The sequence below is a fragment of the Massilia sp. LMS1-1-1.1 genome (assembly GCF_040815535.1).
In the GTDB taxonomy this organism is placed as follows: Bacteria; Pseudomonadota; Gammaproteobacteria; order Burkholderiales; family Burkholderiaceae_D; genus Janthinobacterium; species Janthinobacterium aestuarii.
The window spans coordinates 451,107-614,269 of record NZ_JBFPNG010000045.1 but is presented as its reverse complement, the minus strand read 5'-3'; the positions used below and the strand labels follow the sequence as shown (position 1 = coordinate 614,269).

The 163,163-nt window shown below is 61.8% G+C and carries 128 protein-coding genes, 1 tRNA gene and 1 pseudogene (1 of these 130 only partly in view); 82 read left to right on the top strand and 48 right to left on the bottom strand.

Features of this window, described 5'->3' with window-relative positions:
- The coding region (locus MRBLMS1_RS24660; RefSeq protein WP_485882639.1) for a hypothetical protein at positions 1-215 on the top strand (215 nt) is incomplete at its 5' end.
- A gap of 50 nt (positions 216-265) precedes the next feature.
- Here MRBLMS1_RS24660 and uraH read toward each other — a convergent pair.
- Positions 266-619, bottom strand: a complete 354-nt coding sequence (gene uraH / locus MRBLMS1_RS24655) for a hydroxyisourate hydrolase (RefSeq protein ID WP_034754489.1) — start codon at positions 617-619, stop codon at positions 266-268.
- 121 nt (positions 620-740) lie between these two features.
- On the opposite strand from uraH, the gene puuE reads away from it, so the two are divergent.
- The 10 genes from puuE to MRBLMS1_RS24605 all read left to right on the top strand — a co-directional run bounded on the left by puuE (position 741) and on the right by MRBLMS1_RS24605 (position 17,900).
- Positions 741-1,694 (top strand): allantoinase PuuE, encoded by a 954-nt coding sequence (gene puuE / locus MRBLMS1_RS24650; protein ID WP_485882636.1) that lies wholly within the window; start codon positions 741-743, stop codon positions 1,692-1,694.
- Between the two features lie 99 nt (positions 1,695-1,793).
- Positions 1,794-3,260 (top strand): xanthine dehydrogenase small subunit, encoded by a 1,467-nt coding sequence (gene xdhA, locus MRBLMS1_RS24645; protein ID WP_485882634.1) that lies wholly within the window; start codon positions 1,794-1,796, stop codon positions 3,258-3,260.
- A 10-nt stretch (positions 3,261-3,270) separates the two neighbouring features.
- Positions 3,271-5,616, top strand: a complete 2,346-nt coding sequence (gene xdhB / locus MRBLMS1_RS24640; RefSeq protein WP_485882632.1) for a xanthine dehydrogenase molybdopterin binding subunit — start codon at positions 3,271-3,273, stop codon at positions 5,614-5,616.
- A 9-nt stretch (positions 5,617-5,625) separates the two neighbouring features.
- The gene (xdhC, locus tag MRBLMS1_RS24635) at positions 5,626-6,693 is read left to right on the top strand and encodes a xanthine dehydrogenase accessory protein XdhC (protein WP_485882630.1); all 1,068 of its coding nucleotides are present in this window, start codon (positions 5,626-5,628) and stop codon (positions 6,691-6,693) included.
- Positions 6,694-6,702: 9 nt separating this feature from the next.
- On the top strand, positions 6,703-8,019 hold the full coding sequence (guaD, locus tag MRBLMS1_RS24630) for a guanine deaminase (RefSeq protein WP_485882628.1): 1,317 nt from the start codon (positions 6,703-6,705) through the stop codon (positions 8,017-8,019).
- 43 nt (positions 8,020-8,062) lie between these two features.
- Positions 8,063-9,559 (top strand): adenosine deaminase family protein, encoded by a 1,497-nt coding sequence (locus MRBLMS1_RS24625; RefSeq protein ID WP_485882626.1) that lies wholly within the window; start codon positions 8,063-8,065, stop codon positions 9,557-9,559.
- Between the two features lie 792 nt (positions 9,560-10,351).
- On the top strand, positions 10,352-13,762 hold the full coding sequence (locus tag MRBLMS1_RS24620; protein ID WP_436483513.1) for a TonB-dependent receptor: 3,411 nt from the start codon (positions 10,352-10,354) through the stop codon (positions 13,760-13,762).
- A gap of 112 nt (positions 13,763-13,874) precedes the next feature.
- Positions 13,875-15,572 (top strand): bifunctional metallophosphatase/5'-nucleotidase, encoded by a 1,698-nt coding sequence (locus MRBLMS1_RS24615; protein WP_485882624.1) that lies wholly within the window; start codon positions 13,875-13,877, stop codon positions 15,570-15,572.
- A gap of 19 nt (positions 15,573-15,591) precedes the next feature.
- Positions 15,592-16,821: a phospholipase D-like domain-containing protein gene (locus tag MRBLMS1_RS24610; protein ID WP_485882622.1), complete on the top strand. Its 1,230-nt coding sequence runs from the start codon at positions 15,592-15,594 to the stop codon at positions 16,819-16,821.
- Positions 16,822-16,829: 8 nt separating this feature from the next.
- Positions 16,830-17,900, top strand: a complete 1,071-nt coding sequence (locus tag MRBLMS1_RS24605) for a S1/P1 nuclease (protein ID WP_485882620.1) — start codon at positions 16,830-16,832, stop codon at positions 17,898-17,900.
- Positions 17,901-17,936: 36 nt separating this feature from the next.
- Here the strand turns inward: MRBLMS1_RS24605 and MRBLMS1_RS24600 are convergent, their stop codons facing one another.
- Positions 17,937-18,701 carry a DeoR/GlpR family DNA-binding transcription regulator gene (locus tag MRBLMS1_RS24600; protein ID WP_485882618.1) on the bottom strand — a complete coding sequence of 255 codons (765 nt, stop codon included), beginning with the start codon at positions 18,699-18,701 and terminating at the stop codon, positions 17,937-17,939.
- Positions 18,702-18,776: 75 nt separating this feature from the next.
- On the opposite strand from MRBLMS1_RS24600, the pseudogene MRBLMS1_RS24595 reads away from it, so the two are divergent.
- Positions 18,777-19,361: pseudogene (locus tag MRBLMS1_RS24595) on the top strand (NUDIX domain-containing protein); the annotation flags it as partial.
- 420 nt (positions 19,362-19,781) lie between these two features.
- Here the strand turns inward: MRBLMS1_RS24595 and MRBLMS1_RS24590 are convergent.
- From MRBLMS1_RS24590 to MRBLMS1_RS24560, 7 genes are all read right to left on the bottom strand, one after another.
- Complete coding sequence (locus MRBLMS1_RS24590; protein ID WP_034754516.1) at positions 19,782-20,753, bottom strand: ABC transporter permease; 972 nt, start codon at positions 20,751-20,753, stop codon at positions 19,782-19,784.
- A gap of 4 nt (positions 20,754-20,757) precedes the next feature.
- The gene (locus MRBLMS1_RS24585) at positions 20,758-21,837 is read right to left on the bottom strand and encodes an ABC transporter permease (RefSeq protein WP_485882615.1); all 1,080 of its coding nucleotides are present in this window, start codon (positions 21,835-21,837) and stop codon (positions 20,758-20,760) included.
- Entirely contained in the window at positions 21,834-23,363 is a 1,530-nt protein-coding gene (locus MRBLMS1_RS24580; RefSeq protein WP_319992311.1) for an ABC transporter ATP-binding protein, read from the bottom strand. The genes MRBLMS1_RS24585 and MRBLMS1_RS24580 overlap by 4 nt, the downstream gene beginning before the upstream one ends.
- A gap of 81 nt (positions 23,364-23,444) precedes the next feature.
- Positions 23,445-24,440 carry a BMP family lipoprotein gene (locus MRBLMS1_RS24575; RefSeq protein ID WP_034754523.1) on the bottom strand — a complete coding sequence of 332 codons (996 nt, stop codon included), beginning with the start codon at positions 24,438-24,440 and terminating at the stop codon, positions 23,445-23,447.
- Between the two features lie 503 nt (positions 24,441-24,943).
- Positions 24,944-25,846 carry a LysR family transcriptional regulator gene (locus tag MRBLMS1_RS24570; RefSeq protein WP_034754538.1) on the bottom strand — a complete coding sequence of 301 codons (903 nt, stop codon included), beginning with the start codon at positions 25,844-25,846 and terminating at the stop codon, positions 24,944-24,946.
- 85 nt (positions 25,847-25,931) lie between these two features.
- The gene (locus MRBLMS1_RS24565) at positions 25,932-26,861 is read right to left on the bottom strand and encodes a pseudouridine-5'-phosphate glycosidase (RefSeq protein WP_485882612.1); all 930 of its coding nucleotides are present in this window, start codon (positions 26,859-26,861) and stop codon (positions 25,932-25,934) included.
- 1 nt (position 26,862) lies between these two features.
- Positions 26,863-28,020 (bottom strand): carbohydrate kinase family protein, encoded by a 1,158-nt coding sequence (locus tag MRBLMS1_RS24560; RefSeq protein ID WP_485882610.1) that lies wholly within the window; start codon positions 28,018-28,020, stop codon positions 26,863-26,865.
- Between the two features lie 366 nt (positions 28,021-28,386).
- Between MRBLMS1_RS24560 and xapA the strand changes: the two genes are divergently transcribed.
- The 7 genes from xapA (at position 28,387) to MRBLMS1_RS24525 (ending at position 37,119) form a co-directional block, all read left to right on the top strand.
- Positions 28,387-29,226, top strand: coding sequence for a xanthosine phosphorylase (gene xapA, locus MRBLMS1_RS24555; protein ID WP_128140502.1), 840 nt, complete (start codon positions 28,387-28,389; stop codon positions 29,224-29,226).
- A 120-nt stretch (positions 29,227-29,346) separates the two neighbouring features.
- Positions 29,347-30,540, top strand: coding sequence for a phosphopentomutase (locus MRBLMS1_RS24550; RefSeq protein ID WP_139090108.1), 1,194 nt, complete (start codon positions 29,347-29,349; stop codon positions 30,538-30,540).
- A complete protein-coding gene (gene deoC, locus MRBLMS1_RS24545) occupies positions 30,537-31,496 on the top strand; it encodes a deoxyribose-phosphate aldolase (RefSeq protein WP_034754550.1) in 960 nt (319 codons plus the stop codon). The genes MRBLMS1_RS24550 and deoC overlap by 4 nt, the downstream gene beginning before the upstream one ends.
- A gap of 12 nt (positions 31,497-31,508) precedes the next feature.
- Positions 31,509-33,890: an aldehyde dehydrogenase family protein gene (locus tag MRBLMS1_RS24540; protein WP_485882606.1), complete on the top strand. Its 2,382-nt coding sequence runs from the start codon at positions 31,509-31,511 to the stop codon at positions 33,888-33,890.
- 170 nt (positions 33,891-34,060) lie between these two features.
- On the top strand, positions 34,061-35,383 hold the full coding sequence (gene deoA, locus MRBLMS1_RS24535; RefSeq protein ID WP_485882604.1) for a thymidine phosphorylase: 1,323 nt from the start codon (positions 34,061-34,063) through the stop codon (positions 35,381-35,383).
- A 106-nt stretch (positions 35,384-35,489) separates the two neighbouring features.
- On the top strand, positions 35,490-35,897 hold the full coding sequence (locus MRBLMS1_RS24530; protein ID WP_034754695.1) for a cytidine deaminase: 408 nt from the start codon (positions 35,490-35,492) through the stop codon (positions 35,895-35,897).
- 4 nt (positions 35,898-35,901) lie between these two features.
- The gene (locus MRBLMS1_RS24525) at positions 35,902-37,119 is read left to right on the top strand and encodes a nucleoside deaminase (protein WP_485882654.1); all 1,218 of its coding nucleotides are present in this window, start codon (positions 35,902-35,904) and stop codon (positions 37,117-37,119) included.
- Here the strand turns inward: MRBLMS1_RS24525 and MRBLMS1_RS24520 are convergent.
- From MRBLMS1_RS24520 to MRBLMS1_RS24505, 4 genes are all read right to left on the bottom strand, one after another.
- Positions 37,116-38,279 (bottom strand): dipeptidase, encoded by a 1,164-nt coding sequence (locus MRBLMS1_RS24520; protein WP_485882602.1) that lies wholly within the window; start codon positions 38,277-38,279, stop codon positions 37,116-37,118. The genes MRBLMS1_RS24525 and MRBLMS1_RS24520 overlap by 4 nt on opposite strands.
- An 11-nt stretch (positions 38,280-38,290) precedes the next feature.
- The gene (locus tag MRBLMS1_RS24515) at positions 38,291-38,713 is read right to left on the bottom strand and encodes a VOC family protein (RefSeq protein WP_485882600.1); all 423 of its coding nucleotides are present in this window, start codon (positions 38,711-38,713) and stop codon (positions 38,291-38,293) included.
- A gap of 160 nt (positions 38,714-38,873) precedes the next feature.
- The gene (locus tag MRBLMS1_RS24510) at positions 38,874-39,143 is read right to left on the bottom strand and encodes a hypothetical protein (protein WP_070303416.1); all 270 of its coding nucleotides are present in this window, start codon (positions 39,141-39,143) and stop codon (positions 38,874-38,876) included.
- Between the two features lie 142 nt (positions 39,144-39,285).
- Complete coding sequence (locus tag MRBLMS1_RS24505; protein ID WP_485882597.1) at positions 39,286-39,768, bottom strand: hypothetical protein; 483 nt, start codon at positions 39,766-39,768, stop codon at positions 39,286-39,288.
- A gap of 310 nt (positions 39,769-40,078) precedes the next feature.
- Here MRBLMS1_RS24505 and MRBLMS1_RS24500 point away from each other — a divergent pair, with 310 nt between their 5' ends.
- The gene (locus tag MRBLMS1_RS24500) at positions 40,079-41,014 is read left to right on the top strand and encodes a choice-of-anchor A family protein (RefSeq protein ID WP_485882595.1); all 936 of its coding nucleotides are present in this window, start codon (positions 40,079-40,081) and stop codon (positions 41,012-41,014) included.
- A gap of 27 nt (positions 41,015-41,041) precedes the next feature.
- Here MRBLMS1_RS24500 and MRBLMS1_RS24495 read toward each other — a convergent pair whose 3' ends face one another.
- Together MRBLMS1_RS24495 and MRBLMS1_RS24490 are read right to left on the bottom strand one after the other, a co-directional pair.
- Positions 41,042-41,725, bottom strand: a complete 684-nt coding sequence (locus tag MRBLMS1_RS24495; RefSeq protein ID WP_139090114.1) for a TetR/AcrR family transcriptional regulator — start codon at positions 41,723-41,725, stop codon at positions 41,042-41,044.
- Between the two features lie 10 nt (positions 41,726-41,735).
- A complete protein-coding gene (locus tag MRBLMS1_RS24490; protein WP_485882592.1) occupies positions 41,736-43,193 on the bottom strand; it encodes an aminotransferase-like domain-containing protein in 1,458 nt (485 codons plus the stop codon).
- Between the two features lie 358 nt (positions 43,194-43,551).
- On the opposite strand from MRBLMS1_RS24490, the gene aptA reads away from it, so the two are divergent.
- The 7 genes from aptA to MRBLMS1_RS24455 all read left to right on the top strand — a co-directional run bounded on the left by aptA (position 43,552) and on the right by MRBLMS1_RS24455 (position 53,451).
- Positions 43,552-44,868: an omega-aminotransferase AptA gene (gene aptA, locus MRBLMS1_RS24485; RefSeq protein ID WP_485882590.1), complete on the top strand. Its 1,317-nt coding sequence runs from the start codon at positions 43,552-43,554 to the stop codon at positions 44,866-44,868.
- A 124-nt stretch (positions 44,869-44,992) separates the two neighbouring features.
- Positions 44,993-46,495 carry a CoA-acylating methylmalonate-semialdehyde dehydrogenase gene (locus MRBLMS1_RS24480; protein WP_485882588.1) on the top strand — a complete coding sequence of 501 codons (1,503 nt, stop codon included), beginning with the start codon at positions 44,993-44,995 and terminating at the stop codon, positions 46,493-46,495.
- Between the two features lie 46 nt (positions 46,496-46,541).
- Positions 46,542-47,909, top strand: coding sequence for an NAD(P)-dependent oxidoreductase (locus MRBLMS1_RS24475; RefSeq protein WP_485882586.1), 1,368 nt, complete (start codon positions 46,542-46,544; stop codon positions 47,907-47,909).
- Positions 47,909-49,189: an NAD-dependent dihydropyrimidine dehydrogenase subunit PreA gene (preA, locus tag MRBLMS1_RS24470; RefSeq protein ID WP_485882584.1), complete on the top strand. Its 1,281-nt coding sequence runs from the start codon at positions 47,909-47,911 to the stop codon at positions 49,187-49,189. Before MRBLMS1_RS24475 ends, preA begins: the two co-directional genes overlap by 1 nt.
- Before the next feature lie 122 nt (positions 49,190-49,311).
- Positions 49,312-50,796: an NCS1 family nucleobase:cation symporter-1 gene (locus MRBLMS1_RS24465; protein ID WP_485882582.1), complete on the top strand. Its 1,485-nt coding sequence runs from the start codon at positions 49,312-49,314 to the stop codon at positions 50,794-50,796.
- A gap of 17 nt (positions 50,797-50,813) precedes the next feature.
- Positions 50,814-52,205 (top strand): dihydropyrimidinase, encoded by a 1,392-nt coding sequence (gene hydA, locus MRBLMS1_RS24460; protein WP_485882580.1) that lies wholly within the window; start codon positions 50,814-50,816, stop codon positions 52,203-52,205.
- A gap of 10 nt (positions 52,206-52,215) precedes the next feature.
- Complete coding sequence (locus MRBLMS1_RS24455; protein ID WP_485882578.1) at positions 52,216-53,451, top strand: Zn-dependent hydrolase; 1,236 nt, start codon at positions 52,216-52,218, stop codon at positions 53,449-53,451.
- 2 nt (positions 53,452-53,453) lie between these two features.
- On the opposite strand, the gene MRBLMS1_RS24450 is transcribed toward MRBLMS1_RS24455, so the two are convergent.
- Positions 53,454-55,208 (bottom strand): allantoate amidohydrolase, encoded by a 1,755-nt coding sequence (locus tag MRBLMS1_RS24450; RefSeq protein WP_485882576.1) that lies wholly within the window; start codon positions 55,206-55,208, stop codon positions 53,454-53,456.
- 72 nt (positions 55,209-55,280) lie between these two features.
- On the bottom strand, positions 55,281-56,219 hold the full coding sequence (locus tag MRBLMS1_RS24445) for a LysR family transcriptional regulator (protein ID WP_034754583.1): 939 nt from the start codon (positions 56,217-56,219) through the stop codon (positions 55,281-55,283).
- 131 nt (positions 56,220-56,350) lie between these two features.
- Here MRBLMS1_RS24445 and MRBLMS1_RS24440 point away from each other — a divergent pair, with 131 nt between their 5' ends.
- From MRBLMS1_RS24440 to MRBLMS1_RS24380, 13 genes are all read left to right on the top strand, one after another.
- The gene (locus MRBLMS1_RS24440) at positions 56,351-57,583 is read left to right on the top strand and encodes a urate hydroxylase PuuD (protein WP_485882573.1); all 1,233 of its coding nucleotides are present in this window, start codon (positions 56,351-56,353) and stop codon (positions 57,581-57,583) included.
- On the top strand, positions 57,580-58,815 hold the full coding sequence (locus MRBLMS1_RS24435; RefSeq protein ID WP_485882571.1) for a M20/M25/M40 family metallo-hydrolase: 1,236 nt from the start codon (positions 57,580-57,582) through the stop codon (positions 58,813-58,815). Before MRBLMS1_RS24440 ends, MRBLMS1_RS24435 begins: the two co-directional genes overlap by 4 nt.
- Before the next feature lie 56 nt (positions 58,816-58,871).
- Positions 58,872-59,789 (top strand): LysR family transcriptional regulator, encoded by a 918-nt coding sequence (locus MRBLMS1_RS24430; RefSeq protein WP_485882569.1) that lies wholly within the window; start codon positions 58,872-58,874, stop codon positions 59,787-59,789.
- Positions 59,790-60,014: 225 nt separating this feature from the next.
- Positions 60,015-60,686, top strand: coding sequence for a hypothetical protein (locus tag MRBLMS1_RS24425; protein ID WP_485882567.1), 672 nt, complete (start codon positions 60,015-60,017; stop codon positions 60,684-60,686).
- Between the two features lie 108 nt (positions 60,687-60,794).
- Positions 60,795-62,123, top strand: a complete 1,329-nt coding sequence (locus MRBLMS1_RS24420; RefSeq protein WP_485882564.1) for an MFS transporter — start codon at positions 60,795-60,797, stop codon at positions 62,121-62,123.
- Between the two features lie 4 nt (positions 62,124-62,127).
- Entirely contained in the window at positions 62,128-62,805 is a 678-nt protein-coding gene (locus MRBLMS1_RS24415) for a DUF2848 domain-containing protein (protein ID WP_485882562.1), read from the top strand.
- A 4-nt stretch (positions 62,806-62,809) separates the two neighbouring features.
- Positions 62,810-64,159 (top strand): amidase, encoded by a 1,350-nt coding sequence (locus MRBLMS1_RS24410; protein ID WP_485882560.1) that lies wholly within the window; start codon positions 62,810-62,812, stop codon positions 64,157-64,159.
- A gap of 128 nt (positions 64,160-64,287) precedes the next feature.
- Positions 64,288-65,580, top strand: coding sequence for a paraquat-inducible protein A (locus MRBLMS1_RS24405; protein ID WP_411268315.1), 1,293 nt, complete (start codon positions 64,288-64,290; stop codon positions 65,578-65,580).
- Positions 65,573-67,204 carry a PqiB family protein gene (locus MRBLMS1_RS24400; protein ID WP_139090131.1) on the top strand — a complete coding sequence of 544 codons (1,632 nt, stop codon included), beginning with the start codon at positions 65,573-65,575 and terminating at the stop codon, positions 67,202-67,204. Before MRBLMS1_RS24405 ends, MRBLMS1_RS24400 begins: the two co-directional genes overlap by 8 nt.
- A complete protein-coding gene (locus MRBLMS1_RS24395) occupies positions 67,201-67,797 on the top strand; it encodes a PqiC family protein (RefSeq protein ID WP_070303397.1) in 597 nt (198 codons plus the stop codon). The genes MRBLMS1_RS24400 and MRBLMS1_RS24395 overlap by 4 nt, the downstream gene beginning before the upstream one ends.
- A gap of 47 nt (positions 67,798-67,844) precedes the next feature.
- Entirely contained in the window at positions 67,845-68,252 is a 408-nt protein-coding gene (locus tag MRBLMS1_RS24390; protein WP_485882556.1) for a DUF2946 domain-containing protein, read from the top strand.
- A 77-nt stretch (positions 68,253-68,329) separates the two neighbouring features.
- Positions 68,330-70,453 carry a TonB-dependent receptor family protein gene (locus MRBLMS1_RS24385; RefSeq protein WP_485882554.1) on the top strand — a complete coding sequence of 708 codons (2,124 nt, stop codon included), beginning with the start codon at positions 68,330-68,332 and terminating at the stop codon, positions 70,451-70,453.
- An 8-nt stretch (positions 70,454-70,461) separates the two neighbouring features.
- Entirely contained in the window at positions 70,462-71,796 is a 1,335-nt protein-coding gene (locus tag MRBLMS1_RS24380; protein WP_485882552.1) for a PepSY-associated TM helix domain-containing protein, read from the top strand.
- On the opposite strand, the gene MRBLMS1_RS24375 is transcribed toward MRBLMS1_RS24380, so the two are convergent.
- Genes MRBLMS1_RS24375 through MRBLMS1_RS24365 form a run of 3 tightly spaced genes read right to left on the bottom strand, consistent with a single transcriptional unit; the run spans position 71,768 to position 73,755 of the window.
- Positions 71,768-73,165, bottom strand: a complete 1,398-nt coding sequence (locus tag MRBLMS1_RS24375) for a hypothetical protein (RefSeq protein WP_485882550.1) — start codon at positions 73,163-73,165, stop codon at positions 71,768-71,770. The genes MRBLMS1_RS24380 and MRBLMS1_RS24375 overlap by 29 nt on opposite strands.
- Positions 73,162-73,590 (bottom strand): hypothetical protein, encoded by a 429-nt coding sequence (locus tag MRBLMS1_RS24370; RefSeq protein ID WP_485882548.1) that lies wholly within the window; start codon positions 73,588-73,590, stop codon positions 73,162-73,164. The genes MRBLMS1_RS24375 and MRBLMS1_RS24370 overlap by 4 nt, the downstream gene beginning before the upstream one ends.
- Before the next feature lie 9 nt (positions 73,591-73,599).
- The gene (locus MRBLMS1_RS24365) at positions 73,600-73,755 is read right to left on the bottom strand and encodes a hypothetical protein (protein WP_189396576.1); all 156 of its coding nucleotides are present in this window, start codon (positions 73,753-73,755) and stop codon (positions 73,600-73,602) included.
- On the opposite strand from MRBLMS1_RS24365, the gene MRBLMS1_RS24360 reads away from it, so the two are divergent.
- Positions 73,754-74,890, top strand: coding sequence for a YncE family protein (locus MRBLMS1_RS24360; protein ID WP_485882546.1), 1,137 nt, complete (start codon positions 73,754-73,756; stop codon positions 74,888-74,890). The two genes, MRBLMS1_RS24365 and MRBLMS1_RS24360, sit on opposite strands and share 2 nt — an antisense overlap.
- Positions 74,891-74,964: 74 nt before the next feature.
- Positions 74,965-75,348, top strand: a complete 384-nt coding sequence (locus tag MRBLMS1_RS24355; protein ID WP_485882544.1) for a hypothetical protein — start codon at positions 74,965-74,967, stop codon at positions 75,346-75,348.
- 6 nt (positions 75,349-75,354) lie between these two features.
- Here MRBLMS1_RS24355 and MRBLMS1_RS24350 read toward each other — a convergent pair whose 3' ends face one another.
- Positions 75,355-76,269 (bottom strand): LysR family transcriptional regulator, encoded by a 915-nt coding sequence (locus MRBLMS1_RS24350; RefSeq protein WP_485882542.1) that lies wholly within the window; start codon positions 76,267-76,269, stop codon positions 75,355-75,357.
- A gap of 102 nt (positions 76,270-76,371) precedes the next feature.
- On the opposite strand from MRBLMS1_RS24350, the gene MRBLMS1_RS24345 reads away from it, so the two are divergent.
- The 4 genes from MRBLMS1_RS24345 (at position 76,372) to MRBLMS1_RS24330 (ending at position 80,124) form a co-directional block, all read left to right on the top strand.
- Complete coding sequence (locus MRBLMS1_RS24345; RefSeq protein WP_331777578.1) at positions 76,372-77,481, top strand: muconate/chloromuconate family cycloisomerase; 1,110 nt, start codon at positions 76,372-76,374, stop codon at positions 77,479-77,481.
- 8 nt (positions 77,482-77,489) lie between these two features.
- On the top strand, positions 77,490-77,780 hold the full coding sequence (catC, locus tag MRBLMS1_RS24340) for a muconolactone Delta-isomerase (RefSeq protein WP_485882539.1): 291 nt from the start codon (positions 77,490-77,492) through the stop codon (positions 77,778-77,780).
- 11 nt (positions 77,781-77,791) lie between these two features.
- Positions 77,792-78,595 (top strand): 3-oxoadipate enol-lactonase, encoded by an 804-nt coding sequence (gene pcaD, locus MRBLMS1_RS24335; RefSeq protein ID WP_485882537.1) that lies wholly within the window; start codon positions 77,792-77,794, stop codon positions 78,593-78,595.
- A gap of 131 nt (positions 78,596-78,726) precedes the next feature.
- Positions 78,727-80,124 carry a sodium:solute symporter family protein gene (locus MRBLMS1_RS24330; RefSeq protein WP_485882535.1) on the top strand — a complete coding sequence of 466 codons (1,398 nt, stop codon included), beginning with the start codon at positions 78,727-78,729 and terminating at the stop codon, positions 80,122-80,124.
- A gap of 2 nt (positions 80,125-80,126) precedes the next feature.
- Here the strand turns inward: MRBLMS1_RS24330 and MRBLMS1_RS24325 are convergent, their stop codons facing one another.
- The 4 genes from MRBLMS1_RS24325 to MRBLMS1_RS24310 form a co-directional block, all read right to left on the bottom strand.
- A complete protein-coding gene (locus tag MRBLMS1_RS24325) occupies positions 80,127-81,050 on the bottom strand; it encodes a Na/Pi cotransporter family protein (protein ID WP_176390445.1) in 924 nt (307 codons plus the stop codon).
- 34 nt (positions 81,051-81,084) lie between these two features.
- Complete coding sequence (locus MRBLMS1_RS24320) at positions 81,085-82,479, bottom strand: GntP family permease (RefSeq protein ID WP_485882532.1); 1,395 nt, start codon at positions 82,477-82,479, stop codon at positions 81,085-81,087.
- A 127-nt stretch (positions 82,480-82,606) separates the two neighbouring features.
- A tRNA-Pro gene (locus tag MRBLMS1_RS24315) sits at positions 82,607-82,683 on the bottom strand.
- A gap of 72 nt (positions 82,684-82,755) precedes the next feature.
- Positions 82,756-84,849, bottom strand: coding sequence for an AsmA family protein (locus tag MRBLMS1_RS24310; RefSeq protein ID WP_485882530.1), 2,094 nt, complete (start codon positions 84,847-84,849; stop codon positions 82,756-82,758).
- A 120-nt stretch (positions 84,850-84,969) separates the two neighbouring features.
- On the opposite strand from MRBLMS1_RS24310, the gene MRBLMS1_RS24305 reads away from it, so the two are divergent.
- Positions 84,970-85,341 carry an ArsR/SmtB family transcription factor gene (locus tag MRBLMS1_RS24305; RefSeq protein ID WP_485882528.1) on the top strand — a complete coding sequence of 124 codons (372 nt, stop codon included), beginning with the start codon at positions 84,970-84,972 and terminating at the stop codon, positions 85,339-85,341.
- Positions 85,338-85,760, top strand: a complete 423-nt coding sequence (gene arsC / locus MRBLMS1_RS24300; RefSeq protein ID WP_485882526.1) for an arsenate reductase (glutaredoxin) — start codon at positions 85,338-85,340, stop codon at positions 85,758-85,760. Before MRBLMS1_RS24305 ends, arsC begins: the two co-directional genes overlap by 4 nt.
- 49 nt (positions 85,761-85,809) lie before the next feature.
- Here arsC and ispB read toward each other — a convergent pair whose 3' ends face one another.
- Positions 85,810-86,799, bottom strand: coding sequence for an octaprenyl diphosphate synthase (gene ispB / locus MRBLMS1_RS24295; RefSeq protein WP_034754644.1), 990 nt, complete (start codon positions 86,797-86,799; stop codon positions 85,810-85,812).
- Between the two features lie 304 nt (positions 86,800-87,103).
- Here ispB and rplU point away from each other — a divergent pair, with 304 nt between their 5' ends.
- The 5 genes from rplU to proB all read left to right on the top strand — a co-directional run bounded on the left by rplU (position 87,104) and on the right by proB (position 90,520).
- Positions 87,104-87,415: a 50S ribosomal protein L21 gene (rplU, locus tag MRBLMS1_RS24290; RefSeq protein WP_034754730.1), complete on the top strand. Its 312-nt coding sequence runs from the start codon at positions 87,104-87,106 to the stop codon at positions 87,413-87,415.
- Positions 87,416-87,455: 40 nt separating this feature from the next.
- Positions 87,456-87,728 (top strand): 50S ribosomal protein L27, encoded by a 273-nt coding sequence (gene rpmA / locus MRBLMS1_RS24285; RefSeq protein WP_070219281.1) that lies wholly within the window; start codon positions 87,456-87,458, stop codon positions 87,726-87,728.
- Positions 87,729-87,841: 113 nt separating this feature from the next.
- The gene (obgE, locus tag MRBLMS1_RS24280; RefSeq protein WP_034754647.1) at positions 87,842-88,951 is read left to right on the top strand and encodes a GTPase ObgE; all 1,110 of its coding nucleotides are present in this window, start codon (positions 87,842-87,844) and stop codon (positions 88,949-88,951) included.
- Positions 88,952-88,963: 12 nt separating this feature from the next.
- Complete coding sequence (locus MRBLMS1_RS24275; protein ID WP_128140466.1) at positions 88,964-89,374, top strand: hypothetical protein; 411 nt, start codon at positions 88,964-88,966, stop codon at positions 89,372-89,374.
- Between the two features lie 27 nt (positions 89,375-89,401).
- Positions 89,402-90,520, top strand: coding sequence for a glutamate 5-kinase (gene proB, locus MRBLMS1_RS24270; RefSeq protein WP_485882521.1), 1,119 nt, complete (start codon positions 89,402-89,404; stop codon positions 90,518-90,520).
- A gap of 119 nt (positions 90,521-90,639) precedes the next feature.
- Here proB and nth read toward each other — a convergent pair whose 3' ends face one another.
- The 3 genes from nth to MRBLMS1_RS24255 form a co-directional block, all read right to left on the bottom strand.
- Complete coding sequence (gene nth / locus MRBLMS1_RS24265; protein WP_139090144.1) at positions 90,640-91,287, bottom strand: endonuclease III; 648 nt, start codon at positions 91,285-91,287, stop codon at positions 90,640-90,642.
- Entirely contained in the window at positions 91,284-92,015 is a 732-nt protein-coding gene (gene rsxB, locus MRBLMS1_RS24260; protein WP_485882518.1) for an electron transport complex subunit RsxB, read from the bottom strand. The genes nth and rsxB overlap by 4 nt, the downstream gene beginning before the upstream one ends.
- A gap of 82 nt (positions 92,016-92,097) precedes the next feature.
- A complete protein-coding gene (locus MRBLMS1_RS24255; protein ID WP_485882516.1) occupies positions 92,098-92,334 on the bottom strand; it encodes a hypothetical protein in 237 nt (78 codons plus the stop codon).
- On the opposite strand from MRBLMS1_RS24255, the gene MRBLMS1_RS24250 reads away from it, so the two are divergent.
- Positions 92,333-93,118, top strand: coding sequence for a substrate-binding periplasmic protein (locus MRBLMS1_RS24250; protein WP_223278815.1), 786 nt, complete (start codon positions 92,333-92,335; stop codon positions 93,116-93,118). The two genes, MRBLMS1_RS24255 and MRBLMS1_RS24250, sit on opposite strands and share 2 nt — an antisense overlap.
- A gap of 96 nt (positions 93,119-93,214) precedes the next feature.
- Here the strand turns inward: MRBLMS1_RS24250 and MRBLMS1_RS24245 are convergent, their stop codons facing one another.
- From MRBLMS1_RS24245 to MRBLMS1_RS24230, 4 genes are all read right to left on the bottom strand, one after another.
- Positions 93,215-94,435 (bottom strand): polyhydroxyalkanoate depolymerase, encoded by a 1,221-nt coding sequence (locus MRBLMS1_RS24245; protein WP_070303359.1) that lies wholly within the window; start codon positions 94,433-94,435, stop codon positions 93,215-93,217.
- Between the two features lie 275 nt (positions 94,436-94,710).
- Positions 94,711-95,034, bottom strand: a complete 324-nt coding sequence (gene fdxA / locus MRBLMS1_RS24240) for a ferredoxin FdxA (RefSeq protein WP_010395176.1) — start codon at positions 95,032-95,034, stop codon at positions 94,711-94,713.
- Positions 95,035-95,367: 333 nt separating this feature from the next.
- Entirely contained in the window at positions 95,368-95,655 is a 288-nt protein-coding gene (locus MRBLMS1_RS24235) for a protealysin inhibitor emfourin (RefSeq protein WP_128140464.1), read from the bottom strand.
- A 95-nt stretch (positions 95,656-95,750) separates the two neighbouring features.
- Complete coding sequence (locus tag MRBLMS1_RS24230) at positions 95,751-97,148, bottom strand: hypothetical protein (RefSeq protein WP_485882512.1); 1,398 nt, start codon at positions 97,146-97,148, stop codon at positions 95,751-95,753.
- 200 nt (positions 97,149-97,348) lie between these two features.
- On the opposite strand from MRBLMS1_RS24230, the gene MRBLMS1_RS24225 reads away from it, so the two are divergent.
- The 4 genes from MRBLMS1_RS24225 to proX all read left to right on the top strand — a co-directional run bounded on the left by MRBLMS1_RS24225 (position 97,349) and on the right by proX (position 101,618).
- A complete protein-coding gene (locus tag MRBLMS1_RS24225; protein ID WP_034760280.1) occupies positions 97,349-97,633 on the top strand; it encodes a polyhydroxyalkanoic acid system family protein in 285 nt (94 codons plus the stop codon).
- Positions 97,634-98,217: 584 nt separating this feature from the next.
- Positions 98,218-99,450, top strand: coding sequence for a glycine betaine/L-proline ABC transporter ATP-binding protein ProV (gene proV / locus MRBLMS1_RS24220; protein WP_035828675.1), 1,233 nt, complete (start codon positions 98,218-98,220; stop codon positions 99,448-99,450).
- The gene (gene proW, locus MRBLMS1_RS24215) at positions 99,447-100,550 is read left to right on the top strand and encodes a glycine betaine/L-proline ABC transporter permease ProW (RefSeq protein ID WP_219330048.1); all 1,104 of its coding nucleotides are present in this window, start codon (positions 99,447-99,449) and stop codon (positions 100,548-100,550) included. Before proV ends, proW begins: the two co-directional genes overlap by 4 nt.
- Before the next feature lie 9 nt (positions 100,551-100,559).
- A complete protein-coding gene (gene proX, locus MRBLMS1_RS24210; RefSeq protein ID WP_034760274.1) occupies positions 100,560-101,618 on the top strand; it encodes a glycine betaine/L-proline ABC transporter substrate-binding protein ProX in 1,059 nt (352 codons plus the stop codon).
- Between the two features lie 91 nt (positions 101,619-101,709).
- On the opposite strand, the gene MRBLMS1_RS24205 is transcribed toward proX, so the two are convergent.
- The 3 genes from MRBLMS1_RS24205 to MRBLMS1_RS24195 all read right to left on the bottom strand — a co-directional run bounded on the left by MRBLMS1_RS24205 (position 101,710) and on the right by MRBLMS1_RS24195 (position 103,037).
- The gene (locus MRBLMS1_RS24205) at positions 101,710-102,180 is read right to left on the bottom strand and encodes a GNAT family N-acetyltransferase (protein WP_485882508.1); all 471 of its coding nucleotides are present in this window, start codon (positions 102,178-102,180) and stop codon (positions 101,710-101,712) included.
- Positions 102,181-102,226: 46 nt separating this feature from the next.
- The gene (locus tag MRBLMS1_RS24200; RefSeq protein WP_034760268.1) at positions 102,227-102,481 is read right to left on the bottom strand and encodes an acyl-CoA-binding protein; all 255 of its coding nucleotides are present in this window, start codon (positions 102,479-102,481) and stop codon (positions 102,227-102,229) included.
- A gap of 199 nt (positions 102,482-102,680) precedes the next feature.
- The gene (locus MRBLMS1_RS24195) at positions 102,681-103,037 is read right to left on the bottom strand and encodes an FKBP-type peptidyl-prolyl cis-trans isomerase (RefSeq protein WP_034760263.1); all 357 of its coding nucleotides are present in this window, start codon (positions 103,035-103,037) and stop codon (positions 102,681-102,683) included.
- Positions 103,038-103,234: 197 nt separating this feature from the next.
- Between MRBLMS1_RS24195 and MRBLMS1_RS24190 the strand changes: the two genes are divergently transcribed.
- The 6 genes from MRBLMS1_RS24190 to MRBLMS1_RS24165 all read left to right on the top strand — a co-directional run bounded on the left by MRBLMS1_RS24190 (position 103,235) and on the right by MRBLMS1_RS24165 (position 111,234).
- Positions 103,235-104,206 carry a YVTN family beta-propeller repeat protein gene (locus tag MRBLMS1_RS24190; protein ID WP_485882505.1) on the top strand — a complete coding sequence of 324 codons (972 nt, stop codon included), beginning with the start codon at positions 103,235-103,237 and terminating at the stop codon, positions 104,204-104,206.
- An 11-nt stretch (positions 104,207-104,217) separates the two neighbouring features.
- A complete protein-coding gene (locus MRBLMS1_RS24185) occupies positions 104,218-105,060 on the top strand; it encodes a polysaccharide deacetylase family protein (RefSeq protein WP_485882504.1) in 843 nt (280 codons plus the stop codon).
- On the top strand, positions 105,057-106,097 hold the full coding sequence (locus MRBLMS1_RS24180) for a sterol desaturase family protein (protein ID WP_485882502.1): 1,041 nt from the start codon (positions 105,057-105,059) through the stop codon (positions 106,095-106,097). The genes MRBLMS1_RS24185 and MRBLMS1_RS24180 overlap by 4 nt, the downstream gene beginning before the upstream one ends.
- On the top strand, positions 106,097-106,924 hold the full coding sequence (locus tag MRBLMS1_RS24175) for an EI24 domain-containing protein (RefSeq protein WP_485882500.1): 828 nt from the start codon (positions 106,097-106,099) through the stop codon (positions 106,922-106,924). The genes MRBLMS1_RS24180 and MRBLMS1_RS24175 overlap by 1 nt, the downstream gene beginning before the upstream one ends.
- Before the next feature lie 31 nt (positions 106,925-106,955).
- Complete coding sequence (locus MRBLMS1_RS24170; RefSeq protein WP_485882498.1) at positions 106,956-107,741, top strand: competence/damage-inducible protein A; 786 nt, start codon at positions 106,956-106,958, stop codon at positions 107,739-107,741.
- Between the two features lie 364 nt (positions 107,742-108,105).
- Positions 108,106-111,234 carry a transglycosylase domain-containing protein gene (locus MRBLMS1_RS24165; protein WP_485882496.1) on the top strand — a complete coding sequence of 1,043 codons (3,129 nt, stop codon included), beginning with the start codon at positions 108,106-108,108 and terminating at the stop codon, positions 111,232-111,234.
- 51 nt (positions 111,235-111,285) lie between these two features.
- On the opposite strand, the gene MRBLMS1_RS24160 is transcribed toward MRBLMS1_RS24165, so the two are convergent.
- Complete coding sequence (locus MRBLMS1_RS24160) at positions 111,286-111,891, bottom strand: glutathione S-transferase family protein (RefSeq protein WP_485882494.1); 606 nt, start codon at positions 111,889-111,891, stop codon at positions 111,286-111,288.
- Positions 111,892-112,022: 131 nt separating this feature from the next.
- On the opposite strand from MRBLMS1_RS24160, the gene MRBLMS1_RS24155 reads away from it, so the two are divergent.
- Entirely contained in the window at positions 112,023-113,375 is a 1,353-nt protein-coding gene (locus MRBLMS1_RS24155; protein ID WP_485882492.1) for a TAXI family TRAP transporter solute-binding subunit, read from the top strand.
- Between the two features lie 138 nt (positions 113,376-113,513).
- Here MRBLMS1_RS24155 and MRBLMS1_RS24150 read toward each other — a convergent pair whose 3' ends face one another.
- The 3 genes from MRBLMS1_RS24150 to MRBLMS1_RS24140 form a co-directional block, all read right to left on the bottom strand.
- Positions 113,514-113,798, bottom strand: a complete 285-nt coding sequence (locus MRBLMS1_RS24150; RefSeq protein WP_070303349.1) for an XRE family transcriptional regulator — start codon at positions 113,796-113,798, stop codon at positions 113,514-113,516.
- Positions 113,795-114,154, bottom strand: coding sequence for a type II toxin-antitoxin system RelE/ParE family toxin (locus MRBLMS1_RS24145; protein WP_485882489.1), 360 nt, complete (start codon positions 114,152-114,154; stop codon positions 113,795-113,797). The genes MRBLMS1_RS24150 and MRBLMS1_RS24145 overlap by 4 nt, the downstream gene beginning before the upstream one ends.
- Before the next feature lie 143 nt (positions 114,155-114,297).
- Positions 114,298-114,759 carry a rhodanese-like domain-containing protein gene (locus tag MRBLMS1_RS24140; protein ID WP_485882487.1) on the bottom strand — a complete coding sequence of 154 codons (462 nt, stop codon included), beginning with the start codon at positions 114,757-114,759 and terminating at the stop codon, positions 114,298-114,300.
- Positions 114,760-115,144: 385 nt separating this feature from the next.
- Between MRBLMS1_RS24140 and glnA the strand changes: the two genes are divergently transcribed.
- The 7 genes from glnA (at position 115,145) to MRBLMS1_RS24105 (ending at position 125,584) form a co-directional block, all read left to right on the top strand.
- Positions 115,145-116,560 (top strand): type I glutamate--ammonia ligase, encoded by a 1,416-nt coding sequence (gene glnA / locus MRBLMS1_RS24135; protein ID WP_029496182.1) that lies wholly within the window; start codon positions 115,145-115,147, stop codon positions 116,558-116,560.
- Positions 116,561-116,733: 173 nt separating this feature from the next.
- A complete protein-coding gene (locus MRBLMS1_RS24130; protein WP_128140903.1) occupies positions 116,734-117,216 on the top strand; it encodes a DUF4124 domain-containing protein in 483 nt (160 codons plus the stop codon).
- A gap of 5 nt (positions 117,217-117,221) precedes the next feature.
- The gene (gene glnL, locus MRBLMS1_RS24125) at positions 117,222-118,310 is read left to right on the top strand and encodes a nitrogen regulation protein NR(II) (protein WP_128140456.1); all 1,089 of its coding nucleotides are present in this window, start codon (positions 117,222-117,224) and stop codon (positions 118,308-118,310) included.
- Positions 118,311-118,358: 48 nt separating this feature from the next.
- Positions 118,359-119,846 (top strand): nitrogen regulation protein NR(I), encoded by a 1,488-nt coding sequence (gene ntrC, locus MRBLMS1_RS24120; RefSeq protein ID WP_128140455.1) that lies wholly within the window; start codon positions 118,359-118,361, stop codon positions 119,844-119,846.
- Positions 119,847-119,992: 146 nt separating this feature from the next.
- Positions 119,993-120,958, top strand: coding sequence for a magnesium/cobalt transporter CorA (corA, locus tag MRBLMS1_RS24115; protein WP_128140454.1), 966 nt, complete (start codon positions 119,993-119,995; stop codon positions 120,956-120,958).
- A gap of 134 nt (positions 120,959-121,092) precedes the next feature.
- Positions 121,093-122,466: an ATP-binding protein gene (locus MRBLMS1_RS24110; protein WP_485882483.1), complete on the top strand. Its 1,374-nt coding sequence runs from the start codon at positions 121,093-121,095 to the stop codon at positions 122,464-122,466.
- A 301-nt stretch (positions 122,467-122,767) separates the two neighbouring features.
- The gene (locus tag MRBLMS1_RS24105) at positions 122,768-125,584 is read left to right on the top strand and encodes a TonB-dependent receptor plug domain-containing protein (protein WP_485882481.1); all 2,817 of its coding nucleotides are present in this window, start codon (positions 122,768-122,770) and stop codon (positions 125,582-125,584) included.
- A gap of 79 nt (positions 125,585-125,663) precedes the next feature.
- Here MRBLMS1_RS24105 and MRBLMS1_RS24100 read toward each other — a convergent pair whose 3' ends face one another.
- The gene (locus MRBLMS1_RS24100; RefSeq protein WP_485882479.1) at positions 125,664-127,295 is read right to left on the bottom strand and encodes an NAD(P)/FAD-dependent oxidoreductase; all 1,632 of its coding nucleotides are present in this window, start codon (positions 127,293-127,295) and stop codon (positions 125,664-125,666) included.
- Between the two features lie 417 nt (positions 127,296-127,712).
- On the opposite strand from MRBLMS1_RS24100, the gene MRBLMS1_RS24095 reads away from it, so the two are divergent.
- Complete coding sequence (locus tag MRBLMS1_RS24095) at positions 127,713-128,501, top strand: tetratricopeptide repeat protein (RefSeq protein ID WP_485882477.1); 789 nt, start codon at positions 127,713-127,715, stop codon at positions 128,499-128,501.
- Between the two features lie 590 nt (positions 128,502-129,091).
- Positions 129,092-132,157, top strand: a complete 3,066-nt coding sequence (locus MRBLMS1_RS24090; RefSeq protein WP_485882475.1) for a TonB-dependent receptor — start codon at positions 129,092-129,094, stop codon at positions 132,155-132,157.
- Between the two features lie 103 nt (positions 132,158-132,260).
- On the opposite strand, the gene MRBLMS1_RS24085 is transcribed toward MRBLMS1_RS24090, so the two are convergent.
- Positions 132,261-132,986, bottom strand: coding sequence for a 16S rRNA (uracil(1498)-N(3))-methyltransferase (locus MRBLMS1_RS24085; RefSeq protein WP_485882473.1), 726 nt, complete (start codon positions 132,984-132,986; stop codon positions 132,261-132,263).
- A gap of 196 nt (positions 132,987-133,182) precedes the next feature.
- Here MRBLMS1_RS24085 and tkt point away from each other — a divergent pair, with 196 nt between their 5' ends.
- Complete coding sequence (gene tkt, locus MRBLMS1_RS24080; protein ID WP_456148633.1) at positions 133,183-135,180, top strand: transketolase; 1,998 nt, start codon at positions 133,183-133,185, stop codon at positions 135,178-135,180.
- Positions 135,181-135,256: 76 nt separating this feature from the next.
- A complete protein-coding gene (gene gap / locus MRBLMS1_RS24075; protein ID WP_046685413.1) occupies positions 135,257-136,267 on the top strand; it encodes a type I glyceraldehyde-3-phosphate dehydrogenase in 1,011 nt (336 codons plus the stop codon).
- A 181-nt stretch (positions 136,268-136,448) separates the two neighbouring features.
- On the opposite strand, the gene MRBLMS1_RS24070 is transcribed toward gap, so the two are convergent.
- Positions 136,449-137,213 (bottom strand): YoaK family protein, encoded by a 765-nt coding sequence (locus MRBLMS1_RS24070; protein WP_139090166.1) that lies wholly within the window; start codon positions 137,211-137,213, stop codon positions 136,449-136,451.
- A 13-nt stretch (positions 137,214-137,226) separates the two neighbouring features.
- Entirely contained in the window at positions 137,227-139,980 is a 2,754-nt protein-coding gene (gene glnE, locus MRBLMS1_RS24065) for a bifunctional [glutamate--ammonia ligase]-adenylyl-L-tyrosine phosphorylase/[glutamate--ammonia-ligase] adenylyltransferase (protein ID WP_485882469.1), read from the bottom strand.
- A 257-nt stretch (positions 139,981-140,237) separates the two neighbouring features.
- Between glnE and MRBLMS1_RS24060 the strand changes: the two genes are divergently transcribed.
- The 3 genes from MRBLMS1_RS24060 to tldD are packed head-to-tail and all read left to right on the top strand — an operon-like array spanning position 140,238 to position 146,717.
- Positions 140,238-144,404 carry a YhdP family protein gene (locus tag MRBLMS1_RS24060; protein ID WP_485882467.1) on the top strand — a complete coding sequence of 1,389 codons (4,167 nt, stop codon included), beginning with the start codon at positions 140,238-140,240 and terminating at the stop codon, positions 144,402-144,404.
- Positions 144,405-144,434: 30 nt separating this feature from the next.
- Complete coding sequence (locus MRBLMS1_RS24055; protein ID WP_128140445.1) at positions 144,435-145,235, top strand: carbon-nitrogen hydrolase family protein; 801 nt, start codon at positions 144,435-144,437, stop codon at positions 145,233-145,235.
- A 21-nt stretch (positions 145,236-145,256) separates the two neighbouring features.
- Positions 145,257-146,717, top strand: coding sequence for a metalloprotease TldD (gene tldD, locus MRBLMS1_RS24050; protein WP_485882464.1), 1,461 nt, complete (start codon positions 145,257-145,259; stop codon positions 146,715-146,717).
- Positions 146,718-146,856: 139 nt separating this feature from the next.
- Here tldD and MRBLMS1_RS24045 read toward each other — a convergent pair whose 3' ends face one another.
- On the bottom strand, positions 146,857-149,703 hold the full coding sequence (locus MRBLMS1_RS24045; protein WP_485882462.1) for a TonB-dependent receptor: 2,847 nt from the start codon (positions 149,701-149,703) through the stop codon (positions 146,857-146,859).
- A gap of 498 nt (positions 149,704-150,201) precedes the next feature.
- Here MRBLMS1_RS24045 and aroG point away from each other — a divergent pair, with 498 nt between their 5' ends.
- Entirely contained in the window at positions 150,202-151,266 is a 1,065-nt protein-coding gene (aroG, locus tag MRBLMS1_RS24040) for a 3-deoxy-7-phosphoheptulonate synthase AroG (protein ID WP_485882651.1), read from the top strand.
- A 78-nt stretch (positions 151,267-151,344) separates the two neighbouring features.
- Here aroG and MRBLMS1_RS24035 read toward each other — a convergent pair whose 3' ends face one another.
- The 3 genes from MRBLMS1_RS24035 to MRBLMS1_RS24025 form a co-directional block, all read right to left on the bottom strand.
- On the bottom strand, positions 151,345-154,191 hold the full coding sequence (locus MRBLMS1_RS24035) for a TonB-dependent receptor (protein ID WP_485882460.1): 2,847 nt from the start codon (positions 154,189-154,191) through the stop codon (positions 151,345-151,347).
- 355 nt (positions 154,192-154,546) lie between these two features.
- Positions 154,547-157,219, bottom strand: a complete 2,673-nt coding sequence (locus MRBLMS1_RS24030; RefSeq protein WP_485882458.1) for a TonB-dependent receptor — start codon at positions 157,217-157,219, stop codon at positions 154,547-154,549.
- A gap of 178 nt (positions 157,220-157,397) precedes the next feature.
- Positions 157,398-160,190, bottom strand: coding sequence for a TonB-dependent receptor (locus MRBLMS1_RS24025; protein WP_485882456.1), 2,793 nt, complete (start codon positions 160,188-160,190; stop codon positions 157,398-157,400).
- A 611-nt stretch (positions 160,191-160,801) separates the two neighbouring features.
- Here MRBLMS1_RS24025 and MRBLMS1_RS24020 point away from each other — a divergent pair.
- Both MRBLMS1_RS24020 and MRBLMS1_RS24015 read left to right on the top strand, forming a co-directional pair.
- Complete coding sequence (locus tag MRBLMS1_RS24020; RefSeq protein WP_485882454.1) at positions 160,802-162,646, top strand: ABC transporter substrate-binding protein; 1,845 nt, start codon at positions 160,802-160,804, stop codon at positions 162,644-162,646.
- 28 nt (positions 162,647-162,674) lie between these two features.
- Positions 162,675-163,163, top strand: partial view of an ABC transporter permease gene (locus MRBLMS1_RS24015; RefSeq protein WP_034782513.1) — the 5' portion only. Its footprint extends 450 nt past the window's final position; only the first 489 of its 939 coding nucleotides appear in the window; it begins with the start codon at positions 162,675-162,677; its stop codon lies beyond the right edge, outside the window.

Sequence of the window (163,163 nt, the reverse complement as noted above, 5' to 3'; positions counted from 1 at the left end):
CGAACAGGACCGTGAAACAACTTTGCGCCGATGATAGTGCTGCAACCAGTGTGAAAGTAGGTTATCGTCAGGCTTGTTATTCGAAAAAACCCCTTCCGGTGATCCGGTTGGGGTTTTTTTACGTCTGTTGGTTTGATACGCCGCGGGTGGTGTCGGATTACGGCCTGCGGCCTAATCCGACCTACGTCCATAGAACGCCGGGTAGGTCGGATTAGCGCGTAGCGCGTAATCCGACACCACCGACAACATTGCCGGCCTCGCGGGATCAGCTACCGCGGTAAGTGGAGTACGACCACGGCGACACCACCAGCGGCACATGGTAGTTTTCATCTGTATGCGCGATGCCGAAGGACAGGGTGACCAGGTCGATAAAGCGGGGCGATGGCAGTTCCACGCCCTGGGCTGCGAAATAGTCGCCTGCGTTGAACACCAGTTCATATTGCCCCGCTTTCATGCTGTCGCCTTCCAGCAATGGGGTGCTGCAGCGGCCGTCGCTGTTCGTCATATCCATCTTCAATAACACTTTGCCTTCCGGCGCGACTGAAAACAGGGCGACCTTGACGCCGGCCCCAGGCCTGCCGTGGGCGATATCGAGTACATGCGTGCTGAGTTTTCCCATTTGCTATCCTGTATATAGGGTGAGTGAATGTGCTTATCGTGCAAATCATATACCGGTGACTGCGCCGGGCTATATGATTGGGCATATAGCCAACATTGTCCTCCTATAGGCGTGCCTCCGCATGAACAATTACGAACATTATCCACGCGACTTGATCGGCTATGGCCCCACGCCACCGCATCCGCAATGGCCGGGCAAGGCCCGCATCGCCCTGCAATTCGTCCTTAATTACGAGGAAGGGGCGGAAAACAGCGTGCTGCATGGCGATGCCGCTTCGGAAACGTTTTTATCGGAGATGATCGGTGCGGCCGCCTTTCCCGCGCGCCACCTGAGCATGGAGTCGATTTATGAATATGGTTCGCGCGCCGGGCTGTGGCGCTTGCTGCGCATGTTCGAGGAGCGGCGCCTGCCGCTGACGGTGTTTGGCGTATCGATGGCCTTGAAACGCAATCCGGAAGCGGTGGCAGCCTTCCAGCAACTGGGGCATGAAATCGCCTGCCATGGCTTGCGCTGGATTTCCTATCAAAACATGGATGAAGCAACGGAGCGCGAACACATGCGCGAGGCCGTGCAGATTATCCGCGAATTGACGGGGGCCGCTCCGCAAGGCTGGTACACGGGGCGTGATTCTCCGAATACGCGCAAACTGGTGGTCGAACATGGCGGTTTCCGCTATGACGCCGACTATTATGGCGACGACCTGCCATTCTGGGAAAAGGTGGCGTACACGGATGCCGCCGGCATGCCGGCCGTGCAGCCGCAACTGATCGTGCCCTATACCCTGGACACGAACGACATGCGCTTTGCCGCCATGCAGGGCTTTAATTCGGGCACGCAATTTTTTGACTATCTGAAAGATGCCTTCGATGTGCTGTACGCGGAAGGCGACCTGAACGGCTTGAATCAACCGAAGATGCTGTCCGTGGGCTTGCATTGCCGCCTGGTTGGGCGGCCTGGACGGGCCGCGGCGCTGGCGCGTTTTCTCGACTATGTGCAGGGCCATGAGCAGGTGTGGATCACGCGCCGCATCGATATTGCCGAACACTGGCATGCGACGCATCCGTTCCAGGAGTGAGTTCTATTGAGATGGGATGATAAGTAAAATCAGTCTTTGCGTATAGTTGTCCCATATGCCGGTGTTAATCTCCTATACTGGGACTATACCGAGGCCAGCATGTCAGAACCGATCCGCTTTTACTACCGTGGTGCCGTACAGGAAGTACGCGACGCCGCCCCTACGCAGACTGTGTTGCAGCACCTGCGCGAGGATTTGCATTGCACGGGCACCAAGGAAGGCTGCGCCGAAGGCGATTGCGGCGCCTGCACGGTGGTCATCGGCAGCCTGGTGGACGGCCAGGTCCAGATGAAAGCCGTCAATGCCTGCATTCAGCTCACGCCCACCCTCGATGGCAAGGCCCTGTTTTCCGTGGAAGACTTGCAGCAGTCCGACGGTGGCCTGCACCCGGTGCAGCAGGCGATGGTCGAATGCCACGGTTCCCAATGCGGTTTTTGCACGCCCGGATTTGTCATGTCCTTGTGGGGCATGTATCTGGAGAAAAACGGCGAGACGCCCACGCGCTGTGAAATCGACGACACCCTGTCGGGCAATCTATGCCGCTGCACGGGCTACCGGCCCATCATCGATGCAGCCAGACGCATGGGTGAATTGCCACATGTGGCATTCGACCGCGATGCGTTGCGCGTGCAATTGCAGGCGCTGCAGCGCGGCAGCCTGACTACGTATGAACACGGCGGCCAGCACTTCCACGCGCCGCGCACCCTTGAGGAACTGGTGGCGCTGCGCGCGGCAAAGCCGCAAGCCTGCCTGCTGGCCGGCTCCACCGATATTGGCCTGTGGGTGACCAAGCAATTGCGCGACCTGGGCGACATCATTTATCTCGGCAACGTCGCGGCGCTGAAAACCATCGCCGAGGATGACGGCAAGCTGCACATCGGCGCTGGCGCCAGCCTCAACGATGCCTATGCGGTGCTGTGCGAACATTATCCCGATGAGCTGTCCGAACTGTGGCAGCGGTTTGCTTCCTTGCCGATCCGCAACGCCGGTACCTTGGGCGGCAATGTGGCCAATGGTTCGCCGATCGGTGACTCGATGCCGTGGCTGATTGCGTTGGGCAGCGAAATCGTGTTGCATGGACCTGCCGGCCAGCGCAGCATGCCGCTGGAAGATTTTTATCTTGGCTATCAAAAGAAGGATTTGCAGCCAGGCGAATTCGTCGAAGCCGTGCGCGTACCCTTGCCATGTGCCGACGTGCATTTCCGCACGTATAAACTGGCGAAACGCTTCGACCAGGATATCTCGGCCGTGTGCGCTGCGTTTGCCTTTGAGCTCGATGGCGAGCGCATTGTTGACGCGCGTATTGCCTTTGGCGGCATGGCGGCCACGCCGCAGCGCGCCGCGCAAACGGAGGCATTCTTGCGTGGACAGGCTTGGACGGAAGAGAACTTGCTCATCGCCATGCGCCTGCTGGCCGACGATTACGCGCCGCTGTCGGACATGCGCGCGTCGAACACTTACCGCATGACGACGGCGCAAAACCTGTTGCGCCGCTTCTGGCTGGAAACACGCCCCGGTGCGTCTTTGCTGCGCACTGCCGTCAACGCCTACGCTTGCCGCGCCTGAAAGGACCAGCATGAACCATCCTGCCACGCCCGAATTGCAAGCCGCCGCCTGGGCCGCCGTGGGCAAGCCCAGCCCACATGAATCGGCGCAATTGCATGTGCTGGGGCAAGCCACGTACACGGACGATATCGCCGAGCTGCAAGGCACCTTGCACGCGGCGCTGGGTCTGTCGCAAAAGCCCCACGCGCGCATCACGGCCATGGATTTGTCGGCAGTGCGCGCCGCTGGCGGTGTTGTCGCCGTCTACACGGCACACGACATTCCCGGCACCAATGACTGCGGTCCCATCATCCATGACGATCCCATCCTGGCTGCGGAGCTGGTGCAATACGTGGGCCAGCCCATCTTCATCGTGGTGGCCGATACGCATGACCATGCGCGCCGCGCGGCCCGCCTGGCGCAAGTGTCGTATGAGGAATTGCCCGCGATCATGACGCCGCAAGCGGCCAAGGCCGCGCAATCGTATGTGCTGCCACCGATGCAGCTGACGCGCGGCAACTACCAGGCCGCGTTCGAGGGCGCGCCGCACGTGGTCAAGGGCCAGCTGTATGTGGGCGGCCAGGAACAGTTTTATCTGGAAGGACAGATTTCCTACGCCATCCCGAAGGAAGCGCAAGGCATGCTGGTGCTGTGTTCGACCCAGCATCCGAGCGAGATGCAGCACGTGGTGGCGCATGCGCTGGGCGTGCATTCGCACAACATCACCGTCGAATGCCGGCGCATGGGCGGCGGTTTTGGTGGCAAGGAATCGCAGTCGGCCCTGTGGGCGGCGGCCGCATCGATTGCTGCGGCGAAATTGAAGCGTCCCGTCAAATTGCGCGCCGACCGCGACGACGACATGCTGGTGACGGGCAAGCGCCACTGTTTTTATTATGAATACGAAGTGGGTTACGACGATGAGGGCCGTATCCTTGCCGCCAAGGTCGACATGACCACGCGCGCCGGATATTCGGCCGACTTGTCCGGCCCCGTCGCCACGCGCGCCGTATGCCACTTCGACAACACCTATTACCTGTCCGACGTGGACATCCGCGCCGCTTGCGGCAAGACGAATACGCAATCGAACACGGCTTTCCGGGGCTTTGGCGGACCGCAGGGCGCCATTGCCATCGAGTACGTCATCGATGAAATCGCCCGCCATCTGCAACGCGATGCGCTCGATATCCGCCTGCTCAATTTTTATGGCCGCAACGATGTAGAAGGACGCAACGTCACGCCGTACGGGCAGAAAATCGTCGACAATGTCATTCATGAACTCGTCGCGGAACTGGAAGCGAGCAGCGATTACCGCGCGCGCCGCCTGGCTATTGATGCGTTCAACGAGGCCAGTCCGATCCTGAAGAAGGGGCTGGCATTCACGCCCCTGAAATTCGGTATCGCCTTCAACGTCACGCATCTGAACCAGGCCGGTGCGCTCGTGCACGTATATGTCGATGGCTCCGTGCTGGTCAACCATGGTGGCACGGAAATGGGGCAGGGCATCAATACCAAGGTCATGCAAGTAGTGGCGCACGAACTGGGCCTCGATCTGGACAAGGTACGGGCCACGGCCACGGATACCAGCAAGGTGGCGAACACGTCGGCCACTGCGGCCTCCACCGGTGCCGACCTGAACGGCAAGGCGGCGCAGGATGCGGCGCGCCAGATCCGTGAACGCCTGGCCGATTACGCGGTCAAACTGTACGGTGGCGAGACGGACGCTGTTCGTTTCTTCGATAACCATATTCACGTGAATGGTCACGTCGTTGCGTTTGCCGAGCTGGTGCAGAAGGCTTACCTGGCCCGCGTGCAACTGTGGTCGGACGGTTTTTATGCCACGCCCGGTCTGTCATGGGATGCGAAGACGATGACGGGTCATCCGTTTTCGTATTACGCGTATGGCGCGGCCGTGGCCGAAGTGGTGGTCGATACCCTGACCGGCGAATGGAAGCTGCTGCGCGCGGACGCCTTGTACGATGCGGGGCAGTCGCTCAACCCCGCGATTGATCTGGGTCAGGTGGAGGGCGCGTTTATCCAAGGTATGGGCTGGCTGACGACGGAGCAGCTGTGGTGGAATGCGGCGGGCAAGCTGATGACGCACGCGCCGTCGACGTACAAGATCCCCGGCATTTCCGATTGCCCCGAAGATTTTCGCGTTCAGCTATTCCTGAACCGCAACGTGGAAGACAGCATTCACCGTTCCAAAGCCGTGGGTGAGCCACCATTGTTGCTGCCGTTTTCCGTGTTCTTTGCCATCCGCGACGCCATTTCCAGCGTCGGCCATCACGCCGTGCAACCACCGCTGAATGCGCCCGCCACCAGCGAGGAAATCCTCAAGGCGGTGATGGCCGTGCAAGCGGCGCATGCCGGCGCATAGGGGCAGACGATGAGCGACTGGCTGACAGCAATCGAGAATGACGCGCAGGCATCCGTGCTGGTGACGGTTGCCCTGGTGGAAGGTTCCGGTCCGCGCGAGACGGGCGCGAAGATGCGCGTGACGCTCGATGGACAAATTGGCACCATAGGCGGCGGCCATCTGGAATTGCGCGCCGTGGAAATCGCCAAGACCATGCTGGCCACGGGGGACACCCATGCGCGGCTCGAGCGTTTCGCGCTGGGCCCCAGTCTCGGGCAATGCTGCGGTGGCGTCGTCCACCTGGCTTTCGAGTATGTCGATGCCAGCCTGAACGCGTTGCTGGTCGCCTTGCGCGAGCGCCGCCAGCAAGACAGCTGGCGTTTGACGGCGCTCGACGGTGAACCTGCCTCGGCCCTGTTTGACGCCGCCGGTCGCTTGATTGCAGGCACTGGCGCACAGGCGCCCGATACGTTCGCGCGCGAACGCGGTACCCATGTTGCGCAGGGCAGCGAAGGGCGGCGCTGGCTGGTCGATCCCTGTCTGGCGCCGCGCGCCCACCTGACCTTGTTTGGCGCCGGCCACGTGGGCGCCGCCATCGTGCGCGCGCTGGCCCACTTGCCCTGCAATATTACCTGGGTCGATGAGCGCGAAGACATGTTTCCTGCGGCCTTGCCAGACAATGTCCGCATCGCCGCCACCGATACGCCCGAGGAATTTGTCGCCATGGCGCCGCCGGGCGGCAGTTTTCTCGTCATGACGCATAGCCATGCGCTCGATCAACGCTTGACGCAAGCCATCATGGAGCGCGAGGATGCGGGCTGGTTCGGGCTGATCGGTTCGCACACGAAACGCAAGCAATTCGAGCACCGCCTGCGGGCGCGCGGCGTGCCGGACGAGCGCATCGCCGCCATGGTGTGTCCGATCGGCATGCCTGGCATCCGCAACAAGGCGCCGGCCGTGATCGCCGCTTCCGTTGCCTGTCAATTACTGATGGTGTGGGAAGCGGCGGCCGCGGCCGCCCTGGTCGCACCGCTGCGGCTGGCCTCTGCCAGCGCGCCACCGCGCCGCCGAACACGCGCCGCCATTCACCCGTTATAGAAAGAAGTCATGCCGATTGTTCCTGCCACATTGCAAGCTTATCGTGCCAGCTTGCTGCACTTCCACGCCGATCCCGCCTTTAGCGAGGAAGCGCACGCCTGGCATGCGGACGGCTTGCTGCTCGTGGCCGATGGCAAGGTCGTGGCAGCCGGCGATCACGCGCAGTTGCAGCCGACTTTGCCGCCGGGCACGCAGATCGTCGATTACCGCGGCAAGCTGATCGTGCCCGGTTTCATCGACACCCATCTGCACTTCCCTCAGACGGAAATGATCGCTTCGCCCGCACCGGGTTTGCTGCCGTGGCTGGAAACGTACACCTTCCCCACGGAGCGCGCGTTTGAAGATCCCGAGCATGCGCGCGACGTGGCCGAGTTTTTCCTCGACGAACTGCTGCGCTGCGGCACCACGACGGCCATGGTGTATGGCAGCGTGCATCCACAATCGGTCGATGCTTTCTTTGGTGCCAGCGAGGCGCGCGGCTTGCGCATGGTGGCGGGCAAGGTCATGATGGATCGCAACTGTCCCGAGTTCCTGCGCGATACGGCCGAGTCGGGCGCGCGCGAAAGCGAAGAGTTGATCCGGCGCTGGCACAAGCACGGCCGTTCGCTGTACGCGCTCACGCCCCGTTTCGTGCCGACGTCGACCAATGAACAGATGCATCTGGCGGGCGAGCTGGCTCGCGCCTACCCGGATACGTATTTGCAGACGCACGTGTCGGAAAACGAAGATGAATGCCGCTGGGTGCGCGCACTGCACCCGCAGGCGCGCAGCTACCTCGACGTGTATGACCAGTACGGCATGCTGCGCCCGCGCGCCATGTTCGGCCATTGCATCTGGCTCGACGAGCGCGACCGCGCGCGCATGGCGGAAACGTCCTCGGCCGCCGCCATTTGTCCTACGTCCAACCTGTTCCTCGGCAGCGGCCTGTTCGATTTCGAGCGGGCCGATGCGGCGAAAGTGCTGCTGTCGCTGGCCACCGATGTGGGCGGCGGCACCTCGTTCTCGATGTTGCAAACAATGAACGAAGCCTATAAAGTAGCACGCTTGAAAGGCAGCTATCTGCCCGCCTTGCGCATGTTTTACCTGGCGACCCTGGGCGCGGCGCGCGCCATGCAACTGGAAGGCACCCTGGGCAATTTCACGGCTGGCACGGAAGCGGACTTCATCGTGCTCGACAAGCAATCGACGCCGCTGCTCGAGCGCCGCACGGCTGGCTGTCAAAGCCTGGAGGAATTGCTGTTTGCCTTTGCGCTGCTGGGCGACGACCGCGCCGTGGCCGCCACCTATTCAGGCGGGCAATGCGTGCATGTGCGGGGGCAAGGCTGACCTACCCGTTGTTCAACACGAATTATCCTGAGCGAGAACGCGAATGCACAAGAAACTCACTGGCCTGGCGCTTGGCGCCGCGCTGGCATTGACCGGAACGGCGCAGGCCGCCAAGGCCACCCCGTCTTCCAACGAGGCGGCCACCGCGCGCCATTTTGCCGCTCTGGTTGCCGGTGCGCAGCCGAAGACAGCCGAGTTGAGCCTGTTCTTTTCCATGATGCCCAAGGGCGGTGATTTGCATCACCATTACTCGGGCGCCATCTACGCCGAGCAATTCCTCGACTGGGTCGACAAGGAAAACTATTGCGTCAACAAGACGACCTACCGCATCGAAAGCAACAAGGATGTCGTGGCGGCCGAGCGCGCCAAGCCGGCCGCGCAGCGTGGCTGCCTGTCGTCCACGGAAGTATTTGCCGACGCGGGCTTGTATGCGGAATTGCTGCAGCGCTGGTCGACCAAGGATTTCTATAACCACGGCGCCATCCAGACGCCGCCGGACCGCACCTTTTTTGACACCTTCGGCTACTTCGGCCCCGTCGCGTCGAGCAACACGGCCGACGGCCTGAAAACCCTGAAGCAGCGCGCCATCGCGGAAAACCTCAGCTACATCGAGACGATTTTCGAGCTGTCGCCATTCGTGCAAAACGCGCAGTTCGACCAGCAGGTGCTGGCGCCGGGCTTGCCGCCGGCAGCGTTGCAAGCCGTGCTGGCCAACTGGACGCAGAATCTGGAGCAGGATACTGGCTTCCAGAAAAGCATTACCGCCTACAACGACAACGTCAACGCCAGCAGCGCCGGCATCGATGACGCGAATTTCACCATGCGTTACCAGGCGTATGTGCTGCGTTTCCTGTCGCCATCGCAAGTGTTCTCGTCCATGGTGGCCGCGTTCAAGGCAGCGAGCTTGAATCCGCTGCTGGTGGGCGTGAACATCGTGGGCCAGGAAAGCGTGAACGTATCCATGCGCGATTACAGCCTGCACATGGAAATGTTCAAGTTCCTCAAGGCCAAATATCCGAACGTCAAAATCGCCCTGCACGCAGGCGAACTGGCGCTGGGCATGGTGCCGCCGGAAGGCATGTCCTTCCATATCGCCGAAGCCGTCGATGTGGCGGGTGCCGACCGTATCGGCCACGGCATGGATATCGCGTACGAAAACAATGCGCTGGCGACTATGCAAAAGATGCGCGAGCGGGGTATCCCCGTGGAAGTAAACCTGACCAGCAACGATTACATCCTTGGTATCAAGGGCCAGGCCCATCCGATTACGCTGTACCGAAAATATGGCGTGCCCTTCGTCATTTCCACCGATGACGCGGGCGTTTCGCGCAATACCTTGTCGAATGAATACGTGCTGTTTGCCAGCCAGTACAAGACCGATTATGCGGAAATCAAAAAGCTGTCGTACAACAGCCTGCGCTATTCCTTCCTGGCGGAAGCGGACAAGCAGCGTTTGCTGAAAGCGCTCGATGCCCGTTTCACCCGTTTTGAAGCGCAAATTGCCGCGGCCGACAAGGCAGGCAAGGGCGGAAAACCGTAAGTTGCGCGACGTTCATAACTGATACTCTTAAATGGCCGGATCTTCCGGCCATTTTTTATTCCTCATCTTAAATGTCATGCTGTTATTTTGTTAATTTTGTGGCGGCCATGCGACACAATTAACGGCAGATACACGACTTTCTCCGATTTCGTGGATGAATCAATTTCAAGTACATATTGCTCATTTATAATCACGCGCCATAAGCCCGGACGCTGTCAGCACGATATCAATCCAGCTAGTTACCCCATGCTATTTATATTTTAAATATATAAATATGTAAAAAAAATCGTATTTGTCATCCATTTTTTGATGATGCATAGTGAGATGAAGATGATATTAAAAAGTCACAATTCATCTGGGCGATATCGTATGAAGATGGGTATTTGCAGTAAATAAAGGTGAGATGCAGAGTGAAACAAATAGTCGCGCAGCTAAATGACGACATTCTTCTGTATTTTACCGCCGTGTCACAGTCTTGAAATATTTAACAATTACACTCGCGGCTTGCCATGTTAGCCGGGTAAGCATGTGGGATGAATGACACAGGTGCTAGCGCCCTGGGTCATACGGATCGGCCGCAGTTTTCTTCCGCCGTAATTGTCTGGATAGGAATAGTTGTGATGTGTGGAGCGGCGTTTTGTGATGGTCTTGTCAGGACCGCAGCCAGTCCCGCCGGCGTAACAGTTGCAGCATCGTAAAGAGGAGATCTTGTATTTGTGTTGCTGTGCGGTGCAGCCGGACGGTGGGCAATCCAGGATTTTCAAAAAATAATAGTCTTTTCTGGGGTTAAAGATGATCAATCACAAGCGACTTCGGCTAACGCAAATCGCGTTAAGCCTGTCTATTGCACTGGCAGCGGCACCATCGTTCGCACAGAACACTACGTCTTCCATTGGCGGCCGTATCTCGGCCACTGACGGCAAGCCGGCAGCTGGCGCGCAAGTCAATATCGTTCACGTTGAGTCCGGTTCGGCCAGCAACGTGACCACCGATGCAGAAGGCCGTTATGTCGCACGCGGTCTGCGTGCCGGCGGTCCTTACACCATCACCATTACCAAGAATGGCGTGGTTGAAAAACGCGAAGGCGTGTATATCGCCCTGGCCGAAACGGCCAACGTCGACGCCACGCTGGGCGCCGACATGCAAGTGGTGAAAGTCAGCACCAATGCTGTTCGCAATCAGGTTTTCAACCGCAATAACATGGGTGCCGGCACCAATATCGGCCCGACCGAACTGGCTACCCAGGCATCGATCTCGCGCAGCTTGCAAGATTACGCCCGCGCCGACCCACGCCTGTCGCAAACCGACAAAGAGCGCGGTGAAATCTCCGTTGCCGGTCAAAACTCGCGCTACAACTCGATGACGATTGACGGCGTGGCCGTGAACGACACGTTCGGCCTGGAAGCGTCTGGTACCGCGACCGGCAAGCAGCCAATTTCGATCGAAGCGATCCAGTCGGTGCAGGTTAACGTCGCCAACTATGACGTCACCCAAAAAGGCTACACGGGCGCGAACGTCAACGCGGTGACCAAATCGGGCACCAACAAGGTCAAGGGCAGTGTCTACTACGCTTTCCGTAACGACACCATGTCCGGCGACCGTTACAACAGCACCGACGACACTTACTACGCACCGCCAAAATCGAAAGACACCACCAAGGGCATTACCCTGGGCGGCCCGCTGATCGAAGACAAGCTGTTCCTGTTTGCCAACTACGAAAAAACCACCAGCTCGCGCGGCGCACCAGCATTCGGTCCTGTCGGCAGCGCACAGACCAACGTTGCCATTACCCAAGGCGCCATCGATAGCGCGATTGCTATTGCCAAGGATAAATATGGTATCGATGCCGGTACTTCGGCAGTTCCTGCAGGTTCCGAATTCACGGCGACGGAAAAGTTACTCAAGCTGGACTGGAATCTGACCGACACCCAGCGCATGATGCTGCGCTACACCAAGACCGAACAGTCCGAGCCGATTTACACCGGTTTTTCCGGCACTGGCCTGTCGCTGAGCTCGTACTGGTATGACCAGAACAAGAGCCTGGAAACCCTGGTTGCTCAATGGACCGCCGAGTGGACCCCGACCTTCTCGACCGAAGTCAAAGTGTCGTCGCGCGACTACGACAGCGTACCGCGCAACAACGCTTATCTGCCGGCAATCGGCCTGCAGTTCAGCGGCGCACTGCCAGCTGGCGCACCTTCGAACCTGGCTACCGGCAACCGCTTCCTGAACTTTGGTACTGAACTGAGCCGTCAGCGTAACATTCTTGGCACCAAAACCAAGGATTTCTACGCAGCCGGTACCTGGTCGCTGGGCGACCATGAAGTCAAGTTCGGCTCCGACTACAGCAAGAACGACATCTATAATGCGTTCCTGCAAAACGTCAACGGTAACTACACCTTCGGCTGTATTAACAGCAGTGCCACGTTTGCCTATTCGTTCGGCGCCATCAACTGCGGTTCTGCCACGGCAGCGCAATTGCAGGCAGCCGTGCTGGAAAACTTCAGCCGTGGCCGTCCTAGCTCGTACACCTATCAGGTGCCACAAGCAGGCCGTACGCTGGACGATGCCGTGGCGACGTTCTCGCTGAAAAACATCGGCCTGTTCCTGCAAGATACCTGGGAAGTCAACAAGCAGCTGACGTTGACTGCCGGCCTGCGCATCGACGGCACCCGCATCGGCGAAAAGCCGATCTACAATGCGCGTGCAGCACAGGCAACTGTCGCTCGTACCACGCCTAACGGTCGTCAGACCGGCGGTTTCGGTATCGATAACTCGCATACCATCGACGGCGAAAACCTGTATCAGCCACGTTTTGGCTTCAACTACAAGCTGGAATCGGCGCGTCCGACGCAAATTCGCGGCGGCTTCGGTTTGTTCCAGGGCGCGGCGATGAGCGTCTGGCTGGGTAATCCTTACCAGAACACCGGTATGGCAACCCAGAACATTACCTGCGCCTCGTCGGCCGGCACTTGCCCGACCACCGATGGATTCTTCAATCCAGATCCAACCAAGCAGCCAACGAGCGTGCCAGCGGTTATCCCGGCAATGAAGGTCGATGCCCTGAGCCCGAACCTGGCGCAACCATCGGTATGGAAAGCCAACCTGGCCATTGAACATGAGCTGCCATGGATGGGCTTGATTGTCAGCGCGGAATACCTGCGTTTCCAGACCAAGAGCGCGATTTACTACGAAGAGCTGAACATGGGCGCGCCAACGGCAACCGGTAGCGATGGCCGTCCAATGTACTATGGTCCTAACGCCTACAATACGGCTTGCTGGAATGCAAATGGCGCCCTGATCGGCGGCGCCAATTGCAGCGCCTTGACCAAGGCTGGCAGCAACGCCTCCTTCGGCCAGGTGCTGATGGCTAAAAATACCGACAAGGGCGAGTCGAACGTGCTGACCCTGTCGGTGCGCAGCCCGACCCGTGATGGCCTGTCGTGGGGCTCGTCGTACACCTACACCGATGGCACTGAAGTATCGCCGCTGACGTCGTCGACCTCGAGCTCGAACTGGGGCGGCCGTGCCGTCTTCAATCCGAACGAGAATGTCGCGTCGAACTCGAACTATCTGGTCAAGGATCGCTTTACCGCCAACGTCAACTGGCAAAAACGTTTCTTCGGCGAATACAAGACCACCTTCGGTCTGTTCTATGAAGGCCGTAGCGGCAAACCATACAGCTGGACCGTCAACAATGACTTGAACGGTGACGGACTGGCCGGTAACGACCTGATGTACATCCCTAGCGCGCCAGGTTCGGGCGAAGTGGTGTTCGCCGGTGCGACGCCAGCAGCGCGCGCCACCAACGAGGCAGCGTTCTGGAAAGTGGTCAACGCCAATGGCGACCTGCGCAAAGCCAAAGGTGGCGTGATTGGCCGTAACGAGAGCTTTTCTCCATGGACCAACAGCTTCGATGTGCGCATGAGCCAGGAAGTACCGGGCTTCTTCAAGGGTAACAAAGGCATCATTACCTTCGATATCCTGAACGTCGGTAACCTGCTGAATCGCAAATGGGGCCGTATCAATGAAGTGGGCTTCCAGGGTGCCGGTGGCCAAGTGCGCAGCTTCGTTGACTATGCCGGTATGGAAAATGGCAAGTATGTGTACAACACTCGTCCTGTGGTGGAAGGCCTGGAAACGCGTCAAGTCAAAGGCGAATCGCAATGGGCACTGCAAGCAACGGTCAAGTACGAATTCTAATCTCGTCCTTGCCCCGTAGCTTGGCAAATTAAAAAACGGCTGGTGGCGACACCAGCCGTTTTTTTATACACAAGATGGTTTACTCTTTCCCTTTTTCAATAAATATCATTCCATGGCTCACTTCCTACGCACTCCGGTCGCTGCTGCGGCCCTGATCCTCATCCTGTCTGGCTGCAGCAACCTGGCGCCTGCGCCGAGCGGCCCGATTGAAGTGAACTTGGTCGCTTTGAACGATTTTCACGGCAACCTCGACCGCAGCAAATTTACCTACACGAGCGCCGCCGATGCAGAACGCAAGACGGTGCAGGCCGGCGGCATCGATACCTTGTCCGGCGCCCTGACGGCGTGGCGGCGAGAAGATGCGCAGCTGATTTTTGTCGGCAATGGCGACTTGGTCGGCGCCAGCCCCGCCATGTCGGCGCTGTGGGCCGATGAACCGAGCATCGTCGCCATGAACATGCTGGGCATGAAGGCCAGTTCCGTTGGCAACCATGAATTTGACCAGGGCAAGGCGGAATTGCTGCGCCAGCAGCGCGGCGGCTGCGAGTCGTCGCGCGCCGACAAGGCGTGCAAGTTCACGCCCGACTTCAAGGGCGCCAGCTACACCTATATGGCGGCCAATGTGATCGACACGCAAACGGGCAAGTCCCTGCTGCCCGCCTACCGGATCGAAGAGGCGCATGGCGTCAAGGTGGGCCTGATCGCCGCCGTGCTGAAAGATACGCCGTCCGTCGTGACGGCCGCCGGCATTGCCGGCCTGCAGTTCGGCGACGAAGCGGATGCCATCAACGCCACCTTGCCGCAACTGCGTGCACAGGGTGTGGGCGTGTTCGTCGTGCTGCTGCACCAGGGCGGCGAGACGAAGGAAGCCGTCGACCAGCCCGATTGCAGCCATTTGAAGGGCGAAGTGGTCGACGTGGTGAAACGCCTCGACCCGGCGATCCAGCTGGTCATCAGCGGCCATTCGCACCAGGGCTATCTGTGCCGTGTCGACGGCCGCCTGGTCACGCAGGCACAGATGGGAGGACACATGTTGACGCGCATCAAACTCAAAGTCGATCCCGTCAAGAATGCGCTGATCGATGCGAGTGCGCAAAACGTCGTCATGTTGCCCGGTATGTATGAGCCGGACCCGGCCGTGGCAGCCTACCTGGAATCGGTCAAGCAGCGCAGCGCGGCCGAGTTGTCGCGCCCTGTGGCCGCCATCGCCGTGCCGAACGTGGGCCGCAGCACCAAGGGCAGCGGTGCTTCCCCGCTGGGCGACCTGGTGGCCGACAGCACCCTGTTCGGCGCGCGCGCTGCCGGAGCGCAAATCGGCCTGATGAACAACGGTGGCATCCGCAAGGACCTGGAAGCGGGCGCCGACCTGATGACGAACGTGGGTCAGAATCAGGCTGTGGTTCCGTTCGGCAATACCCTGATCGTCGTCAGCCTGTCCGGCGCGCAAATCCGCACTTTGCTCGAGCAGCAATGGCCGGGTGCCGAAGCGGAAGAGGGCAACCTGCTGCAAGTGTCCGAAGGTTTTGGCTACCGTTGGGACAGCACGCAGCCGCAAGGCCAGCGCGTGCTGCCGGGCAGCATCATGCTCAATGGCCTTCCTCTTGAAGACAGTCAACAATACCGTGTCGCCGCCAACAGTTTCCTCGCTGGCGGCGGCGACCGCTTCACCGTGCTGGCAGCAGGCACGCGCCGGCTCGATACGGGCGTGCGCGACATCGACGCCTTCAGCAATTACCTGACCGTGCGCGCGCGCGCCGGCAAGCCCGCTGGCAGTGCCACGGCGGCCGGCCGCATCGTGCGCGTCAAATAATCTTTACCAGGAAAAAACCATGCGTCGCTTATTTGTTTCTGCCGTTCTGTCCAGCCTGTTCGCGGGCAGTGCCCACGCGGACTTCACCATTCCCGGCTTTGAGCTCGTGCACACGTCGCCCGTGGAAACGAGCTTGACGAACCCCGACCTGCGCGAGCCCGTCGCCGTGTGGACCGAATTGTTCGATTCGGCAAAAAAAGAGATCGTCATCGCCCAGTTCTACGCCGTCAGCAAACCGGGCACGGCCTTTGAAAAGGTGCTGGCCAGCCTGACGGCCGCCGGTCAGCGTGGCGTAAAAATCCGCTTCCTGCTGGACCAGAAGGGCGTGGGCCTGTCGGAAGCGGCCACCATCGCGCAGATCAAGGCGATTCCCAACCTGGACTTGCGCCTGATCGATTTCAACAAGGTGACGGGCAACGGCATCGTGCACGCGAAATACCTGGCCGTCGATGGCCAGGTGGCGTACATCGGCAGCCAGAATTTCGACTGGCGCTCGTTCGAACACATCCATGAAACGGGCTTGAAAATCACGGAAGCCGCCATGGTTGGCCAGGTGCAGGCGATTTTCGAACAGGATTGGCAAGCCCAGGCATTGACGTCGCAAGGCAGCCGCGCCACGGTGCTCAACAGCAAGGTAGTGCCCGCCAACTACGCGCAAAACGCTTTCCTGCTGGCCAGCCCGAATGCCTACAACCCGGCCGGCGTGGGCGACTCGGAAACGGGCTTGCCCGCCTTGCTGGCGCAAGCGCAAAACGAAGTGCGCATCCAGTTGCTCGACTACGCGCCCCTATCCTACGGCCCGAACCGCACGCGGCCGTACTACGCCGTGATCGACAACGCCGTGCGCGCGGCAGCGCAGCGCGGCGTGAAGATCAAGCTGATGGTGTCAAGCTGGAATACGGAAGCACCGGCCATCGCCTACCTGAAAAGTCTGGCCCTGGTGCCGAACGTGGACATCCGCATCGTGACGATTCCTGCGGCCTCGACCGGTTTCATCCCGTTCGCACGCGTGATCCACAGCAAGACCATGACCATCGACGGCAAGCTAGCCTGGGTCGGCACGAGCAACTGGGCGGGCGGCTATTTCGACTTGTCGCGCAACCTGGAAGTGGTGCTGCGCAACGACGCCATGGCGCAGCGTATTGCCGCGTTGCATGAGCAGACGTGGAGCTCGGCGTATGCGCAGCCGATCGATATCAACAAGCAGTATCCGAAGCCGGCCAAGGCCGCGCCGCAAGGCAAGGAGTAATGGTGAACATGCAAAAACTGCTGAGTGTGCTGGCGCTGGGCGCCGCTTTTGCTTCCGGCAATGTTCTGGCCTGGGGCAACGACGGCCACCGCGCCGTGGGTGCCATCGCCGATCAATTGCTCAAGGGTAGCGCTGCCCAGGCGCAAGTGGCCAAATTGCTGTTGCCTGGCGAAAGCCTGGAAAAGATCGCCAACTGGCCCGATTGCGTGAAGGGCACGTATTGTGGTCCGCAATCGCCGGAAATGCTGACCTATGTGGCGGCCAATCCCAAGCATGGCGAATACCATTACACGAACGTGCCGTTCCAGAACGCGCACTATCACGACCATGGCGTGGGCACGGCCGACGACGATATCGTGCAAACCTTGAAGCAGGCGATCCTGGTGTTGCAAGGCAAGGCTGATGCGGCCAGCAATCCGCACGGCTTCAGCCAGCGCGAAGCATTGATCCTGATCACGCACCTGGTCGGCGATATCCACCAGCCTTTGCATGTGGGTAATGCTTTTGTTGGCAAAGATGGCCAGTTTTTCGCGCCCGCCACGCAGGCGCAGATCGATGACGTCACCATTTTCAATGCGCGCGGCGGCAACGACTTGCTGCTCGACGATGCGAAGATGACGGCGCTGTCCGATGCCGTGATTCCCGCGCCGTTGCCGGCCGACGATGGCGCGGCCATGCCGGCAAGCAGCTATCCGAAGTCGCCCACCAAACCGCTGCATTCGTATTGGGATACCACCGTGGTCGATTACGCCATGCGCCGCCTGAGCACGCGCACGCCGCAGCAGTTTGCGCGCACCGTGATTGCCAGCGCGCCACAAGTGAGCAGCAACACCGGCGATCCCGCCACCTGGCCGTATCAATGGGCCGACGCCTCGCTGGCGGCGTCAAAGATTGCTTTCACGGATGTGGTGGCCGGTCCGGCCACGCAGCAGACGAGCCGCAAGGGTGAGGTCTACAACGTTTGGAGCTTGACGGTGCCGGACAATTATCCCGTGCCCAGCTCGGCACTGGCCAAGCGGCAACTGACCGAGGCGGGTTATCACCTGGCGGCCGTGCTGCAGGCGATCTGGTCGCAGTAAAGACGTCATTCGAAAGCGGCCTGCGGGCCGCTTTTTTTACGCCAGGATTACGTTGATGCCCATCTCGCGGTAGGGCGCGACCAGGGCGTCATCCACGTTGCGGTGCACGATGATATCGTTGACCTGGCTCAAGGGAGCGATTTGAAACGGCGAAGCCGTATTGAACTTTTCCGGCGAGGCCAGCACGACGGTGTGGGCAGACGCGTCGCTCAAGGCACGCTTCACGCACGCTTCTTCATAATCCCCCGTGGTGATGCCCGCTTGCGGATGCAGGCTGGACACGCCCATGAAATACAGGTCGGCGCGGATGCGGCCGATGGCTTCAACGGTAGCTGCGCCGACGCCGACGATCGAGTGCTTGTACAGGCGTCCGCCCAGCATCAGCACTTCGATGCCAGGATGATTCACCAGTTCGACGGCAACCGAGGGACTGTGCGTGACGATGGTGGCGCGCAAGTCGCGCGGCAGCTGGCGCGCCAGTTGCACGGCGGTCGTGCCGCCATCGAGAAATACCACTTGTCCCGTTTGTATCATGGCGCCCGCCGCGCGGCCGATGGCGGGCTTGGCTTCCGGTGAAATCTGTTCGCGGGCCGCAAACGGCGCCAGCGCGGGCGAACTTGGCAGCAAGGGCAGGGCGCCGCCGTGCACGCGCTCCAATAACCCTTCTTTCGCCAGTTCGCGCAGGTCGCGCCGTATTGTGTCTTCCGACAAGCCCAGGCTGTCGCTGACGGCCTTGGCGACGATCTGTCCTTCGCGCTGGAGCAAGTCCAGCAGGTATTGCTTGCGTTGATGTGTGAGCATGATTTTTCTTGTATTTTCTTGATATTGCACGAGTTTGCATGATAAAGTCGATCCGTGCAAGCACAAGGAGACACTATGCGCGAAGAAAACAGCAAGCAGGAACGGGTCCGCATCCAAGGCGTGCAAACCCTGTCGCACGACTGGTATCTGTTGCAAAAGACCACGTTCGACTATCTGCGCCGCGATGGCCAGTGGCAGACGCAGACGCGGGAAACCTATGACCGCGGCGATGGCGCCACCATCCTGCTCTACAACAAGATCAAGCGCACGGTGATCCTGATCCGCCAGTTCCGTTTTCCCACCTACCGCGAAGGCCACGATGGTTTCCTGATCGAATCAGCGGCCGGCTTGCTGGAAGAGGCCAGCGCGGAGCAGCGCATCCGCGCCGAGGTGGAAGAGGAAACTGGTTACCGGGTGGGGCAGGTGGACAAGGTCTTTGAAGCCTTCATGAGTCCCGGTTCGGTGACGGAGCGTTTGCATTTCTTTGTCGCCGAATACGACCCGGCCAGCCGCATCGGCGACGGGGGCGGCCTGGCGCACGAAGGCGAAGATATTGAAGTTCTGGAGTTGCCGCTGGCGCAGGCGCTGCGGATGGTGGCGGACGGGCACATCTGCGACGGCAAGACCATCATGCTGCTGCAGCATGCGCAGCTGCAACTGATGCCGGTCAAGCAAGGCATGCAGATCCTCGTTGCAGGCCCGTATCGCTCCGGCACGGGCGACGATCCCGCCCGGATGGCGGCGAATGTGGCGGCCATGGAAGCCGCCTGTCTGCCGCTGTACGCCAAGGGCCACATGCCCGTGCTCGGTGAATGGCTGGCCTTGCCCATGCTGGCGCTGGCTGGTTCCACCCGGGTAGGCGACGCCGTGTACGAGGAACTATTTCACGCGCATGCGACGCGCTTGCTCAGCCATTGCGATGCCGTGCTGCGCCTCGGCGGGGCGTCCCAGGGCGCCGACCAGATGGTGGCGGTGGCGCGCAGCCTTGGACTGGCCGTGTTTTTCTCGCTGGACGAGATTACCCAGGCATAAAAAAAGCGAAGCCCGCGGGCTTCGCTTTTGGTTGACGCAGGCTGAAACTTAGCGCGATTTGACGAACGGGATACCAATTGCTTTTGGTGCGATGGATTTCGCCATCAAGCCCGCCAGCACGATCACGGTGACGACGTACGGCACCATCTGGATCAAGGAGCCCGGGATGCGGCCAACGACCGGCAAGTCCACGCCTTCGATCTGGATCTGGATGGCTGCGAAGAAGCCGAACATCAGGCAGCCGAGGAAGGTGTAGACGGGACGCCAGTTGCCGAACACCATGGCCGTGAGGGCCAGATAGCCGGCGCCGGCCGACATGTCGCGCAGGAAGAAGCCGCTTTGCACGATGGCAAGATACGCACCCGAGAATGAGCACAGGATGCCGGCCACCAGCATGGCCAGGTAGCGCGTCGCTTCCACGCTCACGCCGGCCGAGTCGGCCGCATGCGGGTTTTCGCCGCAGGCGCGCAAGCGCAGGCCGAAGCGTGTGTGGTACAGCAGCCAGTGCACGAGCGGGATCAGCAGGAAGGCCACGTAGACGAGGATGGAGTGGCCGCCGATCAAGTGGGCATACACCCAGCCGATGAACGGGATGTGCTCCACGTATTGCGTGCCCGGCAAGACGACGTCGAACAGACGTGCCGAACCGAGGTCGGGCGTGCGGCCGCCTTGCTGGAAGAAGAATTGCGCCAGCACGAACGTCAGTCCGCTCATGGCGATGTTGATCGCCATGCCGGCCACCAGCTGGTTACCCTTTTGCGTGATGCTGACGTAGGCCTGCAGCAGGGCCAGGGCGACGCAGACGAGCATGCCGGCAGCCATGCCGTAGTACGGGTTTTGCGTCGTGTAGGCCACGGCGGCGGAAGCGAAGGCGCTGGCCAGGATCTTGCCTTCCAGGCCGATGTCGATCATGCCGCTGCGTTCGGCGAACAGGCCTGCCATGGCGGCAAAAATCAGGACGGGCGCATTGCGCACGGTCGATACCAGGATGCTGGCGAATTGAAAGTCGTCGAGTGTCATGGTGTTAGCCTTTGGTGCGCTTGAGCAGGGCGGAAATGGCCGGTGCGTAGAAGTTTTCCATGGCGCCGCAGAACAGGATGATCAAGCCCTGGATGAAAATGAAGGTTTCGGTCGGGATATTCGGTTTTTCCAGCGACAAGTCGAAGCCACCCTGGATCAGCGCGCCGAACAGCACGGCCGACAGGAAGATACCGACCGGATGCTGGCGGCCCATCAGAGCGATGGCGATGCCGATGAAGCCGGCGCCGCCAACGAAGTTCAGCGACAGGTAGTGCGTCGAACCCATGATGGAATTGACGGAACCGAGGCCCGCCAGCGCGCCCGAGATCAGCATGACGACGATGATCATCTTGCTGATCGACACGCCCGCATAGTGGGCCGCATGCTTGTTCAAGCCCGTGGCGCGCAGCTTGAAGCCCCACGACGAGCGCCACACCATCACGCCGTAAATCACCAGTGCGGCGATCGCCAAAAGAAAACTGATGTTCAGCGGCGTGTCGCCCAAGGATGGGAACCAGGTGGAGAGGCGCGGCATTTCGCCGCTTTCCGCGAACACGCGGCTGGCCGTGTTCTGCTCGCCCGGCGGAATCAGATACTTCACGATAATGAAGTTCATCAGGCTGGCGGCGATGAAGTTGAACATGATGGTGGTCACCACGATGTGGCTGCCGCGCTTGGCTTGCAGGTAGCCGGGCAGGAAACCCCACAGCGCCCCGAACAGGGCCGCGCCGATCATGGCCGCCGGTATCAATAGCCAGGCGGGCAGGGTCTGGTCGAAGGCCAGCATGGCCACCGTCAAGCCCAGGCCGCCGATATACATCTGGCCTTCGGAACCGATATTGAACAGCCCGGCCTGCATCGCCACGGACACGGACAGGCCCGTAAAAATGAAGGTGCTGGCGTAGAACAGCGTGTAGCTCAAGCCTTCCGGATTGAGGATGGCGCTGTGGACGAGGATGGACAGCGATTCGGCCGGGTCTTCGCCCAGCATATAAATGACCAGGGCTGCGACCAGCAAGGCCGACAGCAGGTTTAACATGGGCATGACAAAGGCTGTCGCCCAGCGTGGCAAGTCGTTATTCATGATTTATGCATTCCCCCCATCAACAGACCGATGCGGGTGGTATCGAATTCTTCAATTTTCAGTTCGCCGGTGATGCGTCCGCCGCACATGACGAGGATGCGGTCGGCCAGCGCCCGCACTTCTTCCAGTTCGACGGACACCAGCAGGATCGCCACGCCCGCGTCGCGCAGGGCCAGCAATTGCGTATGGATGCTTTCGATGGTGCCGATGTCGACGCCGCGCGTGGGCTGGCCCACCAGCATCAGTTTCGGTTTGGCCAGCACTTCGCGCGCGATCACCACCTTTTGCTGGTTACCGCCCGACAGCAAGCCGATGCGCAGGTCCGGATTGGCCGGACGCACGTCGAACGTCTTCAGCAGTTCCGCGCAGCGGGCGCCGATGGCCTTGAAGTTGAACAGGCCCCAGCGGTTTTTCAGGTGGTCCTGGTAACCGAGGATGGTGTTTTGCATGACGGAGAAATTCTTTACCACGCCGTCGCGCAAGCGGTCTTCCGGAATGTGGGCGATGCCCAGGTCGCGGAAGGCCAGCGGCAAACCGTCGGCATCGTGGCGCTTGGCAAACGGCAAGTCCTTGTCGAGAAAACGCAGCTTGCCCGACGTCGGCAAGCGCATGCCGGACAGAATTTCCAGCAGTTCGCTCTGGCCATTGCCCGACACGCCCGCGATGGCGACGATCTCGCCGGCGCGCAAGTTGAAGCCGATGTCGGCCAGCAATTTGACTTGCTGATCGTCGGCCAATTGCAAGCCGTCCACTTCCAGCACCGTGGCGCCCGGATTGTACGGTGCACGGGGCAAGTGGCTCTGGATGGGGCGGCCGACCATCATGTTGGCCAGTTCCTCTTTCGAGGTGCCGGCGGTCGCCACGGCGCCCACCACCGTGCCGCCGCGCATGACGGTGACGTTGTCGGTGATTTCCAGGATCTCCTGCAGCTTGTGCGTGATCAGGATGATGGTCTTGCCCTGCTCCTTAAACAGGCGCAGGATTTCAAACAGCGAGGCCGTTTCCTGGGCCGTCAGCACGGCCGTCGGCTCGTCGAGGATCAGGATATTGGCGCTGCGGTAAATCTGCTTGAGGATTTCCACGCGCTGCTGCGCGCCGACGGAGAGGTCTTCGATCTTCGCCAGCGGGTCGACGTCGAGGCGATAGCGCGCGCAAATCTCGCGCAATTTCGCTTCCGCTTCCGTGCGGTGGCTGGCCAGGCGAAAACCGCCTTCCGTGCCCAGCATGATATTGTCGAGGACGGTGAAGTTCTCGACCAGCATGAAGTGCTGGTGCACCATGCCGATGCCGAGGTTGATCGCTTCCTGGCTGTTGCGGATAGGCTGTACTTTCCCGTCTAGCAGGATTTCCCCGCCGTCGGCACGGTAATACCCGTACAGGATGCTCATCAAGGTCGATTTGCCGGCGCCATTTTCCCCTACCAGGCCATGGATACTGCCCTTGGCGATGGAGAAGCTGACGTCGGCGTTCGCCTTCACATGTCCAAAATGCTTGGAAATGCTGCGAAATTCTACTGCTGGATGCATAGGTTCATAACTGGATAGTTTCATGGAAACGCGCCGCGCGGAGACTGGCCCCGGCGGCGCGCTAAAAGATACGGAGAAAAATTAAACCGGGCAGCTGCTGCCGACGCGGTAATCGATCACTTTGATCTTGCCATCGATAATGTCCTTACGCGCACCCAACACGCGCTTTTCGATTTCCGGCGTAATCAGCTTGCGGTTGTTTGCGTCGAGCGCCCAATCCACGCCGCCTTCTTTCAAGCCTTTATAGCTGACGCCGCCCTTCCAGGTGCCGTTCTTGACTTGCATGAAGCTGTCGTAGACCGTATTGTCGACGCGCTTGACCATCGAGGTCAGGATGCTGCCTGGATACAGATGATTCTGGTTCGAATCAACGCCGATGGCCAGCTTGCCTTTTTCCTTGGCCATTTGCAGGGTACCCATGCCGCTGCCGCCAGCGACGGCGAAGACGACATCGACGCCGCGCTCGAATTGCGAGCGGGCCAGTTCGCCACCCTTGGCCGGGTCATTCCAGGCGCCGGACGTGGTGCCGACCATGTTTTGCGTGATTTCCATCTTCGGATTGACGGCCTTCGCGCCTTGCGCGTAGCCGCAGGCGAAGTTGCGGATCAATGGAATATCGATGCCGCCGATGAAGCCGACTTTCTTGCTCTTGCTGGCCATGGCTGCCGCCACGCCCACCAGGTAGGAGCCTTCTTCTTCCTTGAAGACGACGGAATTGACGTTGCTGCCGGCGGCCTGGCCGTCGATCAGCACGAATTTCACGTTCGGGAATTCCTTGGCGACCTTTTGCACGGCTTGCGTTTGCGCAAAGCCGATGGCGGCAATCATGTCGAGTTTCTTGCGGGCCAGGCCACGCATGACTTGCTCGGCTTGCGTATCGCTCGATGCCTGCACTTCGATGAAGGAAATGCCCGTGTCTTTTTTGAAGCGCGATGCGCCTTCGAAAGCGGATTGGTTGAACGACTTGTCGAACTTGCCGCCCGCGTCATACACGACACCCAGTTTTGGGGTAGCCGCGGACGCTTGAGCAGTCAGAAATACGGCTGCGATCGTCAAACTAAATTGTGTAAGTTTCATGAATTGGCTCCTGGAAGATCGATATTGTATATTTTTTATAGGTGAAACATATAATTTGGGGCCGATTTAGCCTGTTTTTGATGCACGAGGTGATAATTCCTTATCAACATTGCACTGTATTGCACAAGATCATTGCTGACCTCGTCTGCTTTCATGTCGTCAGTGTGATGCTCATGCAACAGTCGCGCCCCGTCTCTTTTATAGGTACAACATCGAATGGGGCTGCCGGAGCGGGCTGGGATGCGCCGTCAGATGACGGGCAGGGCAAGCACGGAACCGGCGCCACGATGGGCGTCCGAATCACTATGCATCATGCCAGATATGTATGACAAATACGTTTTTGTTTATGTATTTATATGCAGGGCATATAAATAGGTTTTAAGAACGCATAACAAAACCGTAGCGAGCGGCAGTGAGTTGTGGTCGAGAAGCGGAGCTGTGCGAATGCACAGTGAGCATCGGAGGCCGCAAATCGCGACGCGCAGTAGGTTTTGTTCGCGTTCTCAGGCAGCCGGGGGATTGAGGATATTCAGGAAGGCCCGCACGACGGGAGCGTCGTCGAGTGTCGTGTAGCTGATGTACAGATTCGCCGACGGGGGATTCGTCTTGATCGGTAGAAACACGACGCCGGGCCAGCCGATGCGGCTTGTCGTTTCCGGCACCAGGGTCACACCCAGGCCCGCGCCCACCATGGCCAGCAGGGTTTGCGGTTCGCTCGCTTCCTGGAAAATCACGGGTTCGAAACCGGCGTTGATGCAGCATTGCACCAGGTAGCGGGGAAACGCGGATTTGTCGAGGTTCAGGGTCAGCATCGGCTCTTCGGCGATGTCGATCAGTTCGATGGACGTGTTTTTCGCCAGCGGATGGTGTTCATTGACGGCCACGCAGACGTTTTCGCGGAAGCACAGTTCCTGGCGTAGATTGTCGTGACGCAAGTCGTCGTCGTTGAGCTTGGGTTCGCGCCAGAAGCCCACGTCGATCTGCTTGGCGCGCAAGGCTTCGTATTGCACCGTGGGACCGAATTCATGGATGGTCCAGGTGACGCGGGGGAATTTGGTCTGGAATTCTTCCAGCAGGCTGGGGATAGGGCCCCACATGGCCGAGCCGACGATGCCCACGCGCAAGCGGCCTACTTCGCCGCGGTCGATCTGGCGGATGGTGTCGATGGTCATGCGCATCTTGGCCAGCAGGTCGGCCGCCTCGTTCATCAGCGCCTTGCCCGCCACGGTCAGCTCGAAGGTGCGCGTGGTGCGCGCAAACAGGCGCACGCCCAGTTCGCTTTCCAGTTTCATGATCTGCTGGCTCAGGGGCGGCTGCGAGATATGCAGGCGCTCGGCGGCGCGGCTGAAGCTTTTCTCCTCGGCGACGGCAAGAAAATACTTTAACTGTTTCAGATCGATGGACATGCTTTCCTTGGCGTTGCGTGTTGCTAGGCGATGGAACGGCGCGCGGACCCGTGAAGGTGCGCGCGCTTTCTTTACAGCAGTCCTATTATCGTGCCACGACTGCCTGCATGGCAATGGCCAGCGCCGTGCCAACTTGCGCATTGTGCTTGACGAGGGCGATATTCGTCGCCAGGCTGCGGCCCTCCGTCAGCTGCTTGATGCGCGACAGCAGGAAGGGCGTGACCTGCTTGCCTTTTACGCCGCCTGCATCCGCTTCCTGCAGCGCTTGCGCGGTGATGGCATCGATCTCTTCCTTGGGCATCGCTTGCGCGGCCGGCACGGGGTTGCTGACGACCACGCCGCCTGTCAAGCCCAGCTGCCACTTGGTGCCGATGAAAGCGGCTTGTTCGGCAGCCGTATCGAGGCGGAAATCGGCCTTGAAGCCGCTTTCGCGCGTGAAGAAGGCGGGAAAACCTTCCTGGCCCACGCTGATGACGGGCACGCCGTGCGTTTCCAGGTATTCCAGGGTCAGGCCGATGTCGAGGATGGATTTGACGCCCGCGCAGACGACGGCGACTGAGGTTTGCGCCAGTTCCTGCAAGTCGGCGGAAATGTCGAAGCTCGTTTCCGCGCCGCGGTGCACGCCGCCGATGCCGCCCGTGACGAACACGGAAATACCGGCCAGTTCCGCACAGATCATGGTGGCGGCCACCGTGGTGGCGCCCAGCTTGCCTTGCGACAGCACGAACGGCAAGTCGCGGCGGCTGACTTTCATGGCGTCGGGCGAGGTGGCCAGCAATTCCAGCTGTTCGGGCGACAGGCCCACGCAGATCTTGCCGCCGATGATGGCGATGGTGGCCGGCACGGCGCCGCCGTCACGGATGATCTGTTCCACTTCGCGCGCCATTTCCACGTTTTGCGGATACGGCATGCCGTGCGAAATGATGGTCGATTCCAGCGCCACGATGGCCTTGCCGGCGGCGCGCGCGTCGAGCACTTCTTGCGAGAACAAGAGGAAATTCTGTAATTGGGTCATGTCAGTCCTGTTGAAAGAGGGTAGGGGGAGGCGGCGCCAGGTCGGCGTCGTCAATGTTGTCGAGTGCGCCGGCGGAAATCTGGGGAGAGACGGTGGCGGCCGATTCCAGGGTCATGGCGGCCAGCTTCAGGCCGCGCCGGCATGCCAGTTTCAAATCGCTGCTGTCGTGGTAGAGCGACCAGCAGACGGCGGCGGAAAACGCGTCGCCGGCGCCCGTCACATCGACGGCGTCCACTTCGCGCGCGGCCAGGTGGACGATAGGCGCGTCCAGGCTGTCGCCATCCGTGAAATACACGCCTTCGCTGCCGCAGGTGACGATCACCTGGCGCGCGCCCTGGCGCTGCACTTCGCGGCAGGCGGCGCGCAGCTCGGCTGCCGTGGGCAAGGCCCGCGCCACGCGCGTTTCCAGTTCTCCACGGTTGAGTATCAGCAAATGCAAGCCCGACAGGTCTTGCGGCAGGTGCGCCATCTTCGGCTGCGAGACGGCGACGATGACGAGCGGCGTCGCATGGGCCGCGTCCTGGCGGGCATCGGCCAGCAGTGCCTGCACGCTGTCGTGGCCCAGGTTCAGGTCGCAGACGGTGAGGGCGGCGGCGGCGCGCTGCGGCTGGCGGCTGTGCAAAAAGGCGGGCGTCAGCTGTTCATACAGTTGCATGTTGGCCATCGCCAGCAGCATTTCGCCATGTTCGTCGAGCACGGCCGTGTAGGTGCCGCTGCTGGTATTGCTCAGATGCAAGCTGCCGCGCATGTCGATGCCCGCGTCTTCCGCGTGCGTCTGCAGGGCGTGGCCGGCCGCATCGTCGCCCAGCGCCGTCAGCAGGGCGACGGGGATCGACAAGCGGGCCAGGTTTTCCGCGATGTTGCGGCCCACGCCGCCAAACACTTCTTCCGAGCGCACGGGATTCGAGGTGCCCATCTGCAGGGTCGCCAGGGTGCGCATCTTGCGGTCGAGGTTGGCTGCACCGATGCACAGCACGGGACGGCTGTCGGGCAGTACATAGGCGCGTCCCAGCAGGCGGCGCTCGCGTATCAATCCGGCGATGTGGCCGGCGACGGCCGAGCGCGACAAGCCCAGCTCGCTCGCCAGGTCTTGCTGCGAGATGAAGGGGTTGTTACGGATCAGCGTGTACAGCTGGTCTTTTTTATTGGTATCGATCACAGGGTTTTCGCTGAGGTTTAAACATTTGTCTTGAACTGTAAACATTTGTCCGAACAGTGTCAAGCTCGTGTCAAGTGCGCATGGAAAACCTTCGTATGGAGCTTGTATGCATGCATTTTCCGGTGATGGCGAGCTGGGGCTAGCCTCGACTATAATGTCGGCCATTTATATTTGAATTGTATAAATGGGCAAGAAAAATGGTATTTGCCATACATATTCCGTTTGATGCATAGTGGCGGCAAATAGAACCAATACGCATTTCGATATACCTGTAACACCATACATACCCGATACCTGGGCGCGATATTTTGCATATACCGCCGCGCAGGCAGCAACCCATCACCATTAGTCAATCAGAGGATAACCATGTCGAACAACACCCCTTTCCACGCCGCCGAAATCATCCGTGCCCGCGCTCCTGAAAATTTCAAGCCGCGCGTGGCGATGATCCTCGGCTCCGGCCTGGGTGTGTTGGCCGAGCAGATGACGGACGCCGTCAGCATCAGCTTTGACGAATTGCCGGGTTTCCCGATCAGCACCGTGCACGGCCATGCCGGCGAACTGGTGATCGGCACCCTGTCGGGCGTCGCCGTCGTTTGCATGAAGGGCCGTGGCCACTTCTACGAAGGCTATGGCATGGGCGTGATGACGAGCGCCATCCGCACCCTGAAACTGCTGGGCTGCGAAATGCTGTTCGTCACCAACGCCGCCGGTTCCCTGCGCCCTGAAGTGGACGCCGGCAGCCTGGTGGCCATCAGCGACCATATCAACCTGTTGCCAGGCACGCCGATGGTCGGCCCGAACGACGACCGCTTCGGCCCGCGCTTCTTCAGCATGGCCAACGCCTACGATGCGGACCTGCGCAATCTGGTCAAGGACACGGCCGCTTCGAACGGCATCACCCTGCACGAAGGCGTGTTTGTTGCCTACCCAGGCCCGAACTTCGAGACGGCCGCCGAAATCCGCATGATGGCCCGCCTGGGCGCCGACACGGTCGGCATGTCGGTGGTACCGGAAGTGGTGTCGGCCCGTCATTGCGACCTGAAAGTGGTGGGTGTGTCCGTTATCACCAACCTGGCCGAAGGCATGTCGCCATTCGCCCTGTCGCACGAACAGACCCTGAAGTACGCGGCCATCGGCGCGAAAGACCTGGTCAAGCTGATCCTGGCTTTCCTGGCCACCGTGGCCACCAAACCGCAAGCCTAAGCACTTTTCTTGACGCAGTAGCGGCGCGCCACTTAGCGGCGCTGCCGCGCGGCAGGCCGGGAAAATCCGGCCTACACTGTTCGCATCATCTTCGCATCACTCCATAAAGCGAGCCTTATCATGTCACGCGCATTTATCCTCCTGCTTGATTCTTTCGGCCTTGGCGCGACGCCAGACGCCGCCAAGTATGGCGACGCAGGTGCCAATACCTTTGGCCACATTGCCAGCACTGTCGCCAAAAGCGGCAAGACCTTGAAACTCCCGAACATGGAACGCCTGGGCCTGGGCGCCGCGGCGCACCTGGCCAGCGGCGAATGGGCCACGGGCTTCGACCAGCGCGACGGTTTCACCGGCGCCTACGGCGCGGCGCGCGAGCGCTCCACCGGCAAGGACACGCAGAGCGGCCACTGGGAAATCGCCGGCGTGCCCGTCGAATTCGACTGGGGATATTTCCCCCGCACGACGCCGTCGTTCCCGGCCGACCTGACCGACAAGCTCAAGGCCATGTCCGGCGTGCCGGGCTTCCTCGGCGACTGCCATGCCTCGGGCACGGACATCATCAACAAGCATGGCGACGAGCACGTCGCCACCGGCAAGCTGATTATCTATACCTCGGGCGACTCGGTGATGCAGATCGCCGCGCACGAAGAATCGTTCGGCCTCGAGCGCCTGTACGAAGTGTGCGAAATGGCCTTCAAGCTGGTCGAGCCGTACAACATCGGCCGCGTCATCGCCCGTCCGTTCACGGGCAGCAATGGCAACTACACGCGCACGTCCAACCGCCACGACTACGCCGTCGCGCCACCCGCGCCGACCCTGCTCGACCACGTCAAGAATGCGGGTGGCGAAGTCGTCGGCCTGGGCAAGATCAGCGACATTTTCGCTACCCAGGGCATCTCCAGAGTCGTCAAGGGCGTCGACAACATGGCGCTGTTCGAAGCGCTGTTGAAGACGGCCGATGAAGTGCAGGACAAGTCGCTCACCTTCGTGAACTTCGTCGATTTCGACCAGGCGTTCGGCCACCGCCGCAACGTCGAGGGCTATGCCGACGCGTTGCGCGAAATGGATGCGCGCCTGCCGGAATTCATGGCCAAGCTCAAGGAAGGCGACCTGGTCGTGATCACCGCCGACCATGGCTGCGACCCGACCTGGCACGGCTCCGACCACACCCGCGAACACATACCGATGATCTTCTTCGGCCCCGGCGTCGCCCCGCGCGCACTGGGCATTTCCGAGACCTTCTCCGATATTGGCCAAACCCTCGCCAAACACCTTGGCGTACCACCACTTGCTAATGGAACCAGCTTGTTATGACACTCATGCATCCCGAATTCAAGCGTAACGAGGCCGTTGGCCTCGACCTGGGCTGGATCAACCAGATCCGCGTCAACCGCGCCGCGACAGACCGCCGCGCGGCCAGCCTGGCAAACCGCCGTACCGTGAAAAAGGAATACCAGGCCGCCTGGCTGGTGAAAGCCATCCAGATGATCGACCTGACTACCCTGGGTGGCGACGATACGCCGGGCCGAGTGGAACGCCTGTGCATGAAGGCCATGCGCCCGCTGCGCGCCGACCTGATGGAGGCACTGGGCCTGACCGACTTGAGCACCGGCGCCGTGTGCGTGTACCACGAGATGATCCAGCCGGCCGTCAAGGTCATCCAGGGCCGTTTGCCCATCGCCGCCGTGTCGACGGGTTTCCCGGCCGGCCTGACGAGCATGGAAACGAAGCTGCGCGAGATCGAACTGTCGGTCGCCGCAGGCGCTTCCGAGATCGATATCGTCATCACGCGCCAGCACGTGCTGAACGGTAACTGGCAAGTGCTGTACGACGAAATGCTTGCTTACCGCAAGGCGTGCGGCGAAGCGCACGTGAAGGCGATTCTTGCCACGGGCGACTTGCTGACCATGGAAAACGTGGCCAAGGCCTCGTGGGTCTGCATGATGGCCGGCGCCGATTTCATCAAGACCTCCACCGGTAAAGAGGGCGTGAACGCCACCATTCCCGTGGCCCTGACGATGGTGCGCACGATCCGCGAATACCATGAGCAGACGGGCTTCCAGGTGGGCTTCAAGCCGGCTGGCGGCGTCAGCTCGGCCAAGAGCGCGCTGCAATACCTGACCCTGATGAAGGAAGAACTGGGCAACGAATGGCTGCAGCCGCACCTGTTCCGCATCGGCGCTTCCAGCCTGCTGACCGACATCGAGCGCCAGCTCGAGCACTACGTCACCGGCAGCTACTCGGCCAATCATCGTCACGCACAACCTTAAAGAACAATCGTCATGCCAACAATTAACGAGATTCTCAATACTATGGACTACGGCCCTGCTCCCGAAAGTCAAAAAGAAGCGCAGGCGTGGCTCGATGGCCACCAGCGCACATTTGGTTTGTTCATCGACAATGCCTGGAGCGCGCCGGCGGAACTGTTCGCTTCGACCAATCCCGCCGACGGCACGCAGCTGGCCGAACTGACGCAAGCGACCGACGCCGACGTGGAACGCGCTGTGGAAGCGGCGCGCCGCGCGCTGCCCGTATGGCAGGGTATGGGCGGCCACGGCCGCGCGAAAGTCATGTACGCGCTGGCCCGTCTGCTGCAAAAACACTCGCGCCTGTTCGCCGTGCTGGAAACCCTGGACAACGGCAAGACCATCCGCGAAACGCGCGATATCGACCTGCCGCTGGCCGCGCGCCATTTCTACCATCACGCCGGCTGGGCGCAGCTGCAGTCGGAAGAATTCGCCGACTACCGCGCCGTGGGCGTGGTGGGCCAGATCGTGCCGTGGAATTTCCCCCTGCTGATGCTGTCGTGGAAAATCGCCCCGGCCCTGGCGGCCGGTAACACGGTTGTCTTCAAGCCGGCGGAATTCACGTCGCTGACCGCCATGCTGTTCGCCGAACTGTGCGTGCAGGCGGGCGTGCCGGCCGGCGTCGTCAATATCGTCACCGGCGACGGCCGCGTGGGCTCGGCCATCGTCAACCATCCTGGCGTCGACAAGATCGCATTTACGGGTTCGACCGAAGTGGGCCGTTTGATCCGTGAAGCGACGGCCGGCAGCGGCAAGAAGCTGTCGCTCGAATTGGGCGGCAAGTCGCCATTCATCGTCTTCGATGACGCGGACCTGGACGGCGCCGTGGAAGGCCTGGTCGATTCGATCTGGTTCAACCAGGGACAAGTGTGCTGCGCCGGTTCGCGCCTGCTGGTGCAGGAATCGGTCCAGGAACGCTTCCTGAACAAGGTACGCGCGCGCATGGAAAACCTGCGCCTCGGCTCGCCCCTGGACAAATCGATGGACGTGGGCGCGCTGGTCGATCCGGTGCAGCGCCAGCGCATCGCCGCGCTGGTCGATTCGGCCCGCGCCGAAGGCTGCGACGTGTGGCAACCTGCTTGCGAATTGCCGCTTGATGGCTCGTGGTTCCCGCCGACCCTGATCACGGGCGCGTCGACCTCGGCCGCCGTGGCACAGGCTGAAATCTTCGGCCCCGTGCTGGTGGCGATGAGCTTCCGCACGCCGCCCGAAGCGGTGCAACTGGCGAACAACACGGTGTACGGCCTGGCCGCCAGCGTGTGGACGGAGTCGATCAGCCTGGCCCTCGACATCGCGCCCGCCATCAAGGCTGGCGTGGTGTGGATCAACAGCGCGAACCAGTTCGACGCGGCGTGCGGCTTCGGCGGCTACCGCGAATCGGGCTTCGGCCGTGAAGGCGGCCGCGAAGGCATGCTGGAATACATGACGGCCCTGGCCGAAGATGCGCGTCCGGCCCTGCCGGTGGTGGAAGCGAAAGCCAAGGCCAATGTAAAGCCGGCGCCAGCCGATCCGTTTGCCATCGACCGCACGGCCAAGATGTACATCGGCGGCAAGCAGGCGCGCCCCGACAGCGCCTACAGCGCGCCCGTATTCGGCGCAAACGGCGCCCTGCTGGCCGAAGTGGGCGTGGGCAGCCGCAAGGATATCCGCAACGCCGTCGAAGCGGCCCATAAAGCGTCCGGCTGGACCAGTGCCACGGCGCACAACCGCGCGCAAGTGCTGTACTACATCGCCGAAAACCTGGCAGCGCGCGCCGACGAATTCGCCGCCCGCATCGCCGCCATGACGGGCAGTAAAAATCCCGAGAAGGAAGTGCAGGCCTCGATCGAACGCCTGTTCTACTACGCCGCCTGGGCCGACAAGTACGACGGCCTGGCGCACCAGCCGCCAACCAAGGGCATCACCGTGGCGCTGAATGAAGCGGTTGGCGTGATCGGCATCGTCTGCCCGAACGAAGCGCCCTTGCTCGGCTTCATTTCGCTCGTGGCGCCAGCCATTGCGCTGGGCAACCGCGTGGTGGTGGTGCCGTCGGAAGCGCATCCGCTCTCCGCGCTGGACCTGTACCAGGTCTTCGACACGTCCGACTTGCCGGGCGGCGTCGTCAACATCATCAGCGGCAACGCCGATGAACTGGCGCGCACCCTGGCCACGCACGCCGACATCGACGCCGTCTGGCGCCATGACGGTTCCGCCGAAGGCTGTGCGGAAGTCGAGCGCCTGTCGGCCGGCACCCTGAAGCGCACCTGGGTCGGCGGCGCCAAGGGCCGCGACTGGTATAGCGCCGCCCAAAGCGGCGGCCGTGCCGTGCTGGCGCATGCGTCGCAAGTGAAAAACGTGTGGATTCCTTACGGCGTCTAAGTTTGTAAAGCAGGATAGTGGGGCCGGTTCTTCCGCGCAGCGATGCGCCGGGGCGCCGGCCCCAAGTTGCTTTCGCCAGCAAGGCGTGTAGGTCGGATTAGCCCGCAGGGCGTAATCCGACAAGGCCGCTGGATCGACATCAGCATTTGAATAGGACATCGGGAGCTATCATGTTTCTAACTCAGGAAATCATTCGCAAGAAGCGCGACAAGGGCGTATTGAGCGCCGAGGAAATCCAGTTTTTCGTGCGCGGCATTACTGACGGCAGCGTCAGTGAAGGCCAAATCGCGGCGCTGGGCATGGCCGTCTATTTCAACGACATGAACATGGACGAGCGCGTGGCGTTCACCCTGGCCATGCGCGATTCCGGCCAGGTGCTGGACTGGCGTTCGCTGAACCTGCCTGGTCCCATCGTCGACAAGCATTCGACGGGCGGCGTGGGCGACGTCGTCTCCCTGCTGCTGGGTCCCATGGTCGCCGCATGCGGCGGCTACGTGCCGATGATCTCGGGCCGCGGCCTGGGCCACACGGGCGGCACGCTCGACAAGTTCGACGCCATTCCAGGCTATTGCACGGTGCCGGACAATGAACTGTTCCGCAAGGTGGTGCAGGAGATCGGCGTGGCCATCATTGGCCAGACGGCGCAGCTGGCGCCGGCCGACAAGCGTTTCTACAGCATCCGCGACGTCACCGCCACGGTGGAATCGGTGGCCATGATCACCGGCTCCATCCTGTCGAAGAAACTGTCGGCCGGCCTGGACGCGCTGGTAATGGACGTGAAAGTGGGCACGGGTGCCTTCATGCCGACCTACGACAAATCGGTGGAACTGGCCGAGAGCATCGTCGCCGTCGGCAATGGCGCGGGCATGCAGACGTCGGCCATTCTGACGGACATGAACGAGTCGCTGGCGCCATACGCCGGCAATGCGCTGGAAGTGCGCGGCGCCATGGATTACCTGACGGGCCGTTCGCGTCCCGCGCGCCTGCATGAAGTCACGCTGGCGCTGTGCGCCGAGATGCTGGTGCTGGGCGGCCTGGCCGCCACCGAAGAGGAGGCGCGCGTGAAATTGATGGCGGCTCTTGATTCGGGCGAGGCGGCCGAGCGCTTTGCGCGCATGGTGTCGGCCCTGGGCGGCCCGGCCGATCTGGTCGAACATCCGGACAAGCACCTGGAACAGGCGCCGTTCATCGTGCCGGCGCCAGCGCTGTCGGCCGGCTTTGCCAACGTGCGCGATTGCCGCGCCATCGGCCTGGCCGTCGTGGCCCTCGGTGGTGGCCGCCGCCGTCCAACGGACAGCATCGACTTTGCCGTCGGCCTGACGGACCTCGTGGGCCTGGGCGAGCCAGTGTCCGTGGGCCAGCCGCTGGCCATGGTGCACGCGCGCACGGCAGCGGCGGCGCAGCAAGCCGTCAGGGAAATCCAGGAAGCGTATGACATCAGCGCAGTGGCGTTGACGGCCAATCCCGTGATTTATCGTACCATTCGTCCGTAGTTGAAAACTGGGGTCAGACCCCCGTTTGCGATGGCGCTGAGCTATGCGTTGGCGGTGTTGAGGGTCTGACCCCGGCCTGAATGATTTCAAAGGTATGACAGAAAAAATGAACAACCAAGAACTGATCGCCGAAGCCAATGCCGGCCGTGAACTGGCCTATGCGCCATACTCGCGTTTCAAGGTGGGCGCGGCGCTGCTGTGCAAGGATGGCCGCGTCTTCCGTGGCTGTAACGTGGAAAACGCCGCCTATGGCCTGTGCAACTGCGCCGAGCGCACGGCATTCTTCAGCGCCATCGCGCATGGCTGCAAGCCGGGCGATTTCGCCAAACTGGCCGTCACGGGCGACACGGCTGAACCGATCTCGCCATGCGGCGCCTGCCGCCAGGTGATCTTCGAGATGGGCGGTGCCGACTTGCCGGTGATCCTGACGAACCTGAAAAACGATGTCATGGAAGTGACGGCTGGCTGGCTGCTGCCGCACGGCTTCGGCAATTCCGACCTGGACATGAAGTAACAGGATCCGCTTGAACAAGACGATAGACATCCAGGCTGCCGTGGCGATTGCCGCGGCCGAAGCCATGGCAGCAAAGACGCAGGGCACGTTCGGCGTGGGTGGCGTGCTGCTCGATGGCGCCGGCAACGTGCTGCAATCGATGCACAACAACGTCGTGCGCCAGGGCCTGGTGTTCGACCCCACCGCGCATGGCGAGCGCCAGCTGGTGGACTGGTACTTCGCCGAGCGGGCCAAGGGCGTGCCCTTGCCGCCGCCGGGCGAGCTGACCATCGTCACCTCGCTCGACCCGTGCTGCATGTGCACGGGGGCGATTCTGGCGGCCGGTTTCAACGTAGTGGTGGCCGCGCCCGACGTCAAGGCGGGCATCAATTACGATGGCAGCGCCACGTTCACGGCCTTGCCGGCGCCATTGCGGGCGCAGGCGGGACGCAGCTTTTGCTATCCGGCCGTGCGCGGCGCCACCGAATACGCACGCGCGCCGTCCGGCGCCGCGCCCAAATCTTTTTTCATCGGCAAGAGCATCCACGAGGCGACGCAGGCACTGTGCTCGCTCGTGTTCGAGTCGACATCGGCGCAGGTGATGCAGCTGCTGAACGCGGGCGACGACGTGCATCTGCGCGATCCGGCCACCTTGCCGTCCGAGCATGCCGTGGTGCGCGCCTTGCGCCGCCGCTATCCGGACGCCCTGACTTACCGCTGCGAGCCGCATGCGCCCGATGCGGGTCTGGCGCCATTTCTGCAGGCGGCCATGGAGCAGGATGCGCGCGATGGCGGCCAGGGAGACGCGGCCGCCTTGCTCGACTCCTTCGGCAACCTGCTGCTGTGCATGCCGGGAAAATTGTCGCAATCGGACATCCGCACGCCGTTCATGGAGTGCACGCGCCAGTACGCGCAGCTGCGCTTCGAGTTGATGGCGAGCGCCGATCCTGCGCTGCAGGAAGAAATCAAAAGCTACCTGGGCCATCCCAAGCACGGCACCTTTGTGCTGGCCATCGGCCCGAACGACGGCGCCGCCAGTTTCATGACCCTGGGCGCCTACGGCTCCACCATGGAAGGGGCGCTGCCGGAGAATAATCCCGCGCAATTCCAGTACGTGCGCCCGGCCATGGAGGAAGACGCGCTGCTGGCGCTGTGCGAGTCGATGCCGCCCCTGTACCGCAAGCTGATACGCATCCGGCCGCGCCAGGTGGCGCACCAGGCGTTGATCAGCGCACTGGCCTAGGCGTCATCGTCGGGCAGGTTTTTCAGCAAGAAGTCGCGCACGTTTTCACCGGCTACTCTGCGGATCTGCGCTTCCGACAGGCCAGCGTCGAGCAGCGCCTGCGTCAAGCGTGGCAAGCCGGCCGCATCGATGGCCGTGGTGACGGCGCCGTCGAAGTCCGAGCCATAGGCCACATGGTCGGCGCCGATCAGTTTTACCGTGTACTTGATGGCGCGTGCGATGGACGCCACGTCCTTGCCGCAGACGGCCGTATTCCAGAAGCCGATACCCACCAGGCCACCCTGGGCGGCGATGCGTTTCAACTGTGCGTCGCTGAGGTTGCGGCCGTTGGCGCAAGTGCCGCGCACGCCCGTGTGCGACACCATCACGGGGCGTTTCGCCATCGTCAACACGTCGTCGATGGTGGCCGGCGAGGCGTGCGCCAGGTCGACGATCATCTTGCGCTGCTCCATGGCGCGCAGCCATTGCTTGCCCAGCGGCGTCAGGCCGCCTTTCTTCAAACCGTGCTGGGAGCCGGACAGTTCCGTGTCGAAGAAATGCGTGGGCGCGGCCATGCGGTAGCCGGCCCGGTACAGGGTGTCGAGGTTGTCCAGTTTTCCTTCCAGCGCATGCGCGCCTTCCAGTGTCAGCCAGCCGGCCAGCAGGGCGGGGTCTTTTTCGCGCGCGGCGATGAAGCTGTGCAGCTGGGCGCGGCTGCCGATGACTCGCACCTTGCCATCGCTCCTGGACGCTTGCTGGCGCAGCTCGCCGGCCTGGTAGGTGGCGCGCGCCAGCAGGCTGTTCCAGGTGGCGGGCGGCAAGCCTTGCGCCACCACCAGCGCCGTGATGTTGTCCGTGTCGCTGCCATTGCGTTCGATATTCATCTTGCGCGGCGTCTTGGTGACGACGGAAAACGCTTGCAGCGCCACGTTGGCCCGCTGCAGGCGGGGGAAGTCGACATGCCCGCGCTGGCTGTCGCGGTTCAGATTGCGTTGCCACAGCAGGCTGTCGGCGTGCAGGTCGGCGATCCACAGGCTCTCGTGCAGGGCCGTAGTGGCTGACGATGGTGCCTTGCCGGACGGGGGATGGACGCGGTTGAAATGTTCGTCGACGAGGACGGGAGCGGACAGGAAGCCGCCGATCAGCGCAAGGCTGGCAGCGGTGAGGGTACTGATAATCATTGTTCTCCGTTTTACCATGGATCGTAGGTGCCCAGGCTCCAGATGTGGCCTTCCGGGTCGCGGCAGGTAAAGCCCCGTCCGCCGTAATCTTCATCTTTGATGTCGAGCATGATCTCGGCGCCCGCTTCGCGCGCGCTGCGGTAGACGGCATCGGCGTCGCTGACGACCAGGTAGCAGCTTTGCGTGTTGGCGCCGCCGACGTCGCCGGGCAGTTTCATCAGGCGGCCATAGTCGCTGTCGATGGCCGGCGCCACCATGACCATGCCATTGCCAAAGCTCAGTTGGGCATGGGCGACACCACCGTTGCCGTCAGGCACGATCAGTTGTTTTTCAAAGCCAAGCGCCTTGCACAGCCATTCGATGGCGGCAGGTGCGTCCCGGTAGCGCAGGCAGGGAATGGTCGTCGCTGCTGTCGCTTTTGCTGTCGTGGTCATCAGAAAACTCCTATGGCTGTGGGGGAGTAGCTTCGATCATGGATCCTGCGTGGCGTTCCGTATCAAACCCATCCATCGGGATGGGCTTGACGCCCGTCAGTGCTGCGCCCATCCATAGTGCCATAGAACAATCATTCCACTCTTGCCACGACACAAATTTTTATTGCGGCGACTGCTGCGAGCCCGGTACTTTTTCGTCTGCGCCGGCATCGTCGCTGTTGCTTGCCCATTTCAGCAGCATGACGAGGGCAAACAGCATGATGGCCAGCGGCAAGATGGTGATCAGGAACGCCAGGCCCAGGCAGCATACCAGCAGCATGGGCCAGGGCATGGCGCGCAAGGCTGCCATGCCCTGGCGCGTGTAAGCGCACAGCTCGTTCCAGAAAGCGCTGAAGGAAGTGCTGCCCGGTGCCGAATTGATGTCTTTCATGCCGTTCTCCTGTCGTGTGGGTGCCGCTGCCGTATGCATGCTGGCAATGAAGCCACTATAGGAAAAACCTTGCTGCCGCGCATCGCGTATGCGACGAATGGCAGGAATGGCGGACCGAACGGCGACAGGCAGGGACAAGCCGCTATTCGAATACCTTGAGTTTCAGCTGGAAACTGAGGGCGCCATACAGGCGGTCCTTGTAGGACGGCACGATGGCGATATTCACGCCCACACGCTGGTATTCATAGCTGATGGTGGGGACGAGGGCGGGGAACCAGCCGCCATCGCGCATCTTCGGATAACCGCTGAAACCGCCAACGACGGCGCCCACGCGCAGCGGGCCCACCTTGATCGGCTGGTAGTACACGCCCAGGTAGTTCGAGTAGGCGCGGTCGCTATTGTAGAAGCGGCCAGCCGTGACCGACGCGACCGTGGAAAAGCGGTATTCGGCGCCCAGGCCCGGATTGCTGTCATTCAGGTTCTTGTCGCGCTGAAAGTGATACGAATAAAACCCCGCGTTGAGCCAGGTTTCGCTGAGCGGCTGGTTGTCGATCATGTTAAACACATCGGCGTGCGCGCCGCAGGCATATGCCAGCATCAGTGCGCCTAGGGACAATCGTTTCATGCGTGCTTCATCCTTATGATTTCGTACTCTGTGGGCCGGCCTGGTCTGGCGCTGCCGCGATCGTATCACCAAGTTGGCTGCGCTTCTAAGCAATATTGAAAGTGCAGAACAGGCGGCTGTTTACCCGTCTGTTCAAAGCGTCATCGGGACGGCGTGGGCGTTCTCCGGGCAGCGATAGGAGAATGATTCTCATTGTGCAACTATGTTTGCATTATTGTTACAAAAGTTGTTGGTTTGCGACATATCAAAGTCAATGGATATGATATTCTGGCGTCAAGTTAATTTTCTTTTTGGAAATAAAATGTCAATCATGCCTAAATCATCATTCGTACTCGTTCTGTCGACCGTGTTTGCCGCCAGCGCCGCGCAAGCCGGTGTTCTCGATTTGGGCATCGGTGGCGCCAATTTATATTCCCTGAGCAACTTCAGCGCTTCCGGCAGCGATGTCGAAGGCGGCGTGCTGGTGGCCGGCAATCTGACGGCATCAAATTATTCGGTCAATGACAAGAACAAGGACGCTTACGTCACGCACGGTAATACCGGCTATGCGCTGGTCGTTGGCGGCAACCTGAACTACAGCTCCGGTTCGATCAAGAACGGCAATTACTTTGTCGGCGGCAGCACGACGACGAGCAGCGTGGGCCTGAACACGGCGACCAAGACGACGGCGTCGCCCGTATCGTTTGCCTCCACCTCGGCCCAGCTGAAAAACACCTCGGCCTCGCTGGCGAACGTGGCGTCCACGGGCAGCAGTTCAGTGGCCTACGGCGGCATGACCCTGAAGGGCGGCACGGGCAATGTGCAAGTGTTCGACCTGACTTCCGCGGCGCTGGGCTCGGTGAACAATTTCAAGTTCAGCAATCTGCACACGAACGACACCCTGGTCCTCAATATCAGCGGCACGAACGTGAACCTGTCCGGCGGCTACGGCGATTTCAGCAAATACAATGTGCTGTACAACTTCTATGAAGCGCAGACGATCACCCTGAACGGCGTGGGCCTGTACGGCAGCGTCCTGGCGCCGCTGGCGACCATGGCCGGTGGTAACGGCCAGATCAACGGCGACGTGGTCGTGGGTAACTGGGCTTCGAACATCCAGGTCAACGCCAGCCATTCTTTCAACGCCACCAACGTGGCCGGTTATGTCTCGGCCGTGCCGGAACCGGAAACCTATGCGATGCTGCTGGCAGGCCTGGGCCTGGTCGGCTTCATGGCGCGCCGCCGCAAGAGCAAGACGGCAGCGTAACGTTCGCGCCGTTCGGGAAACCGCCTTTCAAGGCGGTTTTTTTTCGTCTGCCGGCGGCATGGACACGGCCGCCAGCACCATGTGCGCGATCAGGATTTCCGCATCCTCGTAATCCTTGCGCGTGAGCTGCCTGCGTTCCAGCACCAGGGCCATCTGCGCCGAAAAATCCGCATACGATTGTGTCATGGCCCAGATGGCGAACATCAGGTGTGTGGCATTGACGGGCGCGATCCTGCCGGCCGCGATCCACGCTTCGAAGACGGCGATATCCTTGCGCAGCAGGGGCACGACTCTTTCTCGTATCTGCGCGCCGTACAGGGGCGCGCCATTGATCACTTCCAGCGCATACACGCGCGAAGCCCACGGCTGCTCACGCGAAAAGCGCAGCTTGGCGCCGATGTAGGCGCGCAGTACGTCGCGCGGTTCGTCGTGTGCATTGGCCAGCATATCCATGCGCGCCAGCCAGTCGTCGAGCACGTCGTCGAGCACGCGCTGGTACAGCAGCTGCTTGGACGGGAAGTAATACATGAGGTTTTGCTTCGACAGGCCGGCCCGCTCGGCGATCGTGGCGATCGACGCGCCTTCATAGCCGCTTTCCGCGAACGCGCGCACGGCTTGCTCGAGGATATCCGCTTCCAGGCGGTCGCGGTTTTGCAGGCGCCGGCCGCCGGCATTTTTCACGAGAAGGGCAGGGGATTTGTCGCTGGCCATGGCGGTTTCTTTAGCGTGGGCGGATCGATTGCAGGAATGCCTGCAGCACGGGGGTATCGGTGTAGGCCACGTTGAAGCGGAACCACACCGTCTCGGGCGCGCGCAGCATGAAAAATTCGTTCGGCGACAGCAGGATGCCCGCCTTCAAGGCCATGTCGGCGATGATCTTGCCATTCCATTCCGGCGTCTGCACGTCGGGCCAGCCGGCGCTGACGAACATGCCGCCGCGCGGACGCGCCACGGGCGTCATGCCCGCCTGTGCCAGGCAGTCGATGCTGCGCTCGCGGGCCGCATCGAGCTGCGCCACGAGCCGCTCCACCATGCGCTTGTAGGGCCGCGCGGACACGGCGTGGTAGACGGCGCGCTCGTTGATTTCCGACGTCGTCAACCCCGCCAGCATCTTCACGCGCACCAGTTCCGCCACCAGCGACGGCGAGGCGCAAATCGATCCCACGCGCAGCACGGGCGACAGGGTCTTGGAAAAACTGCCCACGCGGATCACGCGGCGCAAGCCATCCATGGCCGCCAGCGACGCTTCGCCGCGCACCGCCAGTTCGCGGTAGATATCGTCTTCCACCAGCCAGAAATCGAATTGCTCGGCCAGTGCCAGCAGACGGTGCGTCTGCGCCTGGCTCAGCGAAGTGCCGAGCGGATTTTGCAGCACCGTGTTGACGAACATGAGCTTGGGCTGGGTGCGCGCGGCCTCGCTGGCCAGCGCATCGAGGTCGAGGCCCGCCTCGCCGCGTGCAATGCCGACGGGGATGCAGCCGTGGTGGCGGATCAGCGACTGCAGATTGCTGTAGCCGGGGTCTTCCACCAGCACCGTGTCGCCCGGCTTGGTCAGGCTGCGCAGGATCAGATCGAAGGCATGCGTGGCGCCATGCGTCAGCAAGACCTGGTCGGGCTCCACCTGGAACAGCTCTTCCGACAGGCTGCTTGCGAGGTGCTGGCGCAGCGAAGGAAAGCCCAGCGGGTGGCCATAGCCGCGCAGCCGGCTGGCTGGAATGCGCATGGCCTGGCGCACGGCATCGAGCACGGTCGCCTCGCCATACATTTCGGGCGGCAGCCAGCCCGCGCCCACGGGCAGGGCATCGGACACGCCCGAATACAGATCGGGCGTGAGGGCGTCGATGGCGGTCGGACTCGCGTGTACGGTGCTCTGTGGCGTAGCGGCGATATCGTGGCGCGCGACGAAATAGCCGGAGCCGCGGCGCGACGACAGCAAGCCGAGGTTGACCAGGCGGTCGTACGATTCGACGACGGTAAACGTCGACACGCCATTGCAGCGGGCGAACTGGCGCACGGACGGCATGCGCGTGCCGATGCGCAGGGCGCGGCTGCCCACCATGACGCTGATGGCGATGACGATCTGCTCGACCAGGCCGCCCTTTTTCTGGCGGTCGATGTCGAGCACGGGCCAGCCGCTTGCTTGCTCGGGGGTATCGTCTGTGCTGTCGCTGTGCTTCACGGTGGCTCCTTTCTGCTCAAGTAACCCCCAATAAATTCTTGTGATTTCTGACTTCCATAACCGGCACTCTGCAGCGTTGCCTGCTGCTAGCAGTGCTTACACTGCGTCGCAACAGGCGCCTTGCATAGCATCCGGTTCTGTTTGTCATAAATTCACAATAATTTCCCGGAGATTACTTAACACAAAAACTGTAGTGGTTTTTCGACCTGTACGGTTGGGATACTTTGCCGTTTGTGTATCTGTGCCATTGGGGATGGCCTGTCTATTATTACATCAGCTTTTTGCCAACTGGTAAATTATTTTACGCATCGTCAAAAACGATCCTGGCCCCGCGCCAGCCCATCCCAAGGAGAAGGTCATGAACGAAACAAGGCCGGAATCGATGTCGGCATTCTGGATGCCATTTACGAATAACCGTGATTTCAAGGCCAACCCGCGCCTGCTCGTGTCGGCTGAAGGCATGTACTACAAGGACGTCGATGGCAACGCCATCCTCGATGGCACGGCTGGCCTGTGGTGCGTGCCGTGCGGCCATGCGCAGCCAAAAATCGTTGGCGCCATCCGCGAGATGGTGGGCCAGCTGGACTTCGCCCCCACCTTCCAGATGGGCCATCCGGCCGCCTTCGAGCTGGCGGAAAAACTGATGGACTACACGGGGCATAAATTCGGCCACGTCTTCTACACCAACTCCGGTTCCGAGGCCGTCGACACGGCGTTGAAGATCGCGCTGGCCTACCACAGGGCGCGCGGCGAGGGTGCACGCACCCGATTGATCGGCCGCGAACGCGGTTATCACGGCGTGGGTTTCGGCGGCATTTCCGTGGGCGGCATCGGCGGCAACCGCAAGACCTTCGGCCCCCTGCTGCCGGGCGTGGACCACCTGCCGCACACGCATAACCTGGACAAGAATGCCTACACGGTGGGTGAGCCCGAATACGGCACTCACCTGGCTGATGAACTGGAACGCATCGTCGCCCTGCACGACGCGTCGACGATCGCCGCCGTCATCGTCGAACCGGTGGCCGGTTCCACGGGCGTTCTGATCCCGCCGAAAGGCTATCTGAAACGCTTGCGCGAACTGTGCACCAAGCACGGCATCCTGCTCATCTTCGATGAAGTCATCACGGGCTTCGGCCGCATGACGACGCCGTTCGCGGCCGATTATTTCGACGTCGAGCCGGACCTGATGACGACGGCCAAGGGCCTGACCAACGGCATGGTGCCGATGGGCGCCGTGTTCAGCAAAAAACACATCCACGACGCCTTCATGGACGCGCCAGCCGGCATCGAACTGTTCCACGGTTACACGTATTCGGGTCATCCGCTGGCCTGCGCCGCCTCGCTGGCGACCCTGCAAGTGTTCGAGGAACAGGACATCCTCGGTCACGCCAAAGCGATGCAGGCGTATTGGAGCGACGCCGTACATTCCCTGAAAGGCCTGCCGCACGTGATCGACTTGCGCAGCATCGGCCTGATCGCCGGCATCGAACTTGATCCCATTGCCGGCAAACCCGGCACGCGCGCCTTCAACGCCTTCAAGCAGGCCTTCGCCGACGGCGTGCTGATACGCACGACGGGCGACATCATCGCCCTGTCGCCGCCGCTGGTGCTGGAAAAACAGCATGTCGACGAGTTGTTTGGCAAGCTGGCCAAGGTACTCAAAAATCTCGATTGAACGGCAAACCCAAAACAACATCCGGGGTCAGACCCGCCGGGGTTATGCGTCCCAATGGGGCGCATAACAATCTCGAAGAGACTGACCCGGCGCTTGATTCGGGTTTAACAAAAGAAAGTGCATCATGACTGATCTCGACACGATTACCCACTACATCAACGGCGCCAAAGTCGACACCCAAAGTGGCCGCTATGGCGACGTCTACAACCCGGCCCTGGGCGAACCCGTGGCCAGGGTAGCGCTGGGCGCCGTGGAAGACGTCGACGCGGCCGTGCAGGCGGCGGCCGCCGCATTTCCTTCCTGGTCGGCCACGCCGCCCTTGACGCGTGCCCGCGTGCTGTTCCGCTACCTGCAGCTGTGCCAACAGCACACGGACGAATTTGCCGCCATGCTCACGCGCGAGCATGGCAAGACCTTTGCCGATGCGCAGGGCGAAGTGGCGCGCGGCATCGAGATGGTGGAGTTTGCCGTCGGCATTCCGCAGCTGCTGAAAGGCGAATTCACGGACCAGATTTCGCGCGGCATCGACGCCTGGTCCATGCGCCAGGCACTCGGCGTGGTGGCCGGCATCACGCCATTCAATTTCCCCGTGATGGTGCCGATGTGGATGTTCCCCGTCGCCATCGCCTGCGGCAATACCTTCGTCTTGAAACCATCCGAGCGCGATCCGTCGGCGTCCCTGCTGCATGCGAAACTGCTGAAAGAGGCGGGCTTGCCCGACGGCGTCTTCAACGTAGTGCAGGGAGACAAGGTGACGGTCGATGCCTTGCTCGATCACCCTGTCGTACAGGCGATCAGCTTTGTCGGCTCCACGCCGATTGCCGAATACATCTATGCGCGCGGCAGCGCCAGCGGCAAGCGCGTACAAGCCTTGGGCGGCGCAAAAAACCATATGGTGGTGATGCCCGACGCGGACATGGACATGACGGTCGATGCGCTGATCGGCGCGGCCTACGGTTCGGCGGGCGAGCGTTGCATGGCCATCTCCGTCGTGGTGACCGTGGGCGACGCGGGCGACAAATTGATCGACGCACTGGCAACGCGCACGGCCGCACTGAAAGTGCGCGACGGCATGGAAGATGGTGCGGAAATGGGCCCCGTCGTGTCCTTGGCCGCCAAGCAGCGCATCGAAAAACTGATCGCCTCGGGCGTGGAGCAGGGTGCGACCCTGGTCGTCGATGGCCGCAACCACGTGGTGTCGGGACGCGAGAGCGGCTTCTTTGTCGGCGGCACCTTGTTCGACCACGTCACGCGCGACATGAGCATCTACAAGGAAGAAATTTTCGGCCCCGTGCTGTGCGTGCTCCGGTGTCCTGACGTCGTGCACGCGGTGGAGCTGATCAACGCCAACGAGTATGGCAACGGCGTGGCCATCTACACGCGCGACGGCGGCGTGGCGCGCGAATTCGTGCGCCAGATCCAGGTCGGCATGGTGGGCGTCAACATCCCCTTGCCCGTGCCGATGGCCTTCAACAGCTTTGGCGGCTGGAAGCGCAGCATGTTCGGCGACCACCACGCCTATGGCCCCGAAGGCGTGCGTTTCTACACGCGCCACAAGGCCGTGATGCAGCGCTGGCCGAACACGGCAAGCGCTGGTGTGGAATTTGCTTTTCCCCAGATGAAGTAAGGGTTTCAAATCACAAGCCGGCCGCACATAACAAGAGGAATACGCGATGATCGAGTCTTTGAACTATTTGCCCCATCCCGCCCTGCCCAACGAGGAACTGGCGGGCCATTTCACGGACCTGGCGCCGCCGCTCACGGCACGCCAGGCCGCCATCGAAAGCGCCCGCTGCCTGTATTGCTACGATGCGCCGTGCAGCCGCATCTGTCCGTCGGAAATCGACGTGGCCAGCTTCATCCGCAACATCCATGACAAGAACATCAACGGCGCCGCCGCCGGCATCCTGAAACAGAATATCCTGGGCGGCAGCTGCGCCAGAGTCTGCCCGACAGAAATCCTGTGCGAAGACGTCTGCGTGCGCAACCACGACGCGGAAGGCCAGCCTGTCAAGATCGGCCTCTTGCAGCGCTACGCCGTCGACCACATGCATTTTGCACAGCACCCGTTCAAGCGGGCGGCCGCCACGGGCAAGACCGTCGCCATCGTCGGCGCGGGCCCTGCGGGCCTGTCGTGCGCGCACCGCCTGGCCATGCTGGGCCACGACGTGGTGATCTTTGAAAAGGAAGGCAAGGCCGGTGGCCTCAATGAATACGGCATCGCCAAGTACAAGCTGACGGACGACTTTGCGCAAAAGGAAATCGACTTCCTGCTCGATATCGGCGGCATCGAAATCCGATGTCGCCAGGCGCTGGGCGAGAACGTGCAGCTGCGCGATTTGCACGCGCAGTACGACGCCGTCTTCCTGGGCCTGGGCCTGGGCGCCAGCCGCAAGCTGGGGCTGACGGGCGAGGATGCGCCGGGCTTGCTGGCCGCCGTCGATTACATCGCCGCGCTGCGCCAGGCGGACGATCTGGCCGCGCTGCCCGTGCCGAAGCGGGCGATCGTGATTGGCGCCGGCAATACGGCCATCGACATGGCCGTGCAGATCCAGCGCCTGGGCGCCGAGGAAGTCACCCTTGTCTACCGGCGCGGCTTCGATGCCATGACGGCCACCCACCATGAACAGGAGATCGCCAAGGCCAACCAGGTGCGCATGCTGACGTGGGCCCAGCCGCAGCAAGTGCTGCTCGACGCTGCCGGCAAGGTGGCGGGCATGCGCTTCGAGAAAACGCAGATGCAGGGCACGCGCCTGGCGGGCACGGGCGAAACGTTCGACGTGGCGGCCGACGCCATCTTCAAGGCCATCGGCCAGAGCCTCGACACGGAAGTGCTGCATGACCCGATGGCCTCGCTGCTGCAGCGCGAAGGCGACAAGATTGCCGTCGATGCGGGTTTTCGCACGGTGCTGCCGGGGATTTACGCGGGTGGTGACTGCGTGGCGCCGGGGCAGGACTTGACGGTGCAAGCCGTCCAGCATGGCAAGCTGGCCGCACTGGCCATCCATTCCGATCTGTTCAATAAAGTGGAGGCTGCATAATGGCTGATCTCAGCATCGAATTTTGCGGCATCAAGGCGCCGAATCCCTTCTGGCTGGCGTCCGCACCGCCGACCGACAAGGCCTACAACGTGGTGCGCGCCTTCGAGGCGGGGTGGGGCGGCGTCGTGTGGAAAACGCTCGGTGAAGATCCTGCCGCCGTCAACGTCTCGTCGCGTTATTCCGCGCTGTACGGCAAGAACCGCGAAGTGGTGGGCTTCAACAATATTGAGTTGATCACCGACCGCTCGCTGGAGATCAACCTGCGCGAAATCACGCAGGTGAAAAAGGACTGGCCCGACCGCGCCATGATCGTCTCGCTGATGCTGCCCTGCGAAGAACACTACTGGGCCGACATCCTGCCCAAGGTCGAGGCGACGGGCGCGGATGGCATCGAACTCAATTTCGGCTGCCCGCACGGCATGCCGGAACGGGGCATGGGCGCGGCCGTGGGCCAGGTGCCCGAGTACGTGCAGATGGTGACCAGCTGGTGCAAGAAGCACAGCCGCTTGCCCGTCATCGTCAAGCTCACGCCCAACATCACGGACGTGCGCATGCCGGCGCGCGCCGCCAAGGCGGGTGGCGCGGATGCCGTCTCGCTGATCAACACCATCAATTCGATTACCTCGCTGGACCTGGACCGCATGGTGGCCTTGCCCATCGTGGGCGGCGCCAGCACGCACGGCGGCTATTGCGGCTCTGCCGTCAAGCCGATTGCCCTGAATATGGTGGCGGAAATCGCCCGCGATCCGCAGACGCGCGGCTTGCCCATTTCCGGCATCGGCGGCATCGGCAACTGGCGCGACGCGGCCGAATTCATCGCCCTGGGCGCCGGCTGCGTGCAGGTGTGCACGGCCGCCATGCTGCATGGTTTTCGCATCGTCGAAGAGATGAAGGATGGCTTGTCGCGCTGGATGGATGAAAAGGGCTATGCACGCATCAGCGACTTTTCCGGCAAGGCCGTGGCCAACACGACGGACTGGAAATACCTGGACATGAATTACCAGGTCATCGCGCAGATCAACCAGGACGACTGCATCAAATGCGGCAAGTGCTACGTGGCTTGCGAAGACACGTCGCACCAGTCGATTGCGCAGCTGATCGACGCGGCCGGCACGCGCACGTATGAGGTGATCAAGGACGAATGCGTGGGCTGCAACCTGTGCGAAATCACTTGTCCGGTGCAGGGCTGCATCACGATGGTGCCGCAAACAACAGGCAAGCCTTACATGAACTGGACGCAGGATCCACGTAACCCTCGGGCATTGGCGGAGTCGGCATAGGGCACGGTTATTGCGTGCGTTTTATTTGTAAACAGTGGCCGGCCTTTGCGGTAAGCTAGATCGACATAAAGGTCGCGCCGTTTCTATAAAACCGATCCCCTCCCAACCGATGGAGCATACCTGTGAACCACGACTATTCAGGCAACACGCAACTCTGGAATGAAGACCTGGCGCCCACCACGGCGGCGCAGCGCACCTGGCGCTGGTATCACTTCGCCGCGCTGTGGGTCGGCATGGTGATGTGCATTCCCGCCTACACCCTGTCGGCCAGCCTGATCGACAGCGGCATGTCCGGTTACCAGGCCGTGCTCACGGTATTTCTCGCCAACGCCATCGTGCTCCTGCCCATGCTGCTGATCGGCCATGCGGGCACCAAGTACGGCATACCGTATGCCGTGCTGGCGCGCGCCTCGTTCGGCACCATGGGCGCGCGCTTGCCCGCCCTGATGCGCGCCATCGTCGCCTGCGGCTGGTATGGCATCCAGACCTGGTTCGGCGGGCAGATGATCTATACCCTGATGGGCGTGCTGGTGGGCCATGAACTGGGCGGCGAGAAGATCGCGGGCCTGGGCATCAACGGCAGCCAGTTGCTGTGCTTTTTGGCTTTCTGGGCCATCCAGTTCTATTACATCCTGCATGGCATGGAATCGATCCGCAAGCTCGAAACCTACACGGCGCCGCTGAAAATCCTCATCTGCTTCGTGCTGCTGTACTGGGTGCACAGCAAGGCGGGCGGCGTGGCCAGCCTGCTGGACCAGCCCTCGCGGTTCATCCCCGGCGGCAAAAAGGCGGGCCAGTTCTGGAGCGTCTTCTGGCCATCCTTGACGGCGATGGTGGGTTTCTGGGCCACACTGGCCCTGAACATCCCCGACTTCACGCGCTTTGCCAAGACGCAGCGCGACCAGGTGATCGGCCAGTCGATCGGCTTGCCCGTGCCCATGGGACTCCTGGCCATGCTGGCGGTGATCGTCACGGCAGGTTCCGTCGTCATGTACGGCAAGGCCATCTGGGATCCTGTCGACCTGGCCAGCCGCATGACGGGCGCCGCCGTGCTGATCGCCCTGATCATCCTGTTGATCGACACGGTCAGCGTCAACCTGGCGGCCAACCTGGTGGGCCCGGCGTACGACTTTTCCTCGCTGGCGCCGAAGCAGGTTTCGTACAAGATGGGCGGCTACATCACGGCTTTCATCGCCATCGTCATGATGCCGTGGAAGGTGCTCGAGTCGACGCAGGGCTATATCTTCACGTGGCTGATCGGCTACTCGGCCCTGCTGGGGCCCATCGCCGGCATCCTCATCGTCGACTATTATTTTGTGCGCAAGACGCAGCTGGACGTCAAACAACTGTACCGCGACGACGGCGTCTACTCGTATGGCAATGGCTGGAACATGGCGGCGCTGATCGCCTTTGTCATTGCCGTGCTGCCGAACATCCCGGGCTTTTTGAACGCAGCCTTTCCCACGGCGTTTCCCGACGTGGCCGAAGGCTTTAAAACCATCTACACCTACGCCTGGTTCGTGGGCGTGGCCATCGCCGCCGTCGTGTACGGCGTCATGATGAAGGGCAAGGCCGTGGCGCACGTGCAGCAGGCGCCGCAGTCGTAATCACTGAAGGAGACAAGATGACTACACTGATACGTGGCGGTACCGTCGTCAACGCCGACCGCGCCTTTCGCGCCGATGTGCTGATCGAGGGCGACACCATTGCCGCCGTCGGCGAGAACCTGGCGGTGCCGGCTGGCGCCACCGTGATCGACGCGGGCGGCCTGTACGTGATGCCGGGCGGGATAGACACCCACACGCACATGAATTTGCCCTTCATGGGCACCGTGACGTCCGACGATTTTTTCACGGGCACGGCGGCGGGGCTGGCGGGCGGCACCACCACCATCATGGACTTCGTCATTCCCGCGCCGAAGCAATCGCTGATCGAGGCCTATCACCAGTGGCGCGAGTGGTCGGCCAAGGCGGCCGGCGACTATACCTTCCATGTGGCGATCACCTGGTGGAGCGAGCAGGTACATGCGGAGATGGGCACCCTCGTGCGCGAGCATGGCGTGAACAGCTTCAAGCACTTCATGGCCTATAAAAACGCCATCATGGCCGACGATGAAACCCTGGTGAAAAGCTTTACCCGTTCGCTGGAGTTGGGCGCCCTTCCTACCGTGCATGCGGAAAACGGCGAGCTGGTTTTTCAGTTGCAGCAAGCCTTGCTCAAGAAGGGGATCACCGGACCGCAGGCGCATCCGCTGTCGCGCCCACCGGCCGTGGAAGCGGAGGCGGCCAACCGCGCCATCGCGATTGCCAATGTCCTCAATACTCCCGTGTACATCGTGCACGTCTCGTGCGCCGAGTCGCTCGACGCCATCACACGGGCGCGTGCCAACGGCCAGCGCGTGTATGGCGAAGCGCTGGCGGGCCACCTGGTGATCGACGACAGCGTCTACCAGAGCGATGATTTCGACTATGTGGCCGGCCACGTCATGAGCCCGCCATTCCGCGGCAAGCACCATCAATCGGCCCTGTGGCATGGTCTGCAAAGCGGCAACCTGCACACGACGGCCACCGACCACTGCACCTTCTGTGCCGAGCAGAAGGCGGCCGGCAAGGACGACTTTACGCGCATCCCGAACGGCTGCGGCGGCGTCGAGGAACGCATGGCTGTCGTGTGGGACGCCGGCGTCAATTCCGGCATGCTGACGCCTTCCGAATTCGTCAAGGTCAGTTCCACCAATGCGGCGCAGATCTTTAATATGTATCCGCGCAAGGGCGTCATCGCCGTCGGCAGCGACGCCGACATCGTGCTGTGGGACCCGCAGGGCACGCGCACCATTTCCGCCGCCACGCAGTTCGCCAAAGGAGGCTTCAACGTCTTCGAAGGGCGCACCGTGCGCGGCATCCCCAGCACCACGATTGCCGCCGGCAAGGTGGTGTTCCACCAGGGCGAACTGATGGCCGTCGAAGGGGCGGGGCGCTATATCGAACGGCCCGCCTTTTCCGCCACCACCGCATAAGGAGTTGACGATGGATGCATTGCGTATCAATGGCGAACGATTGTGGGCGGCCCTGATGGAGCTGGCGCAGATCGGCGCGACAGCGAAGGGCGGCGTCAAGCGCCTGGCCCTGACGGACCTGGACAAGCAGGGGCGCGACCTCGTGGTGGGCTGGGGCCGTGAAGCGGGCATGAGCATCACGATCGACCAGATCGGTAACGTGTTCATGCGCCGTGACGGCACCGACAATACGCTGCCACCCGTGATGACGGGCAGCCATATCGACACGCAACCCACGGGCGGCAAGTTCGATGGCAACTACGGCGTGCTGGCGGGACTGGAAGTGGTGCGCACCCTGAATGATCTGAAGATCAAGACGCAGGCGCCCATCGAAGTGGCCTTCTGGACCAACGAGGAAGGCTCGCGCTTCGTGCCCGTGATGATGGGTTCCGGCGTATTTTGCGGCGCCTTTTCGCTGGAGACGGCGTATGCGGCCAAGGATACGGAAGGCAAAACCGTGGGCGAGGAACTGGCGCGCATCGGATACAAGGGCGAGCAGGTGCCGGGCGACCATCCGATCGGCGCCTACTTTGAAACGCATATCGAGCAGGGCCCCGTGCTGGAAGACGCGGACAAGGTGATTGGCGTGGTGCCTGCCGTGATGGGCCTGTCGTGGTACGACTGTGTGGTGACGGGTATGGAAGCGCATGCGGGCCCCACGCCCATGGGACTGCGCAAGGATGCGCTGCAGGTGGCCACCACCATCATGCAGGAAGTGGTGGCGATTGCCAACCGCTACCCGCCGTACGGGCGCGGCACGGTGGGCATGGTGCAGGTGTTCCCGAACAGCCGCAACGTGATCCCCGGCGAAGTCAAATTCAGCATCGACCTGCGCAACGTGAACGACGAACTGCTCAACACCATGCATGGCGAGATCACGGCCTTCATCGACGCCACGCGCGACAGGACGGGCCTGGGCATTTCACTGGAAAGGGTGTCCTACTACCCGCCATGCCCATTTCACCCCGACTGCGTGGGCGCCGTGCGCAACGCCACGGAAAAACTCGGCTACTCCGTGATGGACGTGGTGTCCGGCGCCGGCCACGACGCCATCTACGCGGCCCGGCTGGCGCCGGCAGGCATGATCTTCGTGCCGTGCAAGGACGGCATCAGCCACAATGAAATCGAGGACGCCAAGCCCGAGCACCTGGAAGCGGGCTGCAACGTGCTGCTGCACGCGATGCTGGAGCGGGCCGTGGCGGTATAACCTTATGGCTTCGGCTGGAAGCCGCGCAAAAACGCCAGCAGCGCGCGCGCCGCGATGTCGGCGTCGTCCGCCGTCATGGTTTCCAGCGGGTTGTGGCTGATGCCGCCATTGCCGCAGCGGGTAAACAGCATGGCCACGTCGGTGATGGCGGCCATGGCCATGGCGTCGTGGCCGGCGCCCGACAGCAGCGCGTACGGTTCGATGCCGACCGATTCCACGGCTTGCGCCAGCTGCGCCATCAGCCACGGTGCGCACGGCGCCGCACGCGCCGACAGCAGCAGTTCCAGCTGGTAGTCGATCTGGCGCCGCGCGCAGATGGCGGCGATGCCATCGAGAATATCGTCGACGGCGCTCTGGCGCACGGCATCAACGGCTGCGCGGATATCGAGCGACAGGGTGCAGGCGCCGGCGATCACGTTGACGGAGCCGTTGGGCACGTGCAGCTGGCCCACGGTGCCCACCAGCGCTTCGCCCTGGCTGCAGCGTTGTTCCACCAGCAGGATGATTTCGGCGGCCGCGCTGGCCGCGTCCTTGCGCATGGTCATGGGCGTGGTGCCAGCGTGGCTGGCTACGCCTCCAAGATTGACCAGGTAGCGCGAACTGCCGGCAATCGCCGTCACGATCCCCAGCGGCAGGTCGCGCTCGAGCAGCACGGGACCCTGCTCGATATGCACTTCCACATAGCCGAGCACGCTGGCGGGATCGCGCGCGATGGCGCCGATGGCGCCCGCCTCGTGGCCGGCGGCGGCCAGCGCGTCGCGCATGCTCACGCCGTCCGCATCGACTTGCTCCAGCAGCGACACGTCGAACTGGCCCGTGATGGCCGTGCTGCCCAAAAACGTGCTCTTGAAGCGCACGCCTTCTTCTTCGGCGAAGCCGACGACCTCGAAATGGAACGGCAGTTTTTCGCCCCGTTCATGCAGGTGGCGCACGACGGCGATCGGCAGCACGATGCCCAGCCGGCCGTCGTACTTGCCGCCGTTGCGCACCGTGTCGTAATGCGATCCCGTCATCAGGGTCTTTGCGCCGGGGATATCGGACAGATAGCGGCCGACCACATTGCCGACGGCGTCGATATGCACCTGCATGCCGGCGTCCCGCATCCAGCCGGCCAGCTGCGCGGCCGTTTTCTGGTGCGCCGGCGTCAGGTAGGCGCAGGTCAGGTTGTAATCGCTGTCGCTCCAGCCGGCCAGGGTTTCCGCCTGCTGCATGATGGCCGGGCCGAAGTCCAGGCGCACGTCGAACAGCTCGTTCAGGCGCAGCTCGGCGATGCGCTTGATCTGCCGCAGCGATTCGGCCAGTTCGTCGGCGCGGCGGTTTTTCAGGCGGCGCGCAAACGTGGCGATGATGTCCTGGCGCGTCAAGCCTTCGCCCGTCGGGCCCTTGACGGCCAGGATGAAGGGAAATCCGAACTTGGCGTTGTAGTCGCTGTTGAGGCGCTGCAGGGTGGAAAATTCGTCGGCGCTGCACAGGTTCAGGCCGGACTTGGCCTGTTCGCGCGTCGATTCCGCCGTCAGCTGCCCGGCGATGGCGGCCTTGCCGGCCAGCTCAGGGTGGGCGCGTATCAGCCCCAGTTGCTCTTCTGGCGAGGCTTGCTCCAGCACGCGCTGCAGTTCCGTCTTGAGTGCCGTCAGGCTGGCAAACGGCCGGGCGGCGGCCGCGCGCTGGGCGATCCAGGGCGAATGTTCGTAGATGCCGTGCAGGTGCGCGATAAAATCGGCCTGGCTGCCGGCGTTCAGGTCTGAGAGGGTGGTCATGGTTTTCCGATCATGCAAGCGGTGATGATAGCGCCCCGTTCTGCGTCCATTATATGCGCGCGTTGATAGCGGCTATCGCTGCACCAGCGCCTTGGCGGCCGCGCTGACCTGGTCGCGCAGCCATTTGTGCTCGGGCGCCTGGTGCACGCGCTGGTGCCACAGCTGGTAAAAGCGCATGGGCGGAAATTTCAGTGGCACGGTATAGGTTTTCAGCGGCAGGGTCTTTTCATAGAAGCGCATGAATTGCCGGCCCGTGGTCAGTACCAGGTCCGTCTGCGTCAGCATGTAAGGGATCAGGCCGAAATACGCCGATTCCACCACCACGTTGCGCTGCAGGTTTTGCCGTTCGAGGAAGGAATCGATCACGCCGTGGTAGCCGGGCATCATCTGCGACGGCGCCACATGGGGCAGGCTCAGATAATCGTCTAGGGTCATCGCGTCGCTGGCCGTGCGCCGCGCATAGGCGTTTTCCGCATGCATGGCGCAGATGATGGGGTCTTCGAACAGCTTCGAGATGTGCAGGTGCGCGGGCGGCTCGTCCCAGTTGGCGATGACCAGGTCCAGGCCACCATCGGACAGCTGGCGGATATGGTCGATGCCCGGCCCCAGGCTATGCAGCACGACGCGGCTTTTCGGCGAGCCGCGGCGCAGCAGGGCCACCACGTTGGGCAGGAACTGGCTGTCCAGGTAGTCGGGCGCGGCGATGTGGAAGGTGCGCGCCTCTTCCTGCGCCACGAACGGCGTCTTCTTGACGAACAGGCTCTCCGTCTGGTCGAGGATGCGCTTGGCCGGATTGAGCAGGCTTTCGCCATGCTGGGTCGGCACCATGCCGCGCGCGCCGCGCACGAGCAGCGGGTCGCCCGTCAATTCGCGCAGTTTGCGCAGGGAGGCGGAAATCGAGGGCTGCGGCTGATTGAGCTTCAATGCCACGCGCGAGACATTCTTTTCCACCAGCAGCAGGTAGAGGATGCGGATCAGGTGCAGGTCGAGGTGTTGCGGCAGGCTGGACATGTGGCGGCGGCTCTGTTGTATATCGATTTGAATATGTCAAATATACGATATTTTTCATGTGATGGGCGGTAAATCCGTTTATCTTGTGTAGATTGGCACGAATATTGGTTCGGTCTGACTAGAGGAAATTTATGGAAGTATTTGCCTACCTGATCCCGTACGGCCTTGAGTGGCTGAACCTGATCGTCCGCTGGCTGCACGTCATCACGGGCATCGCCTGGATCGGTGCTTCCTTCTATTTCGTCTGGCTCGACAACTCGATCCGCCCGCCCGCGCCCGGCTCCGAGCTGGCGAAGAAGGGCGTGTCGGGAGAATTGTGGGCCGTGCATGGCGGCGGCTTCTACAACCCGCAAAAATACCTGGTGGCGCCCGCCGAACTGCCGAAGGAGCTGCACTGGTTCAAGTGGGAAGCGTATTCCACGTGGCTGTCCGGTTTCGCGCTGCTGACCATCGCCTATTATTTCAATGCCCAGGCCATGATGATCGACAAGGCCGTGGCGGACATCTCCAGCGGCCAGGCCGTCGGCATCGGCATCGCCACCCTCGTCATCGGCTGGACCGTGTACGATTTGCTGTGCCGCTCGAAGCTGGCGCAATATGAACTGTGGTTCGGCGTGACCGTGTTCGCGCTGATCGTCGGCGCCGCCTACGTGCTCACGCATTTGCTCAGCGGGCGCGCCGCCTACATCCACGTGGGCGCCATGATCGGCACCATCATGGTGGCCAATGTGCTGATGCTGATCATCCCCGGCCAGCGCAAGATGGTCGAAGCCATGGCGGCCGGCAAACTGCCCGATCCCAAGCACGGCTTGAAGGCCAAGCAGCGCAGCGTGCATAACAATTACTTTACCTTGCCCGTGCTGTTCATCATGATCAGCAACCACTACGCGATGACTTACCGGAACGACCACGCGTGGCTGGTGCTGGCGCTGATCATGGCGGCCGGCGTCTTCATCCGCCACTTCTTCAACCTGCGCCACAAGGGACGTGTCGAGTGGCGTTATCCGGCTCTCGGCGTTGCCCTGTTGCTGGCAGTGGCCGTCGCCATCGCACCCAATGCACCCGTGGCCGTGGCGGCCGCGCCGGCGGTGGACCCTGTCGCGCAGTTCAAGAGCGCGCATGCCATCATCGCCCAGCGCTGCGCCACCTGCCATTCGGCCCAGCCCACGCAGCCCGGCTTCGCCACGGCGCCGGCCGGCATGATGCTCGATAATGAAACGGAAATACGCCAGCACGCGGCGCAAATCTACAAGCAAGCCATCGAGCTGAAAGCCATGCCGATCGGGAACCTGACGAATATGACGGAGGCCGAGCGCAGCGAGCTTGGCGCCTGGCTGCAACAGACCATGCAAGGAGCAAAATGACTACGCACGCAGAAAAAATCACGGCCTGGATCGACGAACACTTCGATGAGGAAGTCGCATTTTTACAGAAGGTGGTGCAGCAGCCGACGGATACGCCTCCCGGCAATAACGCGCCCCATGCGGACCTGGTGGCGCAGCTGCTGCAGGCGTATGGCTGGAACGCGGAAAAGCACGCCGTGCCGGCGGACCAGGTCGAGGCATATGGCATGCAGAGCATCACCAACCTGATCGTGCGCCGCCCCTATGCGGCGGGCGGCCCGACCGTGGCCTTGAATGCACATGGCGACGTGGTGCCGCCCGGCGACAACTGGACGTATCCGCCGTATGGCGGGCAGATTGACGGCGGCTATATCTATGGCCGCGCGACGGCCGTGTCGAAAGGCGATTTCGCCACCTATGTGTTTGCCGCGCGCGCGCTCGAAGCCTTGGGCATTCCGCTCAAAGGCCAGCTGGAACTGCACTTCACGTACGACGAGGAATTCGGCGGCTTGCTGGGGCCGGGCTGGCTGCTCGAGCAGCAGCTGACGAAGCCCGATTTCGTCATCGCCGCCGGTTTCAGCTACGGCATCGTCACGGCGCACAATGCCTGCCTGCAGCTGGAAATCACCGTGCACGGCAAGTCGGGCCACGGCTCGATGCCTGAGACGGGGCACGACGCGCTGCAGGCGGCCAACAAGATCCTCAACGCCATCTACGGCCAGCTGCCGGAGCTGAAAAAGATCAAGTCCAAAGTTGCCGGCATCGACTCGCCCACCATGCTCGTGGGCCGTATCGATGGCGGCACGAACACCAATGTGGTGCCGGGCAAGGTGGTCATGAAGATGGATCGCCGCATGATTCCCGAAGAAGACCCGGTGGCGGTGGAAGCGCAGGTGCGCGCGCTGATCGAGGACGCCGTGCGCGGCGAGCCTGGCATCCGCATCGAGATCCGCCGCCTGCTGCTGTCGCACGCGCTGCGGCCCTTGCCCGGTTCCGAACAGCTGGTCGGCAGCCTGCAGAAAAACGCGCAAGCGATTCTGGGCGAGACGATTCCCGCTGTCGGCACGCCCCTGTATGCGGATGCCCGCCTGTATGGCGAGCGGGGCATCCCGGCCGTGCTGTATGGCGCCGGCCCGCGCACGGTGCCAGAGTCGAACGCGAAGAAGGCCGACGAGCGTCTGGCGCTCGACGATTTGCGCAAGGCCAGCAAGATCGTGGCCCTGACTTTGCTCGACTTCCTGGGCGAGAAATAGAACGGGCGCTTTGGCTTACAATGGGGCGGACACTCAACCTGTGAAGAAGAGCTCCATTGAATACCCGTTTTCTCGAAGCGTTTGTCTGGGCTGCGCGGTTGGGCAGCTTTCGCACGGCGGCCGACAAGCTGCACATTACGCAGGCGGCCATCTCGAACCGCATCGCCTCGCTGGAGCAGGACTTCGGCACGCGTCTGTTCGACCGCGACGCGCGTGAAATCCGCCTGACCTTTGCCGGGCGCAACCTGCTCGTCTACGCCGAGCGCATGCTGGAACTGTGCCGCGACATGTATGCGGCCAATTCCTCGCCTGCGCTGATCACGGGCGAAGTGCGCATCGGCGTCATCGAAACCATCGTGCATACGTGGCTGATCCCGTTCCTGCAGCGCGTGCAGGAGCGCTATCCGGGTATCGAGATTCAGCTGACGTCGGAATCGACGCGCCGCCTGCACGAACAGCTGCAGCAGGGCGAGCTCGATATCGCGCTGCAGACGGACATGCTGACGGGCGACCATATCCGCAGCACGGGCAGCGGCGCCATCGCCATGGGCTGGGCCGGCAGGGCCGCCGACTGGCCCGATACGGGCGTGCCGTTCACGGTGGCGCAACTGGCGCAGCATCCGATCATCACCATGAACCGCGGCTCGCAGCCGCATTCGGCCTTGAAGGCGCTGTGCCAGGACGAGGGTGTGCAGCTGGGAAGAGTCCACTGCGTCAGCTCGATTTCCGCCATCGTGCGCCTGGTCAAAGCGGGCTTCGGCATCGCCGTGCTGCCGCTGGCGCCCCTGCGCGAGGAAATCGAGCAGGGCCACATCGCCCTGATTCCCTGCACCAGCAGCCTGGCGCCGCAGCGCATCGTCATCAGCTACAGCGAAGACATCACCACGGAAGCGATCCAGCTGGTGGCCATGCTGGCGTGCGAGGAGGCGGCACGGTTTAGCCTTGGTCTGGGCGAGGAGTACGGTGCGGGCTGACGTCGGCTTACGCTGACGCTAAGCCGACCTACGATGCTGTGGATAGAGAGACGCTGTGACGTAGGTCGGATTAGCGCCCAAGCGCGTAATCCGACAACATTGTTGGCCTCATCCCCACCCACAAGAAAAACTTATCAGTCGCGTTCAGAATAACCCGTTTGCCAAGTGATGGCGTGCCACCTATTCTGGGTTGGCATACCACCCATAACGCAGAACGGAACCATCATGACGACGTCCCCCACCTTGCCAGGCATCCTGTTTGTCTGGACCAGCGCCGACCCGGAACACGAACGCGATTTCAACCGCTGGTACGACCGCGAACACGTGGAAGAGCGCGTGCGCATTCCCGGCTTCGTCAGCGGCACGCGCTACCAGAGCGTGCGCGGCCCGCGCAAATACCTGGGCCTGTACCGCACCGTGTCGCTGGGCGCCTTCCAGACGCCCGACTACTTCAAGGCCTTCGGCCACCAGACGCCATGGTCGCTGACGAACTTGCAGCGCATGGTCGACCCGATGCGCCGTGTATGTGCCATCGAGGCGGAAACGGGCATGGGCACGGGCGCCTGGCTGGCCGTGCTGCGTCTGGGCGCGGCCGCCATCGGCCAGGACGCGCAAGCAGTGGACGCCATGGCCACGCTGGGAACGAAGCTGCTGCAGATCGACGGCGTCATTGCCACGCGTCTGCTGACACCGGACGCGAATCTGTCCGGCCCTCTGCCGGCGGAACGGACGGAGGGCCGCGTGCTCGACCCGATTTTCCTGATCGATGCGTCGTCCGAAAGCGCCGCCATGGCGGCCGCCAATGCCGCCAGCGCGGCGCTGGGACTCGATGCGGAACAGGCTGCCATCCTGCAACTGTCCTGGCAATTGCGCGAGGCGGACCTGCGCGCTGCCTGACACGGCCGCGCGCATCTTGCCGGCACCGATAACACGAGACACGGGCCACGGCGCAGGGCAAAGCATCCTGCGCCGGGCCTGCAATAAAACTGACGAGAGAGGTAGGCTATGACCACATATACGAACGCTGCGCATCCGGCAGCCCAGGCACCGGGCGAGAAGGCCACGACGGCCAAGACGGGCCGCCTGGCCACGGCCAGCATGGTCGGCACGACCCTGGAATGGTATGACTTCACCGTCTACAACACCATGGCCGCGCTGATCTTCAATCACCTGTTCTTTCCTTCGTTCGATCCGCTGACGGGCACCATCCTGGCCTTTTCCACATATGCGGTCGGCTATATTTCGCGCCCCATCGGCGGCGTGATCTTCGGCCATCTGGGCGACAAGCTGGGACGGCGCTGGGTGCTGGTCGTGACCCTGATGCTGATGGGCGTGACGACGGGCTTGATGGGCCTCTTGCCGACGTATGCGACGGCCGGCATCTGGAGCCCCATCCTGCTGGTGGCATTGCGTTTCGTGCAAGGCATTGCGCTCGGTGGCGAATGGGCGGGCGCCGTGCTGATCTCCGTCGAACACGGGGCGCCGGACAAGCGTGGCCGCAACGCCTCGTGGACGCAGGTGGGACCATCGTTCGGCACCTTGCTGGCGACCGGCTGCATCGGCCTGATCACGTACCTGCTGCCGCATGAAGCGTTCATGGACTGGGGCTGGCGCATGCCGTTCATCGCCAGCCTGCTGCTGGTGGCGTTCGGCATGTGGATACGCAGCGGCATCGAGGAAACCCCGTTGTTCAAGGAACTCGACCAACAGGACGCGAAGGCGGAAGCGCCGATTGGCGACGTGCTGCGCGTGTACTGGCGCCGTTTGCTGATCGCCGGCGGCGTGCGCATCGGCTCGGACGTGCTGTATGCGCTGGTGGTGGTGTTCACCCTGACGTATGTGACGACGGTGCTGCACCTGTCCTCGACCCTGGCACTGACCGCCATCATGATCGGCACGGCCTGCAATGCGTTGTCGGTGCCCGTCTTTGGCACGCTGTCGGACAAGGTCGGCCGCCGTCCCGTGTATGCGCTGGGCGCCGTGCTTGGCCTAGTGTGGGCGTTTGCCTTCTTTACCTTATTAGACACGGCCAGCCCGGCCGTCATCGTCACGGCCGTCGTTGTGGGCCTGGTCATCCACGCCATCATGTACGGCCCGCAAGCGGCATTCGTCATCGAGCAGTTCCCCACCAAGGTGCGCTATGCGGGTTCCTCGCTGGCCTACACCCTGGCCGGCGTCATCGGCGGCGGTTTCGCGCCGCTTGTCATCGCCAGCCTGTACCGCTCATATAACACCACCATGGCCGTCTCGCTGTACGTGGCGGCGGCCTTGCTGATCACCGGCGCCGCCGTCTTTGCGGCGCGCGAAACGGGCCGCGGCCCTCTGGAGGAATAACATCATGACGACATTGCGTTTTCAACTGGCTGGCTACGGCCCCGTCACCTTCGACATCGATCACCTGATCATCGCCGGCTGGACGGGCCGCGACATGGCGATGGTGGAACACCATATCGCCGAACTGGAAGCCATCGGCGTGGCGCGCCCGAAAAGCGTGCCGACGTTTTACAGGGTTTCGGCGGCATTGCTCTCGAGCGACGCCGCGATCGAAGTGCCGGGCGGCGATTCCTCGGGCGAAGCGGAATTCGTGCTGTTTTCCACGGAATACGGCCTGCTGGTGGGCATCGGTTCCGATCATACGGACCGCAAGGTGGAAGGCTATGGCGTGACGGTGTCGAAGCAGATGTGCGGCAAGCCCGTGGGCGACACCTTGTGGCGCTATGCCGACGTGGCCGGCCACTGGGACCAGCTGCAGATGCGCTCCTGGCGCGAACGGGCCGGCGTACCGGCCCTGTACCAGGATGGTCCCGTGACGCGCATGCTGTCGCCGGAAGATCTGATTCAGCGCTACACGGGGCAGGCCAGCCTGCCCGTGGGCAGCGCCATGTTCTGCGGCACGCAACCGATCATCGGCGAGATGGGCCATGGCGACGCTTTCGCGCTGGAGCTGTATGATCCAGCCTTGCAGCGCCGCCTGCAGCACCGCTATGCCGTGCAAACCCTGCCCGTGGAAGGATAAAACAATGACCAAGACCATCCGAGAACTGGCCGCCGACCTGGCCGCCGGCCGCATCACCAGCGTGGCGCTGACACAGCAGATGCTGGCGCGCGCCGAAGCGCACCGGGCGCAGGGCGGCCATGCCTATGTCAGCCTCGATGGCGAACAGGCGCTGATGGAGGCGCGGGCCAGCGATGCGGCGCGCGCCGCCGGCATCGTTGCCTCGCCGCTGGCCGGCGTGCCCATCTCGATCAAGGACCTGTTCGACGTCAAGGGGCAAACCAGCAGCGCCGCCTCGCTGGCGCTGGCCGATGCACCGCCTGCCGTGGCCGATGCGGGCGCCGTGGCGCGCCTGCGCGCGGCCGGCGCCGTTCTGCTTGGGCGCACCAACATGAGTGAATTCGCGTTTTCCGGCCTGGGCTTGAATCCCCATTACGGCACGCCGCGCAATCCGCACGATGGCGAGCGCGTGGCGGGCGGTTCCACCTCGGGCGGTGCCGTGACGGTGGCGCTGGACATGGCGGCCGGTGCGCTGGGCACGGATACGGGCGGCTCGATCCGCATCCCGTCCGCCTTTTGCGGCCTGACGGGCTTCAAGCCGACGGCCGCTTCCGTGCCGCTGGCCGGCACGGTACCCTTGTCGCGTTCCCTCGATTCGGTCGGCCCCATCGCCCATAGCGTCGACTGCTGCGCCATTCTGTACGCGGCGCTGTCGGGCCATGACATCGGCGCGCAGGCGCCAGCATTGAAAGGCTTGCGCTTCGGTTTTACCCTTGATTACGTCGGTACGCACGTGGAGCCGCAGGTGCAGCAGGCTTTCGATACGGCGCTGGACCAGCTGCGGCAAGCGGGCGCCCTGGTGGAGCAATTCGATTTCCCCGAATTGCTGGAGCTGCCGGGTATCAATGGCGGTGGCGGCTTGGTGGCGGCGGAAGCCTGGCGCTGGCACAGGGAGCTGCTGGAAGAGAAGGGCGCGCAGTACGACCAGCGCGTGGCGGCGCGCATCCGCCGCGGCCAGCACCAGGGTGCAGCAGACTACATCGATTTGCTCGATGCGCGTGCGCGCCTGCTCGCCATCGCGAAGCAGCGCCTGGCGCCATTCGACGCCTGGCTGATGCCCAGCGTAGCCATCGTCGCGCCGCAGGTCGCGCCATTGGAATCGGATGACGCCACCTTCTTTGCCACGAATGGCCTCGTGCTGCGCAACGCCAGCGTGATCAACTTCCTCGACGGCTGCGCGCTGTCCTTGCCGTGCCATACGGAAGGCGAACTGCCTGTGGGGCTGAGCATTTGCGGCCTGGCCGGCGCGGACGGTCAAGTGCTGCAAATCGGCCGCGCCGTGGAGGCGCTGTTGCGCGGGAGTGAAAAAGAATAGTGCCGTAGTGCAGGAAAATGCCAACTCTGTCATGATGGCTGGCATTAACATGGGAAAGTCGCGCTTCGGGCGCCGGCAAACTTCATACTGTGCACCGATACGACCTGATTAGCTGTCATGACTGCGGCGTGTTGTACCGCAAACGTCCGCTGCGTCCCCGCGAAAAGGCGCGCTGCATCCGTTGCCGCTCGGTGCTGTACCGGGGCGCCCATGCGCGCGGCGCATCGGCCGAATTGACCAAGGTGGTGGCGCTGACCCTGGGCGCCGCCTTCGTCTTCCTGATCGCCCAGTTTTTCCCCATCGTCGAACTCGACGTCAATGGCCTGACGTCCAGCGCCACCTTGCTCGGTTCCATCCGCGTGCTGTGGTACGAGCAGATGCACATCGTGGCGACGATGGTCTTCCTGTTTACCATCCTCTTTCCCGCCATCGAGCTCGGTTCCCTGCTGTATGTGGCCCTGGGCTTGCGCGGCGGCGTCAAGGTGCCCGGCTTTAACCGCGTGCTGCGCGCCGTGCAGACGGCGCGCGAATGGGGCATGACGGAGGTGCTGATGATCGGCATCCTGATCACCGTCGTCAAGATGACCAGCCTGGCCACGGTGCTGCCGCAACCGGGGCTGTTCGCGTTTGGCGCGCTGACCCTGATGCTGGCCATCGTCGTCTCGTTCGACCCCAAGGCCCTGTGGAACCTGGGCGACGACCTGACCCGCCAGGCGCTGCCCGGCATCCGCTACAAGGCTTTCGCTCCGGGCGAGAAGGTGCTGCCTTGCCATGCCTGCGGCCTGGTGGCGCCGCCCTTGGGCAAGGGCAGGCACCTGGCGTGCGTGCGCTGCGGCACGGCCCTGCACGTGCGCAAACCGGACAGCATCAACCGCACCTGGGCCTTGCTGATCGCCGCCATGATCCTCTACATTCCCGCCAACCTGCTGCCCGTGATGGTGACGCAATCGCTGTTCGGCGCGCAGGACGACACCATCATGAGCGGCGTCGTGCTGTTCTGGACCAGCGGCTCGAAGGGCCTGGCCATCATCATTTTCATCGCCAGTGTGGTCGTGCCGATGCTGAAACTGGGCGTGCTGGCGCTGCTGGCGTTCACGGCGCAGCGGCGTTCGCGCTGGCGGCCGCGCCAGCGCACCATTTTGTACCGCATGGTCGAATTCATCGGCCGCTGGTCCATGCTCGACATCTTTGTCGTCACCCTGACGGTGGCGCTGGTGCGCTTCAAGTCGCTGGCCGTGATCACGGCCGGACCCGGCGCGCTGGCCTTTGGCGCCGTGGTGGTGCTGACCATGCTGGCGGCGATGCAGTTCGACCCGCGCCTGATCTGGGACCCCGTCGACGACAAGGCGGCCGAGGATGAAAAACGCAGCAGCGCAGAAAATACCGGAAACAATACAGTGATTGGAGAACAGCATGGCTGACAAAGAAACGGGCGACCTTGCCGAAACCGGCGCGCGGCCTTTGCCCGAACCCGATGTGGACCCGGCCAGCCGCTGGCTGCCGTCGCTGGTGTGGCTCATTCCGCTGCTGGCCGCGCTGATCGGTGCCGGCCTGGCCGCCAAGTCCATCCTCGACCAGGGACCCACGGTAACGGTCAGCTTCAAGAGCGCCGAAGGCCTGGAGCCGGGCAAGACCAAGGTCAAATACAAGGATGTCGATATCGGCCAGGTGCGCGCCATCACCCTGGGCGACGACTTGAGCAAGGTGCTGGTGACGATCGACATGAGCAAGGAAGCGCGCCGCTTCGCCACCGCCGATTCGCGCTTCTGGGTGGTGCGCCCGCAGATCGGCGCCAGCGGCGTGACGGGCCTGGGCACCTTGCTGTCGGGCGCCTACATCGGCGTCGACACGGGCAAGTCGGAAGCCAAAAAGGAGAATTTCGTTGGCATGGAGAGCCCGCCCGCCGTGGCCGGTGACCAGAAGGGCAAGCTGTACACGCTGCATGCGGACAGCCTCGGCTCCGTCGACGTGGGCTCGCCCCTGTTCTTCCACCGCCTGCGCGTGGGCAAGGTGGTCAGCTTCGCGCTGGACAAGGATGGCAACGGCATCACCATGTCGGTTTTCGTGAACGCGCCGTACGACCAGTTTGTCGGCAAGGATGCGCGCTGGTGGCATGCCAGCGGCGTTGACGTGCGCCTCGATTCGAACGGCTTCAAACTGAATACGCAATCGCTGGCCGCCATGCTGGTGGGCGGCATCGCCTTCGAGGCGGAAAACGGCCGCAAGCCCGTCGAACCGGCGCCGGCCGGCACCAACTATCGCCTGGCGGCCGACGAGGCCAGCGCCATGCGCGAGCCCGATGGCGAGGCGATCACCACCGTGTTCTATTTCGACCAGTCCCTGCGCGGCTTGCAGCCCGGCGCCACGGTGGACTTCCGCGGCATCGTGCTGGGCGAAGTGCGTTCGGTGGGCATCGAGTTCGATCCCGTGAAGAAGAACTTCCGCATGCCCGTCACCGTCAACCTGTACCCGGCCCGCCTGGGCATGCGCTTCAAGGCCGCCGTCGACGATGAGGAAGGCTCGGCCGGCCACCAGCTGCTCGAACGCATGGTCAGCCGTGGCTTGCGCGCCCAGCTACGCACGGGCAACCTGCTGACCAGCCAGCTGTACATCGCGCTCGACTTCTTCCCGAAAGCGCCGAAGGTGGCGCTCGATCCGAACAGGTACCCGCTGGAAGTGCCGACCGTACCGAATACCCTCGATGAATTGCAGACGCAGATCGCCAGCATCGCCCGCAAGCTCGATCAGGTGCCGTACGCGGAGATCGGCAATAACCTGAACGCCACCATCAAGCAGGCCAATACCCTGTTCAAGCAGCTCGATGGCCAGGTGGTGCCGGAAATGCGCGACACCCTGACGGCGGCGAAACAGACCTTCGGCTCGGCCGAACAGGTGCTGCAAAAGGATTCGCCGCTGCAGTCGGACGTGCGCCAGGCCTTGCAGCAGCTGACGCAAACCCTGCAGTCGCTGAACGCGCTGTCGGATTACCTGGAACGTCACCCCGAGTCCCTGATCCGCGGTAAAAAAGGAGATGAAAAAAAATGATGAAACCGATTTTTTCCGCACTGCTGGCGGCCAGCCTGCTGGGCGCCTGCTCCACGCCCCAGCCCGAACATTTCTATACGCTGAGCGGCGGCGCCGACGCGCAGCCGGCCAAGCCCGTCAAATACTATGTCGAGGTGCTGGCCGTCAGCGTGCCGCAACAGGTGAGCCGCAACCAGTTTGTCGTGACGGCGCCGTCGGGCCGCATCGAATTGCTGGAGCAGCAGCGCTGGGCGGGGCCGCTGGCCGGCGAGATCGGCCAGGCCCTGTCCACGGCCGTGACGAACGACCTGGGCGCCATCGATGTGTTCCGCACGCCATACCCGGACAAGCTGCCCGTGTACCGGATCAGCACCAATGTGCAGCGTTTCGAGTCCGTGATGGGGCAGTACGCGCTGATCGATGCCGTGTGGAGCGTGCGCCAGCTGGCCAGCAACAAGGTGGTCACGTGCCGCACGATCGCCAATGAAAAAGTGGGCGCCGGCTACGATGAACTGGTGCTCGGCCACCGCCGCGCCGTGAACCGCATCGCTGCCGATACGGCAAGCGTGGTGCGTGCTTTTGACAGCGGCAACGCCGCCTGCCCGGCCGCCTGAGACGCTTTCCGCTACCCAGTCCCGGCGGCCGCTGGTAAAATGCGGCCATGGGAATGACCTTGTTCACGCGCCGCTTTGCCGCCTGGATCGCCTGTTTCGCGATCCTGCTGGCGGCGCTCGCGCCATCGATTTCCCAGGCTGTCGCCAACGCCAAGCAGGAATCCGGCTCCGGCTGGGCGGAAATTTGCTCGGTGGCCGGCATCCGTTTTGTCCAGCTTGGCCAGGCCGGTGGCGGCGCCGCCGATGAAAAATCCGGCGGCAAGGCCATGCAGATGGAGCATTGCGCCTTCTGTTCCACGCATGCGGGTTCCGTCGGCCTGCCGCCGACCAGCCCCGTGTTGCCGCTGCTTGTGGCCAGCGGCACGGCCATTTTCCCGTCCCTGTACTACCAGTCACCCGCACCGCTGTTCATCTGGTCCACAGCGCAGTCGCGCGCGCCGCCCGTTCTCGCCTGAGTTTTTGCATTTTCAATGCTGGCGCTGTCCACCTTGCGGTGTGACGCGCCGCATCCGCACACTTAGACGAGAATCACATGAACAAGAAACTGTTGGTGCTGGCCGCTGCCATCACCGTGGCTTACCCGTGCGCGCAGGCGCAGCAACCTGACCAAACCGACCACGCCATCGACACCGTCGTCGTTTCCGGCTCGCGCGCGCAATCGTGGCTGTCCGAGACGCCGCAAGCGATCGGCGTCGTCAATGCCAAAACCCTGGAACGCGACAAGCCCAAGACCATGGGCGATATCCTCAACCGCATCGCCGGCGTGTACTGGAATGACCTGGGCAACGAGCAGCACAGCATGAGCATCCGCCAGCCCATCGGCACGAATGCCGTCTACCAGTACCTGGAAGACGGCATTCCCATCCGTCCGCTGGGCGTCTTCAACCACAATTCTCTCAACGAGATGAACATGGCGGGCGCCGGCGGCGTGGAAGTGGTGAAGGGCGCTGCCTCCTCGCTGTATGGCAGCAATGCCGTCGGCGGCGCCGTCAATTTCCTCACGGCCGGCGCCAGCGCGACACCGACGGCAAGCGTGGGCCTGCGACGCGATAACGTGGGCGGTTACACGCGCTACGACACGGCCGCCAGCGATACCTGGGGCCCGCTGGGACTGCGCTTTTCCCATTACAGTTCGCGCCGCTCGCGCGACAACTGGCAAGAGTACAGCTATGGCGACAAGGATTCGTTCTCGCTGCGCGCCGACTATGCGCTCAGCCCCACGTCGCAGCTGCGCGCCACCATCGTCCACACGGATCTCGATGCGGCCATGACGGGCAGCCTGTTCGAGAACGACTACCGCCGCAATCCCGGCAAGAGTCTGAACACGTTCACCTACCGCAAGGACAGGAGCACGCGCATGAATCTGGCGTGGGAAGGGCAGACGACGTCCAATGGCACGAGCACCGTCACCGTGTTTACGCGCAAGAACGACCATGGACAGCTTCCCGCGTATTCCATCGGCAGCTGCGCGGGCATGCTGTGCAAGGGCGTCATCAACAACAACCACGTCGATTCACTGGGGCTGGACGTGAAGCACCAGCAGGAATTCGCCTGGCTGCGTTCGCGCCTGATCGCCGGCGTGTATGTCGACAAGAGCGACAATCCCTTTGTCAGCGATAACCTGTCCATCGTGCGCGATGCGGCCACGGGCCGCTACCTGCGCTATACCCTGGCCAATGCCAGCAATCCGCAGGGCGTGCGCGACTACCGGACGGACATCCTCAACACGGCCGTCTTCGCGCAATGGGAGTTCTCTCCGCTGCCTGGCACGCGCGTGGTGCTGGGCGGCCGCTCGGACGCCATCCGCTACGATTACCACAACCAGCTGGCGCCCGGCGGCAGCGTCCATTACGGCGCGCCCGACGAATCGCGCAGCTTTTCGCATGTGAGCCCGAAGCTGGGCGCCACCTACGCCATCGGCCATGCGGGCAGCGCATATGCAAACGTCAGCCAGGGCTTTACGCCGCCCGAAGTGAGCCAGCTGTATGGCAAGACGGGCATCGCCGACCTGCAGCCGTCCGTCTACAACAACTATGAGCTGGGCTTGCGCTGGGCTTTCCTGCAAGGACGGCTGAAACTCGATACGGCCCTGTACCGGCTTGACGGGCGCGACACCATCGTCAGCTATACCGTGTCGCCGGGCAACAGCGAAAACCGCAATGCGGGGCGCACGCGCGGCGAAGGGCTAGAACTGGGCCTGAACTACGACAGCGGCCCGTTCGACGCGCGCTTCGCCACGGCCATCGCGCGCCACCGCTACCTGCGCTACCAGGTGTCCTCCGTTCTTGATTACAGCGGCCGCACCATGCCGCAGGCGCCGCGCGACATCACGTCGTTCGAGGTCGGCTACAAGCCCGTGGCTGGCGCGCGTATCGCGCTCGAAGCCGTGCACCAGGGCCGCTACTGGATGAACAACGCCAACACGGTGGAGTACAAGGGCCATGCACTGCTGAATGCGCGCGCCAGCTATCAGCTCGCGCGCGGACTGGAAGCGTGGGCGCAGGTGCGCAACCTCGCCGACAAGCGCTACGCCGATTCGGCCAGCAGCAGTTACGCGGGCACGGGCAGCTACGTAGCCAATACGCAGAACCAGTACACGCCCGGTGCGCCGCGCAGCGTGATGCTGGGCCTGTCCTATACCTATAACGGACTGTGAGGACGGCCATGGACGATTTCACCTTTCTCATCGCGCGCCGCAAAAGCCTGTACTGGCGCATCCACTTCTGGGCCGCGCTGATCGCCTCGCCCTTCGCGCTGGTGGCCACCCTGACGGGCATCCTGTACGTGTTCACGCCGCAGATCGAGGCAAGGCTGTACCAGCAACTCGATCATGTGGCGCCGCAAGCGTCCATGCTGCCGCTGGACGCGGCCGTGGCGGCAGCGGAGCGGGCCGCGCCGCGTGGCTGGACGGTGCAGCACGTGGTGCCGCCGTTTCAGCAGGACGATGCGGTGCAGGTGGCGTTCGCACCGCCCGGTGGCGCGCACGATGAACATGCGGGCCATGGCGGGCATGTCGCGCCGGCCAAGCCGAAGTTCGGCCTGCCCGCGCAAGCCATCATCGTCTACGTGAACCCTTACGATGCGCGCGTGCTGGGCAGCCTGGCCAGCAGCGAGCGCTTCGGCAACTGGGCCAAGAAACTGCATTCGCGCCTGCTGCAAAACGATGGCTGGCGCTGGATGATCGAGCTGGCCGCCAGCTGGCTGATGGTGATGCTGGTGACGGGCGTGGTGCTGTGGTGGCCGCGCGGCGCGCAATCGGGCTTGCCGAAGCGGGGCGCGCAGGGCCGCAATGGCTGGCGCCAGTGGCATGCGTTTCTCGGCGTGGCGCTCGGTATCGTCAGCGTCGTGATCCTGACGACGGGGCTGACGTGGAGCCAGCAGGCGGGCGCGCGCATCCGCGCGCTGCGCGACGTCAGCGGCCAGGCGCCGCCGCCCGTGCCGCGCGGCCTGCATTCGCGCGAGGAGGGCGCGCCGCTCGACTGGCAGGATGCGTGGCAGGTGGCGCGCAGCCATGCGCCCGCCATCGCCGTGCAGCTGACGGCGCCGGCCAGCCAGGACGATGTGTGGCGCGCCACCATGGCCGACCGCAGCCAGCCCACCTTGCGCTTCGACCTGCAATTCGACGCCTACAGCGGCAAGCCTTTGTACTATGCGGGGTGGGAAGCGCAGACGGCGTTCGGCAAGGCCACGGCCATCGGCATTCCGTTCCACCGCGGCGAATTCGGCTGGTGGAACCAGGCCTTGCTGCTGCTCTTTGGCGCCAGCGTGCTGTTCTCGCTGATATCGGGCTGGGTGATGTTTTTCAAGCGGCGCTTGCCAGGCTCGCTGGGCTTGCCCAAGCTGCTGCCGGGAGCCTGGAGCTCGCCTTCCTCGCTGGCCTGGCTGGCGGCGGCCGCCATGTGCGCGCTGATGCCGCTGCTGCTCGTTTCCGGCGGCATGTTGCTGCTGCTGGAGCTGGTCCTGGCACGGGCTAGCCGCCGACGATGGGCTGCGCGATGATCCAGAGGCTGAGCAAGGTGTAGGCGACCATCAGGGCCAGCATCGGATACTGGCTGCGCAGGGCCGCGCGGCGGCTGGCGTACAGGCGCAGCGCGCAGACGTGGGCCAGCCAGACGGCCGCCACATGGCCGGCGACGATGGCGAACAGTGACACGTACCACACCACCTTGGCGTCGACGATGCCAAGGCGGATGAAGTACAGCTGCGTGCCGAACAGGTCCCAGCCGAGGCCCAGCGGGTCCGACGCCAGCGGTATCAGATACTGGCCCGCCATCGCCAGAAAGGAGAGGTAGTGGGCGAAATGGTAGGCGATGGCGATCGGCACCAGGGTCAGCACGAAGTGGCCGGCCACGCGCAGCAGTGGCAGGGCCGGCTGGCCGTCGCTGGCGCCGCAGCGGGCGATCAGCGCACAAAACAGCAGGAACACCAGCAGGAACAGGGCCGGCATCAGCAGCAGGGCGGCCGTGGTGATCCATGCCAGCGCGCCCGGCGCCACGGCGAGGACGGCGTCGACGATGTCGTACCACGTTTGCGTTTCCATCATGCCGTCGAAACTGACGGAGGCCAGCATCAGGATCACCAGCACCAGGCAGGCGGGACGCACGGGTTCCACCGTCAGCAAGCCCGCCGCGTACGGACGCACGTAGCAGGCGCCATCGCGGAATGTCACGGGTGCGAAGCGCGCCAGCAGGCCGAAGACGACGCTGAACACTTCCGCGTTGCGCAGCCAGGCGGCGCGGCCGAACAGCGCCATGCCCGCCCACGTGCAGGCTGAATACAGCAGCATGGTCCAGGCCAGGCTGGCTGGCTGCTCGCTGCCTTCCCAGTTCAGCTCCATCCAGATAAAACAGAAGAACAGGATGGCGGCCAGCCAGCTGTCGAGCCAGCGCGGCCAGGCCAGCGGTGCGCGCCAGCGGGGAAACAGTTGCTGCGCCGCGCGCGCCACGCTGTCGAGCGGATTGACCAGCGCCCACAGGTCGCCAAGCAGCGCCGACACGTAAGCCATGCCCACCCACCAGATGGCCCACACCATGGCGGGCGCGATATTTTTCACGGGATTCTGCACGCCCACCAGACCCGCCACGATGACCAGCAGGTACAGGGCCAGTACCAGCAGGCGCAGTGCGAGGGTGATGGCGCCCGCGCCGGGGATGTGCCGCAGGAGCAGGCGCGCATAGTCTTCCCTGCAAGGCGCCGCGTCCTCGCGGCGCCACAGGGCCAGGAAGGCAAACGACAGCGCCACGGTCAGCCCTGCACCGGTCAAGTACAGCCATAGCGGCAAGGGCAGATCGTAGCGCTGGCCGAAACCGTGCGCATGGGCGAGGCGTGGCGCGGCCAGCAAACCGGCAGCGGCGGCGCACCGCATCATCGCGGCAGCACTTCCAGGTACACCAGGGGCGTCTCGCGGTGATGCTTGTGCTGCTTGCCCTCGCCCTCCGTTTGCGTGCCATAGCCGTGCGCGGAAACGGGGAAGCGTCCCTGCACCGCAGCGTCGATGCGCATGGCTTTTGTCTCGCCCGGCTTGACCGTCAGCAACTGGTCGTAGCCATGCAAGTGGATATTGACTATTTCGTCGGTAGTCCAATCGAGCGTGATTGTATCGTGTTGTTTGACCCGTACCGTCGGCGGCTTGGCGGCGATTTTTCGCTGCGCGATGGCCAGTGCCATACGCTGTTGCGGCAACGGTCCACCAGCCGCCGGGCCGCTCTGGGACTGGCTTTGCGCCGATATGCACAACAGGAAAAGGGCCAGGCCCAGGCCGGCGAGGGGAAGGCGAAATGGAGTTTTTTTCATGCTTAAATTTTAGGAAAGATTTCCATCATTGGCCATCTGAAAAAAAACGCCAGTTTGAAAAAGTGCGGCCGTAGAATGATCGGCGCGGATCCGACCACACTTGGAAAAGGCAGGGGAGATGATGGCAAATAAAAAAGCGATGTTGGCATTGGCGGCGACATGCATGGCGGCGTTGCCTGCGTCGGCCGAAATCCTCGCCATGGTCAATTATGAGAGCAAGGCGCCCGAGTCATTGAAGTCGCTGAAAAGCCCCGTCGCGCCGCCGTCGCGCAAGGAGGGCATCGCCATCATCGACGTCGATCCCGAGTCGAAAAACTTTGGCAAGATCGTGCGCGACATTGCCCTGCCGCCGGACCTGGTGGCGCACCATATTTTCTACAACCACGACATGAGCAAGGCCTACATCACGGCGCTGGGCAAGGCGCAGCTGCGCGTGATGAACATGCGCCACAAGGACTTGCCGATCAAGGTGGTCGAGGTGCCGACTTGCCAGGTGGGCGAGGACATCGTCTTTTCGGATGACCACAAGCGCTGGTATCTGAGCTGCATGGGATCGCAGGCGATGCTGGAAGGCGATGCCGTGCACGACAAGCCGGGGCGCACCGTCAAACTGCCCGCGCCTTATCCGCATGGCCTGGCCGTCCACGACGGCATCGACCGCACCCTGTTGACGAGCACCATCCGCCCCACGGACCTGGGCGATGCGGGGGAAGTGATCAGCGTGCTGGAAACGAGCACGGGCAAGGTGCTGGGCACGCACAAGCTGTCGAAAAAGCCGTCGCCATCGGGCGAAGCGCCGGTGGAAGTACTGTTCGTCCCTGGCAGCAATCCGCCCGTCGCCTACATCGCCAATATGTACGGCGGCACCGTGTGGACGGCCACGTGGAATCCGACAACGAAGGATTTCGACACGGCGCAGGTGCATGACTTTGCCGAGCAAAAGGCGGGCGTGCCGCTGGAACTGTATTTCAACAAGGGCGCCACGCGCCTGTACCTGACGACGGCCAAGCCGGGCCACCTGCATATCTTCGACCTGACGGGAGGCATCGGCAAGCCCCGGCTATTGAAATCGATACCCGCCGCCGAAGGCGCGCACCACGTGGCGTTTACCAGGGATGGCCGCTATGCCTTCGTGCAGAACGCGCTGCTCAATCTGCCGGGCATGAGCGATGGCAGCATCACCGTCATCGACATGAAAAAAGAGGCGGTGGCGGGCAGTGTCGACACCCTGAAAAACAAGGGGCTCAATCCGAACAGCATCGTGCTGCTGCCGAAGTGGAATGACTTCATGGGGCATTGAAAGACGCATTCCGCTAGAATGGAAAGGCGCGGCCAGGCTCGTTGCCACAGGCCGCACCTTTGCAATGGCTGAACATGATATTCATCGATTTCCCCGCCTTGTCCGCGCTGGCCATCGCTTCTGCCACGATTACCAAAAAATGCAGCTGTTGCGCCGTCCCGCTCGACGCCTGGCAGCGCCTGCCTACCTCGCTGGAGCTGGACCGCTTTGAAGAAGTCGGCACCCTGCGCGAAGACCCGTACGAGGAACCGACGTTTGCCGAGTACCACCCGCACGGCACGTGCTACGACAGCGTCGATGCGCCCATCGCGCCGCGCTACTATCCGGCCAACCTGAGCCAGGTGGCCCGCTGCCTGAACTGCGGCCGCCACTACCTGCGCTACAACGAGGCGGGCGGCTATTTCACGGAACTGCGCATCCGCGCGCTGCGCCCGGAATTGCTGGCCGACGCCGCGTAGTCATCGCTACAGGCTTTCCTTGACGTGCGCGATGCCGTGTTCATCGTAGATCGAGTACACGGCGGCGAGAATGTTTTCCAGTTCCGGCGAGCGGTCCCTATGCCGCATGCTGAATAAGATGGGCGAGAACGCATGCTTGTCGTCCAGCTTGCGGTACACGACGTTCCGGTGATGCATGGCTTGCACGCTTTCCGGCACGATGGAAATGCCCTGGCCGGCCGCCACCAGTCCCATGGAAATCTGCAGCTCGCGCACTTCCGTGACGGGGCCCGGTGTGACATTGCCTTCGCTGAACATGGCCAGCACCTGGTCGGCAAAGCTGGGGCGGGGCGCTTTCGGATACACGAGCAGGGTTTCGTGGGTCAGGTCTGTCAGGCGCAATCCGCCTTCGCCCTTGGCCAGGCGGTGGCCGGGCGGCAGGGCCACCACCAGCCGCTCCTCGCGCAGCAGAATGCGGCGGATGCTGGGGTCTTCGCTTTTCAAACGCCCGAAACCCACGTCGATGCGGCCTTCCTTCAGGGCCTTGAGCTGCTGCACCGTCGTCATTTCATGCAGGGTCACGTCGACCTCGGGATGGCGCTCGCAAAAGCGGTGCACGATGTCGGGCAATTCTCCATACAGGGTCGAGGCGACAAAGCCTATCGACAGCGTGCGTTCCAGCTTGCCCACGCGCTGCGTCATCGCCTGCAGGTCGCGCACCTGGTCGAGCAGGGGCCGTGCATGGGCGAGGAAAAACTCGCCCGCTTCCGTCAGCCGCAGCGGCCGCGACCCTTTTTCGATCAGCGCGACGCCCAAGGTTTCTTCCAGCTGCTGCATCTGCCGGCTCAACGGCGGCTGCGCGATATGCAGGCGCACGGCGGCCCGCGTGAAGTTCCTTTCCTCTGCGACCGCAACGAAGTAACGCAAGTGCCGTAATTCCATCTTCATACCTCTCAGGTATAGGTTTGATACCAACTCGGTGTTGGACGTGGGGATATTTGGGGAATATCGTGTCACCACTCCACAGAATTATACGGAATAAATATGATTCAAAATATCGAGACCTACCTGGTCGATGTGCCTACCATCCGCCCGCACCGCATGTCGGTCGCCACCATGAATACGCAAACCCTGGTGCTGGTGCGGCTGCGCTGCGCCGACGGCATCACGGGCTGGGGCGAAGCGACCACCATCGGCGGCCTGGGCTACGGCGGCGAAAGCCCGGAAAGCATCAAGACGAATATCGATACCTATATCGCGCCGCTGCTGGTCGGCATGGAAGCGAGCGAGGTGGCCAAGGCCATGGCCAGGGTGCGCAAGGTCATCCAGGGCAACCGCTTCGCCAAGTGCGCGATCGAGACGGCCCTGCTGGACGCTCAGGCGCGCCGCCTGAACGTGCCGTTGTCAGAATTGCTGGGCGGCCGCGTGCGCGATGCGCTGCCCGTGGCCTGGGTGCTGGCCAGCGGCGACACGGCGCGCGATATCGCCGAAGGCGAAAACATGCTGGAACTGCGCCGCCACCGCATCTTCAAGCTGAAGATCGGCTTGCGCGACGTGATGGATGACGTGGCCCACGTGCTGGAGATCAAGCGGGCGCTGGGTGAACGGGCCAGCGTGCGTGTCGACGTCAACCAGGCCTGGAGCGAGACGGACGCCGTGCGCGGCATCGCCGCACTGGAAGCGGGCGGCGTCGACCTGATCGAGCAGCCCGTCAAGGCCGGTAACCGCGCCGCGCTGGCGCGCCTGAAGCAGCGCTTCGACGTGGCCATCATGGCCGACGAAGCCCTGCACGGTCCTGCCGATGCGCTGGCGCTGGCGCAGGCCGACGCGGCCGACGTGTATGCCGTGAAGATCACCCAGTCGGGCGGCTTGCTGCCCGCGCTGGAAGTGGCCACCGTGGCGCGCCTGGCGGGCGTGGGCCTGTACGGCGGCACCATGCTTGAAGGCGGCGTCGGCACGGCCGCCACGGCCCACGTCTGCTCCACGTTCGCGGAACTGGCCTGGGGCACGGAACTGTTCGGGCCTTTGCTGCTGACGCAGGAAGTCTTGCGCGAGCCGCTCGTGTACCGCGACTTCATGCTGCAGGTGCCGACCGGCCCGGGCCTGGGCGTCGAGATCGATATGGACAAGCTGCGTTCCATGCAGCGTCAATAGGAGAAACCATGTTATTCCATGTACGCATGAACGTGAATCTGCCCTTGAACATGCCCGCCGAGCAGGCGGCGCAACTGAAACAGACGGAAAAGGAACTGGCCCAGCGCCTGCAGCACGAGGGCAAGTGGCGCCACCTGTGGCGTATCGCCGGCCAGTACGCGAACGTCAGCGTCTTCGACGTGGACAGCGTGGACGAGCTGCATAATTTGCTGACCTCCCTGCCGCTGTTTCCCTATATGCAGATCGACGTGATGCCGCTGTGCCGCCATCCCTCGTCGGTGCGCGACGACGAATCCTGAGGAGACATGCCATGACGCATACAGGCAATGACACTGTCGGGCAGACGTTCGAGGTGGACGGTATTCGCCTGCATTACCGCACGGATGGCGAGCGCGGCAAGCCCTGCCTGGTCCTGTCGAATTCCCTCGGCACGGACCTGTCCATGTGGGAGGCGCAGGCGGCCGCGCTGGCCGGCGACTATTTTGTCGTGCGCTACGATACGCGCGGCCATGGCCGGTCGGCCAGCGGCGATGCGCCGTTCGGCATCGAGCGGCTGGGGCTGGACGTGGTGGCGCTGCTCGACCACCTCGATATCGAACGCGCCGCCTTCTGCGGTATTTCCATGGGCGGCTTGACGGGCCAATGGCTGGGCATACACCAGCCGCGGCGTTTGACGAAGCTCGTGCTGGCGAATACGGCGGCGCGCATCGGCGGCGCCGCGCCATGGCAGCTGCGGGCGGAGCAAGTGCGCCGCGACGGCATGGCCGCGGTGGCCGAGAGCGCCGCCACGCGCTGGTTCACGCCGCAGTTTATCGAACGCGAAGCGGAGACGGTGGCGCGCCTGACCGGCATTTTGCGCGGCCAGGATGCGGGCGGTTACGCGGCCTGCTGCGACGTGCTGGCCCAGACGGACTTGCACGATGACGTCGGCACGATCGCCGTGCCGACCTTGATCATCGCGGGCGAGCACGATCCCGTGACCACCATCGACGACGGGCGCTGGCTGCAGCAGCAGATCGCGGGCGCCCGTCTGGCAAGCCTGCCCGCCTCGCACATCTCGAACATCGAGGCGGCGGACATGTTTACGGCGCAGTTGCGGACATTTTTATTGTGAGGCTTGCTGTACCGTATCGGTATGGCGGGAATGCGGCTTTCTCCTGAGCACCGCCGCCGGCTGGTCCGGCATGCGGCAGGGGAAGCTTTCTTGAAAAATAATAATATGAAAAGCAGACTTGGAGTAGACGGATGGAAAACAGATTGATCATTATCGCTGCGGTCACGGTGGGCTATTTCGCCCTCATGTCGTACATTACCTATAGCGTGCGCAAGCATGCCAACAGCGCCGAGGGCATGACGGCGGGCGGGCGCAACTACCCCGCCTTCCTGATCGGCGCCTTGCTGCTGTCGGAATTCATCGGCAGTTCCGTCAGCATCGGCACGGCCCAGAAGGGCTATGAACTGGGCATTTCCGCCGCCTGGAATCTGGTGGCGCTGTCGCTGGGCTTTTTCCTGCTGGCCATCGTGCTGGTGAAAAAATACAAGGAAAGCGGGCAGTCGACGATTTCCGGCATCCTCGCGCAAACCTACGGCGAGCCCGTGCGCTATGCGGCGTCCATCCTCACCATCGTCGCGCTGAGCATCGTTGCCGTTGCCCTGTATGCGAGCGGCGGCGCCGTGCTGGCGGCCGTGCTGCACATCAACAAGACGGTGGCCATCTTGCTGGTGGGCGCCATCACCGTGATCTATGTCAGCCTGGGCGGCATGCGTTCGGTCGTGTACACCAACTTTGCCCACTCCATCGTCAAATACCTGGGCGTGATCCTGGCGCTCGCGTATGCGCTGGAAGCAACGGGCGGCATCGGCGCGCTGCAGGCGCAATTGCCTGCCAAGATGTTCAACTGGGTCGAGATCGGCTGGGGCCAGATCATCGCCTGGATGATCGGCGGCATCGGTTCCATCTTCGCCACGCAATACGTGATCCAGGCGCTGGTCAGCACGGACAACCCGGCCGTGGCCAAGCGCGCCTGCTATTACGTGTCGTCGCTGATGATCCCGTTCGGCCTGATGGCGGCCCTGATCGGCATGTGCAGCGCCGTGCTGTATCCGGGCATGAAGTCGATCGACGCGTTTCCCACCATGATCGCCCACATGCCGGCTTTTTCCGCCAGCATCATGATCGTCGGCCTGGCCGGCGCCCTGTTCGGCGGCATTTCCGCCACCACCCTGGCATCGGCCACCCTGGCCATGAAGGATTTTTATGATCCCTGGTACAACAAGGCGAAGAACGACGCGAAATCGCTGATGTTCCTGCGCATCGCCATCGTCGTGGCGGGATTGCTGCCGCTGGTGCTGGCGCTGTATGCGGAAAAGCTGCTGATGATCGCCTTCCTGGGCAAGGCCCTGCGCGCCACCCTGGCCGTGCTGGTGCTGATGGCCTTCTATGCGCCGAAATTCGGCACGCCGCGCGGCGCCTTTGTCGGCGTGATCGTTTCCGTGATCGCCACGATTGGCTGGTTCCTGGCGGGCAATCCGTATGGCGTGGACAGTTCCTACTTGGCGCTGGCCGGTCCGTTGCTGACCATGGGCATCAGCCATCTGTTCAAGCCGGCGCAAGCGACAGGCGCCGCGCCGGCCGTGAAATAGCCTCAGGCGGGAGCCGCCTTCAGCCAGCGCATCAGGCGCGGCTGGAGGTAGGGCAGGAACACGAGGAAACACAGGCCCACGCACAGGTTGAAAATCAGGTGGGCGGCCGCCACGGCCGTGCCTGCCAGCGGCAGCAAGGCGTCCGACAGGGCGGGGATGAAGGGGAAGAAGGCCAGCGCGCCGGCCAGGTTGAACAGGAAGTTGGCCTTGGCCGTGGCTTGCGCGTTGGCGCTCATCTGCAGGCTCGACAGCAGCGCCGTCGAGGTGGAGCCGACATTCGCGCCCACGACGATGGCGATGGCCGCCTCGGCCGGGATCAACTGGTGCTGTGTCAGCACGATGGCCAGGCCGGTGGAGACGCTGCTCGATTGCACCAGCGCCGTAAATAGCGCGCCCATCAGCAAGGCGATCCACGGTTCGCGCGCCTGCGCCAGGGTATCGACGAACCACGGCTGCGCCTGCAGCGGCTTGAGTTCGCTCGAAATCAGGTCCAGCGCGAAAAAGATCAAGCCAAAGTAAAACGCCGCCTTGCCCAGCGCCTGTATCTTGCTGGGCAGGCTGGAGACGAGGGCGCCGCCGATGATGAACAGGGGGCCGATGCCCGTCAGCTTCATCGACACCAGCCAGGCCGTGGCCGTCGTGCCGACATTCGCCCCCAGGAGGATTGCCAGGCTGCCCGCAAAGCTGATCACCTGCGCATCGACGAGGGCGACGGCCAGCGCCGTCGTGGCGCTGCTCGACTGCACCAGCGCCGTGGCGATGGCGCCGACGAGAAAGCCATACCAGCGGTTGGTGGTGACCCTGGCCAGCCAGGCTTGCATGCCCGCGCCGCCCATCGCTTGCAGTTCACGGCTGAAAGCTTGCAAGCTGTACAAGAACAGCACCACGGCCGAGACGGCCGCGATCAATACCTGGAAATGATTCATGGAGCGGTGCGAGTGAGCGTCGGGGAAGACGCGATCATACCAGCCCTGTCAGGTAGTAAATACCGATTACTAAAAACACGGCTACCGTCTTGATGACGGTGATGCCGAAAATGTCGCGGTAGGACTGGCGGTGCGTGAGGCCCGTGACGGCCAGCAGGGTGATCACGGCGCCATTGTGCGGCAAGGTATCCATGCCGCCGCTAGCCATGGCCACCACGCGGTGCATGACTTCGAGCGGAATATGCGCCTGCTGCGCTGCCTGGATAAAACTGTCCGACATGGCGGCCAGCGCGATGCTCATGCCGCCCGAGGCCGAGCCCGTGATGCCGGCCAGGGTCGTCACGGACACGGCCGCGTTGACGAGTGGATCGGGCACGCTGCGCAAGGTGTTACTGACGGCAAGGAAACCGGGCAGCGCGGCGATGACGCCGCCAAAGCCGTATTCGGACGCCGTATTCATGGCCGCCAGCAAGGCGCCGCCCACGGCCGCCTTCGTACCTTCGGCAAACGCGGCGCGAATGCGCCCGAAGGCCGTCACGCAGACGAGCAAAATTCCCAGTAACAAGGCGCCTTCCACTGCCCAGATACCCGTCACGGCGCCGATCGACGTCGACACGGGCGCATGCAAGCCCGGCAGGGCCTCGGCGGTGAGCACGTAACTGGCGCCGTACCATTGGGGAATCAGTTTGGTCAGCGCAAAGTTGGCCACGCCGACGAGCACCAAAGGCGCCACCGACAGCAGCGGATGGGGCAAGTCGCCCACGCCGGCCGTGGCCTTGTCGGCCTCGGCCCCATAGCCTTCCCCCGTCGCCATGACGGAGCGCCGGCGCCATTCGAGGAAAGCCAGTCCCATGATCACCGTCAGCACGGCGCCGATGGTGCCCAGCCACGGCGCGGCCCAGCCGGTCGTGTTGAAGAAGGTGGTCGGGATGATGTTCTGGATCTGCGGCGTGCCCGGTAACGTATCCATGGTGAAGGAAAACGCGCCCAGGGCAATGGCACCCGGCATCAGCCGCTTGGGGATATTGCTCTGGCGGTACAGCTCGGCCGCAAACGGATACACGGCAAACACCACGACGAACAGCGACACGCCGCCATACGTCAAGGCCGCGCACACGGCAACGATCACGGCATTCGCGCGCGCACTGCCGATATAGCGAATGGCGGCCACGACGATGGACTGGGAAAAACCGGACAGCTCGATCAGTTTGCCGAACACGGCGCCGAGCAAAAAGACGGGGAAGTACAGCTTGATAAAGCCCACCATCTTTTCCATGAAGATGCCGCTGAACACGGCAGGCACGGCCGACGGATCGGTCAGCAGCACGGCACCGAGCGCGGCGACGGGCGCAAACAGGATCACGCTGTAGCCGCGGTAGGCTGCCAGCATCAGGAAGGCCAGTGCGGCCAGAACTATCAGGAAAGACATCGGTCAGGCCCTTGCGCGAGAAGTGGTTAAGATATTAATAGTGAAATTAATAACATACTTCTCGGCAACCCGCCAACGCGCAGGTCAAGGTGCAAGCAGTTCAAGCTGGCGCAGTGAGGGAAGAGGCTGGTCGGGGTGAGAGGATTCGAACCTCCGGCCTCTGCGTCCCGAACGCAGCGCTCTACCAGGCTGAGCCACACCCCGCTTTTCTTTATTACAGCAGATGGCGGAACGGCTTTCAAGCGGCTGCATCAAGCTTGTTTGTTGCAAGCCTGCTTATTTCTTTTCCTGCTGCGCCTTCTTGATTTCCGCTTCGCTCACTTTTTTCGCTGGCGCATTCGTCGCGGGCGAAGTCGGGGCCTTGCGGGTGGCGTTGGCTTGGGCCATGACGGCGGCGCAGTCCGTATCGGGGGCTTTGTCGACGTTGACCAGCGGCAGCAAGGCAGCCAGCGGCGTGACGGCGGTGGCCAGGGCCACGGCGGCGCCGGCTTTCAGGGCCAGCGGGCCTTTTTGCGGGCCCACGTCCGGGTTCTTGAACGTGCCTTTTGCATACAGCGGCGTGCGCAGGGTGATGATGCGAGCGCCTTTGGTACGGGGGCGCACGTCGAGGTCCAGGGTTTCGGTGGCCAGGTTGACGTTGCCCGTGACATTCACGACGGCCGTGTCCGTATCGAGCACGAAGCGGCGCACGTCGGCCTGGCCATTCGTGACGGCGAAGTCGCTGGCCAGGCAGTTCAGGTGGACTTGCTTGTCGCCAAAGATTTTCACGAAGACGGCGTTGGCCAGGTTCAGGCCCGCCAGTTCCAGCATGAACTGGCTGACGGAGCCTTCGCTGACGGTGGCTGCCAGTTCGCCATTCGCGCTGGCCAGCATGGCCGAGACGGAATTGCCGTGGCCCGTCAGTGCCGCGTCGCCATACACTTCGCCGAAGCTCGCTTGCATCGATTGCAGCTTGGGAAACAGCTCGCGTATCTTGAGGTGGCGCGCCGCCACCTTGGCTTGCGCGGCGATGGTCTTTTGACGGCCGTCGAGCGTGATGTTCGAGGTGATATTGCCGCCGGCCATGCCGAAATTGAGCGGCGTCAAACTCAGCACCTTGTCTTGCATGCGGATGTTGGCGACGATATCGTTGAGCGGGATATCGTGCGTGCGCACCAGTTTTTTGCCCGTGAATTTCACGTCGGCGTCGAGCGCATCCCATTTTGCCGTATTGAACTGTTCCACTGGCAAGGCTTTATTCCCGGGCTGCACGGGCGCCTTGCCGCGCGCTTGTTTGCGCGCATTGCTGTCGGCGCCGATGGTGGGACCCAGGTCTTCCAGGCGCAGCTGCTGCGACGCCACTTCGCCGCGCAGCAGGGGCCGCGGCTGGCGCGGCAGATATTGCAGGGTGCCGGCCAGGTCGCTCTCGCCCACCGTTCCCTTGAAGTTTTGATAGGTCCAGTTCCAGCTGGCGCCGTCCTTCTTGCCCAGCAGGCGACCCTTGGTCGCGTAGTCCGGCGTTTCCGGCAGCAGCACGCCCGTCAGCGGGTACAGGTCGGCCATGCTGGCGCCGGCCAGGCTCAGCTGCAAATCGATGCCGGACAGCGAGCGCGGGTCCGTCAGCGTGCCATCGATGCTGGCCTTGTTCTTGCCCAGCACGGCATGCGCCTGCACGGGATACACGGTGTGGTTGTCGGTCAATGACAGCACGGCGCCCGCTTTGCCGCCGCCCGTCACGGGCGCCTTGCGGTAGCTGCCGCCCAGGGTGAAGGCGATGCCGTATTTCTGCACGGGCGCATTGCCTGGTGCATCGCCGGGCGTGGCGTCGGGCGCCGTCGAGCTGACCTTGGCGTGCACGTCGAGGGCGATGCCTTCGTCCAGATAACGGATGACGCCGTCGCCGAAGGCCATGCGCTGGATTTCCACGTCCCATGCCGAAGGGCCGTTGTCTTTAAGGGTCCAGCTGTTGCTGCCGTCGGCGCGGCGCTGCAGGGCAATGTTGGGAGAGGTTAGCGCCAAGTCCGTCAGCACCACGCGATGCTGCAACAGGGGCAAGGGATGGATGGCCACGTCGATACGTTTCGCGCTGGCCAGTTGCGGGCCGGCCGTCGCCCAGTCCGGGTTGCTCATGCGCACGTCCTGCGCGCTGATGACGGGGCGCGGCACATAGCGGCGCCAGCCCGGCTCCGTCTTCAGCCCCTGCTGCCATTTCACCTGCAAGTCGCCGCCGATGACGAAGCTGCGGCCCGTGCTTTCCGACACCTTTTCGTTGATGTAGGGGCGGGCGCGGTTCCAGTCGAAGGTCAGCACAAAGATGACCACAATGGTGATGAGGGCGAGCAGGGCGGCCAGGCTCCAGCCGAGGATTTTGAGCGGGGTTGAGCGTGTCATGGTAAGCCAATCGCAATGATTTTTTCATCAAGGTAGACTGATAGGCCATGACAGTCGGTGCGCTGGGTTACGTAAGGCATCTCGCTTGAAATGATTCAATAATTCGACTATTATTGAAATATGGAAAATGAAAAAACAACTGTGGCGCAAGCCGAGCCACTGACAAGCACGGCCGCCATCGCAGCCCTGGCTGCGCTGGCGCAGGAATCGCGGCTGGCCGTGTTCCGCCTGCTGGTGCAAGCGGGACCGGAAGGCATGGCCGCGACGAAAATCGCCGAAGCGCTGGCGATAGCGCCATCGTCGCTGTCGTTTCACCTGAAAGAACTGGCGCACGCCAATCTGGTGACGGCGAGCAAGGCGGGCCGCTCCATCATCTACGCCGCCAACTATGCGGGCATGAACGGCTTGCTGGCCTTTTTGACCGAGAACTGCTGTGCTGGCGCGCCTTGCTGCGTCAGCGAACCACATTTATTGAAGGACATCACGACATGACGATCACGATTTATCACAACACGGCGTGCGGCACGTCGCGCAATACCCTGGCCCTGATCCGCAACACGGGCGTCGAGCCCATCATCATCGATTACGTCAAGCATCCGCCGACGCGCGAGGAACTGGTCGACCTGATCGCGCGCGCGGGCCTGTCCGTGCGCGCCGTCATGCGCGACAAGGGCGCCCTGTACGACGAGCTGGGCCTGGCCAATCTCGAGTTGAGCGATGCGGCCTTGCTGGATGTCATGCAGGCCCATCCTATTTTGATCAACCGTCCCATCGTCGTCACGGAACTGGGCGTGCGCCTGTGCCGGCCGTCGGAAAAAGTGCTGGAGATCCTGCCGCTGCCGCAGCAAGGCGCATTTGCCAAGGAAGATGGCCAGGCCGTGGTCGGCGCCGATGGCAAGCCGGTGAAATAAAAAAACGGCGCCAGTGGCGCCGTTTTGTATTGCACATAATAAAACGCGATCAGTGATTGCGGTCCACGGCAAACGAGCACAGTTGCAGCATCGATTGCTTGTAGACGCTGTCCGGCCAGCCGGCGATGGCATCGGCTGCGCGCTGGCCGGCGATTTCCGCCTGTTTGCGCGTGTAGTCGAGGGCGCCACTGCTGGTGATGGCCGTCAGGACGGTGTCGAAATGCTGTTCGTCGCCTTGCTCGATGCAGCTGCGCACCAGTTCACGCTGTTCCGGCGTACCGTTTTCCATCAGCCAGATCAGCGGCATGGTCGGTTTGCCTTCGCGCAGGTCGTCGCCCACGTTCTTGCCGATTTCGGCGGCGTCGCCTGCATAGTCGAGCACGTCGTCGATCAGCTGGAAAGCCGTGCCCAGCGAACGGCCGTATTCGGCGGCCGCTTCGATATCGTCTTCGCTGGCGCCGGCGATCAGGGCGCCCAGTTGCGCCGACGCTTCGAACAGCTTGGCTGTCTTCGAGCGGATGACGTTCAAATAGCTTTCTTGCGTCACGTCCGGATCGTGCATGTTCAGCAACTGCAGCACTTCGCCTTCGGCGATCACGTTGGTGGCGTCCGAGAGGATTTGCATGACGCGCATATTATTGAGCGACACCATCAGCTGGAACGAGCGCGAGTGCAGGAAGTCGCCCACCAGCACCGACGCGGCATTGCCGAACAGGGCATTGGCCGTCTGGCGTCCGCGGCGCATCGACGATTCATCGACGACGTCATCGTGCAGCAGGGTGGCCGTGTGGATGAATTCGACTACGGCGGCCAGTTCATGGTGCGCCGTGCCGCGATAGGCGTGGGCATTGGCCACCAGCAAAATCAGCACGGGACGGATGCGTTTGCCGCCTGCGCTGATGATGTATTCAGCGATCTGGTTGATCAGAATCACATCGGAGTGCAACTTTTGGCGGATCACCGTATTGACTGCATCCATATCGGCGGCAATCGTTTGCACGATGGTGTTTTGGTTAACGTGTTTGTTAGCGTCAGACAAGGCGAACCTGCATTAGATTGTGGGTGCCGCGATTATACGACAAGGCTTGCGCGTGCGTGACGTTTGCCTATGGCTGTAGGGCAATTGATTGATCTGGTTGGCACTGGCGCGCGTTTTGTTGTCCGCCTGGCGCAAGCCTGACATGATGGCCAGGTTGTCGACATACCACGAACATTCGCCTTTGTGAATAGTTTTTGACGCAATTTCTCAGTCCGTGTATAATCGCTGGTTCCCCCTGTTGTGTACGGCTTGCTTTGCACGGCAATGGGACAAATTCTTTCAACATTTGATGAGGTTTCAAATCATGTACGCGGTCATAAAAACCGGTGGCAAACAATACAAAGTTGTCGCTGGCGAAAAACTTAAAGTAGAACAGATACCGGCAGACATTGGTTCCGAAATCACCATCGATCAAGTTCTCGCAGTAGGCGCGGGCGACAGCATCAAGTTTGGTGCTCCATTGGTCGAAGGTGCAACGGTACTGGTTACGGTTGTGGCGCATGGTCGCCATGATAAGGTCAAAATTTTCAAGATGCGTCGTCGTAAGCACTACCAAAAGCATCAAGGCCATCGCCAGAATTTTACCGAAATCCAAATCGTTTCGATCAACGGCTAATCGCCGCTGTTTGAATTAATCAGCTATCAAGGAGTCTTAAATGGCACATAAAAAAGGCGGCGGCACAACGCGAAACGGCCGTGATTCAGAATCAAAGCGTCTGGGCGTTAAAGTCTACGGCGGCCAAGCTATCAATGCTGGCGGCATCATCATTCGTCAACGCGGCACCCCAGTGCGCGCCGGCGAAGGCGTAGGCATGGGCAAGGACCACACGTTGTTCGCGCTGATCGCGGGCAAAGTGAAGTTCGTTGTCAAAGGTGCTGGCTCGAAGCAATTCGTGACCGTTGTACCAAACGAAGCAGTACCAGCGTAATTCATCGCGGAGCGCCAGTTCGCTCCGCAATGATCGCATGATGTAAGGCGCAAGCCTTCAATCGAAAGGCTCTGCCCAAGGTAGAGCCTTTTTAGTTTTATGGCGGCAAAATTATGAAGTTTATCGACGAAGCAAAAATCGAAGTCATCGCGGGCGATGGCGGCAACGGCTGTGCCTCTTTCTGCCGTGAAAAATTCCGGCCTTTCGGCGGTCCCGATGGCGGCGATGGCGGCAAGGGCGGCACCATTTGGGCAGTCGCCGACCGCAATATCAACACGCTCGTCGATTTCCGCTTCTCCAAAATGCACAAGGCTCGCAATGGCGAGCCTGGCCGTGGCGCAGATTGCTATGGCAAGGGCGCCGATGACATCCACCTGCGCATGCCGGTCGGCACCTTGATCATCGACAACGCGAGCGGCGAAATTCTGGCCGATCTGACCGAACACGGCCAGACCGAAATGCTGGCCAAGGGCGGCGAAGGCGGCTGGGGCAATATCCACTTCAAGTCCTCGACCAACCGCGCACCGCGCCAAAAAGGCGAGGGCAAGGAAGGCGAACGCCGCGAACTGCGCCTGGAATTGAAAGTGCTGGCTGACGTTGGCCTGCTGGGCATGCCGAACGCCGGCAAGTCGACCTTCATTTCGGCCGTCTCGAATGCGCGTCCGAAAATTGCCGATTACCCATTTACCACCCTGCACCCGAACTTGGGCGTGGTGCGCGTGTCGCACGAGAAGAGCTTTGTGATCGCCGATATTCCCGGCTTGATCGAAGGCGCTTCCGAAGGCGCGGGCCTGGGCCATCAATTCCTGCGCCACTTGCAGCGCACGGGTCTGCTGTTGCACATCGTCGACCTGGCGCCGTTTGAAACCAACGTCGATCCTGTCAAGGAAGCCAAGGCGCTGGTCAAGGAATTGAAGAAGTACGACGAGTCGCTGGTCGACAAGCCGCGCTGGCTGGTGTTGAACAAGCTCGACATGGTGCCGGAAGAAGAGCGCAAGAAGATCGTCAAGGACTTCCTCAAGCGTTTCGCCTGGAAGGGTCCCGTCTTCGAGATCTCCGCGCTGAACCATCAGGGTTGCCCGGAACTGGTGAATGCAATTTACCAGCATCTGGAAGAGAAGAAACACAGCGAAAGCCGTGCCGAAGAAACGCAGATGACCGAAGAAGCACGCGGTATCTCGTCGATCGACCCGGATGATCCGCGTTTCAAGATCCTCGACTAAGGCTTTACCCTGATGTCGGTACAGATGGCCGCTGCCGCGCCCGCACGCAAGCAAGCGTGGCAGCGCCGTGTATTGCATCTGATCGCGTATGCTTACGGGCTGAGCGCGGTCGCCTGCCTGCTGTTCGCCGATGCAATGGCGGCCGGCATGGGCATTTTCCTCAATGGCGTCAATGGCTACAGCCAGTTCTACGCTACGCATGTCGGTGTCTGGGGCGCTACCGCGCTCCTGGCGCTGTTCGCGGCACGGCAGGGCGAACCGCCTGTCCTCGGCGATATCACAGCAATGTTGCTCCTGGCGCAGCCCGCCGGCCGTCTGTTCGCGGCCATCAGCTTCGGCTTGCCCCAGGGTTTTGTGTTGTTCATGTGCGCAATGGAGCTGACGGCGGGGCTGGCCTTGCTGCTGCTGCGTCCTGCGCGCTGACGTCTATTAAGTGAAGAGCGCCGCCCCATGGATTCCGTGATTCAAAAAGCTACCCGCATCATCATCAAAGTCGGCTCCTCGCTGGTCACCAACGATGGCCGCGGACTCGACCATGCCGCCATTGCGCGCTGGGCCGCGCAGATTTCCGGCTTGCGCGCCCTGGGCAAGGAAGTCGTGCTCGTCAGCTCCGGCGCCATCGCCGAAGGCATGCTGCGTCTTGGTTTCGAGCAGCGCCCCACCGATATCCACGAATTGCAGGCGTGCGCCGCCGTCGGCCAGATGGGCCTGGCGCAAATCTATGAAAGCAGCTTCCGCGCCCACAGCCTGGGCACGGCGCAAGTGCTGCTGACGCACGCCGACCTGGCCGACCGCGAACGCTACCTCAATGCCCGCTCCACCTTGACGACCTTGCTGCGCCTGGGCGTGGTGCCGATCATCAATGAAAACGATACTGTCGTCACCGATGAAATCAAGTTCGGCGACAACGATACCCTGGGCGCCCTGGTGGCCAACCTGATCGAAGCCGATGCGCTGGTCATCCTGACCGACCAGCACGGTTTGTTCTCGGCCGACCCGCGCAAGGACCCGAATGCTTATCTGATCACGCAGGGCATCGCCGGTGATCCGGCCCTGGAAGCGATGGCCGGCGGCGCCGGCAGCAGCCTGGGGCGTGGCGGCATGCTGACGAAAATCCTCGCCGCCAAGCGCGCGGCCAAGTCCGGTGCCCACACGATCATCGCCTGGGGCCGCGACAGCGACGTGCTCAGCCGTTTGGCACAGGGCGAAGCGATCGGCACGCAGTTGCTGGCGCAAACGGGGCAATTGACGGCGCGCAAGCAGTGGATGGCCGATCATCTGCATACGGCCGGCGCCGTCGTGCTCGATGCGGGCGCCGTGCAAAAGCTGCGCCAGGAAGGCAAGTCGCTGTTGCCGATCGGCGTGACGGGCGTGAATGGCGAATTCGGCCGCGGCGCCGTCATCACCTGCGTCGACGCGGACGGCGTGCCCGTGGCGCGCGGCCTGTCGAACTACACGAGCGGCGAAGCGCGCCGCATCATGCGCAAGCCGTCCACCGAGATCGAGCCCATCCTCGGCTACATGGAAGGCCATGAGCTGATTCACCGCGATAATATGGTGTTGCTGTAGGTCGGATTAGCGCAGCGTAATCCGACAACATTGTTGCCGCGTCCTGTCGGATTACGCGCTGCGCGCTAATCCGACCTACGACGTAATCACAGCGGCCCATTCGGGCCGTTTTTTTTTGACTACACCACGGCCGGCATCGGCGACTTGTCCTTGTAGTCGCACAGGTCGGCGATCATGCAGTTCCAGCATTGCGGCTTGCGCGCCGTGCATGTGTAGCGGCCGTGCAGTATCAGCCAGTGGTGGGCGTCGTGCAGGAATTCTTTCGGTACGAACTTCAATAACTTTTGCTCGACGATATCGACATTCTTGCCCGGCGCGATGCCGGTGCGGTTCGAGACGCGGAAGATGTGCGTGTCGACGGCCATCGTCGGTTCGCCAAACGCCGTGTTCATGACCACATTGGCCGTCTTGCGGCCCACGCCGGGCAAGGCTTCCAGCGAGGCGCGGTCGCGCGGCACTTCGCCGCCGTGCTGCTCGAGCAGGATCTGGCAGGTGGCGATGACGTTCTTGGCCTTGGTGCGGAACAGGCCGATGGTGCGGATGTAGCTGGCCAGCTCGTCGACGCCCAGGGCCAGTATCTGGGCCGGCGTATTGGCGACCGGATACAGCAAGCGGGTCGCCTTGTTGACGGACACGTCGGTCGCCTGCGCCGACAGCAGCACGGCGATCAGCAGTTCGAACGGCGTCGTGTATTCGAGTTCCGTTTTTGGGGAAGGATTGGCGGCGCGAAAGCGCGTAAAAATTTCCAGGCGTTTGGCGGCGTTCATGCGTCTTTTTTCGGCGTATTGGGGGCTGGCGGGGCGGTATCCGTGCTGGCGGCAGCGGCCTTGGCGCGCGCGCGCTCCATGGCGGCGGCGATGATGGCCCGCTTGCGCTCTTTTTCTGCCTGTTCGTCTGGCGTGACGGGCACTTCCTGTGCCACTTCCTGCATCTTGGCGACAGCCTTGGCGGCCAGGCGCGCGTCGTTGGCCTCGGTTTCGCGGCGCAGGCGCTGCGTGCGGAAATCGTGGCGCGCGCGCGCGTCATCGGCCTCTGCCTGGCTCCAGGCATCCCAGCCAGTGGCATCGCCGCTGACCGGGTACATGACGATGCAGTCGACGGGGCAGGGCGCCACGCACAGGTCGCAGCCCGTACACAGATCCGTGACCACCGTATGCATCTGCTTGGCGGCGCCGATGATGGCGTCCACGGGACAGGCCTGGATGCACAGGGTACAGCCGATACACAGCGATTCGTCGATATAGGCGACAGATCGCGGACGTTCGAGGCCGTTGACGGGATTGAGCGGAATAACTTTTTTGCCCAGCAAGCCGGCCAGGCGCGCGATGCCTTGCACGCCGCCCGGCGGGCACTGGTTGATGTCGGCGTTGCCGGCGGCTATCGCTTCCGCATACGGGCGGCAGCCGTTGTAGCCGCATTTGGTGCATTGCGTTTGCGGCAGCAAGTCTTCGATCTGGTCGGCAAGTGAGGGAGAGGCGGGATGCGGCACGGTCATCTTCGATACGGTAAAACGCCATTATCGGCCATCTGGCGCGCGCACAAGTAAAAACCTGTTTCGTGACAGGGGATAAGGCGTGTCATGACGGGCTGTTGCAGACGCGCCGCAATCGTATTTTATTTCCCGTGGGAATGTCAAAGTGCAAATAAACAACTTTGCAATTTCTTTCTTTTGTGGGAGCATGATTTATCAAGTCAGTAATAAAAAAAGCCGACCGCCAGTCCTGTTGCCGCACCAGCATTGCAATACGCGCCAGGCCATAGGAGCCAAACATGCGTTTCCTCCGGACAGTTGGTTTGCCCTTCTGTTTGTTCATGCACGCTTCGCTTGCCCTTGCACACGGGCAGGCGGCTACCTCCATGGCGGCGCAGGGCGCTGCCAGCTCGCGCATCGTCCGCTTCGCGGCGGAAGACTGGCCGCCCTTCATTTCCCGCAGCCTGCCTGCCGACGGCATGTCGGGCGCCATGGTCAGCGCCATCTTCGAGCGCCTCGGCTATGCGGTCAAGTATGAATATTTCCCCTGGAAGCGCGCCATGCAGTTTGGCCTGGCCAGTCCCCGCTACGCCGGGCTGCTGGCCGTCTGGCGCACGCCGGAACGGGAAAAGCTCTGCCACTTTTCTGTTCCGGTTGGTAACACGCAGGGTGTGCTGGCCTATTTGAAGGAGGATGGCGCGCCCGGTGCCAGCCTGGCCGATCTGGGCAAGCTGCGCATCGGCACCGTGGCCGGTTATTCGAATGGAGAACAGTTCGATGGCATGGTGGCGCGCGGCGAGCTGAAGACGGAAGAGGGCTTGAACGACGCGACGAATCTGAAAAAACTGTTGATCAAGCGCTATCGCGTGATCGTCATCGAGCGCCATGTCCTGCAGCATTTGCTGATGGGGCGCAACTTCAGCAAGGCTGAACGGGAACGCATCGGGATCATCGAGTCCGTCTTCAAGGAGCGCCCCGTGCACGTGTGCTTTCAGCGCGATGCCCAGGGCGCGCTGTGGCAAAAGCGCTTCAACGAGGCGGCGCGCGATGTTGACACGGCCCGCCTCGAACGCGATTACTGGAAACGGCTCGACCAGAGCCTGGCCACGGCCCCATCGTCCCCCTGACCTCCCACTGACGTGTGGCGCCGCTGTTGCACGTGCATAAAAGAAAACGCCACGCCAGCGTGAACTGGCGTGGCGTTTTGATGGAGATGCCGTGTATCAGCCGTGTTTCTGAATGAATTCGCCGATTTTCGGGCAAATGATTTCGCGCCAGCGGCGGCCCGAGAAGATGCCGTAGTGGCCGCATTTCGGCGCCACGAAGTCTTGCTGCATCTCGGCAGGGATGCCGGAACACAGGTCATGCGCCGCCTGCGTCTGGCCGGCGCCGGAAATGTCGTCCAGTTCGCCTTCTACCGTGAACAGTGCCACGTTCGTGATGTCTTGCGGACGCACCAGCTGGCCGCCCACTTTCCACGTGCCCATCGGCAGGCTGAATTCCTGGAAAACCGTTTTAATCGTTTCCAGGTAGTACTCGGCCGGCATGTCCAGCACGGCGTTGTACTCGTTGTAGAACTGGCGGTGACCTTCCGCCGGCTCGTCGTCGCCCGTCACCAGGTGCATATAGAACTCGCGGTGGCTTTGCGCGTGGCGGCCCGGGTTCATGGCGATGAAACCGGCGTGCTGCAGGAAGCCCGGATAGACCTTGCGGCCAAAGCCCGGATAGTTCGGCGGCACCGCGTAGATCACGGTGTTTTCAAACCACGAGAATTTCTTTTCCGTCGCCAGGTTGTTCACTTGCGTAGGCGAGCGGCGCGGATCGATCGGGCCGCCCATCATCGTCATGGTTTTCGGCATGTGCGGATCTTTTGCCGTCGCCATTAGCGAGATGGCTGCCAGCACGGGCACGGTCGGTTGACAGACGGAAATCACGTGCAAGTCAGGCGCCAGCAGACGGATGAATTCCTGCACATAATAAATGTAGTCGTCCAGGTGGAACGGGCCTTCCGTCAGCGGTACCATGCGCGCGTCCGTCCAGTCGGTGATGTAGACATCGTGCTCGGCCAGCAAGCCGCGCACGGTATCGCGCAGCAGGGTCGAGTGGTGACCGGACAGGGGGGCAACCAGCAAAACTTTGGGCTGTTGCAAGCCAGTGGTTTCTTTTTTGAAGTGAATCAAACGGCAAAACGGTTTTGTCACGACAACGTGTTCGCGGATGTCGACGCTCTCGCCTTTGACGAGAACGGATTGGATGTCGAATTGCGGTTTTTCGTAGTCTTTGCCAAGGCGGTACATCAGCTCGTAGCCGGCTGCGATGCGTTGCGAAAACGGGGTGTGGGCTAGTGGGGAAACCGGGTTGGTAAATAACTTGGAGGACATGTCTGCCCATTGCATCACCGGAGTGAGGAAAGAGCGTTGCAGTTCGTGCAGTTGGTAAAGCATATAGAGTCCTTGTTTGATTCCAAGCGCCAATATCGGCTCAAATATCATAATCCAATTTTACGATATTTGTTGAGGACAAAATGTGCTTTACCGCGCATAGATCCACAGTTTGCGCATAGTTGTGACAGCGCGCCACACTTGCATGGATAGACCTGCAACCATGCTTTAAAAGCAAAAAAAGCAGCGTTTCCGCTGCTTTTTGTCTGTTTTTTTGCCGCTACGCCCCTGGGGGAAGAGTCTCCCCCGCAAGAACCGCCGCCGCAGCTGCCGTGCGCTTAGCGCACCAGCATGTCGAGCTTGTCCTTGACGTCCTTGTATTGCTCGGCTTCCGGCAAGGCAGCTTTCGTCTTGGTGATCGAAGGCCAGTTACGCGCCAGATCGACGTTGATCTTGATGAAGGCTTGCTGGTCGCCCGGCACGTCTTCTTCCGCGAAAATCGCGTTCACCGGGCACTCTGCCACGCAAACGGCGCAGTCAATACATTCGTCCGGATCGATTGCCAGGAAGTTCGGGCCTTCCCGGAAACAATCTACCGGGCAGACATCGACGCAGTCGGTATAGCGACAGGCGATGCAGGATTCGGTGACAACGTGGGTCATAACAGTCCTATCAATTTTTGGGGGAGGTGCTGTCGCGCCTGCAGGAACTTCGGCGGCGCATACTAAAGCAAAGCATTGTATTTTAAGGCAATTCGCTATTTCTCACAAATCCCGCTTATATACAATACATATAAGCAAATTCATTTTTTGGCAGTGCCGTTGCCGCGCAGAGCGGGAAATTCAGCGACTATCCGGGACGTTGCGATGAAGAACGCGGCAAGAAAGCGACAGTCGCCCGATGCGGCAGGGGGCCGGGCGGGCGGCATGCTGACTTGCCGTGTGGTGTTTTTGTTTTACCCAAATCAAGATCGGCACAGATAAGTGCCGGAGCCATCAGGCGCTAGCGCGTATTTGCGTCAGCAATTGCTGCCAACGTGCATTTTCAGCACTGCCATCTTCGGCAAACGTGATGGTGCGGCGCGCGGTGGGCGCATCGACCGTGATCTGCCAGCGGGGAATATCAGCGCCCACCTGTTCGCCCGCCGCCTGCGCGTGCGTGAAAAAGCCGCTGCTGGCCAGTGCCGCTTCCAGCCCGGGGCCAGCCGGATGGGCTTGCGTATCGATCTCATACTGTTCGCTCAGGCCGGCAAAGCCGCCGCTGCTGCGGGCTGAAATTTTCATGCTGCTCCTTGCTGTGGGGTGGTGGTGGGACGCGCCACGGCCTGCCGCAGTTCCGGCAGGCCTGGATAGGGCGCGCTGGTGCGCTGCAGTGCTGTCTATTGGGGGCCGTAACTGCGGCACCAGGCGGCCAGCGCTTCGCGCTCCGCTTCGAGCAATTGATCCGACTCGCTGTATTCCGCATGGTTCATGGTACCGCAGCAGGCGCGCCTGTCTTGCACGGCGTTGTCGTCGTCGACGACAGCGGGGGCAAATGTCATTTGCCCATCCTCCGTCATGGCATTGGCCTTGAGCACTTCGCGCACGGTAAAGCTGTTGCGGATGAAGTCCAGGTAGGCGCTGTTGCCATCGGTCTCGGCGATCGTCAGCATGTGGCCGGCCACGTCGGCATAGGTGGCTGCCTGGTCGGGCGATGCCACGAGGGCGCGCAGGACGAGGCTGCGCAGGTAGTCGCCGCAGCGGTGCAGCACGGCCGCGTCGTCTTCCAGCTGGGGCTGGCGTTCTTGGGCAAAGATGTCGGCCAGGATGTCGTAGATGGCACCCGTAAACACTTGCGAGATGGCGTGCACTTCTGTGCCTGCTTCCGACAATTTGATGTCGTTGTCGGCATTGCGCAAGCCGTTGGGACGGCCCAGGGCCAGGCCGAACTGTTCCGCCAGGTCGGCCAGGAAGGTCTTGTCGTGCAGGTCGGATTTCGTTTGCGCGATCACGGCTTCCACCTGGTCCAGCTGCGACAGGGCCAGGAAGATGGCCGTCAGGTCGCCGAACGATTCGTGCAAGCCGCCCGTTTGCGGCGGATTGTTGCTGAGCAGCCAATTCGGTTTGAGGCCATCGAGCACGGCGTGCCCTGTTTCATGCGAGACGATGTCGAGCGAGCGGCAGGTGTAGACGCGCTCGGTAGCGCCGCTGGGGATGAAATCGCCGAACTTGAGCGCCTTGTCGCTGCGGCTGTAATAGGCATTCATGACATTGGGCAAGCCGTGCGGGAACACGCGCAGCGGTGCCGTGTTGCTGGCGCTATTCCATTGCCAGGGCAGGGGCGGCGCCGTGTCATTGCTGGCCAGCGCGCGCTGGTACATGGTCAATGTCATGCGCACGATGGCAAACGTGTGCACGGCGTCGAACTGGTCGGTGTTGGGCGAGACGATGAAGTCGCCGAAGGCATTCGGGCTGACCTGCGCGATGCCCGGTTCGCCAAACGTGACGCGCGCGTCGCGCGGACCTTGCAGGATCAGACCGGGCAGGAAGGTCTTGCGCGTGCCCAGTTCGCTGACGGACGGGTCTTGCTTCCAGATCAGTACGCGCGAACCGACGGGCACGGCGGCTGCGTTGCGCACCGTGGCCTCGGTCAGGCGGGGCGGCCCCGGCTGCAGGGTCAGTTGCGCATTCTTGCGGTGCTGGCGGTACGGCGCCGAGGGGGTGGGGACATAGCCGACGGGCAGGGACACGCATTTGGTCAGTACGGCTTCGACCGGCACGATGACTTTCTGGTCCATGGTAGTTCTCCAAGACACGCGCAACTGGAACTGGAATAGTCATCCCGCTTCGGCGCATCCGGTTTGATACGGCGCAAGCGATGCGCGGGGAGTACGGGCTTTTTTAGCCGTCCAGCGCCAGCTGCGGCCGCGCCCGCCGCATGGCGGCTGGTATGATGCTGGCCGTATGGCACCCGTTTTTATAATAAAAGGATCGTTTGATGGCGGATATAAATATAGTTCAGCAACATAAGCTGACGGCAGCAAAGGCGCGCGAAGCGGCGCAGCAAGTGGCCGACAAGCTGGCCCAGGAATATGATTTGGCGTGCGCCTGGGATGGCGATGTGCTGCGCTTCGAGCGCAGCGGCGTCGATGGTTCGCTGACCCTGGAAAAAGAGCAGGCGCAACTGCAAATCAAGCTGGGCTTCATGCTCAGCGCCTTTGCTTCCACGATTGAAGGCAAGATCGCCGAGAAGATGCGCAAGGTGTTTACCGAGCCAGCTTGATGGCGTTTGCCCCGCTTGTCTGGCGCCAAGTTTGGTGGTAAAAATGGCGCCGCGGCGGAAGGCGAAAAGACGACGAAAACACGTCGCTTTTCGCCTTTTTTACGTCTGACTGTACGCTATCGAACATTGCTAGCACATTTCTATTTGGAAAGCCATTGGACTTTGGCGGCTTTTTGCGTTACACTTGAGTCATATTTACAACAGCTACACCGCGTTTCACCTTCTGCTTCGCAGTACTCCCCACTCGCTCAGTGGTGAATAATTCTTCGGGTTTTACACCCGCATCCAGTTAAAAGTAGCTTGGTCGATTTTTTTTTCGGTCAAATACATTTGGTGCCATGTATTTGCATGGCGCTAGCGTTGTTAAAAGTCCTGAACCACAGCCTCTTTTAGCACGCACACGGCACCCCGGCACCGGCTTTGGCCATCCGCTGGTCACACGCGTGTCACCCCCTGTTTTCTGTCGCTCCCGTGCGCTTGTGCGCCGTGGCGTAGCCGACGCAACAGGGTTTGCTGATTCCCGCCGCAAGCTAGCAGGCTTGCTGGGTTTCATTCCATTCGTCAAATCGAGGGAGAACCACATCGTGGCAAAACAAATCATTATCGACCATGTGTTCAAAGTGTTCGGCGACAAGCCAGAAGAAGCACTTGAACTCGTTCATCAAGGCGCCAGCAAGCAGGACATCCTGGCCAAGACCGATTGCACCATCGGCGTTTTCGACGCCACCTTTACCATTGAAGCGGGCGAAATCTTCGTCATCATGGGCCTGTCCGGTTCGGGCAAGTCGACCCTGGTGCGCATGCTGAACCGTTTGATCGAGCCGACGGCCGGCCGCATCCTGATCGACGGCAACGACATCAATACCTTGCCGGATGCCCAGCTGCGTGCCCTGCGCCGCAAGGACATCAGCATGGTGTTCCAGTCGTTCGCGCTGCTGCCGCAAATTACCGTGCTCGACAACACTGCCTTCGGCATGGAACTGGCCGGCATGCCCAAGGCCGAGCGCCATGCGCTGGCCCAGCAAGCGCTGGAGCAAGTGGGCCTGGACGGCTACGGCGCCAGCTATCCTGACGAATTGTCGGGCGGCATGCAGCAGCGCGTGGGCCTGGCCCGTGCGCTGGCTTGCGATCCATCGATTTTGCTGATGGATGAAGCGTTTTCCGCGCTCGATCCGATTATTCGTACGGAAATGCAATCGGAACTGCTGCGCCTGCAACAGATCAAGCGCCGCACCATCGTCTTCATTTCGCATGACCTCGATGAAGCCATGCGCATCGGCGACCGCGTTGCCATCATGAAAGACGGCCACGTGGTGCAAGTGGGCACGCCGGAAGAAATCCTGCGCAAACCGGCCAACGATTACGTGCGCAACTTCGTGCGCGGCGTCGATGCGGCGGCCGTGTTCAAGGCCAGCGATATTGCCCGCAAGAGCCAGATCGTCGTGTCCGAGTCGCCGAGCCGCGGCTCGCGCGCCGCGCTGTCGATGCTGGAAGAGCAGGATCGCGCGTTTGCCTATGTCGTCAATCCGCAGCGCAAGTTCCTCGGCGTCGTGTCGGCCGATTCGCTGCGCAGTGCGCTCGATGGCCATGTGGGACCGCTGGGTCTGGCGCATGCGTATCTGCCCGACGTGCAAACCATTAATGCGGACGAGCCAGTCGCCGGCCTGTTCGGTCAGGTGGCGCAGCTGCCTTACGCCGTCCCAGTGGTGGCCGATGACGGCAGCTTCCGCGGCGCCATCAGCAAGACGACCTTGCTGAAGTTCCTCGACCGCGATACGCCAGCCATTGCCGAACAACAACAGAAAGGACAAGCATGAATCCAAGCACCGTTTCCACAGTAGAAGCTGTTGTTGAACAGCCTGCAACCCAAATCAATCCCTGGGCGCTGACGCCGCCGGGCGACACGTCCTGGCTGGACGCGGCCGGACCGGCCGTGCAGCCGGAACACGCGGCCTCCGGTTTTCACCTGACACAGATCTTCGACGGCTCGCTGCCGCTGGAAAGCTGGATCAACCAGGGCCTGGGCTGGGTTGTCGCCCATTTCCGTCCTTTCTTTCAGGCCGTGCGCGCGCCGATCGACAGCGTGCTGTCCGGCGTGGAAGGCGTGCTGCTGGCTGCCCCGTCGCTGACGGTCATCGCCATCATCGGCTTGCTGGCATGGCAATTTACCAGCCGCACCCTGGCCATCGGCACCGTGCTGGCGCTGCTGGTTGTATCGATGCTGGGCATCTGGCCGGAAGCCATGACGACCTTGTCGCTGGTGTTGACGTCGCTGGCCTTCTGCCTGGCCATCGGTTTGCCGCTCGGTATTTTCCTGGCCAGCAGCGACCGCGCACAGAATATCCTGCGTCCCTTGCTCGACGCCATGCAGACGACGCCTGCGTTTGTCTATCTGGTGCCGGTGGTGATGCTGTTTGGTATCGGTAATGCGCCAGGCGTGATCGTGACGATCATCTTTGCCCTGCCGCCGCTCGTACGTTTGACCAATCTCGGTATCCGCCAGGTACGTCCCGACCTGATCGAAGCGGCCCGCGCGTATGGCGCCTCGCCGTGGCAGTTGCTGACGCGCGTGCAATTTCCGCTGGCCATGCCGTCGATCATGGCGGGTATCAACCAGTCGCTGATGCTGTCGCTGTCGATGGTCGTGATCGCCTCGATGATCGCCGTCGGTGGCCTGGGCCAGATGGTATTGCGCGGCATCGGCCGCCTGGACATGGGCCTGGCAACTGTCGGTGGCTTGGGTATCGTGCTGCTGGCCATCACCCTGGACCGCTTGACGCAAGCGATGGGCCAGCCACGCCGCGGCGTGCGCCATTGGTACCAGACGGGTCCCGCCGGTTTCGTGCTGCGCCTGGTGCGCGGCAACACGGAGAAAAATAATGTTGCACAGCAAGCTACGCTGGCCAACGCACAATAAAGGAACCACATGCATCAAATTGACAATTTTAAAGTGACGCAAAAATCGCAACGCAAGTTCCAGTTGTTTTCCGCCCTGGCGATCGCCGCCATGGCCCTGACCACGAGCCTGGCCATGGCGCAGACGCCGGCCGCACCCGCCGATGCGTTGCCCGGCAAGGGCATCAAGGTGCAGGCGCTGCAAAGCTCGATCGCGGAAGAAACCTTCCAGACCATGCTGGTCGACAAAGCGCTGGAAAAGCTCGGCTACGAAGTGCAGCCGATCAAGGAAGTGGAATACCCGACCGCGCATATCGCGATCGCCAACGGCGACGCCACCTTCATGGCCGTGCACTGGGACCCGATGCACAAGGATTTCTATAACAATGCGGGCGGCGACGCCAAGCTGTTGCGCACGGGCCAATACGCCGGCCCTGCCGCACAAGGTTATCTGATCGACAAAGCGACGGCCGAGAAGTACAACATCACGAATATCGACCAGTTGCGCGACCCTAACCTGGCCAAGCTGTTCGACCACGATGGCGATGGCAAGGCCGACTTGACGGGCTGCAACCCGGGCTGGGGCTGCGAAGCGCTGATCGAGAATCACATGGATGCGTACAAATTGCGCGAAACGGTGACGCACGTGCAGGGCAGCTATGCGGCCCTGATCGCCGACACCATGGGCCGCTACAAGCGTGGCGAACCGATTTTGTACTACACGTGGACGCCGTACTGGGTCAGCGGCGTGCTGGTGCCGGGCAAGGACGTGGTCTGGCTGAAAGTGCCGTTCTCGGCCAATCCGGAGAAAGTGAACACGCGTCTGGACAATGGCAGCGATTACGGCTTTGCCGTCAACACGGCGCGCATCGTGTCGAACAAGGCCTGGGCCGAGAAAAACCCGGCCGCAGCCAAGCTGTTCGAAGTGATGCAACTGCCCGTGGCGGACATCAATGCGCAGAACGAGCGCATGCGCCGCGGTGAAAACACGCAAGCCGATATCGCGCGCCATACGGCTGGCTGGATCAAGTTCCACCAGCAAAAGTTTGACGGCTGGATCGCGCAAGCGCTGGCAGCGGCGAAAAAGTAAGTTCTAGCGCCGTTTCAACATGAAAAAGTGGCTACCGATTTGGTAGCCACTTTTGCGTTAACGGCCTGTTTTTGTGGTTTTTGGTGAGTTTTTAGCCGTTTTCGGCCAGTTTCAGGTGCAAAATGGGGAAAGGCTTGCCGAACGGGTCAAGCGGCGAGCGGTTTTCCACGATAAAGCCCAGGTGGAGGTAAAAGCCATGCGCTTGCGTGTTGTGTTCGTTGACATCGACGGCTGTGGCGCCCAGGGCCGCGATGGCGTGCCGCACGAACGCGCGGCCGGCGCCGCTGCCGCGCTGGTCGGGATGTACGAACAGCATCTCGATCTTGGCGTGCTCGACGCACAGGAAGGCATAGGCGACGCCGTCATCGGTGCGCAGCACGTGCAGCAGGCGTTCGGCCGTCACCCTGGCCAGCTCGTCGTGCACGAAGGGCGCCAGGAAAGCGATATCGCTGTCAGCGAGGAAATCGTGGGTGGCGCGTACGGACAGGTGCCAGACATCGAACAGGCGGGGCAGGTCGGCGGCATGGGCCAGGGAAAGCAGGGAATTCGGTGATGGTGTCATGCAGAAATTATACTGCCCCGGCAGGCGCCGGGGCAGGGAGGGACGATCAGTCCTTCAAGTCTTCGATCAGGTCGATGTATTGTTGCTGAGCATCTTCTTTCGAGGTGCCGGCCAGGGCCGCCCAAGCGTCGAACTTGGCGCGGTTGACGAAGTCGGTCATGCCAGGACGCTCGCCCGTGGCGTCGCCGCTCGACGCTTGCTTGAACAAGGCGTAGATTTTCAACAAGGTCATATTGTCCGGACGCTCGGACAGGGTCTTGGAATCGAGCTGCGCTTGTTCGAATTGCTCTTGTAAACTCATGATGGCTCCTGTGTGCTGATGGAATCGCTGGAAAAGTGCGGCAGGCCCGGCGGAGTGGCCACCGTGCGTGCTGCAGTGCCTGACATCATAGTGAAAAAAGCGCGCCGTGCATTAGAGGACACACTCAAAACAAAAACGCCGCCGCTGAGTGAACAGGGGCGGCGTCTGGTGCGGTCCTTGGAACGCAGCCTTCAGCTTCTTATACGCCCAGCAGTTCGACGTCGAAAATCAGGGTGGCGTTCGGTGGAATCACGCCGCCGGCGCCGCGTGCGCCATAGCCGAGTGCCGCAGGGATGATCAGCTGGCGCTTGCCGCCCACTTTCATGCCTTGCACGCCTTCGTCCCAACCCTGGATGACGCGGCCTGCGCCCAGCGGGAATTCGAATGGATCGTTGCGGTCCTTGCTCGAGTCAAATTTCGAACCGGCGCTGCCGTCGTCGTTTTGCAGCCAGCCCGTGTAATGCACGACAACATTGTTGCCGGCTTGCGCTTCAGCGCCTTCGCCAACGACGGTATCGATGTATTGCAGGCCGGAAGCGGTAGTGGTGGTGGTCATGATAATCCTTGTGTAGGCGATGAAAGCTTCAGATTGTAGAGCAATGAGTTGCAAAGCGCCATTCCAGGCCCGGCGCAAGCGAAAACCGGAAATTACGCCGATGTGTGGCTGTCGGTTGTATTTAAGGGGGGATTTCACACAATAAATACAGTGTTCCACGTAAAATGCATGTTTTGTATTTAACAGTGATTTCTTCCATGTTCCGCAGTCTACGCCGCCTTGTTTTTTCCTCGCTGTGCCTGGTTTCCGCAATATCGACGGCGCAAGCCGAAGTGGTGGTGGTACTCAATTCCCGTGATGCTACGGTGCAACTGCTGGACCAGAAAACCTATGCTCCCCTGTCCACCTTTGCCGTCGGCAAGGAACCGCACCATCTGATGGAAACGCCGGACGGCAAGTCGCTGATCGTCGCCAGTTCCGTCGGCAACGAGCTCATTTTCCTCGATCCTGTCTCGGGCCAGATCCAGCGCCGCATCAGCAACATCCTCGATCCTTACCAGATCGGCTTTTCGCCGGACCAGAAATGGTTCATTTCGAATTCGCTGCGCCTGGACCGTATCGACCTGTACCGCTACGACGGCAAGAACCTGACCCTGGCCAAGCGCATCCCGCTGCCGAAACTGCCCAGCCACATGGCGTTCACGGCCGACAGCACCATGGCTTTCATCACGCAGCAGGGCAGCAACCAGGTCAGCGCCATCGATCTGGCCACGCAAACCGTCAAATGGACGATGCCTGTCGGCCCCGCGCCGGCCGGCATCACGATGACGCCTGATGGCAAGTATTTGCTGGTCGGCATCATGGGCAGCGATTACGTGGAAGTGATCGACTGGCGCACGCAAAAGACCGTCAAGCGCATCAAGGCGGGCGCCGGCACGCATAATTTCCGCGCGCTCGGTGACAACCGCATGACGTTCGTCTCGAACCGCGTGTCGAACACCATCAACATCATCGACCAGAAGACGCTGGAAAACGTGGGCACCATCAATGTGCCGGGCGGCCCGGACTGCATGGAAATCACGCCCGATGGCAAGACCATGTGGGTGACCCTGCGCTGGATCAAGAAAGTGGCCGTGATCGACCTGACCACGCGCAAGGTCATCAAGACCATACCGGTAGGCCGCTCGCCCCATGGCGTGTATTTCGCTACCCACTCGCCGCGCATGTGATGGCGGGTGTGATGATGAAACACCTGATTCCTGCGGGCCGCGTGTCCGCCATGCTGCTGTGCGCCAGCGCCATCCTGTCCCCCGCGCATGCTGCCGCACCGGCACCAGCAGCGCCGGCCCCAGCCGCATCTTCTGCCCCGGCCGCCTGCAAGGGCACGATCTACATGACCTTCGACACGGGCAGCCAGTCGCAAGCGCAACTGATCGCCGACGTGCTGAACAAACGTCATGTAAAGGCAACCTTCTTCCTGGCCAATGAAAAGACCACGCGCGGCGACTATTCGCTCGATGCCTCGTGGGCGCCGTACTGGAAAGCCCGGGTCGCCGAAGGCCATGCGTTCGGCACGCATACGTTCGACCATGTGTACTGGAAGAAGGATCTGGCCAACGGCTTGATCCAGGTCAAGCCCCAATTCGGCAAGGACGGCGGCAAGCTGGCGTCGTTTACGGATAAACAGTTCTGCGAGGAATTGCGCCGGGTCGATACGCGCTTCCAGGAGCTGACCGGCCACAAGCTCGATCCGTTCTGGCGCGCGCCGGGCGGCTACACGTCGCCGCGTACCCTGGCGGCCGGCAGCGCTTGCGGCTATCAGCATGCGGGCTGGGCGCCAGCGGGGTATTCCGGCGATGAGCTGCCCAGCGACAAGTATCCGAACGCCATGCTGCTGAAAAAAGCGCTGGCGAACTTGCGCAGCGGCGACATCTTCATTTCCCACATGGGCATCTGGTCGCGCAAGGATGCGTGGGCGCCCGCCAATCTGGACGCCTTGATTTCTGGCTTGCAAGACAAGGGTTTCTGTTTTGCCACCCTGCGCGAGCATCCTGCCTACGCGCAGAAGAAGGGCCAGCCATGATCGCCGCCGATATCCTCGGCTTCGTCACCCCGGTGATCGACACCGTGGTCGACGCCTTTGGCGTGGCGCAAGGCTGGCTGTTCCAGACCATCGTCAACCCGCTCGTGTATCACCTGGGCTTTGGCGAATTCACGGAAGAAGCGTTCGAAGGCACGGAGTGGCTGCTGATCGGCCTGTGCGAACTGGTGCTGCTGTTTCTCGTGCTGCGCCCGCTCGAAGCCCTGATTCCCGCGCAAAAGATCACCGACCCGCGCGCCCGCTGGAACGATTTCATCTACACCGTGCTGCACCGGATCGGCCTGTTTTCTGTCGTCGTCTTCTTCACGCTGGATCCGCTGATGGATGCGCTGGCGGGCACCTTGCGTTTCGATAATATTCATCCATTCAACCTGGAATCGCTATTGCCCGGCATCAGCCCCTTGCTCAGTTTTATCATTTATTTTGTGATACTGGACTTCGTCGACTATTGCTACCATCGGGCCTCGCACCATTTCGGCTGGTGGTGGGGCTTGCACAGCCTGCATCACAGCCAGCAAAACATGAACTTGTGGAGCGATGACCGCAACCACCTGCTCGACGACTTCTTGCGCGACATGGTGATGGCGCTGGTGGCGCTCGGCATCGGCGTGCCGCCGGGCCAGTACGTACTGCTGGTGTCGGTTTCGCGCATTCTGCAAAGCTTGCAGCACGCGAATGTGAGGATACACTTCGGCCGCATCGGCGAGCGGCTGTTGATCTCGCCCCGTTTCCACCGTACACACCATGCGATCGGCGTGGGGCACGAGTCGAAAGGCAAGGGCAGCATGGGTGGCTGCAACTTCGGCGTGGTCTTGCCGATTTGGGATATGCTGCTGGGCACCGCGAATTTCTCGGCCGGCTATGCGCGCACGGGCGTGCGCGACCAGCTGGCCCGTATCGACAGCAAAGGCATGGGCCGGCCGGGACGCGACTATGGCCGCGGCTTCTGGCAGCAACAATGGCTGGGCCTGCGCCGCATGGTGGAATTTGCAAGAATCAAACGAAAAGGACGCCGTTGATGCGTAATGTGTTGAATTCGTATGGCCGCGCCTTGCTGTCGCAATTGCACGGCAGGATATTGCTGCTGAGCGTGGCGCCGTTCATCCTGTCGCTGGTGCTGTGGGGAGGACTGCTGTATGTGGGCTTGCAGCCGCTGATCGACAGCCTGCATGCGCTGTTCACGCAGTATGACTTCTTCCGCACCAGCGGGCAGGTGCTGTCCACCTTCGGCCTGGGCATGCTGAAAGCCGTGATCGTGCCGCTGATCGCCATGTTCATGCTGCTGCCGCTGATGATCTTGACGGCGCTGATCTTCATGGGCCTGTTCGCCATGCCGGCCATCGGCCGCCATGTGGGCGGGCGGCACTTTCCACAACTGGACAAGAAGCATGGCGGCAGCCTGCTCGGCAGCGTCGCCACTTCGCTGGCCACGTTCTTGCTGTTCATCATCGCCTGGGTCATCATGCTGCCCCTGTACGCGTTTCCGCCCGCCGCCCTGGTGGGGCAAGCCGTGCTGTGGGGCTGGCTGACCTACCGCGTGATGGCATATGACGCCATGGCCGATTACGCCAGCGCGGAAGAGCGCCACGCCATCATGCGCGAGCAGCGCTGGCCCCTGCTGGCCATCGGCATGGTGTCCGGCGCGGCCGGCGCCGTGCCTGGCATGCTGTGGATGGGCGGCGTGATGTCGGTGGTGTTCTTCCCCTTCCTGGCGGCGTTCGCCACCTGGCTGTATGTGCTGATCTTTATCTTTACGGGTCTGTGGTTCCAGTATTACTGCCTGGAAGCACTGTCGCGTTTGCGGGGCGTACGCGGCATGACCGACGTGGCGCCGGCGGACGCTTGAGTATTTTTATCGAATTCTACGAGGAAGCTTCATGGCTATCGGATTGATCATCATTGGCGACGAAATCCTGTCGGGCAAGCGCACGGACCAGCATTTTCCAAAAGTAGTGAGCATGCTCAAGGCGCGTGGTTTGCAGCTGAGCTGGGCGGAATACGTGGGCGACGAGCCGGCCCGCCTGGTCGCCTTGCTCAAGCGCAGCTTTGCCAGCGGCGACATCGTCTTCAGCTTTGGCGGTATCGGCGCCACGCCGGACGACCATACGCGCCAGGCGGCCGCCGATGCGCTGGGCTTGCCGCTGGTGCTGCATCCGCAGGGCAAGCTCAATATCCAGCAACGGATCACGGAAATGGGGGTAGAGGCGGGCGTGCCGGCCGATTTGAATTCGCCGGAAAACCTGCACCGCCTGAAAATGGCGGAATTTGTCGAAGGCGCCGAGCTGATTCCGAATCCGTACAACAAGATTGCCGGCTTTGCCGTGCGTGAGCATTATTTCGTGCCCGGTTTTCCCGTCATGTCCTGGCCCATGATCGAATGGGTGCTCGACACGCATTACCCACACCTGTTCAACCAGGTGCCGCATGCGGAACACGCCTTGCTCGTGTATGAAACGGCAGAATCCCTGCTCACGCCGCTGATGGTACGCCTGGAAGCGGAGTTCCCGCTGATCAAGGTGTTCAGCCTGCCCAGCGTGGGCGATGCGCAGACGCGCCGGCATATCGAACTGGGCGTCAAGGGCGAGCCCGCGCAGGCCGAGGCCGCCTTTGCGCAGATGTGCGCCGCGCTCGATACCTTGCAGGCGGAATACACCACCATCTGAGATGCGGCCAGCCCGGCGCCGGCGGCTTTTTCGCTGGCGTTCAGCTCGCTTTGCATCTATGTACGCAAGCGTACGTTCCAAGACGTTGTTTTTTTGCGAAAATCTTCAATGAAGCAAGATTTTTGTGTGCGCTCGTCAGTCGTTTTCATGCCGATGTGGTGGAATGGTGAACAGGGGCCTTGCGTGTCGAACGCGGGGTCGCCTGCCTGTGCAGTAGCGTGTTTTTTTGATTCACCGGTATGGACATCATGTTAAGCAAGTTTTGTTGTGACCGGCCCTGGCTGGCCCTCGTCTTATCCCGCGCGGAGCGGTATCGCTACCGCATTTCCCGCGCCGTCCAAACCCAACCTTACCCCAGCATCCCATGAAAGACACAGGCGTCAATCTGGCCGCGCAAGAGCGGCCTCCTTCTGATCCACTCGACGACACGGGCGCCGAGGCGCCGCCGCCGGCGAGTCCGCCGAAGAAGCGCCGTTCGCGCATCTGGCCCATCTTTGCCATCATTGCGCTGGCGCTGATCGCCGGCGTGGCGTGGTTCGTCATGCGCGAAGTACGCACGTCGGCACTGCAGGCGGAGTTTTTCACGCGCCTGGACCGCCAGCTGGCGTTCAAGGTTGAGCCTGGTCCCGCACCGGCGGGCGCCATCCGCTATCCGCAGCACGGGCCCTACGACGAGCGTCTTGGCTATGCCAGCCTGCCGGATTTCATTACCAAGCTCAACGCGCGCGATTATGAAGTGACGGCGCAGGCGCGCATGTCGCCGAAAATGGTGCAACTGGTCGACCGGGGCATCTTTGCCACGTATCACGAGAAAAACCGCGCTGGGCTGAGCATCCTCGATTGCCGCGCCGCGCCGCTGTTCGCTGCCAGCTATCCCGAGCGCATGTTCGACGGTTTTGCCGAAGCGCCGCCCGCGCTCGTGCAAAGCCTGCTGTTCATTGAAAACCGCGAGTTGCTCGACCCGGGCACGCCCGAGCGCAATCCGGCCGTGGAATGGGACCGCCTGAGCAAGGCTGTCCTCGACAAGGCGCTGAACCTGTTCGGCGGCCACCGCAGTGGCGGCGGCAGCACCCTGGCCACGCAGATCGAAAAATACCGGCATTCGGAAGACGGGCGCACCAGTTCCATGCAGGACAAGCTGCTGCAGATGATTTCGGCCAGCCTGCGCTCGTACCAGGATGGCGAAAACACCATGGAAGCGCGGCGCAGGATCGTCCTCAATTACCTGAACACCGTGCCGCTGTCGGCCAAGAGCGGCTTTGGCGAAGTCAACGGCATCGGCGACGGCATGTGGGTCTGGTATGGCCGTCCGTTTGCTGAAGTGAAAACTTTGCTCAAGGGTAAGATGGACCAGCCGGGCAGTGCGCTGGCCTACAAGCAGGCGCTGAGTTTGCTGATCGCCCAGCGCCGTCCCTCGCATTACCTGGTGGCCGGCGGCGCCGACCTGGAAGAATTGACCAACAGCCATCTGCGTCTGCTGGCGCAAGCGGGCGTGATTTCGCCGCAGCTGCGCGATGCGGCCATCGCCGAGAAGCTGCGTCCGTCGACGGCGTCTGGCGTGCAATCGGAAGCGTCGACCTCGTTCGTCACGCGCAAGGCCTCGAATGCCGTGCGCAACCATCTGGCCAGCATGCTCGGCGATCCGCGCTTGTACAACCTCGACCGCCTCGACCTGAAAGTGGTCAGCACGCTCGACGCGCAGGCGCAAAACGCCGTCACCAAGGTCTTGCGCGAGTTGCGCGACCCCGAAGTGGCGAAAGCAGCCGGCCTGACGGGCAAGGGCATGCTGGGCAATGGCGACCCGGCCAATGTCGTCTACAGCTTTACCTTGCTGCAAAAGGGCGACCAGGCCAACTTGCTGCGCGTGCAGACCGATAACTACGACCAGCCGCTCGACATCAACGAGGGCGCCAAGCTGGACTTGGGTTCCACGGCCAAGCTGCGCACCCTGGTGACGTATATGGACATCATCGACCAGCTGCACCAGCGCTACAGCGGCATGGGCGCCGCCGAGCTGGGCAAGATTGCCGTCGATCCGAAGGACATGCTGTCGCAGTGGGCGATTGCCTATCTGAAACCGTTGGCAATCGGCGAGGCGCGCAACTTGCCTGCCATGCTGGCGGCCGCCATGGAACGCAAATATTCGGGCAACCCGGGCGAAGGTTTCTTCACGGGCGGCGGCTTGCACCATTTCGGCAACTTCTCCAAGCTCGATGACAGCCGCATCATGACGGTGCAGCAGGCGCTGCGCCAGTCGACCAACCTGGTGTTCGTGCGCCTGATGCGCGACGTGGCCCGCTACTACATGTTTTCGCGCCCCGATTCCTCGGCCTCGCTGCTGGCGGACGCGGACGATCCGCGCCGCGCCCAGTACCTGAGCCGTTTTGCCGACAAGGAAGGGCGCGAATTCCTGCACCGTTTCTACCAGAAGTACCGCGGCAAGAGTGTCGACGAGCAGGAAAAGATCCTGCTGGCCAGTATCCGCCCGACGCCCGTGCGCCTGGCCAATATCTTCCGCACCGTCAATCCGAAGGGGACCGTGGCGGAATTCGGCGATTTCCTCAACGCCAACTTGCCATCGCAAAACGAAGTGCCGCCCGAGCGCGTGGCCAAGATGTACCAGCAGTACGCGATGGAAAACTGGTCGCTGGCCGACCGTGGCTATCTTGCCAATGTGCATCCGCTGGAACTGTGGATGGTGGCGTACCTGCGCCAGCACGAAGGTTCCACCCTGTCGCAGATGGTGGCGGCCAGCGAAAAGGAACGCCAGGAAGTGTATAAATGGCTGTTCAATACGCACCGCAAGCATGCGCAGGACCGCCGCATCGCCAACTTGCTGGAAGTGGAAGGTTTCCTGGAAATCCACCGCCAGTGGAAGAAGATGGGCTATCCGTTCGACTCGCTCGTGCCGTCGTATGCGACGACCCTGGGCGCATCGGCCGACCGTCCCGCCGCGCTGGCCGAGTTGATGGGCATCATCATCAACGACGGCGTGCGCAAACCGAGCGTGCGCATCGATTCCATGCATTTCGCCGCCAATACGCCGTATGACACGATGGTCAAGCGGGGCAGCAAGGTGGAAGCGGAGCAAGTGTTGTCGCCGGACGTGGCGCGCGCCGTTGCCAAGGCCATCCGCGAAGTGGTGTCGGACGGCACGGCCAAGCGGGCGAAGACGGCGTTTGTCGGCGCCGACGGCGTGCCGATCCCGATGGGTGGCAAGACGGGCACGGGCGACCAGCGCTTCGACGTGTATGGCGCCGGCGGCCGCCTGATCGAGTCGCGCTATGTGAACCGTTCGGCCACGTTCGTGTTCAATATCGGCGAGCGCTTCTATGGCAGCATGACGGCGTACGTGCGCGGACCGGAATCGAAGAACTACGATTTCACGAGCGCCTTGCCCGTGCAATTGCTCGTGTCGCTGGCGCCAAGCCTGATGCCGCTGATCGAAGCGCCTGCGCCGGCCGAAGGCGTGGCCAAGCAGTGTACGAATTAGCAGCCAGCAGGCAGTTGCAGCAAAACGCCGGCGTTCACGCCGGCGTTTTTTTTAGCCGGCAAACACGGCCGTCTTGTCCGCCAGGCGTGCGTGGTAGGCGGCGATGGCAGGATAGTCGGGACGCTGCATCGGTGCCATCAGCCAGCGCTTGACGGACAGGCCCAGCACGATATCTGCCAGGGTAAACTGCTCGCCGCAGACGAAGGCACCCGTGCGCTGCAACTGCTGTTCCAGCACGCCCATCATCTTGTTCCATCCGGCGATACCGGCCGCCAGCTGCGCCGCATCCTGGTGTGCCGGGCTCTGGCGCACCAGCGACATGAAGGCGTAGCGCCAGCTGTTGTTCAGGTCGCCCATTTGCCAGTCCATCCATTTTTCCACTTCCGCGCGGGCGCGGGGCATGCTTGGGAGCAAGTCGTCGCGGCCTGCCTGGGCGCACAGGTAGCGGCATATCGTGTTTGACTCCCACAGCACCAGGTCGCCATCGAGCAGCACGGGTACCATGGCGTTCGGGTTCAAGGCCAGGAAAGCCGGGTCGTCGGTATTGCGAAAGCCGCTGCCCCAGTCTTCGCGCTCGTGTGGCAGGTCGAGTTCCTCGCACGTCCACAGGACTTTGCGGACGTTGATCGAGGCGGCTTTTCCAAGAATTTTCAGCATGCGGGGCTCCAGAGGGCAGGTGGTCGATCTTGCACTGTAGCGGATTTGGCCACCCCGCGCATGTGAAAGTGCCTTGCATAGTTGAGCTTTTCTTGGCATCGTAGCCACCCATGAAACCTATGCGCCACCACATGTCCAAAATCCTCGCGTTCAGCCGCTTTTCCGTGCGCGATTTCCTCGCCACCGCCGGTCCCACCTTGCTGCTCGTCGGCGCATTTTGCGCGCTCGCTTACTGGCTGGTCGACCCGGCGCCGCCGCGCCAGGTAAGCCTGTCGACGGGGCAGGACAATAGCGCGTATGAAGAGTTCGGCAAAAAATATGTGGCCACCTTGGCCAAGCACGGCATCAAGGTGACCTTGCAGCCGTCGCTGGGTTCGCAGGACAACCTGCAGCGCTTAAATGGCGGCAAGACCGATATTGCCTTCGTGCAAAGCGGCTCGACGGAGCACGAGGATGCCGAGCGCCACGGCCTCATTTCCCTGGGCAGCCTGTTTACGGAACCCGTCTGGCTCTTCATGCGCGAAGACAAGGCGGTGACGGAGCTGGCGCAATTGAAGGGCATGAAGATCAACCTGGGACCGGAAGGCACGGGCGTGCCCGGCCTGTTCCGGCAGTTGCTGTCCGTCAATGGCGTGGAGGCGAACGAGCTGACGGTGAGCGATTTGCAAAACACGCCTGCCACCGTGGAGTTGCTGGAAGGGCGCATCGATGGCCTCGTGTTCAGCTCGGCCCCGGAAGCGCCGCTGATCCAGATGCTGCTGCAAACACCGGGTATCAAGCTGTTTGATTTTTCGCAGGCGGAGGCGTACACGCGGCGTTTGCCTTTCCTCACGCATGTCGTCTTGCCGCGCGGCATAGTCGACCTGGGGCAGAACATTCCTGCGCAGGATTATCATCTGATCGCGCCGACGGCCACCTTAGTCGCGCGCGAAGACTTGCATCCGGCCCTCGTCGACCTGTTCGTGCAGGCGGCGGCCCGCATCCATGGCGGCACGGGCTGGTTCCAGCAGCAGGGGCAGTTCCCGTCCGCGCGGTACACGGAAATTCCCGTGGCACCGGAAGCGCTGAAATTTTACAAGGATGGCGCGCCAGTGCTGCAGCGCTATATGAGTTTCTGGCTGGCCAATTTCTTTGACCGCATGTGGGTGCTGGTGGTGGCGCTCGGTGCCTTGATCCTGCCCCTGTCGCGCGTCGTGCCGCCGCTGTATGTATGGCGCATCCGCTCGCGCGTGTACCGCTGGTATGGCCAGCTGCGCACGGTCGAGCAGGCGCTGGAAGACGTGCCGCCAGAGCAGCGTGCGCACGTGTATGCGGCGCAATTGAAACGGCTCGACCAGATCGAGGAGATGGTCAACCAGATCTCGATTCCCCTGTCGTTTGCCGATGGCTTGTATGGCTTGCGCAGCCACATCAATTTCGTGCGCAAGCGCATCCTGACCTTGATGGGCGAGCATCCAGCAGTCGAGGCTGGCGAGCCGGCCTGAGCGATTAACTCGCTTAACAACGCCTAACAAAACCGTAGCGAGCGGAAGGAAGTTGTGGTTGAGAAGCGCAGCTGTACGAAGGTACAGTGAGCATCGCAGACCGCAAATTACGACGCGTAGTAGGTTTTGATAGGCGTACTAAATGAGGGTGATCGACAGCTTGCGTCCGACCAGCGCGGCGGCCCGCTCCAGGGTCGACAGGGTTACGTCGCTGCTGGGGTCGAGCAGACGGTCGAGCTGCGAGCGGCTCGTCTGCAGCAGGGCCGCCATGCGCGTCTTCGACATCGCTTGTTCCTGCATCGCCTGCGTCAGTTGCCAGGCGATCACTTCCTTGATGGCACGGTTTTGCGTTTGCTCGAAAATGCCTTCTTCCTTGAGGAAGTCGTCGAGACTGCTGCCGAGGTGGGGAGCGGTGGCGTTCATGTCAGTTCCTTGTAGCGTTTGCGGGCCAGCGCCAGGTCGTCATCGGGCGTGGCGCGGGTTTTCTTGATAAAGCCGTGCAGCGCCACCAGGCAATCGCCGTGATGGCAGATCAGCACGCGGGCGAAACGGTTGCCGGGGTTGCCGGGTAGGCTGCTGCGTACTTCCGACAATCCTTGCCCCAGATGGCGGCACAGGGGCATGCCCACGGGCCAGCGCCATTGCGCATGCATCAAGTCTTGTCCGATCACATGGCGCTCTTCAACCGGCAACGACTTGAGCCAGTCACGCACGGGTTCGCCGCCATTGCCGTTCGCATAGAACAGCAGGGTAATCTGCCGCAAGCCGGAAGCATCCATGACGCACCCCTATGTTGTACTATATAAGGTACATACTTGCAAGGAGAATTTGCGCCGCTCTTGAAGATATCGGGCGCGCATGGATGGTTGTAGCCGATAGCGGACCCCAGGGTGGCCCGCCAGATCAAACACTGTTCAGATAGTCAGGCACCCAGCCACGGCAGCCCCGCCTTGCACCAGCCGCCGATCTGCTTGCGGTGGCCGTCGGCGTCCTTGTCGCCCTCAAAACCTTCGAGGATGTCGTAGCAGTGCAGGTAGCCATGTTCGGTCGCCAGTTTGGCCGCGTGGCGCGAACGCACGCCGGAGCGGCACAGGAACAGCAGCACTTCATCCTTGCCAGCCTGGGCGGCCAGTTGCGCGAGGAAGTCGGCATTCGGCACGCCACCGGGGTAGGTGGCCCACTGCACCGCACCATGCTGGGTATCGGCGATGTCGACCCGTCCCACCCAGTCGCGCTCGGCATTCGTGCGCACATCGATGAGCTTGACGGCCGCATCGCGCTGCAGCAGGTCGTACGCTTCCTGCGGCGTGACGGCGCCGGCATACGGCGTACCTTCATTGGCCCGGCTGCGGGCGGTGGTCAGGATGTCGGCGGCGGTGGTCATGGCGTCCTCGATGAAAGTGGGTAGGTATGGTCGATTATAGTGCGCCGTCCGCGCCCCGCAAACGGGAAACCACGGTGCACGGCGCATGCACCATAACAAAGCATTTTTCAAGAATCGGTGCAAAATGCACGATAATGGTGCGTTATTCGTTTTTTGCACTTGCTTAGTGCATTCTTGATTTGACGCAAACGCAGCAGGAAAATCGCGGACAGGAAAACTTTCACTGGGATGCCCGGGTTTTGACCTGGGCGGCGACATCCCACCAGAAGCTGGCATGGAATCTGCTATGATCCTTATGAGTTTTGGTGGCACGCAATGTTTGCTTCGCTTCATCAGCCCAGACGCACTAAGGTCGGCTCACCCCACATTCATTTAGGAGATACGCATGGCAATGACAGCCGCAGAAGTCTTGAAGATGGTAGAAGAAAACGAAGTCAAATTCGTTGATTTCCGCTTTGCTGATACCCGTGGTAAAGAGCAGCACGTGACGGTTCCCGTGTCGCACTTCGACATGGACAAATTCGAGTCGGGCCACGCCTTTGACGGTTCTTCGATCGCTGGCTGGAAAGGCATTGAAGCTTCCGACATGATCTTGCTGCCGGATCCAAACACGGCCAATATCGACCCGTTCATGGAAGAAACGACCCTGTTCATGCAGTGCGACGTGATCGAACCGTCGGACGGCAAGGGCTACGACCGCGACCCGCGCTCGATCGCGAAACGCGCCGAAGCCTACCTGAAATCGTCGGGCATGGGCGACACCGCCTACTTCGGCCCTGAGCCAGAATTCTTCATCTTCGATAGCGTGCGCTGGAAGATCGACATGTCGGGCTGCTTCGTCAAGATCGGTTCGGACGAAGGTTCGTGGTCGACCGGCAAGGACATCGAAGGCGGCAACAGCGGCCACCGTCCTACCGTCAAGGGCGGCTATTTCCCGGTACCACCAGTGGACAGCTTCCAGGACATGCGTTCGGAAATGTGCCTGATTCTGGAATCGCTGGGCATCCCGGTTGAGGTACATCATCACGAAGTCGCCGGCGCCGGCCAGAATGAAATCGGCACCAAGTTCTCGACCCTGGTCGAGCGCGCCGACTGGACGCAAAACCTGAAATACGTGGTGTGGAACGTGGCGCACAGCTATGGCAAGACCGCCACCTTCATGCCGAAACCTATCGTTGGCGACAACGGTTCGGGCATGCACGTGCATCAATCCGTATGGAAAGATGGCAAAAACCTGTTCGCTGGCGACGGCTATGCCGGCCTGTCCGATTTCGCCCTGTACTACATCGGCGGCATCATCAAGCACGCCAAGGCACTGAACGCGATCACCAACCCGGGCACCAACTCGTACAAGCGTCTGGTACCAGGCTACGAAGCACCAGTGAAACTGGCGTACTCGGCGAAAAACCGTTCCGCCTCGATCCGTATCCCGCACGTGGCCAATCCAAAAGGCCGCCGCGTCGAAGCGCGCTTCCCGGACCCACTGGCGAACCCGTACCTGTGCTTCGCCGCACTGCTGATGGCTGGTCTGGACGGCGTTGCCAACAAGATCCATCCGGGCGAAGCCGCCTCGAAAGATCTGTACCATCTGCCGCCGGAAGAAGACGCACTGATCCCTACCGTGTGCGCTTCGCTGGAAGAAGCACTGGACGCCTTGGACAAGGACCGCGAGTTCCTGACCCGTGGCGGCGTATTCAGCGATTCGATGATCGATGCTTACCTGGAACTGAAAATGCAGGACGTACAGCGCATGCGCATGACCACGCATCCTGCCGAGTTCGACATGTACTACTCGCTGTAATGGCGCCACGCCGGCAATGCGCCGGTAGTGTATAAAAAAACGCGGGTGAGGCGATGGTCTTGCCCGCGTTTTTTGTTATGGCGCCACAGTGCGTTGTTGTATAGTCGGCCCAGGAACGATGCGGCACGCGCCGACAGGAGTGGAGATTGACCAAGCATTACAGAATGGCGCTGATGGCAGGATTGCTGGGCGCGGCAGCACAGGCGCACGGGCAGTTGTATGTGTGCGCCGATGCGCAAGGACACAAGACGTACACGGACAAGCGGGCTGGCGCGCATTGCCAGCTGCTCGATTTACCAGGCGCCATGACGGAGCCGCCCCGCAAGACGGCGCCGCTGGCCGGCGCGCCTGCCCGGCCCGCCACGCAGGCGGCAGCCACGGCGGCGCCTGCCGCCGGTGCGTTTCCCAAGGTCGATGGCGCCGAGCAGCGCGCGCGCGACCTGGACCGGCGCCAGATCCTGCAGGACGAATTGCGCAGCGAAGAGCAGAAACTGGCGGCGCAGCGCCTGGAGTTCAATGGCGGCCAGCCCGAGCGCCAGGGCAATGAGCGTAACTATGCGAAATACCAGGAACGAGTGGCGCAGTTGAAGGACAACATTAGCCGGACACAGCAGAACGTCGAGGCCCTGAAACGCGAGATCGCGAATATTCGGTAAAGCACATGACACTAGACAACCATTCCAGCCGCCCGGCCCATCTGGCCGGCCTTGATTTGCTCGCTTCAGCCGTGATCCTGCTCGACGGCGACGGCCGCATCAGCTATGCCAACGCGGCGGCGGAAAACCTGCTGGAAAGTTCATTGAAAGCCCTGTCGCGGCAAAAGCTGACGGCGCTGTTCTTGAATCCCGACGAGCTGGCCGGTATTTGCGCGCAGGCGCTCGAACATAAATTTTCCGACTTGCGCCAGGACCTGACTCTGGAGCGCCTGGGGCGCGAGCCGTTGCGCGTGCACAGCATCATCAGTGCGCTCGACGCGCCGCGCGATGGCGTGCTGATCGAGCTGCGCGAAAACGTGCAGCAGCTCAAACTCGACCGCGAGGAGCGCATCCTCGACCAGAGCCAGGTCAACAAGGAGCTGATCCGCAACCTGGCGCATGAAATCAAGAACCCGCTGGGCGGCATCCGCGGCGCGGCCCAGCTGCTGGAGCTGGAATTGCCGGCCCTGCACCTGAGCGAGCTGCGCGAATACACGCAGGTGATCATCAAGGAAGCGGACCGCCTGCAAACCCTGGTCGACCGTTTGCTGGCGCCGCACCGCCGCCCGCATATCGTCGGTGACGTGAATATCCACGAAGTGTGCGAAAGGGTACGCAGCCTGATCCTGGCTGAATTTCCCAGCGGTCTGACCATTTCGCGCGATTACGATGCCTCGATCCCTGAATTCCGCGGCGACAAGGAGCAGCTGATACAGACCGTGCTCAACATCGCGCACAACGCGGCGCAAGCGCTGGCAGAACGCATCGATGCGGGCGATGCGGAGCTGATTTTCAAGACGCGCGTGGCGCGCCAGGTGACCCTGGCCAAGGTCCGCTACAACCTGGCATTAGACTTGCATATCATTGACAATGGACCGGGCATCGCACCCCAGATCCGCGACCGGATTTTCTACCCGCTGGTGTCGGGCAGGGAAGGCGGCAGCGGGCTGGGGCTGACCTTGGCGCAAACCTTCGTGCAACAGCACCTGGGCGTGATCGAGTGCGAAAGCCGGCCTGGATACACCGATTTCAGGATCGTTCTACCCTTGCCATAAGCGAGGAGGTATCCCACCCATGAAATCCATTGCGGGACGCACACACTAATGAAGCCAATCTGGATAGTTGACGACGACGAATCAATCCGCTGGGTGCTGGAAAAAGCCCTGGCGCGGGAAAATCTCGCCACCAAGAGTTTTGCCAATGCGCGCGACGCCATCGCCGCGCTGGAATTTGACACGCCGCAAGTGCTCGTGTCCGATATCCGCATGCCGGGCGCGTCCGGCCTGGAATTGCTGCAGACGGTCAAGTCGCGCTTTCCCGGCTTGCCGGTCATCATCATCACGGCCTTTTCCGACCTCGACTCGGCCGTCGCAGCCTTCCAGGGCGGCGCCTTCGAATACCTGGCCAAGCCTTTCGATATCGACAAGGCTGTCGAGCTGATCCGCCGCGCGCTCGAAGAAAGCCTGCGCGAGACGAGCGTCGAATCGGGCCCGTCGGAAACGCCGGAAATCCTCGGCCAAGCGCCGGCCATGCAGGAAGTCTTCCGCGCCATCGGCCGCCTGTCGCAATCGAACGTGACGGTGCTCATCACGGGCGAATCCGGTTCCGGCAAGGAACTCGTGGCGCGCGCGCTGCACAAGCACAGTCCGCGCGCGGCGCAGCCGTTCATTGCCCTCAATACGGCGGCGATCCCGAAGGATTTGCTCGAGTCCGAACTGTTCGGCCACGAACGCGGTGCCTTCACGGGCGCGCAGACGACGCGCCGGGGCCGCTTCGAGCAAGCCGAGAACGGCACTCTGTTCCTCGATGAAATCGGCGACATGCCGTTCGACTTGCAGACGCGTTTGCTGCGCGTGCTGTCCGATGGCCATTTCTATCGCGTCGGCGGCCATCAGCCGATGAAGGCGAACGTGCGCGTCATTACGGCCACGCACCAGAACCTCGAGCAGCGCGTGCGCGACGGCCTGTTCCGCGAAGACTTGTATCACCGCCTGAACGTGATCCGCCTGCGCCTGCCCAGTTTGAGGGAGCGCCGCGAGGATATCCCCATCCTGGTGCGCCACTTTCTGGTGCAAAGCGCGCGCCAGCTGGGCGTGGAAGCCAAGCGCATGAGCGAGCCGACGATGCAGTTCTTGAGCGGCCTCGATTTGCCCGGCAATGTGCGCCAGCTGGAAAACCTGTGCAACTGGATCACCGTGATGGCGCCGGGCCAGACGGTGGAAATCAAGGATTTGCCGCTGGAATTGACGCAGGGGCAGGGCGATGGCGCGGCCACGGTGGCGGGAGAGGCTGCGCCGGCAGCCGTTGCCCACCCGCACGGCGGCCAGGTCTTTGAAGCTGCCGCGCCCGCCAACGGCGCGCCGCCGGGCTGGATCGGCTTGCTGGAGTTGCAGGCGGCCGGCATGCTGGGCGCGGGGCAACAGGAAGTCATGGCCGTGCTGGGGCGGCAGTTCGAGTCGGCCCTGATCAAGACGGCGCTCAAGCATACGCACGGGCGCAAGAACGATGCCGCCGTGCGCCTGGGCATCGGCCGCAACACCATCACCCGCAAGATATCCGAACTGGGCATCGACGGCGCCAAGGACGATTGATTGCCGTCCGGACGGGGCTCCGCCCCGTCCGCTTCCCCTCCTGGCGTTCCTCGCACGCCACAACACCCACAACAAGTGCAGTCGATAAGGTAAGCTGACGCCTGCCGGACTGTTTCGTCCGGTCTTAACTTTCATTGTGGAACTGTATGCTGATTAACTGCGTGGCCTACCAGGATGGCAAAAAACTGGCCGACTTGCCGATCGACGACATCAGCGATTACGTCGAGCGCCCCGATTGCTTCGTCTGGGTGGCCTTGCTCGACGCCACGCCGGACGAGCTGAAACAGATGCAGCACGAGTTTTGCCTGCACGAACTGGCCGTCGAGGATGCGCAACGGGGCCACCAGCGTCCGAAGATCGAGGAGTATGGCGATTCCCTGTTTGCCGTCGTGAAAACCGTGGAAATGGTCGAGAACGAACTGGTGCTGGGCGAAGTCGACATTTTTGTTGGCGCCAATTACGTGCTCTCGTCGCGCAGCAACAGCTCGCAAGGTTTCCTCGGCGTGCGCGCGCGCGCCGAGCGCGAGCCGCATCTGCTGCGTCAGGGTTCGGCCTTCGTGCTGTACGCGCTGATGGACGCCGTCGTCGACCGTTATTTTCCCGTGCTCGACGCGCTCGAATCGGAGCTGGAACTGATCGAGGACCGCATCTTCGACCGTGGCACCGAGCGCGACAATATCGAACGGCTGTATCAATTGAAACGCAAGGTCATGGTCTTGCGCCATGTGGTGGCGCCCCTGATGGAAGCGGTGGGCAAGCTGCACGGCGGGAGAGTGCCGCCGCTGTGCCACGATACCCAGGAGTATTTCCGCGACGTGCACGACCATCTGGCGCGCATCAACGGTACGCTCGACACCATCCGCGACACGATCAGCACGGCCATCCAGGTGAATCTGTCGATGGTGGCCATCGATGAGAGCGAAGTGAACAAGCAGTTGGCGGCCTGGGCCGCTATTTTCGCCGTGTTCACGGCATTTGCCGGCATCTGGGGCATGAACTTCAAGTTCATGCCGGAACTGGACTGGCAGTATGGCTATCCGGCCGCCGTGGCAGTGATGAGCTGTGTCTGCGGTTATATGTATTACTTGTTCAAGCGCTCCGGTTGGCTATAAAAAATTCCTGTGTATCTGTATTATTAAGCAATAGCCGGGGGTACAATCGCGGCAAGTCCGTTGACCCGGGCCTTTGCTGAGGATCGCCGCGCCGGCAGCTGTGCCTGCGCTTTCCGTGCTGCGCAGGAGCATTCATGAGTATTCCGTTGTTTGATGTGAATTCGCAAGAACCCCTGTTCGATCCCGAGCAGCGGCGCACCCTGGCGGAGGCGGCTCTGCGCTCGATCACCGCCTCGACGGCGCACGCCCGTGGCGACGACTTCCTGCGCATCCTCGTCAAGGACCTGGCCGAAGCGCTCGACGTGCACTATGTGATCGCCGGGCGGCTGGTGCGCATGGACGATGGCAGCGAAGGCATCCGCACCCTGGCCCTGTGGGGCGGTGACGGCTACCAGCCGAATATCGAATACAGCCTGCAGCACACGCCTTGCCAGGACGTGACCTGCCAGAGCATGTGTTTTCACGGCAGCGATATCCAGCGTCGCTTTCCACTTGATAGCCTCCTGGTCGACATGCATGCGGAAAGCTATGTCGGCATGCCCTTGATCGATACCGATGGCAAGACCCTGGGCATCCTGTCGGCCATCGACACGCGGCCCATCGATGAAAACAAGCGCCTGCTGGCCTTGCTGCTGCTGTCGATCTTCTCGGCACGCGGCGCGGCCGAGCTGCAGCACCAGGAGCGCACCCAGCAGCTGGAAGAAATCGTGCGCGTGCGCACCGAGTCGCTGGTGGCGGCGCAGGCGAACCTGATCGAGCAGGAACAGATGGCGGCCCTTGGCTCGCTCGTGGCCGGTGTCTCGCATGAAGTCAACACGCCGATCGGCGTGGCGCTGACGGCGGCGTCGAGCATGGGCAGCTATGCCGACCAGCTGGTGCAGCTGCTGGGCGGCGCCAAGGTCAGCCGCGCCGAACTGATCGACATTGCCGAGTCGCTCAAGGGAGCGGCGGCCCTGATCGAGCGCAATCTGGCGCGCGCCGCCGACCTGATCGGCAATTTCAAGCAACTGGCCGTGGACCAGGTCAGCGAATACGTGGCCGACCTGGCACTGCACGACTACGTGCACGGCCTGGTGTCGGCGCACAGCCCGGAACTGCGCAAGGCGGCGCTGGGCGTGGAACTCGATATCGCCCCCGATTGCCAGGTGCGTCTGGCGGCCGGCAAGCTGTCGCAAATCCTCTCGAACCTGCTGATGAACAGCGCCCGCCACGGCTATCCGCAGGGCGGCCCGGGGCGCATCACGATACGCGCGCGCATCGAGGCGGACGGCGATGGCGCGGATGCGCGCTGGCTGCTGCTGGACTTTTCCGACGACGGCATCGGCCTGGCGCCGGCCGTGCGCGAACACATGTTTGAACCGTTTTTCACCACCAAGCGTGGCCAGGGCGGCTCCGGCCTGGGCATGCACATCGTCTACACCATCGTGCAGCAACTGGGCGGCCAGGTGTGCGCCATCGACTGCACTCCTGGCTGTCATATACAGATCAGGCTGCCGCTGGCCAACTGACACCGCGCGGCCTCCCGTCTAGCGGGGAGAAGCCGTCCCATCCCAAGCCGCCTCCGTTTTTCACATGTTGTATGTACGCCATACGCATGCTGAGTTCTGTTGACACTCATATTCTTGCCGTGATTCTATGTAGTTGTCTAGTTGACTTTTAGTCGCCTAGTGCCATTTCTGTACAAGTGTGCCAGCGAACTTCACGGTGCCTGAGCGGGTGCCGTGCGAGACGTTTCCTTTAGATGAACGAGTGCAATCCGGTAACAAATCCGGAGTCATATATAACCGTACAAATGAAAAAGGGTTCACCATGCTTAAAGAAACCGTCATCTCTCGTGCTGTTCGCATCGTCTGCGCCGGTGGTGTCGTTGCCGCCATGTCCGTTGTTTCGCAGTCCGCGATCGCACAAGATGCGCAGGGCGCCGATGCGCAAATCCAGCGCGTCGAAGTCACCGGCTCGTCGATCAAACGTATCGCGGCCGAAGGCGCCTTGCCGGTCACCGTCCTGACCGCCGAAGCCATCCGCACATCGGGCGCCACCTCGGTCACCGATCTGGTCAAGAAACTCTCTTCCGCCCAGGGCGCCACCAGCGAAAGTTCCTCGGTTGGCGGCAGCACCTTCGGCTTCTCCGGTATTTCCGTGCATAACGTGGGTGAGACGCGTACGCTCGTCTTGCTGAACGGTAAACGCCTGGCCCAGTTCGGCGGCCAGACGCTGACGGGTTTCGCCGCCGGTTTCGACTTGAACTCGATCCCTATCTCGGCAATTGAACGCGTGGAACTGCTGACCGATGGCGCTTCCGCTCTGTACGGTGCCGATGCCATCGCCGGCGTGGTCAACTTCATTACCAAGCACGATACGACGATCGGTGATGTGACCATCGGTTATTCCGCACCCAAAAACGGTGCGCGTGAAAAACGCCTCAGCGCCACCAAGGGCTTTGGCAACCTGGACGAAGATGGCTACAACGTGGTGCTGACCTTTGGCCACGACGAGCGCGACAAGCTCGCTTCCGTCGACCGCAAGTTCGCCAACACGGGCAAGGTGCAATTCTCGGCCAATGGCAAGCGCTATCAGAAACAGCAGTTTTCGGCCAGCCCGATTCCTGCCAATGCCACCGATGACAATGGCCAACTGATCAGCCCTTACCAGAAGGCCAACGGTTCCTGCCCGGAAAAGACGTTTCGCGTGATCGAACCGTATAACGATGGCAGCGGCCTGGTCGATGACTATTGCGGCTATGACTTCACCAAGGACCTGGAAATTTATCCGGAGCGCAAGCGGGACAACTTCATGGCGTCGGGCACCTTCAAGATCGCCGGCCAGGAAGTGTATGCGGACGTATTGCTGTCACGCACCAAACAGACTTCGCGCATCGCTCCCGTACCTGGCGCGATCGCCGTCGATGCGGGCACGCCGCTGCATGACAAGTATTTGGTGCCAGCGGGTATCACCGGCGACAGCACGGCATTCTACCGCTTGTTCGACATGGGCCAGCGTACCTCGAAAGATACGGCAGATTTTGCCAGTGTGGTGGTCGGCACGCGCGGCATTCTCGCGGGCTGGGACTATAACGCTGCCTATAACTTCTCCGAAAGCCGCGTAAAAGGCAGTATTTCCGGCTATCCTGGCGCCATTGCCGTCAATAACCTTACGTCGAGCGGCTTGCTCGACCCCTTCGTCGGCCCGGGCAAGCAGTCCCCTGCGGCACAGGAAGCCATCAAGTCGGCCGCGTACTCCGGTTACTGGGACGGCGGCACTTCGCGCCTGCAAACCATCAACCTGAATGGCTCGACGGAACTGCGGCGACTGCCTGGCGGCGCGATGATGCTGGGCATGGGCGTGAACATCAACCGCGAGGAATTCTCCGCCAAGCCAAGTCCGTTTGCGCAAGGCATCCTGGCCGATCCCGTGAAGGGCACCTTGTGCGGCGGCACGACAGGGCTGGAATGCGACCAGCGTTTCGGCGACGCGGCCAGCAGCCAGCCGTACAGCGCCAGCCGTACGTCGAAGGGCATTTTTGGCGAAGTCATCGCGCCTGTGCTGAAAGAGCTGGAGCTGGGCGCCGCCTTGCGTTTCGATGAATTCTCGGACTTTGGTGGTGCGACCACGGCCAAGGCCAGCTTCAAGTGGACGCCGGCACCCACCTTGCTGATCCGCGGTTCGGTCGGCAATGGCTTCCATGCGCCGACAGTGCCGCAAGTGAATGCCTTGCAGCGCGGCTATGGCGTCACCAGCGACAAGTACACGTGCTCGCCAGCCTTGCAGGCGATCGCCACGCGTCTCAATGCGCAATGCCAGCCAGGCAATCGCCAGTACGACCAGCTGGCCGGCGGCAACCGCGAATTGCAGCCTGAGAAATCGAAACAGGCGACCATCGGCTTCCGTTACGAGCCGATCAGCGCCATCACCCTGGGCGCGGACCTGTGGCATGTGCAGATCCGCGATTCCTTCGGCCAACTGACCGAACAGCTGGTATTTGCCAATCCGGCCAACTTCCCGAAATCCTGGGGCGTCAACAAGGACGTAGGCACGGGGACTACCTACCTGGCCTTCCTGGCTGACAACCAGAACTTGGGCAAGTCGTTTGCCACCGGTGTCGATATCGATGTCAGCGCCCGTTACCGCTCCGGCATCGGCCTGTTCACGTCGCAGCTGAACGCGACGCAGATGCTGCGCGAGGATGTGCAGCTGGAACGCAACGGCAAGTATTATTCGGCGCTGGGCAACTTCGCCGATCTGGGCTCGGTGACGTTCCGCACGCGCGGCCAGTGGACGAACACCCTGAAAACGGGCAATTGGTCCAACTCGCTGACCGTCAATTTCCTGTCCGGCTACAAGGATCAGGAAACGTCGGTTGACGTGCTCGACGCGTCGGGCGCCGTGACGGGCCAGGAAAAGATCCGCATGCAGGTGGGTTTCTATTCGACTCTCGACTGGCAGACGGTATGGACCCCAAGCAAGAGCTGGGTCCTGACCGCCGGCCTGCTGAACCTGACCGACAAGAGCCCGCCATTTGTGCCATCGACGGCCGGCGCGAACCGCGGCCAGCAATTCGGCTATGACGACCGCTACTACGATCCGCGCGGCCGTACGGGCTACCTGAACGCTTCGTACAAGTTTTAAGCAAGGTACGCAGGCATCAAAAAACCGGCACTGAGTGCCGGTTTTTTTTCGTCCCGCCGCAGGGCGGGGAGGGCGAGGCCTAGCGGCCCGCCGCCATCGACAGGGCCACCGCCTCGGCCACCTTGATGCCGTCGACGGCCGCCGACAGGATGCCGCCCGCATAGCCGGCGCCTTCGCCGGCGGGGAACAGTCCTCGCGTGTTCAGGCTTTGCAGGTCGTCGTCGCGGCGCTTGATGCGGATCGGCGACGAGGTGCGCGTTTCCACGCCCGTCAGCACGGCGTCGGCCTTGTAATAGCCCTTGATCTGCTTGTTGAAGGCCGGAAACGCTTCGCGCAGGGCCGTGATCGCGTACTCGGGCAAGGACGGCGCCAGGTCCGTCAGGTGCACGGCTGGTTTGTACGACGGCACCACGCTGCCAAATTCCGTCGAGGCGCGGCCGGCCACGAAGTCGCCGACCAATTGTCCTGGGGCATCGTAGTTGCCGCCGCCCAAGGCAAACGCGCGCTCTTCCAGCTCGCGCTGCAGGGCGATGCCGGCCAGCGGGTCGCCAGGATAGTCGGCTGGCGTGATGCCGACGACGATGGCGCTGTTGGCGTTGCGCTCGTTGCGCGAGTACTGGCTCATGCCGTTCGTCACCAGGCGGCCAGGTTCCGAGGCGGCCGCCACCACCGTGCCCCCCGGGCACATGCAGAAGCTGTAGACGGAGCGGCCATTGCTGGCGTGATGCACGAGCTTGTAGTCGGCCGCGCCCAGGATCGGGTGGCCGGCGCTGGGACCGAAGCGGCAGCTGTCGATCAGCGATTGCGGGTGTTCCACGCGGAAGCCGATCGAGAACGGTTTCGCTTCGATGTACACGCCGCGGCGGTGCAGCATTTCGAAGGTGTCGCGCGCGCTGTGGCCGATGGCCAGCACGACGTGGTTGCTGGCGATGGTTTCGCCATTGTCCAGCACCACGCCACGCACCTGGCCGCCATCGCTGCCTGGCTCGATGTCGAGATCGACCACCTTGCTGCTGAAGCGGTATTCACCGCCCAGCCGTTCGATATTCGCACGCATTTCTTCCACCATCTTGACCAGGCGGAAGGTGCCGATGTGTGGCTTGCTCACATACATGATTTCTTCAGGCGCGCCCGCCTTGACGAATTCCGTCAGCACTTTGCGGCCGTAGTGCTTGGGATCCTTGATCTGGCTGTACAGCTTGCCGTCCGAGAAGGTACCGGCGCCGCCTTCGCCGAACTGCACGTTCGATTCCGGGTTCAGTTCGCGCTTGCGCCAGAAACCGAAGGTGTCGACCGTGCGTTCGCGCACCTGCTTGCCCCGTTCCAGGATGAGGGGGCGCAAGCCCATCTGTGCCAGGATCAGCGCCACGAACAGGCCGCACGGGCCCGTGCCGATGACGATGGGGCGCGGTTCATTGCTGTGGCCGGCCAGCTGTTCGCCGCCGGCGACGAATTTATAGTCGGTGTCGGGCGCGGGCATCAAATGGATATCGTGGCCCAGGCGCGCCAGCACGGCCGCTTCATTCTTGACGTCCACGTGCAGCGAGTAAATCAACACCACGGCACTGCGCTTGCGCGCGTCATAGCTGCGCTTGAAGACGGTAAAGCCGAGCAGTTCATCGGCGGCGATGCCGAGGCGCGCCAGGATGGCGGCGGGCAGTGCCGCTTCGTCGTGTTCGAGGGGGAGTTTTACTTCGTTGAGTCGTAACATAATGATAGGTCCAAGGTTGGGGGCTGTCTAGGCCCCATGGTGAATGCGTGTTGTACGGCAAGGCGCTATTTTACCCGGACTCCCTGGCCTATCGACAGTGAGCTGTGATGATAAAGTACGGATTGTCAACAAATTTTTTTGGTGGAAATGACAATGTGGTGGGGGCGGGGTGTAATTTATTTGCAACAAAATCTGTTCATGCGCAGATTTCTCAGCCTCTCGTTATTGCCGTGTGGCACTCTGTAGGTCAAGCCTGATTACGGTTTTTGCCGCGATTTTCAATCAATTACAAATTGCAAAATAACAAATTGTGCCTTAGGATTAACTGCTGATGTGCGGCCCTTACTGATCTGGCGTTAGGCATCTTCAAGTGATCAGCCAGGGTTTGAATCTCTAATTTTCTTAACGGGCGTGAAGATGAAAAAATTAACTTTAGTCATGTTGCTGCTGGCAGGGTTCGGGGCTGCGTATGCGGATGAATTGAGCGATGCGCAGAAATTATGGGATAACAAGGATTTTTACAAATCTTTTCAAATCTTTAATAAATTAGCCGAGGCGGGGAATGTGAATGCGCAACTGCAGCTCGGTGAAATGTACGGCTTTGGCGAAGGGACGGCGGAGGATACGGAAAAGGCCGCTTACTGGCTGAAGCAGGCTGCCGCCAAAGGACATCCGGAAGCTGCCGCTTCGCTCGCGCTGGTGCAAGAGCGCAAAGCCCATCGCGCCGATATCGCCTACTACACGACGAGCTTTGATGGTGGTAGTGCTGCATACTCCCGTTATGGTTGCGAGCGCCCCCAAATTCCCGCCAAATCGACCAGCAATGAAGACATACGCAAAGTTAATGCCAAGATAAACACCTGGACTGAGTGTTATGGGCGTTTTATCGTCAATTTGCGTAGCGTCGCTCCTGCGGATAAAACTATCAAGCCGGAAATTCTCCAACTGATGAATAATGAAGAATTTACCCGTTCTGCTGCGTTGATTAATAAAGTCTACGGTAATATTTTGACGGATGCGGCAGCGATAGAGCAAAGCATTTCCAGTGAAAGCAGTGCCTGGAAAAAATCGACTGAATTATATGCGACCGAATATGACAAGAAACTGATCCAGGATAAAATAACATCGGATAATGAAATTCGTGTATTGGAAACTACTAGACGAAATATGGAACATTCCATGTTCACGACTTCATATAAGAAATAAGAAATAAGAATCCGTACGCTCCTGCAATGAAACACAGAAGTGGAGATCCAAGGGAATGTTGTATTGTTGCAACACCAAGGTCTCTGCTTCTGTTCCTCTCCCTTCCTTTCCTCGGACGCCATCGCGCCCATCTGCAACCTGCCTGCACCTATGTTGCGTTGCCACTTCGGTGCATTTACGCAAAGCAAAAACGCCTCAAACCGCATGATTGAGCGCGAGCTGAAGTTGGTTTTTCGTATATACATATTCTTTATTTTGCATTGCACCAAAATAGTGCGCGCATGCTCTATTTCAGACACCCCTTCCTGTCAAAGATGGCTCTCTCAGAGCTGTTGCTTTTACGCACATGTGACAAGCTATTGTATTGACACTAATGCAGGCAATATGGTTTTATGTATTGCTTAAGCGAATAATTTTTTTCTAAAACTATTCGTTTGGGGATCTGCGCTATCAGTGTGGGTTGAGAGTGAAATTAATTGAAAACTAAAACCGAAAATAAAAACGTATTGAACATGATTTAGTGCTTAACTTTGTCGGGTCTCTCTATCAGAGGTACCCCATAACACTTAATATAATAATTAGGAAACCACATGTTTAGAAAAACTGTTTTAGTACGCGCGTTGTCTATCGCGTTTGGTGCTGCAACCTTGACCGCTGCCGTAGTTCCTGCAGCCATGGCTCAATCGAACGCTGCCGGTAATATCTACGGTAACGTTGAAGCCGCTGCTGGCAGCACGGTTGTTCTGCTGAATACGGACACGGGCGCCAAGCGTATCGTGGTGCCTGATGCATCGGGCCGCTATTTCGCCACCGCCTTGCCACCAGGCCACTACAAAGTGGAACTGGTACGTGATGGCCAAGTCAGCAAAACGGTCGAAGTCGATGTCCTGGTTGGCCAGGGTGTGGATGCCTCGTTTGTCACCGCAACGGCGGCTCCCGGCGTGCAAGCGGTTCAGGTTACTGGCCGCCGCAACCGTATCGACGTCTCCAGCTCCAACAATGGCGCGACCTTTACCGCCAAAGAATTAGCCCGTCTGCCTATCGCGCAAAACGTTGCAGCGATTATTCAGCTGGCACCTAACACCACCCGTGCCGACTCGCGTTACGCGGCCGGCGCATCCTTCGGTGGTGGTGGCGCGTCCGAAAACGCGTACTACATCAATGGTTTCCCTGTTACCAACCCACTGACACAGCTGGGCGCATCGGAACTGCCTTTCGGCGCGATCGCCCAGGCACAGATCCTGACCGGCGGCTTCGGCGCCGAGTTCGGCCGTTCGGTTGGCGGCGTGGTCAATATCACCACCAAGAGCGGTACGAATAATTGGGAATTTGGCGCCAGCGTCAGCATCGAGCCGGACAATCTGCGCGCGAAATACCGCGACAGCTACTACCCAGTAACGGGTCGTCCTGAAAATGCCACGACCGATGGCACCCTGTTCCGTCGCAACTCGGAAAACAGCAAGACTGAAAAGACCTACGGCGCCTACGTCGGTGGTCCGATCATCAAGGACAAGCTGTTCATGTTCGCTGCGGTAGAAACCAAGAAAACCGATTGGGAACGCATCAACGGCACCCGTACCTCGGCATCGAATGCAGCCACCGGCTTTGCATCGAATCAGGATACGATCGACCGCTACATCGCCAAGTTCGACTGGAACATCACGGACAATCATCGCCTGGAAGCCACCTTCCTCGGTGATGAAGGCAAGTCGGACCGTCAACTGTATGCGTATGACTACGGAACCGCTCTGCGCGGCGCGCAAACGGCATCGCAGCACTATACAAATGATGCAACGTTCTCGCCTAACGTCGGCGCCGAATCGCAAATTCTGCGCTACACGGGTAATCTGACCGATGACCTGACTGTCACCGCCGTGTACGGCGAAAGCAAAACCAAGAACAAGAACCGCTTTGATGCAGTGGGCAGCGCTCCTGCGGATATCTTCTCGATCACCGCGCCTTCGAATGCCCGTGCACCTGGCCTGAACTATTCCAGCCCGCAAGTGCTGAGTGGCGTGATCCCAGGTGATGATGCGCAAAGCAAGATCAAATCGTCGCGTATCGACTTGGAATACAAGCTGGGCAAGCACACGATTCGTGGCGGCCTGGACAACAACAAGCTGTCGTCCGTGAATGCTGGTGATGTGCAAGCTGGCGGCGGTCTGTGGACGTACGGCAAGGTTGCCAATCCACTGGCAGCGACCAACTTCGGCGGTGGCTATCGCGTGCCGGTGGCCAGCGGCGGCGGCCTGGGTACCCAAGGTTACTACGTTGGCAGCACGCTGTACAACACGCTGACCAATGCGTACTCGGACCAGTCGGCTCAATACCTCGAAGACCGTTACCAGGCAACGAAAGACGTGCTGGTGACCGTTGGTCTGCGCAGCGAATCGTTTAAAAACAAGAACGGTGACGGCGAAACCTTCCTGGAAATCAAGAACCAGCTGTCTCCACGTCTGGCTGCTGCCTGGGACGTGAATGGTGATGCGTCGTTGAAAGTGTACGGTAGCGTTGGTCGTTATGCCGTGCAAATCCCGACCCACTTGGCCGTGCGTGGCGCAAGTCGCTCGAAGTTCACCAACCAGTACTACACCTACACCGGTACCGATCAGTACGGTCGTCCGACGGGTCTGAATGCTTTGACGCCTGAGTTCTCGACGAACAACGAACTGGGCCAGTCGAAAGATGTCAAGACCCTGAGCGCGATCGATATCAAGCCAACGTATCAGGATGAATTGACGGTCGGTTTCGAGAAAGCGTACTCGCCTAGCTTGAATTTTGGCGCCAAGGTTACCTATCGCAAACTGCGCCAAACGATCGATGACTTCTGCGATGACCGTCAGATCTATGCTTTCGCAGCCGCTAAAGGCATCGATACGTCGAACTACGGCGGCTTTAACTGCGCTTCGTTCAATCCAGGCGAAGACAACAGTTTCTGGGTCGATTTCGCTGGTACGCAATCGAACTACACCCGCGTCGATCTGAAGGCTGCCGATATCGGTTTCGAAAAAGCCAAGCGTACGTACACCGCAATCGATCTGTTTGCAGAACATCCGATGCGCAATGGCTGGTATGGCCGTATCAACTACACGTGGTCGCGCAGCACGGGTAACACCGAAGGTCAAACCCGTTCGGATAATGCACAAACCGACGTGGCTGCAACTTCGAGCTGGGACAACAAAGAGCTGATGATGGGCGCGGATGGCTTGCTGCCAAACAACCGTACCCACCAGATCAAAGCGTTCGGCTTCTATGAGCTGACCAATCAGATCAGCGTCGGCGGCAATGCCCTGATCGCTTCGGGTCGTCCACGCAGCTGCTTCGGTAACCGTCCTGATCTGCCAAACGACGTAGCGAACTACGGTTCGGTCTACTTCTATTGCGATGGCAAGGAAGCACCACGCGGCACCTTCGGCAAACTGCCATGGGATGTGCGTTTCGATGCCAACGTGACCTACCGTCCAGAGCAAATCAGCGGCCTGGCTTTGAAAGTGGATGTGTTTAACGTGTTTAACAAACAAACGGCACAAACCATCGACGAAACCTACAACGTTGCTCGTGGTAACTTCAACGTCAGCCAAACGTACGGCCGCGTCATCAGCTACACCGCGCCACGCGCTGTGAAACTGACCGCAGAGTACAACTACAAGTTCTAATCGACTTGGATAGGCCTTGCCCATGCGAATGGGCAAGGCGATCATAAAAAAACCGCCGGTGCAGCCGGCGGTTTTTTTATTGTCTGTCGTTATTGCCGACGTATTACATCCCGCCCCACAAGGCATTCAGCGTGGCCAGCGCCGTCAGGCCCGCCGTTTCCGTGCGCAAGATGCGTGGCCCCATGGAAAGGCCGATGGCGCCGGCGGCCAGGGCCGCCTTTTCCTCTGCTTCCGAAAACCCGCCTTCCGGCCCCACCATCACGGTGATCGCCTGTGGCGGCTGGTGGCGCGCCCAGTCGGCCAGCGGCTGCTGCGCGCGCGGCGTCAGGATGATGCGTTTATGTAAATCTTGCTGGCTGCTCCAGCTATTAAAGTCTTGCAATGGCGCCAGCTGCGCCAGGCGGTTGCGCCCGCATTGTTCCGATGCGGAGACGATGATGCCTTGCCAATGCGCGAGTTTCTTCTCGGCCCGCTCGGCGGACAGGCGCACCACGCAGCGCTGCGCCGACAGCGGCACGATGCCGGCCGCGCCCAGTTCGATGGCTTTTTCGATGATCCAGTCCATTTTGGACGCTTCCGGCAGCGCTTGCGCCAGGGTCACGGCGTAAGGCAGTTCCGCCTCGCGCGCCACGTGCGCCTGGATTTGCGCCGTCACGCTGCGCTTGGCGACCGCCACCAGGCTCGCCTGCACTTCGCCGCCTTCGCCATTGAACAGGGTGATGACGTCGCCCGGCGCCAGGCGCACGACCTGAATATGGTGGGCGACAGCCTCCGGCAGGGAGACGGTGGCGCCGGCGACGAGCGGCTGGGGGCAGAAAAAACGCGGCATGCAAATCCTCAACGGGGGAGTAAGTGGGGTGGAAAGACGTCAAAGTATAGCCATTTGGCTGGCCAGTACGCCGCAATTCTAATTTGCGGCCCCCCAGTCTGGTAAAATAGTTGACTACATAAAGCAGCCGGCCTGGGTTCTTTCTTGTCCGTGCTGTTGCAACCGAATCCCAAACTCGCGACTGACCCACACCATCATGACAACTACGCTCCCGACTACCAAAATGGCCAATGCGATCCGCGCACTGGCAATGGACGCTGTACAAAAGGCCAACTCCGGCCATCCTGGCATGCCGATGGGCATGGCCGAGATCGCAGTTGCCCTGTGGAGTGGTCACTATCGCCACAATCCCGCGAACCCGAAATGGCAGAACCGCGACCGCTTCCTGTTGTCGAACGGCCACGGCTCCATGCTGCACTACGCGCTGCTGCACCTGACTGGCTACGAGCTGTCGATGGATGACATCAAGGCCTTCCGCCAGATGCATTCGAAAACCCCGGGCCACCCGGAAGTCGACATCACGCCAGGCGTGGAAACGACCACCGGCCCGTTGGGCCAGGGCATCGCCAACGCCGTCGGCATGGCCCTGTCGGAGCAATTGCTGGCCGCTGAATTCAACAAGCCTGGCCACGACATCGTCAACCACTACACCTACGCCTTCGTCGGTGATGGTTGCCTGATGGAAGGCATTTCGCACGAAGTGTGCGCGCTGGCCGGCACCCTGGGCTTGAACAAACTGATCGCCCTGTACGACGACAACGGCATTTCCATCGACGGCAAAGTCGAAGGCTGGTTCACGGACGACACCCCGGCGCGCTTCGAAGCGTACGGCTGGAACGTCATCCGCGCCGTCGACGGCCACGATGTTGCCGCCGTGGCTGCCGCCATCGCCGCCGCCAAGACCGCATCGAAGCCAACGCTGATCTGCTGCAAGACCATCATCGGCAAGGGTTCGCCGAACCTGCAAGGCGGCGACAAGGTCCACGGCGCCGCACTGGGCGACAAGGAAATCGCTGCCGTGCGCGAATACATCGGCTGGGATGCCGCTCCGTTCGAGATGCCGGCCGACGTGTACGCGGCCTGGGATGCGAAAGAGCAGGGCGCCCTGCTGGAAGCGGACTGGAACGAGCGCTTTGCCGCCTACAGCCGCGAATTCCCGCAGCAAGCCGCTGAACTGACCCGCCGCATGCAGGGCGATCTGCCACAGGCATTCGAAACGGCCCTGTCGGCTGCCATCGCTTCCTGCGTGGAAAAGAAAGAAAACATCGCTACCCGCAAGGCCAGCCAGAACGCCATCCAGGCGCTGGCTTCGTCCCTGCCGGAATTCCTCGGCGGCTCGGCCGACCTGACCGGTTCGAACCTGACGAACTGGAAAGAGTGCGTGGCCGTGCGTTCGGGCCAGCCTGGCAACCACATCAACTACGGCGTGCGCGAATTCGGCATGAGCGCCATCATGAACGGCATCACCTTGCACGGCGGCTACATCCCGTTCGGCGCCACGTTCCTGACGTTCTCCGACTACAGCCGCAATGCGCTGCGCATGGCCGCCCTGATGAAGCTGCGTTCGATCTTCGTGTTTACCCATGATTCGATCGGCCTGGGCGAAGACGGCCCGACGCACCAATCGGTCGAGCACGTTTCGTCGATGCGCTTGATCCCGAACCTGGACAACTGGCGTCCATGCGACACCGTCGAGTCGGCTGCAGCCTGGGGCGCCGCCGTGCGCCGCAAGGATGGCCCGTCGACCCTGATCTTCTCGCGCCAGAACCTGCCGTATCAAGAGCGTAGCGCCGAACAGATCGAGAACATCTACCGCGGCGGCTATGTGCTGAACGACGTGGCCGACGCCAAGGCGATCCTGATCGCCACCGGTTCCGAAGTGGAACTGGCCGTCGCCGCCGCCAGCGCGCTGGCCGCCGAAGGCATCGCCGTGCGCGTGGTGTCGATGCCGTCGACCGACGTGTATGATCGCCAGGACGCCGCCTACAAGGCCAGCGTGCTGACGAAAGGCGTGCCACGCGTGGCCATCGAAGCGGGCGTGACCAGCTTCTGGTACAAATACGTGGGCCTGGAAGGCGCCGTGGTCGGTATCGACACGTTTGGCGAATCGGCCCCGGCCGGCGTGCTGTTCAAGCACTTCGGCTTTACGGTCGAGAACGTCGTCGCCAAGGTGAAAGCCGTTATCGCTGGCTAATATTGATTTTTAACGGTCCTGGCGATGTGCTCGTCGGGGCCGTGCATGTACCTTCTTTTTTAATCAGGAGCAGAGTATGACGATCAAAGTTGCAATCAATGGCTACGGCCGCATCGGCCGTAATGTGTTGCGCGCTTTCTACGAAGGCGGCAAGAAACAGGATATCCAGATCGTTGCCATCAACGACCTGGGCGATGCCAAATCGAACGCCCACCTGACCCGCTACGACACCGCGCACGGCAAGTTCCCGGGCACGGTCACCGTCGAAGGCGACAACATGATCGTCAATGGCGATCCGATCCGCGTATTCGCACAGCGCAATCCTGCTGAAATCCCATGGGGCGAGCTGGGCGTGGACGTCGTGCTGGAATGCACGGGCTTCTTCACCACCAAAGAGAAAGCTTCGGCTCACTTGAAGGGCGGCGCGAAAAAAGTCATCATTTCGGCACCAGGCGGCAAGGACGTCGATGCAACCGTCGTGTTCGGCGTGAACCACTCGGTACTGAAATCGACCGACACCGTCATCTCGAACGCTTCGTGCACCACCAACTGCCTGGCACCGCTGGTCAAGCCGCTGAACGACGCCATCGGCATCGAAACGGGCCTGATGACCACCGTGCACGCCTACACCAACGACCAGGTACTGTCCGACGTGATGCATGAAGACCTGCGCCGCGCCCGTTCGGCCACCATGAGCATGATCCCGACCAAGACGGGCGCCGCTGCCGCCGTGGGCCTGGTGTTGCCTGAGCTGAATGGCAAGCTGGACGGCTTCGCCATCCGCGTGCCGACCATCAACGTCTCGCTGGTCGACCTGTCGTTCATCGCCAAGCGCGACACCACCGTGGAAGAAGTCAACGCGCTGATGAAGTCCGCTTCGGAAGGCGCCCTGGAAGGCATCCTGACGTACCAGACCGAACCGCTGGTCTCGATCGACTTCAACCACAACCCGGCTTCGTCGAACTTCGATTCGACCCTGACCAAAGTGTCGGGTCGCCTGGTGAAAGTATCGTCGTGGTACGACAACGAGTGGGGTTTCTCGAACCGCATGCTCGACACCACCGTTGCACTGATGTCGGCCAAGTAATTTTTTGACCGCATAAGAAAAAACGCCCTTCGGGGCGTTTTTTTTCATTCGTGAATTTGCGACGCCTAACAAAACCGTAGCGAGCGGCAGTGATTTGTGGCCGAGAAGCGCAACCGTACTTTAGTACGGTGAGCATCGCCGGCCGCAAAGCGCGACGCGCAGTAGGTTTTGTTAGGTGTACCTACAAGCGGCGCCTATAAAAACGCCACAGCAGGCGCAAGTCGCGCAGCACGGGCACGCCCGACAGCAGGGTCAGCACGCCGGCGAGCAGGATGGTGGCGGCGGGAAAGCCGATGTGCTTGAAGGCCAGGGCGCCGCTGACGCCGCCGATGAAGAAGCAGGCGATCAGCAGGCTGTGCGTTCTGAGCTTGCCGCGGTTGACCTTGACCATCCGGTCCGGCAGGTGGCGCCGGTTGTAATACGCCATCTTGCCCAGTTCGATGCCGATATCGGTGGACAGCCCCGTCACGTGCGTGGTGCGGATGACGGCGCCCGAAATCTTGGTGATGATGGCGTTCTGCAAGCCCATGACAAAGCACAGCAGCAAGATGGTGACGGGGCCCAGCACGTCGGGCATGGTGGCCAGGTAATTTCCCGTCAAGCCGAACATCAGCAGTAACGCCGCTTCCAGCATCAGGCTGGCGGCGAATTGGCTGTGCAGCCGTCGCCGCTTGCCCCAGTTCACCATGATGGCCGTCACGGCCGCGCCGCTGACAAAGGCCAGCCACGCGCCCAGCGCGGCCAGGGCCACCGTGATATTGCCCAGCGCCAGGTCGTCCGCCATGCCCGAAACGATGCCCGTCATGTGCGAGGTATAGCCGCCGATGGCAAGAAAGCCGCCCGCATTCACGGCGCCGGCCACCAGCGCCAGCACGCAGCCCAGCTGCAGGTTGGCTTGCGTATCGCGCGCCGATCCGCTCAGCCGGGACAGGTAATGGAGCGGCATGCCCGGGCCGGCCTCAGGCGGTGGCGCCGAAGATGGCTTGCCACAGGCGCATCACGTTGTCCGCATGCACGCGCACCCGTTCCGGTTCCACGCGGGCCAGGTCTTGCCCTTGCAGGCGCAACTGGTGCTGGAGCTTGCGCAGCGCGCGGTAGGCGTCGGCGACCTGGGCGGCCAGCTGGGCGTCGATCAACCCCAGCTCGCCGCACAGGCGCAGCAGGGCGATATTGCCAGAGTTGGCCGTCAGCTGCGGATACTGCGTCGCATGCTGGAGCACCAGGTATTGCACCATGAATTCAATGTCGATCATGCCGCCCGGATCCTGCTTCAAATCGAAGCTGCCGTGGCGGGGCGGATGGGCATCGAGCATCTTCTTGCGCATGGCCACCACTTCGCCCTTGAGCGGGCCGTTTTCCGGGCGTTCCTTGCGCAGGATCGTGTCGCGGATGCGCTCGAAATGCTTGCCGATGGTGGCGTCGCCGGCGCAAAAGCGCGCGCGCGTGAGCGCCTGGTGCTCCCACACCCAGGCCGCGCTGCCCTGGTAGCGCTCGAACGCCTGCACGCTGGAGACCAGCATGCCCGAGGCGCCATCGGGGCGCAGGGCGATGTCGATGTCGAACAAAATGCCGGCCGACGTGTGCGAGGTCATCCACGTAATGAAGCGCTGCGCCAGCTTGGCGTACAGGCCCGGCGCTTCCTGGTCGTCGTCGTCGAAGAGGAAAATGACGTCGAGGTCCGAGACATAACCGAGTTCCTTGCCGCCCAGCTTGCCATACGCGATGACGGCGAATTTCGGCACGTCGCGGTGGCGTGTGGGTAACGTTTGCCAGACGGCTTGCACGGTGGCGGCGACGATGATGTCGGCCAGTTGCGACAGGTAGTCGGCCAGCTTTTCCACGCTGAGGTCGCCCGCCAGGTCTTGCGCCAGGCACTGGAACAGCTGTGCGTGGTGCATTTCGCGCAGGATATCCATCTGCCGCTCCGTGTCGCCGGGCGCATCGTCGAGCTGGCGCTGCAGGTCGAGCGCCAGGGCGGCCGGGTCGGGCACCGTGTTGCGGATGCGCTCGTCTAACAGTTCGTCGAGCAAGATCGGGTGCTGCGTGAGGAAGGTGGCGGCCCAGCCGCTGGCGCACACCATGCGCACGACGCGCTCGAGCGTATGCGGGTATTCCGTCAGCAGCGACAGATAGGCCGAACGGCGCGCGATGGCTTCCAGGAAATCGAGCAGCCGGCCCAGGGTGGCCAGCTGGCTGGCATTGCCGTTGGACACGGAGCAATCGGTGATCAGGGGCAGGGCGGAATTGACGAGGGCGACGAGGCGCGTGCGGCTTGCCTCGGGCAAGGACTGCAAACGGGGCGCTTGCCACGTGGCCAGCAGGCGGCGCGCGCAGGCGGCCGGTTCATGGAAACCGAGGGCGGCAAAGCGTGCTTCGATGGCTTCCTGCTGGTCCGAGGCGGCGCAATCGTTCGACGTTTGCGGGTCGATGCCCGTGTCGGCCGGCGGCGTGCCGCTGCTCTTGTCGCTGAACATCTCGTCGAACTGGCCGGCGACAAACACGCGGTGCGCTTCCAGCTGGGCCAGCAAGGTGGCGGTGTCGGGCAAGCCCATCATCTGCGCCACGGTCAGGCGGTCGGCGTCGTTGGCGGGCAGGGTATGGGTTTGCGCATCGTCAAGATACTGCAGCCGGTGTTCGAGGTTGCGCAGGAAGGTGTAGGAGCCGAGCAGTTGTTCCACGATGGCCGGTTCCAATAGCCCCTTGTCCGCGACCGTGCGCAAGGTGGCGCGTGTGGAACGGTCACGCAGCTCGGCGTCGCGCCCGCCCCGTATCAATTGGAATACCTGGGCCAGGAATTCGATTTCGCGGATGCCGCCGCGGCCCAGCTTGACGTTGTTGCTGCGGTCCGGATGCAGCCGTTCCTGGCGGTTGACCTCGGCGCGGATCTGGCCGTGCATGGTGCGGATGGCGTCGATGACGCCGAAATCGAGGTAGCGGCGGAAGACGAACGGGCGCACGATGGCGTCAAGTGACGCGATATCTTCGGGCTTGCCCGTCACGGCGCGCGCCTTGACCCAGGCGTAGCGCTCCCATTCGCGGCCCTGCACGATCAGGTATTGCTCCACCATGCCCAGGCTGGCGGCCAGCGGGCCCGAGTTGCCGTTCGGGCGCAAGGCCATGTCCACGCGGAAAGTAAAACCATCCTGCGTGATTTCGGCCAGGGCGGCGATCAGTTTCTTGCCCATGCGAATGAAAAATTCGTGGTTGGACAGGCTGCGCTGGCCCGGTACGGTGACTTGCGTGTCGCCATCTTCCGGGTAGACAAAGATCAGGTCGATATCGGACGAAACATTGAGTTCGCCGCCGCCCTGCTTGCCCATCGCCAGCACCATCAAGGCCTGTTCCTCGCCCGATTCCTCGCCGACCGGCATGCCGTGCAGGGCCACCATCTCGGCCATGATGGCGTCCACGTGCGTGCGGATGGCGAAATCGGCAAAGCCTGTCATGGCAGTGACGACTTCGTTCAAGTCGGCCCGGCCTTCCAGATCGCGTGCGATCAGGCCGCAGACGAGCAGGTTGCGCAGGCGGCGCATGGCCCGCTCGGGCGGCAGCGGCGGCGTGGCGGCGTTCGCCTGGGCGGCCAGCTCGGCGGCAAAATCGAGCCCGTCCAGCGGCGCGCGCACCAGTTGCGCTACCTGCGCGGCGCGCTCGGGGGCGGCGTCCAGCCAGCGCTGGTAGAAACGGGAGGCGGAAATCAAAGGCTGTGTGCTCATGGTATCGGTAAGTGTCTCGTGGATGCGGCGTGCATGTTCTTGTTTAACTTGGCTGCGAACGGCGGGGGATGCGGTAAAATTATGCCGCTGGCCTCACGGCCGACATTGCGTGCTCTTCCGGACGATGGTAAGGGAGGCTTTGCTCAGACGCAAGCGCAAGGACGCAGGCGCGCACCACGAATGCAGACGATTTTTGCCATTATTTGACGCCGGACCAGTTTATTAGCTTATTGATGCAAAAACCGCCAGAAGCAAGCGTGACAGAACATGTGCCATTGGCTCTGCGCTGGCAGCGGCTGCGTGCTGCCTATCGCATGGCCAACCTGGCCACCCACCATGTGCTGGGTTTTACCATCAAACTGGTACTGCTCGCGTATTTCGCCTTCGCCGTGCTGTTTTTATTCCTGCGCTACGCGATTCTGCCGAATATCGATTATTACAAAGGTGATATCGAGCGGGCGGCCAGCCGCGCGCTGGGCAACCCCGTCAGCATTGCGCGTATTTATGCCTCCTGGCATGGCGTGCGGCCGAATCTTTTCCTTGGCGACGTGACCCTGCGCGACCAGGCGGGCCGCCAGGCGCTGAGCCTGCCGAGCATATCGGCTACCGTGTCGTGGTGGAGCGTGCTCGGTTCCGTGCGCTTCACTACCCTGGAAATCACGCGGCCCGACCTCGATGTGCGGCGCAGCAAGGATGGCAAGCTGTACGTGGCCGGGGTGTTGATCGACAGTACGCAAGGCAGCGATGGCAAGGGCGCCGACTGGCTGCTGTCGCAACATGACATCATCATTCGCGATGGCAAGGTGCGCTGGACGGACGAGGTGCGTGGGACACCCGAGCTGGCTTTATCGCAAGTCAATCTGCTGCTGCGCAACCGCTGGCGCAGCCACCGCCTGGGCTTGCAGGCCACGCCGCCCGCCAGTCTGGCCGCACCCATCGATGTGCGCGCTCACTTCACGCATCCGCCTTTCAGCACGCGCATCTCCGATGTGTCGATGTGGAAGGGCGAGCTGTACGCCGACCTGAAAAACGCCGACCTGGCTGCCTGGCGCCGCTACCTCGATTACCCGTTCGAACTGAGCCAGGGCAAGGGCGCCTTGCGCGCCTGGCTGAGCCTGGATCACGCGCGCCTGGCCGGTTTCACGGCGGACGTGGGTTTGACGGATGTGACGGCGCAGCTGGGCGAGCATATCGCGCCGCTCGACTTGCTGTCGGTCAGCGGACGCATTTCGGCAAAAGAAGAGTTCTCGGCGCAGGCACCCGACGGCAAACCAACGTTTGGCGCGAATGGGCACCAGGTGGAGTTGACGAATTTCGCGGTGGAAACCCGAGACGGCCTCAGCCTGCCGCCCACGACTTTGTCCGAGCGTTTCATTGCTGCCACCAAGCGCAAGCCGGCGCGCACGGAAATCACGGCCAAGTCGCTCGATTTGCAAACCCTGGCCGCGCTGGCCGACAAGCTGCCACTTGGCGAACAGCAGCGCCAGCGTCTCGACGCCCTGGCGCCGCGTGGGCGTTTGCAGGATTTTGCCGCGCAATGGGAAGGCGAGATGGCGACACCGGCCAGCTACCGTTTGCGCGGCAAGTTCATCGATCTGGGGCTGAACGCGCAGCCGGTGCGCCTGGCCGTGGCGAAGACGGCGACCGGCCCCGCGCAGGCAGCCGCACCGGCTATCCCCGGTTTCGAACATTTGACTGGCAGTATCGACGCCAGCGACAAGGGCGGCAAGGTCGATATCGATGCACGGGGATTGGTATTGCAACTGGCCTCCTATTTGAGTGAGCCGGCCTTGCCGTTCGAACAGTTCGAAATGGAGGCGCGCTGGGCTTTCCAAGCAGACAATATGCTACAAATCGACCTGGACAGGCTTGATCTTAATCAACAAGGCTTGCGTGTTGCCTTGCAAGGCACGCACCGGATGCCGCTCGACGGCAAGAACCTGGGCCAGGTCGACTTGACGGGCACGATCGATAATTTCGAGATCAACACCATCGGCCGCTATCTGCCGCTGCAAACGCCCGAGCATCTGCGCCACTGGCTGACGGGCGCGCTGGAAGGCGGCATGGCGCACGATGTCAGCCTGCGCCTGCGCGGCGAACTCGAGCATTTTCCGTTCAAGGCCGATACACCTGCCCAGCGCAACCGTGGCGACTTCCGTATTGCCGGCAAGATCGAGAATGGCAAGCTGAACTATGCGCCCGGCGAATTTGCGGAAAGCGGCCCGCTGGCAGGCAAGGCGCCCCTGTGGCCGCAGGCGGAAAAGATCAAGGGCAGTTTTGTGTTCGAGCGGGCGCGCATGGAAATTCGCGGCGACACGGCCACCACGGGCGGCGTGGCATTGGCGAACGTCAAAGCCGTGATCCCCGACCTGACTGTGTTCGACACCTTGCTCGACATCGAGGGCAACGCGGCCGGCCCGATGCAGGAATTTCTCAAGTACGTGACTGCCAGCCCCGTGCTGGGCTGGATCGAGCATTTCACGGATGAAACGACGGCGACGGGCAACGCCAAGCTGGCCCTCAAACTGCACTTGCCGATCGAGCGCATGCTCGAGTCGACCGTGCAGGGCAGCTTGCAACTGGCGGGCAACGACGTGGTGCTGTTCCACGACATGCCGCCCGTGCTGGGCACGCAGGGCAAGATCGAGTTCAACGAAAAAGGCGTCAACCTGAATGGTTTGAATGGCAGCCTGCTGGGTGGGCCGCTGGCCATCTCGGGCGGCACGCAGCCGGACAGTTCCATCCAGGTGAAACTGGCCGGCAACATGACCATCGACGGCTTGCGCAAGACCTATCCGGCGCCCGTGCTGCAGCGCCTGGCGAAACATTTGAATGGCGGCGCGCGCTACAACGGATTGATCACGGCGCGCGACCACCAGGTGGTGGTCAATGTCGAGTCGCCGCTGACGGGCCTGGGCCTGGACTTCCCCGCTCCCCTGAAAAAGCCCGCCGGCGACAGCCTGCCCGTGAAATTCACCCTGACGGGCAATGCGGCCAATGGCGCCGGCTTGCGCACGGACGATATCCGCATCGCGGTGGGTTCCAGCATCGCTGCCCGCTACCAGCGCCAGAAGCAGGGCAAGGATGCCTGGCGCCTGGTGCGCGGCGGCATCGGCGTGAACGTGCCGGCGCCGGAACCGGAGAGCGGCATGATGCTCAACGTCAATATGAAAACCCTGGACGTGGACAACTGGATTGCCACCGGCAGCGAGATCGCCGGCAACGCCACAGCGTCCGCCGATAGCGGTGCCGCCGACGATACGCCCGATATCGCGCAATACGTGGTGCCGGACATGATGGCGGCCCGCGCCAGCGAACTGATGCTGGGCGAGCGCAAGCTGGAAAACGTGGTGGTGGGCGCCACGCATCAAAAAGATGTGTGGCAAGCCAATATCGACGCGAAACAGGTGTCGGGCTATGTGACGTGGCTGGAAACACCATCCGGCCTGGGCAAGATGACGGCACGGCTGTCGTCGCTGATCATTCCGGAGTCGGCCGCCAATGATGTGAAGAATTTGCTGGAAGGAAAAAGCGGCGCCCAATCGATCCCTTCGCTCGATATCGTCGCCGAGCAATTCGAGCTGTTCAACAAGAAGATCGGCCGGCTGGAGTTGCAGGCCTATAACACCATGGCGGCGGGCGGGCGCGAGTGGCGCGTGGGCAAGCTGCAACTGTCGAACGCCGATGGCGCGCTGAGCGGCAGTGGCAAATGGGTCATCAAGGATGGGCAAAGCACGACCAGCCTGCGTTTCGGCCTCGACATCGTCGATGCGGGCAAGTTGCTCGACCGCTTCGGCTTTGCCGACACGGTGCGCCGCGGCAAAGGGCGCCTGAGCGGCGACATCGCCTGGAACGGCTTGCCGTATTCGCTCGACATTCCCACCTTGTCGGGGCAGATCGAGATGAACGTGGAGTCGGGCCAGTTCCTCAAGCAGGACCCGGGCGCGGCCAAGCTGTTGGGCGTGCTCAGCCTCCAAGCCTTGCCCCGCTTGCTGAAACTGGATTTCCACGACGTGTTTTCCGAAGGCCTGGCTTTCGACGGCATCACGGCCAACGCCAGCATCAAGCGTGGCGTGGTGACGACGAACAACCTCAAGATGCATGGCGTGGCGGCCACCGTGCTGATGGATGGCACGGCCGATATCGCCAATGAAACGACGAATCTGCACGTGGTGGTGATCCCCGAATTTAACCTGGGAACGGGACCGCTCGTGTATGCGCTGGCCGTCAATCCCGTCATCGGCCTGGGCAGTTTCCTGGCGCAATTGTTCCTGCGTGCGCCCGTGATGAAGGCGCTCACTTACCATATGCAGATCGCCGGCCCGTGGAAATCGCCCGTCGTGACCAAGCTCGATGGTGGTAAATTGGAAGCTGTCGCCGTGCCTGCCGCTGCCGCTGCGGCGGTGGAGGCCGTGGCGAAATAGGCGAGGCCTTCGAATCGATAAGAGGTGGCAATGATGCATACAGTCGCAGCAGTACAAATGATTTCCTCGCCATCCGTGGACGATAACCTGGCCACGGCGCGGCGCCTGGTGGCGCAGGCCGCCGCCGGTGGCGCGCAGCTGGTGGTGCTGCCCGAATACTGGGCCATCATGGGCAAGCAGGAAACGGACAAGCTGGCCCATGCGGAACAGCCCGGCAGCGGGCCGATCCAGGATGGCATGGCGCAGATGGCGCGCCAGCACGGCATCTGGCTGATCGGCGGCACCTTGCCCCTGATCTCGGGCCAGGAGGGCAAGGTTTTGAATACGACGCTCGTGTACGATCCGCAAGGCGAACCGGCCGGCCGCTACGACAAGATCCACCTGTTCGGTTTTACGCGCGGCATCGAGTCGTACAATGAATCGCGCACCATCGTGCCCGGTGCGCAAGTGCGCGCTATCGAGACGCCGTTCGGCCGCGTCGGCCTGTCCATCTGCTACGACTTGCGCTTTCCCGAACTGTACCGCGCCATGGGCGATTGCGCGCTGATCGTCGTGCCCGCCGCGTTTACCCATACGACGGGCAGCGCCCACTGGGAAGTGCTGCTGCGCGCGCGCGCCATCGAAAACCAGTGCTATGTGCTGGCCTCGGCGCAGGGCGGCCTGCATCCGAACGGCCGGCGCACCTGGGGCCACAGTATGCTGATCGACCCGTGGGGCGAAGTGATCGCCGTGTTGCCCGAAGGCGAGGGCGTGGTCAGCGGCGAGATCGATCTGGTGTTCCTGGCCGGCGTGCGCGAGTCGCTGCCGGCCCTCACGCACCGCACCATGTAAATTGAATTGTGAGAAAAAGCCATGATCCCATTTGAACCCAATCTGTCCAGCCTGGCCGTGGCACGCGATATCCTGCTCACGCCGTTCGGCCTGGACGAAGACAAGCTGCTCAAAGCCCTGGGCACGATGTTTACGCACAAGGTCGACTATGCCGACCTGTATTTCCAGTCGACCAAGAGCGAAGGCTGGAGCCTGGAAGAGGGCATCGTCAAGACGGGCAGCTTTTCCATCGACCAGGGTGTGGGCGTGCGCGCCGTGTCCGGCGACAAGACGGCGTTTGCGTATTCCGACGACATTTCCGAACGGGCCCTGCTGGAAGCGGCGGCGGCCACGCGCACGATTGCGCGCGCGGGCGCCGGCAAAATCAAGATCGCGGGCCAGATGCAGCCGCAGGGCGGACGTTCCTTGTACCTGCCCAACGATCCACTGGCCTCGCTCGATGCCACGGCCAAGGTGCAGCTGCTCGAGCGCGTGGAAAAGATGGCGCGCGCGAAAGACCCCCGCGTGGTGCAAGTGATGGCGGGCCTGGCCGGCGAATACGACGTGGTGCTGGTGCTGCGCAGCGACGGCGTGCTGGCGGCCGACATCCGCCCGCTGGTGCGCGTGTCGCTGACCGTGATCGCGGAACAGAATGGCCGCCGCGAAACGGGCTCGGCCGGTGGTGGCGGGCGTTTCAGCTATGACTATTTCAGCGATGCCGTGCTGGAACAATACGCGACGGACGCCGTCAATTCGGCCTTGGTGAACCTGGAAGCGCGTCCCGCGCCAGCCGGTCCCATGACCATCGTGCTGGGCCCGGGCTGGCCCGGCATCCTGCTGCACGAAGCGATCGGCCATGGCCTGGAAGGTGATTTCAACCGCAAGGGCTCGTCCGCGTTTTCGGACCGCATCGGCGAGCGCGTGGCCGCCAAGGGCGTCACCGTGGTCGATGACGGCACCCTGGCTGGCCGGCGTGGTTCCCTGAACATCGATGACGAGGGCAATCCCACGCAGTGCACGACTCTGATCGAGGATGGCATCCTGAAGGGTTACATCCAGGACACGATGAATGCGCGCCTGATGAAGATGCCCGTGACGGGCAACGCGCGCCGCGAATCGTTCGCCCACCTGCCCATGCCGCGCATGACGAATACGTATATGCTGGGCGGCGACAAGGACTCGGGCGAGATCCTTGCGTCCGTCAAAAACGGCTTGTATGCCGTCAACTTCGGCGGCGGCCAGGTCGACATCACGAACGGCAAGTTCGTCTTCTCGGCCAGTGAAGCGTACATGATCGAAAACGGCAAGCTCAGCTATCCGGTGAAGGGCGCGACTCTGATCGGCAATGGCCCGGACGTGCTCAACCGCGTCTCCATGATCGGCAACGACATGCGCCTCGATTCCGGCGTGGGCATCTGTGGCAAGGAAGGGCAAAGCGTGCCCGTGGGCGTGGGACAGCCGACCTTGCGCCTCGATGGTATTACGGTTGGCGGGACTACCTGATTTTTTCGGGCACTGCGCGGCCAACAACGGTGTCGGATTACGCGCGGCTGCGCCCCGCTAATCCGACCTACATTTCTGGCATGCTGATCGTGTAGGTCGGGTTAGCCCGAAGGGCGTAACCCGACACCACCGCTATTTCTCAGAATTTGTACTTCACCCCCGCACTGACAAAGCGTCCCGCCGCGCCCGCGTAGTCGAGCGGGTTGTAGCCCGTGGCGCCATACGTCAGCGGGTCGAGCGGGGCGATCTTGTCGAACAGGTTTTGTATCGTCGCAAACACTTCCAGCTTGGGCGTGGCCAGCCAGCGGGCCGTCAGGTCCACCGTCGTGAACGAGGCGATGCGGCAGCCGCGCGGCGCGTCCGTGCCGTCGGCGAAATGCGTGGCGCAGCCGTCCGGGTCATTCTTGAACAGTATGTTGTCGAGCGGCGCGCGGTAGTTGACGTTGGCCGTGACCCGCCAGTTCTGGCGCTCCCAGGTGGCGCCCAGGTTGATGCGGTCGTCGGGCGTCCCCATGCAGTTGGACACGTCGCAATTGCCATGCGTGCCGGCAAAATCGCGCTGCGTGCCATCGCGTTCCGTGCGCAGCCATTTGTACAGATGCGTCCACTTCAGGTCGAAGGTCAGGTTGCCATAGTCGCCGCCCAGGTTGAAGCGCTGGCGGGCGTCGATATCGATGCCGCGCACCGTCGTTTGCGCCGAATTCACATAATTGGCCAGCACGGCCGTGATGGCGCCCGGATCGCCGGCAATGCCGGTGGCCGTGGACGGGTCGCGCGCCACGTTGCCAGCGGCAATGGCCGTATCCGTTTGCTCCTGGTTGATTTCATTCTTGCGGCGGATTTGCCACAGGTCCACGGAAATGCTGCTGCGCGGCAGCGGGTCCCACACGGCACCGACGGAAAAGCTGCGCGAACGCTCCGGTGACAGGTTCGGATTGGGTGAGGTGATGACGGCGATCGGCGCGGGATCGCACGCCACTTCCACGCCCAGCGCGCAGCGCAGCGGATCGCTGGCGGTGGAGAACGCGGCCAGGCCGCCGACGCCGTTTTCCGCCGCGCTCGGCGCACGGAAACCCTTGGCGAAGGTGCCGCGCAAGGCCAGTTCTCGCATGGGCGTCCATTTCACGCCCACTTTCGGCGTGTAGGAATTGCCCACGTCGGTGAAATGGTCGGCGCGCAGGGCGCCTGACAGCTCGACGGTTTTCAGCACGGGCGCCAACACTTCGGCGTAGATGGCCGAGGCGTTGCGGCTGCCCTTGTAGGCAGAATAGCCGAGGCCGATGATATTGCCCCGTTCCGTGCCTGTGGTGGGCTTGAGTTCCGTCGATTCATGGCGGAATTCCGCGCCCACGGCCACGCCCAGGCCGCCGCCTTCCAGCTTGGCCACCTCGCGGCTGGCCTTGAAGTCGATCTGCGCGATATGCGTCTTGGCATCGTTCGAGATGCGCGGCGACAGGGCAGCGTAGAGCTCGGGCGAATTGAGGCCCGCGTTTTCCGCGATGCGCCACAGGCTGCCGGCCGGCAGGGCCGCATACGCAGGGTTCAGGCTGGCCGCCGCCACGTTGGTGGCGGTTGGGTTGAGCAGGGCGAAGGCGACGTCGCGCTGCAGGTAGCCGTTCAAGTCGTTCGACACCTTGTTCTGCGAGTACAGCAGGGCGCTGTCGATATCCCAGCCCGCCACCGTGCCTTTGATGCCGGCGACAAAGCGCGTGAAGGTGGAATTGACTTCCGACAGGCGCGGCCCCACGTCGGCTGCCAGGTAGCGCAGCCGCGCCGCCGTGCCGAAATACGGATTGTCCGGGTGGGCCGCGCCGAGCGACACGCCCGCATTGCTGACGGGGCCGCCCGGGTAGCCGACCGAGCCGCTGATGCCCGATGGCGTGGTGGCCGAGTGCGATTCGCTGTGATACACGTTCAATTCGGCATACGTTTGCAACGCTGGCGTCAGTTGCCAGGCGGCGCGGCCAAAGAAATTGATGTTCTTCTGTTTCGGCTGGATCTGGCTGTATTGCTGCGCGGCATCTGTCAGGCAGCCGCCGCCCGGGTCGCCCTGCGGATGCGTGGTGAAGTTGCCGCAGGCGGCGCCGGGGAAGGTGCGCGTAAAACCCACGCCGGCCAGGTTGCCGCGGTTGTAGTAGTCGAGCGTGTCGGGATTGCGCACATTGCCGTTGACGGCGCTGCCGGCCGCGTTGTTGGTGGTGATGGCGCCCGCGCCGCTGAGCGACTCCTGCGCGCTGAAGCCCAGGTCGCGCAAGTCGCCGCGCCCCACGGCGCCCCGTCCGGCCCGGTCGCGGTTCCAGATGGCGGCTTTTTCGCTGTACTCGAGGTTCAGCAGCACGTTGTAGCGGTCGCTGTCGATGTCGCCGAAGCCGTGCGTGATGGCGGCGCGCGCGTCGCGCCCGTCCCACTCCTTCGTCTTGCCGTAATTGCCCTTGATGGCCGTGCCCTGGTAGTCGCGCCGCAGGATCACGTTGACGACGCCGGCGATGGCGTCCGAACCGTAGATGGCCGAAGCGCCATCCTTGAGGATTTCCACCCGTTCCACCGCTTCCAGGGGAATGATGTTCAGGTCGGCAAATACCTTCTGGCCATCGTCGGCCAAGCCATACGGCGCGACGCGGCGCCCGTTCAGCAGCACCAGGGTCGAGGCCGTGCCCAGGCCCCGCAGCGACACGCCGGAAGCGCCGGCGGCAAAGCCGTTGCCGAAAGTGGTGGGCACCGAGCCCTGGTTGTCGACGGCCAGGGTCTGCAGCAGTTCGGCCACGCTGGACTTGCCCGATTTTTCAATGTCGGCCGCGTTCAGGGTTTGTACGGCCGACGCCGTTTCCGCTTGCGCGCGGCGGATGTTTGAACCGGTGATTTCCACGCGGGCAACGGGGGCAGCTTCCTGTGCCAGGACGGGTAGACTCAGCAGCGCACTGGCCAGCGCCAGGCCCAGTCTGGGTGGTGAAAAAGTAGCGGATGGTAAGAATGGTGTAGGGATCATGCGGTTCTCCGGAAAGGTCAGGCAGTCAGGAATCGTCGATGCGTCCTTGAGTTTTGCCCGTGCGGCGATGCCGAGAGTAGATCTAGATCAAGTAGTGTCTTGCTTGTCGTCGATAGAATGGCTGGCGTGGCGTGGTTGCCACGGCGGACACAGCGGTAGTGGCCCGCGAGTGGGTATCGGCAGCGCGCAACTTTTTATGCTTTTTAACGTATTTTGCAGTGTAAAACGGTGGCGACATGCGGCTTTGCCGATAAATATGCTTGCCAACCCGTGCAATTTAGGTTTATAGTCGATCATCACTTACGGATGACTCACATGTTCGCTCGCCACTTTTTTACCGCTTATTTTTACTTTAGCAATTCCAACCCAAAGGCGGTGGAGTAGCGGTCGGTTCACGTAGCAGCAAAACGAGATCCCAGCAAATTCTAAAAAACCGCCACCGATGGCGGTTTTTTTTTACCCAGATGTTTTACCCTTCCTTAAATTTTGGAGAAAATGATGCCCCGCACCGATGATTTGCGTATTCGCGAAATGAAGGAATTGACCCCGCCGTCCCACCTGATCCGCGAATTCGCCTGCTCGGAGCAAGCCGAACAGACCGCCGCCAGCGCCCGTATTGCCCTGCACCGTATCCTGCACGGCCAGGACGACCGCCTGATGGTGGTGATCGGGCCTTGCTCCATCCACGATACCAAGGCGGCGATGGAATATGCGCGCCTGCTGGTCAAGGAGCGTGCGCGTTTCGCGGGCGAACTGGAAATCGTCATGCGCGTCTACTTCGAGAAGCCGCGCACCACGGTGGGCTGGAAGGGCCTGATCAACGATCCGTACATGGACAACAGCTTCCGCATCAACGACGGCTTGCGCATGGCGCGCGAACTGTTGCGCGATATTAATGAGCTGGGCTTGCCGGCCGGTACCGAGTTCCTCGACGTGATCAGCCCGCAATATGTCGCCGACCTGATCAGCTGGGGCGCCATCGGCGCGCGCACGACGGAGTCGCAGGTGCACCGCGAGCTGGCGTCGGGACTGTCCTGTCCCGTCGGCTTCAAGAATGGCACGGACGGCAACGTGAAAATTGCCGTGGAAGCCATCAAGGCCGCCTCGCAGCCGCACCATTTTCTTTCCGTCACGAAGGGGGGGCACTCGGCCATCGTTTCGACCAACGGCAACGAGGATTGCCACATCATCTTGCGCGGCGGCAAAACGCCGAACTACGACGCGGCCAGCGTGGACGACGCTTGCAAGGCCATCGCGGCGCAAGGCCTGGCGGCGCGCCTGATGATCGACGCCTCGCATGCGAACAGCTCGAAAAAACCGGAAAACCAGATTCCCGTATGTGCCGATATCGCCAGCCAGGTAGCAGGCGGCGACGACCGCATCGTCGGCGTGATGGTGGAATCGCACCTGGTGGCGGGGCGCCAGGATTTGATCCCAGGCAAGGAATTGATCTACGGCCAGTCTGTCACGGACGGTTGCATCGACTGGAGCGCCAGCGTGGCCGTGCTGGAAAACCTGGCGCAAGCCGTGAAGCAGCGCCGCTTGAAGGGCGACGCGGAATAAAGTGGCGCGCAGCATGAAAAAAAGCCCGGAAAGCTAAGCTTTCCGGGCTTTTCAGTTTTCAGCCGAGAGCAGGTCAGCTTAGAACTTGTAGGAACCGCTCAGGTAGAACTGGCGGCCCAGGGCGCTCGAGTACGATGGGTTGTAGCCCACTTGATGCGAACCCGTGTTACGCAGGGTGAACGGCGGATTGCGGTCGAACAGGTTCAGGATGCCGCCCGTGATTTCCACGTTCTTCATCGGACGGTAGGCCGTCTGGAAGTCGAAGGTGGTGTAGCTCGGCACTTCCAGCTGGATGCCATAGCATTCGCCAGGGCTGCCGGCCACGATCACGGCGCAGTCTTTCGCTGTCTGTTCCTTGTCCGTATAGCCGTTGCGGTAGCTGGCGCTCAGCGTATGCGTGAACTTGGCCGTCTCATACGTGGTGGTGGCACGGATGATGTTGCGGAAGCTGACCTTGTCGTTCGAACCGTAGCGATTCAGGCTGGTTTCCCATTGATCATCGGTGCCTGGCGTCGTGTAGCGCGAACGCAGCAGGTAGGTACCCATCAGGCGGCTCGTCAGGCGGCCGTCCAGCAGCTTCATCTTGTGGGTGAAGTCGTAGTCGATACCGCGGTTTTCCACCTTGCCGATGTTAACCGGCAGCAGCTTGATGGCCAGCACGTCCTTGCCCGTCGAGCTGATGTGCTTGGTGGTGAACAAGTTGGCGTACTTGGCAGGATCGTTGAAGATCAGGCCTTCGGACACGGCGGTCACCTGGTCGCGGATTTCCACGTTCCACAGGTCGAACGACATCGACAGGCTGTCGATTGGCTCGAACACGGTACCGATGCTCCATTGCTTCGACGTTTCCGGCTTCAGGTCCGGATTGCCGCCCTGGAAGGCTTCGAACTGCTGGCGTCCCACGCCGCTGCAGTAGCTGGCCAGCGGATGGCCGCCCATGCCGGTCGCCGCCGTCAATGGGCATTGATAGTTACCGCCCGTGACGCCCCAGTCTTCCAGTGGGCCGGCGATTTCCTGCATGCTGGCGGCGCGGAAGCCGGTACCGGCAGCGGCGCGGAACATCAGGCTCTTGGTGGCGGAATACTTGCCGCTGATTTTCCAGGTGGTGGCGTTTTCTTTTTTGCCTACCGTCTTGCCCGTCAGCTTGTCGTCGATGGCGCCGATCTGGTCGTAACGCAGCGAGCCGGTCATTTCCAGTTTTTTCGAGATCGGCATCATCAGCTCGGCATAGGCGCCGGCATTGTCGCGCGCGTATTCGCTGTCGACTTGTGCATTGTCAAACAGGATTTGCGCCTGTTTGGCAACGTTCGCCTGCTGCACCTTGTACGAGGTGTTGCGGAAGTCGGCGCCCACGCCCAGCATGGCCGTGCCGCCTGGCAGCGAGAACACAGAACGCGAAGCGCGGCCGTCGATGCCCTTCATTTCCACGGTTTGCGTGTTGTAGGTGCCGCTGAAGCCCGTGCCCAGCAGTGCCTGGCGCATGGCGTCCGGCATGGAGCCCACCGGGTAGGCGAACGGGTCGATATTGCCGGCGGCCACTTGCGCGTCGAATTTGTCGGCCAGCGGGAAACCGCTGACGTATTCCTGCGTCTGCTTGTTTTTCGAGTACGTTACGGCGGAGTTGATGTCCCAGCCGAATGCATTGCCATCGATACCGGCGACGATATGGGTGGCTTTGGTGCCGTAATCGTAGACGCGGTTGCCCATTTCCGACAGGCGGTAGTTGGCGACGGCGCCCGTGGCGTTGGCCAACTGCGCTGGCGTCAGGTTCGGCGCCAGATATTTGTTGAACAGCGGCGAGCCGACATCGACGGAGAAATCGGCCGGGTACGGCGCAATGCTGGCGACGACGCGCGCTTCCGTGTAGGCGAGGTCATAGAAACCCTGGAAGCCGGTTTTGCCCAGTTTGACGGTACCCGAGCTGAAGATGGCGTCGCGCTTCGATTCCGGATTGATTTCGATGGTCGATGGCGAATCGAAGTAGCAGTTGCCGTTGCCATAGAAATCCATGTTGCTGGCGGCGCATTTGCCGCCATGGGCCAGTGCGTACGGGTTCAGGTTGACGCTGTCGACGAAGGGCTTGTTGGTCTCCGGATTGATGACTACGGCGCCCGTCACCGGATCGGTGCGGTTGTAATCGACAGCGGCGTTGCCTGGCGCCGAGCGCGAGGAACCGTTGATGAATTGCAGTGCCTTGCCGTTCTTCGGATCGTTGAAATTGATGATGCCGCTTTTCGCGAAGCTGCGCTGCGATGCTTTCAGCGATTTTTGTTCGTCATGGCTGGCCGACACGAAGATGCTGTAGCCGTCTTCGTCGATGTCGCCAAAGCCCTTGCTGATGGAAATCGAGTTGCTGGCGCCACCTTTTTCTTCAGGACGCGAGTACTTGGCATTGATTTCCAGCGGCGATGCGCCTTTTTTCAGGATGAAGTTGACCACGCCGGCGATGGCGTCGGCGCCATACAGGGCCGAGGCGCCGTCCGTCAGCACTTCCACGCGCTCGATGGCCGACAGAGGGATCGAGTTCAGGTCGATGGTGGTGCCCGAATTGGATGGGGCAATACGACGGCCGTTCAGCAGCACCAAGGTGTAGGCTGCGCCGATATCGTGGATCGAGGCCGTGGTGACGCCGCCGCCGCCGCCGCCCACCGAATCGGCGGCCACGGAGAAGCCCTGCATCGCAGGAATTTGCTGGATGAAATCGGTCACGGTGGTGACGCCGGTTTTCTTGATGTCTTTCTGGTTGAACGACTGCACCGGCAGCGACGCTTCGGAAGCGATGCGCTTGATGCTTGAACCCGTGACTTCCACGCGTTGCATGGTGCCATCTGTTGTTTCTTGTGCATACGCGGCGTGCATGCTCAGGGCCATGCCGCCTGCAAACATCAGGCGCAGCGACCGCGATATTACATTTTCTATCATCATCTGAAATTCCTTGTTATTGTGATAAAGGCGGCAATTATTTTGAAATAACTTGTTGCTTACTAACAATTTATTTGCCTTTTTACAAATCCACCAATGAAAATTCTGTAAATTTTCAGGGCCCTCATCAAAACATTCACGATTCAAATTGTCAATTTCGTGCGGACTTTTTGGACGAAATGCAACATTTCCCTATTTTTTTTGTAATCCTTCAGCAATAAAGTATCGCGGACCCTTGTCAGTCCTGCTCAGATGCGTAAAATAAAACGGCGCACATCATCGCTGATGGCGCCGTCTTTGGCATGGCTGGCAAACGCTGGCCAGCGCTGTCTGCTCTGTCTCTCTTCCGTCATTCCCCTTAGAACGTATAGCTGCCGCGCAAGTAGTAGGCGCGCCCGATCGGGTCCGTGTAGCGCGGGTCATAGCCTTTCTGGAACAGGGTGCCCTGGTTCGAGAACGGTGGTTCCTTGTCGAACAGGTTTTTCACGCCGGCCGTCAGCAACAAGCCTTTCCATGTGTAGCTGCCCGACACGTTGAGCAGGCTGTAGGAAGGCACATCGTGGCGATACTGCGGGTCCACCTGGTTCTGATCCGTGTAGCCGGACTTGAACGATTGCGATACGGTGGCGCCCCAGTTGCCCATGCGCCAGTTCAGCGCCGCTGTATGTTTCCAGCGGAACACGGGATTGTTGTCCGCGTAGCGGCCCACGTTGGCAATGAATTCGCCGCCGCGCTCGTTCTGGTAGTCATACTTGTGGGTCCAGGTGCCATCGACCGAGACGCTGAAATCGCCATACGCGCCACGGCCCAGGCGCGCATTCAGGCTGACGTCGATGCCGTCGGTTTTCACTTCGCCGAGGTTGTCGTTCAAGTCCAGAATGGCGTAGGGCGAACCATCGGGATTGCGCAGGAACAAGGCCTTGTACTTTTCGTAGTTGCCGAAGATCGATTGCTCGGGCAGGGAGGAAATCTTGTCCTTCAGGTGGATGTTCCAGTAATCGACGGCAAGCGTGACTTCCTTGATCGGTTCGAGCACGAGGCCGACGGCAAAGGTGGTGGATTTTTCCGGTTTCAGGTTTTCATTACCGCCTTGCAGCTTGAATTGCTGCAAGTCGCAATCGCGCAGGGGATTGGCACCGGGCTGCGGCACGCCGCCCGGGCAGAGGATGGGATCGTCGTAGGAATCGTTGGTATCGTTCTTCGACGGCGGCGCATTCTTTTCAAACAAGGTGGGAGCGCGAAAACCCGTGCTGGCCGAACCGCGCAGCACCAGCGCGCTGCTGGCGTGGTAGCGCAGGGCCAGCTTCGGATTGGTGGTGCTGCCCACGTCGCTGTAGTGGTCGAAGCGGGCCGCCAGCTGCACTTCCAGGTCCTTGATCAGCGGCAAGTTGACTTCGCCGAAGACGGCCTGGATCGTGCGCGAACCGCTCTTCGAGAGCGAGCCCGACAAGCCGGAACTGGCGGCCTGGCCGGCGATATCGCGGTTGACATTGAAGTCGGCCTTTTCGTGCCGCAGTTCACCGCCCAAAGCGATCGCCAGCGGGCCGCCGGCCAGCTGCATCAATTCGCGGCTGCCCTTGATGTCGAAGCCCGTCGTGGTGACCTTGGCGTTCTGCACCTCGCCACGCAGGGCGGTGCTGTCGAGGTAAGCCTTGCCGGCCGCGTCCTGCACGCCAAACGGGTTCAGGATGCCGTTCAGGACGCCGGCGGCAAAGCCCGCATCCTGCACATAGCCACCCGTGAATTTTTCCGACGACTTGCTGATCGCGTGGCTCAGGCCCGTCTTGTAGTCCCAGCCGGACAGCTCGCCTTCGAGCGCCAGCACCAGGCGGTCCGTCTTGCCGTCCGAATCGATCTGCCGCTGGCCCGCTTCCACGGGGCGCCAGTTGACGCTCAGCGGTTGGCCCGACAAGCCCGGCTGTGCCGGCACGCCGCCCGCATTGCCCGGATAGTATTTGCTGCTGATGGGCAGAATCAAGCCCGTTTGCGGCGGTGGCGCCGTGCGCGCCTTCACCTTGTTTTGCGAATGCAGGTATTCCACCGTGGCCAGGTGGCCGCCACCGAGCTTGAAGGCGCCCTTGCCGAAGAAGGCCAGCTGTTCCTGGGCGGGCAGGTTGTCGATCTGGCGCGTGTAATCCTGGCGGCAGGTACCGTTGGCGGCGGCCACCGACAGTGGCGGCAAACAGCCGCTGGCCGCGTAGGGATTGCCGGCCAGGCCGTCGCCGCCGTTGGCCGCCGCATCGAAGTAATTGCCGGGGAAAGTCGTGCCGCTGGTAATGGACAGGCCGCGCGAGGGGATGATGCCGGTCTTGGAAAAGTCACGGTCCTGCGACGTCAGCACTTTTTGCTTGTGGTAGTCGAGCACGCCGAAAATATTGTAGCCATCCGTGTCGAGCTTGCCGAAACCCGTCGACAGATTGATGCGGTGCTCGCCGCCGCCCTTGTGTTCGGGCGCGACGACCTCGGCGGTGATATTCGTGACGTTGACCGAGCGCTTGGTGATGAAGTTGATGACGCCGCCGATGGCGTCCGTGCCGTAGATGGCCGAGGCGCCGTCGCGCAGCACTTCGACACGCTCCAGGGCGGCAATCGGGATGATGTTCAGGTCGACGCTGGCGCCGTCATAAGGATGGTTGGCGATGCGCCGGCCGTTGAGCAGCACCAGGGTCTTGTCGCCGCCCAGGCCGCGCAAGTCGGCGCTCGCCTGGCCGCCCGTGGGCAAGCCGCTGGTATTGCCGCCGACGGCATTGCCGCTGCCAATGCTCGACGCGTTCGAGGGTATTTTGCTCAGCACTTCCTGGGCCGTCGTCAAGCCCTGCTTGGCGAAATCCTCGGCCTTGAAGATGGACAGGGGTGTCGCCGTTTCCGAGACGAGGCGCTTGATGGAGGAACCGGTGACTTCGACGCGCTGCATGGCGGGGGGCTCACCGGCGGTGCCGGTGTCCTGTGCCATGGCCGCATGGCCATACGCGCCGAGCAAGGCTGCGCACAACAGGCGCAAGGTGGGGGAGGGACTGCGGGTTTGCGTCATCTGACACTCCTGTGACTTGGTCATGGGCCAAGTGGCCTGCAAGGGAGTTTTACAGGCGCGCAGCAGGTAAGGTTTGCGCTTGCGCAATAGGTATGTGGATGAGTGTCCGCGCGCCACAGTCCGGACGAAAAAAAGGCGGTGATTGCTCACCGCCTTGCGTCAGGATACAGGTGTCAGCTTAGAAGAACTTGTAGCTGGCGCCCAGTTTGAAGTAGCGGCCGATGGCGCCGCTGGCATCCATCGGGTTGTAGCTCATGCCGCCGTAGGTCAGCGGGTCGAGCGGCGCGATCTTGTCGGTCACGTTGTTGATCGAGGCAAACAACTGCAATTGTTTGTTGACGTTCCAGCGGCTCGACAGGTCGAGCGTGGTGAACGAGGCGATCTTGCAACCGTTTGGCGCCGGTGTACTGTCGGCCAGCTTGGAAGCGCAGGGCTTGCCTTCAAACAGGATGTTCTTCATGTCCGAACGGTAGTTCAGCACGCCGCTGACGTTCCAGTTGCCCAGGTCCCACGAGCCGGTGAGGTTGATCTTGTCCTTCGGCGTGCCCGCGCAGTTGGAGGTATCGCAATTGCCATGCGTGCCGGCGAACTGGTAGCGCACGGTGGACGACTCGGCCCGCACCCACGAAGCGATGTGGGTCCAGGTCAGGCCGAACGTGGCGCGGCCGTAGTCGCCCAGGCGCACGCGCTGCTTGACGTCCAGGTCGATACCCTTGATCTCCGTGAAGCTGGAGTTGCGGTACGGCGCCTTGGTGATCAGCAATGTGCCCGTGTTCGGCACCACCACGCCATTGATGGTCAGGTTGTTGTCGGCGCGGATGGCCGTCGGCAGGGCGGCCGCTTCGTTGTAGGGCAGCGGGTTGATCTCGTTTTCACGCTTGATTTTCCAGCCATCGAGCGACAGGCTGGTATCGTTGAACGGATCCCACACGAGGCCCAGGGTGTAGCCCTTGGATTTTTCCGGTTTGAGGCTGGGGTCGCCGATCTTGACTGCCGCCACTTGCAGTTCGCAGTCGCTGGCATTGGCGCCCGGCAGGCGGGTGCCGCCCGGGCAGCGCACGGGATCGCTCACGGTCGATGTGCCCGTCGATTGCGAATTGGCATTGCTTTCGGCGGGGCCCGGTGCGCGGAAGCCTTCCGAATACGTGCCGCGCACGGCGAAGGTTTTCAGCGGCGTCCACTTGGCGCCCAGCTTCGGCGTGGTCGACGAGAAACGGTCATATTTGTCGTAACGCAAGGCGCCCGACAGTTCTACCGTCTTGATGACGGGCGCCAGCACTTCGAGGAACACGGCCGAGACCTTGCTGTCGCCCTTGGCCGCCACGTAGCTCGAGTTGATGGAACCGTTTTCCGTGCCCGACAGCGATGGATTGTCGAGCTTGTCGCGGCGGTGTTCCGCACCCACGGCCAGGCCCAGGGCGCCGCCGGGCAACTGCATCAGTTCGCGCGACGCCTTGAAGTCGATGATGTCGAGCTTGGTGGTGGAATCGGAGGTGGCGCTCGTCACCATGGCCGCGTACAGCGAAGCGGGATTCTTGCCCGCCTGCGCGCCGATGTAGTACGGAAAATATTGGCTGTTCGGATTGCCCAGCGCATCCTTGACGACGGCCATGTTCAGCATGTTGCTGTAATCGAGGTGCAGCTTCGATTCCGAATGCGTATAGCCTGCATCGTAGTCCCAGCCCATGGCGTTGCCCTTGACGCCGAGCACGATGCGGTTGAACTCGTTGTTGGCCTGGCGCGTGCTGGCGCCCACGTCGAAGGCCTGGTAGCGCACGCGCACCGGCACGCCATACGGGTTTTGCGGATGGTTGGCGGCCAGCACAATGGTAGTGCCGGCGCCGGAACCGTAGTTGACGACGCCAGTCGGGCTGGTGGCGTTGGGCGGGAAGGCGATGGTCGGCGTGATCGATGGCGGTATCAGGGTGAAGGCCGTATCGCGCTTCGAGTAGCCCGCTTCCGCGTACACCTGGGTGTCGGCATTGACTTGCCAGGTGCCGCGCGTGTACAGGTTGATCGATTCGATCTTCGGCTGCATCGAGCGGAACTGGTCGTGGTGCCACAAACAGCCGCCCTTCGGATCTTGCGGCGAAGACACGGACAAGGTGGAACAGCCGGGCAGGGAAACATAGTTGTTGGTGACGGGGTCGCGGATCAGGCCCGCTGGCGAGGCATTCGCATCGTTGTTGCCATTGATGTAGCCACCGGCGAACTGGGTGTTGATCGCATAGCCATACGGGCGCAGGTCGGCCTTGCCTATCCATTTGCGGCCGGCACGGTCATTGTTCATCAGCATGTCCGATTTGCTGTACTCGGCATTGAGGACGACATTGAATTTATCCGTATCGAGGTTGCCCTTGCCGAAGGTCAGCGAGGCGCGGTGCTGCTTGGCGTCGCTGTCGCCCGAGATGCCCGTGTCGCCTTTCAGGGTCAGGCCTTCGAAGTCCTTGCGCAAGATGATGTTGACGACGCCGGCGATGGCGTCCGCGCCGTAGGTCGACGATGCGCCGTCTTTCAGGATTTCGATGCGCTCGACGATCTGCATTGGCACGGTGGACAGGTCGGTAAAGCTCTTCTGGCCGTCATCGGCGCGCGCGAACGGCGCCATGCGGCGGCCATTGAGCAGGACCAGGGTCGAGGTGGCGCCCAGGCCGCGCAGCGAGATGGCCGTGGAACCGGCGGCAAAGCCGTTGCCGAAGCCCGTCGGCAGGGAGCCGGCGCCATCGGCGGTCAGGGTTTGCAGGTACTCGGCGACGGTGGCCTTGCCCGATTTCATCAAGTCATCGCGGCTGATGACCTGTACCGGCGATGCGGTCTCGGCCGTGGCCCGTTTGATGCTCGAGCCTGTAATTTCCACACGTTGAACATTGGCGTCTTGCGCCATGGTCGGCGCAGCCATCATGCCCAGGCTGAGCGCTGCTACGCTACCCGAAAAAATCAGGCGTACGGAGCGGGATATCACTGTTTCCATCATCATTCTCAGAACTCCGAAAGTGTGCTCGGCTGGCCCTCGTGCGGCACAGCTTTGCCAGGGTGATAAAGATTGCTGCGTCGGCAATCGCTGTGGATCAAACGGCATACTGTGTGAGTTGCCGCCATTGATAAGACCATTTGCCGAGAAACCTTGTCAACGCGCACACATCTGCTTTCAGCATGGAAACAACAGTGTTTTTTATCATGTTGATGCATTTCAATAATTGCAATTATTTTAATGTTGCAGTGCGATGCGTATTTTCCGTACTGCCATAAAAACAGCTGTCATTGGCAACCATAAGGGTTGCTGCCAGGCCGTTTTTTCATGGACGCCGCCTGTCTATGTTGCGCTGCGGAAGATTTCTCCCGCGAGGCAGGCGGTCGTGGCTGCGCGGCACGCCAGTGCTGCGGCTTTTCGCCCGGCGAACAGAATATGCGTTATCGTTACGCCTTTTTCCGGCTCGCCTGCATGCGGTGCGGCTGGCCCTGAACAAGGCATAGATCTTGCGAGGATGGACTGGTTTTGGCGGTGGAATCCTGTATCCCAGGGGGAAGCCAGTACAAGCGCACCAATACGGTGCGACAGATAATCGAGATGAAGGGTATTACATGAAGTCACCATGGATGCGGCGCGTGGCGCTGCTCGCCTGCCTGGCCACCCTGCCGCTGGCGGCCATTGCCGCCGCCGATGCTGCCCCCGCTGCCGCAGCCGCGCCGGTGAAAACCTTGCGCTATATCTTGCCGGCCGCCGAGACGGGCTTCGATCCGGCCACCGCGCGCGACCTGTATTCGAACCACATCACGCAGGCCGTCTTCGACACCCTGTACACCTATGACTACCTGGCGCGCCCCGTCAAGGTGGTACCGGGCGCCGCGGCCGCCATGCCGGAAGTGTCCGCCGACGGCAAGACCTACACCATCCGCCTGAAAAAAGGCATGTATTACACGCCCGACCCTGCGTTCGGCGGCAAGCGCCGCGAACTGACGATGGCCGATTACGTGTATTCGTGGAAGCGTCTGTTCGACCCGCGCCTGGCCTCGCCGCACAGCTGGCTGTTCGAAGGCAAGGTAGTGGGACTCGACGACCTGGCCAAGGATGCGGCCAAGTCGAACAAGCTCGACTACAGCAAGAAGGTGGCCGGCCTGGAAATCCTCGACCCGTACACCCTGCGCGTGACCCTCACCAAGACCGATTTCAATTTCCCCATGATCCTCGCCTACGTGCCGACGTCCGCCGTGGCGCGCGAAGTGGTGGAGAAATACGGCGACGTGAAGGGCGAAGTGGGTTCGAATCCCGTCGGTACCGGCTACTACACCTTGGGTGAATGGACGCGCGGCAACCGCATCGTCCTGAACCGCAACCCGCAGCACTTGCCCGAAACGTGGAATTTCCTGGCTGGCGATGATCCGGACGACCAGCGCATCGTGCGCCAGATGCAGGGCAAGCGCATTCCCGCCATCGACCGCATTGAAATTTCCGTGATGATCGAAGACCAGTCGCGTTGGCTGTCGTTCCAGAGCGGCGGCACGGACGTGTTCTGGCTCGATGGTCCGCTGGCGCCGAAAGCGCTGCTCAACGGCAAGCTGCGTCCCGAGCTGGCGGAGAAGGGCGTGCAACTGTCGCGCCTGCTGGATCCGGAAATCAGCTATTACTACTGGAATATGGAAGACCCGACCCTGGGTGGCTTCAGCAAGGAAAAGATCGCCCTGCGCCGTGCCATTGCCATGGCGCACAATATTGACGAAGAAATCCGCATCATCTGGAATGGCCAGGCCAAGCGCCTCGACTATCCGATCCCGCCCGGCGTCGTCGGCTACGATCCTCACTACAAATCCCTGCTGCAATACGATCCCGTGCTGGCAAACAAGTTGCTCGACAAATTCGGCTACAAGAAGGGTGCCGATGGCTGGCGTACTTTGCCGGACGGCAAGCCGCTGCTGATCCGCTACGCTTCGCGCAATGAAGCCAATGGCGTGCTGCAGGCGGAAATGTGGCGCAAGACCTACAACTCGCTGGGCATCCGCATGGAAAACGACCGCATGATCTTTTCCGACATTCTGAAAACGGAAAAGCAGTGCAAGATGCAGACGCGCACGGCGCCGTGGCTGGCCGACTATCCGGACGGCGACAACTTCATGCAGCTGTTCTACGGCCCGAACACGCACCAGAACAACAATGGCTGCTACCAGGATCCTGAATACGACAAGTGGTATGCGGCCAGCCAGGCCATGCCGGCCAGCCCCGAGCGCGACGAGCTGTTCCACAAGATGGCGCGCCGCCTGGAAGTGAATGCGGGCGCCCTGATCGGCTACGCGCGCTACCGCAACATGCTGGCGCAAAAGTCGGTGCTCGGCTACAAGAAGCACCCGATCATGTTCCAGGAATGGGCGTACATGGATATCGACAGCACGGGGGCGCCGGTGGCGCCAGCTGCCGACTCGGCTAAAAAATAAGCGCAGCTTATAACGACAAGGAATCATTATGTTTGCTTATATCCTGCGCCGCCTGTGGCAGATGCTGCCCACTATGCTGGGCGTGGTCCTGTTGGTATTTATATTGTTCAACTGGGTCGGCGGCGACCCGGCGTACATCCTCGCCGGCAAGATGTCGAGTGCCGAAAGTATCGCCAATATCCGCCGCCAGCTCGGCGTCGACCAGCCGTATTACGTGCAACTGTGGATCTTCATCAAGCAGATCGTCACGTTCGACTTCGGCCAGAGCTGGGCGACGGGGGAATCCGTGTCGCACATCATCACGTCGCGCCTGGGCCCATCGATGATGGTCCTGATTCCGCTGACCGTGCTGGAAACGTTCTTTGGCGTGGCGCTGGCGCTGGCCATCGCTTTCGTGCGCGGCTCGCTGACGGACCGCGCCGTCATGATCGCCTGCACGGTGGGCATGTCGATTTCCATCCTCGTCTACATCATCGTCTTCCAGTACGGCTTCGCTTATAAACTGGGCCTGTTCCCC

Bases quoted from the DNA above. Each gene is read 5' to 3' on its own strand.
- MRBLMS1_RS24250 (WP_223278815.1), top strand. From the start codon at position 92,333: ATGCACGCTTCGCTTGCCCTTGCACACGGGCAGGCGGCTACCTCCATG.
- MRBLMS1_RS24625 (WP_485882626.1), top strand. From the start codon at position 8,063: ATGCACAAGAAACTCACTGGCCTGGCGCTTGGCGCCGCGCTGGCATTG.
- MRBLMS1_RS24325 (WP_176390445.1), bottom strand. From the start codon at position 81,050: ATGAATCATTTCCAGGTATTGATCGCGGCCGTCTCGGCCGTGGTGCTG.
- MRBLMS1_RS24400 (WP_139090131.1), top strand. From the start codon at position 65,573: ATGGCTGACAAAGAAACGGGCGACCTTGCCGAAACCGGCGCGCGGCCT.
- MRBLMS1_RS24105 (WP_485882481.1), top strand. From the start codon at position 122,768: ATGCTTAAAGAAACCGTCATCTCTCGTGCTGTTCGCATCGTCTGCGCC.
- MRBLMS1_RS24160 (WP_485882494.1), bottom strand. From the start codon at position 111,891: ATGCTGAAAATTCTTGGAAAAGCCGCCTCGATCAACGTCCGCAAAGTC.
- MRBLMS1_RS24145 (WP_485882489.1), bottom strand. From the start codon at position 114,154: ATGGATGCTTCCGGCTTGCGGCAGATTACCCTGCTGTTCTATGCGAAC.
- MRBLMS1_RS24380 (WP_485882552.1), top strand. From the start codon at position 70,462: ATGGACGATTTCACCTTTCTCATCGCGCGCCGCAAAAGCCTGTACTGG.
- MRBLMS1_RS24100 (WP_485882479.1), bottom strand. From the start codon at position 127,295: ATGTTACGACTCAACGAAGTAAAACTCCCCCTCGAACACGACGAAGCG.
- MRBLMS1_RS24600 (WP_485882618.1), bottom strand. From the start codon at position 18,701: ATGCTCACACATCAACGCAAGCAATACCTGCTGGACTTGCTCCAGCGC.
- MRBLMS1_RS24155 (WP_485882492.1), top strand. From the start codon at position 112,023: ATGTCCAAAATCCTCGCGTTCAGCCGCTTTTCCGTGCGCGATTTCCTC.
- glnA (WP_029496182.1), top strand. From the start codon at position 115,145: ATGGCAATGACAGCCGCAGAAGTCTTGAAGATGGTAGAAGAAAACGAA.
- glnL (WP_128140456.1), top strand. From the start codon at position 117,222: ATGACACTAGACAACCATTCCAGCCGCCCGGCCCATCTGGCCGGCCTT.
- MRBLMS1_RS24370 (WP_485882548.1), bottom strand. From the start codon at position 73,590: ATGAAAAAAACTCCATTTCGCCTTCCCCTCGCCGGCCTGGGCCTGGCC.
- MRBLMS1_RS24345 (WP_331777578.1), top strand. From the start codon at position 76,372: ATGATTCAAAATATCGAGACCTACCTGGTCGATGTGCCTACCATCCGC.
- MRBLMS1_RS24200 (WP_034760268.1), bottom strand. From the start codon at position 102,481: ATGAGTTTACAAGAGCAATTCGAACAAGCGCAGCTCGATTCCAAGACC.
- MRBLMS1_RS24420 (WP_485882564.1), top strand. From the start codon at position 60,795: ATGACCACATATACGAACGCTGCGCATCCGGCAGCCCAGGCACCGGGC.
- MRBLMS1_RS24085 (WP_485882473.1), bottom strand. From the start codon at position 132,986: ATGCCGCGTTTTTTCTGCCCCCAGCCGCTCGTCGCCGGCGCCACCGTC.
- catC (WP_485882539.1), top strand. From the start codon at position 77,490: ATGTTATTCCATGTACGCATGAACGTGAATCTGCCCTTGAACATGCCC.
- MRBLMS1_RS24580 (WP_319992311.1), bottom strand. From the start codon at position 23,363: ATGCATCCAGCAGTAGAATTTCGCAGCATTTCCAAGCATTTTGGACAT.
- proB (WP_485882521.1), top strand. From the start codon at position 89,402: ATGGATTCCGTGATTCAAAAAGCTACCCGCATCATCATCAAAGTCGGC.
- MRBLMS1_RS24205 (WP_485882508.1), bottom strand. From the start codon at position 102,180: ATGACACCATCACCGAATTCCCTGCTTTCCCTGGCCCATGCCGCCGAC.
- gap (WP_046685413.1), top strand. From the start codon at position 135,257: ATGACGATCAAAGTTGCAATCAATGGCTACGGCCGCATCGGCCGTAAT.
- MRBLMS1_RS24520 (WP_485882602.1), bottom strand. From the start codon at position 38,279: ATGATTATCAGTACCCTCACCGCTGCCAGCCTTGCGCTGATCGGCGGC.
- pcaD (WP_485882537.1), top strand. From the start codon at position 77,792: ATGACGCATACAGGCAATGACACTGTCGGGCAGACGTTCGAGGTGGAC.
- obgE (WP_034754647.1), top strand. From the start codon at position 87,842: ATGAAGTTTATCGACGAAGCAAAAATCGAAGTCATCGCGGGCGATGGC.
- MRBLMS1_RS24610 (WP_485882622.1), top strand. From the start codon at position 15,592: ATGCGTCGCTTATTTGTTTCTGCCGTTCTGTCCAGCCTGTTCGCGGGC.
- MRBLMS1_RS24230 (WP_485882512.1), bottom strand. From the start codon at position 97,148: ATGGACCAGAAAGTCATCGTGCCGGTCGAAGCCGTACTGACCAAATGC.
- MRBLMS1_RS24110 (WP_485882483.1), top strand. From the start codon at position 121,093: ATGAGTATTCCGTTGTTTGATGTGAATTCGCAAGAACCCCTGTTCGAT.
- MRBLMS1_RS24025 (WP_485882456.1), bottom strand. From the start codon at position 160,190: ATGGAAACAGTGATATCCCGCTCCGTACGCCTGATTTTTTCGGGTAGC.
- MRBLMS1_RS24480 (WP_485882588.1), top strand. From the start codon at position 44,993: ATGACTGATCTCGACACGATTACCCACTACATCAACGGCGCCAAAGTC.
- MRBLMS1_RS24095 (WP_485882477.1), top strand. From the start codon at position 127,713: ATGAAAAAATTAACTTTAGTCATGTTGCTGCTGGCAGGGTTCGGGGCT.
- MRBLMS1_RS24445 (WP_034754583.1), bottom strand. From the start codon at position 56,219: ATGTCCAGCCTGCCGCAACACCTCGACCTGCACCTGATCCGCATCCTC.
- MRBLMS1_RS24505 (WP_485882597.1), bottom strand. From the start codon at position 39,768: ATGAAACGATTGTCCCTAGGCGCACTGATGCTGGCATATGCCTGCGGC.
- xdhA (WP_485882634.1), top strand. From the start codon at position 1,794: ATGTCAGAACCGATCCGCTTTTACTACCGTGGTGCCGTACAGGAAGTA.
- nth (WP_139090144.1), bottom strand. From the start codon at position 91,287: ATGAACGCCGCCAAACGCCTGGAAATTTTTACGCGCTTTCGCGCCGCC.
- MRBLMS1_RS24565 (WP_485882612.1), bottom strand. From the start codon at position 26,861: ATGACCCAATTACAGAATTTCCTCTTGTTCTCGCAAGAAGTGCTCGAC.
- MRBLMS1_RS24530 (WP_034754695.1), top strand. From the start codon at position 35,490: ATGAACAACCAAGAACTGATCGCCGAAGCCAATGCCGGCCGTGAACTG.
- rplU (WP_034754730.1), top strand. From the start codon at position 87,104: ATGTACGCGGTCATAAAAACCGGTGGCAAACAATACAAAGTTGTCGCT.
- MRBLMS1_RS24140 (WP_485882487.1), bottom strand. From the start codon at position 114,759: ATGACCACCGCCGCCGACATCCTGACCACCGCCCGCAGCCGGGCCAAT.
- fdxA (WP_010395176.1), bottom strand. From the start codon at position 95,034: ATGACCCACGTTGTCACCGAATCCTGCATCGCCTGTCGCTATACCGAC.
- MRBLMS1_RS24020 (WP_485882454.1), top strand. From the start codon at position 160,802: ATGAAGTCACCATGGATGCGGCGCGTGGCGCTGCTCGCCTGCCTGGCC.
- MRBLMS1_RS24450 (WP_485882576.1), bottom strand. From the start codon at position 55,208: ATGACCACCCTCTCAGACCTGAACGCCGGCAGCCAGGCCGATTTTATC.
- MRBLMS1_RS24390 (WP_485882556.1), top strand. From the start codon at position 67,845: ATGGGAATGACCTTGTTCACGCGCCGCTTTGCCGCCTGGATCGCCTGT.
- arsC (WP_485882526.1), top strand. From the start codon at position 85,338: ATGACGATCACGATTTATCACAACACGGCGTGCGGCACGTCGCGCAAT.
- MRBLMS1_RS24570 (WP_034754538.1), bottom strand. From the start codon at position 25,846: ATGTCCATCGATCTGAAACAGTTAAAGTATTTTCTTGCCGTCGCCGAG.
- MRBLMS1_RS24030 (WP_485882458.1), bottom strand. From the start codon at position 157,219: ATGACGCAAACCCGCAGTCCCTCCCCCACCTTGCGCCTGTTGTGCGCA.
- deoA (WP_485882604.1), top strand. From the start codon at position 34,061: ATGTTTCTAACTCAGGAAATCATTCGCAAGAAGCGCGACAAGGGCGTA.
- MRBLMS1_RS24150 (WP_070303349.1), bottom strand. From the start codon at position 113,798: ATGAACGCCACCGCTCCCCACCTCGGCAGCAGTCTCGACGACTTCCTC.
- xapA (WP_128140502.1), top strand. From the start codon at position 28,387: ATGTCGAACAACACCCCTTTCCACGCCGCCGAAATCATCCGTGCCCGC.
- MRBLMS1_RS24045 (WP_485882462.1), bottom strand. From the start codon at position 149,703: ATGATCCCTACACCATTCTTACCATCCGCTACTTTTTCACCACCCAGA.
- MRBLMS1_RS24355 (WP_485882544.1), top strand. From the start codon at position 74,965: ATGATATTCATCGATTTCCCCGCCTTGTCCGCGCTGGCCATCGCTTCT.
- MRBLMS1_RS24090 (WP_485882475.1), top strand. From the start codon at position 129,092: ATGTTTAGAAAAACTGTTTTAGTACGCGCGTTGTCTATCGCGTTTGGT.
- MRBLMS1_RS24425 (WP_485882567.1), top strand. From the start codon at position 60,015: ATGACGACGTCCCCCACCTTGCCAGGCATCCTGTTTGTCTGGACCAGC.
- MRBLMS1_RS24360 (WP_485882546.1), top strand. From the start codon at position 73,754: ATGGCGGCGTTGCCTGCGTCGGCCGAAATCCTCGCCATGGTCAATTAT.
- aroG (WP_485882651.1), top strand. From the start codon at position 150,202: ATGCCCCGCACCGATGATTTGCGTATTCGCGAAATGAAGGAATTGACC.
- MRBLMS1_RS24550 (WP_139090108.1), top strand. From the start codon at position 29,347: ATGTCACGCGCATTTATCCTCCTGCTTGATTCTTTCGGCCTTGGCGCG.
- rpmA (WP_070219281.1), top strand. From the start codon at position 87,456: ATGGCACATAAAAAAGGCGGCGGCACAACGCGAAACGGCCGTGATTCA.
- MRBLMS1_RS24320 (WP_485882532.1), bottom strand. From the start codon at position 82,479: ATGTCTTTCCTGATAGTTCTGGCCGCACTGGCCTTCCTGATGCTGGCA.
- MRBLMS1_RS24035 (WP_485882460.1), bottom strand. From the start codon at position 154,191: ATGATGATAGAAAATGTAATATCGCGGTCGCTGCGCCTGATGTTTGCA.
- MRBLMS1_RS24350 (WP_485882542.1), bottom strand. From the start codon at position 76,269: ATGGAATTACGGCACTTGCGTTACTTCGTTGCGGTCGCAGAGGAAAGG.
- xdhC (WP_485882630.1), top strand. From the start codon at position 5,626: ATGAGCGACTGGCTGACAGCAATCGAGAATGACGCGCAGGCATCCGTG.
- MRBLMS1_RS24605 (WP_485882620.1), top strand. From the start codon at position 16,830: ATGCAAAAACTGCTGAGTGTGCTGGCGCTGGGCGCCGCTTTTGCTTCC.
- corA (WP_128140454.1), top strand. From the start codon at position 119,993: ATGCTGATTAACTGCGTGGCCTACCAGGATGGCAAAAAACTGGCCGAC.
- MRBLMS1_RS24305 (WP_485882528.1), top strand. From the start codon at position 84,970: ATGGAAAATGAAAAAACAACTGTGGCGCAAGCCGAGCCACTGACAAGC.
- MRBLMS1_RS24585 (WP_485882615.1), bottom strand. From the start codon at position 21,837: ATGAATAACGACTTGCCACGCTGGGCGACAGCCTTTGTCATGCCCATG.
- MRBLMS1_RS24165 (WP_485882496.1), top strand. From the start codon at position 108,106: ATGAAAGACACAGGCGTCAATCTGGCCGCGCAAGAGCGGCCTCCTTCT.
- MRBLMS1_RS24245 (WP_070303359.1), bottom strand. From the start codon at position 94,435: ATGCTTTACCAACTGCACGAACTGCAACGCTCTTTCCTCACTCCGGTG.
- MRBLMS1_RS24410 (WP_485882560.1), top strand. From the start codon at position 62,810: ATGACCAAGACCATCCGAGAACTGGCCGCCGACCTGGCCGCCGGCCGC.
- hydA (WP_485882580.1), top strand. From the start codon at position 50,814: ATGACTACACTGATACGTGGCGGTACCGTCGTCAACGCCGACCGCGCC.
- MRBLMS1_RS24495 (WP_139090114.1), bottom strand. From the start codon at position 41,725: ATGGCCAGCGACAAATCCCCTGCCCTTCTCGTGAAAAATGCCGGCGGC.
- MRBLMS1_RS24055 (WP_128140445.1), top strand. From the start codon at position 144,435: ATGATGCATACAGTCGCAGCAGTACAAATGATTTCCTCGCCATCCGTG.
- MRBLMS1_RS24185 (WP_485882504.1), top strand. From the start codon at position 104,218: ATGATGAAACACCTGATTCCTGCGGGCCGCGTGTCCGCCATGCTGCTG.
- MRBLMS1_RS24375 (WP_485882550.1), bottom strand. From the start codon at position 73,165: ATGATGCGGTGCGCCGCCGCTGCCGGTTTGCTGGCCGCGCCACGCCTC.
- tkt (WP_456148633.1), top strand. From the start codon at position 133,183: ATGACAACTACGCTCCCGACTACCAAAATGGCCAATGCGATCCGCGCA.
- MRBLMS1_RS24275 (WP_128140466.1), top strand. From the start codon at position 88,964: ATGTCGGTACAGATGGCCGCTGCCGCGCCCGCACGCAAGCAAGCGTGG.
- MRBLMS1_RS24435 (WP_485882571.1), top strand. From the start codon at position 57,580: ATGACTACGCACGCAGAAAAAATCACGGCCTGGATCGACGAACACTTC.
- MRBLMS1_RS24170 (WP_485882498.1), top strand. From the start codon at position 106,956: ATGGCTATCGGATTGATCATCATTGGCGACGAAATCCTGTCGGGCAAG.
- preA (WP_485882584.1), top strand. From the start codon at position 47,909: ATGGCTGATCTCAGCATCGAATTTTGCGGCATCAAGGCGCCGAATCCC.
- MRBLMS1_RS24475 (WP_485882586.1), top strand. From the start codon at position 46,542: ATGATCGAGTCTTTGAACTATTTGCCCCATCCCGCCCTGCCCAACGAG.
- MRBLMS1_RS24255 (WP_485882516.1), bottom strand. From the start codon at position 92,334: ATGAACAAACAGAAGGGCAAACCAACTGTCCGGAGGAAACGCATGTTT.
- MRBLMS1_RS24500 (WP_485882595.1), top strand. From the start codon at position 40,079: ATGCCTAAATCATCATTCGTACTCGTTCTGTCGACCGTGTTTGCCGCC.
- MRBLMS1_RS24515 (WP_485882600.1), bottom strand. From the start codon at position 38,713: ATGACCACGACAGCAAAAGCGACAGCAGCGACGACCATTCCCTGCCTG.
- MRBLMS1_RS24195 (WP_034760263.1), bottom strand. From the start codon at position 103,037: ATGACCACCACCACTACCGCTTCCGGCCTGCAATACATCGATACCGTC.
- deoC (WP_034754550.1), top strand. From the start codon at position 30,537: ATGACACTCATGCATCCCGAATTCAAGCGTAACGAGGCCGTTGGCCTC.
- uraH (WP_034754489.1), bottom strand. From the start codon at position 619: ATGGGAAAACTCAGCACGCATGTACTCGATATCGCCCACGGCAGGCCT.
- MRBLMS1_RS24070 (WP_139090166.1), bottom strand. From the start codon at position 137,213: ATGCCGCTCCATTACCTGTCCCGGCTGAGCGGATCGGCGCGCGATACG.
- MRBLMS1_RS24130 (WP_128140903.1), top strand. From the start codon at position 116,734: ATGGCAGGATTGCTGGGCGCGGCAGCACAGGCGCACGGGCAGTTGTAT.
- puuE (WP_485882636.1), top strand. From the start codon at position 741: ATGAACAATTACGAACATTATCCACGCGACTTGATCGGCTATGGCCCC.
- MRBLMS1_RS24385 (WP_485882554.1), top strand. From the start codon at position 68,330: ATGAACAAGAAACTGTTGGTGCTGGCCGCTGCCATCACCGTGGCTTAC.
- MRBLMS1_RS24180 (WP_485882502.1), top strand. From the start codon at position 105,057: ATGATCGCCGCCGATATCCTCGGCTTCGTCACCCCGGTGATCGACACC.
- xdhB (WP_485882632.1), top strand. From the start codon at position 3,271: ATGAACCATCCTGCCACGCCCGAATTGCAAGCCGCCGCCTGGGCCGCC.
- ntrC (WP_128140455.1), top strand. From the start codon at position 118,359: ATGAAGCCAATCTGGATAGTTGACGACGACGAATCAATCCGCTGGGTG.
- MRBLMS1_RS24190 (WP_485882505.1), top strand. From the start codon at position 103,235: ATGTTCCGCAGTCTACGCCGCCTTGTTTTTTCCTCGCTGTGCCTGGTT.
- MRBLMS1_RS24510 (WP_070303416.1), bottom strand. From the start codon at position 39,143: ATGAAAGACATCAATTCGGCACCGGGCAGCACTTCCTTCAGCGCTTTC.
- MRBLMS1_RS24620 (WP_436483513.1), top strand. From the start codon at position 10,352: ATGATCAATCACAAGCGACTTCGGCTAACGCAAATCGCGTTAAGCCTG.
- proX (WP_034760274.1), top strand. From the start codon at position 100,560: ATGCATCAAATTGACAATTTTAAAGTGACGCAAAAATCGCAACGCAAG.
- proW (WP_219330048.1), top strand. From the start codon at position 99,447: ATGAATCCAAGCACCGTTTCCACAGTAGAAGCTGTTGTTGAACAGCCT.
- MRBLMS1_RS24415 (WP_485882562.1), top strand. From the start codon at position 62,128: ATGACGACATTGCGTTTTCAACTGGCTGGCTACGGCCCCGTCACCTTC.
- glnE (WP_485882469.1), bottom strand. From the start codon at position 139,980: ATGAGCACACAGCCTTTGATTTCCGCCTCCCGTTTCTACCAGCGCTGG.
- MRBLMS1_RS24310 (WP_485882530.1), bottom strand. From the start codon at position 84,849: ATGACACGCTCAACCCCGCTCAAAATCCTCGGCTGGAGCCTGGCCGCC.
- MRBLMS1_RS24615 (WP_485882624.1), top strand. From the start codon at position 13,875: ATGGCTCACTTCCTACGCACTCCGGTCGCTGCTGCGGCCCTGATCCTC.
- MRBLMS1_RS24575 (WP_034754523.1), bottom strand. From the start codon at position 24,440: ATGAAACTTACACAATTTAGTTTGACGATCGCAGCCGTATTTCTGACT.
- guaD (WP_485882628.1), top strand. From the start codon at position 6,703: ATGCCGATTGTTCCTGCCACATTGCAAGCTTATCGTGCCAGCTTGCTG.
- MRBLMS1_RS24540 (WP_485882606.1), top strand. From the start codon at position 31,509: ATGCCAACAATTAACGAGATTCTCAATACTATGGACTACGGCCCTGCT.
- tldD (WP_485882464.1), top strand. From the start codon at position 145,257: ATGATCCCATTTGAACCCAATCTGTCCAGCCTGGCCGTGGCACGCGAT.
- MRBLMS1_RS24225 (WP_034760280.1), top strand. From the start codon at position 97,349: ATGGCGGATATAAATATAGTTCAGCAACATAAGCTGACGGCAGCAAAG.
- MRBLMS1_RS24330 (WP_485882535.1), top strand. From the start codon at position 78,727: ATGGAAAACAGATTGATCATTATCGCTGCGGTCACGGTGGGCTATTTC.
- aptA (WP_485882590.1), top strand. From the start codon at position 43,552: ATGAACGAAACAAGGCCGGAATCGATGTCGGCATTCTGGATGCCATTT.
- MRBLMS1_RS24235 (WP_128140464.1), bottom strand. From the start codon at position 95,655: ATGAAAATTTCAGCCCGCAGCAGCGGCGGCTTTGCCGGCCTGAGCGAA.
- MRBLMS1_RS24455 (WP_485882578.1), top strand. From the start codon at position 52,216: ATGGATGCATTGCGTATCAATGGCGAACGATTGTGGGCGGCCCTGATG.
- MRBLMS1_RS24175 (WP_485882500.1), top strand. From the start codon at position 106,097: ATGCGTAATGTGTTGAATTCGTATGGCCGCGCCTTGCTGTCGCAATTG.
- MRBLMS1_RS24590 (WP_034754516.1), bottom strand. From the start codon at position 20,753: ATGACACTCGACGACTTTCAATTCGCCAGCATCCTGGTATCGACCGTG.
- MRBLMS1_RS24365 (WP_189396576.1), bottom strand. From the start codon at position 73,755: ATGCATGTCGCCGCCAATGCCAACATCGCTTTTTTATTTGCCATCATC.
- MRBLMS1_RS24440 (WP_485882573.1), top strand. From the start codon at position 56,351: ATGGAAGTATTTGCCTACCTGATCCCGTACGGCCTTGAGTGGCTGAAC.
- rsxB (WP_485882518.1), bottom strand. From the start codon at position 92,015: ATGACCGTGCCGCATCCCGCCTCTCCCTCACTTGCCGACCAGATCGAA.
- MRBLMS1_RS24395 (WP_070303397.1), top strand. From the start codon at position 67,201: ATGATGAAACCGATTTTTTCCGCACTGCTGGCGGCCAGCCTGCTGGGC.